The organism is Croceibacterium atlanticum, from assembly GCF_001008165.2.
GTDB lineage: Bacteria > Pseudomonadota > Alphaproteobacteria > Sphingomonadales > Sphingomonadaceae > Croceibacterium_C > Croceibacterium_C atlanticum.
This window is the reverse complement of sequence record NZ_CP011452.2, coordinates 1,306,659-1,532,447: the sequence shown is the minus strand read 5'-3', so window position 1 is coordinate 1,532,447 and position 225,789 is coordinate 1,306,659. Positions and strand designations below refer to the sequence as shown.

Annotated in this window: 223 protein-coding genes, 5 tRNA genes and 1 other RNA gene (2 of these 229 running past the window's edge); 136 read left to right on the top strand and 93 right to left on the bottom strand. The window is 63.0% G+C overall.

Going from position 1 to position 225,789, the window contains the following annotated elements; translation table 11 throughout:
- Window positions 1-137 carry the end of a bacterioferritin gene (gene bfr, locus WYH_RS07265; protein WP_046903317.1) on the top strand. The gene continues 352 nt to the left of window position 1, outside the view, so 137 of the gene's 489 nt are visible here — the last part of the coding sequence; its start codon lies off the left edge, out of view; the stop codon is at window positions 135-137.
- Window positions 138-196: 59 nt separating this feature from the next.
- On the opposite strand, the gene WYH_RS07260 is transcribed toward bfr, so the two are convergent.
- The 3 genes from WYH_RS07260 to WYH_RS07250 all read right to left on the bottom strand — a co-directional run bounded on the left by WYH_RS07260 (window position 197) and on the right by WYH_RS07250 (window position 2,736).
- Window positions 197-643, bottom strand: a complete 447-nt coding sequence (locus tag WYH_RS07260) for a YybH family protein (RefSeq protein WP_046903316.1) — start codon at window positions 641-643, stop codon at window positions 197-199.
- Window positions 644-738: 95 nt separating this feature from the next.
- The gene (gene der / locus WYH_RS07255; RefSeq protein WP_046904913.1) at window positions 739-2,118 is read right to left on the bottom strand and encodes a ribosome biogenesis GTPase Der; all 1,380 of its coding nucleotides are present in this window, start codon (window positions 2,116-2,118) and stop codon (window positions 739-741) included.
- A gap of 177 nt (window positions 2,119-2,295) precedes the next feature.
- On the bottom strand, window positions 2,296-2,736 hold the full coding sequence (locus WYH_RS07250; protein WP_046903315.1) for a VOC family protein: 441 nt from the start codon (window positions 2,734-2,736) through the stop codon (window positions 2,296-2,298).
- Between the two features lie 86 nt (window positions 2,737-2,822).
- On the opposite strand from WYH_RS07250, the gene WYH_RS07245 reads away from it, so the two are divergent.
- On the top strand, window positions 2,823-3,575 hold the full coding sequence (locus WYH_RS07245; RefSeq protein ID WP_082347890.1) for an SIMPL domain-containing protein: 753 nt from the start codon (window positions 2,823-2,825) through the stop codon (window positions 3,573-3,575).
- A gap of 71 nt (window positions 3,576-3,646) precedes the next feature.
- Here the strand turns inward: WYH_RS07245 and WYH_RS07240 are convergent, their stop codons facing one another.
- Entirely contained in the window at window positions 3,647-4,384 is a 738-nt protein-coding gene (locus tag WYH_RS07240; protein ID WP_046903314.1) for a TorF family putative porin, read from the bottom strand.
- A 284-nt stretch (window positions 4,385-4,668) separates the two neighbouring features.
- On the opposite strand from WYH_RS07240, the gene WYH_RS07235 reads away from it, so the two are divergent.
- Window positions 4,669-5,502, top strand: coding sequence for a metallophosphoesterase family protein (locus WYH_RS07235; RefSeq protein ID WP_046903313.1), 834 nt, complete (start codon window positions 4,669-4,671; stop codon window positions 5,500-5,502).
- A 9-nt stretch (window positions 5,503-5,511) separates the two neighbouring features.
- Here the strand turns inward: WYH_RS07235 and rnpB are convergent.
- The 4 genes from rnpB to WYH_RS07220 all read right to left on the bottom strand — a co-directional run bounded on the left by rnpB (window position 5,512) and on the right by WYH_RS07220 (window position 7,834).
- Window positions 5,512-5,948, bottom strand: an RNA gene (gene rnpB / locus WYH_RS16035) — RNase P RNA component class A.
- An 8-nt stretch (window positions 5,949-5,956) separates the two neighbouring features.
- Complete coding sequence (locus tag WYH_RS07230) at window positions 5,957-6,664, bottom strand: N-acetylmuramoyl-L-alanine amidase (protein WP_046903312.1); 708 nt, start codon at window positions 6,662-6,664, stop codon at window positions 5,957-5,959.
- Window positions 6,657-7,295, bottom strand: a complete 639-nt coding sequence (locus WYH_RS07225) for a histidine phosphotransferase family protein (protein WP_046903311.1) — start codon at window positions 7,293-7,295, stop codon at window positions 6,657-6,659. The genes WYH_RS07230 and WYH_RS07225 overlap by 8 nt, the downstream gene beginning before the upstream one ends.
- Before the next feature lie 143 nt (window positions 7,296-7,438).
- Entirely contained in the window at window positions 7,439-7,834 is a 396-nt protein-coding gene (locus WYH_RS07220; RefSeq protein ID WP_082348081.1) for a M67 family metallopeptidase, read from the bottom strand.
- 16 nt (window positions 7,835-7,850) lie between these two features.
- On the opposite strand from WYH_RS07220, the gene WYH_RS07215 reads away from it, so the two are divergent.
- A complete protein-coding gene (locus WYH_RS07215) occupies window positions 7,851-8,795 on the top strand; it encodes an RluA family pseudouridine synthase (RefSeq protein ID WP_046903309.1) in 945 nt (314 codons plus the stop codon).
- 174 nt (window positions 8,796-8,969) lie between these two features.
- Window positions 8,970-9,854, top strand: coding sequence for an RNA polymerase sigma factor RpoH (gene rpoH / locus WYH_RS07210; protein WP_082348080.1), 885 nt, complete (start codon window positions 8,970-8,972; stop codon window positions 9,852-9,854).
- A gap of 61 nt (window positions 9,855-9,915) precedes the next feature.
- Here the strand turns inward: rpoH and WYH_RS07205 are convergent, their stop codons facing one another.
- Window positions 9,916-10,116 (bottom strand): hypothetical protein, encoded by a 201-nt coding sequence (locus WYH_RS07205; RefSeq protein WP_046903308.1) that lies wholly within the window; start codon window positions 10,114-10,116, stop codon window positions 9,916-9,918.
- A 66-nt stretch (window positions 10,117-10,182) separates the two neighbouring features.
- Between WYH_RS07205 and mtgA the strand changes: the two genes are divergently transcribed.
- Together mtgA and WYH_RS07195 are read left to right on the top strand one after the other, a co-directional pair.
- A complete protein-coding gene (gene mtgA, locus WYH_RS07200; RefSeq protein ID WP_046903307.1) occupies window positions 10,183-10,854 on the top strand; it encodes a monofunctional biosynthetic peptidoglycan transglycosylase in 672 nt (223 codons plus the stop codon).
- Between the two features lie 5 nt (window positions 10,855-10,859).
- Window positions 10,860-11,792, top strand: a complete 933-nt coding sequence (locus WYH_RS07195) for a cation diffusion facilitator family transporter (protein ID WP_046903306.1) — start codon at window positions 10,860-10,862, stop codon at window positions 11,790-11,792.
- 196 nt (window positions 11,793-11,988) lie between these two features.
- On the opposite strand, the gene clpX is transcribed toward WYH_RS07195, so the two are convergent.
- Together clpX and WYH_RS07185 are read right to left on the bottom strand one after the other, a co-directional pair.
- Window positions 11,989-13,257: an ATP-dependent Clp protease ATP-binding subunit ClpX gene (gene clpX, locus WYH_RS07190; RefSeq protein ID WP_046903305.1), complete on the bottom strand. Its 1,269-nt coding sequence runs from the start codon at window positions 13,255-13,257 to the stop codon at window positions 11,989-11,991.
- A 181-nt stretch (window positions 13,258-13,438) separates the two neighbouring features.
- Window positions 13,439-14,128, bottom strand: coding sequence for an ATP-dependent Clp protease proteolytic subunit (locus tag WYH_RS07185; RefSeq protein ID WP_046903304.1), 690 nt, complete (start codon window positions 14,126-14,128; stop codon window positions 13,439-13,441).
- A 157-nt stretch (window positions 14,129-14,285) separates the two neighbouring features.
- On the opposite strand from WYH_RS07185, the gene WYH_RS07180 reads away from it, so the two are divergent.
- Window positions 14,286-14,744, top strand: coding sequence for a hypothetical protein (locus WYH_RS07180; RefSeq protein ID WP_046903303.1), 459 nt, complete (start codon window positions 14,286-14,288; stop codon window positions 14,742-14,744).
- A gap of 26 nt (window positions 14,745-14,770) precedes the next feature.
- Here WYH_RS07180 and WYH_RS07175 read toward each other — a convergent pair whose 3' ends face one another.
- On the bottom strand, window positions 14,771-17,680 hold the full coding sequence (locus tag WYH_RS07175) for a sensor domain-containing protein (protein WP_053833441.1): 2,910 nt from the start codon (window positions 17,678-17,680) through the stop codon (window positions 14,771-14,773).
- Between the two features lie 229 nt (window positions 17,681-17,909).
- On the opposite strand from WYH_RS07175, the gene WYH_RS07170 reads away from it, so the two are divergent.
- The gene (locus WYH_RS07170; protein WP_046903302.1) at window positions 17,910-19,772 is read left to right on the top strand and encodes an ABC-F family ATP-binding cassette domain-containing protein; all 1,863 of its coding nucleotides are present in this window, start codon (window positions 17,910-17,912) and stop codon (window positions 19,770-19,772) included.
- 32 nt (window positions 19,773-19,804) lie between these two features.
- Here WYH_RS07170 and WYH_RS07165 read toward each other — a convergent pair whose 3' ends face one another.
- From WYH_RS07165 to WYH_RS07155, 3 genes are read right to left on the bottom strand one after another with little or no spacing between them, the layout of a single operon-like run.
- On the bottom strand, window positions 19,805-20,899 hold the full coding sequence (locus WYH_RS07165; RefSeq protein WP_046904909.1) for an alkene reductase: 1,095 nt from the start codon (window positions 20,897-20,899) through the stop codon (window positions 19,805-19,807).
- A 17-nt stretch (window positions 20,900-20,916) separates the two neighbouring features.
- Window positions 20,917-22,344, bottom strand: a complete 1,428-nt coding sequence (locus tag WYH_RS07160) for a dihydrolipoyl dehydrogenase (protein WP_046903301.1) — start codon at window positions 22,342-22,344, stop codon at window positions 20,917-20,919.
- Complete coding sequence (locus WYH_RS07155) at window positions 22,337-23,098, bottom strand: hypothetical protein (protein ID WP_046903300.1); 762 nt, start codon at window positions 23,096-23,098, stop codon at window positions 22,337-22,339. Before WYH_RS07155 ends, WYH_RS07160 begins: the two co-directional genes overlap by 8 nt.
- A 215-nt stretch (window positions 23,099-23,313) precedes the next feature.
- Between WYH_RS07155 and WYH_RS07150 the strand changes: the two genes are divergently transcribed.
- Window positions 23,314-23,784 carry a MarR family winged helix-turn-helix transcriptional regulator gene (locus WYH_RS07150; protein WP_235979023.1) on the top strand — a complete coding sequence of 157 codons (471 nt, stop codon included), beginning with the start codon at window positions 23,314-23,316 and terminating at the stop codon, window positions 23,782-23,784.
- A 5-nt stretch (window positions 23,785-23,789) separates the two neighbouring features.
- Here the strand turns inward: WYH_RS07150 and WYH_RS07145 are convergent, their stop codons facing one another.
- Window positions 23,790-24,419, bottom strand: a complete 630-nt coding sequence (locus WYH_RS07145) for a TetR/AcrR family transcriptional regulator (protein ID WP_046903299.1) — start codon at window positions 24,417-24,419, stop codon at window positions 23,790-23,792.
- 108 nt (window positions 24,420-24,527) lie between these two features.
- Here WYH_RS07145 and WYH_RS07140 point away from each other — a divergent pair, with 108 nt between their 5' ends.
- The 5 genes from WYH_RS07140 (at window position 24,528) to WYH_RS07120 (ending at window position 31,313) form a co-directional block, all read left to right on the top strand.
- The gene (locus WYH_RS07140; RefSeq protein WP_046903298.1) at window positions 24,528-26,894 is read left to right on the top strand and encodes a TonB-dependent receptor; all 2,367 of its coding nucleotides are present in this window, start codon (window positions 24,528-24,530) and stop codon (window positions 26,892-26,894) included.
- A gap of 19 nt (window positions 26,895-26,913) precedes the next feature.
- A complete protein-coding gene (locus WYH_RS07135; RefSeq protein WP_046903297.1) occupies window positions 26,914-27,774 on the top strand; it encodes an alpha/beta fold hydrolase in 861 nt (286 codons plus the stop codon).
- Window positions 27,771-29,066, top strand: coding sequence for a spinster family MFS transporter (locus WYH_RS07130; protein ID WP_046903296.1), 1,296 nt, complete (start codon window positions 27,771-27,773; stop codon window positions 29,064-29,066). The genes WYH_RS07135 and WYH_RS07130 overlap by 4 nt, the downstream gene beginning before the upstream one ends.
- A gap of 60 nt (window positions 29,067-29,126) precedes the next feature.
- Window positions 29,127-30,593, top strand: coding sequence for an amidase (locus WYH_RS07125; protein ID WP_046903295.1), 1,467 nt, complete (start codon window positions 29,127-29,129; stop codon window positions 30,591-30,593).
- A 204-nt stretch (window positions 30,594-30,797) separates the two neighbouring features.
- A complete protein-coding gene (locus tag WYH_RS07120; protein ID WP_053833440.1) occupies window positions 30,798-31,313 on the top strand; it encodes a GNAT family N-acetyltransferase in 516 nt (171 codons plus the stop codon).
- A gap of 60 nt (window positions 31,314-31,373) precedes the next feature.
- Here the strand turns inward: WYH_RS07120 and tig are convergent, their stop codons facing one another.
- Both tig and WYH_RS07110 read right to left on the bottom strand, forming a co-directional pair.
- Window positions 31,374-32,978: a trigger factor gene (gene tig / locus WYH_RS07115; protein ID WP_046903293.1), complete on the bottom strand. Its 1,605-nt coding sequence runs from the start codon at window positions 32,976-32,978 to the stop codon at window positions 31,374-31,376.
- 47 nt (window positions 32,979-33,025) lie between these two features.
- Window positions 33,026-33,110, bottom strand: a tRNA-Leu gene (locus WYH_RS07110).
- 155 nt (window positions 33,111-33,265) lie between these two features.
- On the opposite strand from WYH_RS07110, the gene WYH_RS17115 reads away from it, so the two are divergent.
- From WYH_RS17115 to WYH_RS07075, 8 genes are all read left to right on the top strand, one after another.
- On the top strand, window positions 33,266-33,625 hold the full coding sequence (locus WYH_RS17115) for a hypothetical protein (protein WP_082347888.1): 360 nt from the start codon (window positions 33,266-33,268) through the stop codon (window positions 33,623-33,625).
- Between the two features lie 32 nt (window positions 33,626-33,657).
- Window positions 33,658-33,972, top strand: coding sequence for a DUF3297 family protein (locus WYH_RS07105; protein ID WP_046903291.1), 315 nt, complete (start codon window positions 33,658-33,660; stop codon window positions 33,970-33,972).
- Window positions 33,973-34,341: 369 nt separating this feature from the next.
- A complete protein-coding gene (locus WYH_RS07100; protein WP_244877978.1) occupies window positions 34,342-35,730 on the top strand; it encodes a glycosyl transferase family protein in 1,389 nt (462 codons plus the stop codon).
- On the top strand, window positions 35,727-36,248 hold the full coding sequence (locus tag WYH_RS07095; RefSeq protein WP_046903289.1) for a hypothetical protein: 522 nt from the start codon (window positions 35,727-35,729) through the stop codon (window positions 36,246-36,248). The genes WYH_RS07100 and WYH_RS07095 overlap by 4 nt, the downstream gene beginning before the upstream one ends.
- A gap of 69 nt (window positions 36,249-36,317) precedes the next feature.
- Window positions 36,318-36,803, top strand: a complete 486-nt coding sequence (locus tag WYH_RS07090) for a hypothetical protein (protein WP_053833439.1) — start codon at window positions 36,318-36,320, stop codon at window positions 36,801-36,803.
- 44 nt (window positions 36,804-36,847) lie between these two features.
- A complete protein-coding gene (locus WYH_RS07085) occupies window positions 36,848-37,762 on the top strand; it encodes a sulfite exporter TauE/SafE family protein (RefSeq protein ID WP_046903288.1) in 915 nt (304 codons plus the stop codon).
- Window positions 37,759-38,532 carry a TIGR02186 family protein gene (locus tag WYH_RS07080; RefSeq protein WP_046903287.1) on the top strand — a complete coding sequence of 258 codons (774 nt, stop codon included), beginning with the start codon at window positions 37,759-37,761 and terminating at the stop codon, window positions 38,530-38,532. The genes WYH_RS07085 and WYH_RS07080 overlap by 4 nt, the downstream gene beginning before the upstream one ends.
- A gap of 83 nt (window positions 38,533-38,615) precedes the next feature.
- Window positions 38,616-40,337 (top strand): ATP-binding protein, encoded by a 1,722-nt coding sequence (locus WYH_RS07075; protein ID WP_082347887.1) that lies wholly within the window; start codon window positions 38,616-38,618, stop codon window positions 40,335-40,337.
- A gap of 4 nt (window positions 40,338-40,341) precedes the next feature.
- Here WYH_RS07075 and WYH_RS07070 read toward each other — a convergent pair whose 3' ends face one another.
- The 4 genes from WYH_RS07070 to WYH_RS07055 all read right to left on the bottom strand — a co-directional run bounded on the left by WYH_RS07070 (window position 40,342) and on the right by WYH_RS07055 (window position 46,422).
- On the bottom strand, window positions 40,342-40,740 hold the full coding sequence (locus WYH_RS07070; protein WP_046903286.1) for a response regulator: 399 nt from the start codon (window positions 40,738-40,740) through the stop codon (window positions 40,342-40,344).
- 188 nt (window positions 40,741-40,928) lie between these two features.
- The gene (locus WYH_RS07065) at window positions 40,929-42,362 is read right to left on the bottom strand and encodes an MATE family efflux transporter (RefSeq protein ID WP_046903285.1); all 1,434 of its coding nucleotides are present in this window, start codon (window positions 42,360-42,362) and stop codon (window positions 40,929-40,931) included.
- Between the two features lie 12 nt (window positions 42,363-42,374).
- Window positions 42,375-43,112, bottom strand: a complete 738-nt coding sequence (locus WYH_RS07060; RefSeq protein ID WP_046903284.1) for a 7-carboxy-7-deazaguanine synthase QueE — start codon at window positions 43,110-43,112, stop codon at window positions 42,375-42,377.
- 469 nt (window positions 43,113-43,581) lie between these two features.
- A complete protein-coding gene (locus WYH_RS07055; protein WP_046904905.1) occupies window positions 43,582-46,422 on the bottom strand; it encodes a valine--tRNA ligase in 2,841 nt (946 codons plus the stop codon).
- 80 nt (window positions 46,423-46,502) lie between these two features.
- Between WYH_RS07055 and WYH_RS07050 the strand changes: the two genes are divergently transcribed.
- The 4 genes from WYH_RS07050 to WYH_RS07035 are packed head-to-tail and all read left to right on the top strand — an operon-like array spanning window position 46,503 to window position 50,064.
- Window positions 46,503-47,612, top strand: coding sequence for an MlaE family ABC transporter permease (locus WYH_RS07050; RefSeq protein ID WP_046903283.1), 1,110 nt, complete (start codon window positions 46,503-46,505; stop codon window positions 47,610-47,612).
- Window positions 47,609-48,508: an ABC transporter ATP-binding protein gene (locus WYH_RS07045; protein WP_082347886.1), complete on the top strand. Its 900-nt coding sequence runs from the start codon at window positions 47,609-47,611 to the stop codon at window positions 48,506-48,508. The genes WYH_RS07050 and WYH_RS07045 overlap by 4 nt, the downstream gene beginning before the upstream one ends.
- A 9-nt stretch (window positions 48,509-48,517) precedes the next feature.
- On the top strand, window positions 48,518-49,456 hold the full coding sequence (locus WYH_RS07040; RefSeq protein ID WP_046903282.1) for an MlaD family protein: 939 nt from the start codon (window positions 48,518-48,520) through the stop codon (window positions 49,454-49,456).
- Window positions 49,457-49,476: 20 nt separating this feature from the next.
- Complete coding sequence (locus WYH_RS07035; RefSeq protein ID WP_156320087.1) at window positions 49,477-50,064, top strand: ABC-type transport auxiliary lipoprotein family protein; 588 nt, start codon at window positions 49,477-49,479, stop codon at window positions 50,062-50,064.
- Between the two features lie 105 nt (window positions 50,065-50,169).
- Here WYH_RS07035 and WYH_RS07030 read toward each other — a convergent pair whose 3' ends face one another.
- From WYH_RS07030 to crcB, 5 genes are read right to left on the bottom strand one after another with little or no spacing between them, the layout of a single operon-like run.
- On the bottom strand, window positions 50,170-50,865 hold the full coding sequence (locus WYH_RS07030; protein WP_046903280.1) for an ATP12 family chaperone protein: 696 nt from the start codon (window positions 50,863-50,865) through the stop codon (window positions 50,170-50,172).
- A complete protein-coding gene (locus WYH_RS07025; protein ID WP_046903279.1) occupies window positions 50,862-51,083 on the bottom strand; it encodes a hypothetical protein in 222 nt (73 codons plus the stop codon). Before WYH_RS07025 ends, WYH_RS07030 begins: the two co-directional genes overlap by 4 nt.
- Window positions 51,076-51,726, bottom strand: a complete 651-nt coding sequence (locus tag WYH_RS07020; RefSeq protein ID WP_046904903.1) for an HAD-IA family hydrolase — start codon at window positions 51,724-51,726, stop codon at window positions 51,076-51,078. The genes WYH_RS07025 and WYH_RS07020 overlap by 8 nt, the downstream gene beginning before the upstream one ends.
- A gap of 2 nt (window positions 51,727-51,728) precedes the next feature.
- A complete protein-coding gene (locus WYH_RS07015; protein ID WP_046903278.1) occupies window positions 51,729-52,859 on the bottom strand; it encodes an RluA family pseudouridine synthase in 1,131 nt (376 codons plus the stop codon).
- A complete protein-coding gene (crcB, locus tag WYH_RS07010) occupies window positions 52,856-53,263 on the bottom strand; it encodes a fluoride efflux transporter CrcB (protein WP_046903277.1) in 408 nt (135 codons plus the stop codon). Before crcB ends, WYH_RS07015 begins: the two co-directional genes overlap by 4 nt.
- Window positions 53,264-53,484: 221 nt before the next feature.
- On the opposite strand from crcB, the gene rpsU reads away from it, so the two are divergent.
- The 7 genes from rpsU to gatB all read left to right on the top strand — a co-directional run bounded on the left by rpsU (window position 53,485) and on the right by gatB (window position 59,724).
- Window positions 53,485-53,691, top strand: a complete 207-nt coding sequence (gene rpsU / locus WYH_RS07005) for a 30S ribosomal protein S21 (RefSeq protein ID WP_046903276.1) — start codon at window positions 53,485-53,487, stop codon at window positions 53,689-53,691.
- Between the two features lie 106 nt (window positions 53,692-53,797).
- Window positions 53,798-54,355, top strand: a complete 558-nt coding sequence (locus WYH_RS07000; RefSeq protein ID WP_046903275.1) for an FKBP-type peptidyl-prolyl cis-trans isomerase — start codon at window positions 53,798-53,800, stop codon at window positions 54,353-54,355.
- Between the two features lie 10 nt (window positions 54,356-54,365).
- On the top strand, window positions 54,366-56,039 hold the full coding sequence (locus tag WYH_RS06995) for a DUF4153 domain-containing protein (protein WP_046903274.1): 1,674 nt from the start codon (window positions 54,366-54,368) through the stop codon (window positions 56,037-56,039).
- Between the two features lie 85 nt (window positions 56,040-56,124).
- Window positions 56,125-56,427: an Asp-tRNA(Asn)/Glu-tRNA(Gln) amidotransferase subunit GatC gene (gene gatC / locus WYH_RS06990; RefSeq protein WP_046903273.1), complete on the top strand. Its 303-nt coding sequence runs from the start codon at window positions 56,125-56,127 to the stop codon at window positions 56,425-56,427.
- A 177-nt stretch (window positions 56,428-56,604) separates the two neighbouring features.
- Entirely contained in the window at window positions 56,605-58,086 is a 1,482-nt protein-coding gene (gatA, locus tag WYH_RS06985) for an Asp-tRNA(Asn)/Glu-tRNA(Gln) amidotransferase subunit GatA (RefSeq protein ID WP_046903272.1), read from the top strand.
- Window positions 58,083-58,232 carry a glutamyl-tRNA amidotransferase gene (locus WYH_RS16795; RefSeq protein ID WP_244877977.1) on the top strand — a complete coding sequence of 50 codons (150 nt, stop codon included), beginning with the start codon at window positions 58,083-58,085 and terminating at the stop codon, window positions 58,230-58,232. The genes gatA and WYH_RS16795 overlap by 4 nt, the downstream gene beginning before the upstream one ends.
- Window positions 58,225-59,724 (top strand): Asp-tRNA(Asn)/Glu-tRNA(Gln) amidotransferase subunit GatB, encoded by a 1,500-nt coding sequence (gene gatB / locus WYH_RS06980; RefSeq protein ID WP_046903271.1) that lies wholly within the window; start codon window positions 58,225-58,227, stop codon window positions 59,722-59,724. Before WYH_RS16795 ends, gatB begins: the two co-directional genes overlap by 8 nt.
- A gap of 9 nt (window positions 59,725-59,733) precedes the next feature.
- Here gatB and WYH_RS06975 read toward each other — a convergent pair whose 3' ends face one another.
- Window positions 59,734-60,459, bottom strand: coding sequence for a sulfotransferase (locus WYH_RS06975; protein ID WP_046903270.1), 726 nt, complete (start codon window positions 60,457-60,459; stop codon window positions 59,734-59,736).
- A 157-nt stretch (window positions 60,460-60,616) separates the two neighbouring features.
- Between WYH_RS06975 and WYH_RS06970 the strand changes: the two genes are divergently transcribed.
- Window positions 60,617-61,078 carry a tRNA (cytidine(34)-2'-O)-methyltransferase gene (locus tag WYH_RS06970; protein ID WP_046903269.1) on the top strand — a complete coding sequence of 154 codons (462 nt, stop codon included), beginning with the start codon at window positions 60,617-60,619 and terminating at the stop codon, window positions 61,076-61,078.
- Window positions 61,079-61,095: 17 nt separating this feature from the next.
- Here WYH_RS06970 and WYH_RS06965 read toward each other — a convergent pair whose 3' ends face one another.
- The gene (locus tag WYH_RS06965; protein WP_082347885.1) at window positions 61,096-63,999 is read right to left on the bottom strand and encodes a M16 family metallopeptidase; all 2,904 of its coding nucleotides are present in this window, start codon (window positions 63,997-63,999) and stop codon (window positions 61,096-61,098) included.
- A gap of 394 nt (window positions 64,000-64,393) precedes the next feature.
- On the opposite strand from WYH_RS06965, the gene clpB reads away from it, so the two are divergent.
- Together clpB and WYH_RS06955 are read left to right on the top strand one after the other, a co-directional pair.
- Window positions 64,394-66,973 carry an ATP-dependent chaperone ClpB gene (gene clpB, locus WYH_RS06960; RefSeq protein WP_046903268.1) on the top strand — a complete coding sequence of 860 codons (2,580 nt, stop codon included), beginning with the start codon at window positions 64,394-64,396 and terminating at the stop codon, window positions 66,971-66,973.
- 40 nt (window positions 66,974-67,013) lie between these two features.
- The gene (locus WYH_RS06955) at window positions 67,014-68,474 is read left to right on the top strand and encodes a tetratricopeptide repeat-containing sulfotransferase family protein (protein WP_046903267.1); all 1,461 of its coding nucleotides are present in this window, start codon (window positions 67,014-67,016) and stop codon (window positions 68,472-68,474) included.
- A gap of 99 nt (window positions 68,475-68,573) precedes the next feature.
- Here the strand turns inward: WYH_RS06955 and WYH_RS06950 are convergent, their stop codons facing one another.
- Window positions 68,574-71,768, bottom strand: coding sequence for a TonB-dependent receptor (locus WYH_RS06950; RefSeq protein WP_053833438.1), 3,195 nt, complete (start codon window positions 71,766-71,768; stop codon window positions 68,574-68,576).
- Between the two features lie 340 nt (window positions 71,769-72,108).
- Here WYH_RS06950 and WYH_RS06945 point away from each other — a divergent pair, with 340 nt between their 5' ends.
- From WYH_RS06945 to WYH_RS06935, 3 genes are all read left to right on the top strand, one after another.
- A complete protein-coding gene (locus WYH_RS06945) occupies window positions 72,109-72,891 on the top strand; it encodes an SDR family NAD(P)-dependent oxidoreductase (RefSeq protein WP_046903266.1) in 783 nt (260 codons plus the stop codon).
- Window positions 72,892-72,913: 22 nt separating this feature from the next.
- Window positions 72,914-73,795 carry an S-methyl-5'-thioadenosine phosphorylase gene (mtnP, locus tag WYH_RS06940; RefSeq protein ID WP_046904900.1) on the top strand — a complete coding sequence of 294 codons (882 nt, stop codon included), beginning with the start codon at window positions 72,914-72,916 and terminating at the stop codon, window positions 73,793-73,795.
- Window positions 73,796-73,858: 63 nt separating this feature from the next.
- The gene (locus WYH_RS06935; RefSeq protein ID WP_046903265.1) at window positions 73,859-74,338 is read left to right on the top strand and encodes a MarR family winged helix-turn-helix transcriptional regulator; all 480 of its coding nucleotides are present in this window, start codon (window positions 73,859-73,861) and stop codon (window positions 74,336-74,338) included.
- Between the two features lie 69 nt (window positions 74,339-74,407).
- On the opposite strand, the gene WYH_RS06930 is transcribed toward WYH_RS06935, so the two are convergent.
- The 7 genes from WYH_RS06930 to WYH_RS06900 form a co-directional block, all read right to left on the bottom strand.
- Window positions 74,408-75,424 carry a type II secretion system F family protein gene (locus WYH_RS06930; protein WP_046903264.1) on the bottom strand — a complete coding sequence of 339 codons (1,017 nt, stop codon included), beginning with the start codon at window positions 75,422-75,424 and terminating at the stop codon, window positions 74,408-74,410.
- Between the two features lie 19 nt (window positions 75,425-75,443).
- Window positions 75,444-76,415 carry a type II secretion system F family protein gene (locus WYH_RS06925; RefSeq protein ID WP_046903263.1) on the bottom strand — a complete coding sequence of 324 codons (972 nt, stop codon included), beginning with the start codon at window positions 76,413-76,415 and terminating at the stop codon, window positions 75,444-75,446.
- Window positions 76,416-76,484: 69 nt separating this feature from the next.
- Window positions 76,485-77,783, bottom strand: a complete 1,299-nt coding sequence (locus WYH_RS06920) for a pilus assembly protein CpaE (RefSeq protein WP_046903262.1) — start codon at window positions 77,781-77,783, stop codon at window positions 76,485-76,487.
- A gap of 3 nt (window positions 77,784-77,786) precedes the next feature.
- The gene (locus WYH_RS06915) at window positions 77,787-78,449 is read right to left on the bottom strand and encodes a CpaD family pilus assembly protein (RefSeq protein ID WP_046904899.1); all 663 of its coding nucleotides are present in this window, start codon (window positions 78,447-78,449) and stop codon (window positions 77,787-77,789) included.
- 11 nt (window positions 78,450-78,460) lie between these two features.
- A complete protein-coding gene (locus tag WYH_RS06910; protein ID WP_046904898.1) occupies window positions 78,461-80,026 on the bottom strand; it encodes a type II and III secretion system protein family protein in 1,566 nt (521 codons plus the stop codon).
- 64 nt (window positions 80,027-80,090) lie between these two features.
- Window positions 80,091-81,095, bottom strand: coding sequence for a Flp pilus assembly protein CpaB (cpaB, locus tag WYH_RS06905; RefSeq protein ID WP_046903261.1), 1,005 nt, complete (start codon window positions 81,093-81,095; stop codon window positions 80,091-80,093).
- 74 nt (window positions 81,096-81,169) lie between these two features.
- Window positions 81,170-81,661, bottom strand: a complete 492-nt coding sequence (locus WYH_RS06900) for an A24 family peptidase (RefSeq protein ID WP_046903260.1) — start codon at window positions 81,659-81,661, stop codon at window positions 81,170-81,172.
- A gap of 98 nt (window positions 81,662-81,759) precedes the next feature.
- Here WYH_RS06900 and WYH_RS06895 point away from each other — a divergent pair, with 98 nt between their 5' ends.
- Genes WYH_RS06895 through WYH_RS06885 form a run of 3 tightly spaced genes read left to right on the top strand, consistent with a single transcriptional unit; the run spans window position 81,760 to window position 84,041 of the window.
- On the top strand, window positions 81,760-82,707 hold the full coding sequence (locus tag WYH_RS06895; RefSeq protein WP_328700705.1) for an alpha/beta hydrolase: 948 nt from the start codon (window positions 81,760-81,762) through the stop codon (window positions 82,705-82,707).
- Window positions 82,704-83,801 (top strand): NAD(P)/FAD-dependent oxidoreductase, encoded by a 1,098-nt coding sequence (locus tag WYH_RS06890; protein ID WP_046903258.1) that lies wholly within the window; start codon window positions 82,704-82,706, stop codon window positions 83,799-83,801. The genes WYH_RS06895 and WYH_RS06890 overlap by 4 nt, the downstream gene beginning before the upstream one ends.
- Window positions 83,802-83,858: 57 nt before the next feature.
- Window positions 83,859-84,041, top strand: coding sequence for a YegP family protein (locus tag WYH_RS06885; RefSeq protein WP_046903257.1), 183 nt, complete (start codon window positions 83,859-83,861; stop codon window positions 84,039-84,041).
- Between the two features lie 39 nt (window positions 84,042-84,080).
- Here the strand turns inward: WYH_RS06885 and WYH_RS06880 are convergent, their stop codons facing one another.
- The 3 genes from WYH_RS06880 to WYH_RS16995 all read right to left on the bottom strand — a co-directional run bounded on the left by WYH_RS06880 (window position 84,081) and on the right by WYH_RS16995 (window position 87,468).
- Window positions 84,081-86,084 (bottom strand): glycoside hydrolase family 3 protein, encoded by a 2,004-nt coding sequence (locus tag WYH_RS06880; RefSeq protein WP_082348078.1) that lies wholly within the window; start codon window positions 86,082-86,084, stop codon window positions 84,081-84,083.
- A 90-nt stretch (window positions 86,085-86,174) separates the two neighbouring features.
- A complete protein-coding gene (locus WYH_RS06875; RefSeq protein WP_046903256.1) occupies window positions 86,175-87,152 on the bottom strand; it encodes a calcium/sodium antiporter in 978 nt (325 codons plus the stop codon).
- A 145-nt stretch (window positions 87,153-87,297) separates the two neighbouring features.
- Window positions 87,298-87,468 carry an HP1242/YdcH family protein gene (locus WYH_RS16995; protein ID WP_169780733.1) on the bottom strand — a complete coding sequence of 57 codons (171 nt, stop codon included), beginning with the start codon at window positions 87,466-87,468 and terminating at the stop codon, window positions 87,298-87,300.
- Window positions 87,469-87,579: 111 nt separating this feature from the next.
- Between WYH_RS16995 and WYH_RS06870 the strand changes: the two genes are divergently transcribed.
- Together WYH_RS06870 and WYH_RS06865 are read left to right on the top strand one after the other, a co-directional pair.
- The gene (locus WYH_RS06870; RefSeq protein WP_046903255.1) at window positions 87,580-88,494 is read left to right on the top strand and encodes a hydrogen peroxide-inducible genes activator; all 915 of its coding nucleotides are present in this window, start codon (window positions 87,580-87,582) and stop codon (window positions 88,492-88,494) included.
- Window positions 88,495-88,594: 100 nt separating this feature from the next.
- Entirely contained in the window at window positions 88,595-89,320 is a 726-nt protein-coding gene (locus tag WYH_RS06865) for a Bax inhibitor-1/YccA family protein (protein ID WP_046903254.1), read from the top strand.
- A gap of 99 nt (window positions 89,321-89,419) precedes the next feature.
- On the opposite strand, the gene rnhA is transcribed toward WYH_RS06865, so the two are convergent.
- Genes rnhA through ispH form a run of 3 tightly spaced genes read right to left on the bottom strand, consistent with a single transcriptional unit; the run spans window position 89,420 to window position 91,819 of the window.
- On the bottom strand, window positions 89,420-89,854 hold the full coding sequence (gene rnhA, locus WYH_RS06860) for a ribonuclease HI (RefSeq protein WP_046903253.1): 435 nt from the start codon (window positions 89,852-89,854) through the stop codon (window positions 89,420-89,422).
- 2 nt (window positions 89,855-89,856) lie between these two features.
- Window positions 89,857-90,837, bottom strand: coding sequence for a homoserine kinase (gene thrB, locus WYH_RS06855; protein ID WP_046903252.1), 981 nt, complete (start codon window positions 90,835-90,837; stop codon window positions 89,857-89,859).
- A 7-nt stretch (window positions 90,838-90,844) separates the two neighbouring features.
- On the bottom strand, window positions 90,845-91,819 hold the full coding sequence (gene ispH / locus WYH_RS06850; protein ID WP_046903251.1) for a 4-hydroxy-3-methylbut-2-enyl diphosphate reductase: 975 nt from the start codon (window positions 91,817-91,819) through the stop codon (window positions 90,845-90,847).
- A 75-nt stretch (window positions 91,820-91,894) separates the two neighbouring features.
- On the opposite strand from ispH, the gene WYH_RS06845 reads away from it, so the two are divergent.
- The 3 genes from WYH_RS06845 to WYH_RS06835 are packed head-to-tail and all read left to right on the top strand — an operon-like array spanning window position 91,895 to window position 95,097.
- Window positions 91,895-92,575 carry a hypothetical protein gene (locus WYH_RS06845; RefSeq protein WP_235979022.1) on the top strand — a complete coding sequence of 227 codons (681 nt, stop codon included), beginning with the start codon at window positions 91,895-91,897 and terminating at the stop codon, window positions 92,573-92,575.
- 55 nt (window positions 92,576-92,630) lie between these two features.
- Entirely contained in the window at window positions 92,631-94,376 is a 1,746-nt protein-coding gene (argS, locus tag WYH_RS06840; RefSeq protein ID WP_046903249.1) for an arginine--tRNA ligase, read from the top strand.
- Window positions 94,377-94,380: 4 nt separating this feature from the next.
- Window positions 94,381-95,097, top strand: coding sequence for an SPOR domain-containing protein (locus tag WYH_RS06835; protein WP_046903248.1), 717 nt, complete (start codon window positions 94,381-94,383; stop codon window positions 95,095-95,097).
- A 12-nt stretch (window positions 95,098-95,109) separates the two neighbouring features.
- Here the strand turns inward: WYH_RS06835 and WYH_RS06830 are convergent, their stop codons facing one another.
- Window positions 95,110-96,405 (bottom strand): MgtC/SapB family protein, encoded by a 1,296-nt coding sequence (locus WYH_RS06830; protein WP_169780731.1) that lies wholly within the window; start codon window positions 96,403-96,405, stop codon window positions 95,110-95,112.
- A 162-nt stretch (window positions 96,406-96,567) separates the two neighbouring features.
- Between WYH_RS06830 and nagZ the strand changes: the two genes are divergently transcribed.
- Genes nagZ through tatC form a run of 6 tightly spaced genes read left to right on the top strand, consistent with a single transcriptional unit; the run spans window position 96,568 to window position 100,592 of the window.
- The gene (nagZ, locus tag WYH_RS06825; RefSeq protein ID WP_046904895.1) at window positions 96,568-97,587 is read left to right on the top strand and encodes a beta-N-acetylhexosaminidase; all 1,020 of its coding nucleotides are present in this window, start codon (window positions 96,568-96,570) and stop codon (window positions 97,585-97,587) included.
- Between the two features lie 8 nt (window positions 97,588-97,595).
- Complete coding sequence (locus WYH_RS06820) at window positions 97,596-98,411, top strand: segregation and condensation protein A (protein ID WP_046904894.1); 816 nt, start codon at window positions 97,596-97,598, stop codon at window positions 98,409-98,411.
- Window positions 98,408-99,064 (top strand): SMC-Scp complex subunit ScpB, encoded by a 657-nt coding sequence (scpB, locus tag WYH_RS06815; protein ID WP_046903247.1) that lies wholly within the window; start codon window positions 98,408-98,410, stop codon window positions 99,062-99,064. The genes WYH_RS06820 and scpB overlap by 4 nt, the downstream gene beginning before the upstream one ends.
- Window positions 99,065-99,093: 29 nt before the next feature.
- Complete coding sequence (tatA, locus tag WYH_RS06810; protein ID WP_046903246.1) at window positions 99,094-99,345, top strand: twin-arginine translocase TatA/TatE family subunit; 252 nt, start codon at window positions 99,094-99,096, stop codon at window positions 99,343-99,345.
- A 21-nt stretch (window positions 99,346-99,366) separates the two neighbouring features.
- Window positions 99,367-99,780, top strand: coding sequence for a Sec-independent protein translocase protein TatB (tatB, locus tag WYH_RS06805; RefSeq protein WP_046903245.1), 414 nt, complete (start codon window positions 99,367-99,369; stop codon window positions 99,778-99,780).
- Window positions 99,781-99,788: 8 nt separating this feature from the next.
- Window positions 99,789-100,592 carry a twin-arginine translocase subunit TatC gene (gene tatC, locus WYH_RS06800; RefSeq protein WP_046903244.1) on the top strand — a complete coding sequence of 268 codons (804 nt, stop codon included), beginning with the start codon at window positions 99,789-99,791 and terminating at the stop codon, window positions 100,590-100,592.
- A gap of 137 nt (window positions 100,593-100,729) precedes the next feature.
- On the opposite strand, the gene WYH_RS06795 is transcribed toward tatC, so the two are convergent.
- The 3 genes from WYH_RS06795 to WYH_RS06785 all read right to left on the bottom strand — a co-directional run bounded on the left by WYH_RS06795 (window position 100,730) and on the right by WYH_RS06785 (window position 103,756).
- On the bottom strand, window positions 100,730-100,948 hold the full coding sequence (locus WYH_RS06795; RefSeq protein ID WP_046903243.1) for a hypothetical protein: 219 nt from the start codon (window positions 100,946-100,948) through the stop codon (window positions 100,730-100,732).
- Between the two features lie 211 nt (window positions 100,949-101,159).
- On the bottom strand, window positions 101,160-102,821 hold the full coding sequence (locus tag WYH_RS06790) for an amidohydrolase (protein ID WP_046903242.1): 1,662 nt from the start codon (window positions 102,819-102,821) through the stop codon (window positions 101,160-101,162).
- Complete coding sequence (locus WYH_RS06785; RefSeq protein WP_280513196.1) at window positions 102,818-103,756, bottom strand: NAD(P)-dependent oxidoreductase; 939 nt, start codon at window positions 103,754-103,756, stop codon at window positions 102,818-102,820. The genes WYH_RS06790 and WYH_RS06785 overlap by 4 nt, the downstream gene beginning before the upstream one ends.
- A 58-nt stretch (window positions 103,757-103,814) precedes the next feature.
- On the opposite strand from WYH_RS06785, the gene WYH_RS06780 reads away from it, so the two are divergent.
- The 4 genes from WYH_RS06780 to WYH_RS06765 all read left to right on the top strand — a co-directional run bounded on the left by WYH_RS06780 (window position 103,815) and on the right by WYH_RS06765 (window position 112,413).
- Window positions 103,815-105,053 carry a threonine ammonia-lyase gene (locus WYH_RS06780; protein WP_046903240.1) on the top strand — a complete coding sequence of 413 codons (1,239 nt, stop codon included), beginning with the start codon at window positions 103,815-103,817 and terminating at the stop codon, window positions 105,051-105,053.
- 163 nt (window positions 105,054-105,216) lie between these two features.
- Complete coding sequence (locus tag WYH_RS06775; RefSeq protein WP_046903239.1) at window positions 105,217-106,068, top strand: arginyltransferase; 852 nt, start codon at window positions 105,217-105,219, stop codon at window positions 106,066-106,068.
- Window positions 106,013-108,202 (top strand): autotransporter assembly complex protein TamA, encoded by a 2,190-nt coding sequence (locus WYH_RS06770; protein ID WP_244877975.1) that lies wholly within the window; start codon window positions 106,013-106,015, stop codon window positions 108,200-108,202. Before WYH_RS06775 ends, WYH_RS06770 begins: the two co-directional genes overlap by 56 nt.
- On the top strand, window positions 108,202-112,413 hold the full coding sequence (locus WYH_RS06765) for a translocation/assembly module TamB domain-containing protein (protein WP_235979021.1): 4,212 nt from the start codon (window positions 108,202-108,204) through the stop codon (window positions 112,411-112,413). The genes WYH_RS06770 and WYH_RS06765 overlap by 1 nt, the downstream gene beginning before the upstream one ends.
- Window positions 112,414-112,450: 37 nt before the next feature.
- On the opposite strand, the gene WYH_RS06760 is transcribed toward WYH_RS06765, so the two are convergent.
- The 6 genes from WYH_RS06760 to WYH_RS06735 form a co-directional block, all read right to left on the bottom strand.
- Window positions 112,451-113,038 carry a lysozyme gene (locus WYH_RS06760; RefSeq protein ID WP_046903238.1) on the bottom strand — a complete coding sequence of 196 codons (588 nt, stop codon included), beginning with the start codon at window positions 113,036-113,038 and terminating at the stop codon, window positions 112,451-112,453.
- 218 nt (window positions 113,039-113,256) lie between these two features.
- A complete protein-coding gene (gene glnA, locus WYH_RS06755) occupies window positions 113,257-114,666 on the bottom strand; it encodes a type I glutamate--ammonia ligase (protein ID WP_046903237.1) in 1,410 nt (469 codons plus the stop codon).
- A 74-nt stretch (window positions 114,667-114,740) separates the two neighbouring features.
- A complete protein-coding gene (locus WYH_RS06750) occupies window positions 114,741-115,079 on the bottom strand; it encodes a P-II family nitrogen regulator (protein WP_046904891.1) in 339 nt (112 codons plus the stop codon).
- 242 nt (window positions 115,080-115,321) lie between these two features.
- On the bottom strand, window positions 115,322-116,248 hold the full coding sequence (gene argC, locus WYH_RS06745) for an N-acetyl-gamma-glutamyl-phosphate reductase (RefSeq protein ID WP_046903236.1): 927 nt from the start codon (window positions 116,246-116,248) through the stop codon (window positions 115,322-115,324).
- The gene (locus WYH_RS06740) at window positions 116,248-116,577 is read right to left on the bottom strand and encodes a hypothetical protein (RefSeq protein ID WP_046903235.1); all 330 of its coding nucleotides are present in this window, start codon (window positions 116,575-116,577) and stop codon (window positions 116,248-116,250) included. Before WYH_RS06740 ends, argC begins: the two co-directional genes overlap by 1 nt.
- Before the next feature lie 146 nt (window positions 116,578-116,723).
- Complete coding sequence (locus tag WYH_RS06735; protein WP_046903234.1) at window positions 116,724-118,121, bottom strand: leucyl aminopeptidase family protein; 1,398 nt, start codon at window positions 118,119-118,121, stop codon at window positions 116,724-116,726.
- A gap of 44 nt (window positions 118,122-118,165) precedes the next feature.
- On the opposite strand from WYH_RS06735, the gene WYH_RS06730 reads away from it, so the two are divergent.
- Window positions 118,166-119,035 carry a DUF4163 domain-containing protein gene (locus WYH_RS06730; protein ID WP_046903233.1) on the top strand — a complete coding sequence of 290 codons (870 nt, stop codon included), beginning with the start codon at window positions 118,166-118,168 and terminating at the stop codon, window positions 119,033-119,035.
- 25 nt (window positions 119,036-119,060) lie between these two features.
- Entirely contained in the window at window positions 119,061-119,888 is an 828-nt protein-coding gene (gene map / locus WYH_RS06725) for a type I methionyl aminopeptidase (RefSeq protein ID WP_046903232.1), read from the top strand.
- 30 nt (window positions 119,889-119,918) lie between these two features.
- On the opposite strand, the gene WYH_RS06720 is transcribed toward map, so the two are convergent.
- From WYH_RS06720 to WYH_RS06710, 3 genes are all read right to left on the bottom strand, one after another.
- Window positions 119,919-120,683, bottom strand: coding sequence for a DUF2189 domain-containing protein (locus WYH_RS06720; protein ID WP_046903231.1), 765 nt, complete (start codon window positions 120,681-120,683; stop codon window positions 119,919-119,921).
- A gap of 120 nt (window positions 120,684-120,803) precedes the next feature.
- Window positions 120,804-121,268: a GIY-YIG nuclease family protein gene (locus WYH_RS06715; protein WP_046904890.1), complete on the bottom strand. Its 465-nt coding sequence runs from the start codon at window positions 121,266-121,268 to the stop codon at window positions 120,804-120,806.
- A 37-nt stretch (window positions 121,269-121,305) separates the two neighbouring features.
- Window positions 121,306-122,793 (bottom strand): tetratricopeptide repeat-containing sulfotransferase family protein, encoded by a 1,488-nt coding sequence (locus tag WYH_RS06710; RefSeq protein ID WP_046903230.1) that lies wholly within the window; start codon window positions 122,791-122,793, stop codon window positions 121,306-121,308.
- A 240-nt stretch (window positions 122,794-123,033) separates the two neighbouring features.
- Between WYH_RS06710 and WYH_RS16990 the strand changes: the two genes are divergently transcribed.
- Window positions 123,034-123,381: a hypothetical protein gene (locus WYH_RS16990; protein ID WP_169780729.1), complete on the top strand. Its 348-nt coding sequence runs from the start codon at window positions 123,034-123,036 to the stop codon at window positions 123,379-123,381.
- Here WYH_RS16990 and WYH_RS06700 read toward each other — a convergent pair.
- Together WYH_RS06700 and ccmA are read right to left on the bottom strand one after the other, a co-directional pair.
- On the bottom strand, window positions 123,359-124,018 hold the full coding sequence (locus WYH_RS06700; protein WP_046903228.1) for a heme exporter protein CcmB: 660 nt from the start codon (window positions 124,016-124,018) through the stop codon (window positions 123,359-123,361). The genes WYH_RS16990 and WYH_RS06700 overlap by 23 nt on opposite strands.
- Window positions 124,015-124,605: a heme ABC exporter ATP-binding protein CcmA gene (gene ccmA, locus WYH_RS06695; RefSeq protein WP_046903227.1), complete on the bottom strand. Its 591-nt coding sequence runs from the start codon at window positions 124,603-124,605 to the stop codon at window positions 124,015-124,017. The genes WYH_RS06700 and ccmA overlap by 4 nt, the downstream gene beginning before the upstream one ends.
- 55 nt (window positions 124,606-124,660) lie before the next feature.
- On the opposite strand from ccmA, the gene WYH_RS06690 reads away from it, so the two are divergent.
- Window positions 124,661-124,954, top strand: coding sequence for a 4a-hydroxytetrahydrobiopterin dehydratase (locus WYH_RS06690; protein WP_046903226.1), 294 nt, complete (start codon window positions 124,661-124,663; stop codon window positions 124,952-124,954).
- 211 nt (window positions 124,955-125,165) lie between these two features.
- Here WYH_RS06690 and WYH_RS06685 read toward each other — a convergent pair whose 3' ends face one another.
- On the bottom strand, window positions 125,166-127,154 hold the full coding sequence (locus tag WYH_RS06685) for a S9 family peptidase (RefSeq protein ID WP_046904889.1): 1,989 nt from the start codon (window positions 127,152-127,154) through the stop codon (window positions 125,166-125,168).
- A gap of 186 nt (window positions 127,155-127,340) precedes the next feature.
- Window positions 127,341-127,958, bottom strand: a complete 618-nt coding sequence (locus WYH_RS06680) for a DNA-3-methyladenine glycosylase family protein (RefSeq protein ID WP_046903225.1) — start codon at window positions 127,956-127,958, stop codon at window positions 127,341-127,343.
- Window positions 127,959-128,026: 68 nt separating this feature from the next.
- Between WYH_RS06680 and WYH_RS06675 the strand changes: the two genes are divergently transcribed.
- From WYH_RS06675 to WYH_RS06535, 29 genes are all read left to right on the top strand, one after another.
- Window positions 128,027-128,344 carry a 2Fe-2S iron-sulfur cluster-binding protein gene (locus tag WYH_RS06675; RefSeq protein ID WP_046903224.1) on the top strand — a complete coding sequence of 106 codons (318 nt, stop codon included), beginning with the start codon at window positions 128,027-128,029 and terminating at the stop codon, window positions 128,342-128,344.
- A 78-nt stretch (window positions 128,345-128,422) separates the two neighbouring features.
- Complete coding sequence (locus WYH_RS06670; protein WP_046903223.1) at window positions 128,423-129,418, top strand: cysteine synthase A; 996 nt, start codon at window positions 128,423-128,425, stop codon at window positions 129,416-129,418.
- Window positions 129,419-129,441: 23 nt separating this feature from the next.
- Complete coding sequence (locus tag WYH_RS16985; protein ID WP_053833434.1) at window positions 129,442-129,831, top strand: hypothetical protein; 390 nt, start codon at window positions 129,442-129,444, stop codon at window positions 129,829-129,831.
- Window positions 129,803-130,669 carry a Gldg family protein gene (locus WYH_RS06660; RefSeq protein ID WP_053833433.1) on the top strand — a complete coding sequence of 289 codons (867 nt, stop codon included), beginning with the start codon at window positions 129,803-129,805 and terminating at the stop codon, window positions 130,667-130,669. Before WYH_RS16985 ends, WYH_RS06660 begins: the two co-directional genes overlap by 29 nt.
- A 213-nt stretch (window positions 130,670-130,882) precedes the next feature.
- Window positions 130,883-131,383 (top strand): division/cell wall cluster transcriptional repressor MraZ, encoded by a 501-nt coding sequence (locus tag WYH_RS06655; protein WP_046903222.1) that lies wholly within the window; start codon window positions 130,883-130,885, stop codon window positions 131,381-131,383.
- Complete coding sequence (rsmH, locus tag WYH_RS06650) at window positions 131,380-132,324, top strand: 16S rRNA (cytosine(1402)-N(4))-methyltransferase RsmH (protein ID WP_046903221.1); 945 nt, start codon at window positions 131,380-131,382, stop codon at window positions 132,322-132,324. The genes WYH_RS06655 and rsmH overlap by 4 nt, the downstream gene beginning before the upstream one ends.
- On the top strand, window positions 132,321-132,827 hold the full coding sequence (locus WYH_RS06645; RefSeq protein ID WP_046903220.1) for a hypothetical protein: 507 nt from the start codon (window positions 132,321-132,323) through the stop codon (window positions 132,825-132,827). The genes rsmH and WYH_RS06645 overlap by 4 nt, the downstream gene beginning before the upstream one ends.
- Window positions 132,824-134,557 carry a peptidoglycan D,D-transpeptidase FtsI family protein gene (locus tag WYH_RS06640; RefSeq protein WP_046903219.1) on the top strand — a complete coding sequence of 578 codons (1,734 nt, stop codon included), beginning with the start codon at window positions 132,824-132,826 and terminating at the stop codon, window positions 134,555-134,557. The genes WYH_RS06645 and WYH_RS06640 overlap by 4 nt, the downstream gene beginning before the upstream one ends.
- A complete protein-coding gene (locus WYH_RS06635; protein WP_046903218.1) occupies window positions 134,554-136,032 on the top strand; it encodes a UDP-N-acetylmuramoyl-L-alanyl-D-glutamate--2,6-diaminopimelate ligase in 1,479 nt (492 codons plus the stop codon). The genes WYH_RS06640 and WYH_RS06635 overlap by 4 nt, the downstream gene beginning before the upstream one ends.
- The gene (locus WYH_RS06630; protein WP_046903217.1) at window positions 136,029-137,486 is read left to right on the top strand and encodes a UDP-N-acetylmuramoyl-tripeptide--D-alanyl-D-alanine ligase; all 1,458 of its coding nucleotides are present in this window, start codon (window positions 136,029-136,031) and stop codon (window positions 137,484-137,486) included. The genes WYH_RS06635 and WYH_RS06630 overlap by 4 nt, the downstream gene beginning before the upstream one ends.
- Window positions 137,487-137,492: 6 nt before the next feature.
- Window positions 137,493-138,563 (top strand): phospho-N-acetylmuramoyl-pentapeptide-transferase, encoded by a 1,071-nt coding sequence (gene mraY, locus WYH_RS06625; protein ID WP_046903216.1) that lies wholly within the window; start codon window positions 137,493-137,495, stop codon window positions 138,561-138,563.
- Window positions 138,560-139,918 (top strand): UDP-N-acetylmuramoyl-L-alanine--D-glutamate ligase, encoded by a 1,359-nt coding sequence (gene murD / locus WYH_RS06620; protein ID WP_046903215.1) that lies wholly within the window; start codon window positions 138,560-138,562, stop codon window positions 139,916-139,918. The genes mraY and murD overlap by 4 nt, the downstream gene beginning before the upstream one ends.
- The gene (locus WYH_RS06615) at window positions 139,915-141,138 is read left to right on the top strand and encodes an FtsW/RodA/SpoVE family cell cycle protein (protein ID WP_046903214.1); all 1,224 of its coding nucleotides are present in this window, start codon (window positions 139,915-139,917) and stop codon (window positions 141,136-141,138) included. The genes murD and WYH_RS06615 overlap by 4 nt, the downstream gene beginning before the upstream one ends.
- Entirely contained in the window at window positions 141,135-142,310 is a 1,176-nt protein-coding gene (gene murG / locus WYH_RS06610; protein WP_046903213.1) for an undecaprenyldiphospho-muramoylpentapeptide beta-N-acetylglucosaminyltransferase, read from the top strand. The genes WYH_RS06615 and murG overlap by 4 nt, the downstream gene beginning before the upstream one ends.
- A complete protein-coding gene (murC, locus tag WYH_RS06605) occupies window positions 142,307-143,746 on the top strand; it encodes a UDP-N-acetylmuramate--L-alanine ligase (protein WP_046903212.1) in 1,440 nt (479 codons plus the stop codon). Before murG ends, murC begins: the two co-directional genes overlap by 4 nt.
- Window positions 143,743-144,702, top strand: coding sequence for a UDP-N-acetylmuramate dehydrogenase (gene murB, locus WYH_RS06600; RefSeq protein ID WP_082348075.1), 960 nt, complete (start codon window positions 143,743-143,745; stop codon window positions 144,700-144,702). Before murC ends, murB begins: the two co-directional genes overlap by 4 nt.
- Window positions 144,699-145,670 carry a D-alanine--D-alanine ligase gene (locus WYH_RS06595; RefSeq protein WP_046903211.1) on the top strand — a complete coding sequence of 324 codons (972 nt, stop codon included), beginning with the start codon at window positions 144,699-144,701 and terminating at the stop codon, window positions 145,668-145,670. The genes murB and WYH_RS06595 overlap by 4 nt, the downstream gene beginning before the upstream one ends.
- A complete protein-coding gene (locus WYH_RS06590; RefSeq protein WP_046903210.1) occupies window positions 145,670-146,581 on the top strand; it encodes a cell division protein FtsQ/DivIB in 912 nt (303 codons plus the stop codon). Before WYH_RS06595 ends, WYH_RS06590 begins: the two co-directional genes overlap by 1 nt.
- Window positions 146,581-147,876, top strand: a complete 1,296-nt coding sequence (gene ftsA, locus WYH_RS06585; RefSeq protein ID WP_046903209.1) for a cell division protein FtsA — start codon at window positions 146,581-146,583, stop codon at window positions 147,874-147,876. The genes WYH_RS06590 and ftsA overlap by 1 nt, the downstream gene beginning before the upstream one ends.
- A gap of 133 nt (window positions 147,877-148,009) precedes the next feature.
- On the top strand, window positions 148,010-149,638 hold the full coding sequence (ftsZ, locus tag WYH_RS06580) for a cell division protein FtsZ (RefSeq protein WP_046903208.1): 1,629 nt from the start codon (window positions 148,010-148,012) through the stop codon (window positions 149,636-149,638).
- 47 nt (window positions 149,639-149,685) lie between these two features.
- Complete coding sequence (locus WYH_RS06575; RefSeq protein WP_053833432.1) at window positions 149,686-151,197, top strand: tetratricopeptide repeat protein; 1,512 nt, start codon at window positions 149,686-149,688, stop codon at window positions 151,195-151,197.
- Between the two features lie 136 nt (window positions 151,198-151,333).
- On the top strand, window positions 151,334-151,837 hold the full coding sequence (locus tag WYH_RS06570) for a type III secretion system chaperone family protein (protein WP_046903207.1): 504 nt from the start codon (window positions 151,334-151,336) through the stop codon (window positions 151,835-151,837).
- A 74-nt stretch (window positions 151,838-151,911) separates the two neighbouring features.
- Window positions 151,912-152,718, top strand: coding sequence for a pyrroline-5-carboxylate reductase (proC, locus tag WYH_RS06565; protein ID WP_046903206.1), 807 nt, complete (start codon window positions 151,912-151,914; stop codon window positions 152,716-152,718).
- Between the two features lie 111 nt (window positions 152,719-152,829).
- On the top strand, window positions 152,830-153,582 hold the full coding sequence (locus WYH_RS06560) for a Bax inhibitor-1/YccA family protein (RefSeq protein ID WP_046903205.1): 753 nt from the start codon (window positions 152,830-152,832) through the stop codon (window positions 153,580-153,582).
- 157 nt (window positions 153,583-153,739) lie between these two features.
- Window positions 153,740-154,612, top strand: coding sequence for a hypothetical protein (locus WYH_RS06555; RefSeq protein WP_046903204.1), 873 nt, complete (start codon window positions 153,740-153,742; stop codon window positions 154,610-154,612).
- 116 nt (window positions 154,613-154,728) lie between these two features.
- Window positions 154,729-154,804: transfer RNA gene (locus tag WYH_RS06550), tRNA-Ala, on the top strand.
- A 136-nt stretch (window positions 154,805-154,940) separates the two neighbouring features.
- Entirely contained in the window at window positions 154,941-155,999 is a 1,059-nt protein-coding gene (gene obgE / locus WYH_RS06545) for a GTPase ObgE (protein WP_046903203.1), read from the top strand.
- A 183-nt stretch (window positions 156,000-156,182) separates the two neighbouring features.
- Window positions 156,183-157,316: a glutamate 5-kinase gene (gene proB / locus WYH_RS06540; protein WP_046903202.1), complete on the top strand. Its 1,134-nt coding sequence runs from the start codon at window positions 156,183-156,185 to the stop codon at window positions 157,314-157,316.
- Window positions 157,313-158,221 carry an NAD-dependent epimerase/dehydratase family protein gene (locus WYH_RS06535; protein ID WP_046903201.1) on the top strand — a complete coding sequence of 303 codons (909 nt, stop codon included), beginning with the start codon at window positions 157,313-157,315 and terminating at the stop codon, window positions 158,219-158,221. Before proB ends, WYH_RS06535 begins: the two co-directional genes overlap by 4 nt.
- Window positions 158,222-158,529: 308 nt before the next feature.
- Here the strand turns inward: WYH_RS06535 and WYH_RS06530 are convergent, their stop codons facing one another.
- The 9 genes from WYH_RS06530 to WYH_RS06490 all read right to left on the bottom strand — a co-directional run bounded on the left by WYH_RS06530 (window position 158,530) and on the right by WYH_RS06490 (window position 166,930).
- The gene (locus WYH_RS06530; protein WP_046903200.1) at window positions 158,530-159,306 is read right to left on the bottom strand and encodes a phosphoadenylyl-sulfate reductase; all 777 of its coding nucleotides are present in this window, start codon (window positions 159,304-159,306) and stop codon (window positions 158,530-158,532) included.
- Window positions 159,307-159,310: 4 nt separating this feature from the next.
- Window positions 159,311-159,766 (bottom strand): DUF934 domain-containing protein, encoded by a 456-nt coding sequence (locus WYH_RS06525; protein ID WP_046903199.1) that lies wholly within the window; start codon window positions 159,764-159,766, stop codon window positions 159,311-159,313.
- Complete coding sequence (locus tag WYH_RS06520; RefSeq protein WP_046903198.1) at window positions 159,759-161,393, bottom strand: nitrite/sulfite reductase; 1,635 nt, start codon at window positions 161,391-161,393, stop codon at window positions 159,759-159,761. The genes WYH_RS06525 and WYH_RS06520 overlap by 8 nt, the downstream gene beginning before the upstream one ends.
- The gene (locus WYH_RS06515; protein WP_046903197.1) at window positions 161,393-161,692 is read right to left on the bottom strand and encodes a DUF2849 domain-containing protein; all 300 of its coding nucleotides are present in this window, start codon (window positions 161,690-161,692) and stop codon (window positions 161,393-161,395) included. Before WYH_RS06515 ends, WYH_RS06520 begins: the two co-directional genes overlap by 1 nt.
- A complete protein-coding gene (gene cobA, locus WYH_RS06510; protein WP_046903196.1) occupies window positions 161,689-162,447 on the bottom strand; it encodes a uroporphyrinogen-III C-methyltransferase in 759 nt (252 codons plus the stop codon). The genes WYH_RS06515 and cobA overlap by 4 nt, the downstream gene beginning before the upstream one ends.
- A 68-nt stretch (window positions 162,448-162,515) precedes the next feature.
- Window positions 162,516-163,691 (bottom strand): mechanosensitive ion channel family protein, encoded by a 1,176-nt coding sequence (locus WYH_RS06505; RefSeq protein ID WP_179945436.1) that lies wholly within the window; start codon window positions 163,689-163,691, stop codon window positions 162,516-162,518.
- The gene (gene metC / locus WYH_RS06500) at window positions 163,688-164,938 is read right to left on the bottom strand and encodes a cystathionine beta-lyase (RefSeq protein ID WP_082347879.1); all 1,251 of its coding nucleotides are present in this window, start codon (window positions 164,936-164,938) and stop codon (window positions 163,688-163,690) included. The genes WYH_RS06505 and metC overlap by 4 nt, the downstream gene beginning before the upstream one ends.
- Entirely contained in the window at window positions 164,890-165,735 is an 846-nt protein-coding gene (locus tag WYH_RS06495) for a sulfurtransferase (protein WP_046903194.1), read from the bottom strand. The genes metC and WYH_RS06495 overlap by 49 nt, the downstream gene beginning before the upstream one ends.
- Before the next feature lie 43 nt (window positions 165,736-165,778).
- Window positions 165,779-166,930 carry an LPXTG cell wall anchor domain-containing protein gene (locus WYH_RS06490; protein ID WP_046903193.1) on the bottom strand — a complete coding sequence of 384 codons (1,152 nt, stop codon included), beginning with the start codon at window positions 166,928-166,930 and terminating at the stop codon, window positions 165,779-165,781.
- Window positions 166,931-167,031: 101 nt separating this feature from the next.
- Here WYH_RS06490 and queF point away from each other — a divergent pair, with 101 nt between their 5' ends.
- Together queF and pobA are read left to right on the top strand one after the other, a co-directional pair.
- The gene (queF, locus tag WYH_RS06485) at window positions 167,032-167,499 is read left to right on the top strand and encodes a preQ(1) synthase (RefSeq protein ID WP_046903192.1); all 468 of its coding nucleotides are present in this window, start codon (window positions 167,032-167,034) and stop codon (window positions 167,497-167,499) included.
- An 89-nt stretch (window positions 167,500-167,588) separates the two neighbouring features.
- On the top strand, window positions 167,589-168,761 hold the full coding sequence (gene pobA, locus WYH_RS06480) for a 4-hydroxybenzoate 3-monooxygenase (RefSeq protein WP_046903191.1): 1,173 nt from the start codon (window positions 167,589-167,591) through the stop codon (window positions 168,759-168,761).
- A gap of 9 nt (window positions 168,762-168,770) precedes the next feature.
- On the opposite strand, the gene WYH_RS17280 is transcribed toward pobA, so the two are convergent.
- From WYH_RS17280 to WYH_RS06465, 4 genes are all read right to left on the bottom strand, one after another.
- Entirely contained in the window at window positions 168,771-168,899 is a 129-nt protein-coding gene (locus WYH_RS17280; protein WP_268908323.1) for a hypothetical protein, read from the bottom strand.
- 363 nt (window positions 168,900-169,262) lie between these two features.
- Window positions 169,263-169,338, bottom strand: a tRNA-Thr gene (locus tag WYH_RS06475).
- A 20-nt stretch (window positions 169,339-169,358) separates the two neighbouring features.
- Window positions 169,359-170,243, bottom strand: a complete 885-nt coding sequence (locus WYH_RS06470; RefSeq protein ID WP_046903190.1) for a hypothetical protein — start codon at window positions 170,241-170,243, stop codon at window positions 169,359-169,361.
- Window positions 170,236-171,555 (bottom strand): replication-associated recombination protein A, encoded by a 1,320-nt coding sequence (locus tag WYH_RS06465; RefSeq protein ID WP_046903189.1) that lies wholly within the window; start codon window positions 171,553-171,555, stop codon window positions 170,236-170,238. The genes WYH_RS06470 and WYH_RS06465 overlap by 8 nt, the downstream gene beginning before the upstream one ends.
- A gap of 100 nt (window positions 171,556-171,655) precedes the next feature.
- On the opposite strand from WYH_RS06465, the gene WYH_RS06460 reads away from it, so the two are divergent.
- Together WYH_RS06460 and WYH_RS06455 are read left to right on the top strand one after the other, a co-directional pair.
- The gene (locus tag WYH_RS06460) at window positions 171,656-172,291 is read left to right on the top strand and encodes a PadR family transcriptional regulator (protein ID WP_082347878.1); all 636 of its coding nucleotides are present in this window, start codon (window positions 171,656-171,658) and stop codon (window positions 172,289-172,291) included.
- 107 nt (window positions 172,292-172,398) lie between these two features.
- Window positions 172,399-172,842, top strand: coding sequence for a hypothetical protein (locus tag WYH_RS06455; protein WP_046903188.1), 444 nt, complete (start codon window positions 172,399-172,401; stop codon window positions 172,840-172,842).
- A 13-nt stretch (window positions 172,843-172,855) separates the two neighbouring features.
- Here WYH_RS06455 and WYH_RS06450 read toward each other — a convergent pair whose 3' ends face one another.
- Window positions 172,856-174,007, bottom strand: coding sequence for a glycosyltransferase family 4 protein (locus tag WYH_RS06450; protein ID WP_046903187.1), 1,152 nt, complete (start codon window positions 174,005-174,007; stop codon window positions 172,856-172,858).
- 345 nt (window positions 174,008-174,352) lie between these two features.
- Between WYH_RS06450 and WYH_RS06445 the strand changes: the two genes are divergently transcribed.
- Complete coding sequence (locus WYH_RS06445; protein ID WP_046904882.1) at window positions 174,353-177,037, top strand: TonB-dependent receptor domain-containing protein; 2,685 nt, start codon at window positions 174,353-174,355, stop codon at window positions 177,035-177,037.
- Window positions 177,038-177,125: 88 nt separating this feature from the next.
- Here WYH_RS06445 and WYH_RS06440 read toward each other — a convergent pair whose 3' ends face one another.
- Together WYH_RS06440 and WYH_RS06435 are read right to left on the bottom strand one after the other, a co-directional pair.
- On the bottom strand, window positions 177,126-179,645 hold the full coding sequence (locus tag WYH_RS06440; protein WP_046903186.1) for an ABC transporter permease: 2,520 nt from the start codon (window positions 179,643-179,645) through the stop codon (window positions 177,126-177,128).
- Window positions 179,642-180,328, bottom strand: a complete 687-nt coding sequence (locus WYH_RS06435; RefSeq protein ID WP_179945435.1) for an ABC transporter ATP-binding protein — start codon at window positions 180,326-180,328, stop codon at window positions 179,642-179,644. The genes WYH_RS06440 and WYH_RS06435 overlap by 4 nt, the downstream gene beginning before the upstream one ends.
- A gap of 59 nt (window positions 180,329-180,387) precedes the next feature.
- Between WYH_RS06435 and WYH_RS06430 the strand changes: the two genes are divergently transcribed.
- The gene (locus WYH_RS06430; RefSeq protein ID WP_046903184.1) at window positions 180,388-181,086 is read left to right on the top strand and encodes an arylesterase; all 699 of its coding nucleotides are present in this window, start codon (window positions 180,388-180,390) and stop codon (window positions 181,084-181,086) included.
- Window positions 181,087-181,287: 201 nt separating this feature from the next.
- Here WYH_RS06430 and recF read toward each other — a convergent pair whose 3' ends face one another.
- Entirely contained in the window at window positions 181,288-182,376 is a 1,089-nt protein-coding gene (gene recF, locus WYH_RS06425; RefSeq protein ID WP_046903183.1) for a DNA replication/repair protein RecF, read from the bottom strand.
- 224 nt (window positions 182,377-182,600) lie between these two features.
- On the opposite strand from recF, the gene WYH_RS17275 reads away from it, so the two are divergent.
- The 3 genes from WYH_RS17275 to WYH_RS06420 are packed head-to-tail and all read left to right on the top strand — an operon-like array spanning window position 182,601 to window position 183,112.
- Window positions 182,601-182,732, top strand: a complete 132-nt coding sequence (locus tag WYH_RS17275) for a hypothetical protein (RefSeq protein ID WP_268908322.1) — start codon at window positions 182,601-182,603, stop codon at window positions 182,730-182,732.
- A 48-nt stretch (window positions 182,733-182,780) separates the two neighbouring features.
- Complete coding sequence (locus WYH_RS17270) at window positions 182,781-182,903, top strand: hypothetical protein (protein WP_268908321.1); 123 nt, start codon at window positions 182,781-182,783, stop codon at window positions 182,901-182,903.
- Window positions 182,900-183,112: a PspC domain-containing protein gene (locus WYH_RS06420; RefSeq protein ID WP_046903182.1), complete on the top strand. Its 213-nt coding sequence runs from the start codon at window positions 182,900-182,902 to the stop codon at window positions 183,110-183,112. The genes WYH_RS17270 and WYH_RS06420 overlap by 4 nt, the downstream gene beginning before the upstream one ends.
- 4 nt (window positions 183,113-183,116) lie before the next feature.
- Here WYH_RS06420 and WYH_RS06415 read toward each other — a convergent pair whose 3' ends face one another.
- On the bottom strand, window positions 183,117-183,881 hold the full coding sequence (locus tag WYH_RS06415; RefSeq protein WP_046903181.1) for a queuosine precursor transporter: 765 nt from the start codon (window positions 183,879-183,881) through the stop codon (window positions 183,117-183,119).
- Between the two features lie 161 nt (window positions 183,882-184,042).
- Between WYH_RS06415 and WYH_RS06410 the strand changes: the two genes are divergently transcribed.
- Window positions 184,043-185,107 (top strand): choice-of-anchor A family protein, encoded by a 1,065-nt coding sequence (locus WYH_RS06410; protein WP_179945434.1) that lies wholly within the window; start codon window positions 184,043-184,045, stop codon window positions 185,105-185,107.
- A 77-nt stretch (window positions 185,108-185,184) separates the two neighbouring features.
- Window positions 185,185-185,261: transfer RNA gene (locus tag WYH_RS06405), tRNA-Arg, on the top strand.
- 77 nt (window positions 185,262-185,338) lie between these two features.
- Here the strand turns inward: WYH_RS06405 and hmuQ are convergent.
- Together hmuQ and WYH_RS06395 are read right to left on the bottom strand one after the other, a co-directional pair.
- Window positions 185,339-185,650: a heme-degrading protein HmuQ gene (hmuQ, locus tag WYH_RS06400; RefSeq protein WP_046903180.1), complete on the bottom strand. Its 312-nt coding sequence runs from the start codon at window positions 185,648-185,650 to the stop codon at window positions 185,339-185,341.
- A 42-nt stretch (window positions 185,651-185,692) separates the two neighbouring features.
- Window positions 185,693-186,538, bottom strand: coding sequence for a beta-etherase (locus WYH_RS06395; RefSeq protein WP_046903179.1), 846 nt, complete (start codon window positions 186,536-186,538; stop codon window positions 185,693-185,695).
- Window positions 186,539-186,945: 407 nt separating this feature from the next.
- Between WYH_RS06395 and WYH_RS06390 the strand changes: the two genes are divergently transcribed.
- On the top strand, window positions 186,946-187,932 hold the full coding sequence (locus WYH_RS06390) for a winged helix DNA-binding protein (protein WP_046903178.1): 987 nt from the start codon (window positions 186,946-186,948) through the stop codon (window positions 187,930-187,932).
- Between the two features lie 47 nt (window positions 187,933-187,979).
- A tRNA-Val gene (locus WYH_RS06385) sits at window positions 187,980-188,055 on the top strand.
- A gap of 56 nt (window positions 188,056-188,111) precedes the next feature.
- Here the strand turns inward: WYH_RS06385 and WYH_RS06380 are convergent.
- Window positions 188,112-188,573 carry a TlpA family protein disulfide reductase gene (locus tag WYH_RS06380; RefSeq protein WP_328700703.1) on the bottom strand — a complete coding sequence of 154 codons (462 nt, stop codon included), beginning with the start codon at window positions 188,571-188,573 and terminating at the stop codon, window positions 188,112-188,114.
- Between the two features lie 139 nt (window positions 188,574-188,712).
- Here WYH_RS06380 and argH point away from each other — a divergent pair, with 139 nt between their 5' ends.
- From argH to WYH_RS06360, 4 genes are read left to right on the top strand one after another with little or no spacing between them, the layout of a single operon-like run.
- On the top strand, window positions 188,713-190,089 hold the full coding sequence (argH, locus tag WYH_RS06375) for an argininosuccinate lyase (protein ID WP_046904880.1): 1,377 nt from the start codon (window positions 188,713-188,715) through the stop codon (window positions 190,087-190,089).
- Window positions 190,086-190,331 carry a hypothetical protein gene (locus WYH_RS06370; protein WP_046903176.1) on the top strand — a complete coding sequence of 82 codons (246 nt, stop codon included), beginning with the start codon at window positions 190,086-190,088 and terminating at the stop codon, window positions 190,329-190,331. The genes argH and WYH_RS06370 overlap by 4 nt, the downstream gene beginning before the upstream one ends.
- A gap of 5 nt (window positions 190,332-190,336) precedes the next feature.
- Window positions 190,337-191,599, top strand: coding sequence for a diaminopimelate decarboxylase (gene lysA / locus WYH_RS06365; protein ID WP_046903175.1), 1,263 nt, complete (start codon window positions 190,337-190,339; stop codon window positions 191,597-191,599).
- Window positions 191,599-192,381, top strand: a complete 783-nt coding sequence (locus tag WYH_RS06360) for a precorrin-2 dehydrogenase/sirohydrochlorin ferrochelatase family protein (RefSeq protein ID WP_046903174.1) — start codon at window positions 191,599-191,601, stop codon at window positions 192,379-192,381. The genes lysA and WYH_RS06360 overlap by 1 nt, the downstream gene beginning before the upstream one ends.
- A 15-nt stretch (window positions 192,382-192,396) precedes the next feature.
- On the opposite strand, the gene ruvX is transcribed toward WYH_RS06360, so the two are convergent.
- Genes ruvX through pyrE form a run of 7 tightly spaced genes read right to left on the bottom strand, consistent with a single transcriptional unit; the run spans window position 192,397 to window position 197,725 of the window.
- Window positions 192,397-192,879, bottom strand: a complete 483-nt coding sequence (ruvX, locus tag WYH_RS06355; RefSeq protein WP_046903173.1) for a Holliday junction resolvase RuvX — start codon at window positions 192,877-192,879, stop codon at window positions 192,397-192,399.
- Window positions 192,861-194,024 carry a DUF3089 domain-containing protein gene (locus WYH_RS06350; protein WP_046904879.1) on the bottom strand — a complete coding sequence of 388 codons (1,164 nt, stop codon included), beginning with the start codon at window positions 194,022-194,024 and terminating at the stop codon, window positions 192,861-192,863. The genes ruvX and WYH_RS06350 overlap by 19 nt, the downstream gene beginning before the upstream one ends.
- A complete protein-coding gene (locus WYH_RS06345; protein ID WP_046903172.1) occupies window positions 194,014-195,114 on the bottom strand; it encodes an AI-2E family transporter in 1,101 nt (366 codons plus the stop codon). The genes WYH_RS06350 and WYH_RS06345 overlap by 11 nt, the downstream gene beginning before the upstream one ends.
- Window positions 195,101-195,985: a signal peptidase I gene (gene lepB, locus WYH_RS06340; RefSeq protein ID WP_235979053.1), complete on the bottom strand. Its 885-nt coding sequence runs from the start codon at window positions 195,983-195,985 to the stop codon at window positions 195,101-195,103. Before lepB ends, WYH_RS06345 begins: the two co-directional genes overlap by 14 nt.
- Window positions 195,986-196,008: 23 nt before the next feature.
- Complete coding sequence (gene acpS / locus WYH_RS06335) at window positions 196,009-196,410, bottom strand: holo-ACP synthase (protein ID WP_046903170.1); 402 nt, start codon at window positions 196,408-196,410, stop codon at window positions 196,009-196,011.
- The gene (locus WYH_RS06330; RefSeq protein ID WP_046903169.1) at window positions 196,407-197,147 is read right to left on the bottom strand and encodes a pyridoxine 5'-phosphate synthase; all 741 of its coding nucleotides are present in this window, start codon (window positions 197,145-197,147) and stop codon (window positions 196,407-196,409) included. The genes acpS and WYH_RS06330 overlap by 4 nt, the downstream gene beginning before the upstream one ends.
- The gene (pyrE, locus tag WYH_RS06325) at window positions 197,144-197,725 is read right to left on the bottom strand and encodes an orotate phosphoribosyltransferase (protein WP_046903168.1); all 582 of its coding nucleotides are present in this window, start codon (window positions 197,723-197,725) and stop codon (window positions 197,144-197,146) included. Before pyrE ends, WYH_RS06330 begins: the two co-directional genes overlap by 4 nt.
- A 199-nt stretch (window positions 197,726-197,924) precedes the next feature.
- On the opposite strand from pyrE, the gene coxB reads away from it, so the two are divergent.
- The 16 genes from coxB to WYH_RS06255 all read left to right on the top strand — a co-directional run bounded on the left by coxB (window position 197,925) and on the right by WYH_RS06255 (window position 210,137).
- Window positions 197,925-198,962, top strand: a complete 1,038-nt coding sequence (gene coxB, locus WYH_RS06320; RefSeq protein ID WP_046903167.1) for a cytochrome c oxidase subunit II — start codon at window positions 197,925-197,927, stop codon at window positions 198,960-198,962.
- Between the two features lie 38 nt (window positions 198,963-199,000).
- A complete protein-coding gene (ctaD, locus tag WYH_RS06315) occupies window positions 199,001-200,716 on the top strand; it encodes a cytochrome c oxidase subunit I (RefSeq protein WP_046903166.1) in 1,716 nt (571 codons plus the stop codon).
- 117 nt (window positions 200,717-200,833) lie between these two features.
- Window positions 200,834-201,754, top strand: coding sequence for a heme o synthase (locus tag WYH_RS06310; RefSeq protein ID WP_046903165.1), 921 nt, complete (start codon window positions 200,834-200,836; stop codon window positions 201,752-201,754).
- Window positions 201,751-201,879: a hypothetical protein gene (locus tag WYH_RS17265; protein WP_268908320.1), complete on the top strand. Its 129-nt coding sequence runs from the start codon at window positions 201,751-201,753 to the stop codon at window positions 201,877-201,879. Before WYH_RS06310 ends, WYH_RS17265 begins: the two co-directional genes overlap by 4 nt.
- Window positions 201,876-202,448 (top strand): cytochrome c oxidase assembly protein, encoded by a 573-nt coding sequence (locus WYH_RS06305; protein WP_046903164.1) that lies wholly within the window; start codon window positions 201,876-201,878, stop codon window positions 202,446-202,448. The genes WYH_RS17265 and WYH_RS06305 overlap by 4 nt, the downstream gene beginning before the upstream one ends.
- A 64-nt stretch (window positions 202,449-202,512) precedes the next feature.
- A complete protein-coding gene (locus tag WYH_RS06300; RefSeq protein WP_046903163.1) occupies window positions 202,513-203,334 on the top strand; it encodes a cytochrome c oxidase subunit 3 in 822 nt (273 codons plus the stop codon).
- A 97-nt stretch (window positions 203,335-203,431) separates the two neighbouring features.
- Window positions 203,432-203,737: a DUF983 domain-containing protein gene (locus WYH_RS06295; RefSeq protein WP_235979020.1), complete on the top strand. Its 306-nt coding sequence runs from the start codon at window positions 203,432-203,434 to the stop codon at window positions 203,735-203,737.
- Window positions 203,734-204,312 (top strand): SURF1 family protein, encoded by a 579-nt coding sequence (locus WYH_RS06290; RefSeq protein ID WP_244877974.1) that lies wholly within the window; start codon window positions 203,734-203,736, stop codon window positions 204,310-204,312. Before WYH_RS06295 ends, WYH_RS06290 begins: the two co-directional genes overlap by 4 nt.
- 126 nt (window positions 204,313-204,438) lie before the next feature.
- The gene (gene thrC / locus WYH_RS06285; protein ID WP_046903161.1) at window positions 204,439-205,839 is read left to right on the top strand and encodes a threonine synthase; all 1,401 of its coding nucleotides are present in this window, start codon (window positions 204,439-204,441) and stop codon (window positions 205,837-205,839) included.
- Window positions 205,840-205,917: 78 nt separating this feature from the next.
- On the top strand, window positions 205,918-206,874 hold the full coding sequence (locus WYH_RS06280; protein WP_046903160.1) for a class I SAM-dependent methyltransferase: 957 nt from the start codon (window positions 205,918-205,920) through the stop codon (window positions 206,872-206,874).
- Window positions 206,875-207,203: 329 nt separating this feature from the next.
- Window positions 207,204-207,356, top strand: a complete 153-nt coding sequence (locus WYH_RS16785; protein WP_156320083.1) for a hypothetical protein — start codon at window positions 207,204-207,206, stop codon at window positions 207,354-207,356.
- A 353-nt stretch (window positions 207,357-207,709) separates the two neighbouring features.
- Window positions 207,710-208,081, top strand: a complete 372-nt coding sequence (locus tag WYH_RS06275) for a dihydroneopterin aldolase (RefSeq protein WP_046904877.1) — start codon at window positions 207,710-207,712, stop codon at window positions 208,079-208,081.
- Window positions 208,081-208,413: a Rossmann fold domain-containing protein gene (locus WYH_RS06270; protein ID WP_221232061.1), complete on the top strand. Its 333-nt coding sequence runs from the start codon at window positions 208,081-208,083 to the stop codon at window positions 208,411-208,413. The genes WYH_RS06275 and WYH_RS06270 overlap by 1 nt, the downstream gene beginning before the upstream one ends.
- 9 nt (window positions 208,414-208,422) lie before the next feature.
- Entirely contained in the window at window positions 208,423-209,427 is a 1,005-nt protein-coding gene (gene moaA / locus WYH_RS06265) for a GTP 3',8-cyclase MoaA (RefSeq protein WP_046903159.1), read from the top strand.
- 2 nt (window positions 209,428-209,429) lie between these two features.
- Window positions 209,430-209,672 carry a MoaD/ThiS family protein gene (locus WYH_RS06260; protein ID WP_046903158.1) on the top strand — a complete coding sequence of 81 codons (243 nt, stop codon included), beginning with the start codon at window positions 209,430-209,432 and terminating at the stop codon, window positions 209,670-209,672.
- Between the two features lie 3 nt (window positions 209,673-209,675).
- A complete protein-coding gene (locus WYH_RS06255) occupies window positions 209,676-210,137 on the top strand; it encodes a molybdenum cofactor biosynthesis protein MoaE (protein WP_046903157.1) in 462 nt (153 codons plus the stop codon).
- A 56-nt stretch (window positions 210,138-210,193) separates the two neighbouring features.
- On the opposite strand, the gene WYH_RS06250 is transcribed toward WYH_RS06255, so the two are convergent.
- Window positions 210,194-210,697 carry a hypothetical protein gene (locus tag WYH_RS06250; RefSeq protein ID WP_046903156.1) on the bottom strand — a complete coding sequence of 168 codons (504 nt, stop codon included), beginning with the start codon at window positions 210,695-210,697 and terminating at the stop codon, window positions 210,194-210,196.
- 208 nt (window positions 210,698-210,905) lie between these two features.
- Between WYH_RS06250 and rplU the strand changes: the two genes are divergently transcribed.
- From rplU to WYH_RS06230, 4 genes are all read left to right on the top strand, one after another.
- Window positions 210,906-211,370: a 50S ribosomal protein L21 gene (gene rplU, locus WYH_RS06245; protein WP_046903155.1), complete on the top strand. Its 465-nt coding sequence runs from the start codon at window positions 210,906-210,908 to the stop codon at window positions 211,368-211,370.
- An 18-nt stretch (window positions 211,371-211,388) separates the two neighbouring features.
- Window positions 211,389-211,658 carry a 50S ribosomal protein L27 gene (gene rpmA / locus WYH_RS06240; RefSeq protein ID WP_046903154.1) on the top strand — a complete coding sequence of 90 codons (270 nt, stop codon included), beginning with the start codon at window positions 211,389-211,391 and terminating at the stop codon, window positions 211,656-211,658.
- Window positions 211,659-211,837: 179 nt separating this feature from the next.
- Window positions 211,838-212,383 (top strand): GNAT family N-acetyltransferase, encoded by a 546-nt coding sequence (locus tag WYH_RS06235; protein WP_046903153.1) that lies wholly within the window; start codon window positions 211,838-211,840, stop codon window positions 212,381-212,383.
- 155 nt (window positions 212,384-212,538) lie between these two features.
- Window positions 212,539-213,138: a TetR/AcrR family transcriptional regulator gene (locus tag WYH_RS06230; protein ID WP_046903152.1), complete on the top strand. Its 600-nt coding sequence runs from the start codon at window positions 212,539-212,541 to the stop codon at window positions 213,136-213,138.
- On the opposite strand, the gene ygfZ is transcribed toward WYH_RS06230, so the two are convergent.
- Window positions 213,135-213,869 carry a CAF17-like 4Fe-4S cluster assembly/insertion protein YgfZ gene (gene ygfZ, locus WYH_RS06225; RefSeq protein WP_046903151.1) on the bottom strand — a complete coding sequence of 245 codons (735 nt, stop codon included), beginning with the start codon at window positions 213,867-213,869 and terminating at the stop codon, window positions 213,135-213,137. The two genes, WYH_RS06230 and ygfZ, sit on opposite strands and share 4 nt — an antisense overlap.
- Before the next feature lie 150 nt (window positions 213,870-214,019).
- On the opposite strand from ygfZ, the gene WYH_RS06220 reads away from it, so the two are divergent.
- Window positions 214,020-214,907, top strand: coding sequence for a DMT family transporter (locus WYH_RS06220; protein ID WP_046903150.1), 888 nt, complete (start codon window positions 214,020-214,022; stop codon window positions 214,905-214,907).
- Between the two features lie 189 nt (window positions 214,908-215,096).
- Window positions 215,097-216,131: a dihydroorotase gene (pyrC, locus tag WYH_RS06215; RefSeq protein ID WP_046903149.1), complete on the top strand. Its 1,035-nt coding sequence runs from the start codon at window positions 215,097-215,099 to the stop codon at window positions 216,129-216,131.
- 9 nt (window positions 216,132-216,140) lie between these two features.
- Here the strand turns inward: pyrC and rarD are convergent, their stop codons facing one another.
- A complete protein-coding gene (rarD, locus tag WYH_RS06210; protein ID WP_082347877.1) occupies window positions 216,141-217,175 on the bottom strand; it encodes an EamA family transporter RarD in 1,035 nt (344 codons plus the stop codon).
- A 3-nt stretch (window positions 217,176-217,178) separates the two neighbouring features.
- Between rarD and WYH_RS06205 the strand changes: the two genes are divergently transcribed.
- Together WYH_RS06205 and WYH_RS06200 are read left to right on the top strand one after the other, a co-directional pair.
- Complete coding sequence (locus WYH_RS06205) at window positions 217,179-217,658, top strand: glycine zipper 2TM domain-containing protein (protein WP_235979019.1); 480 nt, start codon at window positions 217,179-217,181, stop codon at window positions 217,656-217,658.
- A 168-nt stretch (window positions 217,659-217,826) separates the two neighbouring features.
- On the top strand, window positions 217,827-218,558 hold the full coding sequence (locus WYH_RS06200; protein WP_046903148.1) for a hypothetical protein: 732 nt from the start codon (window positions 217,827-217,829) through the stop codon (window positions 218,556-218,558).
- Window positions 218,559-218,561: 3 nt separating this feature from the next.
- On the opposite strand, the gene astD is transcribed toward WYH_RS06200, so the two are convergent.
- Window positions 218,562-219,974 (bottom strand): succinylglutamate-semialdehyde dehydrogenase, encoded by a 1,413-nt coding sequence (gene astD, locus WYH_RS06195; protein ID WP_046904873.1) that lies wholly within the window; start codon window positions 219,972-219,974, stop codon window positions 218,562-218,564.
- Window positions 219,975-220,074: 100 nt separating this feature from the next.
- On the bottom strand, window positions 220,075-221,472 hold the full coding sequence (locus WYH_RS06190) for a protein adenylyltransferase SelO family protein (protein WP_046903147.1): 1,398 nt from the start codon (window positions 221,470-221,472) through the stop codon (window positions 220,075-220,077).
- A gap of 65 nt (window positions 221,473-221,537) precedes the next feature.
- Here WYH_RS06190 and WYH_RS06185 point away from each other — a divergent pair, with 65 nt between their 5' ends.
- The 4 genes from WYH_RS06185 to WYH_RS06170 form a co-directional block, all read left to right on the top strand.
- The gene (locus WYH_RS06185) at window positions 221,538-222,401 is read left to right on the top strand and encodes an alpha/beta fold hydrolase (protein WP_046903146.1); all 864 of its coding nucleotides are present in this window, start codon (window positions 221,538-221,540) and stop codon (window positions 222,399-222,401) included.
- 73 nt (window positions 222,402-222,474) lie between these two features.
- On the top strand, window positions 222,475-223,533 hold the full coding sequence (locus WYH_RS06180) for a glycosyltransferase family 4 protein (protein ID WP_342341750.1): 1,059 nt from the start codon (window positions 222,475-222,477) through the stop codon (window positions 223,531-223,533).
- A 130-nt stretch (window positions 223,534-223,663) separates the two neighbouring features.
- Entirely contained in the window at window positions 223,664-224,446 is a 783-nt protein-coding gene (locus WYH_RS06175) for a tetratricopeptide repeat protein (protein ID WP_046903145.1), read from the top strand.
- A 25-nt stretch (window positions 224,447-224,471) separates the two neighbouring features.
- On the top strand, window positions 224,472-225,789 hold the 5' portion of the coding sequence (locus tag WYH_RS06170; protein ID WP_046903144.1) for an outer membrane protein assembly factor BamB family protein. It continues 32 nt past the right edge of the window; the window shows 1,318 of its 1,350 coding nt (coding positions 1-1,318); its start codon is at window positions 224,472-224,474; its stop codon lies off the right edge, out of view.

The following is a 225,789-nucleotide window of genomic DNA, read 5'->3' as shown; positions in this document are numbered from 1 at the left end:
AATTGTTCGAGGACATCCTCGAAAGCGAGGAAGAGCATGTCGACTTCCTCGAAAAGCAATTCGACCAGATCGAGCGGATGGGCCTGCAGAATTACGTCCAGTTGCAGAGCAAGCCGGTGGGCGACGAAGGCGAATAGGGCCAACCCGGCCGGGCCCGGCTTTGTGCAGGGCCCGGCCGGTTTCAGTGCGGATCGCCTCAGCGGGCGTTGCGATCCACCCAGACATCGCGATCGAGGTGCCATGCCCCGTCTTCGCCCAGGATCCAGATATGGGCGAACCGGCCTGCGCCAAGCGGCACACCGTTCGTCCGGTCCAGCACCTGATAATTTCCGTGGACCAGCATCATTTCGCTGTCCCGCACGGAATCGGTGACATTCAGCACGGTGATGGGATTGCTGCGATTGACATCGCCCAGCCAGTAATCGCGAATTGAATCGCGCCCGACATAACGCCCTTCATTATGGATGTAGAGTTCCGCATTCGGCCCATACAGGGCCGCAATCGCATCCACATCCGCCTGATTATAGGCAGCCGTCCAACGATCGGCGAGATCCTGGACAGTCACCTCCTCCTGCGCGGCGAGGGGGGCGGATTGCAGGGCGGTTGCGATTATCGCCGCAAGGGCAAAACGGGTGATCTTCAATTTTCTCTCCCTCATTCAAGACGCAGGCGGAACCGGAACCCGCCGTCCCGCAATCGGATGGGAGCAGCTAAGTCAGGCCGCACCTACTCGTATTTCTACGTAAACGGGTTCTTCGTGCTTTTTAACGTCAGGCGGACTGGCACGGCACCAAAGCCGAGATCGCGCCTGATCCCGTTCACCAGATAGCGTTCATAGCTTGTCGGCAAATCCGACAGGCGCGTGCCGAAGACCACGAAACGCGGCGGGCGTGTGCCGACCTGGGTGATATAGCGCAGCTTGATCCGCTTGCCGCCCGGCGCAGGGGGCGGATTGGCCGACAGGGCATCATCGAACCAGCGATTCAGCGCGGAGGTCGGGACGCGCCTGCTCCAGTCCTCGCGCACGCGGAAGGCGGCGCTCAACATCTGGTCCAACCCCTTGCCTGTCATGGCCGATACGGCAAGCAGAGGGACACCTTTGAGCTGAGCCAGCCCTTCATCCAATGCGGTGCGCACTCCGTTGAACAGGCTGCTGGGATCTTCCGCCACGTCCCACTTGTTGATCGCGATCATCAATGCGCGGCCTTCCTCGATCACCATGTTGGCGATCTTCAGATCCTGCACTTCCAGCCCGCGCGTGGCATCCAGCAGCAGGACGACCACTTCGGCATAATCGACCGCGCGGCGGGCGTCGGCCACGGAAAGCCGCTCCAGCTTGTCGTTGACCTTGGCCTTTTTCCGCATTCCGGCCGTATCGACCAGTTTGATCTGGCGCGTTTCGCCTTCGGGGGTGGTCCATTCCCAGTCCACGGCGATGGAATCGCGCGTGATGCCCGCTTCCGGCCCGGTCAGCAGCCGGTCTTCCTGCAACAGGCGGTTGATCAGCGTGGATTTGCCAGCATTGGGGCGTCCCACGATTGCCAGATGCAGCGGCGCGGTGGGATCGGGTTCGTCCAGCTCCACAACGGGCGGGGCATCGTCCGGCTGCTTGTCGCCGATCAGCGGAAGCAGCGCCTCGAACAGATCGGCCACGCCTTCGCCGTGTTCCGCGCTCATCGGCACAGGATCGCCCATGCCGAGCGAATATGCTTCCATGATACCGGCATCGCCGGCCGTGCTTTCGCATTTGTTGGCGACCACGATCACGGGCACCGCTTGCCCGCGCAACCAGCGGCCGATCTCTTCATCCAGCGGCGTCAGCCCGACACGGGCATCGATCACGAATAACGCCGCATCGGCGCCTTTCAGGGAGACTTCCGTCTGCGCGCGCATTCTGCCGGGCAGGCTTTCCGGCTCGTCATCTTCCCAGCCGGCCGTATCCACCGCCTCGAATTCCAGACCGAGCAGCCCTGCCGAGCCGAAGCGCCGATCGCGCGTGACACCGGGCTGGTCATCGACCAGGGCGAGCCGTTGGCCCACCAGCCGGTTGAACAGCGTGGACTTACCAACATTGGGGCGGCCGATGATGACGACCTGGGGGAGCTTACCGCGAACCATCCCGCGCAGGTGGCCCTTCCCCCGCGAATTGGCAAGTGAAAGCGGAATGAGACGATCCGCGATCCGGGCTGCCATCTGCCGTCTTGCCATTGCCACAAGAAAAGGCCGGGCGCTGAAAAAGCGGCCCGGCCTCTTCGTTCTGTCTGATTTGGTCGGCCGCGCGGCCGGGCCGGTTGCTTACCAGCTGCCGGTATTTTCCATGCTGGCCCAGGGTTCGGCCGGTTCGAGCGAGCCGCCCTTCTGCAGCAGTTCCACGGAAATACCGTCCGGCGTTTTGATGAAGGCCATGTGGCCGTCGCGCGGGGGGCGGTTGATGGTCACGCCGGCATCGGACAAGCGCTGGCACGCATCGTAGATATCGTCGACCTCATAGGCGAGATGGCCGAAATTGCGGCCGCCATCGTAGGTTTCGGCGGGGCTGCCGTCTTCGGCGGGCCAGTTATAGGTCAGTTCAACTTCGGCATCGCCTTCCTGGCCGGGCGCGGCGAGGAAGATGAGAGTGAAGCGCCCTTTTTCGCTTTCCTGCCGCCGCACCTCTTTCAAACCCAGCAATTCGAAGAACCGGATCGTCGCATCCGGATCGGTTACGCGGATCATGCTATGAAGATATTTGACCATTAGTCGGATCGCTCCATTCGTCTCTATTCAAACACGGTTCATCGCCGCAATCGCAGGATCCGGCAGTTCATTGAGGAGAACCGTTCATGTCCAATAATAGCCCCGGGGACACAGCTTCCGCCACCGCTTTTTGGCGTTTGCCAAATAGTCGTGCGCTGCTCGCATCGTCGGCCATCCTTGCCGTGGGCGTGGTGGCGGGCGGCTATTTGCTGGGCGACGGGCTGACGCGGGCGCGGGTGGCGGACAGGTCCGTGACGGTGCGCGGCCTGGCGGAACGGGAAGTGACGGCCGATCTTGCCACATGGACCATCGCCTATTCCGCCACGGCGGCAAATCTCGGCAGTGCGCAGGCCAGCGTGGATCGGGATACGTCCTCCATCCGCGCCTTCTTCGGCGATCTGGGTTTTCCCGAGGATGCGCTGCAGACCACCGGCGTGAACGTGTCCACCTATACCCAGAACGGCATCACGAATTACACGGTGCGCCAGCGCATGACCTTGCGCACCAACGATATCGAACGGGCGGAACGCGCAGTGCGCAACCAGTTCGATCTCGTACGGCGCGGCGTCGTGCTGGAGGAAGGATCGGGCATGTCCTACACCTTCACCAGGCTGAACGATATCAAGCCGGAAATGGTGGCGGAAGCGACCAGGGATGCACGCGCTGCCGCCCAGCAATTTGCCAATGACAGCGGAACGGGCGTGGGCGGCATCAAGCAGGCCACGCAGGGCTATTTCTCGATCGATGCGCGGGATGGCGATGGCGGCGGCTGGGGCGTGGCGGAAACGCCTTACAAGAAGGTCCGCGTGGTCACGACCGTGGATTTCTACCTGCGCTGAAATCTTCCGGCATTAACGAAAAGGGCCCGCGCCTTGCGGCACGGGCCCCGAATTTCCGCTGATACGATGGATCAGAAGGACGCGGACAGCGTCGCCACGACCGTATCGTCGGTGAAGTTATAGGCGCCCGGCGCATAGTTGCCTTCGGCACCGATATAGGCCACGCCGACCGACAGATTGTCATTCAGCGCAAGATCCGCACCCAGCGACCAGTCGAAAGCCTTGGCATCGTTGGTATAGGTGAGGAAGCCGTCGGTATAACCGAGGTGAGCCGACAGGCTGATCGGGGTGTTCGGGATACCGACGCCCAGATCGCCATAGATGTAGAAATTGTCGGTGCTGCCCAGCGAATCCTGATCGGGCGCATAAGCGATGCCGACAGTGGCATCTGCCGGGCCGAACGTGGCGCCGAGCGAGCCGTAGAATTCGACATAGTCATAATCGCCGGCACCCGCATTCGGATACAGATAGGCGATCACGCCGACATCGGCGGAAACCACGTCGGACAGGCTGCCGCTCCAGCCGCCATAGATGTCGAGCTCGGTGTGGCCGTAGCCCACGGTGTCCTCGTCCAGCGAGGAGCCCCAGGTGCCGACGTAGAAACCGCTCTCGTGACCCACGTCGATGCCGCCCTGGATGGCGATATCGCCGCCGGAAAGATCGACGCCGCGGAAACGATATTCGGTCACCACGGCAGCATTGGCTGACACGGAAACGGAAGAATCGCCATTGGCAAGTGCCGGCGTGGCAGCAAAAGCAGTTCCGGCGATAATAGTAGCGGCCATCAGACCGCGAATGGACGTAAGCATTGGCATTTTCCCTCAAAATTGCCTTGGATAATCGTGCCTCGTCCCACCTGCGCGCCGAGATCCAGTCTCTATTGGACGGACTGTTTTCTACGAACGCGCAATTAACCTGCACATTCATGCTGCTGTGCACAAGAATAATTGCGTCAGTTCTCTTGCAGTGTGAATTTGTGTGGACTTTCCGCATCACATTCAGCGGTGCGAAAGGGTAATCGCGCAACGCGTCTGGAGGTCTGGCCCCAACTTGCCACATCATGCATTAGGGGTAGATAATTGGTCGCGGACATATGCTGCAAACACTACGTAAACTCATAAATCGCAAGGAAACGGCCTCCGGGTCGGTCAGGGCAATCGTGCCCGAAGGGCAGCGCGCCTATGCCGTGGGTGATATCCATGGACGGCGGGATCTGTTCGAAGCGCTGATGATGGCGATCGAGCAGGATGACGCCGCCGCGCCGCCTGCCGAAACGACCGTGGTGTTGCTGGGCGATCTGGTCGATCGCGGGCCGGACAGTGCGGGCGTGATCGCTCTCGCACGGGATTGGCAGGCGCGCCGCAAGGTCGCGATCCTGGCGGGCAATCACGAGGAGATGTTTCTCAACAGCCTTTCCGACAAGGAAACCATGCGCCATTTCCTGCGCCATGGCGGGCGGGAGACGATCCTCAGCTATGGCCTGGATCGCCGAAAGTACGAGAATGCCTCGCTGGAAGAAACGATGGAACTGATGCGCCAGGCCGTGCCTGCGGAAGACATCGCCTTCATCGAAAGTTTCGAGGACATGTACGCCATTGGCGATTACCTGTTCGTCCATGCCGGGATCGAACCGGGCATTCCGCTGGAAGAACAGAAACCGCGCAGCCTGCGCTGGATTCGTGAACCCTTCCTGTCCCATGCGGCCCCGCACGGCCATGTGGTGGTGCACGGACACACGATCCGCGACGATCCTGAAGATCGCGGCAATCGCATCGGCATCGATACGGGCGCCTATGTTTCCGGCAGGCTTACGGCGCTGGTTCTGGAAGGGGACCGGAGGCGTTATATCGAAGCGGTCGAGGAGAATGGGCAGGTCAGCACGCGCCATTCACCGGCCAATAGTGCGCCGCATCTCGTTTCAGCCTGACGGTCCGGTTGTGCCGGGGAGCCTGTAAGCCGGGTTCTGTACCGCGGACGGTATCCCATGCGGGACCGTATCCGCGGTGGCAGCCATTCATCTGGGCGACCTGTTGCCAGGCCGCTCTAGCAACCAACCCGGGCGACTGACGCGAAACACGCCTGCCGGCACGAAACCGACGCGCCGCCCCTATTCGGTCTTGCTCCGGGTGGGGTTTGCCATGCGGTGACCGTTGCCGGCCCCCCGGTGCGCCCTTGCCGCACCTTTTCACCCTTGCCTGTGAGCTTCACGCTCCATCGGCGGTATATTCTCTGTGGCACTTTCCCTGGGCCCGGGTGCAAGCCCCGTACCCGGCGGGCGTTACCCGCCACCCTCGTTTCGTGGAGCCCGGACTTTCCTCGCCCCCGACCTGCTCTTCCGAGCTTGTCGAAGCACGCGGCTGCCCGGCTCCCCGGCACGGGGCCTATCTAGTATGACCGCGGTCGCGATCCAATAGGAGCTGGAACAGGATTGCCCGGATTTCCCCGTCTATCAGCCCGTCGATCCGGTCAGGCCGCCAGCGCCGCTGGAACGCTTCCACCACCTTGTGCCCGTCCGTTATGTCATAGCCGAAGCGTTCAAGCGCGAGATAGAATGCCCCGTCATTGTCGAACGGGTCGCCCAGATCCAGTTTTGCGGGGCGGGGCAGGCACAGGCGATATTCGGCCAGCCATTCCCACGGAAACAGTTCGCCCGGATCGATCTTGCGTGCGGGTGCAATGTCCGAATGGCCGACAACATTGGCCCGGGGGATGTCATATTGCCGGACGATACGGTTCAGCAGCGGGACCAGCGCTTCCATCTGCGCATTGGTGAAATTGGTATAGCCCAGCGCATGGCCGGGATTGTCCAGTTCGATCCCGATACTGGCGGAATTGATGTCCCGCAGGCCGCGCCAATAGCTGACGCCGGCATGCCAGGCGCGCTTTTCTTCCGGCACCAGCCTGGTCACTTCGCCATCCTGGCTGACCAGGTAATGCGCGCTGACCTTGGCTTCCGGATCGGTCAGCCGGTCCAGCGCGGCTTCGGCCGATTCCATTTCGGTGTAATGCAGAACCGCCATCGTCACCGGCAGCGACCGTTCGTCCCAATTGGGGGAAGGCTGCTCGCGATGGACCAGCTCGTCAGCCATCGGGGAGGATCGCGCCCATTATCAGCGCCTCGTCCGTCAGCGCATATTGCACGCCGCCGCCGCATTCGGCGGCCAGCAGGCGGATCAGGTGGGCCGGTGCCGTGCGGCCGGACAAATCCGCTTCGTCCAGCAGGCCGTCCAGCGCCTTGCCGATATTGGCATCGAAGGCGATTCGCGGGCCTGCCGCGCGGATAGCGATTTCAGTCGCCCCGTCGCGCTTTTCCGCGCCGATCGCCAGCGTTCCGCCGCGGATCAGCGTGTCGATCCCGATCGCCGCGAGATTGAGCAGGACTTTCACCACGGGCTTGGCCAGCGTTTCTTCCGCGACTGCCCATTCCAGCTTGAGCCGTTCATTGCCGGCCACCAGCCCTTCAATCAACAGCCGGGGTTCTTCCACCGGTACGGCTTCGCCGAATCCCCCGGCCGCGCCATAGGCCAGGCGGAAAAATTTGAGCTTGTCTGCGCTGATCTGTGCGCTCTGTTCCAGCAGTTCCAGGCAGCGCTTGCGCATTTCGGGATCGGTTTCGGCCGACAACAGCTCCAGCCCGTTATTGAGCGCGCCAATCGGGCTCAGCATGTCGTGGCACAGACGGGAGCAGAGCAGGGCAGCAAGGTCGGTAGAAGAAGTCATTCAGTGTTCCGAAGCCTAGTATGAATACGGGTGCGACACAATCGGCAGTCTGCCGTCCGAAGGGGCTTAAGCGCATGTCGCGGATCGTGAGCCCTCCCGGCAGCCGGAAAGCCGAGGCCGCGCCGCTTGGCGGTATTGCGCCCTTAGCGTTCCCGCAGGCGGCAGGAAAGGCGTAGAAATCCCTCTTCGCCGTCGCGCCAGAACGTCACATCGTCTTTGCCGATTATGGCCCAGATCCGCCCGTCGCCCGATGCCATGGCCCGGTCCGTCGCGGAAGGGAATGCCGGCCCCATGGGATGGGAATGATAATAACCGGCCACTTCCGGCCCGCCCGCCCGTGCAGCCCGGTGAGCATCGACGAGGGTTTGCGGGTCCACTTCGAAATGGCGGCGCGGATCCTGCGCCACATTGGCGGCGGGCAATGCATCGGCGATGCTGTTTCCCCCGCCCAGAAGGATGCCGCAACATTCCTCCGGCGCGGCTCGTTCCGCTTCGCTTCGCAATCGCTTCAGCACGGCGCTTGTTACCTCGATCTCCATCACCCACATATCTAGCATGGGAGCAGGGGAGGTCATCACCGGAACCGTGAGCGTCGCGTCGCGCCTGGACAAGGCGCTGGCGGAGGCGAGCGGCCTTTCGCGGGAACGGGTCAAGGCGCTGATCGCCGAGGGTAAGGTGACGCTGGGCGGGAAGGCCGCCACCAGCGGATCTGCGAAGGCGGCAGCAGGGGCGGCGTTTGAAATCCATCTGCCACCCCCAACCGATCCACAGGCGCTTCCACAGGATATCCCCATCCCGATCTTGTATGAGGACGATCACCTGGTGGTGGTGGACAAGCCCGCCGGAATGGTGGTCCATCCCGCTGCCGGCAATCCTGACGGCACGCTGGTCAATGCCCTTCTGCATCACTGCGCGGGTGGATTGTCCGGAATTGGCGGGGTCGCCCGTCCAGGTATCGTGCACCGGATCGACAAGGATACGTCGGGCCTGCTGGTCGTCGCCAAGAGCGATGCCGCCCATGAAGGGCTTGCACGGCAATTTGCCGATCACTCGCTGGAACGGGCCTATCTCGCCGTTGTGAACGGGCAGCCCCTGCCGCCGCAGGGCACTATCGAGACGCTGATCGGGCGTTCCGATGCCAATCGAAAGAAAATGGCAGTGCTGCCCAAGGAATCCTCGCGCGGCAAACGCGCGGTTACGCACTATAAGACGATTCGAAATATGGGTGGATGTTCGCTCGTCGAATGCAGGCTGGAAACAGGCCGGACGCACCAGGTGCGCGTTCATATGTCGTCAATTGGCTATGCGCTATTGGGAGATCCTGTCTATGGGCGTGCCAATTCGCAGATTCGTCCGGTTCTCCAGAGGCTCGGCTTCAGCCGGCAGGCGCTTCATGCGGCCATTCTCGGCTTTACTCATCCGGTCTCGGGGGAGACTTTGCGATTCGTCAGTGAATTGCCGCCGGACATGGCCAGTTTAATCGACGAAATCGGTTGCTGAGATCGACGAAATGCAGCCGCAAACCGGGATAATCCGGTATAGAAGAGCGTTATGGAAGTGGATTGGGGTGGTGTGGCCACATCCTGCGGATGCCCGGCAGGGGTCCGCGAAACAGGAAGGCCGACAAAAGAAAGGTTTGGGAAAAAAGTGAGCAACGCGAAGATCAAGAAGGGAATGTCGGTTCCGGCACTTGGCGGCGAGCAGAGCCTCAACCGTTATCTGGCCGAGATCAAGAAATTCCCCGTGCTGACGGCGGAGCAGGAATATATGCTCGCCAAGCGCTATCAGGAACATGAAGATCCGGAAGCTGCCGCGCAATTGGTGACGAGCCATCTGCGGCTCGTGGCGAAGATCGCCATGGGATACCGCGGATATGGCCTGCCGGTGAGCGACCTGATTTCCGAAGGCAATGTCGGCCTGATGCAGGGCGTGAAGAAGTTCGAGCCCGATCGGGGCTTCCGCCTCGCCACCTATGCAATGTGGTGGATCAAGGCCAGCATCCAGGAATTCATCCTCCGCTCGTGGTCGCTCGTGAAGATGGGCACCACCGCCGCGCAGAAGAAGCTGTTCTTCAACCTGCGCCGGATGAAAAAGCAGCTGGAAGCCTATGAAGACACTGACCTCAGCATCGAGGACGTGACCAAGATCGCCACCGATCTGGGCGTGCCCGAGCAGGAAGTGATCAACATGAACCGGCGCATGATGATGGGCGGCGATGCTTCGCTGAATGTCAGCATGCGCAGTGACGAGGAAGGCTCCGGCCAGTGGCAGGATTGGCTGACCGATGACCGCCCGTTGCAGGACGCGGTGGTTGCCGATGCGGAAGAGGCCGAAGTGCGCCACGGCATGCTGGTGGAGGCGATGGACAGTTTGAACGACCGCGAGAAGCATATTCTCACGGAACGGCGCCTGACGGAAAATCCGCAGACGCTGGAAGAGCTGAGCCAGGTCTATGCAGTGAGCCGCGAACGCATCCGCCAGATCGAGGTTCGCGCCTTCGAAAAGCTGCAGAAGGCAATGCAGCGGATTGCCGGCGAGAAGCTGCTGCCGGCGGCCTGAATTGCAAAGCCAAGAGATGGGCTCAGTCCTTGGGGACTGGGCCCGTCTTGGCTTTGAGGCGTCAAAAGGCGTAGTCTATCGCTTGACCTTGGGCCCAGATCCAAACGGCGAATGCGATTGCGCCGCCCCAAGAGATCAAGGCTGCAACTGCCGCATTCCCGTTCAGCTCGCCCTCGGTGTTGCGAAATCTGGGATCGGCTTGAAATTCCATAGCTTTTACGACCAGATAAAAGCACCCAAGCCAGCCGACAATTTGTACCATGACAGTCTCTCCCTCTTATCGTTAGGGGTGCTAGCATATTGCCGGGTGAAGAAATAAAAAAGCAGCATGGCGATCCGCATCCTCCGTTTCCTGATCTGGGCAATCGTGCTTTTCGTGGCGATCAGCCTGTTGCTGGTCGTGATCTTCCGTTTCGTGCCGGTGCCGGTGACGGCGACCATGCTGATGGACGAAAATTCGATCACCAAGGATTGGGAGCCGTTGAGCCGCATCGACCGGAACATGGTCAGCGCGGTGATCGCCGCCGAAGACGGGAAGTTCTGCAGCCATAATGGTTTCGACCGCGAAGCGATCGAAAAGGCGATGGAACAGAATGCCAGGGGCGGCCGCATACGCGGCGGTTCCACCATCAGCCAGCAGACGGCCAAGAACGTGTTTCTGTGGCAGGGCGGCGGCTATTTCCGCAAGGGGCTGGAGGCCTGGTTCACTCTCCTGATCGAGAATATCTGGGGCAAGCGGCGGATCATGGAAGTCTATCTCAACGTCGCGGAAACCGGGATCGGGACCTATGGCGTGGAGGCCGGGGCGCAGCGTTATTTCAACCATTCCGCCGCGCGGCTGAGCCGGATGGAGGCGGCACGCATGGCGGCGGCCCTGCCGCTGCCGAAAGAGCGCCCGGTGGTGAATCCGACCGGGTTCACCCGCCGCTATGGCAATACGATCCAGGCACGAATTGGTGTCGTCAGGCGTGACGGGCTCGACGCCTGCGTCTATGACTGAATTACATGGGGGCCGCACACTCACATAGCCACGGGCATTCGCACGGTCATTCGGCCGGCCATAGCCACGCGCCGGCCAGTTATGGCCGCGCCTTTGCAATCGGCATCGTGCTCAATTCCGTGTTCGTGGTGGTGGAGGCTGGCTATGGCTTCATTTCCGGCTCCATGGCGCTGGTGGCCGATGCCGGGCACAATCTGTCGGACGTGCTCAGCCTGGTGATCGCATGGGCCGCCTCCATCATGGCGGCAAAGCCTGCAAATGCCCGCTTCACCTATGGCTACAAGGCCAGTTCGATTCTGGCCGCGCTGGCCAATGCCGGCCTGCTGATGGTGGCGCTCGGCGCGATCCTGTTTGAAACCATCCACCGCTTTTACGACCCCGCGCCGGTGCAGGGGATGACCATGATCGTGGTCGCCGGGATCGGCATCGTGATCAACACCGCCACCGCGCTGCTTTTCGTCGGCGGACGCAAGAGCGACATCAATATTCGCGGTGCCTTCCTGCATATGGCGGCGGATGCGCTGGTAAGCCTGGGTGTGGTCGTGGCGGGTCTGCTGATCCTGCTGACCGGCAGGCTGTGGATCGATCCTGTCACCAGCCTGCTGATCGTGCTGGTGATCGGCTGGGGCACCTGGGGCCTGCTGAAGGATAGCGTGAAGATGGGCCTGCTGGCCGTGCCCGACGATATCGACGAAGGCGAAGTGCGCGGCTTCCTGTCACAGCTTGATGGAGTGCAGGCCGTGCACGATCTGCATATCTGGCCGATGAGCACGACGGAAACCGCGCTGACCGCGCATCTGGTCATGCCCGGCGGCCATCGCGGCGATGCCTTCCTGCACGAAGTCGCACATGGGCTGGAGGAGCGTTTCCATATCGGCCATGCCACGATCCAGGTGGAAAGCGGCGCGCAGGCGGATCACTGTATCGACTGCGCCTGAGCGCGCATCTCCGCATCTTGCCCTCGGCATCTGCGCCCTGCGAGACGGAGCGCTCGGCTGGAAGAGGAGCTTTAGTCTCTACTGCCTACGCTGGGCGAGATAGAAGCCCTGGCACCGCGCGCCAGTTCATGGCCGGATGGCGGCATTGCTGCCATCCGGGTTCAGCTCTGATGGGGTAGGCGGGGAAGCGGCGGCTTTAAGCCGCCTCTTCCTTCTTCTTGCCTTCGCCGGAAACTACGCGGATCGGTTCCTTGCGGCCGTCCACCACTTCCTTGTCGACCACGACTTCGGTCACACCTTCCATGCCGGGCAGGTCGAACATCGTGTCCAGCAGGATCGCTTCCACGATCGAACGCAGGCCGCGGGCGCCGGTCTTCCGCTTGATCGCCTTCCGGGCGATGGCTTCCAGCGCCTCGTCCGTGAAGGTCAGCGCAACCTCTTCGATCTCGAACAGGCGGGCATATTGCTTGACCAGCGCGTTCTTCGGCTCCTTCAGGATTTCCACCAGGGCCGGAACGTCTAGATCATGCAGCGTGGCGATGACCGGCAGACGGCCGACGAATTCCGGGATCAGGCCGAATTTCAGCAGATCTTCCGGTTCGCATTTTTCCAGCATCTGGCCGATGTCGCGCTTTTCCGGATCGGCGACATTGGCGCCAAAACCGATGGAGCGCTTCTGCAGGCGGTCGCTGATCACCTTTTCCAGGCCGGCAAATGCGCCGCCACAGATGAACAGGATGTTGGTCGTGTCCACCTGCAGGAATTCCTGCTGCGGATGCTTGCGTCCACCCTGCGGGGGGACGCTGGCAGTGGTGCCTTCCATCAGCTTCAGCAGGGCCTGCTGCACGCCTTCGCCGCTGACGTCGCGGGTGATGGACGGGTTTTCCGCCTTGCGGGTGATCTTGTCGATCTCGTCGATATAGACGATGCCGTGCTGCGCCTTTTCGACATTATAGTCGCTGGCCTGCAGCAGCTTGAGGATGATGTTTTCCACGTCTTCACCGACATAGCCGGCTTCGGTCAGCGTGGTTGCATCGGCCATGGTGAAGGGCACGTCAAACGTGCGCGCCAGCGTCTGCGCCAGCAGCGTCTTGCCCGAACCCGTGGGACCGACCAGCAGAATGTTGGACTTCGCCAGTTCGACATCGCTGGTCTTGCTGGAATGTTTCAGCCGCTTGTAGTGATTATGCACGGCAACCGACAGCACGCGCTTGGCGCGGTCCTGCCCGATCACATAATCGTTCAGCGTGTTGCAGATTTCCTGCGGGGTCGGGACGTCGCCTTCCTTCTTGCCGGCAAGGCCGCCCTTCGTTTCCTCGCGGATGATATCGTTGCACAGTTCCACGCATTCATCGCAGATGAACACGGTGGGACCGGCTATCAGCTTGCGCACTTCATGCTGAGACTTACCGCAAAAACTGCAGTAGAGAGTGCTCTTGCTGTCAGATCCGCTCAATTTCGTCATACTCTCGTCCTGTTCCGCGGAGGGCACACCGCGGGAATCGCCCGTTGAATGTAATCACGGGCGAGACAATATCAATCAAGACATCCTTAATAACCCCCGGCTTGCCATTGGCTGAAGGGGCAAGGTTGCCAAATTCCTACCGTTGCCGGGCCCCCGAAGGGGCCAGGCGCAACGGCATTACCTATTCGGGGGCACCCCCCGAACCGCTTTCGTCCCCGGTTGCCTGGTCCTTGGGACGGTGGGCAAACACCTGGTCGACAATGCCGAACTGCTTCGCTTCTTCGGCTTCCAGGAAGGTGTCGCGATCCAGGGCCTTCTCGATATCGGTCAGGCTCTGGCCAGTATATTTCACGTAGAGATCATTCATCCGGCTGCGGATACGCAGGATTTCCTTCGCCTGGATTTCGATGTCCGAGGCCATGCCGCGTGCGCCGCCGCTGGGCTGATGGACCATGATCCGCGCATTGGGGAGGGCAACGCGCATCCCCGGTTCACCGGCCGCGAGCAGGAAACTGCCCATGGATGCGGCCTGGCCGATGCAGACGGTCCGCACCTTCGGCTTGATATACTGCATCGTGTCATGGATCGCCATGCCCGCAGTCACCACGCCGCCCGGCGAATTGATGTACATGGAAATGTCCTGCGAATTCTCGCTTTCCAGGAACAGCAGCTGGGCCACGATCAGCGAAGCCATATTGTCTTCCACCTGGCCGGTGACGAAAACGATGCGTTCGCGCAGCAGGCGGCTGAAAATGTCGAAGCTGCGTTCGCCGCGGCTCGTGCTTTCAACGACGACGGGAACCAGCGCGCCGGTGAGCGGGTCCGTGGTGAACTGGCCTTGGGGATTGTTGTCGCCGAACACGTCGATCATGGAATTCCTCTTAAAATGTCGGAGCGCCTATGTCGCCCCTATGGCACATATCTTCAAGTGTATTGCGTGCACTGTGTTTCAAAGTCGTCTATCGAACGGAAAAAGCGCTCTGCAGAAGCGCTCACCTTTCGGGAACGCAAGGAACGACAACGCTCAGATGGACAAGACGTTATCCCTTGGCCGGGCACGGCGCGCAGGTGGTTTTTCCGGCCTGCCCCCGCTTCTGCTTGCCATACCCATGGCCGCCTGCTCGCCGCAGACGGCCGATGCACCGGTGCCCGAACCGCTCGAACTGCCGGGCGTGAAGGGCGCCTTGCTCTACATGCCGGAACAATTCACATATTTCGCGCCAAAAAATGCGCATGACATGCTGCGCCACGTGCCCGATTTCATCATTCGCGGGAATGGGCAGGGGCAGGGCAATGTCCTGATCGATGGCGAATATGTCCCCGGAGACGAAGGCAATGTCCGGGCGCGCCTGGCTGAAATTCCGGCTGGAGAGGTGCTGCGGATCGAGATTATCGATGCTTCGTCGCACGGTATCCCGGGCGCTGGCGGCCTGCTGGCGAATCTTGTCCTGAAGGAAGACGATTACGCCCGCGATCATCTGAGCTGACGGTGCTTCGGGGCCAAGGGGCCCTGTCAGGCGGAGACCCGGCTCGTCCGGGCGATGATATCCGGCACGCTTGAGGCCGCAAGCGGGCGGCCGAAGAAATAACCCTGGCCGACATCGCAGCCCTGCCGGATCAGGAACGATGCCTGTTCCGGCGTCTCGATCCCTTCCGCCACGGTCTTGATATTCAGTTTGCCGGCAAGGCCGAGCAGGGCGCAGACGATTGCCGTATCGTCCGTGTCGCGGACGAGATCCCGGATGAAGGAACGGTCGATCTTGATCACGTCCACCGGGAAATTCTTGAGATGGGAGAGCGAGGCATAGCCCGTTCCGAAATCGTCCAGCGCGATGGCGATGCCCCGCGCCTTGAGCGCCTGCAGCGCCGCGCCGACATGATCGGCCCCTCGGCCCAGAAAAACCGTTTCGGTGACTTCGACCTGCAGGTAATTGGCGGGCACACGGGCGGCATCCAGCTTGTCCAGCAGGCGTGATGCAAAATCGTTGCGGCTGAATTCGGCGGCTGCGGCATTGACCGCTACATGGCCAAATTCCAGCCCGTCTTCGCGCCATCGGCGCATGTCGTCGATGATGCGGTCCTGCATGCGTTCGCTGATTTCATGGGCCAGTTCCAGATCGGCAAAGGCTGCTTCGATTTCCGCAGGGGCGTGCAGGGCGCCGTCTTTATCGCGCCATCGCAGCAGGGCCTCGAACCCGTCGACCTGGCCGCTGCGCAGGCAGATTTGCGGTTGGTAGAACGGTTCCACATTATCTGCCCGCAAGGCGGATCGCGCTTTCGAGATCATGGCGCTGCGGCGGTCCAGTTCGGACCGGAGAGAGCTTTCATACAGCAGGATGTTGTTCCGCCCGCGCGACTTTGCGGCGTAAAGCGCGGTATCGGCACTTTTGAGCAATTCGTCGCGCGTATTGCCATGCTGCGGGAAGATCGCGGCGCCGATGCTGACCCGGCAATCGAGTATGCAGCCGCCATGCGGAATGGGCTGGTTCAGGGCAGCTATGATCCGTTCGCCCAGTTTCGGAAGAACCGTATCGTCCGGAATGTCCTTCAACACTACGGCGAATTCGTCCCCGCCCAGCCGCGCAACGAAATCGCCTTCGCGCAGCAGGCCCCGCACGCGCGTGGCCAGGGTCTTCAGCAAGGCATCGCCCGCATCGTGGCCCAGCGTGTCGTTCACTTGCTTGAAATCGTCGACATCCAGGGCGAGCAGCCCGATATTTTCCTTACGGAGCCGCGCCTGATCGATCAGTTCGTCCAGCCGGTGATCGAAGGTGTTTCGGTTCGCCAGGCCGGTCAGCGTGTCATGTTCGGCGGCCCAGCGTATGCGTTCGGATTGTTCGCGCAGTTCCGTCACGTCGCGGGAAATGGCGAGAAGGCGGGTTATTTCACCATGTTCGTTCATCAGCGGAGATACGACTGCGTCCCACCACCTCCTGGTCCCACGCCTGACTGCGCCGCGGGCATTGAAACGGCCCGTCGATCCTTGCGCCGCGTCGGCAATGGCCGCTGCCACATGCGCCCTTGCTTCTGGCGGCCACTGATCGGGCCAGTAGTGGCCGATCAGGGAGTTTTCATCATTGATGCCAAGCGCTTCGCGCCCTCTCTTGCTGATGAAGCGCAGTCTTCCGGAAATATCGAGAACCATGATGCAGTCGGGGCTGGAATCGACAATCCCGCGATTCAGCATTTCGGTGCGGCGCAATTTCAGCGCGGCGGATTTCGCTTCGGTAATATCGATATGCGCGCCGGCGATACGCAGGGGCCTGCCTTGCCCGTCCCATATCGGGCGGATGCGGGAAAGCATCCATCGTTCCTCGCCATTATCGGCGCGATAGATGCGATATTCCATCTCGTGGTAATCTTGTCTCTCGGCGATAACGGCGTCGATATTGGCGCGGACCCTGTCCCGGTCTTCGGGATGATACAGCCGGGCACGCATTTCATGCTCGAGAATGCCGGTGTCGGCGGGCAGGCCCAGATTGCGGAAGAACTGTTCCGAACCAATGGTCACGCCGCCGGGTTCGGTCATGAATGTGCCGATCCTGGCGGCTTCCTGGCTCAGCCGGAGCAGGCATTCGCTCTCGCGCAGCTTCTCATCCGCCTTCTTGCGCTCGCTATCATCATAGATCAGGCCCACGATCTTTTCCGGCAGACCGTCCTCTCCGTTTACCGCGCATCCGTGAATCCGCAGCCAGCGTTCGCCTTCGCCCAGATCGCGAACCTTGAATTCGGCCATATGCGGCTCGGTCGATCCAATGAAACGATCCAAAGTCCCGGCCATATCGGCGGCGCTTTCGGGGTCGATCAGGGAAATCCATTCATCGCGCGTCATCGTGCCGGGGTGGTCCGGCGGCAGGCAATACATGCGGAGCGCCGCTGGCGAGAGGCGGAACAAATGCGGCTCGTCCAGCCGTATCTCCCAGGTCCCGGCACCCGCGCTTTCCAGCGCCAGGGCCAGCACTTCGCCGGATTGTTTCTGGGGGTCTTCGGTCTCCCGCCAATCGGTGATGTCTTGCAAGGTGCCGATAAGTGCCTGTTGTCCGTCCGGCAGCTGGACCCGGCTCGCCGTCAGTTCGAGCCATCCCTCCACGCCTGCCTGCGCGAACCGGCGGAATGAACGATGGATCGGCGTGCCCATCTGCGAACAGAGCTGGATGCGCACGCCAATATCCGGCCGGTCCTGCAAGGCCACGCAAGCCAGCAGGTCCGCGGCATTACCCGAACGGGGAAAGGCTTCACCGGCGCCGAGCAAGCGGGCTGCCGTTTCATCGCAGCTGAATTCATCCGTTTGCAGCAATAGCTGCCAGGTGCCGATACCCGCATGGGCCAGCGCCTGCATTCGCAGGTCGTCGCCAGCCTGATTCGTGCCGGGCCAGGTGGCGGTTTCACGCTCCGACCCGGGCATTTTCGCGGTGTCGGGCATGTTTTCGATGGGTCTCCTCATTTCCTGCTGCAGCCAGGATCATGAAGGCTAATGTCAGAACGATAACAAACCCTTGATAGTATAAGGAGAAATGTGGGCGACCTGGCATGTCCAGGGCTGCTGACCGCAGGAACCGGCACGCGGAAGGCGCTCCGCGCGGTTCAGGCGTCCCGGTGCGATGCAGCAAAGTCCGATGGGCTAAGGCGGCCCGGCCTGTTAGGGGCCGCGCATGATCACGATCAACGATATCGTCGTCCGGCTGGGCGGCAATACTATCCTCGACGGGGCGAATGCGTCCATCAGACCGGGTGCGCGTGCCGGTATCGTCGGCCGCAATGGTGCCGGCAAATCGACCTTGATGAAGGTTCTGATCGGCCAGATCGAACCGGATGCCGGTTCCATCGACATGCCCCGGCGTACGCGGATCGGCTATATCGCGCAGGAGGCTCCGGCCGGGACGCAGACCCCTTTCGAGGCGGTTCTGGCCGCCGATGTGGAACGGACAAACCTGCTGGAGGAAGCGGAAACTTGCGAGGATCCGGACCGGCTGGGCGATCTCTATGAAAGGCTCATCGCGATCGACGCCTATAGCGCGCCGTCGCGCGCGGCGCGGATCCTGCTCGGCCTTGGTTTTGACGAGGAGATGCAGGGCCAGCCGCTGGATAGTTTTTCCGGTGGCTGGAAGATGCGCGTGGCACTGGCCGCGCTGCTGTTTTCCGCGCCGGACGTGCTGCTGCTGGACGAACCTTCCAACCATCTCGATCTCGAAGCGACCCTGTGGCTGGAGAATTTCCTCAAATCCTATCCCGCGACATTGATCGTCATCAGCCATGAACGCGATCTGCTGAACAATGTCGTCGATACGATCCTGCACCTGCAGGGCGGCAAATTGTCCGTCTATCCCGGCAGTTACGATGATTTTGAACGGCAGCGGGCAGAGCGTGCCGCGCATCTGGCGGCGGCCAAGGCATCGCAGGATGCGCAGCGGGCCCGGCTGGCGGATTATGTCGCGCGCAACAGCGCCCGCGCTTCCACTGCCAAACAGGCCCAGTCACGGGCCAAGATGCTGGCAAAGATGCAACCGATCACGGCACTGGCAGAAGATCCGAGCCTCAGCTTCGATTTCCCGCCGCCCGATGAATTGCGTCCGCCGCTGATCACGCTGGACCTTGCGGCGGTCGGTTATGGCGAAAAGCCGGTGCTGCGGCGACTGAACCTGCGGATCGATCCGCAGGACCGCGTCGCCCTGCTGGGCCGCAACGGCAATGGCAAGACCACGCTGGCGCGGTTGCTGGCCGCGCAATTGCCGCCGATGGAAGGGGCGATGAACGCATCGGGCAAGATGCGCGTCGGCTATTTTACGCAATATCAGGTGGAAGAACTTTCTTCCGACGCGACCCCGCTGGATCACATGACCCGCGCGATGGAAGGGAAAAGCCCCGCGGCAGTGCGTGCCCAGCTTGGGCGGTTCGGCTTTTCCGGCCATCGGGCGACGCAGAACGTGGCGAAGCTTTCCGGCGGGGAGCGGGCGCGGCTGGCGCTGGCCCTGATCACCCGCGATGCGCCGCATCTGCTGATCCTGGACGAACCGACCAACCACCTCGATGTGGATGCGCGTGAAGCGCTGGTGCAGGCCATCAATGACTATCAGGGCGCTGTCATCCTTATCAGCCACGATCGGCACATGGTCGAACTGACGGCGGACAGGCTGGTTCTGGTCGATGACAGGAAAGCCGTGGAATATGACGGCTCGATCGAGGATTACATCGATTTCATTCTCGGCCGCCAGCAATCGAAGAAGGATACGAAAAACGGATCCGGCAAGCAGGCCGGCAAATCCGGCAAGCCTTCCGCAGAGGAAGCCAGGCAGGCGCAGCAGGCACGGCAGCAGGCCTTCGAGGCGGAAAAGACCATGGAACGGTTGCAGGTGCGGATCGACAAGGTCGATCGGATCCTGCTCGATCCCGATGTCGCGGCGAACCGATCCCGCGAGCATGACCTGGAAGAGCTGAGCCGAAACCGGGCAGCCCTGGCCAGGGAACTGGCCGATGCGGAGGAATTGTGGCTGGCGGCGAGCGAGAAGATCGGCTGATCGGGCCCGCCGCCTGCTGATTTCAGCTATTCCTAGTGCGCCGGGGGGAGGAACGGATAATCCGTGTATCCTCGGGTTCCGCCGCCATAAAAGCTGTTCTGGTCCGGTTCGTTGAGTGATGCGCCGATGCGGAAGCGTTCGGGCAGGTCCGGGTTGGCGATGAACATGCGGCCGAAACTGATCGCATCGGCATCGCCTGCGCCAATCGCGCGGGCGGCGCGTTTGGCATCGTAGGAACCATTGCCGACATAGACGCCGGAATAGAGGCCGCGTAGCCGCTTCAGCAGGGCGCGGTCCTGTTCGCTGCTGTCCTGGCCATAGAATTGTTCGATCACGTGGAGATAAGCGAGGCCGCGTTCGTCCAGCATACGGTAGGCGGAAGAGAAGGTCGCTTCCGGATCGCTATCGCCCATGTCGTTTGCCTGGCCCAGCGGGGACAGGCGCACGCCCACCCGGTCTGCCGGAAAGGCATCGCATACGCGGTCCAGCACTTCGCGCAGCAGGCGCTGCCGGTTCTCAACGGAACCGCCATATTCGTCCTCCCGCAGATTGGTGCGGTCCTGCAGGAATTGATCGAGCAGATATCCATTGGCGGAATGCACTTCCACCCCGTCGAATCCGGCGGCCAGCGCGCAGCGCGCGGCCTGGCTGTAATCGTCCAGCGTGCGGGCGATGCCGTCCGCATCCAGGGCGACAGGTTCCGACGTGTCGGCAAAGCCATCAGCGGTAAAGGTCTTGGCATTGGCGCGCACCGCGCTGGCCGAAACCGGCTGCGCCCCGCCGGGCAGCAGGGAAGTGTGGCTGATGCGGCCGACATGCCATAGCTGGCAGACTATCCGCCCGCCTGCGGCATGAACCGCTTCGATCACGGGTTTCCAGCCTTCGACATGGGCATCGGTGTAGATACCGGGCGTATCGATATATCCCTTGCCCATGGCGGAAATCTGCGTCGCTTCGGAAATGATCAGTCCGGCAGAGGAGCGCTGGCGGTAATAGGCTGCGGCCATCGGTTTCGGCGTGCCGTCAGGGCGCGCGCGGTTGCGCGTCAGCGGTGCCATCAACACCCGGTTGGGCAATTCGAAGGCCCCCGCCCGCAAGGGCCGGAAAAGAATGCTGGTGTCAGTCATGGAAAGGTCCTTCTGATTCATGCGCCCGGTGGGGCGCCGGTATCCTGGTCAGCCGGAAGATCGATCGGGGTGGCGGCGCAGATCGTGCGCAGGGCCTGTTTCAGCCCTTCCTCTATCGTGGGATGATAGAAGGGCATTTCCAGCAATTGGGTGGCGGTCAGCCCCTGCTGGATTGCCCAGCACAGCAAATGGGCAAGATGTTCACCCGCCGGGGCGGCCATGTCGGCGCCGATCAGCCTGCCGTCCGGCGCAGCGGCATAGAGGGTGAGACGCCCCTGGTTGCGTCCTTCCACGCGCGCGCGGCCCTGGTCGGAGAAATCCGCGGTCCCGGTCACGGCGCCGTCATCTTCCGATTTGCCGATGCTGGCGATTGCAGGTTCGGTGAAGATGATGCTGAAAGCCACGTGCCGGTCGGTCCGGATCGGGGCGGGCAGCGCCGCGGCATTGCGGCCGGCAATGGCCCCGTCATGCGATGCTTCATGCAGCAGCGGCAGATCCGCGGCGACATCCCCGGCGATGAAGATCGCGCTGTCTCCGCAGCGCATCGTCGCCCGGTCATGGCGGGGCACGCCATACTCATCCAGTTCCAGCCCGGACCGTTCCAGATCCAGCGTATCCAGCACCGGCGGGCGGCCGACTGCGACCAGCACCTTGTCGAATTCCGCCGTGCCTTCTTCCTTGCCGCTCCAGCGCAATTTCACCCGGCCATCGGCCGATTCGGGCTTCACATCGACGCCCAGATGCAGATCCATGTCCGCTTCGATTATGTCGCGCAGGGCGGCATGGACGCGGGGGCAACGGATCTTGCCCATCGTTTCGCCCCGGTCGAACAGGGCAACCTCCACGCCCAGACGGGCGAAAGCCTGCGCCAGTTCGAGCCCGATTGCGCCGGAGCCGACCACCGCCAGGCTGCCGGGCAAATCCTTCAGTTCGAACACGCCATCGCTGGTGATCGCCAGATCGCCCAGTTCGGCAAAGGGTGGCGGCAGGGCCGGGGCGGAACCAGTGGCAATCACGATCGCGCGCGCTTCCACCACATCGCCATTGTCGAGCAGCAGGCGGTCGGGCCCGTCGAACCGCGCGCGGGCGCGGATGGTCACGCCTTCGGGCAGGTTCCCGATCTTTTCGCGGGTAAATCCGGCAAAGCGGTCCCTTTCCGAACGCACGCGTTGCATAATTGCAGGGCCATCCACGCGCATATCGGCAATTTCGATCCCGAACAGGTCCGCCTGCCCGATCCGGTGCGCTTCCCGCGCGGCGGCAATCAGCAGTTTGGATGGCATGCAGCCCACATTGGCGCAGGTCGTGCCGTTGAATTCGGGATCGATCAGCAGGGTGCTTGCGCCATTCCTGCGCGCCGCCCGTTCTGCGGCCAGGCCGGCCGTGCCCGCGCCGATAACCGCCACGTCGCAGCGATGCGTATGTCCTGATGCGTTCTCAGCCATTATTCGCCCGATGTTCGCCCAGCGTTTTCTCCACGTCTGACAAGGCGCGCAGCACTTCCTCTCGCCAGCCATCGGGCTGCAAATGGCGGATTGCGGAATGGGCCGCGCAAACAATGGGCGTGCCGGCCCAGTCTTCCGCCAGTTTGCGGGCCCAGCCCGCAAATTCATCCGCGGCGGTAAGCGTCGGCTCCAGCGCCTTGGCCAGCATCGGGTGAAAACGCAGCCGTGATTGCGGAAACAGGGGCTTCAGCAGGCCCGGAGCGGCAAAGACGTTCAGCGTGTCATCGACATGGACGATGCCGCTCCTGCGATGGCGGACCAGTACGGAGGAGACATGAACGCTCTCGTCGGTACTGATGAAATCCACCCCGGCGGGAACGGAAAAATCCACGTCTTCCGCGAATTCGGCCTGCGTTGAGGGATCTTCGATCAGGCCGGTTTCCCAAGGCAGTTCCGGAGCCTTGTCCCGGTGGCGGCGCGTCCCGATCAGCCGGGCGTGCGGGGCAAGTTCATGCGCCGAACGGCAATGCAGGGTGTGGAAGGGGTGGACGTTCAATATCGCCTCGATCGCCCGGCCATTATCGGTCAGCGCCAGCAATTCGCGCCGGTCCGACCCTTTCAGCGAATAGCTGTCGATCATCAGGAAGCGGCCATTGGCACGGCGGATCAATGACATATGCGTGCCGACATCGAGGATTTTGGCAATTCTGAACGTCCCGCGAAAATTCCAGAAATCCTCGGCGAGGTGATTCATGACTCTGGCTGCTCCTTCTTGCCCCGGCCCAGGGCGGCCCTTGGTCTGTTGAACTATGTGCAAACGGAATGACCGACGGCGGCATCGGTTCCATTGTGCACAATTAAATTGTATGCAATATATTTGGTCGCTTCGGCAAGGTCGCGAATTTCTGCTAGCTTACAGCCAAACAGGGTCTGGCAAATATGTGCTTTCGGGCACTCGGGAGCGATGGAATGACGGTAGCCACCGGGGATATGAGAGGAGGCGATCCGCTCCTGTTGGACCGGCAGCTGTGTTTTCAACTCTATGCGGCGAGCAATATGGTCACGCGGCTTTATGGCCCGGTGCTTGCCGATCTTGGCCTGACCTATCCGCAATATCTGGTCATGCTTGTCCTGTGGGAAGAGGATGGGCAGACCGTCGGCGCGCTCGGCAAACGCCTCTATCTGGACAGCGGGACATTGACCCCGCTGCTGAAGCGGATGGAAGGGCGGGGCCTGATCGAACGCGGGCGCGATCCCGATGATGAACGGCGGGTGCTCGTGACCCTGACAGAGGCGGGCCGTGCCTTGCGGGCGCAGGCGGTGAAGGTGCCCGAAATCATGGCCGGTGAAGACGCTGATCTGGAAGCGATCGAGACATTGCGCGAGGCAGTGCGCGGATTGGTGGACAAGCTGGCAGAGCTGCACGCCGAGGCGCGCTGACCGGGCTATTCGGTCCCGGTCTTGCCGATGCCATGCTGCAGGATGGAATTGGCGATTGCGGCAATATCTTCCACCGGCTTGTCATCGCTCAGCACGGCGTATTTCAGGCCGAGAAAGACGTTCATTCCCATGATTGCCCAGGCATGGGCTTCCGTCAGGTCATCCCGCAATTCGCCTTCCCGGGCGCCCTGTCGCAGGCGTTCATGAATGCGGGCGGCGGTAGTTTCGTAATGCTGGCGGAAACTGGCGGGATCGACGAATTCAGCCTCGTCGATGATGCGGTAGATTTCCTTGTGGTCCCGCGCGAAGGTGAGGAAGGCTGTGAGCGCCGCCTGTTCGGCCTCCAGCGGTCGTAGATCGCCGCTCAGCGCGCTGCGCGCTTCGCTGCCTACCCGCGCGCTCAGATCGTGGACCAGTTCGCGGAAGATCGCATCCTTGGAATCGAAATAGGTGTAGAAACTGCCCAGCGCGACGCCGGCCCGCTGGGTGATCCCGCTGATCGATCCTTCGTGAAATCCCTTCTCCCCGAATTCTTCCGCTGCCGCGTCCAGCAGGCGGCGCAAGGTCCGCCGCCCACGTTCGGTGCGCGGTTGCTTGCCTGTCGGCGGTGAATCGGGAGCCGGTGCCGTACCCATTGCCACTGGCTAGACATGCGGCGGCGCCTTGGCAAAACTAAAAAGTTGAAACCCGGTTCAGTTTTCAATATCCAGTGAGAATAATAAAAGCACGCTGGGAGAGTATCGATGATCAAGGCCCGTTGCCGGCAGGTGTCTGCCTGTGCGCTGTTTCTCGCCACCACTGCCATGTCCGCCGCATTTGCGCCCGCGCACGCCCAACAGGCGGAAACCGGCAGCACGGCGGAAAATGATGCAGGCGAAGGTGCGATTATCGTCACCGCACGTCGCCGCGAAGAACGCTTGCTGGATGTGCCGATCGCCGTCAGTTCCTTCGGCGGGGAACAGCTGGAACAACGCGGTGCGATCGATCTGACGGAAATCGCGCAGATCACCCCCAACACCACGCTGGAGGCATCGCGCGGCACCAATTCCACCCTGTCGGCATTCATCCGCGGCATTGGCCAGCAGGATCCGGTTTCGGGCTTCGAACAGGGCGTCGGCATCTATCTCGACGATGTCTATCTCAACCGCCCGCAGGCCGCCGTTCTCGACATTTACGATGTGGAACGGATCGAGGTGCTGCGCGGGCCGCAGGGTACGCTTTACGGCCGCAACACGATTGGCGGCGCGGTAAAATATGTGACCCGTCTGCTGCCGCAGGAATTCGCGCTGAAGGTGAAGGGAACGGTCGGCACTTACGACCAGGCGGACGCCATAGTCAGCGCATCTGCCCCGCTTGGCGATGTCGTCCGCATTGGCGGATCGGTGGCGCGCCTTTCGCGCGGTGGCTTTGGCGACAATCTGACCACGGGGGAGGAGAATTATAACAAGGATGTCTGGGCCGCGCGCGGAACCCTGGAACTGGGCGATTACGGCGAACCCTATTCGATCCGCATCTCCGGCGATTACACGCGGGACAAGAGCAATGCCCGCGGCGGCCATCGGCTGATCCCGGCCGCCACATCCAGCGCGCCGGTGCTGGACGATGTCTTCGATACGCGCGGCGGCCTGATCGATCCGGTGCAGGATGTGGAAGCCTATGGCCTGTCCATGAATGCTTCGCTGGATCTCAGCGATGCCATCATGCTGCGTTCCATCACTGGCTGGCGCAAGGATGACAGCGCATCACCGATTGATTTCGATGCGCTGCCAGCGGTCGATCTGGATGTGCCCGCTTATTATCGGAACGAGCAGTTCAGCGAGGAACTGCAATTGCTCTATGACGATGGCGGCGCGCTGACCGGCCTTCTGGGTTTCTATTACCTGGATGCCAAGGCCGATACGCAGTTCGACGTGCGGCTCTTCACCGCATTTGACGGCTTTACCGCCTTTACCGAAGCGGATGTGGACACGGAAACCTATGCCGTTTTCGCAGATTTCTCCTACGACATCACGGACCAGCTGAGCCTCGCCCTGGGCGGGCGCTACACCTGGGACAAGCGCGAGGCGCAGATCCTGCGTCAGAACTATCTTGGCGGCGGTTCCCCCGTATTCGGGGGCGAGGGCATTCCCTTCGGCACGCCCAGCACGGATTTCGACGGATCGGCCAGTTTCGACAAGTTCACGCCGCGCGTTTCGCTCAGCTATCAGCCGAACCCGGACCACAATCTCTACGCCAGCTATTCCAAGGGCTTCAAAGGCGGCGGGTTCGATCCGCGCGGCGTGGGCGTGAATGCGCCGGATCTGGACGACAATGGTACGCTGGAGGACAGCGAGATCGCGGCCTTTCTCAGCTTCGAGCCGGAAACGGTCGACAGTTACGAACTGGGCTACAAGGGCAATCTTCTCGATGGTGCGCTCTATGTCGCGCTGGCCGGGTTCTACATGGACTATACCAATGTCCAGATCCCGGGCTCGGTTGCCTGCAATGTCGGCGGACTGGCCACTTTCTGCGGTGTCATTTCCAATGCCGGCAAGGCGGAATTCAAGGGCGTGGAACTGGAAACCAATGCCCGGCTCGCCCGCGATCTGTTCAGCGAGAATGACAAGCTGAGCCTGATCGGTTCGGTCGGCTTCATCGATGCGGAATACAAGGAATATATCACCGATATCGGCGGCGTGCCGACCGATGTTGCCGATTATCGCGAAGTGCAGAACACCCCGAAATGGAGCGGCAGCGCAACGCTGGCCTATGATACCTATCTCGGCGATGGCAGCCTGTATCTGGGCACGACTGTCTCTTTCAGGAGCAAGACCTACCAGTTCGAGATTCCTAACCCCTATCTCGATCAGGGCGGATATGCGCTGCTGGATGCCAGCATCGTCTATACCGCGCCGAACGGGAACTGGAGCGTGGGCCTGCACGGCAAGAACCTGACGGACAAGCAGTACAAGACGTCGGGCTATACCTTCGTGGCCGCCGATCCGACCACGGGCGAACTGGTGCTGGATGGCGGGGGGATGCCAATCCCCACATTGGGGACCGAAGGCACGCTGACCGCATTCTATGGCAATCCGCGACAGGTCTTCCTGACGGCCAGCTTTGAATTCTGATTGCTGGCCGGGAAGAATCATGATCGATTACAAGCGCATCGGCTACCGCAGTGCGGGCGGCGATCTGGAATTGTTTGCCCGCGATTATCCGGGTGACGGGCCGCCATTGTTGCTGATGCACGGCCTGACCAGGAACAGCGCCGATTTTGTCCCCCTGGCGCAGCATCTGGCGGGCCGATATCGCCTGATCGTGCCGGACCAGCGGGGCAGGGGATTATCGCAGAACGATCCCGATCCGGCCAATTACCGGCCGGACATCTATGCGCGGGACATGTTCGCCCTGCTGGACATGCTGGGTGTGGAACGGGCTGCGCTGATCGGTACGTCCATGGGCGGGCTGATGGCCATGATCATGGCCGCGACCAGGCCGGAAGCGGTTTCGGCCGTGGTGCTGAACGATATCGGCCCGGTGCTCGATCCGGCCGGGCTGGCGCGGATCGCCGGCTATGTCGGCCCTTCGGAACCCTTCGCGGACTGGGAAGAGGCGGCTGCGAATTGCGCGGCGATCAATCGCGATGCCTTCCCCGGTTTTGCGGAGGCCGACTGGCTGGCCTTCGCCGCGCGCACTTGCCGCCAACGCGCCGATGGGCGGGTGGAATATGCCTATGATCCGGCGATCGCCGCGGGCTTTGCCGATAGCGGCGATACGCCGCAGCCCGATCTGTGGCCCCTGTGGGAAGCGCTGGCCGGCAAACCCGTTCTGCTGTTGCGCGGCGCCTTGTCGGACCTGCTTTCACCGGAAACGGCGAAGGAGATGGAACGGCGCCATTCCGGGCCGTTTACGCTCGCCGAAGTGCCGCGAAGGGGCCATGCTCCGTTGCTGGACGAGGAGGCGGCGATTCAGGCGATCAAGCCTTTCCTGAAGGAATATGCGGCATGAGCGCATCGGCAGCCATTCCCGCGCAGCCCCGTTCGCACCCCAACATGGTGCTGGGGATGCTGCTGCTGGTCTATATCTTCAATTTCGTCGACCGGCAGATACTCGCCATCCTGGCCGCACCGATCCAGCAGAATCTGCAGCTCAGCGATGGACAGATGGGCCTGCTGGGCGGCGTGGCCTTTGCCTTGCTCTATTCCACGCTGGCCGTGCCGCTGGCGGCCCTGGCCGACCGGACCAGCCGCAGCTGGGTCATAACTATATCGCTGGTTCTGTGGAGCGGCTTTACCGCCCTGTGCGGGCTGGCGCAGGGTTTCTGGCATATCTTCCTCGCCCGTCTGGGCGTCGGCATCGGCGAAGCGGGCGGGGTCGCACCGTCCTATGCGCTGATCGGTGATTATTTTCCCAGCGAGCGCCGCGCGACTGCATTGTCGATCTATTCGCTGGGCATCCCGCTGGGCTCTGCCATCGGGGTGCTGGCGGGCGGATATATCGCCGCTACGGTTGACTGGCGGCTTGCGTTCTTCGTGGTCGGGCTGGGCGGTGTGGTCATCGCGCCCTTGTTCAAATTGCTGGTGAAGGATCGCCCGCGTGTTCCTGCATCCTCCGTTCCTGCCTCGCCTGATCGCGCCACGGTGCCGGACATGCCCGGCTTTCGGGCAACAGCCGGGTTGCTGGCGCGCAAGCCATCCTTCTGGTTCCTGTCATTCGGCGCGGCCTGCTCTTCCATGCTGGGCTATGGCATCGCCTTCTGGTTGCCCAGCCTGCTGCAGCGCAGTTTCGGATTCGACCTGGTACAGGCATCGCAATTCTTCGGCGCCTTGCTGCTGATTGGCGGGATAGCCGGCGTGCTGGGCGGCGGCTGGCTGGGCGATCGGCTCGGCCACCGGGACCGGGCGTTCTATTCCTGGCTGCCGGGGATCGCCTTCTTCATCGGGGCGCCGCTATTCGCGCTGGGTATTTCCAGTTCCAGCGCGTGGATGGCCTTTGTCCTGTTCCTCATCCCGCAGGCGCTGGCTTATGTCTGGCTTGGCCCCGTGCTTTCGGCGATCCAGCATCTGGTGAAACCGGCGGAACGGTCCACCGCTTCCGCCCTGTTCCTGCTCATCAACAACCTGATCGGTCTGGGCGGCGGCATCTATGCACTGGGCGCCCTCTCGGAATTCCTCGTGCCCTATTACGGCGATGAGGCGTTGCGTTATTCCATGCTCTATTCGCTGGCGCTCTATGGCGTTGCCGCATTGCTGATGGGCCTGGCCGGCCGCAGCCTGCGCCGCGACTGGGTAGAGGAATAGAGCCTGCCGGGCTTGTTGTGCCCGCTTGCAATCGCCGTCGGGCAGGGCAAGCATGCAACTATGAAGAGAGCTTTCCTCCTGGCGGGCCTTGCCCTCCTCGCCGCGCCGCTTCGGGCCGATCCGGCTGAAGACGCGCAGGTCTATCTCGATCGTATCGCTGCGCTGGACGATGCGGGGCCGCAGCTGAACGCCGTGATCGCCTTCAATGCCGATGCGCCGGAACTGGCACGCCAGGCCCAGGGCACATTGCTGGGCGGCCGCACCGTGCTGGTGAAGGACAATATCGAAACGGTCGAATGGCCGACCACGGCGGGCAGCCTGGCGCTTGCCGGCAATGATACAGGCCGCGATGCCCCGCTGATAACGCGCCTGCGCCAGGCGGGCGGGGTTGTGCTGGGCAAGACCAACCTGTCCGAATGGGCCAATATCCGCTCCACCCGATCGACCAGTGGATGGAGTGCGGTGGGCGGGCAGACACGCAATCCACATGCCACTGATCGCAATGCCTGCGGTTCTTCTTCCGGCAGCGGCGCGGCCGTGGCGGCGGAGCTGAGCTGGGCGGCAATCGGCACGGAAACGGACGGGTCCATCACCTGTCCGGCCAGCGTCAACGGCATTGTCGGCTTCAAGCCGACCGTGGGGCTGGTCAGCCGCACTCATATCGTACCGATCAGCCATTCGCAGGATACGGCCGGGCCGATGGCGCGCAATGTCGCCGATGCTGCATTGCTGCTCAATGCCATTGCCGGAACGGACCCGGCTGACGCGGCAACGGCCGATGCGGATGCCCATGTCACGGATTTTACCGCCGGGCTGGAAGCCGCCTCTCTATCCGGGGTTCGGATCGGCGTGATGCGCAAGCAGGTGGGCGACAGTGCCAAGGTCGCGGCGGTGTTCGAAACCGCGCTGGAGGATTTGCGCAAGGCAGGCGCCCAGCTGGTGGAGATCGATTATGATTTCCCGAACGAGCTTGGCCGTGATGAATTCCAGACCCTGCTGTTCGAACTGCGGGAGGATCTCGGCGCTTATCTGAGCGGATCGCCCGCCGACATCCCGATCCGCAGCCTGGCCGATGCGATTGCCTTCAATCAGGACAATGCTGACCGGGAAATGCCGTGGTTCCGGCAGGAGATATTCGTGCAGGCGGAAGCGAGCACGGATCGCAGGGCCTATGAAGCGGCAAGGCGGAACGCCCTGCATCTGGCAGGCGAACGCGGCATCGACAAATTGCTGCACGAAAATGATGTGGCCTTCCTGATCGCGCCGACGACAGGTCCGGCCTGGCCGATCGACCTTGTGATGGGCGATGCCTATGAAGGATCAATCGGGGCGGGGACGCTGGCGGCTGTTTCCGGCTATCCGCATCTTTCCGTGCCGATGGGCGCCGTCCACGGCCTGCCGATCGGCCTGTCCTTCATCGGTGCCAGGTGGGAGGATGCGGCAATATTGCAGGCAGGCGCCGCTTACGAGCGGGCGCGCAGTGCCAGCATACCCAGGCCCACCTTCCGCCGCTGGCAGGAACAATGAGCCCCTGCCTTCTTGCCTGCCGGGAAGGGGCGTGGCAAAGGCTCCGGCGATGACCGAGGCCCAGAACCGAATTCAGGCGAATTATTGGCGCTCCTTTTAAGGAGCGGCACGTCATCATTTGTGACCAATGCCGCCGTGTTCGCGGCAAATGGTCATCCAGATCCAGAAGTCATGCAGCGCGGCGGTTCTTGACGGAGACTGCCAGTGTTTTTCCCCTTCCGGACCCTTTCGACCGCGCGATGCCGGATCGATCCACTGCGCGCGGAAGATGCCGAGGAATTGTGGGCGATCACGGATGAATCGGTGACGGCAAAGGTTCATTTCCTGCCCGATCCCTTCACCCTGTCGGATGCCCGCGCCCTGATCGCCGGCTGTTCGAAGCATGATTGCTTCCTGGCGGTGCGGGATCGGCGGCTTGGCCACTTGCTGGGCGTGATCGGCGCTCATCGCCAGGCAGGCAGACGAATTGAGATCGGCTACTGGTTCGCTGCGACCGCGCGGGGCAGGGGGCTGGCGACAGAGAGCCTGCGCGCCGCAACAGGGCTGATCGCCCAGCGTTTCCCGACCTGTCGGCTGGTGGCGGAATGTCACCCGGAAAACGGCCCGTCGCGGGCATTGCTGGAACGGATTGGCTTTGCATCCAGCGGAGCCGCAGGAAAGCGGCCAGGGCGGCAATTGTTCAGCCAGGCCGTGTCCGCGATGCGAATCGACGTTTGCTGAAAAACAAAGGGGCGCAGGCCATGGCCCGCGCCCCTTGCATAGGTTCGGCTTGGCCGGACCTTACTTGTCAGCCTCGCCCTTCTTGGCTGCCGGCTTCTTGGCGGCGGCAGCCTTTTTCGGAGCGGCTTTCTTGGCCGGAGCCTTCTTGGCAGCGGGCTTCGCTTCCGCCTTTTCGGCGGCGTCATCGCCTTCGGCTGCCTTCTTGGTGGCGGCGGCTTTCTTCGGAGCGGCCTTCTTGGCAGCAGGCTTTTCCGCCTCGTCCTTGTCGGCAGCCTTCTTCGGCGCGGCCTTCTTGGCCGGAGCCTTCTTCTTGGCGGCGGGCTTGGTCTCTTCCTTTTCGTCCGCTTCGATCGCGGCTTCCAGTTCCTCGCGCGTCACTTCGCGTTCGGAAACTTCGGCCTTGTCGAACAGGAAGTCCACGACCTTGTCTTCATACAGCGGTGCACGAAGCTGGGCCTGGGCCATCGGGTCCTGACGGACATATTCGACGAACCGTTCGCGGTCTTCCGGGCGGTACTGCTGGGCGGCCTGCTGGATCAGCATGCCCATTTCCTGCTGGGTGATTTCCACGCCATTGGTCTGGCCGATTTCGGACAGAAGCAGGCCCAGACGCACCCGGCGTTCGGCAATCCGCTTGTAATCGTCCTTCTCGGCTTCGATTTCCTTCAGGCCTTCTTCCGGATTTTCTTCCCGGGCGACTTCAGCCTGCAACTGCTGCCAGATCTGTTCGAATTCGGCTTCGACCATGCTCGGCGGCACGTCGAAATCGTAATCCGCGGCCAGCTTGTCCAGCAGCTGGCGCTTCATCTGCGTGCGGGTAAGCCCGGCAGTTTCCTGCTCCAGCTGGCCCTTCAGCAGTTCCTTCAGCTTGTCGGCGCTTTCCAGGCCGAGCTGCTTGGCGAAATCATCGTCGATCTTGGTTTCGGTTTCGATCTTCACCTGCTGAACGGTGACGTCGAATTCGGCTTCCTTGCCGGCCAGGTGCTTGGCCGGATAATCTTCAGGGAAGGTGACCTTGATGGTCTTCGTGTCGCCGGTCTTCACGCCGGTCAGCTGATCTTCAAAGCCCGGAATGAACTGGCCGGAACCGATCACCAGCGGCGCGCCTTCGGCCTTGCCGCCTTCGAATTCCTCGCCATCCACGCGGCCGACGAAATCGATGATGATCTGGTCGCCTTCGGCAGCCTTCTTGGTCTTGGCCGCGTCTTTGTAGCTCTTCTGGTTCTCGGCAATCTTACCCAGCGCTTCGTCCAGGTCGGCATCGGAAACCGGCACGACCAGCTTTTCCAGCGTCAGACCTTCGATGGAGGGCGCTTCGATTTCCGGCAGCACCTCCACTTCGACGGTCAGTTCGGCATCCTTGCCCTGTTCATAACCGTCGGCAATGTCGATCTTGGGCTGCAGGGCCGGGCGCAGCTTCTTTTCCTGGATCAGCGAATCGACCGATTCGCGCAGGGAAGCGTTGAACGCATCCGAATGCAGGGCCTCGCCATGCATTTTCCTGATCAAATTGGCGGGAACCTTGCCCGGGCGGAAGCCCGGCATGCGCACCTGCGGGGCCACCCGCTTCACTTCCGCATCAATCCGCGATTCGATATCGCTGGCCGGAATCGTCAGCGTATAAGCGCGCTTGAGGCCCTCATTGGTGGTCTCTACGATCTGCATTTCAAACAGCCTTCCAAATACTCATGCTGCCCGGGGCGCCAGGGAACTGGTGCGGGCGAAGGGACTCGAACCCCCACATCTTGCGATACTGGAACCTAAATCCAGCGCGTCTACCAATTCCGCCACGCCCGCGGCCCGACGAACTCGCACAGGTGCTAACCTGCGAAACAGGCAGCCGCCCTTATAAGGCAGCGCTGAAAAGGGCAAGCGGCACGGCGGGATCATCGTTCATCAGGAACGGCAGGGGCGGCCGGTTCGTTCTTGGAACAGGCAACGAGGACAGCATCATGGACCGAGAACATACCTATGGCGACCAGCGCCATTCGCATATTCCGCCCGCCACGCCGCCAGTGGTGAATTCGCGGGCGGATCAACATGATGCGGCGGAACTGGCACCGCCCGACGGGGATGCTGATGCACCCGGCAGCGCTGTCCAGCCGCGGGGTGGCGAGCGCGCTGACCAGGTGAAGCCCGGCAAGGCGCCGGACGAATTCAGCCCCGACAAGGAAGACACGGATAACCCCGGAAAGGGGCCGGCGGAGATCGGTCCGGGGCAGGGCGACACGGATGGACCGGATGTTTCCCCGCCGGAAACACCGGCCGTGCCCGGCACGGCGCCGGTCGAAACTCCGCCACCTCCGGATTGATTTTGCCTGAAAGCCGTGGCTAAGCGCCCTTCATGAGTGACGAACAGAACCCCGCCGAACCGGAAACCGCAGCTACTGGCGCGGATGTGCCGCCCGATCATCTGGCGATTGATCCGCGCAGCAAGCATTTCAATGGCGAATTGCTGCGCCGTGGCATCGGCATCCGTTTCAAGGGAACGGTGCGCAGCAATGTCGAGGAATATTGCATTTCCGAAGGTTGGGTCCGCGTCCAGGCCGGCAAGACCATGGATCGCCACGGCCGCCCGCTGACCATCAAGCTGAACGGCCCGGTGGAAGCGTGGTTCGAAGATCTGGGTGAAGACGCCCCGGTCGCCAGGAAAGACTGATCGCGTCATTCGTCGCAGGGGAAACGGGCCATGCGGACTGTTCCCCCTGCTTTCTCCAATACCTGGTTTCGCCTGTTTCAATCGGCCCGGCGTTCAGGAAGAGGTGATTACCCTAATCCAGGCTGGCCGCTAACCGGCCTGGCACAGGGCAAGCTTGGCCGTTCCGGCTTCCGCTGAAATTTTCTCTTTCCCGGCACGGCCGGACCAACCTCCTCAGATCCCGAAATATTTGCCGGCTTGCGCGGCAAAGTCGCCCGCTGGTTGCCCGTTCAAGCCGGATCGGCCGGTTGCATTTCCGGGCGAAGCAAGTAGCGTTAACCATAGGGATCGCGGGCTTTCGGGCCTTACAGAACAGGGTCGTTGGGGGCGGTGACCATCTTCGAAATCTTGGCGCAAGCCGAGTACGAATTGCTATTGTTCGCGGGCACGTTCTTCCTGCTCGGGGCATTGGATGAATTCGCAATGGATCTGGTGTGGATCTGGCTGCGCCTTTCGGGGCGAGCGCGGAGCATCAGGATCAACCGCAAGCGGGCACGGGAACGGGTTCTGTCCGGCCCGGCGGCTGTATTCATACCCGCCTGGCGTGAAGAAGAAGTCATTGAATTGACGGTGGCGCACGCGCTGTCGGCCTGGCCGCAGGCTGATCTGCGCCTTTATGTCGGCTGTTATCGCAACGATCCCGGCACGGCCGAGGCAGTGATGCGCGCGGCATCGGGCGATAGCCGCGTCAGGCTGGTTATCAATGACCGGGACGGGCCGACGACAAAGGCCGATTGCCTCAACCGTCTTTATGCCGCGCTGGAGGAGGATGAACGGCGCAGCGGGCGCGAGTTTTCCATGGTCGTGCTCCACGACGCGGAAGACATGGTCGATTCGGCTGCCCTGGGCCTGCTCGATCATGCGCTGGAACGGGCCGAATTCGTGCAATTGCCGGTCCTGCCGGAACCGCAACGCCATTCGCGCTGGGTGGGCAGCCATTATTGCGAGGAATTTGCCGAATCGCATGGCAAGGAATTGCTGGTGCGATGCGCGCTGGGCGCGGGTTTGCCTGCTGCGGGCGTGGGCTGCGCCTTCTCGCGGCCCGTCCTCGCCACGATCGCCCGCCGGATGAATGCAAGCGGTCCGTTCTCGCTCGATTCGCTGACGGAGGATTACGAGCTGGGGCTGAGGGTGAAGGCTGCCGGAGGGCGTGCGCGTTTGCTGCGCGCAAGGGGGGAAGACGGGCAATTGGTCGCCACGCGCGCTTATTTCCCGTCGCGGCTGGATCAATCTGTCAGGCAGAAGGCGCGCTGGGTGCATGGCATTGCGCTTCAGGGCTGGGACCGGCTTGGCTGGTCCGGGGGCGCAGGTGAATGGTGGATGCGCCTGCGGGACCGGCGCGGACCGCTGAGCGCCTTTGTGCTGCTGTCGGCCTATGGCTTGCTGCTTCTGTCAGGCATCCTGTTCGTGGCGCGCGGCTTCAGCTTCGTGCCGGCATGGCATGCCGATCCCGTGATCCTTGCCCTGATCGCCGCGAATTTTGCCAGCCTGCTCTGGCGTGCGGGAATGCGGTTCCTGTTCACCGCGCGCGAATATGGTTTGATGGAGGGGCTGCGCGCAGTGCTGCGATTGCCCATGTCCAATATCATTGCGATCATGGCCGGGCGGCGCGCTGTCTTCGCCTATCTCGGCACGCTGGCCGGCGCCCCGCCGCGCTGGGACAAGACCACGCATGATGCACATCCCGCATCGGCAGCGATCCTGCAGACCGCACGATGAAACCTGCAAAGTCGGAAGGCGCGAGCTTTCGCGGCCAGCCCCTGTTGCTGATCGCCTTCGCTCTGGCAGGCTGGATCGGATTGCGGGCGGGCCTGCTCCAGTTTCCCGGTTTCGTGCAACAGGGTGCCTTCACCAGAACGGCTCTGGCCGTGCAGCAGACACCCTTGCCGGCAGTGATCGCCCCGTTTCGCGTCCTGTCCGATCTGGCGCCACATGCGGCAGCGGCGGGCAGGAACATTGGTCAGGACGGCGGGCAATATTTCCTCGCGGAACCGGCGGCGTTTATGGCTGGGGAGGTGGCGGGCCACATCGGGCCGATGGCGCATCCCGTCGCGGCTTCCACTGCGCGGGCTGCGCCAAGCCCCGGTATCCCGCTGGCCGCCAGCCAGCCCGTTCCATTCACAGAACGGGCCGAAGGGGCTGCGGAAAGGCACTGGCTGGTCGATAGTTGGCTCTTGCTGCGCGATGGCGGCGGGCCGGCCCTGGCTGGTGTGCCATCCTATGGTCGCAGCCAATAGGGTGCGGTAGTCCGTTATCGCCTTGCCGGGGGCAGCGGCCATCGCCCGCAGGCCTATCTGCGGGCCAGCATGGCGATTTCGGGCCCGCATGAGCGGGAACTGGCGGCAGGTCTTTCCGCACGCCCCTTGCCCGGCATCCCCTTGCGCCTGGCCGCCGAATTGCGCGCCAGCGAAGGCGCTTTTCATGACGAGATCCGGCCTGCCGCTTATGTGGTCAGCGAGTTTCTGCCCATGCGGCTGCCCCATGGCTTGCGGGCGGAAACCTATTTTCAGGCGGGATATGTCGGTGGGCGCTACGCCACGGCCTTTTTCGACGGACAGGCCCGGATCGAGCGTGAATTCGCCCAGTGGAAGGATTTCCGCCTTGGCGCAGGCTCAGGGGTGTGGGGCGGCGCACAACAGGGCAGCAGCCGGCTGGATATCGGCCCTGCCGCCACCGCCACATTTCCGCTCGGCCCGGCAAGGGCAAGGCTTTCGGCAGAATATCGTTTTCGCGTGGCGGGCGATGCGAAACCCGATTCCGGCCCGGCATTGACTCTTTCTGCGGGTTTCTAGCTCCCTAATCTTCAATAGTTGCTCCGCTTGGGTTACTCGGCGGCATGGACGTCTACCTCCCGATTGCGAACCTTGCAGTGAACGGGGTGGTCATCATCCTCCTGGGTGCGGCCACGGGTATTCTTTCCGGCGTCTTTGGCGTGGGCGGCGGCTTCCTCACGACGCCGCTGCTCATTTTCTACGGCGTGCCGCCCACCGTTGCCGCCGCTTCGGCTGCAACGCAGGTAACAGGCGCCAGCGTTTCGGGTGTGCTGGCGCATAGCCGGCGGCAGGGCGTTGATTATCAACTGGGCGCGGTATCCGTTGCGGGCGGCGTGATCGGCGCAGCCATCGGTGCCTTGCTGTTCCGCCTGCTGGAATCGGTCGGCCAGATCGATACGGTGATCAGCATTCTCTATGTCGTATTGCTGGGCGGGATCGGCGGCCTGATGGGGCGGGAGGCGATCCAGGAACTGCGCCAGTCCAAGGGTGGCAAAAGGCCCCGCGCGGCGAAGCGCCGCCATCACCCGCTGGTTGCCAGCCTGCCCATGCGCTGGCGATTCTATCGTTCCGGCCTCTATATCTCTCCGCTGGCGCCGTTGTTGCTGGGGGCCGTGGTCGGGATGCTGACCATGCTGATGGGCGTGGGCGGCGGTTTTATCCTCGTGCCCGCCATGCTCTATATTCTGGGCATGAGCGCGAATGTCGTGGTCGGCACGTCATTGTTCAACGTGCTGTTCGTCACGATGGCGTCCACCATGATGCATTCGCTGACGACCAAAGCGGTCGATATCGTGCTGGCCGGGCTGTTGCTGATCGGATCCGTCACCGGCGCGCAGATCGGTACGCGGGTGGCACAGATGCTCAATCCGGAAAAATTGCGCCTGCTGCTGGCGGCCATCGTTCTTGCCGTGGCCCTGCGCATGGCATTCGGCCTCGGCGTGCGTCCGGATGAAGTCTATACCGTGGTGCCGTTATGACGGGCGTGCGCATCCGCATCGCACTGGCGATCACGGCCTTCCTTGCGCTGACCGCGCAGCGCGATCCGATCCTCGTGCCCGAGGTATCCCAGCATGAAATCCAGGTCCGCCAGGGCTTTACCGGCACGGAATTGCTGTTGTTCGGCGCGATCCTCGATCCCGATGGCAGCCGGGCGAGCGCGGATTACGATATTGTCGTGGTCCTGAAGGGGCCGACGGAGGCGGTGCGCCTGCGTGAAAAGGAACGGCTGAAATGGGCCGGCATATGGGTCAATGCCGATTCCTCATCCTTCAGGTCCGTGCCTTCCTTCTATGCGGTCGCATCCTCCAGTCCGATCAAGAATATCGTGGATGACCGGACTGCCGCCATCTACGAACTGGGGCTCGATTTCCTGCAATTGTCGCCCACCGGGCCCATCAACCCGGCGGAACAGGCGCGCTTTGCCGCCGGGCTGGTCGATCTGCGCCAGCGCGAAGGCCTCTACCAGCAGGTGCCGGGCGGTGTGACCATCCGCGACAAGGTGCTCTATCAGGCGCGTATCGCAATCCCGTCCAATGTTCGCACAGGCCAGTATACGGCGGAAACATTTGCCATCACCCAGGGCCGGGTCATCGCCTCGGCCACGGCAGAGGTGGAAGTGAAAAAGCTCGGATTTGAAAGGCTTGTCGCCGAACAGGCGGAGGAATCCTCCGTGCTGTATGGCCTGTTTGCGGTGATGCTCTCGCTCGTAATGGGTTGGGGCGCGGGGCGGTTGTTCGCACTGGTCTAGGCGACGATCTGCGGCAATTGACGCGATCTTAACCCAAGTCGGACGAAAATCGCCGTCTAATCGGAAAGACAGCGAGCAAGCGCATGAACGACTTCTCAAGGCCGCAGCAGTTCAACACCTTTAATCCAGCCGATGAACCGGGTGCGGTGGCGCTGAACCGTGGCAGCCAGTCGGAACATGCGGAGCAAGCCGAAACCGATAATGCCACGCAGCCCATCGGTGTCGTGCTGGAGATTGCCGGTTCCGGATCGCAGATCGCGCTGGACCTGCAGCGCCTGGGCGAGTGCATGCAGGATAGCGATCCTTCCATTGCGCTGGCTGGCCAGGTGGGCAGCCAGGTAAAGATCAAGACGGCCGATGGCTGGCTGCTGGCCAGTGTGCGAAATCAGCGCCAGGACCGGCGCGGGGATGCCAATGCCGTGCTGGCCAATATCGATTTCATGGGCGAAGGCAGCGAGGAAAAGCTGACCGGGCGCATCCACAGCTTCCGCCGCGGCGTGACCCGCTATCCCATTCCCGGCGCGCTGGTCTATCCGGCGACGACGCAGGATCTGCGCCAGATCTATGCCTCTGACGGGCGCAGCGCGATCCAGATCGGCACTGTCTATCCCACCAGCGACATCCGCGCCGGCATGTATATCGATCCGCTGCTGGGCAAGCATTTCGCGCTGCTGGGTTCAACCGGTACGGGTAAATCAACCGCAGCGGCGCTGATCCTGCACCGCATCTGCGAGGCGGCGCCGGAAGGGCATATCGTCATGGTTGACCCGCATGGCGAATATTCCGCGGCCTTCCGCGAAACGGGCACGATATACGACGTCAGCAATCTGCAAATGCCATATTGGCTGATGAATTTTGAAGAGCATTGCGAAGTGCTGCTCACCTCCAGCGGCAATGCCAGGCAGGAGGATGCCGATATTCTCGCCAAATGCCTGCTCAAGGCGCGCGGCAAGAACCGGCTGGCGGAAAGCGTCGGCAAGATCACCGTCGATTCCCCGATCCCCTATCTCCTCTCCGATTTCAGCAACATCCTGCAGGAAGAGATGGGCAAGCTGGACAAGGCGACTTCCAGTGCGCCCTATATGCGGATCAAGACCAAGATCGAGGAATTGAAGGCCGATCCCCGATACCAGTTCATGTTCTCCGGCATGCTGGTGGGGGACACGATGGCCAATTTCATCGGCAAGATTTTCCGTATGCCGGGCAATGGCAAGCCGATTTCCATCATCGACGTATCCGGCGTCCCTTCCGACATCACTTCCACAGTGGTCGCCGTGCTCAGCCGCATGGTGTTCGACTTCGCGATCTGGTCGCGCGAGGAAAAGACCAGCCCGATTCTGCTCGTCTGCGAAGAGGCGCATCGATATGTGCCGAATGAAAAGAACGCCGATGATTCATCGGTCGGCCGCATTCTCAGCCGTATCGCCAAGGAAGGCCGTAAATACGGCATTTCGCTGGGCCTGATCACGCAGCGGCCATCGGATCTGGCCGAAGGCGTGCTTTCCCAGTGCGGCACGATCATTTCCATGCGGCTCAACAACGATCGGGACCAGGCCTTCGTGAAGGCCGCCATGCCCGAAGGGGCGCGCGGTTTCCTCGATTCCATCCCGGCATTGCGCAACCGCGAATGCATCATCTGCGGGGAAGGCGTTGCCATCCCGATCCGCGTGGCATTCGATAATCTGGAAGAGGCCAAGCGCCCCGCATCCGAGGATCCGAGCTTCGCCGAGCTCTGGCGCAAGAGCGGCGGCGAGGAAGATGCCGTGGTGCGCACGGTCGGCCGCTGGCGCTCGCAGGGGAAATAGGGCTTCAGCCTTCGTCGTCATTGGCCCCTGCCGCGGGGGCGAGCAGGGCGCCTATTTCCGCCATCAATCGCTTGATCGATACCGGTTTCGCCAGATAGCCGCTGGCGCCTGCCTTGCGAATGCGGGCTTCCTCTCCCTTTCCGGCGAAGGCGGTGATCGCCAGGATCGAAATATCGCGGAATTGCGGATCGGCGTTGAGCATCTCGGTCAGGTCCAGGCCGGAAATGCTGGGGATCTGGATATCCATCGTGATCAGATCCGGGCGGAATTCCTTTACGCGGCGCATCACATAGGCGCCGTCGCTCACGATACTGACCGTGAAGTCATTGGCTTCGAGCACTGCCTGATAGAACATCCCGTTGAGGAGATCGTCTTCGACGACAAGGATGCGTTTGGGTTCCATCGGAACCGACTCCTACGGGAACACGAAATTCCCCGGTTCGTCGCTTTTGCCGACCGGCGCACCCTCGATTCGGTGAACCGTATCGCCGCGCCGACCATCCGAGCATCTGCCGCCGACTAACAAGCAAACTGTCCCATTACGGGGCAGATTTGCACCTGGGCAGGACCCGGGGCCGGTGCTGTAATCCATCACATATTCGGGGCATATCGACCGGCGGGCTGGCCATCCGCCTGCGATTGTTCGCGCGCTTCCGCTTCGGTTTCGGCAATCGCCTTCTCCCGCCAGCCGCTATAGCGATAGGCCCACCAAGCCATGATCAGCGCGGCAAAGGCCGCCACCGGGAAAGACAGCCAGATCGCGTCCGAACCCAGCCTGTCATAACCCAGATAATAGAAGCCGAGCCGCACCGGATAGAGCGCAATGCCGAGAATCCAGAGCGGCACCCACACCGCGCCGCCCGCGCGCATCGTAGCCGTCAGCACCATGGTCACGCCGAACAGGATGAAGTTCCAGCTGGCGAGGAACTGGATATGCCGGGCCAGCGGCACGGCCGGGCTGTCCGGGCCGAGGAACAGCACAAGGGCAGGGCGGTCGAACAATAATAGAAGGGCGGTGACAGAACCTGTCAGCACGAAATTCACCAGCACACCTGCGCGGGTGACATGGTTCAGCGTATCCCATTTGCGGGCGCCGATAAATTGCGCGGTCATGGCGCTGACAGCGCCGCCAATGGCCATGGCTGGCATCTGGATATAGGTGAATAATTGCATTGCCGCGCCATAGGCGGCCGTCATCAGCAAGCCTTCGCGGTTGACCAGCCCGACCACGATGATGCCCGCCGCGCTCATCAACAGCATCTGCGCGCCCATCGGCAGGCCCTTGCCGACAATGAAGCCCAGCTCTTCCCGGGCCGGCTTCAAATAGCGAAGTTCCACCCCGCGCAGGCGCAGCGGCAGATCGCGGCGATAGACATAGGCAATCATCGCCAGGAAGGAGATGAAGCTGGCAATAATGGTGGACAGGGCCGACCCGGCGATGCCGAGCCGCGGAAACGGGCCGATCCCGGCGATCAGCATCGGGTTGAAGATCGCGTCCAGAACCACGGTAACGCCCATGAAAATCAGCGGCGTGCGCGCATCCCCGGTGCCGCGCAGCCCCATGGTCAGGATGATGGATACCATCATGAAGGGCATGGAAATGAAGATCAGCCGCAAATAGACCAGCGCCAGCTCATACGCTTCCACCGGCGTTTCCAGCAGGGTCAGCAAGCCGGGTGCCGTGAACCAGCCGAGCACGGCGATCAGCACCATCAATATGCTGCAAAAACCCACCGCCGTTCCGAAGGCGCGGCGCGCGCCGTCGATATTGCGGGCGCCGAAGCGCTGGCCGATCTTGACCGTTCCGGCCATTCCGAAACCGAAAGCGGCGGAAGACACCAGGAACATGATGATATTGGCATTGGCCGTGGCAGCCAGCGCTTCTTCACCGATCAGCCGGCCAACCCAGATCGAATTGACCGTGCCGCTCAACGATTGCAGCGCATTGCTCATCAAGGTCGGGATGCTGAACATGATCAGCGTCCGGAGGATTGGCCCTTCCGTCAAATCCCCCTTCATCGCCATCGACTGCCCCTCTCACGTCCCGCGCGTATCACCGAACAGCTGAATGTGCAGACGCTTGGACAAAGTCAACTTGTTAGCGATACATTTTTCCGCCAGCCACGCCTCCCGCGCTTCCAGCGTGGCAATGTCCGTCCCTTCCGCCATCAGCCAGATCCTGTTTCGCGGAATGGCGTGGATTTCCGCGAGAGAGAGCACTTCCTCCACGTCTTCCGGGGTGGCGATCACGAATTTGAAGAAGGCGCGCGGATTGGCGGCCCATTCGCGCAAACGCTCCGGGATCAGGGCCAGATCGGCTGGATTCCCCGAATGGGCGAGCTTGGGGCTGACATTGAATTGATCAACAAGTCCGGCCAGCCTTTCAGGAGGCGCGATCGTGCCGTTGGTTTCGATTTCCACCGCCATGTCGGCCGGCAATGCTTCGATCATGCGCGACAGGGCGGGGGCCTGCAGCAAAGGTTCGCCGCCCGTGATGACCAGCCGGGGCATGGCCAGTTCAGCAATCCGCCGGGCGGCCTCTTCCTCTTCCATGACCAGCTGGTTGGCCTTGCGGTCGAATGTCTCTTCATTGCGATGCGGGCGGTTATCGCCCGTGAAATGCCAGGTGTAGGCCGTATCGCACCAGCGGCAGGCAAGATTGCAGCGGGACAGGCGGATGAAGGCGGTCGGCTTGCCGGTGCTCGGCCCTTCGCCCTGGATAGAGGCGAAGATTTCCGCTTCCCCCGGCGCCTGCGTGGCGAGCGTCAGCGGCATCGCGAATTATCCTTTGCAAACAAGGGCTGGAACACTTGGAACACTGTCCTGAAGGAGAAAACCGCCCCGCCGGTTATGGGCCGCAGATCGGTTGCCAGGCAGGGAGGAAAAATGGGCATGGGCGAGCTTTCGCACAAGCGGGGCAGGTAGGAAACATGCCGGTGCCTTGTCGCGAAGGTCGGCGCGCATGCTTCGACAAGCTCAGCATGAGCGGGGGTGGGGTTGGAGGATGAGGAAAGGCGCAGGAATGGCGGCGCTCATGCTTCGGCAGGCTCATGCTTCGGCAGGCTCATGCTTCGGCAGGCTCATGCTTCGACGGGCTCATGCTTCGACAGGCTCAGCATGAGCGGGTTGGGGTTCGAGGCTGGGGAAAGGGCGGAAGGGGCGCCGACAGACACCTCCCCCCGCAAGACCCGCTCGCCCTGAGCCTGTCGAAGGGCGCGCTCGACCTAACCCAGCCTGACCCAGCTCAACCCAGCCGCTTCAGTGCCGCATCCAGCCGTTCAACCTCGGCCGCGTGATGGGCGTGGTCGGCCCGGGCTTTCTCCACCGCTTCGGGCTTGGCGCGTTCCACGAAATTGGGGTTCTCCAGCCTTTTGGCCAGCGAATCCCGTTCCTTGGCGGATGCGTCCTTCGCCTTGGTCAGGCGCGCGCGTTCGGCTTCTAAATCAACAAGATCGCCCACAGGCATGCGATATGCATTCCCGTTGGCGAGGATATTCACGCTCGGATCAGCGAGGCACATCGTTGCTCCCGGAGGAACAACATTTCCATTCGCTTCAATCTCAGAGGTAATACCCGTTCTGAGGTCAAAAGCATGCGCCATCGACGGAGTGAAATGATTGTTAACACCTGCCATTCTTGCGATGGCCTTTTTGTGCTTCGAGAGAAGATCCCAATAATTATCTTTTGGTCGCTGCTTCTCAGCGAACCTCGATCGTTCAAGCGCAAGCAGCCAAAGGTCGACCTTCGCTGATGGTGGTAGGTTCACCATGCTTCGCGCTTTGCGAATTTCTTCGATAAATTCTATTAGCCACTCCAGTTCAATCCTCGCCTCGGCATCCACCGTCGCGCCCGGTTCCGGCCATTTGGCCAGGATCAGGTCATACGGACGCTTCCCGCCGTGGAATTCGGCCTGCCCATGCCACAATTCCTCGGTGATGAAGGGCATGAAGGGGTGCAGCATGACCAGGATCTGGTCCAGCGCCCAACCGGCGACGGCCCTGGTTTCCTCGTCAATATTGCCCTTGATCAGTTCCAGATACCAGTCGCAGAACGTCGCCCACACGAACTGGTAGATCGTGTTGGCAGCGGCATCGAAACGCAGGTCCGCCATCGCCTTGTCCAGCGCAGCCAGCGTTTCCACCACTTCGCCGATGATCCATTTGTTGACCGGCAAAGTGGCTGCGGGCGCGGCCAGCGCAGTGGATGCGCCGATGCCATTGGCCTGGCAGAAGCGCGTGGCGTTCCACAATTTGGTGGCGAAGTTGCGATATCCCTCGACCCGGCTCTCGTCCATTTTCAGGTCGCGGCCCTGCGTTTCCATTGCGGACATGAAGAAACGCAGCGCATCGGCGCCATATTTGTCGATCAGGCCCAGCGGATCGACGACATTGCCCTTGGACTTGGACATTTTCTGCCCATCCGCCGCGCGGACCAGGCCGTGGAGATACAGTTTCGGCCAGGGCACTTCCTTCATGAAGTGGATGCCCTGCATCATCATGCGCGCATCCCAGAAGAACAGAATGTCGAAGCCGGAAACCAGCAGACTGTTGGGATAATGCTTCTTCACCAGATCCGTATCGTCCGGCCAGCCCAGCGTGGCGAAAGGCCAGAGGGCGGAAGAGAACCAGGTGTCGAGCACGTCCTCGTCGCGGGTCAGGCGAATGTCGTCATTCCCGCCGGCATGGCGGGCCTGTGCGAGGGCGAGTGCTTCCTCTTCCGTTTCGGCGACGAACACGTTTCCGTCTTCGTCATACCATGCCGGAATCCGGTGTCCCCACCACAGCTGGCGGCTGACGCACCAGGGCTGGATGTTTTCCATCCAGTTGAAGAAGGTCTTTTCCCAGCTTTTCGGCACGATCTCGATTGCGCCGCTTCGCACCGCGTCCATTGCCGGGCCGGCCAGCGTCTTGGCATCGACATACCACTGGTCGGTCAGCCATGGTTCGATCACCACGCCGCCGCGGTCGCCATAGGGTGTGGCGATGGTGCGCGGTTCGGCATCGTGTTCGATCTCGTTGCCTTCCTTGTCCTTCGTCACATGCGGGATCAGGAAGCCGAGCTGCTTCATGCGCTGCACCACCAGCTTGCGCGCATCGAAACGGTCCAGCCCGATGAATTCGTCCGGGATCAGCCCGTCCGCGCATTGGCAGACGGCGGCATCTGCATCGAGCATGTTGAGCATTTCGGCAGGCTGGATGCCGGCGCGCTTGCCCACTTCGAAGTCGTTGAAATCATGGCCCGGCGTGATCTTCACCGCGCCGCTGCCCAGTTCCGGATCGGCGTGTTCGTCCGCCACCACCCTGAACCGGCGGCCGGTGATCGGCTGGAGGATTTCCTTGCCGATGACCGATTTGTAGCGTTCGTCATCCGGGTGGACGGCCACGGCCATGTCGGCCAGCATGGTTTCCGGCCGCGTGGTGGCGACTTCGATATAATCGCGCCCGTCATCCAGCGTGACGCCATCGGCCAGCGGATATTTGAAATGCCAGAAGCCGCCCTGGATTTCGCGCGTTTCCACTTCCAGGTCGGAAATCGCGGTTTTCAGCTTCGGATCCCAGTTCACCAGCCTCTTGTCGCGATAGATCAGGCCTTCATTATGAAGGTCCACGAACACTTTCAGCACGGCGCGCGTGAAATGTTCGTCCATGGTGAATTGTTCGCGGCTCCAGTCCATCGAACAGCCCAGGCGGCGAAGCTGGCGGGTGATCGTGCCGCCGCTTTCGTGCTTCCACTCCCACACTTTCTCGACGAACTGTTCGCGCGTGTAATTGGTGCGCTTGTCCTGCGCTTGTTCCAGCTGGCGTTCCACCACCATCTGCGTGGCGATGCCCGCATGATCGGTGCCGACGACCCACAAGGCGTCCTTGCCGCGCAGCCTCTCGTAACGGATCACGATATCCTGCAGCGTGTTGTCCAGCGCGTGGCCGATATGCAGGCTGCCCGTCACATTTGGCGGCGGGTTCACGATGGTGAAGGGTTCTGCATCGGGCCGTTCCGGGCGGAAGGCTCCGCTTTCTTCCCAATGTTTATACCATTTCGCCTCGATCGCGGCGGGGTCGAATGTTTTTGAAAGCTCGCTGGTCATCGTGGAAAGGGCCTTTGCCAGCGTCCTTTCGCAGTGGCAACGCTTGCCGTCGCAGCATTTTACCCGCATAGCCTGCCATCATGCGCGATTGGGCCGATTTCAGCGTTGAAGAAGCCGGCGGCCGTACCACCGTTGCGTTCGAAGGGCCGTTCCTGATTTCGACCGTGGCGAGGATCGACGGCCAGCTGCGCGCCTTTGAAGGGCCGGTTCAATTCGTCGATATTTCCAATGTCGGTGCGATCGATACGGTCGGGGCCTGGCTGATCAGCCGCTTTGCCGATCGCTTCGATGCAAGAATCGAAGGCGCGAGCGAGCAGGCCCAGACCCTGCTGAACGCCGTCAGCTCCTCCGCCAGTGAAGCTCCCATCCGCCCGGAACGCAAGGCAACATTGCGCCGCGTGCTGGAAGATGTGGGCGACTGGACGATTGAAATGGGCCAGGGCGTGGTCCGCGTCGTGGGTTTCCTCGGCGCGATAATCGCCTCTGCCGCCGCAATGTTTATCCACCCCCGGCGTTTCCGGCTGCGTGCGCTGGTGCGCCAGATGGAGCTGGTGGGGCTCAATTCGCTCGGCATTATCGGGCTGATGAGCTTTTTGATCGGCATCGTCATCGCCCAGCAGGGGGCGGTGCAACTGGCACAGTTCGGGGCCGAAACCCTGACGGTGAACCTGGTCGGCCGGATCACCTTGCGCGAACTGGGCGTGCTGATGACGGCGATCATGGTGGCGGGCCGGTCCGGCTCTGCCTTTGCCGCGCAGATCGGCACGATGAAGCTGACCGAAGAGATCGACGCCATGCGGACTATCGGCGTCTCCCCGATGGAGGCGCTGGTCCTGCCCCGCATATTGGCGGCGGTGCTGATGATGCCGCTGCTCGGCTTCTATTCCTCCGTCGTGGCGATCATCGGCGGCGCGGTCGTATCCGACCTGACGCTGGGCATTCCCTTCATGACTTTCCTTTCACGCATCCAGGAAGTCGTGCCGCTGCACGATCTCTATATCGGCGTGGTCAAGGCGCCGGTCTTCGGCCTGATCGTGGCGCTGGCCGGTTGCTATCAGGGCATGCAGGTGTCCGGCAATGCGGAGGAAGTGGGGCTGAAGACCACCAAGGCAGTGGTGCAGGCAATCTTCATGGTCATCGTGCTGGATGCGTTTTTCGCGGTATTCTTCACCGAGATCGGATGGGGATGAGCGACAAGGACGAAGCCTTGAACGGCGAAGCGGCGGCAGACGCGAATGCGCATGAAGATGCGCACACGCCGGCGCCGGGCCATTTCACCGGCGATTACCCTATCGTGATCGAAGGGCTGCGCAATTCCTTTGGCGAGCAGGTCGTGCATGAAAACCTTTCGCTGAAGGTTCGGCGCGGGGAAGTGCTGGGCGTGGTCGGCGGATCGGGCAGCGGCAAATCCGTGCTGATGCGATCCATCATCGGGCTGCAACGCCCGGATGAAGGGCGCGTGGAAGTATTCGGCCGCGATATCACCGATGCGCCGCCGGACGAGGCAATCGGCGTGCGCAGCCGCTGGGGCGTCCTGTTCCAGGGCGGGGCGCTGTTTTCCACCTTGACCGTGGCGGAAAATGTCGAAGTCCCGCTCAAGCAGTTCTATCCCGAACTCGATCGGGAGCTGATGGACGAAATCGCCCGTTACAAGGTGGTGATGACTGGCCTGCCGGAAGAGGCGACGCATAAATATCCGTCTGAACTGTCCGGCGGGATGAAGAAGCGCGCCGGCCTGGCGCGTGCGCTGGCGCTGGATCCGGAAGTGTTGTTTCTGGACGAGCCGACCGCGGGCCTGGATCCGATCGGCGCGTCCAATTTCGATGAATTGACCCGTCAGCTGGCGGATACGCTGGATCTCACCATCTTCCTGATCACGCATGATCTCGACACGCTGTACGCGATCTGCGACCGGGTGGCGGTGCTGGCCGACAAGAAGGTGATTGCCGTCGGCACGATCCCGGAATTGCTCGAAACCGACCATCCGTGGATCCAGGAATATTTCAACGGCCCACGGGCCCGCGCCGCACAACACAGTGCGACAGCCGGGAAATCCGTGGACAAGAACGCCGACAGAGGGGCATAGGGCAAGCACATGGAAACGCGGGCAAACCACGTTTGGGTCGGTCTTGTGACCTTGTTGCTGCTGGCGGCGCTGGCGGCCTTCTTCGTCTGGCTGGCCGGTTTGGGTTCGCGGGACCTGAAGGAATACGACATTTTCTTCGAACAGTCCGTCGGCGGCCTTGCCAATGGGTCGGAAGTGACCTTCCAGGGCGTGCCTGCCGGGCAGGTGACGCAGATCGAATTGTGGAAGAAAGACCCGGAATTCGTGCGCGTGCGCGTTGCGCTGCGCAAGGAGATCCCGATCCTGCAGGGAACGACCGCGTCCATTTCGGCAAGCTTTACCGGCGTTTCCAATGTCTCTCTGGGCGGGGCGGTGCGCGGTGCGCCGCCGATAAACGAACCCGGCCCGGAAGGCGTGCCCGTGATCCCCGCAACGCCGGGCGCAATCGGTGAAATCCTAGCCAGCGCCCCCTTGCTGCTGGAACGGCTGGCCACGCTGACGGACCGGCTTTCGCGGCTGTTGTCGGACGATAACCAGCAATCGATCAGCGGCATATTGGCCAATACGGACCGAATCACGGCCCAGCTGGCCGAAACATCGCCGCAGGTGGAAGCGACCCTGAAGGAATTGCAGGGCACGCTGGCGCAGTCGACCGAAACGCTGGCCGCGTTCGAGGACACGCTGCATTCCACCGACAATTTGCTGAACAAGGAAGGCGAAAGCCTGGCCGGTGAATTGCGCAAGACGTTGCAATCCGCGCGCCTGGCGGCCGATGCGCTGCAGGGCACGCTGGAAGATGCCCGCCCGGCGGCGAGATCGCTGGCGGAAAGCACTCTGCCCGCAGCGGATGCGACCCTGCGCGATTTGCGCCGCACCAGCGAAGCATTGCGCGAAATCACCGAAAAGATCGAAAATGAAGGGGCGGGCGCCGTGGTCGGCGGCACGAAGCTGCCCGATTACGAACCGTGAGCATGAAGGGGCAGCGGACCATGAATTCACTGGCAAGGCTTCCCGTGATGCTGGCGGCGGCGATATCGCTTTCCGGCTGTATCAGCCTGGGCAATGAACCGCCGGAGCGGCTGTTCACACTGACGCCGGAAAAGGTCACGGCCGTCGGCAACGCCGCACAGGGTGAACTGGGCAATGCGATTTCCGTGATAGAACCGGATGCGCCCCAGCGGTTGAGCGTTACGCGCGTGCCGGTGCAGATCGATCCATCCAGCGTCGCCTATCTGAAGGATGCCGTGTGGGTGGATAAGCCCGCCAAGCTGTTCCAGCGCCTGCTTAGCGAAACGATTCGCGCCGGTGGAGAACGGCTGGTCGTGGATGGCGGAGATCTGCAATATGCAGCGGCGACGCAGCTTTCCGGCCAGATCGTCGATCTTGGCTATGATGCGCAAAGCGGCAGTGCAATCGTCCGTTTCGATGCCGTGCTGAAACAGCCCGATGGCCAGTTGCGCACCCGCCGTTTCGAAAGCGTTGTATCGGGCATTCCGGCCAAGGCGGACGCCGTCGGTCCGGCTTTGAACGAGGCCGCGAACGACGTGGCCGCGCAAATCGCGGAATGGGTCGGCTAAGTCGCCCGAACCAGCTTTTGTTCAATGCAGCGGTCTTTCCGGCCGGCGGTCTTGGCCAGCCGGGGGAATGATAGAATCCGTGTCGGCGTGGGAAGGTGCGGGGGACTAACCCCGTGCCAGCCGGGCGAAATGCGCCGCCGCTTCAAAGGCGGCCAGCCGCGCGGCCCGGTCTTGCCGGGCGCGGTCATCCCAGCCCCATAATTCGGCCTGCCAGTCTTCCTCGCAATTGGCGGCGGCGAACAATGCGCCGGCATCCGCGCCTTCTTCCAGCGCGGCCAGGGCAATGGCAATCGAAGCGGCCAGTGGCGCCAGCGTGCGCAGGGCCGCCAGCGAAAAATGATCCTGTTCGCGCAGATGGCTTGCCAGACGGGCAAGGGTTTCTTCGGGTTGGCGGCGGTGGATCACGCCGCTTGCGCGTTCGAAACGGATCGCGTGGCGCGTCTCACACGCGGTCAGGATCGGCTCCCACATATCTTCCTGCCGCTTGAACAGGGGTTCTTCCGGGTCGGCGCGATAGCAGAGCGTGTCCGTCTCCGCGAAAGGCAGCAGGGAAGCGATCGTATCTTCCGGCGCGGGCGCGACCTTGTCGATCGCGAAATCGGCGAGATCGCGCAGGATGAAGCTTTTCGGGTCCACTTCCTCCCCCTGGGCACGCCATTCTTCGGCCAGCGCTTCGGCCAGGGGGCGGGTCGGCACGATCTGCGCGCCGCCGCCTTGCGTGCGGATGGGCCGCCCGTCCAGCGCCACGCGGAAGCCATTATCGGCTTCCTCCACGGTTACGTTTTCCCAGAAACGCTTCATCGGTCGGGACTGCGCCATTTGCGGGCCAGGATCTGCGGCACCAGGAACACGCTGACCAGCCCGATCACCAGCAGGGCATAGCCTGCCTCTTCCGGCGCATCGAAGGTCCGGTTGGCGATCAGCATCCCGATCAGCACGATCCCCGCGCCGCCCAGCCGCAGCAGATTCATCACCAGCCAGCGATTGCGGGCGGTTTCTTCATTCACCGGATCAGCCATTCAGCATTTCTTCCAGTTGGGCGGCAGTTTCGGCCACGCCTTCCGCGCCGGCGGCCAGCAATTCTTCCGGCTCGTGATAGCCCCAGGCGACGCCGATCGCGCGCGCTCCGGCGGATTGCGCCATTTCCACATCGAACACGGTATCGCCGATCATCACGGTGGAGCGCGGTTCCGCCATGGCATCGGCCATTGCCTGTTCCAGCATGGCCGGATGCGGTTTCGACGGATGCCGGTCGGCCGTTTGCAGGGTGGAAAAGAAGCCGGAAATGCCGTGGGTGGCGAGGGTGGATTGCAATCCGCGATCGGATTTCCCTGTCGCCACGCCAAGCGCCCAGCCGGCGCCATGCAGGCTGGCCAGCAATTGCTCGATCCCGTCAAACAGCGGTTCGTGCAGCGATCCGTCCAGCCGGGCACTGCGGAAGGCGTGCTTGTAGCTTTGCAGGGCGATCATCTGCGTCTCGTCCCCGGCATCCGGGGCAAGGCGGGCAATTGCATGAGGCAGGCTGAGGCCGACCATGCGGCGCACCTGGTGCCGGTCCGGCGCGGGCAGCCCGGCTTCGGCGAAGGCTATATCCATCGCCTTGCACACGGCCGCCTGCCCATCGCTCAAGGTTCCGTCGCAATCGAATACGGCGAGGCGGATGCTCACTTGCGCCCTTTCCCCTTGTTCGGCTTGCCTTCGGCGGGCCCGCGCGACCGGCGTTCGCCCCGGCGGGCCTTGCGATATTGTTTCGCATGCTGGCGGGCGGCCTGCTTCTTTTCCGCGGGGGACCGTTCGGGCGGCGGTTCCGCCAGGGGGGACGCATTGCTGCTCGATTCCTCGAAGCCGAGCTGGTCCATGCTGGCCGTGAAATGTTCGGGCAGGGGGGCGGTTACGTCCAGTTTCCCGCCACCGGGCGAATCGATGATGAGCCGCCGCGCGTGGAGATGCATCTTGCGGCTGATCGTGCCGGTCAGGAATGCATCCTGGCCGCCATATTTGCCGTCGCCCACGATGGGGTGGCCAATCGCCGCCATATGCGCGCGCAATTGGTGCGTGCGGCCGGTCATCGGCTGCAATTCCACCCAGGCGGCCTTGTTTCCGGCGCGATCCACCACGCGATACAGGGTCTTGGCCGGCTGGCCGCCTTCTTCGTCCACATGCATTTTTTCCCCGCCGGATCCGGGCTGCTTGGCCAGCGGGGCTTCGATCGTGCCTTCATGGATATCGGGCACGCCGACCACCAGCGCCCAATAAATCTTCTTGGCGGAACGGCCGGAGAATCGCTTTGAAAAGAAGGCCGCACTGCCGGGCGTGCGGGCGACGAGCAACACGCCCGACGTATCCTTGTCCAGCCGGTGGACCAGCCGGGGGCGCGGTTCGTCATCCCCGGCATAGGCATCCAGCAACCCGTCGACATGTTTCGTCGTCTTCGTGCCGCCCTGCGTGGCGAGGCCGGGGGGTTTGTTGAGCACCAGCGCCGCCTTGTCGCGATGGATCAGCATTGCTTCGGCCTGCGCCATTTCTTCCTGGCTCAGTTCGCGCTTCTTGCGCGCGGGCTTGCCGCTGTTTTCGCCGCCGGGCGGAACGCGCAGCACTTGTCCGGCGGATAGCCGGTCATCCGGCTTGGCGCGCTTGCCATCCACCCGGATCTGCCCGGTGCGGGCCCATTTGGAAACCATGCCGAAGCCGATCTGCGGCAGATGCCGCTTGAACCAGCGGTCCAGGCGGATGCCGTCATCATCTTCGGCCACGGTGAACTGCCGCACCTGATCGGGGGTTTGCCGTTCGTTCATCCTGCCACCCGCATTGCAATAAGACCGATATAAAGCGCGGTCAGCCCCGCCAGCACCGAAACGGCACCATAGATTAAGGCCTGCGCGGCCTGCCCGCGTTCGATCAGCAGCATCAGTTCCAGGCTGAAACTGGAAAATGTGGTGAAACCGCCCAGCAGGCCGACGCCGATCAGCAACCGGGCCTGTTCCCCGCCATGGCCGTGGCGGGCGAGATAGCCGGCCAGCAGGCCCATGGCCAGGGATCCGATGACATTGACGGCCAATGTGGCCCATGGAAAAGCGGTGACGACCGTGGGGCCGAGCCAATGCGTCATCGCGCGGCCGAGATTATAGCGCAGGACAGCGCCGATACCGCCGCCGATCGCGACATGGAGGGAAGCCATCAGGGGGCTGGGAAGGTTCATCCGCGGGGGCTTAGCGGCAGGCGCGTGGAGTTGAAAGGGGATCGTCGCAATGAACTGGCCACAAATCCTTGCCTTTCCCATCGCTTTCCCTTATTGGCGCCACGGTTGCGGCCGATCCGGAACGGATTCGGCGCTTTTTTCGTTTTGAAGATAAATGGTGCAACCCGCGCCGATCTCACGCGGGCTCTCCCGTCTGGACTTAGAAAAGGTGGTTTGAATTTATGCAGATCGTCGTTCGCGATAACAATGTCGAGCAGGCCCTCCGTGCACTGAAGAAGAAGCTGCAGCGGGAAGGTGTTTATCGCGAGATGAAGCTGCGCCGCCACTATGAAAAGCCGAGCGAGAAGCGCGCTCGCGAGAAGGCAGCCGCCGTGCGCCGCGCCCGCAAGCTGGAGCGCAAGCGCGCGGAGCGTGACGGCGCTCGCTAAGCGAAGCTGTCATCAGCCGTGTTCGCCAGCCTTGTATCGGGCTGGCCGATAAGCCAAAGGGGGCGCGGAGCAATCCGCGCCTTTTTTGTTTCAGGACGAGTTCTAGATGGCCGAAGTCACACGTGTCCCGCTGCAACCGATTGCCAAGGGCTCTCTCACCAGGCTGTGGCTGGGCATTGCCGCTGCCATCCTCATTGCGGCCGGGGTCGCCTGGGCCGTGATGCCCGCGGGCGTGACCGTGGAAGAAGTGCAGGCCGGGACTGGTCCCAGCCCGACCGTGGGCGACGTGGTGTTCCTGCGTTACAAGGGCAAGCTGGATGACGGCACCGTGTTTGACGAATCGAGCGATGCGGGCTGGCCGCTGCCCGGCGTGTTCCCCGAAGGGCAGCCGCTGGAACTGGCCGGCGTGGTCCCCGGTTTCCGCGATGCCTTGCTGCAGATGCAGCGCGGCGGGAAATATGTGGCGAAGATCCCGGGTGAGCTTGCCTATGGCGCCAATCCGCCGCCGCAATCCGATATTCCGCCCAATGCCGATCTGACCTTCGAGATCGAACTGGTCGATTTCATGCCGGTGGAAGAGGCGAATCAGCGCGCGCAGACCATGCAGCAGATGATGCAGCAAATGCCGCCGCCGACAACCGACCTGCCACCGGGCGTCCGCTAAGAAGGCAGCGATGGTGGATAGCGGCGCATCCACCACCCTGGCTGACTGGCCGCTGCGGCCATGGCTGCTGGCGGGGATTCTTGGCCTTGCCGGGCTGCTGATCCACCTGTTCACGCAGGGGCATGAAGATACGCCATGGCGCGTTGCCGTGGCGGCCTTCCTGTTCTTCGCCGCCCTTTCCACCGCCTTCACGCTGGAGCCGGTGAAATGGCGCGGCGCGGCGATCTTCTCGGTCATTATCGGCCTGGTCATGGCCGGGCTGGCCTGGCGGGCGGTGAATTACGGGGAAAGCCTGCCGGACGAGCATTATGGCTTTGCCGCCGGTGTGCTGGCCAGCCTGCTGGCCCTGCCGCTGTTCCAGGCGGGTTTTGCGCGGAAGCGGCTATCCACCCCCTATTCCGATATTCACTATCATGTCTGGACCGATGCGATCAGCGGGGCCGGGGCGCTGGCCTTTACCGGGCTTGCCTGGATCGTGTTCGCCGTTCTGTCCGAACTGTTTCACCTGCTGAAGATCGACCTGCTACGCGATTTGATGGGTGAAGGCTGGTTCGGCTGGAGTTTCAGCGGCGTGGCCTGCGGGGCCGCGTTTGGCGTGCTGCGCAACCAGACGCGTGTGCTCGGCACGCTGATGTCGGTCGTGCTGCTGGTCCTGTCCCTGCTGGCCGTGCCTGTTGCCGCGGGGCTGGTGCTGTTCCTGCTGGCAACGGCCCTGTCCGGTCCCGACGTGTTGTGGGAGGCGACGCGCAGTGCCACGCCGGTACTGCTGGCCTGCGCTGCCGGGGCCTATGTCCTGACCAATGCCATATTGCGTGACGATGCAGGCAGTATGTCCGCATCGCGCATCATGCGCATCGCGGCGCTGGTATTGGCAGCGGTCATCCTGCCGCTGGCAGTGTTCGCGGCATTTTCAATGGGGCTGCGTCTCGATCAGCATGGTCTTTCGCCGGAACGGTTGTGGGGCCTTGTCGCCATCATGGTCGCCTGCGCCTTCGGGCTCGGCTATTGGGTCGCGCTGGCACGTGGCCGCAAGCCGGACTGGGCGACGAAATTGCGGGAGGCGAATTTTCACCTCGCCATCGGCGTTTGCGCATTGGCGCTGCTCCTTGCCCTGCCGGTGCTGGATTTCGGCGCCATTTCCACCCGCAATCAACTGGCCCGGCTCGAATCGGGCGAGGTGAGCGCCGAGGATTTCGATTATGCGGCGCTGCGCTGGGAATTTGGCGAACCGGGCGTGCGGGCGCTGACCATTCTGGCGCGGGGCAGCAGCGGTGCAGCCGAATATGCGCAGATTGCGCTGGAACAGGAGCAGAGAGGCTACCGGCTCGACCGGCAGATCAGGCGTGACGAGGATTTCAACCTGCGCGTCCAGCCGGACGATCCCGAATTGCGGCGGCAGGTGCTCGATTATTTGCGGGAAAATGGCTGGGCCTGTGACCAATATTGCGTCGCCATCCAGACCGGGACGGCGCAGGACGGAGGGCGGGAGATCGCGATCGTGCAGGGAAGCGGTTATATCACCGCCGCTTTGCCAGTGGCGGACGGGGCCGATCAGCCGCCAGCCCCGGCAATCGAAACTCCGCCGCGGAGCGAATTGCGCGAGGGGTCCGAAGTGGAAATTCGCACCGTGGAAAAACGCTATATCTTCGTGGACGGCAAGCCGGTGGGCCAGCCGCTCGACTGAAGGCCGGACTTGAAAGCGGCGATGAGGGGGCTGGCCGGCAAAGCTCTGGCTTGAAGCGCATCATCCACGCGGCTAACGCGCTTCCATGTCCGTGACACGAGAAACCGTGGCGAAAATCGCCTCATTGGCGCGCATCGATATGGGCGAGGAAGAACTCGACCGGATGGCGCCCGAATTCAACCAGATCCTTGGCTGGGTCGAACAGCTGGGGGAAGTGGATACGAGCGGGGTCGAACCGATGACCGCCGTGATCCCGCAGCAATTGCGCCTGCGCGAAGACGTGATCGATGCCGATCCGCTGACCGGCGGCGGCGTGCAGGGCAAGGTGCTGGCCAATGCCCCGGCGGCCGAACACGGCTTTTTCGGCGTGCCGAAGGTGATCGAGTGATTTGCACGGCAAATAACTCGATCATCCCCGCAAATGCAGGGGTCGCGAACCAGCTGCCGCGAGGCTGGCCTGGTGCGCGTGCTTCGACAAGCTGGGCACGAGCGGAGCTTTTTTCGCATTTCTCTTCCACCTCCGCTCGTCCTGAGCTTGTCGAAGGACGCGCGAAAGGGTTGATCCATGACTGACCTTACAGAACTCGGCGTCAAGGCCATCCGCGATGGCGTGGCCGCTGGCACCTTCACCGCCCGCGAAGTGGCGGAAGCTTTCAACGCCAATGTCGCCGCCGCCAATGAACTGAACGCCTTCATCGTTGCCACGCCGGAAAAGGCGCTGGAAGCTGCCGACAAGGTCGATGCCGACCGTGCGGCTGGCAAGGAACTGGGCAAGATGGCCGGCGTGCCGATCGGCATGAAGGACCTGTTCGCCACGCGCGGCGTGCAGACCAGCGCGGCCAGCCACATACTGGAAGGCTTCTCGCCCGAATATGAAAGCAGCGTTTCCCAGAAATTGTGGGATGCGGGCGCGGGGATGCTGGGCAAGCTCAATCTTGACCAGTTCGCCATGGGATCGTCCAACGAGACGAGCTATTTCGGCAATGTGATCAGCCCGTGGCGGAGCAAGGGCAGCAATGCGCCTCTCGCGCCGGGCGGATCCAGCGGCGGGTCCAGCGCGGCCATCGCCGCACGGCTGTGCCCGGCGGCAACCGGCACCGATACTGGCGGTTCGATCCGCCAGCCTGCCGCCTTCACCGGCATTTGCGGCATCAAGCCGACTTATGGCCGCTGCAGCCGGTGGGGCATCGTCGCCTTTGCCAGCTCGCTGGATCAGGCCGGGCCGATGGCGCGCAGCGTGGAAGATTGCGCGATCATGCTGGAAGCGATGGCGGGCTTCGATCCCAAGGATTCGACCAGCCTGGACCTGCCGGTGCCGAACTGGTCGGAACTGCTCGACGCCGATCTGAAGGGCAAGAAAATCGGCATTCCGCATGAATACCGGATGGAAGGCACGGATGAGGAAATCCTCGCCAGCTGGGACCAGGGCATTGCCTGGCTGAAGGATGCCGGTGCCGAAGTGGTCGATATCAGCCTGCCGCATACCAAATATGCGCTGCCGGCTTATTACATCGTCGCCCCGGCGGAAGCGTCCAGCAATCTCGCCCGCTATGACGGCGTGCGTTACGGCCTGCGCGAATTGCCCGAAGGCGCCAATCTGCAGGACATGTATGCCGCGACCCGCGCCGCCGGTTTCGGGGACGAGGTGAAGCGCCGTATCCTGATCGGCACCTATGTGCTTTCCGCGGGTTTCTATGACGCCTATTACACGCAGGCGATGAAGGTCCGCACGCTGATCGCGCGCGATTTCGAAAAGGCCTGGGCGCAGTGCGACCTGGTGCTGGCCCCGACCACGCCAACCGCCAGCTTCCCGCTGGGGGACAAGCTGGACGATCCGCTGGCCATGTATCTGAACGACGTGTTCTCCGTGCCCGCCTCGCTGGCTGGCCTGCCGGCGATGAGTGTTCCGGCAGGTGTGAACAAGGATGGGTTGCCGCTCGGCCTGCAACTGATCGGCCGCGCTTTCGAAGAACAGGAAGTGCTGAATGCCGGCCTCGCGATCCAGCAGCGCGCCGGATTCAGCGCGAAGCCGGAGAAGTGGTGGTGAATATCGGGACGATGGATCTCATTGCCGGGATCGCAATCGCGATAGCTGTGCCGGCAGTGTTTTCCTTTGCCCGATACCTTGAAAAGCGTGTTCCGCATGGCGAGGCACGTTTCGACAAAGACGGAAAGTTGATCGACGATGAGTGACTATCGCATTAGTGGCGCAACGGGCGAATGGGAGGTCGTGATCGGCCTCGAAGTCCATGCGCAGGTCACCAGCAAGGCGAAGCTGTTCTCCGGCGCCTCCACGGCTTTCGGGGCGGAGCCGAACAGCCAGGTCAGTCTCGTCGATGCGGCGATGCCGGGCATGTTGCCGGTGCCGAACCGGGAATGCATCCGCCAGGCGGTGCGCACCGGCATGGCGATCGAGGCGGTGATCAACAAATGGAGCCGGTTCGACCGCAAGAACTATTTCTATGCCGATCTGCCGCAGGGCTACCAGATCAGCCAGCTCTATCACCCGCTGGTGGGCGAAGGGCAGTTGCTGATCGAAGCCGATGAAAAGGCCGGTATTCCCGAAGACAAGGTGATCGGGATCGAACGCATCCATGTGGAACAGGATGCGGGCAAGCTGATGCATGATCAGCACCCGACCATGTCCTATGTCGATCTGAACCGATCCGGCGTGGCGCTGATGGAAATCGTCAGCCGCCCGCATATGACCTCGCCCGCCGAAGCCGGTGCCTATCTGCGCAAATTGCGGTCCATCCTGCGCTATGTCGGCAGCTGCGACGGTAATATGGAGGAGGGCTCCATGCGTGCGGACGTGAACGTGTCAGTGCGCAAGGTCGGCGATACTCAGCTCGGCACGCGGACGGAAACCAAGAACGTCAATTCCGTGCGTTTCGTGATGCAGGCGATCGAACATGAGGCGAACCGCCAGATCGACGTGATCGAAAATGGCGGCACCATCGTGCAGGAAACCCGCCTGTTCGATCCGAACACCGGCACCACGCGGTCCATGCGCAGCAAGGAAGACGCGCATGATTACCGTTATTTTCCGGACCCGGATCTGCTCCCGCTGGAACTGGACGATGCATTCCTGGACGAATGCCGCGAAAGCCTGCCCGAACTGCCGGATGCCAAGCGCAATCGCTATATCCAGCAGCTCGGCCTGTCGGCCTATAACGCGCATGTCCTGACGGCCGAGGTCGAAACCGCGCGCTGGTTCGAACTGCTGCTGGGCAAGGCGGCCGAAGCGCAGGGTAAACAGCCCGCCGATGTCGCCAAACAGGCCAGCAACTGGCTGATTTCCGAATTGTTCGGCGCGCTGAACAAGGCCGGGAAATCGCTCGCGGATTCGCCGGTCACGCCGGAAGGCGGGGCGGAATTGCTGGCGCTGGTCGGCAAGGGCACGATTTCCGGCAGCATCGCCAAGCAGGTGCTGGAAATCATGCTGGAAACCGGCGACGGGGCGGAAGCCATCGTCGAACGCGAAGGGTTGAAGCAGGAAAGCGATACCGGCGCGATCGAAGCCAAGATCGACGAAGTCCTGGCCGCAAACCCCGACAAGGTCGAGGAATATCGCGGCGGCAAGGACAAATTGTTCGGCTTCTTCGTCGGCCAGACGATGAAGGCCATGCAGGGCAAGGGCAACCCGCAGGTGGTGAACGAGATCCTGAAGCAGAAACTGGGGTAGTGGCGGAGCCTAGGGCCGCAGCTTGCGGCCCAGCCAGCCAATGGCGCGCCGGGTAAAGCCCGGTTGCGCTTTCTGGAGGTGCATCAGCCGTTCGGCGCAGATCGCTTCGATCTGTTCGGGCGGCACATCCTCCCCAAGCCATTGGAGCAAGGGCTGGAACCCCTCCGGCCGGCCATCATATTCGGCATAGTCGATGATGAAGGCACGTTCGCCCAGCCGGTCCAGCGTATAGCGGAAACGCCTGTCGCTTTCCGCTATCAGCTGGTGAACTTGTGCCGGCTGGTAATCCGTTTTCCACCAGCCGGAATTGGCGACTTGTGCCGCATCGCGCGTGTTGAAGATCAGCCGCGCATCGGGGAAGGCATTGGCCAGGAAATCCATGGTCGCGGCAAAGGTTTCCTCGTCCATATGTTCGGGCGTGTAACGGATTTCCTTGAAGCCGCTGACGCGCGTGCCGGGCGGTGGCATCAGGATCTGGTCCACGAATAATTCGGCGAGGCTGGTGCGCCATCGGCCTGGGCTGACCGGGCCGAAACCGAACCATGGCGCGGTTGGGCCGTGATCCCACCTGCCGTTAATATCGTGCATCGTCTGCAATGTGTCGGCGGATACGGCCAGCGTAGTCACCAGCCCGCCATTTTCACCGCGGATGCAAAAGCCATCAATCGCATTCAGCAGATTCATGAGCAGGGTCGAGCCGGAACGGCCATAAGTAATCACAAATACGAACTTCATGGTCCGGTTTCTGATTGTCCCGGCGCGTTTGCGCAAGCAAACATCCGATGCGGATCGTCAGGTTTTCACGAAAATACCGATAAGGGGAATCCAGCCTGAGCGGCCGTTCCGGTTATTGGTTGTAGTCCGGCGACGTTCCCTCTTGCTAGGGAGGCGCATGACCCTCTCCATCGTCCTCGTCCATCCCGAAATCCCGCATAATACCGGTGCGATCGGGCGGACTTGCGTCGCGTTGGACATGGAGCTGGTGCTGATCCATCCGCTGGGGTTCGACCTGTCGGACAAGCAGGTGAAGCGTGCCGGGCTGGATTACTGGCCGCATGTGCAGCTGGTGGAATTTGCCAGCTGGGAGGAGTTCATCGCCCGCCGCGCCCCGCGTGAGGAGCAATTGTTCCTGTTCGAGGAATATGCACCGCGCAGCTTCTACGAACCGGACTATCCCGAAGATGCCTATCTTGTCTTCGGGCGGGAGACGAAGGGTCTGCCGCGGGACATAACCGAACCGCTGGCGCATCGCATGGTCAGCCTGCCCATGCGTTCGGACAGGATCCGCTCGCTCAATCTCGCCAATGCGGTGACGGCGGCGGCTTATCAGGCGCTTCGGGGCAGGCTGGGCTGATGGGAAACGTCGGAGCCTTAAAGCTCCGACGCATCCATATATTCGATCGGCATATCCAGCCCTTTCAGCTGTTCGTCGATCTGGCTGCGATCCCCCACCACAAGGATCACCATGCGGTCGGGCTGGAGATATTCGGCTGCGGCCATGTCGATCTGGCCAGCGTCGATCCCGCGATAAATATCCGGCAGATTGACATAGTAATCGTCCGGCCGGCCCAGTTCCTGATTATCCAGCAGGGCGCCCAGAACCTGCCCATTGGTCTGGAAACTGTTGGGCAGGTTGCGGATATTGCCATCGGTCACGCGCTGCATTTCGGTTTCATCCACGCCCTTTTCGGCGGGGAATTCCTTCATGTTCTTCAGGATCAGCGCGATGGAATCCGCCGTGCGGTCGGACTGGACCGGCGTGATAACGGTGAAGGCGCGGGGGCCCTGCACGCCGGACAGGGAACTGCGGATGCCATAGGTCCAGCCCTTGTCTTCCCGCAGATCGGAATTGAGGCGCGAGAGGAAGCCGTTGCCGATCACTTCATTGGCCAGTTCCAGCGCTTCCTGCCCCTTGTCCGTGCCGAGCAGCGGCAGGACGCGGCCGAACATCAGCACGCTTTGCGGGCTGTTGGGCCGGTCGATCACGACCAGACGGGGGCTGGGCGGGAGGACCGGCACGGCGAAGTTCTTTTCCGGCTGCGGCGTGGCGGGGGCCTGCCAGTCGCCAAAGGCGGATTCCAGCGCGGGCAGCAATTCTTCCATCGTCACATCGCCGACCACGGTAATGCTGGCCATGTCCGGGCGCAGCCATTTGCCATGTTCGGCGGCGAGCATTTCGGGCGTCAGCGCCTCTATCACCGATGTTTCACCGGCCGCGCCGACCGAACCATAGGGATGGGCATCGCCATAGATCAGCGGGCCTAGCGCGCGCTGGGCCAGGCCGATGGGGGAGGCCTTCTGCTGGGCGATGGCCGCCAGGCGCTGGCCCTTCACGCGTTCCACCTCTTCCGGGACGAAAGCGGGATTGCGCACGATATCGGCCAGGAGTTCCAGCGATGGGGCGAGATTGGCGGTCAGCGCCGTCATCGAAACGCTGCTGCTGTCCGTGCCGGTGCCCGTGCCGATTGCAGCGCCGAGCCGTTCCTGCTCGATCGCGATATCCAGCGCGCTGCGCGTTGCCGTGCCTTCATCCAGCAGCGACATCATCATGGATTGCGTGCCGGCCTTGTCCCCGCCATCGGCCGCCGTGCCTGCATCGAAAGTGATCGACATGGACAGTTTGGGAATGGCGGTACGGCGGGCCAGCGACACGCCGATCCCGTTGGAAAGGGCGGCGTGTTTCACTTCCGGGAAGGTCAGCTTGCCGACCGGGGCCACGGGCGGGAATTCGCGTTCCGGCCCTTCGGCAATCTCCGGCACTGGCTGCTTCGCATCGGGTTCGGGCGGGGGAACGCTGCCTTCATCGCCCCAGCCGCCCATGGTGGCGCCGTCTTCCGTCCGTTCACCGGGCACGACCTGCAGCGTATAGGAAGGGCGCGTCAGCCAGCGTTGCATGGCCGCCTGCACATCGGCCGGGGTCAGGCTGGCGAGCTGCTGCAACTCCACCTTGTAATTGGCGGGATTGCCCGCATAGAGCTTGCCTTCGGCCAGGGTCGCACCCTTGCCGGAAAAGCCGCCAACCACTTCCAGCGCGCCGATCTGCGATGATACGATATCGGTCGCGGCGCGGGTCAGTTCATCCTCGGTCGGGCCATTGGCGATCAGTTCGTCGATCACCTGGTTGAAGCGCGTTTCCGCCAGCGCGGCATCGACGCCCGGCTTCACGTCCATCTGGATCTGCGCGAAGCCGATCTGTTCATGCTGCTGAAGGCTGGCGGAAGCGCTGACGGCGAGTTCTTCCCCGCGGACCAGCGCATTGTCGAGCCGCGAACTGGCGAGGCCGCCCAGCACATACATGCCCACAGTCAGCGGCACGGAATCGGGCTGGGTCAGCGATGGCGTGGTCCATGCGCGATAGATGCGCGTAACGGGCACCTGGTCCGTCATGGTTTCGCGCACCGGGGCATCCAGCGTCACCGGCTCTGCCGCCAGTTGTGTCACATCCGGGCCGCGCGGAATATCACCGAACCATTTTTCCACCTTGGGCCGCGCGGTGGCGACATCGATATCGCCGGCCAGCGCCAGCACGACATTGTTCGGGCCGTAATTGTCGATGAACCATTTGCGCACATCGGCCAGGCCGGCCGCGTCCAGATCCGCCATGGAACCGATGGTGGAGTGGCGATAGGGATGGCCCACCGGCAGCAACCCGTCGGCGATCTTGTATTCGACCAGGCCATAGGGCTGGTTGTCGCCCTGCCGTTTCTCGTTCTGGACAACGCCGCGCTGCTTATCGAGCTTGTCCTGCGACACCGCGCCGAGCAGGTGGCCCATGCGGTCGCTTTCCATGAACAGGGCCAGGTCCAGCGCCCCGGTGGGCACGGTTTCCACGTAATTCGTCCGGTCATACCAGGTGGAACCATTGGTGCTGGTGGAACCGGCCGCTTCCAGCGGAATGTCGAAATTGGGTACGTTTTCGCTGCCGCCGAACATCAGATGTTCGAACAGATGGGCAAAGCCCGTGCGGCCGCGCGGTTCATGCTTGGAGCCGACCCGGTAATAGATCGTCACGCCGACCAGCGGGCTCTTGCGGTCGGTATGGACGATGGTGGTCAGCCCGTTGTCGAGCGTGAAGCTTTCATAAGGAATATCGACTGCGGAAACGAGCTGCGAAAGCGGTGCGGGCTCTGCCGCAGCCTGTGCCGTGGCCGGCGCGGCATCGGCAAGCGTGGCGGCTGGCGCGGTGGCGCAGGCGGCAAGGGCGAGGGGGGCGGTGAGGGTGAGCGATGCAACCAGCAAACGCCGCAGCGGCCGGCCGGAGATACAATATGTCATGCCCGTTCCTTAGCACGATATATGGCGGAGGATAGCTGGTCCGTCAGCGGAATTGCCTGCGCCCGCTCCATTGGCGGTTGCTGCCGAATGCGTGGACAGCATCGATGCGTGGGTTATGTTCTGCTGCATGGTCTGAGGGGAGGCAGAATTGCGATGCAATATTCGTGACAGGCAATATCGCGTCAATATGACCTGGCGCAAAGCGGCGCCCCGTTCAGCCAGCCATATTGAAACAATGTTCGGTTGCATCCCCCGCATTCGCAATGGGGCACCCCGGTATATTTCCGGGATGACAGCGGGGCTGGGGCGCACTTAACAAAATTTCGCTAGCCCGAACTTGTGTTGCGTATATGCAACACTATCTGGGTGGGGCAAACAGTTTTGAGGGCATTTCATGAATCTCGAGAAGTTCACCGACCGCGCCAAGGGCTTCCTGCAATCGGCGCAGACCGTCGCAATCCGCATGAGCCACCAGCGGATCTCTCCCGATCATTTGCTGAAGGCCTTGCTGGAGGACGAGGAAGGCATGGCGACCGGGCTGATCAAGCGGGCCGGGGGCGATGCCAAGGCCGCGCTGGATGCCGTTGACGCCAATCTGGCAAAGATCCCCTCCGTTTCGGGTAGCGGTGCGCAGCAGACGCCGGGGTTGGATAATGATGCCGTGCGGGTGCTGGACCAGGCCGAACAGGTCGCGGAAAAGGCCGGCGATTCCTATGTCACCGTGGAACGGATGCTGCTGGCGCTCGCCCTGGCGAAGACGACCAATGCCGGCAAGGCGCTGGAAGCGGCCAAGGTCACGGCAGAGGGGCTGAACAAGGCGATCAACGATCTGCGCGGCGGGCGCACGGCGGACAGTTCCAATGCCGAAGCCGCCTATGACGCGATGAAGAAATATGCCCGCGACCTGACCGAGGCCGCGCGGGAAGGCAAGCTGGACCCGGTGATCGGCCGGGACGAGGAAATCCGCCGCACGGTGCAGATCCTTGCCCGCCGGACCAAGAACAATCCCGTCCTGATCGGCGAACCCGGCACCGGCAAGACCGCCATTGCCGAAGGGTTGGCCCTGCGCATCGCCAATGGCGACGTGCCCGACAGCCTGAAGGATCGCCAGCTGATGGCGCTCGACATGGGTGCCCTGATCGCCGGTGCGAAATATCGCGGTGAATTCGAGGAACGGCTGAAGGCCGTGCTGGACGAGGTGAAGGGCGCTGAAGGCCATATCATCCTGTTCATCGACGAGATGCACACGCTGATCGGCGCGGGTGCCAGCGAAGGCCGCATGGATGCCGGCAATCTGCTGAAGCCCGCCCTTGCGCGCGGCGAGCTGCATTGCATCGGCGCGACCACGCTGGATGAATATCAGAAATATGTCGAAAAGGACGCGGCCCTGCAGCGCCGTTTCCAGCCCGTTTTCGTGGATGAACCGACCGTGGAGGATACGATCAGCATCCTTCGCGGGCTGAAGGAAAAATACGAACTGCATCACGGCGTGCGCATCACCGATGGCGCGATCGTGGCAGCGGCGCAGCTTTCCAACCGCTACATCTCCGACCGTTTCCTGCCCGACAAGGCCATCGACCTGATGGACGAAGCGGCCAGCCGCATCCGCATGGAAGTGGAAAGCAAGCCGGAAGAGATCGAAGCGCTCGACCGCCGGATCATCCAGCTCAAGATCGAGGAATCGGCGCTGGCCAAGGAAAGCGACCAGGCCAGCAAGGACCGGCTGACCGCCCTGCGCGAGGAACTGGCCAATCTCGAACAGAAAAGTTCGGAACTGACCACGCGCTGGCAGAACGAGCGGGACAAGATCAATGCCGAGGCGAAGATCAAGGAGCAGCTGGACGCTGCCCGGATCGAGCTGGAACAGGCCCAGCGCAGCGGCGATCTCGCCAAGGCGGGGGAGCTTTCCTATGGCCGGATTCCGGAGCTGGAAAAGGCGCTGGCCGCCGCGGAAGAGCAGACCGGCACCGCCTTGCTGCGCGAGGAAGTGACCGAGGACGACATCGCCTCCGTCGTCAGCCGCTGGACCGGCGTGCCGATGGAAAAGATGCTGGAGGGCGAGCGCGAGAAGCTGCTCCGCATGGAAGAAGTTCTCGGCAAGAGGGTGATCGGGCAGGAACAGGCCGTCACCGCCGTGTCCAAGGCGGTGCGCCGTGCGCGTGCCGGATTGCAGGATCCGAACCGCCCGCTTGGCAGCTTCCTGTTCCTCGGCCCGACCGGCGTCGGCAAGACGGAACTGACCAAGGCGCTGGCCTCATTCCTGTTCGACGATGACAGCGCGATGGTGCGCATCGACATGAGCGAGTTCATGGAAAAGCACGCCGTCGCCCGCCTGATCGGCGCGCCTCCGGGCTATGTCGGCTATGAAGAAGGCGGCGTGCTGACCGAAGCGGTGCGGCGCCGGCCCTATCAGGTCGTGCTGTTCGACGAGGTCGAGAAAGCTCATGCGGACGTTTTCAACGTGCTGCTGCAAGTGCTGGACGATGGCCGGTTGACCGATGGGCAGGGCCGGGTGGTCGATTTCTCGAACACGCTGATCATCCTGACTTCCAACCTGGGCAGCCAGTTCCTTTCCAGTCTGGAGGAAGGGCAGAAGGTCGAGGATGTCGAACCGCAGGTGATGGATGTGGTGCGCGGCCATTTCCGCCCCGAATTCCTCAACCGGCTGGACGAGATCATCCTGTTCCACCGCCTGATGCCGGAACATATGGAACCGATCGTCGAGATCCAGGTGGCCCGCGTGCAGAAGCTGCTGAAGGATCGCAAGATCACTCTGGAACTGACGGACGCCGCCCGCCGCTGGCTCGGCCGTGTCGGCTACGACCCCGTCTATGGCGCCCGCCCCCTGAAACGTGCCGTGCAGCGTTACCTGCAGGATCCGCTGGCCGAAAAACTCCTGGCCGGCGATGTGCCGGACGGCAGCACGGTAAATGTGGACGAAGGCGATGGGGAACTGAAGATTACGGTGAGTTGATCTGTTCCCTTCGGGAGATTTCGCCCTTAAGTCCTCGTGAATGACAGCGAAATCTCCCAAGGAACTTATACTTCAGACGATCGAGGCGCTGACGAAAGGGCGGCGCGAGGAAGCGCTTTCCCGATTGCAACGTTTGTTGCAGGAAGGGCCTGCATCAGGTGATTTCTATCGAAGCGTTGCTCGCCTCGCTTCGAATATAGGCGAAATAGACATTGCGCTGTCAGCGGCAGGGCGATTTGCGGCGACCGAACCGCAAACTCTTGAGCGCAAGCTGTTCTATTGGGGGCAGCTTGTGGAATATGGACGCGGCGCAATCGCGCAAACCGATGTTGCTGCGCTGCCTGAGACGGTCAGATCTAACGCTGCCGTACAACACTTCCTTGGAACTGTAGCAAGCCAGGAAGGTGATTTCGGAAAAGCCGAGGAACATCTGCGCGAGGCAATTGCACAGGGCATTGCTCCGCAAAGCTGGTTTGCGCTTGCGATGATCAAGCGTTTCTCTCCCGGGGATCCGGACCTTTCCGAAATGCAACGGTTGCGATCGGAGATGGGACGCATGCCGGAGGAGTCGCGCGCAGCTTTCTTCTACGCCTTGGGTAAGGCGTATGACGATTGCGGCGACTTTGACCAGGCCTATGAGAATTACCGAGAAGGCGCTGCCTTGCGGAAATCTGCGCGGCCCTATGACCCTGCAGAGGTAGAAGGGCTGACCGGTACGCTTATCGACGAATATAGCGCCGCCGGCCTCTCGCTCTTGGCGCCATCCGGTGTCAGGCACTCGCGGGCGATTTTCGTAAATGGATTGCCAAGGTCCGGCACAACGCTCGTCGAACAAATCCTGACCACCCATTCTGCGGTTGCGGATGGGGGTGAGATCAATTTGTTCCGTGCGGCCGTGACGTCAACAGCAGGGATAGGGCTGGCACCCGCCCTGGCATATCAGAACCGTATTGGGGATCATGCTGATCCGTGGGGGCAAGTTGCTCGTACATATGAGCGAATGCTTGAAATGCGTTTCGGCCCCGATGGACGAATTGTCGACAAGACGTTGCTGCATTCACGGTTGATGGGTCTGCTATTGCATTCATTGCCGGATGCGCGCGTAGTCTGGTTACGCCGGAGGCCGGCGGATACGGCTCTTTCCTGTTTTCGAACCTATTTCTCGTCAGAAATTCCATGGAGCTGGTCGTTCGGCGATATCGGGCATTACTTCAGGCAGGAAGACCGGTTGTATCGCCACTGGATCGAACAGTTCCCGGATCGCATTCTTACTGTTCCGTACGAGGAACTGGTTTCAGAAACCGAGAATTGGGTTGGGCGGATCGCCGCATTCGTCGGGCTGGAAGAGGAGCCGCAGATGCACAGCCCCCATCTGCATAAACGCTCAGTGCGTACAGCCAGCGTTGGCCAGGTGAGGGAGCCTATTTCAACCTCCCGGATTGGCGCGGCTGAGGCGTATCAGGCCTATATGAGCCCATTTTACGAGGCGTATTCCAACTGACTTTCTGCGCCCGGCTGCTGTCAGCCAGGCCTTTCGAGAAGGCAAAAAAAGAGGCGGGCCGAAGCCCGCCTCTCTTGTTTTGAATAGTGATCGTGAGGATCAGAATTCGATGTCCACGCCCAGACGTACCGAACGGGGGGTCTGATAGCCAGTAACGACGCCATAGTTCGGGTTGACCGGATACCAATCGGCACCTGCCGCAGTGGCATCGAGTTCGCCGACTTCGTTGCGTTCCTGGATACCCTGATCGTTGAGCAGGTTGAAGATATCGGCGCGGAAGCGAACCGTCTGACCAGTCGGGATTTCCGTCTGGTAAGAGAACTTCAGGTCGACATTATAGATCCAGTCGCTTTCAAGGCCTCTGCCGCGCGCGACGAGCTCCGTCTCTGCACCGTTGCTCGGCACACAGTAACGCGAAGCTGCACCATATGCGTTTGCATAGGGATCCGTCGGGTGATGGCCGAAGCAGCTCAGCTTACGCGGAGATTCGACCGTCAGGTTGGAGCCGACCATGAAGCCTTCGAAGACCTGGTAGGATCCCCACAGCTTGATGCGGTGGCGACGAGCCTGCGGCACAGGGCCATAGGCGCCGTCGAGGAAGCCCGGCTGGTCGAAGTCCTGCGTCAGACCGGAGTCGTCCTGACCGAAGTCGGACTGAACGAAGCCTTCCGAATTGCCGCGAAGCTTCTGCCAGGTGTAGCTGCCCGCAAGGGTCCAGCTGCCGTCGAAGGGACGTTCGAAAGTGAACTCGACCTGGTCGAGCTTACGGCTTGCTGCACTATAACCGAGCTCTTCGGCGGTCAGCGTGACTTCGTCAGTCGTGCCCGGACGGCTGGCAAGACCATCCAGCTGAACCACGGCATCCTTACCCGGATTCAGGATCACGTACTGGTGGAAACCAGTCCAGATCGGCGAACCGCCATCGGTGGTGCAATCAAGGCCATTGGTGTCGCAATAAGCGTTCACTGCAGCGTCGATCGCCACGTCTTCGGCATTAGCCTTCAGGCGACGGTTGGTATAGCTGATGCCCAGTTTCAGTTCGTCGAACAGCGGCACATTGCGGAAAGTCTGCTCGTAACCGACCAGCCATTCACGAACCTTCGTGGCCGAGAGATTCTTCGAGATCAGGGTATCCGCAGATGCAACGGAACCGTCGCCGGTCACGTTACAGAACTGCCCACTGGAAATCGGGGTCAGCTGGAACGGACAAGTCGTCGAGTAGTTGGCGTCTTCCGCACTGGTGATCTGCGTACCAAGGATCGGCAGACCGTTGGCATCAAGACCTTCATATTCGTAACGTTCACGAACATAATATTCCGCACCCGTTGTACGGAAAGCCGTGTTGCTGGCGAACGGCAGATAATAATCACCGAAGGAGCCATAGATGCGGCCCGAGTAATCGTCGAACAGCGTGTAGCTCGCGCCAAGACGGGGAGCGTAGTTCTCGTCCATGGTCACGATATTTGCGCCGTCCGGCCGGTCCACGGAGAAGTCATCCCGACGCAGGCCAAGGCTAAGCTGCAAGCGGTCGGTGACGTCCCATTCGTCCTGGATGTAGAACGACTTGTTCTGGGCATCGAAGGAACCGCCGCTGTTGAAGTAGTTCACTTCCACGACGTTGCCGGGGCGAATAATGAGAGCCGCGCCAGCACCACCAGCACCCAGATTATAGGCGTCGCTGGTAAGAATGCCATTGGACACGAGGAAATCGCCACCCGTACGGACAGATGCCTTTTCCAGCGTGTTGTTTTCCACATCGAACCCACCACGGATGTGGTGATCGCCAAACAGGCTGAAGAACAGATCCACGTCACCGCGGAAGAACTCACGTTCCGTGCGATAAGGGAAAGTGTTCGAGAGCGTGCGCTGCCCATTGAAAAACGCGCCACTCTCCACACCGTCGACAGCCGACCCGGAAGAGTTCACGAAATAGGGCTGGCCGGCAGCGCCAGCAATGCCGACATTGTCAAAACGATCGCGCATGCGGCCATAGGCGCCCGAGACCGTCAGGAAGTTCGTCAGATTGCCCGTATACTTTGCGACGTAGCTTGTGCCGCCGAAGTTGAACTCGCTGACCGAGTCAGCAAGACCATAGGTCGGCACGCCGTTTGCTTCGCTATAGGCCACGTCACGACGAGTCGTAGTGCTCTGCGTGTCGAAAATCGTGAACTCGAGGTGATGTCCGTCGATCGGATAGGCATCGACTTTCACGCCCCAGAAGGGGTTGTCGTAGCTGCGATCATAAGCGGTGCCGGCCAGCGCATCGACTTCACGCCATTCGCGATTGCGCATTTCCAGCAAGCCATAGACGAACAGGCGATCCTTGATGATCGGTCCGCCAGCTTCAAGAACCACCGAAAGCTGCTCGTCGGTGTCTTCCGAACGGTTGGTGCTGTTGAGGCACGTAATACCCGGGTTCGGATTATCTACGGTAACCGGTGCATCGTAAGAACAGTTCTGCTCGTCCTTGCCCGCGGAACGCAGGAAGTTCGGCGACCAGTTCAGGTGCGCAGCTGCAGTGAACTCGTTCGAGCCGGACTTGGTCGTGGCATTGACGATACCGCCGGTAGCGCGGCCGAATTCTGCCGGATAACCGCCAGCCTTAACTTCGATCGTACGATAGAACTCGAACGGAACGTTCGCGGAACCAAGGTAGTTGTCGAAGTTGGTGGTGTTCAGGCCGTTGATATAATAAGCATTTTCAGCAACGGAACCACCGCCGATGGATGCGAGGTTGCCGAAGGCGCTGTCACCACGACCGGTGCCCGGTGCGAGCAGGACGACAGAGGTCAGATCGCGGCTGATCGGAACGGTCTTCACCAGTTCTTCGATATCGACGTTCAGGCCGGTGGTGGTGCCGGTGAAGTCGGACACGATGGTAGCACCGGTAACGATGATCTCGTTACCCGTGGTTGTCAGACCAATGTTCAGCGAAGCTGTCTGCGATGCCAGCACGCGCACGTCGGTTGCGGTGAAGGTGTCCTTGCCCGCTGCTTCGACGGTTACGTCGTAGCCGCCAGTCGGAAGCGCCGAGATCCGGAACGCGCCGTTCGCACTTGTGGTCGCGGTACGAGTGAAGCCTTGGCTGGTGGAGGTCAGCGTAACCGTCGCACCTTGGACGGGCGCGCCCGATTCGTCGGTGACCGTGCCGGTAACGGAACCGGAGGTGTAATCCTGCGCCACGGCAGGGGTTACGGCGATGCCCGTGGCGGCGACACCTGCGCCAACCATGGCCAGCACGCGCAGTGCGCTGCCGGCTCCGAGCAATTGCTTGCGGAAATCCTTGCTATTCATTGCGATTGCAGTCCCTTTATGAAGTCTGTTCGCCCCATGTGAATCAGCCCGGGAAGCGCCATAGGCGGTCCTTTGAAGAGCTGAATGGGCCGTGACTGGGGGAAGGTTGGTATCGTTTCAATCATAACGATCATTCATGCTGCACTAAGCCACGTTACTGTGGCGCGAAGGCAACATGACATTTTGGCGACAATGATGCGCCGCGAATGCGGCGTTTGTGCGGTGCAGCGCGCGTGGCCTGGCATGGCCCGCGCTGCCCGCCGGCTCTGCTTGACGGCATGGTCCGCCCGTTTAGGGAAGGCGGCATGGACAAGATGAATGGCAGGGAAGGAAAAGCCTGATGAAAGTGGATGCTTCGGTCGCGGCTATTGTTACCGGGGGCGCTTCCGGCCTGGGCGAGGCGAGCGCGCGGGCGCTTGCTGCCAAGGGGGCGAAAGTGGCTCTGTTCGATCTGAATGAAGAACGCGGCGCGCAGGTCGCGGCGGAGATCGGCGGCATCATGTGCAAGGTGGATGTCTCGGACGAGGCATCGGTGGATGCCGCCTTCGCCAGGGCGCGCGAGGCGCATGGCCAGGAACGCGTGCTGGTCTGCTGTGCCGGTATCGGCACGATCGGCAAGACCGTTCGCCGGGACAAGGAAACGGGCGAGATCAGCCATCTGCCGGTCGATCTGTTTCACAAGACGATCAAGGTCAATCTGATGGGCACGTTCCAGTGCGTGGCCAAGTCGGCCGCGGGGATGATGACGCTGGAAGGGCTGGAAGATGGCGAACGCGGGGCGATGGTCTGCACCGCCTCCGTCGCGGCGGTGGACGGCCAGATCGGCCAGGTTGCCTATTCCGCTTCCAAGGGGGGTGTTGTGGGCATGACACTGCCCATTGCCCGCGATTTCATGAATGAAGGCATCCGCATCAACACGATCCTGCCGGGCATTTTCAAGACGCCCTTGCTGGCGGGCCTGCCGGAGAAAGCGCAGGAATCGCTTGCCGCGGCCGTGCCCTTTCCGAAACGGCTCGGTCATCCGGAGGAATATGCCAATCTCGTCATGACCATGATCGAGAACGGATATTTCAATGGCGAAACCGTCCGGCTGGATGGCGCCATCCGAATGCCGCCGCGCTGATCGGGACAAGGGGGGCAGATATATGGCGGGCTGGCACCTGGGAATTATCGGCGGCTCCGGCCTGTATGAACCGGGCGAGCTGGAGGATGCGCAGGAAATCGACGTGCGCAGCCCCTTTGGCGAGCCATCCGGCCCCGTGACTACTGGCTTTCTGTCCGGTGTGCGCTGCACATTCCTGGCGCGGCATGGGGCGGGGCACCGCCTGCCGCCTTCCGCCGTCAATTACCGCGCCAATGTGGACGTGCTGAAACGCTGCGGCGTGACGGACCTGGTGGCGGTTTCCGCGGTCGGTTCCCTGCGCGAAGACATGGCGCCCGGCGATTTCGTGGTGGTGGACCAGTTCATCGATCGGACCATCGGGCGGGAACGGAGCTTTTTCGGGCCGGGCTTCGTGGCCCATGTGGGGCTTGGCGATCCGGTCTGCCCACGCCTGTCCGGCCTGCTGGCGGATGCGGCGGGGGCGATGGATGCCCGCCTGCACCGATCGGGCTGCTATGTCGCGATCGAAGGGCCGCAATTCTCCACTCGCGCGGAAAGTGTCATGTATCGCGGCTGGGGCGCGGATGTGATCGGCATGACCGCGATGCCGGAGGTTCGCCTGGCGCGGGAGGCGGAGCTGCCATACGCCCTGCTCGGCATGGTCACCGATTATGATTGCTGGCGCGAGGGGGAGCCGGAGGTGGATGTCAGCGGTGTGCTGGAAGTGATGCGCACCAATGCGGTGAAGGCGCGGCGGACGCTGGCCGCGCTGGCCGCGTCATTGCCGGCTGAACGTCCGGAAAGCCCGATCGACCGCGCTCTCGATCACGCAATTATCACTCCCCGAAACGCGTGGGATCGTCATCTTGTTGCCCGGCTGGATGCCGTTGCGGGACGGATATTGCCGAAGGCGCCGAACGGCTAGTCTTGCCTGTTTGTCGTTGCGCCGCTTGCAATAAGGGGCAAGCTGGAACAAATTCGCTTCACAATGATTGATACAACCCCTCTTGCAGAGTTCCTGCCATATATCCTTTCCTACACGTCGAATGCGGTAAGCGGCCGCATCGCGGTGGAATATCGCACGCGTTTCGGGCTCAGCATTCCGGAGTGGCGAGTCATGGCCGTGCTTGGCGATTTCGGGCCGCTCACCCAGCGCCAGCTCACGCGGATGACGCTGATGGACAAGGTGGCAGTCAATCGCGCCTGCAAGGTTCTGGAAGACCGCGATCTCGCCGCCCGCACGCCCAATGCGCAGGATGGCCGGTCCCACCTGCTGGACCTTACCGAAGAAGGCGTGAAGATGCATGACGAGATCATGCCGCTCGCCGTGGCCATGGAAGAACGCATCTTCGGTTCCTTCACCAGCGAAGAAATGAAGCAGTTTCGGGAAATGCTGGAACGTGTCCGCACCGGGCTGGACGATCTCGATGGCGAGGAGATCGACAGCAGGAATTACGGCATCAAATAGGCCGCGCCCCGCAGCCGGGCTGCGGGACGCTCTCTGCCTGATTCGCGTTACGGGCTGCCGGCTGCCGGGTCAGCCGCCCTTTGCCGGTCCACCGTCGGAGAAGGCATCGGCGATCGAACAGGCTGCCGGGCCCAGAATGACGATGAACAGCACGGGCAGGATGAACATGATCAGCGGCACGGTCATGATGGCCGGAAGGCGCGCGGCCTTTTCCTCGGCCCGCATCATGCGTTCGTTGCGGAATTCGGCCGACAGCACGCGCAGGGCGGATGCCAGGGGCGTGCCGTAACGCTCGGTCTGGATCATGGTGGTCACCACGCCGCGCACGGCGTCCAGATCGACGCGATAGGCCAGGTTCTCGAAAGCCTGGCGCCGCTCGGTCAGGAATGACAGCTCGATCGCGGTCAGTGCAAATTCATCGCCCAGTTCGGGATAGGCGCGGCCCAGTTCGCGGGCGACGCGGTTGAATGCCGCGTCAACCGTCAGGCCGGCTTCGGCGCAGATGACCAGCAGGTCCAGCGCATCGGGCAAGCCCTTGCGTATGGCATCGGTGCGCTTGTTCGCCTTGTTCTTTAGAAAGACTTCAGGGCCCTTGTAGCCGACGATCACCAGTGCGGCGAAGGCCATGAACCGCTTGAAGCTGCCCCATTCGGGAAATGTGTCGGTCCAGTAGAAGGCGATAATTCCGATAAAGCCAAGCACGATGGGCAGAACCATGCGCGCGAAGATGACGAAAACCGCCAGTTCCTTGTTGCGATAGCCGGCCTGCGCCAGCTTCTGCTGGATCTCCTTTACCTGGCTTTCCTGCAGGACCTTCATGCCCTGCAGCGTTTCCTTCATCCGGTCGGTCTTTTCGGTTCGCCGGGTCAGGTTCTGGCGCTTTTTCGCCTGTTTGACGATGCCGGCCTTCAGTTCTTCGCGCCGTTCGTTCAGCGATTTCACGCGCTTGGCCATCGGGTCTTTCACCGTCACGGCGGTGTAGATCGCCAGGATGACGGCGAAGGCGGCCACGGCCGACAGCAAGGTGCCGATCAGGACGACATCGAAGCCGAGCAGGGTCGGTCCGGGGGCGGGGGCGGCGATCATGTGTGCAATATCCTCCCGCTCAGATTTCGAAGCTGACCATCTTGGCCATGATGAAGGCGCCGATGCCCATCCACACCAGCCCGCCAAGGCCGGTCACGATCAGGCGATCATCAGTGAAGAAGCCGCCAATATAGCTGGGGTTGATCCAGTAGATCATGCCGAAGACGATGAAGGGCAGGGCACCCACGATATAGGCGGAGGCCTTGGATTCCGAACTCATTGCCTTGATCTTCAGCTTCATCTGGGCGCGTTTGCGCAGCACGTCGGCCAGGTTGGACAGGGTTTCCGCCAGATTGCCGCCCGTCTCCCGCTGGATCGCCAGCGTGATGACGAAGAACTGGAATTCCGGCGTGCCCAGCTTGTCTGCGGTTTCCTGTAGCGATTCCTCCATCGTCCGGCCGATCTTTATGCGTTCCACCACCTGACGGAATTCCATCCCCACGGGGCCGGGAATCTCGGTGGCCACAACGCTGAGCGTTTCGGTGACGGGAAGGCCGGAACGCAGGCCGCGCACCAGCAGTTCGATGGCATCGGGGAATTTCGCGTTGAAGGCTTCGGTACGGCGCTTCATCAGGAAACCGACCACCAGATGCGGGATTCCCGCGCCGGCAAGCACGCCGATGCCAAGCGATAGCAGCAGCACGCCGGTTTTCAGGAACATGATCAGGGTGATGACAAGGCCGAGGCCGATCGACGCATAGAAATACTGGCTGACGGTCCAGCGTTGCCCGGTCCGATCGAGCCGCAGCGCCAGCGCCTGGATGCGCGATGTCGAACCGGCTTTCTTGTGCAATTTCGGCTTGCGCGCCGCGATTGCCTTCTTGAGCTGGGATTCAACCTTGGTCGAAGTGCTTTCCGAATGGCGATATTGCAGCGATTGCAGCCGACGCTGCGCCTCCCGGCCTGCCGATGGGCCGGAAAAGGCCAAATAGAGCAGGGCGACCATCGCGATCAATCCGCCGCCAACGAGCAGAAGCTGGATGATGCTCATAACCGTCCTTCGTCCATCTGTTTGCGAAACCGCCACCAAGGCGCGCCGTCACGGCGCGCCCCGATCCGTTTATTCGGCGGGTTCGGTTTCCTTGCCGCCGGACGTCTTGTCCTTCTTGCCCAGCAGCGATTTGAGATCGAACTTGCCCAGCAGCGAACTGCCGGCTCCGGCCTTGGTCAGGTCGGCATCCTCATCTCCGCTTACGCCCGCGATGGCCGAAGCGATCTCGCGCAGCACGGCGCCCGGCTTCGATCCCTGATTGGCATCGGCGAAGGTCTTGCCCAGCTTTGCCGCATTGGCCGCGGCCTTCTGATCGAAGGGGATCGAATAGTTGATCTTGCGTTCGATTGAGGCTTCGAAATCGGCCTTGCTGATTTCCGCCGTGCCGGCCTGAACCTTGCTGGCGATGATAAGGGGCTGTGCGCCCGGCGCATTCTGCTTGAGCCAGGACAGGATCCGGATCGTGTCGCGCGCCGAGGCGAGCGTCATTTCCGTGACCAGTGCCACCACGCCGATTTCCGCCAGCAGGCCGGGGAAGTTGATCAGCATGTTGCGCGGCATGTCGATGACCGACATTTCAAACGCCTGGCGGAATTCCTCCTGCAACTGCATGAAGGCGGCGCCATCCGTCATCAGCGGCGAATTGATCGGCGCTTCGGCAGACAGGATGGCAAGGTTCTCGTTCGCGCGGATCATGGCGCGTTCGATGAACAATCCGTCGATACGGCTCGGATTCTCGATCGCGTCCGTCAGGCCGCGCCCCGGCTCCAGGTCGAGGCTGAGCGCCCCCGTGCCGAAATGGATGTCCAGGTCCAGCAGGGCGGTCGGGCTGTTATGCTCGGTCGCGAACAGCCAGGCCAGCGAAGTGGCAATGGTGGAGGCGCCAACGCCGCCGCGCGTGCCGACCACTGCGGTGGCTACATGCGGCTTGGCTGCTTCCCCTTCACCCGCACGCGGCGCGGTGAAGACCGCCTGTGCCTGGGTCAGCGCATCGCGCAGCTGACCGGCCGAAAGCGGCTTCAGAAGATAATCGTGAATGCCGCTGGCCAGCAGGTCGCGGTAAAGGCGCACATCGTTCACCTGGCCGATGGCAATCACCACCGTACCGGGCTCGCAGACTTCGGCCAGGGCGTTGATATCGTTCAGCGGATCACCGCTTTCCGACAGGTCGACCAGCAGGATCGCAGGGCTTGCGGAAATCGACAGGGACTGGACCGCGTTACGCAGCCCGCCCTTGTTGCACTTTTCCGGCTGCCAGCCCATTTCGATGACCACCGGGCGCAACACGTCCAGCGATGTCTCGTCGCAGATATAGGCGGCGAAGGGATCGCGATTGCCCATCGGGCCAGCTTTCCACGGCGCATTCATGGATCAGTTTCCTCCTGAAGCCTGGCTGGAGACGGCCGGCAGGTTGCCGGCGCCCGTCGGCTGCTTGTCGCGATAAGTCTGGATGGCCTTGCTCGAACTCATGACGACAGTGTCGCCCGTAGCTTCGGCACCTTTCAGCAAATGTTCCGGATCGGCCATCATCGCGGCCATGTTGCTGTTGATCGAGCAACCAAAGCCGGAGGTCGTGCGGTTGCCGAGATTGCTGGCATATTGTTCCGACCAGTCCGGGCATCCCGGCACATAGGCGCTGGACCGCGAGACGACGACGCGGATCTTGCCCGGATCGACATAGCCTTCCGTCACCGGCGCTTCGTCGCTCAGCAGGATGCCGTGGCGCCCGGCAAGGGCGGCGATGTCTTCCTGCGCGGCAGAGTCGCTCAACGATCCGTCGATGGCGACGCGGTCGCCATAGCCGAGATCCATGGCTTCGAACCATGCGGCAAGGCGGCGCTGTTCCTGGACCGGAACGCCGCCGGAACCGGCGGACACGTCCAGCGTGTAATTGTGGCGTTCGACCACTGGCTGCTTGGTGCTGTAGAGGGAACGGTTCATGTCCCCCCCCGCGCTGTTGCAGGCAGAAAGCGCGAGGCCGAGCGAGATGGCGAGAGCGGCTGCTGCCGTCGTCTTGCTGCGAATGTGCATCATGTTCACCTTTCTCACTTCAGGCTGAAGCCCGGTTCGGCAGCATTGGCGGCTTCTGCCTGCTGTTCTTCCCTGGCGGGCTTGCGGCGGCGATGATCGGCAAGTTCGCCCACGCCGTGGTCGATCGCGCCGATTTCAGGATTGGCATTGCCCGTGCCCGCCGCGCGCGGCATCGGGCGGCTTTCACCCGAAACGCCGGCATTGTCCTTGTTGAGCAGCAATTGCTCGGCAAAGGTCGGTGCGTGGAAACCGTCGGTCGGCAGCACGATCTTGCTGTCGTCCACCGGCTTGACCAGGAAGGGGGTGACCACGATCACCAGCTCGCTCTGGCCCTTGCGGAACTCGGTCGATTTGAACAGATTGCCCAGGATCGGCACGTCACCGGCACCCGGCAGCTTGTCGATCGTGTTGTTCGCATTATTGCTCAGCAGGCCGGCAATCATGAAGCTCTGGCCGGAGCCAAGCTCCACGCTGGTTTCCGCGCGCCGCACGGTCAGGCCCGGCACGTTGAAACCGTTGAGCGTTACCGCCCCCTGGCTGGTCAGTTCCGATACTTCCGGCCGGACCCGCAGGGAAATGCGCCCATTGGCCAGAACGGTCGGCGTATAGGCCAGGCTTACGCCATAGCTCTTGTATTCGATGGCCGTCGTTCCCAGCCCGCCGCTGGCAGGGACGGGGAATTCACCACCTGCCAGGAATTGCGCGGTTTCGCCCGAAAGCGCGACCAGGTTCGGTTCTGCCAGAGTGGTGACCAGACCTTCCTGTTCGGCAGCATCCAGCGAACCCAGCAGGTTCAGGCCGAGGAACTTGCCCGCGCCGACAATGGTGGAACCCGATCCCGATGGCGGCACGACCGAGATACCTTCGTCCGCTTCCGTGCCGGTCCAGAGCGGACCGTTGGGATAATATTGCGGCACGTCGCCGCGGCCCTGGCCAATGCCGAACTTGAAGCCGTTGGAGGCGTCATAAGTGTTGATATTGGCGCCCAGCGTGCGGACCAGCGAACGGCTGACTTCCGCAAAGCGGACGCGCAGGCTGACCTGCAGCGGGGTGGCCATTCGCAGGCGCGAGATGACGTTGGAATCCTCGCCGACAAAGGCCTGAACCAGGCGTTCGGCCTCTGCCGCATCTTCCGGTGCGCCGACCGTGCCGGTCAGGAGCACGGTGTTCGTGCCCATGGTGGCGACATTGATCTTCGCCTGCGGCATGGCCAGCGTCAGCATCTGGTCGATACTGTCGAGATTGGAGCCGACGCGGATATTGGCCGACCAGATGACGTTGCCCGAACCATTGCTGGCATAGACCGTGGTTTCGCCGCCGGACTTGCCGAAGACATATAGCTGGCGCTGCGATTTGACCTGCACATCGGCAACCTGGTCATTGGCCACGAAGATATCGGCCATCTGTCCGGGCACGGTCACGAGCTGGCCGCGGCCGATGGACAGCAGGATATCCTGCGAAGGTGCGGTTACGGCCTGCGCCTGCAGCGACCCGGCCGGCATGGCGGCCAGCGGCAGAAGCGCACAGGCCGCGGCCAGAACGGTCTTGCTGAGCCGAGATTTCTTAAGATGACGAGTCATGGGTTCATCCCCCGGTGCCGCATCGCAGACGCGGCCATCACGAAACTGGTGAAATATCATCGGTTTACTTTCTTACCGGCACGGCCGTCGTGTCCTTGCCGCGGGTTACGCGGACGATGGGGCCGGACGGTGCACCCGGCACGCCGATGCTGTTGGTCACTTCCATGGCCGGGCCACGATCATTGCCGGAATTCTGGGGTGGAATGGTCGTGCGCTGGAAACGGGATACGTCGCCGCCGGTCACGAAGCTGCTCTTGCCGTCGCGGGGCAGGCTGGTGGCCTGGCGCAGGAGGCGGCGCTCTTCTTCCGGGGACGCATCCTCCGGCATGTCGATCTCGCCGGCGGCAATGGCGCGGTCCAGTTCGCTCTGATTGTCGGCGATGGAGCGCAGGGCGAGGCTGAGATTGCCGATCGTCTGCGCCACTTCGATCTTTTCCGCGATCTTGGGGGTGACTTCCAGCGTCACCGTGCGGAAGGCGCTGACCACGGTCTTGCCGTCTTCGGTCGTCCGGGTTTCGGTCGACTGGTCGGTGGCAAGAACCCGCAGGTTGCGCAGGATGGTTTCCGTGGTCTTGAGCGGCGGGCCATCGCCCGAAACGGTCTGGGTCAGCATCATGTCCACCCGGTCCCCCGGGAAGATGAAGCCGCCAACGCCGGTCTGGGCGGAAACGGAAACGGTAACGGCGCGCATGCCCGGGCCAAGAGCCGCGGCCAGGAAGCCGCGATCGCCCGGCGCGACCAGCGATCCCTGCGTCACCGGCTCACCCGCGGTGATCGGATGACGCACGACAGTGCCCATCAGCATGGACATGTCGGCATTGCCATCGATGAAATAGGCGTCCTGGACCATTTCCTGCGGCCAGAGCTGGAAGCCGATGGCATCGGCGGTGATGATCGTGCCCACCGGCAGGCTGCGCTTTGCAACCAGCACCTTGGGGCCTTCCGGCTCCACAGGGGCGGCAACCACCTGAGGCGCGCTGCTGCCGGCGAACATGCTCCGTGCCGCCATGGCGGTGCCGATCGCGACGATCAGCGCTCCCACCAGCAGTACCAGCTTTTTCCTGTCCATTTTGCGTCAAGCCTCTTCGATGGTCCTTGCGGAATGATTTTGTCCGCTTAGGCGATCAGTGGTTAAAATCGGGTTCACCCCAGGGTGCCGGTGGCCACGGGCGCGGAAAAATAATGCGTGCCCAGCACCCACAATCCGGCTGCGGCGATGGCTACACCGTAAGGAATGGCCAGCCGTTCGCGCTGGCGCCGCATCACGTGCCAGGCGCCAAATCCGATGGTCAGCAATCCGCCCAGCACCGCCATCAGCAGGATCAGCTGCATGAACAGGGCGGGCGGAATCCAGAGGGCGAGCGCGGTGAGCAATTTCACATCGCCGCCACCCATTGCGCGCAGGGCGAACAGCACGGCGAGAATGGCGAATGTGCCAAGCGCCACGCCGAACTGGATGGCGATATCGGGCCATAATTCCATCCCGTTCGCCCACCAGAACAGGGGCGCGCCCAGCGCGATGCCGGCGTTCAGCCAATTGGCGATATGGCGGCTGCGCAGGTCGGTGAATGCGGCGACCAGCAGCGCAATTGCCAATGCGGCAAGCAGACCGTACTTGAATGGATCGTCCAGCATGATGCTCCCGGGCCCCCTGGCAGCTTGCTAGCGTTTATCACTTACCAAAATGTAACTATGGGCAGGAGGACGATATTAGCCACGCGGCTGATGACAGCGTGCGGTTCGACAAGCGCGCAATCCCTGAAGGCGCGGTGGAGAGCCGGTGGACGATGCCGGATGGGCACGAAATCCGCAGGCTGGACTGGCCCGCCCCCGACGGGGAACCGCGCGGGTCGATCCTGTTCATGCCCGGACGCGGCGATGCCTACGAGAAATATCTGGAAACCTACGAACACTGGCGGCGGCGCGGCTGGCGGGTGACTGCGGCCGATTGGCGCGGCCAGGCCGGGTCCGGCAGGTTCGGTCTGGACGAGACGACGGGCCATGTTCTCGATTTTGCCCTGTGGATCGAGGATTTGTGCACTTTCTGGAGCGAGTGGGTGGAAACAATGCCTGGCCCGCATGTGCTGGCCGGGCATTCCATGGGCGGCCATCTTGTGCTCCGCGCGGCGGCGGATCAGGAACTGGATCCGAAGCCGGACGCGCTGATCCTTTCCGCACCCATGCTGGATGTGCATCCGGAAGTGTTGCCCCTGCCAGTCCGCCGCCTGCTCGCCCGGATCATGGCGGGTATCGGCGATCCCCGGCGGCCGGCCTGGAAATGGAGCGAGAAACCGGGGGCGTTTCCGCACGGGCGGCAGGGCCTGCTGACGCATGATGCGGATCGCTATGCCGATGAATTGTGGTGGCGTGAAAAACGGCCCGAACTGGTGATGGGGCCAGGCAGCTGGGGCTGGGTGGTGGCCGCGCTCGGTTCGATTCGCGGATTGCGGCGTCCCGGCGCGCTGGAACGGGTGAATCTTCCCGTGCATATCCTTGCCACCAGTGCGGACCGGCTGGTCGGTTTCCGGGCAATCCGCCGCGCTGCAACGCGCCTTCCTGACGCGGAAGTGACCTATTTTGGCCCGGAAGCTGCGCATGAGATTCTGCGCGAGGCCGATCCCGTGCGCGATCGGGCGCTTGCAGAGATCGATCGCTTCCTGCACCGGCTGGCAGCGAAATGAGTGCCCAGTACGATATCGCAATCATCGGCGCGGGAATGGCCGGGGCCAGCATCGCCGCGGAACTTGCCCCCCATGCCAGCGTCCTGCTGCTGGAGGCTGAAGCGCAGCCCGGCTATCACACGACCGGCCGTTCCGCCGCTTTCTGGGAAGAATGCTATGGCGGGCCCGAACTCGTGCCGCTCACGCTCGCTTCCGGCCATTATCTGCGCCAGCATGGTTTCCTGACCCCGCGCGGCGCGCTCTATATCGCGCGCAGCGGGCAGGAGGATGCGGTCGAATCCTTCATGGCCCGTTTTGCCGATAGCGGCGCCACTATCGAACGGTTGGGCCGGGCGGAAATGGAACGGCGCATCCCCGGCCTTCTGCCGGATTGGACGCTGGCCATTTCGGAACCAGCCTGCGCCGATATCGATGTGGCAGCGCTGCATCAGCATTATCTGGCTGCCGTGGCGCGGCTCGGTGTCCACTTGCGCACCAATAGCCGGCTGGAAACTGCGGAGCGCGAAGGCAATGGCTGGCGGCTGGGCCTTGCCCGTGGGGAGGAGGCGCGCGCGGCCATGTTGGTGGATGCAGCGGGCGCATGGGCCGATCCGGTGGCGGAACTGGCCGGGGCGAAGCCGCTGTCCATCACGCCGCTGCGCCGTACGGTTGCACAATTGCGCACCGATCCCGCTCCGCCCGAAGACCTGCCGCTGGTGCTGGATTTGTGCGGGGAGTTCTACTTCAAGCCGGAGAACGGCAAGCTCTGGCTCAGCCCGCATGACGAAACGCCCAGTGCGCCCTGCGATGCCGCGCCCGAAGAACTGGATGTCGCCATCGCTATCGACCGTTTCGAACAGGTCGCGAACTGGAAAGTGCAGGCGCTGGAACGGAAATGGGCAGGGCTGCGCAGCTTTTCGCCCGATCGGCTGCCGGTCTATGGTTTCGATCCCCGGCAGGAAGGGTTTTTCTGGTTCGCGGGGCAGGGCGGTTTCGGCATCCAGACCGCGCCTGCCGCAGCCCGCCTGGCGGCGCAGATGCTGATCGGCCTGCCGCGCGATGAGATGACAGAGGGGCTGGACGCGGATGTCTATTCCCCGGCCCGCTTCGGCTAGCCAAATCCCTAGCATCCGCTAGGGTAAGGGCATTATCAACGACAAGGGAGGGCCAGGATGGCTCACAGGTTCGAAATCCGGAAGAACAAGGCTGGCGAGTTCGTTTCCTATTTCGTCTATAACAGCGAGACCATTTTCTGGACCGAGGGCTATTCCTCGAAGGCGAACGCCAAGAACGCGATCGAATCCATCAAGAAGAACGGCCCGGATGCCGAAGTGGTGGATACCACGGTCGAATAAGGGGCCATGGCCCGGCCTGCGTGCCGGGCCCGCCTCATCCTATTCCGCTGAATCCTCCGGCACGATACCCGCGCCATAGGGGTATAGCGGATCGGCGCTGTCATCCGGCGCCGCCGGATCCTGCGCCTCCACCGCCGCCATGGATCGCGGCAATTCAAAAGGCAGCCGCCCGCGCGCAATTGCCCGGCCCAGCGCCACATCGATAATCGCCGCGTCACTCGCCCCGAAATTGGCGAGGATCACGTCTGCCTTGTCCTGCACATTGCCAAGCACTGCCGCCCGGTCGAGGAAGATCGCCAGCATGGTCGGCACATGCGCGCTGGCCTTTTCAAGAGCATCATAAGCGGCATCGCCCGGCCGGAAATCCAGCCGCCCTTCGTGATAGCGGCTGCCGAAGAAGTGGTGAGGGTGCAGTTCTTCATGGGCCGTTTCGGTCCGGACGATGGCGAAATCGGCCTGGGCCGGATCTTCCACCACTATCAGCCCGGCCGCACGCGCGGCCTGTGGGTCCATGCCATGCAGCCAGACCTTGCCGCCCGCAGCGAAGGGCAGGGCATTATCCTGATTGCGCAGCAGCACCTGTGCTTCACGCTGGGCCTTGTCCGCCCTGGCAACATCTTCCGGGCGGCCGATCTGCGCAGCGGCCGCATCGGGATCGACATAGGGATTGTCGAACAGGCCGAGCTGGAACTTGGCCGTCATCACCCGGATCACCGATCGGTCCAGCCTCGCTTCGCTCACCTCGCCATTCTCGACCGCTTCGATCAGCGGATCGACATCGTCCGTGCCGCCGAACTGGTCGATCCCGGCCAGCAGCCCTTTCACATAACGCTGCGCGACGGTGAGATCTTCCACGCCCCAGCTGGTGGCGATGTCCTGCGGGCGTTGCGGGGCTTCGGCAGTGGGTGCCATGCAGCGCATGTTGCAATCGCGCGTGATCGCCCAGTCGGACAGGATCATCCCGTCATAGCGATATCTGCCGCGCAATATGTTTTTCAGCAGCAGGCGGTTGAAGCCGGGGCCGACCTGTTCGAGCTTCTTCCCGCGCCATTTCGTGTTTCGCAGGATGGGATAGGCAGGCATGATCCCCGCCGTGCCCACGTTGATGGCGCCGCGAAACGCCTCCATATGTTGTTCCAGGTGATCGCTCGGCTCGGCAAAGCGGCCATAGTAATTATGCGCCTCTAGCCCGCCCGGCTGCGCGCCATAGCCTGCCCAATGCTTGACCACGGTCATCACCCCGTCGGGCTGCAATTCCCTTGCGCCGCCCTGGAAACTGGCGACATAGGCTGCGCCCATCTGGCTGGTCAGCCAGGCATTGCTGCCGAAGCCGCCGCTGCCGCGCGGCCAGCGCGGTTCGGTGAACAGGTCGAGCTGGGGTGACAGCGCCATGTGAATGCCAAGGGCGCGATATTCCCGCCGGGCGATCTCGCCGAAATCGCGCACCAGTTGCAGATCGCGCAGGGCGGCGAAGCCGATCAGTTCGGGCCATTTGGTCGTGCCCGTGCCAGCCTCCGCCGCGCCCAGCACATAGCTGAAATGATTGCGCGGATCAGTGCTGATGGTCAGCGGAATGCCCAGCCGGCCGGCGGCGGCCACTTGCTGCGCTTCATTGGATTGCCGCGCCAGTTCCGCGGGCGCGATGGACAGCCGCGTGATGAAGCTGGTGACATGCTTGCCCCGCACCAGATCGCCCAGTGCCGCCAGATCATATCCCGCGCCGCGGCCCATTTCGCCGTCTCGGCCCGGCATGGTCGAATGCATCAGCGTGCCGACTTTTTCGCGCAGGTCCATCCGCGCCGCCAGATCGCGGGCGCGCTCCACCGGCGGCAGGCGCCAATCCTCATAGGGTTCCAGCGTGCCATTGCCATTGGCATCGCGGAATTGCAGGCCATCTGCCGCAATGGCGCCCCTGATGTGCAGGCCCAGTTGCGGCTGTTCCCGCGCCGGGAGCGCGCTGGCTGCCAGCCCGCCATCTGCCGATGCGCATCCGGCCAGAACGGTGCCGGCCAGTATCGCGCAGAAAAACCTCTTCCCCACCATGCCGCTTCGCCCTGTTTCAGATTTCCGGTCGCGGATCAGGGTGGTGACCTTGCCCGCGCTCCACATGGCGCGCAACCGGCATATACGGGGTCAGGCGTTGGCGATCAGGAACGCCAGATAAGCGAAATAGGCCAGCAGCAGCATCACGGCGTGCAGCCGGCGGACACCGCGATAGAAAATCAGAAGCAGCACGATCGCAACGGCACTGAGAGTGACCAGTCCGAGGTCGAGCGGAACGAGATTGGCGGGAATGGCGCCGGGGGCGAGCAGCATCGTCGCGCCGCCAATGCCCAGCAGATTATAGATATTCGATCCCACTACATTGCCGAATGCCACCTCTGCCTCGCCCTTGCGCGCGGCAACCACGGAAGTGACCAGTTCGGGAAAGGACGTGCCCACGGCAACGATGGTCAGGCCGATCAGGGTTTCGCTCAGCCCCGCAATCCGGGCAAGGTCGATCGCGCCGGAGACAAGCAGATTGCCGCCGGCGATCAGCACGGCCAGCCCGATCAGGGTGAAGCCGACCGGCTTGACCCAGCCATCGGGCGTTTCCGGCAGCTCGCTATTGCTGTTTCCGGTGCTGTCTGCGGGTATCTCGCCATGGACCATCTGCGCTTCGGTCCGGCTTTCGGAGCGATAGCACCAGAAGATATAGGCGATCAGCAGCGCCAGCAGCGCCAGGCCGATGGCCTGATGCCCCATGCCGGAAAGCGCGAGCGCGAACACCAGCGCACTGCCGCCCAGCGCCACCAGCGGATCGCGCAACGGGTTTGCGGACCAGACTGCCATGCGGCCCGCCAGCGCCGCGCAGCCAAGGATCAGCAGGCTGTTCGCCACGTTGGAGCCGACGATATTGCCCCAGGCGATAGCGGGCGATCCCGCCATGGCGGCTTCCACGCTGGTGACGAGTTCGGGCATGGACGTGCCGAAGCCGACGATGACGAGGCCGATGAAGAGCGGATTTATATCGGCCTTGGCCGCGAGGCCCACGGCGCCGCGCACCAGCCATTCGCCGCCCAGGACCAGGGCGACGAGTCCGGCAATGAGAAAAACGATGGCTAAGGTCACGCAGTTATCGTCTTGGCTGCGGCAACGCGCGACGGCCCGCCCAGGCGGGGAGCATTTCTGCCGATTGTTCCGATTGTTCCGATTAAGGGTGGGTGCGGTACGCCACGGGGTGTGAGGGGGCTGTTAACGTACCGCACCCAGGGGCTTAGCCCACGGAGAGGGATCGGGTCCGCAGGCTTTCGATCCGGTCCTTCAGGCGGAGCCGGATACGCTTGAGCATCTTCATTTCTTCCTGCCGGCTGGCGGCGCGGCAATTGTCGATCAGGCGATTGAGGCGGCGATGGCGTTGGCACAGTGCATCCAGTCGGTCCGGCATGTCTCTCTCCTTCGATTGACAGGTTGAAGATGGGGCTAACTCCTCGTTTGAGCCAATTGAAAGCTTGGGTGGAAATCGATAGATAAAACCTATCATGAAAGGTCAGGTTCCATGCCAACGCTAAGGCAATTGCAATATCTGGTGGCGGTGGCCGATGCCCGGCATTTCAGCCGCGCTGCCGCCTCCGTCAACGTGTCCCAGCCGACGCTGAGCCAGCAATTGCGGGCGCTGGAAACCCGGCTTGGGGTCTCGCTGGTCGAACGCGGCGATACGCCGGTGCAACTTACGCCCGTTGGTAGGGAAATCGCGATGCGGGCCAGAAAGATCCTGCTGGACGTAGAAGATTTGCGCGGGCTCGCCCGCCGCAGCGTGTCCGGATTGGCGGGAGCGGTCCGTTTTGGCGTTACGCCCACGCTTGGGCCTTATCTCCTGCCGCCCGTCGTGGCGCGGCTGCACCAGGAATATCCGGACATGCGCCTGTATATGCGCGAAGGGATACCGGACGATCAGCTTGCCGAATTGCGGCGCGGCGCGCTCGACCTCGTGCTTGCCCCCCTGCCGGTTACGGGCACGGATCTGGAGATAGAGCCGCTGTTTCGCGAACCGCTGCATCTCGTGGCGGCGCCGGACAATCCGCTCTGCACGCGGACCCTGCTGCGCAAGACCGATCTTGCAGGTGCGGAGATCCTCAGTATCGACCGGCGTCATCACTATCATCGGCAGGCGCAGGACATATGCGAGGATCTGGGTGCCCAGCTGCTGCGCGATTACGAAGGGACCAGTCTCGATAGCCTGCGCCAGATGGCCGGTTCCGGAATCGGCCTGGCGATCCTGCCCGAACTCTATCTGAAATCGGAAGTGGGCGGGCAGGACATGGTTTGCCGGCTGACTATTGCCGACTGGTCGGCCACACGTTCCATCGCGGCGATCTGGCGCCAGGGCGCGGCCTATGGCGAAAGCTACAGGATGATAGCCCAGGCCATCGCGGTGGAGGCGCGTGGCCTGCTGGCCAGGGTCATAGTTTAAATCTATTGGAAATCAGCGTATCTTTCTATCGTTTCTTAATGGTTCTGTTTCGCGCGCGCGTCTAAATTCGGAGTCGATATTTTTCCCGAAGAGGATGCAAATGAACCACGATTGGACCTCCAACCGCCCGGCCGAATCCGGTTTCGGCAATGCCGTGCGGTTCGATGAGGGGCTGCGCCGGCATATGCTCGGCATTTACCGCAATATGGGCCTGGCCCTGCTGATCAGCGCGGCCGTGGCCTGGGTGGTTGCCTCCACCCCGGCGATATACGGGCTGATTTTCGGCACGCCGCTGAAATGGGTCGCGATGCTGGCCCCGCTGGCATTCGTCTTCTTTTTCTCCTTCCGGTTCGAAAAGATGACCCTGTCCGGTGCGCGCATGGCCCTGTTCGCCTTTGCCGGGCTGATGGGCCTGTCTCTGGCCAGCGTGCTGCTGGTCTTTACCGGCGCCAGCATTGCCACGACTTTCCTGATCGCGGCCGTGACTTTTCTCACCATGAGCCTGTGGGGCTATACCACCAAGGCCGACCTGACCCGCTATTCGACCTTCCTGTTCATGGGCCTGATCGGCGTCGTGCTGGCGAGCGTGGTCAATCTTTTCCTCCAGTCCAGCGCGCTGCAGATCGCCGTTTCGATCATCGGCGTTCTGGTCTTCACCGGCCTGACCGCATGGGACACGCAGCGGGCCAAGGCGGATTACGTTGCCTATGGCGCCAGCCAGCAGGCGGAAAAACTGGCGGTGATGAGCGCGCTGTCGCTCTACCTCAACTTCGTGAACCTGTTTCAGCTGCTGCTGCAATTCACCGGCGTACAGCAGGAACAATAACGGCTTCCGGCCCGCCCGCCTTGCACGGTGCGGCGGGCCATTTTTCGTGTCCGAAGCAGGTGATGTGCGGGCATTGCCGGACTTCCGGCAGAAGCCGGTTCAGCAGGCGGAATCGGCCGCGTCGCTGGCCAGCTTGTCGACCCGTTCATTCTCCGGGTGGCCATTATGGCCTTTCACCCATTGCCAGGTGACCCGGTGCGGCGCGGCCGCTTCGATCAGATCATGCCAGAGATCGGCGTTCCGGACCGGCTTCTTGCTGGCATTGATCCAGCCCTTGCGCTGCCAGCCTTCGACCCATTTCGTCATACCGTCGATGACATAGCGGCTATCCGAATGGATCACGACTTCGCAGGGTTCGATCAACGCCTTCAGGGCGCGGATCACCGCGGTCATTTCCATGCGGTTATTGGTCGTATCCGGATCGCTGCCGTGCAGTTCCTTCTCGTGCCGGCCCATGCGCAGCAATGCGCCCCAGCCGCCAGGCCCCGGATTGCCCTTGCAGGCGCCGTCGGTGAAGATTTCCACGCGTTTCATGGTTAATCAATGCCTTGGCTTTGCCGTGCGGGGAAGGCCCCTTCGCCCTGCTCCCGGTAAAAGGCGAGCCGGCGGGCAAAATCCATCGGGTCTTTCGGCGTGACCAGCGCATCCACCGGCGTATTCAGCCAGTCATAAGCGCGCGTGGCCATGAAACGCAGCGTAGCCCCCCGTGCGAGCAGGGGGAGGGCTTGTTGTTCCGCATCGGAAAGCGGGCGGCTGTCCGTATATCCGCGCATCAATTCGCGGGCGATTTCCGGCTGGAAACTGCCATCGGGCGTGAAGCACCAGGCGGCATGAGTCACCGCAAGGTCATAGGCCGTGATATCGGTGCAGGCGAAATAGAAATCGATCAGGCCGCTGACATGGTTATCCAGCATCAGGACATTGTCCGGAAACAGATCGGCGTGGATCACCGATCGCGGCAGGTCCTGCGGCCAGTTGGCGTCCAGAAAGGCCAGTTCTTCCGCCACGATTGCGGGCAATGCCGGGTCGATCTTGCGCAGCCCGTCTTCGCCGCAATCGGCAAATAGCGAATGCCATGCCGCCAGGCCCATGCTGTTGGGCCGGGAATCGGGAAAATCCGCCGCATTGATATGCAGCCCGGCCAGTGCGGAGCCCACGGCATAGGCTTGCGCGGCATTGGGGCGATCGACCGAAACGCCGGACAGGAATTCGATCAGCGCCACGGCCTTGCCGTCCATCATGCGGAAGGCGGCGCCGGCCTTGTCGTGGATGGTGCGCGGGACAGGGCTGCCCTTGGCCGCGAGATGATCCAGCAGGCCAAGAAAGAAGGGCAGATCGTCCAGATCGACCCGGTGTTCATACATGGTGAGGATGAACCGCGCCTGCGTCGTTTCGATCAGCCAGTTGGAATTGGAAACCCCTTCGGCAATGCCCTTGGCAGAGACAATTTCGCCGACATCATACTGGCGGAGCAGCGCGGAGAAATCTGCCGCGGAAAGATTGGTATAAACTGCCATGCGCCGTCTACGCAGTTAGCTGGCGCGGCAGCTTGAACACCATCTTTTCCTCTGCGGTGACGAGCGTGTGTTCTTCCACGTCCCGCCATTCGCCCAGCCTGTCCACCACTTCGCGGACCAGCGTTTCGGGGGCAGAGGCACCGGCGGTGATGCCCACCGTGCCAACGCCTTCCAGCCAGGCCGGATCGATATCCATCGCCCGCTGGATCAGGCGGGCACTGGTGCCACAGCGTTCCGCGACTTCGACCAGCCGCAACGAGTTGGAGGAATTGGGCGCGCCGATGACCAGCACCAGATCACTGCCGGGCGCGATCAGCTTCACCGCCATCTGGCGGTTGGACGTGGCGTAGCAGATATCCTCTGCCTTGGGGCCCACGATCTGGGGGAAGCGATCCTTCAGCGCGGCCACGATCTTGTATGTATCGTCCACCGAAAGGGTCGTCTGCGTCAGGAAGGCCAGCGGCGTATCGGCGGTGAAATCGAGATCGGCGACATCTTCAACCGTTTCCACCAGCGTCATCTGCCCTTCCGGAACCTGGCCGAAAGTGCCGATGACTTCCGGATGGCCCTTGTGCCCGATGAAGACGATATGGCGTCCGGCCTCCACCTGCCGTTCAGCCTGGCGGTGCACCTTGCTGACCAGCGGGCAGGTGGCATCGACATAGGTTAGTTCGCGCCGCTGCGCTTCTTCCGGGACGGATTTGGGTACGCCATGTGCGCTGAAGACAACGGGCATGTCGTCCGGCACTTCATCCAGTTCTTCGACGAAAATCGCGCCCTTGGCCTTCAGATCGTCGACCACGAAGCGGTTATGCACGATTTCGTGGCGGACATAGACGGGGGCGCCATATTTCGCGATCGCGCGTTCGACGATCTCGATCGCGCGGTCCACACCTGCGCAGAAGCCGCGCGGGGCAGCGATCAGAACAGTCAGTGCGTCACGCGCCTGACCGGCGGGGGTATCCTGAAAGGGTGCGTTCATCACGACCGCCCTAGCGGTTGTCGCTCCGCAGTGAAAGAGCTAGGGGCTGCTGCTCGATATGGACAAGGACCGCCAATGATCCCTCGCCCGATGTTCCCGCGCCCAATCTTCTCGGGCAAGGCGCTGTTCGCCGTCATCGCTTCCGCCGCTGCCCTCGCCGGGTGCCAGTCCGAAGGCGATATCGTCATCGAACAGGGCGTGGGTATCACCGCTCTGCGCAGCGTGTGCCCGGCCGTGGGCGTGCCTGATTTCACCGGGGATATCACCGTATTCAACCCGGCCGATGCGCGGACGCAGGATGCGATGGACCTTTCCGCCTCCATCACCAATGTCCGCAGCCAGTGCGATGACAGCACCGACCAGGTCTACACCACCGCCACGTTCGACGTGCTGGCGCAGCGCCGCGATACGGCGGGTGCGCGGACCGTGGAACTGCCCTATTTCGCCACTGTGGTCCGCGGCGGTAATGCCGTCATTTCCAAGCGGCTGGGCACGGTGACGCTGCAATTCGCGGATGGACAGGCGCGGGCGCAGGCCAGCGGCACTGCCGGCGCCTATGTCGATCGCGCGGCGGCGACGCTGCCCGACGATATTCGCGAACGGATCACGCGCAAGCGCCGTTCGGGCGAACAGGATGCGGCAATCGATCCGCTGGCCCAGCCGGAAGTGCGTTCCGCCGTGGCGCGCGCCAGTTTCGAACTGCTGATCGGCTTCCAACTGACCGAAGAACAGCTGGCCTATAACGCCACGCGCTGAGTCGGCGCGGTTTCGCCGCCTTTCCCGCGCCCGCAAAACGGGCTAACGGCGCGCCATGTCCGACACGCAAACCCTGTATGCCGCCTTCGCGGCCAAGATCGACGCCGTCCTTTCCGCACTGGAAAAGGAGGCCGTGCTGCCGCCGCACACTCCGCGCGACAATGTCAGTGTGGAGCCGCCGCGCGATCCCGCCCATGGCGATCTGGCCACCAATGCCGCGATGGTGCTGGCCAAACAGGCCAGGACCAATCCCCGCGCGCTGGCGGAAAAGATCGTGGAACACCTGGCCAGTGATCCGATGATCGAAAGCGCCGAGATTGCCGGGCCGGGCTTCATCAATCTGCGATTGGCAGCATCGAACTGGCTGGCGGAACTGGGTGCGATCGCCCGGCTCGATACGCGCTATGGCCGCTCCGCCATGGGTAAGGGCAAGCGGGTCAACATCGAATATGTCTCCGCCAATCCCACAGGGCCGATGCATATGGGCCATTGCCGCGGCGCCGTGGTGGGCGATGCGCTGGCCTCTCTGCTGGAATATGCCGGGCACCAGGTAACGCGCGAATATTACGTCAATGATGCCGGGGCACAGGTGCAGACGCTCGCCCGGTCGGCCCATCTGCGTTATCGCGAGGCGCTGGGCGAGGATATTGGCGAGATTCCGGAAGGCCTCTATCCCGGCGATTACCTGATCCCGGTGGGTAAGGTTCTGGCGCAGCAGCATGGCGATCGTTTCGTCGGCGCGCCGGAAAGCGAATGGCTGGAACTGTTCCGCACTACTGCCGTGGCAGCGATGATGGATATGATCCGTGCCGATCTCGCCCTTCTGGGTATCGAGCATGACGTGTTTGCGAGCGAGGCGGAATTGCAGCGCGCGGGCAAGCCGGAAGCGGCTGAAAAATGGCTGCGCGAACATGATCTGGTGTTTGACGGTGTGCTGGAAGCGCCCAAGGGCAAGACGCTGGAAGATTGGGAACAGGTGGAACTGCCGCTGTTCCGTTCCACCAGATTCGGCGACGATCAGGATCGCCCGATTCGCAAGAGCGATGGCAGCTGGACCTATTTCGGCGCCGATCTGGCCTATCACATGCAGAAGGCCGAAAGCGCGGATGAACTGATCGATATCTGGGGCGCGGACCATGCCGGCACGGTGAAGCGGATCAAGGCTGCCGTGGCCGCCCTTTCGGAAGGGCAGGGCAAGCCCATCCCGTTCGACGTGAAGCTGGTGCAGATGGTGCAGCTGCTGCGAGGCGGAGAGCCGGTGAAGATGTCCAAGCGGTCCGGCAATTTCATCACCATTGCCGACATGGTGGAAGAAGTGGGCAAGGACGTGGTCCGCTTCACCATGCTGACCCGCAAACCTGAAGCGCAGATGGATTTCGACTTCGCCAAGGTGGTGGAAGCGAGCAAGGACAACCCTGTTTTCTACGTCCAGTATGCCCATGCGCGGATCCATTCGACCATGCGCAAGGCGAAGGCGGAAAACCTCGCCCCTTCCGATGCGGATCTGGGCCTTCTGGGCGAGGAGGAACTGGCGCTGGTCAAACATGCCGCGCAGTTCCCGCGCGAAGTGGAACAGGCCGCCCGGGCGCGGGAACCGCACCGGATCGCCTTCTATCTCTATGATCTGGCTGCGGCTTTTCACGCTTTCTGGAACCTGGGGAATGATGATCCGGAAAAACGCATCATCCTGACACACAATGCCGAACTGACCGGGGCGAGGCTTTTCCTGGCCTCGCAGATCGGGCAGGTAATCCGCAATGGGCTTTCCCTGCTGGGGGTCGAGGCGGTCGAGGAGCTGTAGGAAAATGCATGTGCCAGCCAATGGGCGCACAAATGGCGAGCCGGGCGATCAGGCCGGCGAAGGCGCCTATGAAGCGGAGGAAGAGCTGGTCTTCGCTGACGAGGAAGAGCGCCTGCCGTGGCTGGAATCCGATGACGATCATGAAGAACAGGGTGTCGATACCGGGCGTATAATGGCCTTTGTCGGCGTGCTGCTGCTGCTGCTCATCCTGTTCGTGGGCGGATTGTGGTGGTTCACCCGCGATCGGACGCCCGGCCCTGAAGTGGCCGATGGCAGCGTGATCGCGGCCCCCGAAGAACCTTACAAGACACGGCCGGATGATCCCGGCGGCAAGGAAGTGGCCGGCACCGGCGATGCCAGCTTCGAAGTGGCAGAAGGCAAGATCGTGGAAGGCCGCGTGGCCGATACGCCCGCTCCGAAACCGGTGAAGGACACGAAACCCGGCTTTTCCGAAAGCGCCGAACCCGAACCCGAACCCGAACAGGGCGGGGTCGGCGTGCAGGTTGGCGCCTATGCCAATCGCGAAGCGGCCCGGCGGGGCTGGGATACGCTCTATCGCCGGTACGAGGCGCTGGACGGATACAAATATCGCACCGTCGAAGCCGTGGTGGATGGCAGCACGGTTTACCGCCTGCAGGCCGTCGCCGCCAGCGAGAGCCAGGCGAGGGAGCTTTGCCAGCAGATAAAGTCCGCAGGCGGGGACTGTCAGGTCAAGCGATAGGGCGCTTTCCGTTCAGCCGAACAGGCTGACGGCACGAATAGCCAGAGTGGCAATCAGAACGGCCAGGCTGGCCAGCAGCGCGAAGCCGGCCATGCGGCCCGATTTCAGCCCGGCATTGGCAAAGACGATGGCCACCTTGAACGCCATGTTCACCGCCACCGTGCCTGACAGGGCGAAGGCGGCGATCGCCACCGGAACGGCATCGCGCGGCAGGGCGGAATAGGCGACGAGCGCGGCATCGACATCGAAACTGCCTGCGATGAACAATGAAATGGCCGCGCCCGCATCGCCGAATTCCACCTGCGCCCAGCGAACCAGCAGCGATGCGCCTGCGACCGCGAGCAGGAAGCCGAAGGCCGGCAGCAATTCGAATGGCTTGGATGTCAGCTCCGTGCTGTCGGCATGGTTCGCCTTTTCGCGTGTCCAGGTCAGGCCCGAAACGCCAAAGGCCACAGCGGCGGCCGGGCCCAGCAGAGCCAGGATCGGCAGGGCAATGCCGGGGGCAAGAACCGCCGCAAGCAGGACCACGCGCAAATACATGACCGCGCTGGCCAGTGCGATGCCGGTGGCGAAAGGTCCGGCATGTTGCTGTTTCAATCGCCCGGCAAAGGCGGCGGTGACCGCGGTGGAAGAATAGGCCCCGCCGATCAGCGCCGTGGCAATGGTCCCCCGGTTCTGCCCGATCACCCGGTTGGCGATATAGCCGGCGACGGAAAATCCCGTGACCAGCACGACCACCAGCCATAATTTGAACGGGTTCCACGCATCATAGGGCCCATATTGCGCATCTGGCAGGAAGGGCAGAACGGCAATTGCGATGACCGCGAAACGGGCGATCGCGCGCATTTCCTCCGGCGTCAGGGCCTGCAACAGTCCATGCGCCTGCTGGCGCGCGGCAAGCACGAAAGTAACCAGCGCGGCGCCCGCCAGCGCCAGTTCGGCAAAGCCCGCACCAGCCAGCAGGCCGAGGCAGAGCGCGGCCATTGCAGCAACCAGCGTTGTCGCATCGCGCCGGCTTTCCGCCACCCTCGGCCGCAGAAATGCGCCGACCAGCAAGGCAACCAGCCCGGCAAGCAGGACAGAGGCCAGAATTGCGGAGACATGCAGCGCGGCAACGGCGATCAGGCCGCCGCATGATCCGATCAATGTGAAGGTGCGCACCCCCGCAACCCGCGAACCGTCCGGCTCATCCCTTTGCCGCCAGCCGCGTTCAATGCCGATCAGCAATCCGCAGGCGAGCGCGGCCAGCAGCAGGAAGGCCAGTTCCAGCTGCGTCTCCCACGTCACGCTTTCCGCCAATGCGTTCACATTCCCGCTCCCCGCCATCATTGCGATGACGCCCGGCTATTACCGACATTGGAGGTTTCGGCAATTCTGGCGGGCGCCGAATGGGCGATACTGCCCGATGTCCACATGGTCGCTGCGCTGCGAACTTGCCGAAATGCAGCTTTCCTGCATATTTCACCTGTGATGACGCCTGCCATTTTCGGCATTGCCGGTACCAAACTGACCGAGGAGGAGCGCGCCTTTTTCCGCGAGGCCGACCCTGCGGGATATATCCTGTTCGGTCGCAATGTCGAAACGCGCGAACAATTGCGGGCGCTGACGGACGATCTGCGCACGATCCACGGGCGTGAAAGGGTGTTGATCTCCATCGATCAGGAAGGCGGCCGCGTGGCCCGGATGAAGCCGCCGGTCTGGCCGCAATTCCCCGCGGGAGAAGCCTTCGCCAGATTATGGGACGTGGCCCCGGCCAGCGCGATCGAGGCGGCGCGGGCCAATGCCGAAGCGCTGGGCATGGAACTGGCGGATATGGGCATTACGGTCGATTACCTGCCTTTGCTCGACGTGCGGCAGGAGGGCGCGCATGACGTGATCGGGGATCGCGCCCTTGGCGGGGAGCCGATGCAGGTTGCCGCGCTGGGCCGTGCCATACTGGAAGGGTTGGCGCGTGCCGGTGTGACCGGCTGCGTCAAGCATATGCCGGGCCATGGCCGGGCTGGGGCGGACAGCCACAAGGAATTGCCCACCGTCGAAGCGAGCGAAGAGGAACTGGAGGTCGATTGCCGCCCCTTCCGCACGCTGGCCGGCGCGCCTATCGGGATGAGCGCGCATGTACGCTACACAGCGTGGGACGCGGAAAATCCCGCTACCCTGTCCCCCTTCGTGGTGGGCGAGATCATCCGCAAGAAGATCGGCTTTGCCGGACTGCTGCTGACCGATGATATCGATATGGAAGCCCTGACCGGCAGCGTGCCTGAACGCGCGGCAAGGGCCATTGCCGCCGGCTGCGACATCGTTCTGAATTGCTGGGCGAAAATGGACGATATGGCCGGTATCGCGGAACGCATTCCGGCCATGTCCGCCGAAGTGGCGGACCGGCTGGAGCGGGCACTGGCTTATGCCGATGCCGCCGCGCCTGCCGCGGACCGGGTGGAACTCGCCGCCAGGCGCGATGCCTTGCTCGACCTGGCGCGGGACACGGCGTGAACGAACAGATCGCAAACCGGGCGGAGCAGGATGACGGGCACGGCCCGGTCCCTGGCGGTGAACCGGGGGAATGGGACGGGGCCGGAAACGCTCCCGCCGGGGACGAAGCGCTCTATCTCGAACTGGATGGCTGGGAAGGTCCGCTGGATCTCCTGCTCGACCTGGCGAGGCGGCAGAAAGTCGACCTCAAGACCATCTCGATCCTGGCGCTGGTGGATCAATATCTCGCCTATATCGAACAGGCGGAAGCGTTGAAGCTGGAAATCGCCGCCGATTACCTCGTGATGGCGGCGTGGCTGGCCTATCTGAAATCGGCGATGCTGCTGCCGAAGGAAGAGCAGGAGGATCCGAGCCCCGAAGAACTGGCGCTGCGCCTGCAATTGCGGCTGCAAAGGCTTGGCGCCATGCGCGAAGCGGCGGCGCGGCTGATGGCGCGGGACCGGATCGGGCGGGACGTTTTCCTGCGCGGCGCGCCGGAGGGGCTTCGGGTCGACCGCAAGAATGCCTGGCAATGCGATTGGTACCAGCTCGTTTCCGCCTATGGGCAGGTGAAGCTGCGGACCGAGCCGGTGGTCCATATGGTGCGCGAACGGCCGGTGATGACGCTCGATTCCGCGCTCGACCGGGTTTCCTCCATGCTCGGCGTGCGGCTCGACTGGATGGAATTGCGCGATTTCCTGCCCCCTCATGCCGAACCGCGCCTGCGCAAATCGGCGCTGGCTTCCAGCTTCGTGGCGGCGCTGGAACTGGCGCGGCTGGGCAAGGCCGAAATCCGCCAGGAAGAGATCTTCGGCCCGCTCCATCTGCGCAGGCCCGCAGCGTGAACGAGGTGCCCGACGATATCCTTCGCGCGGTGGAAGCGACCCTGTTCGCGGCGGAAGAACCGATGAGCGTGGAACAGCTTTCCAGCCATCTGGAAGGGGCCGAAGTGCGGCCCGCGCTGAAAAAGCTGGAAGAACATTATCGCGAACGGGGCATCCGCCTGGTGGAACGGGGGCGGCGCTGGCAGTTCCAGACGGCGCCCGATCTCGCCCATCTGCTGCGGCGGGAAAAGGAACAATTGCGGCGCCTGAGCCGGGCCGCGACGGAAGTGCTGGCCATCGTGGCTTATCATGAACCGGTCAGCCGTGCGGAGGTCGAGGCGATTCGCGGCGTGCAGACGGCAAAGGGCACGCTGGACGTGCTGATGGAAGCTGGCTGGGTGCGGGTTGCCGGCCGCCGCGAAGTTCCCGGCCGCCCGGTAATTTATGCGACCACGCCTGAATTCCTGTCGCATTTCGGGCTTGCCAGCCGCCGCGACCTGCCCGGTATCGACGAGCTGAAGGCCGCAGGATTGCTGGATCCGGTGGACGATGCCTATGCCGAACTGGTGGCCCAGGATGGGCCGGACGATAATTCCGCGATTGACGAAAGCGAGGATGCTGTCATCACCGCGTCCAATTCCGGAGCGCTGGAAAAGCCCGAGGAAAACGCCTAGATTGGCGGCAACGTTTTTGGAGAGTTCCAGTGAATATCGGACCGTTTCAGATCCTGATCATCGCCTTGGTCATCCTTGTCCTGTTCGGCCGCGGCCGCATCAGCGAGATGATGGGTGACTTCGGCAAGGGCGTGAAGAGCTTCCGCCAAGGCCTGAGCGAAGAAGAAAAGGCAAAGGCCGAAACGGAAGCGGGCCGGATCGAAGGCCCGCAGCACGAAGCGAAACCGGCGAATGAAACCATCGTCGATTCGCAGCCCGCCGCCGACAAGACCGTAAACTGATCCAGGCCCCAGGCGCCGCCCATGTTTGATATCGGCGCAACCGAACTGCTGCTGATCGTTATCGTGGCCGTGATCGTGATCGGCCCGAAGGATATGCCGCTGGCTCTCCGCACTGCGGGGCGCTGGATCGGCAAGGTGCGGCGTGTCTCCAGCCAGTTCCGCGCGGGGTTCGATGCCATGGTCCGCGAAGCGGAGATGGAGGAGATGGAAAAGAAATGGCGGGAGCAGAATGAGAAGGTGATGCGCGAACATCCCCAGGGTGCACCTGCGGAAATGGAACCGACCGGCGCTCTGCCGCCGCCATCGCCGCCCAGTCCGGCGCCCCAGCCCGCCAAGCCGGCTGCTTCGGCGGATAGCAGGAAGGCTACGCCCCCGGCGGAGGGAAAGGCTGACGAGCCGCAATTGCCGCTCGACAATTCCCCCCGTTCATCCTGAGCTGAGCCATGGCTTTCAAGATTTCCGATATTGACGATACGCAGGCTCCGCTGATGGAGCATCTGGTGGAACTGCGCCGCCGGTTGATGCGGGCGATCATGGCCATGGGCGTGGCCTTTGCCTTCTGCATGTATTTTGCGGACGATATTTTCGGCTTTCTGGTCCGCCCGCTGACGGCGGCCTTTCCCGAAGGGCAGGGCAGGCTCGTCTATACCAAGCTGTACGAAGCCTTCTTCGTGGAGATCAAGGTGGCGCTGTTCGCCGCCTTTTTTATCAGCTTCCCCATCATCGCCAACCAGCTATGGGCCTTCGTGGCCCCCGGCCTTTATGCCCGGGAAAAGAAGGCATTCCTGCCCTTCCTGATCGCCACGCCGGTATTGTTCACCCTGGGTGCCAGCCTCGCCTATTTCATCGTCATGCCGACGGCTTTCACCTGGTTCCTCGGTTTCCAGGGCAGTGCTGGCGGTTTGCAGCAGGAAGCCCTGCCGGCGATGGGCGATTACCTCGATCTCGTGATGCGCTTCATCCTGGCTTTCGGCATCAGCTTCCTGTTGCCGGTGCTGCTGATGCTGCTCAACCGGGCCGGACTGGTCAGCCGGGCGCAGCTTGCCGGGGCCCGGCGTTATGTGATCGTGCTGGTTTTCGCCGTTTCGGCAGTAATCACACCGCCCGACGTGGTTTCGCAATTGCTGCTGGCCGTGCCCTTGCTGATCCTGTTCGAAGGATCCTTGTTGCTGATCTATCTCAGCGACCGGAGGGCGGGGAAAGGCGAGGCGCAAGAGACCGAAGCATCAGGCGAAGCCGCCGAATAATAGCGGACCCCGCAGGGTGATGCGCCGCCAACAGAGCCGCATCCTGCATTACTTGCCAGAGCCACAAACAAGAACGGCGCCACAAACAAGAACGGGGCCCGAAGGCCCCGTTCCGAAATAGCTTTTATGTGCGACCTTTACGGGCTGACAGCGTCATCATCGTCGTCGTCAAGAACGACAATGCCAACCACAGCGGCAGCGATAAGCGCGCCGATCAGGATAGCCGGAGCGATCTTTTCGCCTTCTTCGAAAGCGGCGCCCTTGCGGGCAGTGTCGGCTGCCGCGGCATGGGCAACGACCGGCGTCGCCAACATGCTGGCGCCCAGAAGGCCGGTAAGAACTTTACGCATCACCATATAGTTGTACTCCCTGTATCATTCACTTCTTCAGGTGGGTCGCTAATGCGTACTTATATATCGGGATTGCGAACAATGCGATAATTTTTTGCGATGCAGCGTAACAATTATCGGCGTTTACCATAGTGATGCGCCCGTTCCTTCGGATGGCAGGCATGTAAACCGCGCGTAAAAATAACAAGATATTGCCCGAATTGACGGGTTCTGAATATTATTTCCCGCGCTCGTAAACCTTCTGGCCCCCGATCCATGTCTGTAGAATTACGGTGTCCCGCAACTCGCCCGGGCCGGACAGCAGCGGATCCCGGTCGATCATCAGGAAGTCCGCCCGCTCTCCGGGTTTCAACTGGCCGAACCGCCCTTCGGCAAAGCCGGCAAAGGCACCGGCCGCGGTATAGGCGGCCAGCGCCTGTTCCCGTGTCACCCGTTCACCGGGCATCCAGCCGCCAAAGGGCTGGCCGCTGGCATCTTCGCGGCTGATCGCCGCTGCCATGCCGATAAAGGGCCGGGGCGCTTCCACCGGCGCATCCGATCCGAAGGCCAGCGGCGCGCCTGCTTCCAGCATGGAGTTCCACGCATAGGCGCCTTCCAGCCGGCCCTGACCCAGCCGCGCTTCGGCCATCAGCCGGTCGGATGTCTGGTGGACCGGCTGCATGGATGCGATGATGCCATGTTCGCCGAAGCGGGGCAGGTCGGCAGGATCCACGATCTGGGCATGTTCCACGCGCCAGCGCCGGTCCCCTCCGAAATCCTGTGACAATTCCTCTATCGCGCCAAGCACTTCGGCATTGGCCGCATCGCCAATGGCGTGGGTCGCGACCTGGAAATCGTCCATTGCCGCCCTGCTCATGAGATTGCGCAATTGCGTGCCGTTGAGCAGGGCAAGGCCGGTATTGCCCGCCTCGTCCGCATAGGGAGCCTTGAGCAGGGCCCCGCGCGAACCCAGCGCCCCGTCAAGATAAAGCTTCAACCCGTTCAGCCGCAGCCTGTCATCATACAGCCATGGCGTGGGCCCGGTGCCGCCGATCAGCAGCATGTCCGGCACGCTGCCGGCATAGGCCATGATGCGAATGCGCAGGCGGCCCAGATCGCCGGCGCGGCGGAATGTCATCCAGTCTTCCACGCTGGTGCCCATGTCGGCAACGGCCGTCACGCCGTTGCGGATCAGCAGTTCCTGCGCTTCATGCAGGGCCAGGTCCCGGTCTTCGGGGCGGGGGGAGGGCACCTTGTCATCGACCATGGCGCTGGCCGCGTCGATCAGCACGCCCGCCGGTGCTGCGCTGCCCGCGATCCGTTCAATCCGCCCGCCTTCCGGGTCAGGCGTGTCCGCATCGACATTGCCTGCCTTTAACGCGGCGCTGTTGGCCCAGCCGGCATGGCCATCCACACGGGTCAGCCATACGGGGCGATCGGGCACGACCGCGTCGATATCAGCCGCAGTGGGGAAACGGCCGAGGCCCCAGGCTTCCTGGTTCCAGCCCCAACCCACGATCCAGGGCCGGTCCGGATGTGCCTTGGCATAGGCTTCGATCCTGGACAGCGCCTCTTCAAGAGAGCTTGTGCCCGTCAGGTCGAGAGAGAGCTGCGCCAGCCCCAGGCCCATGACATGAAGATGAGAATCTATCATGCCGGGGATCACCACGCGGCCCTTGCCGTCTTCATGGAAATCCACCGGCTCGCTCGGCTTTTCGCGGCGCTTCAGGATCTCCACGATCCGCCCGTCATCGCCGATCACCATTCCGGCGAAACGGGTCACCTTGCCTTCCCGGCTGACCGATATTCCTTCGATATTGTCGATCAGCGTATCGGCCAGCGCCGGGCCGGAATGGAGCAGGGCCAGTGCCGCCGCTGCGGCTGCGAACCGGGCGATCATTTGCCCGATCCTTCCGGAAGATGGCGGATCAGCGCGCTGGTATCCTGCCGGTTGCCGCCCATTGCCTGCACCATGGCATAGAACTGGTCCACCAGTGCGGTTACCGGCAACGGGACGCCGTTTTCCTTCGCTTCGCCCAGCGCAATGCCCAGATCCTTGCGCATCCAGTCAATCGCGAAGCCGAAATCGAATTCGCCCGCGGCCATCGTGGCCCAGCGATTTTCCATCTGCCAGCTTTGCGCCGCGCCGCCTGAAATGGCCTGCAGAACCTTGTCCATGTCCAGCCCGGTGGCCTGTGCGAAGCGGACACCTTCGGACAATCCCGCCAATGTCCCGGCGATGCAGATCTGGTTTACCGCCTTGGCGGCCTGCCCACAGCCCGCTGCGCCGATATGGGTGATGCGGCTGCCATAGGCTTCGATCACGGGGCGGGCGGCGGCCATGGCTTCTTCACTGCCGCCGCACATGACGGACAATTTCCCGTTTTCCGCGCCTGCCTGCCCGCCGGAGATCGGCGCATCCAGCGCCAGTATCCCGTGCTTTGCGGCATCTTGCGCGATGCTCCGGGCAATGGCGGGGGAAACGGTGGTGTGATCGATGAAAAGCGATCCTGCCGTCATCACCGACAGCACGCCCGCATCGCCCAGAACCACTTCCGCCAGATCGTGGTCATTGCCGACGCAGGTGATCACCACCTCCTTGCCACTGGCCGCTTCGGCGGGAGTTTCGGCCATGGAAACGGCCAGGCCTTCTTCCCCATGCCGCGCCATCCAGTCATGCGCCCTGGACAGCGTGCGGTTGTAGATGGTGACCCTGTGCCCGGCGCAGGCGAGGTGGCCGGCCATGGGCGCGCCCATCACGCCCATGCCCAGAAAGGCGATGGATTTTGCGTCTGTCATGCAGCCCAACTGCCGCTTTGTGGCGCGAAGCGCAATCGCCAGGCGCTTTTACGCGTTTCCATTGCGCGATCTTTTCGGTTAGGCCCCGGCGCCTATGACAAGTTCCGAAGACACAGCTGCCGCAAAACTCGACATTGCAGATATCCGCGCCGCCGCAGAGCGGATTGCGGGCGCGGTCGTGCACACGCCCACCATGCACAGCAAGACGCTGTCGCGAATTACGGGCGCTGAAGTGTGGCTGAAGTTCGAGAACCAGCAATTCACCGCTGCCTATAAGGAGCGCGGGGCGCTCAATGCCCTGCTGCTGATGGACGAGGAACAGCGCAAGCGGGGCGTCATCGCCGCGTCAGCCGGCAATCATTCGCAGGGGCTTTCCTATCACGGTTCGCGGCTGGGCGTTCCGGTGACGATCGTCATGCCGCGAACGACGCCGACGGTGAAAGTGATGCAGACGCAGAGCGTGGGCGGCAAGGTGGTGCTGGAAGGCGAAACCTTCGATGAAGCCTATGCCCATGCGCGCAAGTTGGAGAAACAACTGGGGCTGACCTTCGTCCACCCGTTTGACGATCCACGGGTCGCGGCGGGGCAGGGCACGGTCGGCCTGGAAATGTTCGAGGACGCGCCGGAGATCCAGACCGTGATCGTGCCGATCGGTGGCGGCGGGCTGATTTCAGGCATCGGCACAGTGGCCAAGGCGCAGAATCCGCCGGTCGAGGTGATCGGGGTGCAGGCACGGCTGTTCCCGTCCATGTATGGCCATATCAAGGGCGAGGATCTGCCCTGCGGCGGCGATACGCTGGCGGAAGGCATCGCCGTGAAGGAGCCGGGCAGCTATACCCGGCAGATCATCCGCCGTGTGGTGGACGATATCCTGCTGGTGGACGAGGAATCGCTGGAAGAAGCGGTTGCGCTGCTGCTGCAGATCGAAAAGACGGTGGTTGAAGGGGCGGGCGCGGCCGGGTTGGCGGCGCTGCTATCCTATCGCGAAAGGTTTGTCGGCCGGAAGGTCGGCCTGGTGCTGTGCGGCGGCAATATCGATACCCGCCTGCTGGCGAATGTTCTGCTGCGCGATCTGGCCCGTTCCGGCCGGCTTGCCCGCTTGCGGCTCACCCTGCAGGATCGGCCGGGATCGCTGTACAAGGTGATGAAGGAATTCGACGAACACAACGTCAATATCCTCGAAATCTATCATCAGCGGATTTTCACCAATTTGCCTGCGAAGGGCCTGGTGACGGATATCGAATGCGAAGCGCGCGACCGCAAGCAGTTGGAAGAACTGATCCTTGCACTGCGCGGACGGGGCTATTCCGTTAGCTATGTGGAACTGAACTGACCCGATACGGGGCGATTGGGCCGATCACCACCGGTGATTGTGGAAAATCTTTCTGCAATCCATCTAAATTATGGTTAATAGTGTTTCGCGATTGCACGTGCCGGACGTATTTCCGGTGCGTCGCTTGATCGTTCAACACTGGCAAGAGAGGCTCGCCTAGCCCGTGACGGCCCCGGTTCGCTTTCCCCGCTTCTTCGTGACCAGCCCGGCGCCGTGCCCGTATCTGGCGGGCAAGACCGAGCGCAAGGTCTTCACCGAATTGAAGGGGCCGCATGCCGAACAGTTGAACGATGCGCTCGGCCGGATCGGTTTTCGCCGCAGCCAGACAGTCGCCTATCGCCCGAGTTGCATCGATTGCCGGGCCTGCGTTTCCGTGCGCGTGGTGGCCAGTGAATTCCGGCCTTCCAGCACGCAGCGGCGCGAATTGCGGCGCAATTCCGATCTCATCGTGACTGAATGCCGCCCCTGGGCGACGGCTGAACAATATGCTCTGCTGCAGCGTTACCTGGAAGCGCGGCACCCTGGCGGCGGCATGGCGGCCATGGACGAGATTGATTACGCCGACATGGTGGAACACACCGCCGTTTCGAGCTTTGTTATTGAATATCGGGAGCCTACGGAGAACGGGGAGCCGGGACGACTGGTTGGTGCTTGCCTCACCGATCGCCAGGGGGACGGGCTTTCAATGATCTACAGCTTCTATGACCCGGAACATAAGGCGCGCAGCGGGCTTGGGAATTACATCATACTGGACCATATCCGGCGTGCTGCAGAAGCCGGGCTTCCCTATGTCTATCTGGGCTATTGGGTCGAAGGCTCGCAGCGCATGCAGTACAAGGTGCGCTATCGCCCGCTTGAACGTCTCGGCCCTACCGGATGGCGCCGCTTCTCCGAAGAGGAGCAGGCGAGCCTCATTTCCGATGTCGCCCGCAAACGGCGCGCGGAAGCCGATTGTCCCGATGGCGGAAGCAAGGATGGAACGCCCGGAGGGCACAAGCAATACAAGCTGGCCTGACCGCCCGCTGCGGCGCCTTGCCACGGCGCTGGCGACCTCCGTATCCCTGATCGCCACACCGCTTGCGGCGCAGGACCAGTCCGTTTCCAGCCGGCTGGAGGATCTGATCCCCGATTCCGCGGTGTCCGACCCGGAAGAATGGGCATCGCAAGGCGTGCCGGAAGAGGCCGCCCGGTCCGAGGATGCGCCGCCGGAACTGGAGCCGGATTCCCCGCTGGACGAATTGCCCGAGATGGAAATCGCCTGGCCGGACGAGACCGGGCTTCCCGAGATCGAACCGCTGGAGCCTGAAGGCGATATCCGCTTTGCGGAATTCGAAAGCGTGCGCCGCAATGTCGAAACCGGCAGTGTGGAAAAATTGTCTGACGAACTGAGCATCGCTTTTCCCAGCGATGAAAGCCTGTTCCCCCAACGCGACGATTTCCTTGAACGTTTCCAGTCGCTGTCCACGGTCGAACAGCTTGACGCTGATGGCAATTCCGCGCGCCTTGCCGCGCAGGCGGAAGAGGATGAGGCGCTGCTGGACCGTCTGCTGCGCATCTATGGCTATTATAACGGTCAGGTCATCCGCTCTGTCGGCGCGATCGCTCCGGGTGAAGAGAATGCCGATACGGACCCTTCCGTGCGTTTCCGCATCCTGCCCGGCACGCAATATAGTATCGGAGCGATCAATCTGGGCAATCTGGCCGATGCACGGGCCGATTACGACATGCTGCGTTCCAGCTTCGAGATCGAGACGGGCGACCCGTTGCTGGCGGACAAGATCGTCGAGGAACGCTATGATCTCGATACGGCGCTGGGCGAAAACGGCTATCCATTTGCGGAAATCGCCGAACCGGAATTGCTGATCGACCATGATCGCGAAGAAGGCGATCTGACGATGGAAGTGACGCCGGGCGGAAAATACCGCTTCGGCACAATCACCACGGACATGCCGGATTTCATGTCCGCCAGGCATTTGCAGGACATTGCCCGGTTCGAACCTGGCGACACCTACAAGCGCAGCCTGGAATTCGATTTCCGCCGTGCAATCCTTGCCACCGGCCTTGTGGCCAGCGTGGCAATCGAACCGGTCGAGGAAGAGGCACCGGCCGAAGGCGAGCCGGGCACGGTCGATATGCGGGTCAGCATGACCAAGGCCAGGTTGCGCACCATCGCCGGCTCGCTGGGCTATGGTTCGGGCGAAGGGTTCAAGGCGGCTGCCAGCTGGGAGCATCGCAACATGTTCCCGCCCGAAGGATCGCTGCGGTTCCGCGGCATTGCCGGTACGCGCGAACAATTGCTGGGTGCGACCTTCCGCAAGAACAATTTTCACGGGCGTGACCGCATCCTGACCGTGGATGCCTTTGCCAGCACGATCGATTACGATGCCTATGACGCGCAGACTCTTTCGCTGGTGGGTTCGTATGAACGCGTCAGCACCCTGTTGTTCCAGAAGCCGCTGAGCTGGTCGATCGGTCTCGAACTTATCGCCACCGGAGAGCGGGAGCGTGATGCGAATGGCAATCTCGGCCCGCGGGAGACGTTCTATATCGCTGCTCTGCCCGGCTATGCGGAAATCGATACGAGCGATGATCTGCTGAACCCGACCAGGGGCTATCGCCTGGCGGGCCGCGTCTCGCCCGAAATCTCGTCCACCGGCGGTGTGCAGAGCTTTTATGTCCGCAATCAGGTGGATGCGAGTTACTACCGGCAGATGAGCGACAATGTCGTTCTGGCGGGGCGCGCGCGTTTTGGCAGTATTGTTGGCGCCCCCCGTTCCGAAATCGCGCCTTCGCGCAGGCTTTATGCCGGTGGCGGCGGATCAGTGCGCGGCTATGGCTATCAGGCCATCGGGCCGAGCAATAGCGAAGGCGATCCCACTGGCGGCCGCTCGGTCATGGAATTTTCGCTCGAAGCGCGGATTCGTACAGGGCTGATGGATGGCGCGGTGGGTATCGTGCCCTTTATCGATGCGGGCACGGTCGGCCGCGGGGCGACACCGAGTTTTGACGAGATCAAGTTCGGTGCCGGTATCGGCCTTCGTTACTATACCAGCTTCGGTCCGATGCGCATCGACGTGGCAACGCCGATCAACCCCGGACCGAATGATTCACCCGTCGCTGTCTATGTCGCCCTGGGGCAGGCATTCTGATGAGCGAGACGGATCTGCCCATGGATGAGACCGCGCCGGAGGAAGAGCGGGAAGAGGAGAAGCGGCGTTCCCTGCCGGTCCGCGTCCTGCGCTGGATAGGGACCGGATTATTCGGCATCGTCCTGCTGCTCGCCCTGGTGATAGGCTGGCTGCATACCGGCTGGGGCAGGCAGTTCATCGTCGACCAGATTTCCAGCTATTCGCCCGCTTCCGGCCTTTCGGTGGAGGTCGGCCATATCGAAGGATCGGTGCTGTGGAGCGCGTCCTTCTATGATGTCGAATTTCGCGATGCCGAGGGGAAGCTGTTCCTCGAAGTGCCGGAGATCGATCTCAATTGGCGTCCCTATAAATTTCTCTTTTCCGGGCTGGATGTCCGCCATGTGGTGATCCGGGATGGAACGCTGCATTCCTCCCCTGAGCTGATCCCGGGCGATCCGGATGCACCGACACTGCCGAATTTCGATATTCGGGTGGACCGCCTGCTGATCGATAACCTGCGGATAGATGAAGGGCTGGTCGGAGAGGCGCGGACGATCGATTTCCGCGCCAAGGCCGATATTCGCGATGGGCTGGTCTATCTGGATGCCGATGGCGATCTTGGCGGCGGGGACCGGCTGGAACTGCTGGCCCATGCAGAGCCGGACGGGGACAGGTTCGATCTCGATCTCGATTACCGGGCACCCGCAGGCGGCTTGCTCTCTTCCCTGACGGGAATAGCCGAAGATACGCGTTTGCGGCTGAAGGGTGATGGCAGCTGGCAACGCTGGGACGGGGCGTTTGTCGCCCGTCAGAACGGCGATAATCTCGCCGCTTTCAAGCTCTGGAATCGCGCCGGATATTACAAGCTGGCCGGCCAGGTCTGGCCCGGCAGCTATGTCGAAGGGATGACCCGGCGCGCCTTGGGCGAAGCTGTTTCCCTGGCGGCGGGCGGCACGCTGGAGAACAGTATCCTTGACGGTGCATTCGCGCTGCGCGGCGATGGCGTGCGGGCGGATGCGCGGGGATCGGTCGATCTGGGCAACAACGCGTTCGACGAATTCGGCATCAGGCTGGCCCTGCTGGACCCGGCGCTGTTCGGCGATGATCTGGTGCTGGAAGATGCGCGGATCGAAGCCACGCTTGACGGCCCGTTCCAGGAACTCACCGTTCCCCATAAATTGAGCGTGGGCATGCTGGATGCCGGGGGCACGATATTCCGCCAGCTGACCCAGCAGGGCACGCTGCGGCGCGATGGGGAAACATTTGTCCTGCCGCTGGATCTCGCCGTGGGGCGGATCGTCATGGGTAATGAGACGATTGATCCGCGCCTTGTCGATGGCCGCGCGCGCGGCACTTTGCGGCTGACGGGCGATCAGCTTTCTTCGCCCGACCTCTCGCTGGCATTTCGGGGATTGCAGGCCCGGCTTGGCCTGCAGGCAGACCTGGGACGCGGCGTCTATGCGGTGAATGGCCCGGTGCGCGCCCGCAATTTCGTGCTGGACGGTATCGGTTCGCTCGATGCCGATGCCGATATACGCTTCCGCCTGGGTAACGGCCCGTGGCGCCTGCAGGCGGATGTCGATGGCCGCATGCCGCGCGTGGATAACGGCACGCTGACGACGATTGCGGGTGAGGATATCCGCTTCTCCGGCAAGGTTTCGCTGGGTTCCCAGCTGCCGGTCGCGTTTGAAAACACCACTATCGACGGCAGCAAGCTGCATCTCGAACTGGATGGCGTGATGGCGGATGATCGCACCACGCTGACTGGCGAAGGGGAGCATACCGAATATGGTCCGTTCACGCTGGAAGCCTCGCTGGAAGAGGACGGGCCCCATGCGGAACTGGTGATGGCATCGCCCTTGCCGGCGGCAGGCTTGCGGGATGTGCGCATTGCAGTGGCACCGGCGGAGCAGGGTTACGCAATCGATACGGAAGGGCAATCCACGCTCGGCCCGTTTGCTGGCAAGCTGCAATTCCTGACGCCGGATGAGGGGCCGAGCCGGATCGCCGTGGAGGAATTCCGCGTGTCCCGGTCCAATCTCACCGGCGACATCATCCTTGCGGAAGGCGGCGCTGACGGGACGCTGCAACTTACCGGCGGCGGGCTCGATGGGACGATTGGCCTGGCCCCGCGCGATGGCGGGCAGGGCTTGGATCTCGATCTGCGTATGCGGGATGCGAATTTTACCGGCACCACGCCGCTCACCATCCGCCGCGGCCGGATAGAGGCGAGCGGTGCCTTCGGTGATGGCGCCATGGATCTGACCGCCGATATCAATGCGGCCGGGGTCGGCTATGGCCAGATATTCCTCGGGCGGCTGGCCGCGCGCGGGCAGATGAGCGATGGCGAAGGCAGCTTCGATGCGGCGATCAATGGCCGGCGCGGCAGCCAGTTCGCGATGAAGCTGACCGGCACGATCGCACCCGATCGTATCACCCTGGCCGCCGATGGCAATTATTCCGGCCGCGATATCACCATGCCGCTGCGCGCGGTTCTGACCCGGACCGCCGATGATGGCTGGCAATTGCAGCCGACGCAGCTTGGCTATGGCAATGGTTTCGCGCTGGCGCAGGGTCGCTTTGGCGGGACCGAACCGATGCAGGGCAAGCTCAGCCTGTCCGCCATGCCCCTCTCTCTGATCGACGCCGCAGGCGCGGAACTGGGGCTGGGCGGCACGGTGTCCGGTGTGATCGATATCGGCCAGTCCGGTGATCTGCCGGTCGGCGAAGCGCGTCTGATGATCGACGGGCTGACCCGGTCGGGTCTGGTCCTTTCTTCCCGACCGATCAATCTGGCCATGGTCGGCAAGCTGACGCCCACGGAATTGCAGGCGCGGTCCGTCCTGTCGGAAAATGGCGACACCAGGGGCCGGTTGCAGGCGCGAATATCCGGGATGCCGGCCAATGGCGCGCTGTTCGATCGCCTCTCCGCCGGCAATCTTCTTGGCCAGTTGCGGTTTGAAGGGCCTGCCGATGCACTCTGGCGCCTGTCACGGCTGGAATTGCTGGACATGACCGGAACATTGCAGCTTGCCGCCGATCTGCGCGGATCGATCGCCGATCCCCAGGTTCGCGGTTCGCTCGCGGGGGATGCCTTGCGTATACAAAGCGCGTTGACCGGGACGGATGTGCGCAATGTCCGTGCGCGCGGCCGTTTCTCCGGATCGCGGCTTCAACTGACGAGCTTCGCCGGTGAAGCCCCCAATGGCGGCCGTGTCAGCGGCAGCGGCTTTGTCGATCTGGCCAATATGGGGCCGGGGCAGGGGCCGCAGATCGACCTGCGGATTGCTGCGCGCGATGCGGAACTGGTGGATTTGCCCGGCATGGGCGCCACTGTCACCGGGCCGTTGCGGATCGTTTCCAACGGGATGGGCGGCACGATTGCCGGGCGCCTGCGCGTGAACGAGGCCCGGTGGAGGCTGGGGGGCGAGGAGGCTGCGGCCGACCTGCCCAATATCCAGACGCGGGAAATCAACCTGCCGACCGATATCGCCCCGCCGCGTGCCGTTGGCGCACCCTGGCGCTTCCTGATCGATGCGAATGCGCCGGGCGGCATCAAGGTGGACGGTATGGGCCTCGACAGTTTCTGGAGCGCCGATATCCGCCTGCGCGGCACGACGGACGATCCCCGGATCGGGGGTGAGGCGCGGATCGTGCCGCGGCAGGGCTTCTATTCCTTTGCCGGCGTCCGTTTCGACATCACCCGCGGCCGGATCGACTTTGATGAATCCGTGCCGATCGATCCGCGTATCGACCTTGTTGCAGAAACCGATGTGAACAACCTTAGCGTCAGCGTTTCGGTGCAGGGTTATGCGACGCGGCCGGAAATCTCCTTCAATTCAACCCCCTCCCTGCCGGAGGAGGAACTGCTCGCGCAATTGCTGTTCGGCGGTTCGATCACCGATCTTTCCGCAACCGAAGCCGTCCAGCTCGGCGCTGCCGTCGCCTCGTTGCGTGGCGGGGGTGGAATGGATCCGATCAACCAGTTGCGCAGCGCCATCGGGCTGGACCGGCTGCGCATCGTGCCGTCGGATCCCGCCCTGGATCGCGGAACGGCAGTGGCGCTGGGCAAGAATTTCGGCCGCCGCTTCTATGTCGAGATCATTACCGACGGGCGCAGCTATAACGCGACCGAGGTTGAATTCCGGCTGACCAGCTGGATCTCTCTGCTGGCATCGATCAACAGCCTGGGCCGGGGCAGCACCTCCATCGAATATAGCCGGGATTACTAGGGGGCAGAGCGCGGGCCGGGTCGGCTCTGCCTGCCCCTCAACCCGAGCGGTAGAGCGCCGCCTCGGCCTCGCGCCGCCGGACGAGGCCGCGCAAGACCCGCCCCCCGGCCAGCGTCCAGCGGGCAAATTCGCGTGCCGCCCCCTCATGATCGCCGGCAATATGGCGCCGGGTGAGCGTCGCCCGGCCAATTGCGCCCGTGTTGTAATGGAAGGAAAGCAGGGCATCGAATTGCGCCTGCGTGGTGGGTGCATCTCCCACCGCCCGGCGAATATCGGCTGCAAAGCGGCGTAGATCGTCCTCCAGTCGCTTGTCACATTGGGCGCGGGTCCAAATCGTGCCGGGGCCGATATCCGGGCCCGTCGCGCCCCAGCCGATGGTCCATGGCGCGCCGCCCGTGCCGGGATCGGGATAGGCTTCCACCGTGCCATCCGGCCGCAAGCGGGCACAGCTTTCAAACTGGTTGATCAGCGCAATGCCGGCTGGCCCCGCAGAGTGCGGCAGGGGATCGGGATCGTCGGGCGCCATGGCCGTGTCGATGGAAGCGTCGATCGCCGCCACCTCTGCGGGATGGAAACCGCGCCCCAGAAGCTGGCGGAAAGTGTCGAAAATGGGTTTGCGCTGCATGGCCTGCCTCTTTGCCTGGAATCGAGGCGGAGCGATTAGGCATGGCCGATGCGAGTAGGAAAATGTTTTGCGCGAAACCCCTGCCGGGCTGGAACGCTGTTCCGGGCGGGAAGAACCTGCCCGGCCCGAACATAATGGCAGAAACCGAGGAGCGCCAAAGGAGAAAGGGCGCCCGGTTTCCCGGACGCCCCTTTCCCTTGCGCAAATCGCGATAGCGATCAGGCGCTGTAATACATGTCGAATTCGACCGGGCTCGGCGCCATTTCCCAGCGATAGACCTCTTCCCACTTGAGTTCCATGTAGGCGTCGATCTGGTCCTTGGTGAACACGTCGCCCCTGAGCAGGAAGTCGTGGTCAGCGGCGAGCGATTCCAGCGCTTCACGCAGCGAGCCGCAGACGGTCGGCACTTCGGCCAGTTCTTCCGGCGGAAGATCGTACAGGTTCTTGTCCATCGCGTCGCCCGGATGGATCTTGTTCTGGATGCCGTCGATACCGGCCATCAGCAGTGCGGCGCTGGAAAGATACGGGTTGGCCAGCGGATCCGGGAAACGGAATTCCACGCGCTTCGCCTTTTCGCCCGCGCCATAAGGAATACGGCAGGAAGCCGAACGGTTGCGTGCCGAATAGGCAAGCAGAACCGGCGCTTCGAAGCCCGGCACCAGACGCTTGTAGCTGTTGGTGGTCGGGTTGGTGAAGGCGTTGCAGGCCTTAGCGTGCTTGATCACACCGCCGATGTAATAAAGGCAGGTTTCCGAAAGGCCGGCATATCCGTCACCAGCGAAGAGCGGCTTGCCATCCTTCCAGATCGACATGTGGGTGTGCATGCCCGAACCGTTATCGGCTGCGATCGGTTTCGGCATGAAGGTGGCCGTCTTGCCATAAGCGGCGGCAACCTGCTGCACGACATATTTGTAAACCTGCACGCGGTCAGCCGTTTCCACCAGCGTGCCGAAGGTGATGCCCAGTTCGTGCTGCGCGGCGGCCACTTCGTGGTGCTGCTTGTCCATGGGCAGGCCCATTTCGAGCATGGTCGAAACCATTTCGGCACGGATATCCATGCAGCTGTCAACCGGCGGCACCGGGAAATAGCCGCCCTTGGCGCGCGGACGGTGGCCGAGATTGCCGCCTTCGTAGTCCTTGCCGGTGTTGGTCGGCAGTTCGATATCGTCGATGATATAGCCCGAACGGTCATAGCCGGTTTCGAACTTCACATCGTCGAACATGAAGAATTCCGGTTCCGGGCCCACGAACACGGTATCGCCGATGCCGGTGGACTTCAGATAGTCTTCCGCACGCTTGGCGGTGGAGCGCGGATCGCGGCCATAGAGCGAGCCGTCGCTCGGTTCTACGATGTTGCAGACGATGATCATCATCGGCGTCGCGCTGAACGGATCGATATAGACTGCGTCCAGATCCGGCTTCAGGATCATGTCGGATTCGTTGATCGCCTTCCAGCCTTCGATCGACGAACCGTCGAACATCAGGCCTTCTTCCAGCACATCTTCATCGATCGCGCCTGCGCACATCGAAAGATGCTGCCACTTGCCGCGCGGATCGGTGAAACGAACGTCGACCCATTCGATCTCCTCGTCCTTGATGCGCTTCACGATTTCCTTAGCAGTGGGCATTTTATACCTTCCTTTGGAGAGAAAAATTGAATTGGCTTGCGCCCCCGCCGCAATGGCGGTGCGCCGGGAATGCGTCAGATTGCGGCTTCGTCCTTTTCGCCGGTACGAATGCGGAGAGCAGTCTCGATCGGAGAGACGAAGATCTTGCCGTCGCCGATCCGCCCGGTCTGCGCCGCGGCGGCGATCGCTTCCACGACCTGTTCCGCCTGCGCCGCGGGCACGACGACTTCCAGCTTAACCTTCGGCAGGAAATCCACGACATATTCGGCGCCGCGATAGAGTTCCGTATGGCCTTTCTGCCGCCCGAAACCCTTGGCTTCGATCACGGTGATGCCGGAAACGCCCACTTCGTGCAGCGCTTCTTTCACTTCGTCCAGCTTGAACGGCTTGATGATCGCTTCGATCTTTTTCACGTGACCCCTGCGGCGTTGCCGGCGCACCATGCGCCGGATGATCCAAACCCATCCCCGGCCCAATTCCTTTTCAAGATTCGTGCCAAGGTTCGAACCCAAGACCTAGACAATCGCAGCGCCGGGCGAAAGGGTGGATTCGCAACGGAACGAGCGGATTCCGTGCGCGGGAACAAGATTCCTGCGCAGCGTTACCGCCTGATAATGGATAAAAAACAGGCAGGCCCTGCCTGAAAAATGGGCAGCTAAAGTCGCAGCCCGGCCGTTTCGGGCAGGCCCGCCATCAGGTTCAGCGATTGAACCGCCGCGCCGCTGGCTCCCTTGCCCAGATTGTCCAGCATCGCCACCAGCCGCGCCTGTTCGCCCCTGGAATCAGAAAAGAGGAACAGTTCCATCCTGTCCGACGCCCCGCGGGAGCGGCGCAGGAGCAATTCACCCTCTTCGCAATTTTCCACCGAGACGACCGGGCTATCCTGATAGAAGCGGCCCAGCTCTTCCAGCATGGCCGCCGGTTCCGAGGCTGCCCGCATGGCTTCCAGCGGAAGCGGGATTTCCACTGCCATGCCGCGCATGGCCGGGATCACGGCCGGGCAGAAGACCGGCGGATGGGTAAGCCCGACCCGCTGCTGCATTTCCGGCACATGCTTGTGCCCCAGCGACAGTGCATAGCCGCGCCATGCGATGTCGGTATCGGTTTCAAACCGTTCGATCAGCGCCTTGCCGCCGCCGGAATAGCCGGACACGGCGTGAACCGTATAGGGCCAGTCCTCCGGCAGCAGGCCGGCGCGGATCAGCGGCGTCAGCAGCCCGATGAAGCCGGTGGAATAACAGCCCGGATTGCTGACGAAGCGCGCTTCGGCCACGACCTGGCGGCCCACGATTTCGGGAAAGCCATAGATCCAGCCGCTGGCCACGCGATGCGCGGTGGATGCGTCGATCACGCGGGTGGTGCTGTTTTCATCGAGCAGTTCCACCGCTTCGCGCGCTGCATCGTCGGGCAGGCACAGAATGGCAAAATCCGCGCTGTTCAGCGCATCGCGCCGCGCGCCCGCATCCTTGCGCAATTCGCCTTCCAGCACGACCAGCTCGAATTCCGGCCGGCCAGCCAGCCGATCCGCGATTTCGAGGCCGGTAGTGCCGGCTGCACCGTCGATGAAAACCGTCTGCGCCATCAGCCGTTCAATGCCTCCAGCCGGTCGACATGGACATAGCCCACCGGCCCTTCGAGCGAGAGGCAGCCCCAGGCCCAGTTGCCGGTTACGTCCAGCACTTCGAAACTGTCGCCTTCCATCAGCGTGCACAGTTCGGCGGCGTCTTCCTGCGGCGCATCCATCAGCGGCGCGCCGCCGGGCATCACGATGCGCGGCTGCGGCACGGCGTAATGCGGCACGAAATAACGCCCGGCGAGAGCGATATGCGCGAGATCGCCGCGCAGTGGCAGCTTGCCGTGCTCTATCTTGGGTTGGGGCCCGGAAAGGGCATAGGGACCGTGGGCACTCATGTTCTAGGACTTCTGTTCGGTATCTCGGGCGGCGTCACTAGCACTGGGAGAGTTGGCCGCGGGTAAACATCGGGCGCGATTAGACGGCAAGGAAGGAAGGGGCAAGCTTGACCGTCCCTTTCCTGACGGGGCCACCCATCATCCGATCAGCCGAAGCGGGCGCGCAGCATGTGCCAGGCGGCCCGCAGCCCCAATGCTTCACCGCCCTTGGGACGGCCGGGCTTGGCCACGGGGCGCCAGGCAAAAGTATCGAAATGCGCCCAGTCTATCGGTTCGCCAGCGGCATTCTCGCCCACGAACTTGTCGAGAAACAGTCCGGCCACGCTGGCCCCGGCAAAGGCATTGTTATGCGCATTGCCGGTATCCGCGATGTCGGATTTCAGCCATTCATCATAGGCGGAATGCAGCGGCAGCCGCCAGCAGGCATCGTCATGTTCCTTGCCTGCCTGCAGCAATTCTTCGGCAGTTTCATCGCGCCGGGTGAACAGGGCCGGCAGGTCGGGGCCAAGGGCGACGCGGGCCGCCCCTGTCAGCGTGGCGAAATCGATCATGATTTCGGGCTTCTCCTCGCTCGCGCGGGTCAGCGCATCGGCCAGGACCAGGCGCCCTTCGGCATCGGTATTGCCGATCTCCACGCTCAAACCCTTGCGCGATTTCAGCACGTCGCCCGGGCGGAAGGCGTTGCCGGAAATGGCGTTTTCCACCGCCGGAACCAGGCAGTGCAGGCGCACTTTCAGCCCTGCGCCCATGACCAGCGATGCCAGCGCCAGCGCATGGGCACCGCCGCCCATGTCCTTCTTCATCAGCAACATGCCGCTGGCCGGTTTCACGTCCAGCCCGCCGGAATCGAAACACACGCCCTTGCCGATAATGGCCAGGACCGGCGCATCTTCGGCGCCCCAGGTCAGGTGCAGCATACGCGGTGCATGGCTGCGCGCGGCGGCGCGGCCCACCGCATGGACCATCGGATATTCCTGTTCCAGCGCGTCACCCCGCGTCACGCTCAGCTTCGCGCCATGTTCCTTCGCCAGCTTCTCCGCCTGTTCTTCCAGCGCAGCGGGGCCCATGTCTTCCGCCGGCGTGTTCACCAGGTCGCGCACCAGCGCCACGGCCTGCGCTTCCGCCACGGCAGGGCCGATCTTGCCGGCATCCGTGGTCAGCAGGATGCGCGGCCCTTCGGCATCCTTGTCATCAACATAGCGGGTGAAGCGGTATTGCGCCGTCTGCCAGCCATGCAGGGCGGGCCCCGGTTCACCATCGGCACGGCGATAGGTGCCGGCCGGCAATTGTTCCGCCAGTTTGGCCATGCACCAGCTGGAAAGATATTCCGGATTGGCCACGCCGCCCACCGCGAACCAGCTGTCGCCATCGGGCACGATGCCCACCTGATATCCGGCGCCGGTGAATTTCTGCGCGGCCAGCGCGGCGCGCTGCGGCCCGCTTAGGCGCTTGGAAAACTCGGTGAAATTTTCCTTGTTAACAAGGTGGATCGCGATGGCATCCTGCCCACGATCCGGCTGGATCAAATCGTTTTTCATGCCCATAAGCACCGCTTGCCCGTTTACGGGCAATTTGGGAAGGCATTGGAATGCGTTATCTGGTTTCGGTTTTGGTGGCGGCAGGGATGGTGACGGCCTGCACGGATGGTGAGGATGCCACCACGCCCACGCCCGGAACATCGCAATCGCCCGTATCGGACAGCACGCCCGGCACCCCGTCGGATACCGTTTCCGAAGCTGATGACGATCCGACTGACGATACGGAAACCAGCGTCATCCGCAGCAATGGCGCCCTGACGATTTCCGAAGAGACGGATGATTATCTCTTCGAATATTCCTATCCTTCCGCAGCAGGCAATATTCCCGAACTGGCGAAGCTGCTGGACAAGCGGCTGGAACGCCACAAGGCCAGGCTGGCGCGGGATTCTGCCGAAGCCCGGCAGGAAGCGCGATCGGACGGTTTCCCCTATAACAAGCATAGTTACAGCGCGGAATGGAAGGTCGTGGCGGATCTTGCGCGCTGGTTGAGCCTGTCGTCACAGGTCAGCACCTATTCCGGCGGTGCGCATGGCAATTACGGCTTCGATTCGCTCGTCTGGGACAAGCAGGAAAAGCGGGCCTTCGATGCGGCGGAGATGTTCGAATCGGCGGCGGCGCTGGACGCGGCGCTGAAGGAAACCCTGTGCGACGCGCTGAACCGGGAACGGGAAAAGCGGCGTGGGGAGCCGGTGCCCGAAAATGGCGATGGCCTGTTCGATCAATGCATATCGCTGGAAGAAACCACCATTCTGGTCGGGTCGCGCGGGGGCCGGAAGTTCGACCGGGTCGGCGTCCTGATCGGCCCCTATGTCGCCGGGCCTTATGCGGAAGGCAGCTTTGAATTTACCTTCCCGGTCGATGCGGATTTGCTGAAGGCGGTGAAGCCGGAATATCGGGATGCCTTCGCATCTCGCAATTGAACGCTTTCATCGCTACATACATCGCATGACCGAATATCAGACTGTTAACGGGGACGAGACCGTCTATCGCGACGGCACGATCAAACTGCACGGGCCCGAAGGGTTCGAAGGTATGCGCAAGGCAGGCCGGCTGGCCGCCGAAATCCTCGATGCGCTGGTGCCGATGGTGCAGCCCGGTGTCTCGACAGAAGAACTCGATCGCGTCGTCCGCGAAATGACGCTGGATGGCGGCGCCGTGCCCGCAACGCTGGGCTATCGCGGCTATACGCATAGCTGCTGCATCTCGATCAATCACGTCGTGTGCCACGGGATCCCTTCGGCCAAGACGCTGAAGGATGGCGATATCGTCAATATCGACGTCACGCCCCTGCTGGATGGCTGGCATGGCGATACCAGCCGCATGTATATTGCCGGCGAAGCGTCGCTGAAGGCGAAGCGCCTGATCGATGTCACCTATGAATGCCTGATGATCGGGATAGACCAGGTGAAGCCCGGCGCACGGCTGGGCGATATCGGCGCGGCGATCCAGAAACATGCCGAAGGCCACCGTTACGGGGTGGTGCGCGATTTCTGCGGCCATGGCCTCGGCCGGTTGTTCCACGATGCGCCGGAAGTGATCCACGCCGCGCGCGCGGGCACCGGGCCTGAACTGAAGCCTGGCATGTTCATGACCATCGAACCGATGATCAATCTGGGCAAGCCCGGGGTCAAGCTGTTGAATGACGGCTGGACGGCAGTGACGCGCGACAAGAGCCTTTCGGCCCAGTTCGAACATTCGATCGGCATCACCGAAGATGGCTGCGAAATCTTCACCACCAGCCCCAAGGGCCTGCACAAGCCGCCTTACGAATAAGGCGGCTTTCCCCGGCATGGGGTCGGGCCGTTACAGAACGGTGCGGCGATAGAGGTGCCAGGTTGCATGGCCCAGAACGGGCAGCACGACCAGCAGGCCGAGGAACATCGGCACCATGGCGATGAACAGCGAAATCGCGATCCAGACCGCCCAGATCAGGATCACGAAGCTGTTGGACCGCACCGTGCCCAGGCTGACGATGATGGCGGTCAGGAAATCCACTTCCCGGTCGACCAGCATGGGCAGGCTGACCACCGTGATCGCATAGAAGCCCAGCGCCATCAGCGCACCCACCGCGCCGCCGACCAGTAGCATCAGGATTCCGGCACGCGTCTGGAACAGTTCCAGCGATTCCGACCCCAGGCCCGATTCCGCCAGGAAAACGGCGAAGATCCCGTGCGCCACCATCAGCCAGAAACCGAAGGCGACGAACAGGATCACCCCCATATTTATGATCTGATCGTCCCCATGGCCGCGCAATGCACCCAGCACGGCCCGCCAGCTCATCGGCAGGCCCGCTTCGCGCCGGCGGCTCACTTCATACAGGCCCACCGCCGTGAACGGCGCCAGCAGCGGGAAGCCCGCCGCGGCGGGTATCAGCCATGCCGCCGCGCCCCAGTTGAACAATGCGACATAAAGGAAAATCCCCGCCGATACGTAGATCGCGGCGAAGAACAGCCCGAATATCGGATATGTCCTGAAATCGCGCCAACCGGCGGCCAGCGCCGCGCGCAAATCACTTATCTGCAGATCGTCCACGACCGTTACCGGCGCGATTTGTTCCTGTCCGACCATGACCAAGCCTCTCCCTCCTGATCAAATCGCAGTCAGGATACTGCAAGAAGACATATATTCCAGCAGCTTTGCAACCAACCGGGTGACGGTGCACGGCGGTTCCCCAGGGGAAGGCAGTTGTTACCCGCGCGGCGGATGCGCATCGAAGCGGAGCAGGTGCGCCGGACATTGGCGGCAATCGCTGCTGCCGAAGCCCGGTGCGATGACGGCGAAATGCGTGTCGCCCAGAAGCGCGACAATGATCGCGCATTCCTTGCCGCCGGGAAAGGCCAGCGCGAACATCCGCTCGGCAGCGAGCGTCAGCCTGTCCACGTGCCAATGCGGTTTCTTTTCTGCCCGGAAATGCCGCGCCAATCGTGCCTTGATGCCACCGGGGCCATTTGCACTCCCGGCATAGGCATACCAGCCGGGCGCAAGCATGCAGTCCGCCCCGCCCGGAAATGCGATGACCGGACGCGCCAGCCGGATTGCCAGCAAATAGGCGCCTTTCGCTGATTGTAGTGCGTCCAGCCCGTCCGGCCCGGTGGTGATTGCAGCCGGGAATTGCCGTTGCAGCAAATGCGCGAACCGGGCTGGGGAGATCATGACGCCCGGCATCGGGTATCGCACGGCCGGGGACAAGCTACTTCCCGTAAGCGTCGATGAAAGGCTGCATGAATTCGCGATAGGGTTCCGCTGCGCCGATTGCCTTGCGGTTGATCGGCCGGCGAACCTGCATCACGCTGGATGTCGTTACCGCCCTTTTGCTTTCATGCGGGGCGAAGACCTGCGGTTCTTCCGCCAGCCCGCAATGGGTCAGGATGGTGCGGGTCCACTGTTCAGGCTCCGTCACCAGTTCCTCATAGGGAACGACCAGCAGCCTGTCGCCCAGAACGCCCCGCCAATGGGCCAGCAATTGTTCCTCCAGCCTGAAATGGAAGGCGATATCCTCCAGATCATAGCTCCACGACTGGGTCTGCATGAAACAGGTGCGGAAACAGGACCAGGCGCAGTCCAGCGGATCGCGCGTCATCCAGATCAGCGGAGCTTCCGGCAGAAGCGCGGCGGCGATCCCGGCCAGCCTGCTGTTATGCGGCGTCTTGTCCACGATCCTTCCTGCTTGGGGGAACCGTTCGTCGATCCAGTGCCGCCAGAGGCGGGCCGGTTCATCGATGCCCTTCCTTGTCACATAGCTATCGAGTGCGGAGGCACGCAGGCCGTGCGCTTCATTCACCAGAAGGCTCAGCCGGTTGATCTCTCCCCCGTCGCAAACCGCGCTGTGGCTGGTCAGGATCTGTTCGACCAGCGTGGTGCCCGAACGCGGCAGGCCGATCACGAATATGGATCGGTCCGTGGCTTCGCTTTGCCGGCGGGCCATGTCGGCGATCCAGTCCGCATCATATCCGTCCACCGCATCTTCGGCCATCTGGCGGTCCCGGTCACGATCATATCGCAGCCCCGATCGCAGATCCCGCGCGCCGCGCATGAATGCGTGCCCGGCAGGCGCATATTCACCGCGGTCCGCGTGAACCTTCCCCAGCGCGTAATAATATGCGCCGCGTTCCGCAGGCGGTGCGGCCGCCATCGCCTTTTCCCGTGCGATGATCCTTTCGGCCAGATCCGCATCCCCCGCAAAATCGGTGAGCGTGGCCAGAGACAGCCAGATCTGGCCCGTTTCCGGGCTTTGCGATGCGGCCCGTTCCAGCTGTTCGCGGGCTTCTTCCGCCTTGCCGAGATACAGCGCTGAGGTGCCCCGGCTATAGGCGTGGGCAAGGGGGCTTGGTTCGTCCGGTGGCAGGCTGGCCAGCAGCGAATGGGCGCCGGCCCAATCGCCCATCTGGGACAGGAAACCGGCCTGTGCATATCGGGCCGCAGGCTGGTTTCCGGCGCTTTCGACCAACAGGGCCATGGCATTTTTCGCCAGGCGGACTTCGCCATTTTCCGCCATGATCTGCGCCAATTGCTGCCATTGCTGGCCCATGGGTGCGCGCAGTTCGATCAATTGCCGGACCAGACCCACTATGCGGGCCCGATCCTGCTGCTGGATCGCAGGGCCCAATTGCTGGACCAGTGCGATCGCCGCGCGAGGGCTGGCGGCGGCCGTGCCGGGTTTTCTCGGATTGTCAGGCAAATCGGGACCCGGTGCTTACTGCTAATTCTTCTCAAGATCCCGAGAGGCGATCCGGCCACGAACTTCAATGGCAAAAATGTAGTAATTTGTGTCACTGCGAGGTGATGGGCGAGGTGAGCGACTGGCTGCTGTCCGCCATGATTTATCCAGCTTGCGCCTTGCCGCGCCTTGGGCTTATTCTCCGCGCAGGAGAGGCAGCCAGTCCACGCCGGGTCAATCGGCGGGTCATGGCAAACAGGGGTGGAACAGCTTATTGCTATCCGGGCCAGGAATCCTGGAGGGTGGGGGAACCCTATTCAGGTTCGGTCGCAGATTCTGCGCGATATGCAGGTTTGCGCGACAACAGGCAGCGTGCCGGGCTTTGTCATGATGCCGGAACCACAATCGAAAATCGGTGATCCCGGGCGACGCAGGACATGCTGGCGCCAGATGGATGTGCTGCGCGCGATAAATGCCGCAAAACAGGCAGGCCTGCAGGATTACCGCGTGGAAGTGGCGCCGGATGGCACCGTGTCCATAGTGGTCGGCGCACCGGCGGGATCGGAAAAGAGGAAGCGGCGGAAGCTCAACCCTCCCGCGATGCTCTGATCGCGGCGCCCCCCGCAAAAGGCGCGATGGCGACCAGCAGCAGGCTGATCGCGCCGGTCAGGGCAAGGCCGCCTTCGCCGCCGGTTGAAAGGCTGCCCGCGCCGAAAACCAGCAGGGGCACGGCCAGCGGTATGACCATCAGGCCGGAAAGCGCCGCGCCCCCGCGCAGGCCCACTGTCAGCGCGGATATGATGATGCCGATTGCGGCCAGGCCGGGTGTGCCGGCCAGCAGGCCCAGCTCGACAATCCGCAATGTTTCGCCCGAAATGCCCAGCAGGGCGGCTGCGGGCACGGCCGCCAGCATCAGCGGCGGGCCGAAACTCAGCCAATGGGCGAGAAGGCGCATGGCAATCACCGCCTCTTCCGAAATGCCGCGCAGGCTCCACTGGTCGAAAAATCCCCGTTCGATATCGGCGGCCAGCAGCTTGTCGAGCGGGAGGATGGAAGCGAGCAGGGCGGCCACCCAGATCACGCCGCCACCCGTGCGGGCCAGCATGACGGGATCGGGGCCGACCGCGAATGGATAGAGCATCCCCACGGCAAGGAAGAACAGCAGGGGCAGCAAGGATCCGCCGCGCCGCCCGCCCGGCAGCAGCAGCGACAGGTCGCGCCGCAGGATGGCCCACAGCGCCTTCATGCCGCATAATCCTCCAGCACGAATTCAGTCAGGCCGGGCAGATCGAAATGCTGGTGCGATGCGATCAGGGCGATTCCCCCCGCAGCACAATGATCCGCCACCAGTTCCACGCAGGCGCCCGTCGCTTCACGGTCCAGCCCGTTCAGCGGTTCGTCCAGCAGCCAGATCGGCGCGCGCTGGCCGATCAGCCGGGCGAGGGCAGCCCTTTTGCGCTGGCCGGTGGAGAGATAGCGGACGGGGACATCCAGCAGGCTGTCCAGCCCCAGCTTGCGGGGCGCCGCGGAGGCGCCGCCGTCGCCGTCGCCGTCGATCGCGTTCCAGAATGCCAGCGCGCGTTCCAGCGGCTGGTCTTCGTCAAGCGCGGGTTTTTCGTCCAGCAATCCGATTGCGCCCTGCCGTTCGACCGTGCCGGCAAAGGGACGCAGCAATCCTGCCAGGATGCGGATCAGGCTGGACTTGCCGGTCCCGTTCGGCCCGGCCACCTGCAGGGCGGCGCCTGGCGCCAGATCCAGCGACAGCCCGCGAAACAGCAACCGCTCGCCGCGGCGGCATGCCAGTTCCGACGCAGTGAGACGGCACGTTTCCATAGGCCCGTGCGTTAGTGCAAGCTATGCAAACCGACAAGCGAAGGAGCGATCCGATATGGCCGTGCCGCAATTGACCGAAACCGAACGCGATGAAGCCCTGGCCGATCTTTCCGGATGGAGCCTGCGCGAAGACGGGTTGGCGATAGAACGCCGGTTCAAGTTTCGCGATTTTTCGGAAGCCTTTGGATTCATGACCCGCGTGGCGCTGATCGCCGAAAGCCAGAACCACCATCCCGAATGGTCGAATGTCTATAATCGGGTGGAGATAACGCTCACCACGCATGATGCGGGCGGATTGTCACAGCGCGACGTGAAGGCCGCGCAGGCGATTGACGCGCTGCTGGGATAGTCCGTCGTCCTTCGTCATCCCCGCGCGCTTTTACACCCCTCTCGTTCTGGGGGGTATATCCCCAACCTAGTCATCCCCGCGCAGGCGGGGATCCAGGGCGGATCTGCGCAACGATTGCCAAACCCGCTGGATTCCCGCCTGCGCGGGAATGACGAAAGAGTTCAGGCCACCGCGGGGGCCGGAACCCCCGCAATGGCGCAGCCGGTTGGCCTTACTCCACCGGGACCTGCAGCCCCTGCACATTTTCCGCGCCGGTCACGATTTCGGCCGTGGATTTGCCCAGAGTGTCGCCGATCGGTTCGGCCCGGCCGCCAAGGCAGGTGGCGAGGAAATTTTCCGCCACCGCGTTGAAGGCGATGTTGTTTTCCGGACGCCGGAAACCGTGGCCTTCATCGGGGAACAGCACATAGGTGACGGGAATGCCCGCTTCCTGCATGGCGCTCACGATCTGATCGCTTTCAGCCTGCTTCACGCGCGGATCGTTCGCGCCCTGGCCGATCAGCAGCGGCTTGGTGATTTCATTCGCCTTGTAGAGCGGGCTGCGTTCCTTGAGCAGGGCCAGGCCTTCTTCGGTTTCCGGATTGCCCATCCGTTCATGGAACTGCTTCACCAGCGGTTCCCAGTAAGGCGGGATGGTTTCCAGCAGGGTTTCGAGATTGGACGGGCCGACAATGTCCACGCCGCAGGCAAAGGTTTCAGGCGTGAAAGTCAGGCCTACCAGAGTGGCATAGCCGCCATAGGATCCGCCCATGATGGCAACATTGTCCTTCTGCGCCACGCCCTTGTCCACGGCCCAGTTCACGGCATCGATCAGATCGTCATGCATTGTGCCGGCCCATTCCAGATTGCCGGCATTGATGAAGTTCTTGCCGAAGCCGGTGGAGCCGCGGAAATTCACGCTCATCACCGCATAGCCGCGATTGGCCAGCCATTGATGCGCGCGGTTGAAACCATATCCATCACGCGCCCAGGGGCCGCCGTGAACCAGCAACACCATCGGCACGGGTTCGGACGGAACGCCATCGGCATCCGGATCGCTTTCGGGTGGGAGGGTGAGGTAGCTGACCAGCGTCAGCCCGTCGCGCGCCTTGATTTCCAGCGGATGCATCGGTTGCAAGGGCGCGCCGACCAGTTCAGGCCGGGTGGCATAGAATTCGGTCAGCGTGGCGGCCGGACGGTCATAGAGATAGACCTTGCTCGGTTCGACCAGCGGATCGTTCCACACGACCCATTTCGTGTCGTCTTCCGTCCGCGACTGGACGCCGAAATCGCCCTCCAGCCGTTCATCCAGCCAGTTATAGGCGGCCTCGATCTCCGGATCGAGGAAGGTCCATTCATTGGTCGTGTAATAGACGGAATAGGCCTGCACCTCTCCCGTCTTCGTATCCGACATCGTGCCGCCGATATCCGCCTTGTCGCTTTCCGCGATAATGCGCTTTTCGCCGGTTTCGGTATTTTCGGCAATCAGGGCGGCCGTGTCGCGGCCGCGCGAATCCAGCCAGTACAGCGTCTTGCCATCGGTCGTATAGCCGGCGACGCTGGTGGTCAGCGCGTCTTCCATCGTGGTGCTTTCGCGCGGGGTTTCCGCCACTTCGCCATCCGTGATTTCAAACATGTCGGTGCCGCCCGCCGCATTCTGCTGCAACGCCCAGCGCAGTGTCAGCGTGTCGTCGGCCAGGAACCCGGCATAGGCATTGTTCTCCAGCACCAGTTCCAGTTCGCCGCTGTTCAGGTCCAGAAGATAGACATCATGGAAGCGCGGATCGCGATTGTTCAGGCCGATCAGCACCTTGTCCTTGATGGTGTTGGAAGAGCCGACGATCGAAACGCGCGTATTCTCGAAAGGGGTCAGCGTCCGTTCTTCCCCTGTTTCGACATCCACCTGGTAGAGCAGGTAGTTTTCGTCTCCGCCCTTGTCCTGGACGTAGAGCAGGCTGCCGGAATCCGGCGCCCAGAAATATTGCGGGATGGGCCGGCTGGTGGAACTGGTCATCCGCCTCGCGGAATTGGGATCGCTGGCCGGGGCAAGCCAGACATTCATCACACCCTCATGCGGGGCCAGCCAGCTCAGCCATTCGCCGTCCGGGCTCACCTGCCCCGCTTGCCGGGTCGGATTGCCGTAAAGCGCATCCCGCGGGATCAGCGGGACGGACGCCACGGCTTGCGCTGCGGTGGCCGGATTGGTGGTGCTGGCGTTCATTCTATCTCCTTCGCTCGCATGGGCGGCCGCCGTCAGTCCGGCAGCCACCCCGATCGAGGCCAAAAATCTTGTCGACCGTTTCATGTCGTTCCCCTCCGGGATAATGTCATGAGGGAAAAGGTAGGCGCCTGATCGCCCGATTCAAAGCCGCTTCGGCAGATTGCTGAAGGGCCTTCGTCGAACAGGCTATAGCGCGGCATTGTTGTAGCAATGCCAGGTCAGGATGGCGATTGCACCGCGATGGGGGCGCCATTTTTCCGCCATGGCGCGGGTTTCCTTTTCGGCTGGCCGTTCTGCCAGGCCCAATATCCGGGCGATGCCTGCCTGCACTGCCAGATCGCCCGCGGGCCAGATATCCGGCCGCCCCTCCGCAAAGAGAAGATATATCTCCGCCGACCAGCGGCCGATTCCCTTGATTCGCGTCAGCTGGGCAATCGCATCCTCGTCATCCCTGGGCAATTGGTGCAGATCCAGTTCGCCGGAAGCGACCAATTCGCATAACGAACGCGCATAACCCTGCTTCTGCCGCGACAGTCCGCAAGCTCGCAAGGCGTCGAAATCGGCAGCGAGCAGAACCTCCGGCGGCATGTCCGCGCCCAGCGCATCTTCCAGCTTGCGCCACACGCTGGCGGCGGCGGCGACACTGACCTGCTGCCCCACAATCGTGCGCAAAAGCGTGCGATAGCCGCGTTCGCGAATGCGCGGTTCGGGATAGCCGACGCGTTCCAGCGCGCGGGCGATTGCCGGCTCGGCGGCGGCCACGCTGTCCAGGCCGGATATGATCTGATCGGCGGAAAGGCCCATCTGTTTCACCCGCTTGCCAAAATGCAGCTCAGCACGTAGCAGCCCGGCGCCGGAAAGGAAGCTACACCATGCCCAAGCTGTTAGTCGTTACCCGTGATGGGGAAGAACGTACCGTCGAAGCCGATAGCGGCCTGACCGTGATGGAAGTCGTTCGCGACAACGGGTTCGATGAATTGCTGGCCCTGTGCGGCGGCTGCTGTTCCTGCGCCACCTGCCATGTCCATGTGGACCCGGCCTTCAAGGACAAGCTGCCGGCGATGAGCGAGGACGAGGACGACCTGCTCGATTCCAGCGAGCATCGTGACGAGAATTCCCGCCTGTCCTGCCAGATCCCCTTCACGGACGAGCTGGACGGCATGAAGGTGCGCATCGCCGAAGAAGATTGAGGCGCCGAAGCCTGATCTTCACCGGCCCCAAGAGCATCTGCGTTGCGAATGGCGGGGAAGGGGCCTAATCCCGGCTGCATGACTGCCCCTGTGCCCTGCAATACTTCGCTCGACCTGATCGGAAACACCCCGCTCGTGCTTCTTGAAGGCCCCAGCAAGGCGGCCGGATGCGAGATATGGGGCAAGTGCGAATTCGCCAATCCCGGCGCCTCCGTGAAGGATCGCGCGGCGCTGTGGATCATTCGCGATGCGGAAGCGAAGGGGCTGCTGAAGCCCGGCGGCACCGTCGTGGAAGGGACGGCGGGCAATACCGGCATCGGCATTGCGCTGGTGGCCAATGCGCTTGGCTACAAGTCGATCATCGTCATGCCGGAAACGCAAAGCCGGGAAAAGATGGACACGCTGCGCGCGCTCGGTGCCGAACTGGTGACGGTGCCTGCCGCGCCTTACAAGAATCCTGGCCATTTCGTGCATACCAGCCGCCGCATGGCGGAAGAGACGGAAGGCGCGGTCTGGGCCAACCAGTTCGACAATATCGCCAATCGCAAGGCGCATATCGAAAGCACGGCCCCGGAAATCTGGGAACAGATGGAAGGCCAGATCGATGGCTTTACCTGCGCCGTGGGCACAGGCGGGACGCTGGCCGGCGTCGGCATGGGCCTCAAGGAATTTGACGAGAAGGTGACCATCGCGCTCACCGATCCGCATGGCGCCGCGCTGTATGAATATTATGCCTGCGGTGAATTGCGGGCAGAAGGCAGTTCCGTTGCCGAAGGGATCGGGCAGGGCCGGATCACCGCCAACCTGGAAGGCGCGCCGGTCGATACGCAGTTCCGCATTTCGGACGAAGAAGGGCTGCACTGGGTCGCGCGGCTGCTGCGCGAAGAAGGGCTGTGCCTTGGCCTGTCCTCCGGCATCAATGTCGCGGGTGCGGTGGAACTGGGCAGGAAACTGGGCCCCGGCAGCCGCGTGGCGACGATATTGTGCGATACCGGATTCCGTTATCTTTCCTCGCTCTACAACCGTGAATGGCTGGAAGCGAAGGGGCTGCCGGTTTTCGACTGGCTGCGTTAATCTTCGGGCGTTAGAATGCGGGCATGGCTTTCGACCCGTCCAAACTGATGCAATCCGGGCTCGCCCCGGAAGAGGCACCGGCGAAGCCGCCCTCCGGCACTGGCGCACAATCGCTGCAACGCCTGCAGGTGGGCGCTTTCGGCCTTGGTGCCATGGTGCTGTTGATCGGGCTGGCCAATATCATCCTGGTCAATGCCGAACAGAATCGTGCCCGTTCCGTGCCCGAAGCCGCGCCGACCGTAGCGGTGGAGCCAAGCGCGACACCGGCAAGTGACCCGTTGGCCGATGCGGGCATGGTCCCCGATCTTCCCGCGGAACCGGCACGGCCCAATCTCGAACCTTCGCTGGCGCCGGGGCCGCAATCGCTGCCGCCTGCCGAAACTGATGTCGATCCGCCGCCTGCGCGGCCCTGATGCCGCCCTTGCGGCGGTGCTGGCGCTGTTGCTTGCCGCTCCTGCCGGGGCGGAGGAAGATTGCGTGCCAGCACATGCCGTAGAGGATCCGGCGCCGGTCCTTGGCCTGATGGGCACGATCCCGATCTATTGGGGTGAAGCGGGCGGTGTAGGCGATGTTCTGTCGGGCGAGGCGCAGCCGCATTGGGCGCGCGCCACACTGGAGGACCGCTTTACCCTGCGCCCGCTTGACCGGCTGGACAGGGAATCGCTGGCCGGGCTTTCCTATCTGTTGCTGGCCCAGCCACGCGCATTCAGCCCTGCGGAAAATGTCGCGCTGGATCGGTGGGTCCGTGAAGGCGGGCGCCTGCTCCTCTTCGCCGATCCGTTGATGACGGGCGAGTCGCGCTTCCCCATCGGCGACCGGCGGCGGCCGCAGGACGTGATTTTGCTGTCCCCGATCCTCGATCACTGGGGGCTGGAACTGTTTTTTGCCGAGAATCAGCCCGCTGGCTCGCGCATGGTGGAAAGCGCTGGCCCGCAGATTCCCGTGCGGCTGGCCGGTCACTTCGCCGCGCAGAACGGCGATTGCCGGCTGGAAAGCGCGGATGTGCTGGCCCGGTGTGAAATCGGGGATGGCGCGGGAATTGTCCTGGCGGATGCCGCCCTGCTTGATTTTTACGGGGAAAACCTGGGCGCAAGGCAGGCCCTGACATGGCTGGTCGATCAGGCTTTTCCAGCGAGTGGGAAATTCACGGGACGCGACGGGATGCGCGCAGGCTTGCCTGATAACCAAGAAAAATCAGATATTTGCATGGTTAATTCCGATGCCCTTCCGGAAGGTGGGCCATCTGGTTAGCGGCCGCCCTGCTGAAGTTCGGAACGTAAGATTCCGAATTCGCCCGCAATTTCCCCTTTTCTCCCGTGCCGAGCCGCGTTAAAGAACGGGACCATCGGTCAATAAGTCCATTTCGCTTCCCTCAATGGGTGTGAGCGGGCCGCGGATGACGCGCGCCCGAACGGGGAAACTGTTGTGCCGTGATCAGCAACGCCAGCGGGGGCAGGGAGAAACGTGGCGCAGCGGCCATCAGGATATAGCGGTCAGGGCTTTTCGCTTCGCGGCGAAAAGGGTCGCTATGTGCTGCCTCCTTCGTTCCGCAAGGCGATCGCCCCGACCGAGGATGATCCCCGCACGCTGTGCCTGGCCAAGCATGATCGTTGGAACTGCCTGGTCGGTTTCGGCCTTGCCCGCACCGACACTTTCGAAGCGCAGCTCGACCGCGAGGAAGAGGCGGCATTGCGCCGCGATCAGGATTTCGACCGCGAAATGCGCGCCACGCAATTGTGGACCTTTTCGGAAATCCCCTTCGATGCCAGCGGGCGTTTCATCCTGCCCGATCACCTTGCCGATCTTGCCGCGCTGGATGCCGGGATCTGCTTCCTGGGCGGCGGGCAGTTCTTCACCCTGTGGGATCCGGACCAGCTCTATGCGATGAGCGCGGGCTGGGAAGGGCAGCAGGCCGTTTGCCGCAAGCTGGCAGATGATGCCGCGGCCAAGGCGAAGCGCAAATGACCGGCGCCCCGCATATTCCTGTCCTGCTGGATGAAGTGATCGACGCGCTGGCGCCGCAGCCGGGCGACGTGATGGTGGACGCCACTTTCGGTGCCGGCGGTTATACGCGCGCCTTGCTGGATGCGGGCGCCACGGTTCATGCTTTCGATCGTGATCCCGATGCGATTGCGGCTGGCCGCGAATGGCCTGAAACGCGTGAGAACCCGCCGCGTCTTGTCCTCCATCCCCGCCGTTTTTCGGAAATGTTTTCTGCAATGGCGGAGGCCGGGGTCGCGCAGGTGGACGGCGTGACCATGGATATCGGCGTTTCCTCCATGCAGCTCGACCAGCCGGAACGGGGCTTTGCCTTTTCCAGCGAAGGTCCGCTGGACATGACGATGGAGCAGAGCGGGCCGAATGCCGCCGATTTCGTGAACGGGGCGGACGAGGCGGAGATTGCCGACGTTATCTATCGCTATGGCGAGGAACGGCAGAGCCGCCGCGTCGCCCGCGCCATCGTTGCGGCGCGGCCGCTGACCACGACCGGCCAGCTCGCCCAGGTCGTGCGCAAGGCGCTCGGCCATCGTCCCGGCGCGCCGAAGGATCCCGCAACGCGCACGTTCCAGGCGATCCGCCTCCATGTGAATGGCGAGCTGGACGAGCTGGCATCCGGGCTTTCCGCCGCGGAACACCTGCTTCGTGAAGGTGGGCGGCTGGCCGTGGTCAGCTTCCACAGCCTGGAAGACCGGATCGTCAAACGCTTCCTGAAAGAAGCGGCGGGCGCAACGGGGCGGGTCAGCCGGCACCTGCCGGACGTGCCGCAGGAAAATGCCCCGACATTCACCCGGCTTTCAAAAGCGATCCGCCCGTCCGAGGCGGAAGTGCTTCGCAACCCCAGGGCGCGTTCTTCCACATTGCGCGCCGCCACACGAACCGTCGCACCGGCAAGGGAGGCCGCATGACACCGCAAAGCCGCATTCGCCGTGTCGGCTGGATCGCAGTTCTCACGATCTGCACGGCGCTCTATGTCCTGCTCCTTCTCAAGGTAAACGCGGTGCACAGCGAAGTGGTGCGCGCCGAAAGGCAGATCGTTTCGCTGGAACAGCAGAAAAACATGCTGGAAACCGAATTTGAAACACGCGCCAACCAATTGCAGCTGGCGGCCTGGAACCGTGTCGATTTCGGCTATACCGCGCCGACGGCGGGCCAGTTCGTGGAAAATGAACGGCAATTGGCAAGTCTCGGCAGCCCGCGTTCCGCCGATGCGCCGGCCCCTATCCGCGTGGCCGGAACTGCCGCGCAGGATGGCACGCCCGATTTCCCGAAACTGGTTTCTCCGCTCACCGGCAAGCCGATGAGCGAAGCCTTGCTGGAGCCTGAGAAGGTGAAGGCCCGCGGCGGTGATCTTTCCGGCGGGCCGATGCGTATCCAGCTGGGCGCGGTCATCCGGAGCGATGTGCCGTGACCACGCTGGCAGCGCCGCGACCGATCCCGGCGGGCCGCATCAGGCTGGTCAATATCCGGCGGCGCAGCCTGCTGATCGCGCAATTGCGCACATTGCTGGTCGGGCTGGCCTTTCTGCTTCTCGCCGGGGCGGCGCTGATGCGCATTGCATGGCTCGGCTTCGTTCAGCCTGCGCCAACCGAACGCAGCATGGCAGAAGCGCTGCTGCCCCCGCGCGGCGAAATCACCGATCGCAATGGCACGCCGCTCGCGCGTGCCTTTCCTGCTTATGCGTTGTGGTACAACCCCTCCGCGCTGGGTGACAGCGGCCCTCCGCTGGTGCGCAGTGCGCAGGAAGTGGCGGCAGAACTCAAGGCGATTTTCCCCGATCTGGACCAGGCGGAAATTGCCGAAAAGCTCGCCTCGGGCAAAGCAGGCTATCTGCGGCGCCGCGTGCTGCCGGAAGATGCCAACAAGGTCTATGCCATTGGCGAACTTGCGCTGGAGATGCCGCGCGAAACGGATCGGCATTATCCGCAGGGCAGCCTGGGCGCCCATGTTCTGGGCTATGTCGCGGCCGATGGGCACGGCCGCGTCGGCATGGAAGCGGTGCTGGACAAGCAATTGACCGATCCGGCCCAGCGTGCGCATCCGGCGGCCCTGTCCATCGATGTCCGCGTGCAGGGCGCGCTGGAAGACGAATTGCGGCGGGGGATGCTGTCGGTCGATGCGGTCGGCGCGGCGGGCCTCGTGCTGGACGTGGATACGGGCGAAGTGTTGGCGCTGGCCTCTTTGCCGGAATTCGATCCCAACAAGATCGACGCCGAAGGCGAAGCCAACATGTTCAACCGGGTGACGAACCAGGTCTATGAACTGGGTTCCACCTTCAAGCCGCTGACAGTGGCTGCCGCGATCGATCATGGCGCGGTGACCGATCTTTCCAAGCGCTTCGAAGCCGACAAGCCGATGCGTGTCGACGGCTTTCCCATACGCGACAGCCACACCATCGCGCCGACGCTGAACGTGCCGCAGGGGCTGATCCATTCTTCCAATATCGTGACCGCCAAGGTGGTGGACGAACTGGGCGCGGACCGTCTGCAACGGGTGATGCGCGATCTGGGAATGGAGGAACGGCCCTATATCGAACTGCCCGCGCGCGGCTATCCGATCTATGAAAAGGGCAAGTGGAAGCGTCTGCGGGCGATGACGGTCGGCTATGGCCACGGTATTGCCGTCACTCCGCTGCATCTCGCCAGCGCCTATGCCGCGATGGTCAATGGCGGGATCTGGCGTCCGGCCACTCTGCACAAGCTGGGCCCGGGCGAGGCGCCGCGCGGTCGCCGCGTGTTCAAATCTTCCACCAGCGCGCGGATGAACCAATTGCTGCGCATGATCGTGGTTTACGGCACGGGCAGGAGCGCGGACGCCGCCGGTTTCCGCGTGGGCGGCAAGACGGGCAGTGCGGAAAAGGCCAGCGATGGCGGCTATGCGCGGACATCGCTGATCTCCACTTTCGCCGCCGCCTTCCCGATGGACAAGCCGCGCTATGTCGTGATCGCCATGCTGGACGAGCCCAAGGGCACAATTGCCAGTTCCTATCAACGCACGGCGGCCTGGAACGCGGCACCGATTGTCGGGCGGCTGGTTCCGCGCATCGGCCCGCTGCTGGGCGTGCTGCCGGACGATACGCGCGATATCGACCTGACCGATCTGGAACCGCTGGTGCCGCTGGCAGGGAAGGCAAGGGAATGAAGCTGGCACGGCTGATCGAAGCGGCGGGCCTGCCGCCATGCAATCCGGGGGAGGATGGCGACCGGGCAGTGACCGGCTTCGCCATCGATCATCGCAAAATTGCCCCGGGCACAATATTCGGTGCCTTCCAGGGCGCGGCCGTGAATGGGGAGGATTTCATCCCCGCCGCGATCGCCGCTGGCGCGATAGCAGTGGTTGCCCGGCCGGAAGTGCGCGTCGATGGTGCCGTCCATATCGCCGATGATTTGCCGCGGCGGGCCTTTGCCCGGCTGGCCGCGCAATTCTTCCGCCCGGTGCCAGCAACGATTGTCGGCGTGACCGGCACCAATGGCAAGACATCGACAGTGGAGATGGTGCGCCAGATCTGGCGGATCTGCGGGCATCGCGCTGCTTCTATCGGTACGCTGGGTGTCACCACGCCGGACGAGAGCGTTTCGACCGGGCTGACCACGCCCGATATCGTGACCTTCCTTTCCAACATGGCGGGGCTGGCGCGCGAGGGGGTGACCCATGTCGCATATGAGGCGTCGAGCCACGGCCTCTCTCAATATCGCAATGAAGGTCTGCCGGTGGCGGCGGGCGGCTTCACCAATCTCAGCCGCGACCATCTGGATTATCATGCCGATATGGAGGATTATTTTGCCGCCAAGATGCGGCTGTTCTCCGAAGTCGTTCAGGATGATGGAACGGCGGTGATCTGGGCCGACGATCCATGGTCCGCCCGTGCCTGCGAAGTGGCGCAGCGGCGCGGCCTGATACTGATGACTGTTGGCGAAGCGGGTGAAACAATCCGCCTGCTTGGCCGTGAAGCCGGGCAATTGGGGCAGGATCTTCGCATCGAATATGAAGGTGCGGAACGCAATGTCCGCCTTTCGCTGATCGGTGCCTATCAGGCCGAAAACGCGCTGGTCGCCGCCGGGCTGGTTCTGGCCACGGGCGGCGAAGCGGGGGCGGTGTTCGATGCATTGTCGCGCCTGCAGCCGGTGCGCGGCCGGTTGGAACGTGCGGCCATCAGCAGGACCGGCGCACCCATATATGTCGATTACGCCCACACGCCCGATGCGCTGGGCGCGGTGATGGATGCGCTGCGCCCGCATGTTGCGGGGCGGCTGATCACCGTTTTCGGTGCGGGCGGCGATCGCGACAAGGGCAAGCGCGCGCCGATGGGCGCCATTGCCGTGGAGAAGTCCGAACTGGTGATTGTCACGGATGACAATCCTCGGGGAGAGGAGCCGGCGGCCATTCGCGCGCAGGTGCTGGAAGGGGCACCGGGTGCGCGGGAGGTTGCTGACCGGCGGGCAGCCATCCGGGCGGCCATAGAAGAGGCTGGCGGCGAAGATATCGTGCTCATTGCCGGAAAGGGGCACGAACAGGGGCAGATCGTCGGAGCGGGCGACACGATGCGCGTGCTGCCCTTTGACGATGTTGCAGTGGCCCGCGAATGCGCGGCCGAACTGGCAGGAGCGAACGGATGAATGCGCTGCGCAAGACATTGCGCTGGCCGAAGACGGGCCAGGACATCAAGCGGCTGGCCCTGTGGGACGCAGGTGAAATCGCGGCGGCCACTGGCGGGACAGCCAGTGGCGATTTCCAGGTGTCCGGGGTCGAAATGGATTCGCGCGATGTGCGCGCCGGCGATCTCTTCATCGCTCTTTGCGGAGAGACGACGGACGGGCACCGCTTTCTCGACAAGGCATTCGCCAATGGGGCGGCGGCGGCCCTGGTGGACCGCCCGATCGAGCAGCCGCATGTTCTGGTCAAGGATACATCAGTCGCGCTTGAGCTTCTGGCCAAGGCCGCGCGGAAACGGGCTGCTGCCCGGATCATCGGCGTTACCGGATCGGTCGGCAAGACGGGGGTGAAGGAAGCGATTTTCGCCGCGCTGGAGCGCACCAGCCGGGGCGGGGCGCATCGTTCCGTGCGCAGTTACAACAATCATGTCGGCGTTCCGCTCAGCCTGGCGCGCATGGCGCCCCGCAGCGGCTATGGCGTGTTCGAAATGGGCATGAACCATGCCGGCGAAATTTCCGGCCTGACCGCGCAGGTCCGCCCGCATGTCGCGGTCATCACCACCATCGCCCCGGCCCATATCGAAAATCTTGGCAGTGAAGAGGCGATTGCCGATGCCAAGGCGGAGATATTCCAGGGGCTTGAACCGGGCGGCACGGCGGTGATCCCGGCCGACAGCCCCCATTATGAACGCTTGCGCGCAGCGGCGGAAGCACGCGGGGCGAAGGTGCTTTCCTTCGGCCGCGCCGATCATGCGCAGGTCCGCCTGCTGGATGCCATTCCCGCCGCCAATGGCGGTTCGCTGGTGACTGCCGCGCTGGAAGACCAGCGGCTGTGCTATTCCGTGGCCGAACCGGGCGAACACTGGATCACCAATTCGCTCTGCGTCATGGCCGCCGTTCATGCGGCGGGCGGAGATCTGGGCGCTGCGGGCCTGGCGCTGGCCGAAATGGGTGGGTTGAAGGGTCGCGGCGCCCGCCATCGCATCACCGTGCCCGGCGGACATGCGCTGTTCATCGACGAAAGTTACAACGCCAACCCGGCATCGATGCGCGCCACTCTGTCGCAACTCGGTGCCACGCCCGCAACGCGGCGGATCGCGGTACTCGGCTCGATGAAGGAACTTGGCGATTTCGCGCCCGCTTTTCATGCCCAATTGTCCGAACCGCTATCCGGGGCAGATGTCGATTACGCCATTCTGGTTGGCGAAGAGATGCTGCCTCTTGCACGGGAACTGGGGAAACCGATCCACCCCTCGCTTGGCAAGGCGATTCGCTTTGCCCATTGCGAAGGACCGGGCGAAGCGATCGCCGCGCTGGAAGAATTCGGTCTCGCCGGAGGCGACGCGGTGCTCGTGAAAGGATCGAATTCTGTCGGACTGGGCAGGCTCGTGGCCCATTTCGCCGCAAGGGAAGGCTGATCGCCAGTGCTTTATCTGCTCGCACAATGGCTTGAATTCGAAGGTCTGTTCAATCTCGTTCGCTATCAGACTTTCCGTGCAGGGGCGACCTTGCTCACGGCGATGGTGCTTGGCCTGCTGATCGGGCCGCGTTTCATCAACATGCTGCGCGTCCGGCAGGGCAAGGGGCAACCGATCCGGGAAGACGGGCCGAAAACCCATCTGGCCAAAGTCGGCACGCCCACCATGGGCGGGCTGATGATCCTGATCGCGCTGGTCATTTCCATGCTGCTGTGGATGGATCCCTACAGCCCGCTGGTCTGGGCCTGCCTGGCAGTGACGGCGGGTTTCGGCCTGATCGGATTTCTCGATGATTTCGACAAGGTGACCAAGAAAAGCCACAAGGGCGTTTCCGGCAAGGTCCGCCTTCTGCTGGAATTCATCGTTGCGGGCATCGCTGCCTGGATCATCGTTGGGCAGATCAGCACCGATCTCTATGTGCCTTTCTTCTCCGGCCGTTCCGTGCCGCTGGGGCCGTTCTATTATGTCTTTGCCGCAACGGTGATCGTCGGCTTCGGCAATGCGGTGAACCTGACTGATGGGCTGGACGGGCTGGCCACCATGCCCGTGGTGATCGCGGCGGGCGCCTTTGCCATCATCTGCTACCTGGTCGGGCGCGTGGACTTCACGGCCTATCTCGGCATTCCCTATGTAGAGGGGGCCGGTGAACTGGCGATCTTCTGCGCCGGAATCATGGGGGCGGGTCTTGCCTTCCTGTGGTTCAACGCGCCGCCGGCCGCTGTCTTCATGGGCGATACGGGCAGCCTGGCCCTGGGCGGTGCGCTGGGCGCGATTGCCGTCGCGTCGCATCACGAAATCGTCCTGCTGATCATTGGCGGCCTGTTCGTGATGGAAACCGCCAGCGTCATAATCCAGGTCTTCTGGTTCAAGCGGACGGGCAAGCGGATTTTTCGCATGGCGCCGATCCACCATCATTTCGAACAGCTCGGCTGGAAGGAATCGACCGTGGTGATCCGTTTCTGGATCATCGCCATCGTCCTTGCCGTGCTTGGTCTGGCTACGCTGAAGCTCAGATGATCACTGCCTCCGCCTTTTCCGGCAAGCGCTACTTCGTGCTTGGCCTCGCCCGGTCCGGGATGGCGGTGGTGGAAACACTGCTGGCAAGCGGCGCCGCGGTGACGGCGTGGGACCGGCGTGAAAGCCCGCGCGAGGAACTGGCCGGGAGGGTGGAATTCGCCGATCCGCTGGCGGTGGATCTTTTGGGCATGGATGGCATCGTGCTTTCGCCCGGTGTGCCGCTGAATACCCATCCCATCGTGGAACGTGCCCGTGAAGCGGGTGTGCCGCTGATCGGCGATATCGAGCTGTTCGCCATGGCGCGGCCTGAACTGCCGCCGCACAAGGTGATCGGCATTACCGGCACCAATGGAAAATCGACCACGACCGCGCTTGTCCGGCACCTGCTGGAACAGGCGGGCGTCCCGGCCCGCATGGGCGGCAATATCGGCCTGCCCATCCTGGCGGAAGAGCCACTGGCCGAAGGCGGCGCCTATGTGCTGGAACTTTCCAGTTACCAGATCGATCTGACCCGTTCTCTGGCTTGCGAAGCGGCGGCACTGACCAATATCACGCCTGACCATCTGGACCGTTATGATGGTTTTGAAGCCTATGCCGCTTCCAAGGCGCGCCTGTTTGCCATGCAGGGTGCCGGGCAGTTCGCCGTTTTCGGTTGTGCCGATCCGGCAACTTGCGTGGTGCAGCAGGCGGAAGCCCAGCGGCGCGGGGCGGAACGTGCGATCTGCGCCGATCTTGAAGGCCTGCGCGATCACCAGGCCGATTGGCCTTCGCTGCAAGGTCCCCATAATCTGCAGAATGCCGCGATCGCCGCGGCATTGGTGCTGGAACTGGGGATGGGGCGGGATCAATTGCTGGCCGGCCTCGCCAGTTTTCGCGGCTTGCCCCACAGGATGGAACGGCTCGGCGAATTTGACGGCGTTCTTTATGTGAATGACAGCAAGGCGACCAATCCGGCCTCCACCGCGCCGGCGCTGGCCGCCTTTCCCCCGGATCCGGAACGGCGCGTGCACTGGATCTGCGGCGGCCTGCCCAAGGCGGACGATCTGGACGAATGCGCCCCGGCTTTCGGCAATATCGCCTGCGCCTATACGATAGGGGAAGCAGGGCCGCGCTTTGCCAGCATATTGGAAGGCCAGATGCCGGTGGAACGCTGCGAAATGCTGAGCGAGGCAGTGCGCCGTGCGAATGAGGCATCCCGGCCCGGCGATGTCGTGCTGTTCTCCCCCGCATGCGCCAGTTTCGACCAGTTTCGCGATTATGAAACGCGGGGTGAATGTTTCCGCCGGCTCGTGGCCGGCATTACCGGGCAGCCCGGTGCGGATTGCCCGGTTCCAATGGCCGGAACCGCTTCATGACCCTGGCGCGCCCCTATGTCTCGCGCCAGGGTGACCTGCGCCAGCGAGGCGCGCAGTTCCCCAATACGCGCAAGCGCCGCCTGCAGATCTGGTGGCGGGAGATTGACCGCGTCCTCCTGTCGCTGGTGCTGCTGCTGATGGCGATCGGATCGGTCGCCGTCGCGGCTTCTTCCCCGGCCAGTGCGCGCCGCCTTTCGGGTGCCGCCGGGACTCTGCCCGATCTATATTTCTTCTGGCTGCACCTGCGGTTCCAGTTGCTGGGCCTGATGGTTCTGTTCGTCACTTCGCTGATGCCGCGTGAATGGGTCCGCCGGGGCGGCATACTTCTGGCTGCCGCCATGTTCCTGGCATTATGCCTCGTGCCGATAATCGGTACGGAGGTGAATGGCGCGCGGCGCTGGATCAATATCGGCATGTCCTTCCAGCCCAGCGAATTCCTGAAACCGGCCTTTGCCGTGCTCTGCGCATGGATCCTGTCCTGGCGGGTGCGCGATCCGGAACTGCCGGTCATCCCGATCAGCGTGGCACTGCTGGCGGCCATTATCACGTTGCTGATGATGCAGCCCAATCTGGGGGAGGCGATCCTGTTTGCCGGCGTGTGGTTCGTGCTGGCCATGCTGGCGGGGCTGCCGCTGCAACGCATCGCGATCCTGGTGGGCGGCGGCACGGCGTGCATCGCCCTGGCCTATATGTTCTATGACAATGCCCGCCACCGTATCGATTCCTTCCTTGGCGGGGGCACCGCATTCGACCAGGTGGATCTGGCCAGCCGCACATTGCTGGCCGGTGGCTGGACGGGCAGCGGTTTGTGGCTCGGCACGCAGAAGATGCGTCTGCCCGAAGCGCATACCGACTATATTTTCTCCGTAATCGGGGAGGAATTCGGCCTGCTGGTTTGCGGTCTGATCGTGGTTCTCTATCTCGCCATTGTGCTGCGCATTTTCGTGCGCCTGCTGAGCGAGGACAATCTGTTCATCATCCTATCCGCAGCCGGTCTTACCGCCCTTTTCGGCGGGCAGGCCTTCATCAATATCATGGTCAATCTGCAACTCTTCCCATCCAAGGGCACGACCCTGCCGCTGATCAGCTATGGCGGGTCTTCCACCATTGCCCAATGTTTCGCCATCGGCCTGCTGCTGGCGATCACGCGGCGTAATCCGTATCTTCAGCGTGAGAAGTTCGATCTTCGCAACGCCCTGGAGAAGGAGGCCGGGCAATGAACACGGTATCACGCCATTTCGTCCTCGCCGCGGGTGGGACAGGCGGCCATCTGACGCCGGCCTTCGCGCTGGCGCAGGAACTGGTGCAGCGCGGCCACCATGTCGCGCTGATCACGGATGAACGGGGCGCCGCCATTCCCGGCAAGCCCGATTTCCTGCCTGCCCATGTCCTGCCAGCCGGGCGGTTCGGCAAGAACCCGCTGCGCTGGCCGACCGCGATTTCCGCCGTGCTGAAGGGGCGGGCCATGGCCAGGCGGCTGTATGAGAGCTTCCAGCCGACCGCCGTGGTCGGTTTCGGCGGCTATCCGGCCCTGCCTGCCCTGTTGGCCGCGCGTTCTGCCGGCGTGCCCTCCGTCATCCATGAACAGAATGCCGTGCTGGGCCGGGTCAACCGCCTGCTGGCTGGCCGCGTGGATGCAATCGCCACCGCTTATGAAGAGGTGGACCGGCTGAAGCCCGCTTTCCTGGCCAAGACGCATGTGGTGGGCAATCCCGTGCGGGCGGAAGTGCTGGCGCTGCGCAACGAACCTTTCCCCGCTTTCACCGCGGATGGATTGCTGCGCGTGCTGGTGACCGGCGGCAGCCAGGGGGCGCGCGTCCTGTCCGAAATCGTGCCTGATGGGCTGGCGATGTTGCAGCCTGCCTTGCGCAGCCGCTTGCAGGTGACGCAGCAATGCCGCCCGGAAGATCTGGAGGCAGTGCGCGCCCGCTATGCCAATCACGATATTCCTGCCGAGCTGGGCAGCTATTTCCAGGATATGCATGTCCGGCTGGGTGATGCGCATCTGTTCATCGGCCGCGCCGGCGCATCCACCATTGCCGAACTGACGGCGGTGGGCCGCCCGGCGATACTGGTGCCGCTGCCCATTGCCACGGATGATCACCAGGCCGCGAATACGCGCGAAATGGTGAAGGCGGGCGGGGCCCGCTCCATCCGGCAGGAACGCTTCACCGCCAAGGAACTGGCCAAGCAGATCCAGGCCATGGCCCAGCATCCTGAAACACTGGCCACGGCGGCCCATGCGGCGTGGAATTGCGGGCGGCCCGATGCGGCTGAAAAGCTGGCGGATCTGGTCGAGAGTTTCGGTGGGGAGCCGATCCAGGACGTGATCCGCGTCGGCGCGGACAGCAAGGCGGAACTGGGCAATGCCGCGCAGGGGGCCGCGGCATGAAGGGCGTCGGCACCGATATCGGCACGATCCATTTCGTCGGCATTGGCGGCATCGGCATGTCCGGCATTGCCGAGGTGATGAACAATCTCGGCTATGAAGTGCAGGGGTCGGACATTGCGGAAGGTGCCAGCGTGGAACGGCTGCGTTCGCGCGGGATCAAGGTCGCCATCGGGCACCGTGCGGAAAATCTCGGCGATGCGGCTGTGGTTGTCACTTCCACTGCGGTGAAGCGGGATAATCCCGAAGTCGCCGCCGCGCTGGAAGCGCGCATTCCCGTGGTGCGCCGGGCGGAAATGCTGGCCGAATTGATGCGGCTGAAACGCACCGTCGCCGTTGCCGGAACGCACGGCAAGACGACCACGACCAGCATGGTCGCCGCGCTGCTGGATGCGGGCGGGGTGGATCCCACGGTCATCAATGGCGGGATCATCGAAAGCTACGGTTCCAACGCCCGGCTCGGCGATAGCGAGTGGATGGTGGTGGAAGCCGATGAAAGCGACGGCAGCTTCCTGCGGCTGGATGGCACTTTCGCGGTCGTGACCAATATCGATCCCGAACATCTCGATCATTACGGCAGTTTCGACGCGGTGAAGGAAGCCTTCGTCGAATTCATCGAGAACGTGCCCTTCTATGGCGCGGCGGTGCTGTGCATCGATCATCCCGAAGTGCAGAAAGTCATCGCGCGCGTGCGGGACCGGCGCGTGATCACTTATGGCTTTTCGGCGCAGGCCGATTGGCGGGCGGAAAATGTCCGGCCGCATGAAGGCGGCAATCTGTTCGATGCGCTGCATACGGATCGTGACGGGAAACAGCATCGCATTGCCGATATCGCCTTGCCCATGCCGGGCCGCCACAATGTGCAGAATGCACTGGCGGCGATTGCCGTGGCGGTGGAGCTTGGCTGTCCCGACGATACGATCCGTTCCGGCTTCGCCCGGTTCGGCGGCGTGCGGCGGCGCTTTACCCGTGTGGGCGAAGTGGCCGGGGCGACCATTATCGACGATTACGGCCATCACCCGGTGGAAATCCGCGCCGTGCTTTCCGCCGCGCGGGAGGCCGCGCGCGGCCGCGTGATCGCCGTTGCCCAGCCGCATCGCTACACCAGGCTGCGCGACTTGCTGGGCGATTTCCAATCCGCCTTCAACGATGCGGACATGGTCTATGTCGCGCCGGTCTATGCCGCCGGGGAAGATCCGATCGCGGGGGTAGATGCGGCCGCTCTTGTTGCCGGCCTCAAGGATCGCGGCCACCGCTTTGCCGCCGAAGTTTCCGGACCGGACGATCTGGCGGAACGGCTGGCGGGCGTTATTGCCGATGGCGATATGGTTGTCTGCCTCGGCGCGGGCGACATCACGAAATGGGCGGCGGAACTGGCCGCGAATATCGAAGCGCATATGAGCGCCTCCGCACCCGGTCGGGCCGGGGGCGCGGCATGAACCAGGCCGATGAATTCCTGCCGGGGGAAGGCAATGCCCCCGGTGCCGGCGATGAAAGCAGCAATGCCGGTGTTGTCGCCGCCGAAGTGCGCGGCAAGCTGACCCGCAACGCCCCGCTGGACAGGCTGGTCTGGTTCAAGAGCGGCGGCCCGGCGGACTGGCTGTTCGAACCGGCCGATCTGGACGATCTGATTGCCTTCCTTTCCCGCCAGGAAGAAGGCACGCCGGTGATGGCGCTGGGCCTGGGTTCCAACCTGATTGTCCGCGATGGCGGCATTCCCGGCGTTGTCGTGCGGCTGGGCAAGCCCTTTGCCACGGTCGAGGTGCAGCGGGATAATGTGCTGGAATGCGGCGGCGGCGCCAGCGGCATTCTCGTCGCCTCCACCGCGCGCGATGCGGGCATTGCCGGGCTGGAATTCCTGCGCGGCATACCGGGCACGGTGGGCGGCTTCGTTCGCATGAATGGCGGCGCCTATGGCCGCGAAGTGGCGGATATATTGCTGGATTGCGTGGTCGTGCTGCCCAATGGTGAATGCGTGAACATCCCGGCGGCCGATCTGGAATACAGCTATCGCCATTCGCGCCTGCCCGACGGGGCGATCGTGGTGTCCGCCCGGTTCAAGGGCACGCCCGGCGATCCGGCGGAAATCGGTGCGGAGATGGACCGCATCGCCCATGCGCGCGAGGAAACGCAGCCTCTGCGCAGCAAGACCGGCGGTTCCACCTTCAAGAACCCGGAAGGGGACAAGGCGTGGCGGCTGGTCGATGCGGCGGGATGCCGCGGATTGAAGATGGGCGGCGCGCAAGTGAGTGAAAAGCACGCCAATTTCCTGATAAATACCGGCGATGCGACCAGCAGCGATATTGAAGGCCTGGGCGAGGAAGTGCGCCGCCGCGTGTCGGAAAGCCAGGGCGTGAACCTGGAATGGGAAATCAAGCGGGTGGGCCGGCCATGAGCGTGAAACTCCCCAAACTGCATGTTGCTGTCCTGATGGGCGGCTGGGCCAATGAACGCGAAGTCTCGCTGATGAGCGGGAAGGGCGTGGCCGATGCGCTGGAAATCAAGGGGCATCGCGTTACCCGGATCGACATGGGCCGCGATATTGCAGCCCGCCTGGCCGAAGCCGCGCCGGACGTGGTGTTCAACGCGCTGCATGGCGTTCCGGGCGAAGACGGGACGGTGCAGGGCATGATGGACCTGATGGGCATTCCCTATACCCATTCCGGCCTCGCCACTTCCGTGATCGCGATCGACAAGGAACTGACCAAGCACGCGCTGGTGCCGCATGGCGTGCCCATGCCGGGCGGACGGATCGTGCGTAGCGAGGATTTGTACGAGGGCGACCCGCTGGCGCGCCCCTATGTGCTCAAGCCCGTGAACGAAGGATCGTCCGTCGGCGTCGCCATCGTCACGGAAGAAAGCAATTACGGCAATCCAATCCGCCGCGATGCGCGCGGACCGTGGCAGGAATTTTCCAGCCTGCTGGCCGAACCCTATATTCGCGGGCGGGAACTGACCACGGCCGTGCTGGGCGACCGGGCGCTGATGGTGACGGAGCTGGTGCCGAAAAGCGGCTTCTACGATTTCGACGCCAAATATACCGATGGCATGACCGAACATGTCTGCCCGGCGAAGATCCCGCCGGAGATCGAGAAATTGTGCCTCGATTATGCGCTGAAGGCGCACCGCCTGCTGGGCTGCCGCGGCACCAGCCGGTCCGATTTCCGCTGGGATGATGAACGGGGCGAAGACGGGCTGTTCCTGCTGGAAACCAATACCCAGCCGGGGATGACGCCGCTCAGCCTCGTGCCCGAACAGGCGCGCCATTGCGGCATCGATTATGCCGATCTGGTGGAGATCATCATTGCCGATGCGCTGACTTTCTTTGGCAAATTGCCCCCTGAATCCGGGAAGGCCGGCTGATGGCGCAGACGATCCGCCGGGGGGCGAAGACCGTGCGCCGGCAGGCGCGGGCGCAGGGCAACAAGACCAAGGTGCGCAAGGCGCGGGCGCAGACCAATTCGCTGATCGATGCGTTGATGCGCGTGCTCCCCTTTACAGAGGAGCAATTGCACAAGTTCTTCCTTGCGGTGATCCTGGGGCTGCTGCTGCTGGGCGCATGGGTGATTGCCAGCCTGGCCGGGCTGACGGATCTCGCCGGGCGGCAATTCGCGCTTTATGCCGCTGATGCCGGTTACGAAGTGCGCCGCGTTGAAGTGCGCGGGGCGGAACGGATGAACAAGCTCAAGGTTTATGAGCGGGTTCTGGGCGAGCAGGATCAGGCCATGCCGTTGGTCGATCTGGATCAGATCCGGGCTTCTTTGCTGGAACTCAACTGGGTTCACGATGCCCGCGTATCGCGCCAGCTGCCCGATACGATCGTGGTCGATATTGTGGAGCGTGAACCCCATGCCGTGCTGGAAAAGCCCAATCGGCTGGTCCTGATCGACGCGACCGGGCATGAACTGGAACCCGTTTCCAAGGCAGATGCCAAGGGCAAGCTGCTGATTTCAGGCCCCGGCGCCCAGCAACAAGTGGAAGCGTTGACGAAGCTGCTGGATGCGGCCCCTGCGTTGAAACCGCAGGTGACGGGTGCCGAATGGGTGGGTAATCGGCGCTGGAACCTGACTTTCAAGACCGGGCAGGCACTGGCCCTGCCGCAGGGCGAACAGAAAGCCGCCACCGCATTGATGAGCTTCGCCCGGCTGGACGGGGTGAACCGCCTGCTGGGCGGCAAGGTCGTGGCGTTCGACATGCGCACGCCCGAACGCATCTATATGCGCGTGCCGGGCCGGGCCCAGGAAGAGCTGGATATGAGGGAAGGGGGGATCTGATGGCCAGCCAGCCACGCATTTCGCGCGTATTCGGCGCGGTCAATATCGGGTCTTTTCGCATTTCCGCCATGATCGCCGGTCTTTCCGAAAACGGCGAAATGATCGTGCTGGGCAGCGGCCATCGCGCGGCGCAGGGCATCAAGCGCGGCTATGTCACCGATATGGCGGCCGCCACCTATGCCGTGCGGGATGCGATCGAACGGGCGGAAAGGCTGGCCGGGACCAGCGTGGCCAGTGTGTGGATCGGCTGTTCCGGTGCCGGCCTTGCCAGCCAGATCCAGCCGGTAGAGATCGAAATCGGCGGGCGCCGGATCGAGGACGAGGATATCGAACATCTGCTCGTCGCCGCGCGCGACAGCATAGAGCCGGATGGCCGCATGATTCTGCACGCCCTCCCGGCCTGCTATTTCCTCGATGGTGCGGACGGCGTGAACAATCCCCGCGGGCTTCATGCGGACCGGCTGGGCGTCGATATTCACGTGATGCTGGCTGACGGCGCGCCGATGCGCAATGTCACGGAAGCGGTGCAGAACGCCCATCTCGAAGTGGAAGGTGTGGTCGCCTCGCCCCTTGCCACCGGTTATGCCTGTCTCACCGCGGAAGAGCGGGATCTGGGCGTTGCGCTGGTGGAACTCGGGGCCGAAGTCACCAATGTATCCGTCTATACCGGCGGAATGCTGGTGGGCTTGGCCGCGATCCCGCGCGGATCGGCCGATATCACCGATGCCGTGGCCAACGCCTTCGGCATTCGCCGTTTCCAGGCGGAACGTCTGAAATGCGTCAACGGATCGGCCATTGCCAGCCCGGCCGACCACCGGGAGATGATCCCCGTGAACGGGCCGGGGGATGATCAATCCGGCCCCTTTGCACGCGGCGCGGATGACAAGAACCGCATTCCCCGTTCCGAACTGATCGGCGTGATCACGGGCGAACTTGACCAATTGACCGGACAGATCGGCAAGGCGCTGGAAACGCTTGGTTTCAGTGCGACAAATGGTGGCGCACGCGGGCGCCAGGTCGTACTTACAGGCGGCGGCGCGGAAATGGCCGGACTGGCTGATTATACGCAGGCTGCGCTGGGCAATCCGGTTCGTATTGGCCAGCCGCCGCAACTGAAGGGCTTGCCGGAAGCACATTCCGTCCCCGGCTTCGCGACACTGGCCGGTCTGGTGCTCTATGCGGCTGCCGATCCGGTGGACATTCGCACCGTCGGTTCCCGCTTCCAGTCAACCTCCCGCCTGGCCGGGGTGGCCATGATGCAGCGCATCTGGGGGGCGATGAAGGAATATTTCTGATGCCGGCATGGGGGAACGCGCCCCTGCGCATGGCTGTGGATAGCTTTATTTAGCTTTTGCGCCGGTGATTCGCTTTGTGGCACAAGCGGTACACCAAGAACTAACAACAAGGCCTCCCCAAGGAGAGCATGGAATGAGCATCAATATCGGCCCGCCATCGGTTGAAGAACTTCGCCCGCGTATCACGGTGATCGGCGTCGGCGGCGCCGGCGGCAATGCTATCGCGAACATGATCGAGGCGGAGATCGAAGGCGTCGATTTCATCGTCTCCAACACGGACGCGCAGGCGCTGAACAATTCGGTTGCCGAACACCGCATCCAGCTGGGGCCTGATATCACCCAGGGGCTGGGCGCCGGATCGCGCCCCGAAGTCGGCCGGGCCGCCGCGGAAGAAACCGTGGCCGAGATAGAGCGCGCGCTGGAAGGCGTGAACATGGTCTTCATCGCCGCCGGCATGGGCGGCGGCACGGGCACGGGCGCTGCGCCGGTGATCGCCGAGATCGCCCGGACGCGCGGCATCCTGACCGTGGGTGTCGTTACCAAGCCGTTCCTGTTCGAAGGCACGCGCCGTATGCGCGCGGCGGAATCGGGCATCGAGGAACTGCAGAAGCATGTCGACACGCTGATCGTCATTCCGAACCAGAACCTGTTTCTGGTTGCCAAGGCGGAAACCACCTTCAAGGAAGCGTTCCAGCTGGCCGACGAAGTGCTGCAGCAGGGCGTGCGTTCGATCACCGACCTGATGGTGATGCCGGGCCTGATCAATCTGGACTTTGCCGATGTCCGCTCCGTGATGGGCGAAATGGGCAAGGCGATGATGGGCACTGGCGAAGGCGAAGGTGAAAACCGCGCGCTGGAAGCGGCCGAACGCGCTATTGCCAACCCGCTCCTGGATGGCGTTTCCATGCAGGGCGCCAAGGGCGTGATCATCTCCATCATCGGCGGCGAGGATATGAAGCTGCTGGAGGTGGACGAAGCCGCGAACCACATTCGCGAACTGGTCGATCCCGAAGCGAACATCATCTGGGGTTCCGCATTCAACCCGGATCTCGACGGCAAGATCCGTGTCTCCGTGGTTGCCACCGGCATAGAACAGGACGCAGCGGCTGAACGGCCCGCCGCGCCGCAGCCGCAGAGCTTTGCTGCGCCGCGCGGTCCGAAGAAGCCGGTCCTGCCTCTGCCCACGGCGGAGGAACTGGCCGAAGATAGCGGCGAGAGCGAAGGCGTCGATTTCAGTCAGCCGCAACGCTTTGGCGAGGATGAAGGCCACGAAGCAGCTGCCGGAAACAGCGCGGCCGTACCCGAAGCCTATGATCCCGAAGAAAACGAATTCGGTGAAGAGGAAGATGGTGCTTCCCAGGCGGGTTTCGGCTCGCTGGCGGCAAACCATGTGGAGCGCGAGCCGGAAGGCCTTCAGCCCGAAGAGGATGAAGGTGCGCTGGAACTGACCACTGAAGCGGCTGAGGAAGAAAATGCAGCCGGCAAGGGTGACGAGCTGTTGCTCGATGCCAGCCGCCTTGCAGATCAGGACAAGCCTGTGCAGCCGCATTTCACCGGTCGGCGGAACAAGATTCTGTCCGGTGGGGATGACGCTGGCGCCAGCGGGGCGAAGGGTGGATCCGCCAGCGGCGGCAGCACCTTGTTCGAACGCATGGCCAATCTTTCCCGCAATAGCGGACCGCCCGCGGATGATGACGAGGACGAGGAGGACAATTCCTCTCTGCGTATTCCGCGGTTCCTCGGTCGGCAGAATAATCAGTAAACCGCCATTCGCACGAGGTTCACACTCGGCTGGCTAGCGGCCCAGGCATGATACGTTCGCAGAATAATTTCTCTCGCCGCAGCCTGCGGCGCGTGATGGCTTGCGCCATTATGGGGACCGCGCTGGTGCCGGTTTCCGCGCTGCAGGCGCAGGATTCTATCTCGCGCCCGGTGATCCAGGCATTGCCGAACGAAGCGACCCGGCAATTGGGCGATGCCTTGCGGGCGTTGGCGCAGGATCCGCAATCATCCGAAGCGCTTATCGATGCCGGCCTCGCTTCTCTGGCGCTGGACGATATCGACGCGGCAATGGGTTTCCTCAGCCGTGCGGAAGCGATTGCGCCGCGGGATCCGCGGATAAAGGCTGGCATGGGCGTGGCTCAGGCGCGGCAGGGGCAGGGGGCTTCTGCATTGCGCCTGTTTGCCGAGGCAGAGCAGGCGGGCGGGGCGATGGCGCCATTCGCATCGGATCGCGGGCTCGCTTATGATCTCGTGGGCGATAATGCCAATGCGCAGGCCCAGTACCGGATTGCATTGTCTCAGGCGGAAGATCCCGTCGTTCTGCGCCGGCTTGCCATAAGTCAGGCAATCTCCGGCGATCAGGCCGCGTCGGAGGCGACCTTGCTTCCAATGCTGCAGCGGCAGGATCTGTCAGCCTATCGTGCGCGCGCTTTCGCCCTCGCCATTCTGGGCAAGGCGGACGAGGCGGTGTCGATTGCCGAAACGCTGTTGCCTGAAACGCTTTCCGGCCGTCTGGGCCCCTATCTGCGTTTCATGCCGCGTCTGACGCCTGCCCAGCAGGCAGCGGCCGCCAATCTCGGCCGCTTTCCGCGCGCTGCGGATATCGGAAAGGATGCCCCGGAAGTGCTGGCCGCGGCAGGAGCGGCCCCGCCGCCGCCTGCGATGGCGCAACCGGCGCGGCAGGACCGCCTGACTCCATCCGGGGCACCTCTGGGCCCGCGCGAGAGGACGAGCGAATTGCCGCCAATCGCCGCGCAGCAGCCGGCTGCGCCAGCGCCGCAACCTGCGCCGCCTCAAGAGAATGCGCGGCCTTCCTTCGCCATTGTTGACAGCGCGGCTGAATTGCCGGCTTCGCAACCCGCTCCGCGACCGGCACCTGTGCAGCCCGCTCCCCAGCCGCCGGTCCAGGAAATCTCGCTGGCGGAAGCCTTTGCCGATTTTTCGACTCCGGCATCGGGGCCTGAACCGGCGGCGGGCGCGGTCGATATCACGACTTTTGAGCCCGTCCGCGAAAAGCCCAAGCCGCCGCCACCTCCGCCGCCTCCGCCCGAACCCAGCAGGCATTGGGTGCAGGTCGGCACGGGCCGCAATGTTTCCGCATTCGCGTTCGACTGGCGCCGGCTCAAGCGCGAGGCGGGCGGATTGCTGGACGATGCCAAGCCCTTCGTCGCGGCCTGGGGGCGGACCAACCGGCTCGTTACCGGCCCCTATCCCAGCAGCAAGGATGCGGACGAAATTGTGCGTGAATTGAAGGGCAAGGGCCTCGACAGCTTCCGCTTCACCAGTGCGGAAGGGGAGAAGGTTAGCCCGCTCGATTGAGGCGTTTCCGGTAATTTTGCACATCTTGCCAACAGGCAAGATGGTTTATGCCCAGTAACCCATTGCCGCCCGTTTGCGTCATGCCCCCGCTCCATCGCATGTGATGCACGGGATCGCGAATAACGGGAATGCATCTATGGAAATCGGGCGAGAGCCACTCGGTGAGAGCGAAGATGCCGCGCCGCTGGAAATGCTGGCGCAGCTGTTCGAAGCTCACGGCTGGCCTTGCGAATTCGTCAATGATGACGAGGTTTGCGGCGAGGTTCAGGGCAGCTGGACCACATATCAGCTACGCGGGATATGGCGGCAGGAAGATCGCGTGCTGCAATTGATCTGCCTGCCCGAAATCCGCGTGTCCGAAGCCAAGCGCAAGGATGCGTATGAACTCCTGTCCCTGATCAACGAACAGCTCTGGCTCGGCCATTTCGAAGTCTGGTCGCATGGCGGCGTGCTGCTCTATCGTCATGGCCTGATGCTGGGCGATGGTTTGCTTGGCCTGTCGACAGGCCAATTGGCGGTGGAAAGCGCGGTTGCCGAATGTGATCGGTTCTATCCGGCTTTCCAGTTCGTGCTGTGGGGGGACAAGAGCCCGCGCGCCGCGCTGGAAGCAGCGCTGGTGGATCCCGCCGGAGAGGCCTGAGTTTGCAGGGGCCGGGTGCTTTCCTCCCGGTTCAGGCATGGACAGGCGCGGCTGCCTTCGGCACATGACGTGTCATGGCTTATGATAAAATTCTTCTCGTCGGCTGCGGCAATATGGCCGGGGCCATGCTCGACGGCTGGCTGGCGGCAGGTTCTCCGCCCAGCCGTTTCACCATTGCCGATCCCGGTCTGCGCGAACCGCGCGAAGGGGTGGAAACACTCACCCAGATTCCTGAAAGCGGCGATTACGACGCTATCCTGATCGGCGTGAAGCCGCAGATGCTGGGCGATATCGCGCCTTCGGTCACGCCGCTTGTGGGACAGGGGACCGTGATCCTCTCGATCCTGGCGGGTGTGGAAGTGGATGTGCTGCAATCGCATTTTCCCACTGCGGGCGGAGTGGTGCGGGTCATGCCCAATCTGGCGGTCGCGCTTGGCAAATCGCCGCTCGCGCTGGCCGCGGGCGGGCTGGACGATGCCGGGAAGGACGGCATTCTTGACCTGTTCAGGCCGCTGGGCACGCCCGAATGGATCGACGAAAGCGAATTCGACCTGGTGACCGGGCTGGCCGGTTCCGGCCCGGCCTTCGTCTATCGCTTTATCGATTCGCTGGCGGTTGGCGCTGCCGATCTCGGCCTGGAAAAGGACAAGGCGCTGCGCCTGGCCCTGGCCATGGTGGAAGGCGCCTCTGCCCTTGCGTCCCAGTCTCCGCACAATCCGGGCGAACTGGCGCGGCGGGTGGCAAGCCCCGGTGGCACCACCCAGGCCGGGCTGGATGTGCTCGACGATGGCGATGCGATGCGCAAGCTGATGGAAGCCTGCCTGCGGGCCGCCCGCGATCGCAGCGCGGAAATGGCGCAGGAAGCGCGAAGCAAGGGATAATGCCCGTTAAGGTTCCATGCCCGGTTTTGCTTGAAAAAACCGGGCTGAAACCCGATATTGCGCGACGAGCGGCCCGGAATGTGAGGCTGCCCAAACGGAGTTTTGAACCAAATGGCTGACTGGAACGACCCGCGTACGACCCGCCAGGGCCTTGGCGAGTCGCAGAGCTTCAGAGGTGCTTCGGTGCCGCGCACCGGCGAAGTATTCGACGCCGGCCTGCGCAAGCACATGCTTTCGATTTACAATTACATGGCGTCGGGCGTCCTGCTGAGCGGCATCATCGCGCTTGGCATGTTCGTGACCGGCACGGCGGAGGCGATGTTCTTCTCGCCGCTGCGCTGGATCGTTGCGCTTGCCCCGCTGGGCATCGTCTTCGCGATGAGCTTCGGCGCCAATCGCTTCGCCACCGGCACTCTCCAGATGATGTTCTGGGGCTTTGCCGTGCTGATGGGTATGTCGCTGTCGACGATTTTCCTCGTCTATACCGGCCCGTCCATCGCAGCGACCTTCTTCGCCACCGCCGGCGCTTTCGCCGGGCTGAGCCTGTTCGGTTACACCACGCAGAAGGACCTGTCCGGCATGGGCAGCTTCCTGATCATGGGCGTGGTCGGCCTTATCATCGCCAGCCTGATCAATATTTTCCTGCAGTCGCCCGCGCTTTACTGGGCGGTCAGCTTCCTGGGCGTGCTTATCTTCGCCGGCCTGACAGCCTATGATACGCAGCGGCTGAAGGATGAGTATCGGGGTGTGCGTGGCACGGAATGGGCCGGCAAGGCCATCGTGCTCGGTGCGCTCAGTCTCTATCTCGACTTCATCAACATGTTCCTGTTCCTGCTGCGCTTCATGGGTGCTGCCCGCGACTGATCGCAAACCGGATTCGGTTCATCGTGCCCGGGACGCTTCATTGCGTTCCGGGCATTTTATTTGTGCGCCCAGCGCGTTAGGGAATGCGCTTCATCGGATGGCAATCGCGGGTATGACAAGATGTCGACCAATTGCCTTCAGGAGGGGTCCGCAATTGATGTTCTGGAACGGTAAAGTCTGGTCAAGGAATGCTGCCGCAGCTTGCGGTCTGGCAATGCTGGCGGCCTGCGCCACGCCTCCGCCACCTCCGCCGCCACCCCCGCCGCCTCCACCCCCGCCGCCGGTTGAAGCGATCCCTTATCGCCCGATCCCGCCGCAGGGCGCGTCCTATTCCATGTTCATTCCGCCTCTCGGCCCCGATGGCACGCGGATCACGGTGAACAGCGGGCTCGATCAGCTGGAAACCTTGTGGCATTTCCGCTCCGGCTGGAATGTCGCCGCGCTGAATTGCCAGGATCCGCAATTCCAGCCGATCGTCGATGCTTACGGCGCCTTCCTGAAAAACCATGCGAAGGAACTGTCCTCGGTAAATGCCGAACTGGACAGGCGGTATCGCAAGGAAACGGGCGGGCGTTCGGCCGGGGTAAAGGCCCGGGAAGAGCATATGACGCAGGTCTATAACTATTTCGCCCTGCCTGCCGCCCGTGGTGATTTCTGCAATGCCGCCCTGGCCGTGGCCAATGATTCCCTCACCACGCCGGGCCTCGATGTGCACGAATTCGCCGCGGCCAGCCTGACGCGATATGAAACCGTGTTCGAAGGCTTTTTCCGCGAATATGAGAAATATCGCACGGAATCCGCGGCTTGGGATGCGAAATATGGCGCGCGTTATGGCGCTTCGCAGCCTGGCTATGTGGCGCTTCACGGCAGTTATGCGCCAAGCGTGGGCGCGGCTTTGGCGGATCAGCCGGACGGGCCGCTGATCGAAGGTGTGCCCGATCCTGAAACGGGTGCGGTGATCCCGGTGACGGATGTGGACGAAAACGAGGTTTCCACGCCCGTTGTCCAGCCTCTGCCGGAAGAAGAATAAGGGGCGCTCGCGGCGGCCTGCCCGCGTGCCGGCCGCCAATTTTGCACTTCCAACCAGGCGGGCTTTTCGCTAACAGGCCCGCTCTTCGCGGGATAGCCCGCCGACGACACTGGAACGGGGCCGTAGCTCAGCTGGGAGAGCGCGTCGTTCGCAATGACGAGGTCAGGGGTTCGATCCCCCTCGGCTCCACCAGTTCTCGTCCCACGATCACGCGGCTGCCTTTTCATCCGGCGCCGTTCTCAAAACCTCCTTGCAGCCGGGCCCATGGCGATGCGGGGCCGGGTAAGCACTGTTAGACAGGCTCCCACAGAACGGGCTAGGAAGCGCCATGCATTTTCTCGATCAGGCAAAGATCTATCTTCGTTCGGGTGCCGGCGGGCCAGGTGCCGTCAGTTTCCGGCGGGAAAAATATATTGAATATGGCGGGCCCGATGGCGGCAATGGCGGCAAGGGCGGGGACATCGTGTTCGTGGCCGTGCCCGGCCTGAACACGCTGATCGATTTCCGTTATTCCCAGCATTTCAAGGCCAAGCGCGGCGATCACGGCATGGGCAAGGACCGCACGGGCAAGGGCGCGCCGGATCTGGTGATCGAAGTGCCCGTTGGCACGCAGGTGCTGGATGAAACGCGCGAACATGTTCTGGCGGACTTTACCGAGGTCGGCCAGCGGGTCGTGCTGCTGGAAGGCGGCATCGGCGGCCGCGGCAATGCCAGCTACAAGACGGCCACCAATCGCGCGCCGCGCCAGCACCAGCCCGGTATGCCGGGCGAGGAAATGTGGGTCTGGCTGCGGTTGAAGCTGCTGGCCGATGTGGGGCTGGTGGGGCTGCCCAATGCGGGCAAATCCACTTTCATCAACCAGGTCACCAACACCAAGGCGAAAGTCGGCGATTACGCCTTCACCACGCTTGTCCCCAAGCTGGGCGTTGTCCGGCACAAGGGCCGTGAATTCGTGCTGGCCGATATTCCCGGCCTGATCGAAGGCGCAGCGGATGGCGCCGGCATTGGCGACCGTTTTCTGGGCCATATTGAACGCTGCCGGGTGCTGATCCACCTGATCGATATTTCCGGGCAGGACCCGGCCGAAGCGATGCAGGTGGTGGAGCGTGAACTGGAAGCCTATGGCGAAGGCCTGGCCGACAAGCCGCGCCTGATCGCGCTCAACAAGATCGATCTGGCCGATGCGGAACTGGCGGATGGCTTCGCGCAGGAACTGAAAGATGCCGGCGCGGCAGAAGTGTTCGCGATTTCCGGTGCGACGGGTGCGGGTATCGAACAATTGCTGGATGCTGTTCTGGCGCATCTGCCTGCGCGGACCAGCACTGAAACGCCCGGCGCCGGGGAAGAGGAAGACGGGGAAGCAGAAGGCGAATGGTCGCCGATCTGATCTTCACCATAGTTTTGCATTCTTCAGGCATAGAACCCGGCAAGACCGGAACCGAACGCCCTACCTGTTCTTTATATCGTCAGCCGGGCGCCAGATCCCGGCCGCATAATTGCGCCCGTTTCATGAACGGGCATCTGCAATCACCCGCTTCTCAACCATCGCTCAAGGAGCTATCCCGCCACCATGTCGATTTCCAAGCTTTCCGACCTTGCCGATCCCGAGATTACGCCGCGTCTGGTCTTCAAGATCGGATCGGCGTTGCTGTTCGGGCGCGGTGGAGTGGCGGACCGGGAATGGCTGGCCGGGCTGGTCTGGGAAATCGCGGATGCGCGCGAACGCGGGCAACAGGTCATCGTGGTCTGTTCCGGCGCAGTCGCCCTGGGCGCGGCCAAGCTGGGTTTTGAAAAAGGCGGACGCGGCAGCCTGGCCGATGCGCAGGCTTCCGCCGCGGTCGGACAGATCGAACTGGCCGGATTGTGGAGCCAGCTGCTCGGCGCGCATGGCATCACGGCTGCCCAGATCCTGCTGACGCTGGACGATCTGGAAGGGCGCCGCCGTTATCTCAACGTCTCCGCGACATTGGGCCGCCTGCTCAAGGCCGGGGCCGTGCCCGTGGTGAACGAGAACGATTCCGTCGCCACGGACGGGATCCGCTTTGGCGATAATGACCGGCTGGCCGCACGCGTGGCGCAGGCGGGCAAGGCCGATGCGATCGTGCTCTTTTCCGATGTGGACGGTTTGTATGACCGCAACCCGGCAGAAGAGGGCGCGCAATTGCTGCGCGTGGTGGAAGGCGTGACCGAAGCGGAACATGCCATGGCCAGCGGCAGTTCCGGTTCCGGCATGGGTTCGGGCGGCATGACCACCAAATTGCGCGCGGTGGAAATTGCGGAGCGGGCGGGTATCTCGCTCACCATCGTCAATGGCACGCATCGCCGCCCCTTCGGCAAGGCGATCGACAGCGATACGGGCACTCTGTTCCTGCCCAAGCGCCGCGATACGGGGCGCAAGGCCTGGCTGGGCGGCCGGATGCGGATGAAGGGCCATCTGGTCGTCGATACGGGCTGTGCCAAGGCGCTGACTTCCGGCAGCAGCTTGCTTGCCAGCGGTATCACCGCGGTGGAGGGTGAATTCACCCGTGGTGATCCTGTGGGCATCAAGGACCAGGATGGCAGGGCGCTGGCCAAGGGGCTGGCCGAATATGATTCGTTTGAAATCCTGCGCATCATGGGCACGCGCAGCGAAGATCAGGCGATGCTGCTCGGCTATTCGCCGCGTTCCGCCGTGGTCCACCGCGATCAGCTGGTGCTGCTCTGATCATCGCACTTACCGGCGGTACCGGCTTTGTCGGCTGTGCCGTGCTGGAAGAGGCGGCGCGACAGGGAATTACCCTGCGCGCATTGACCCGGCGCGATCAGAACCCGCGCGACGGCATCAGCTGGGTGCGCGGCGATTTGCATGACACGGGCGCTCTGGCGGAACTGGTGAAGGGCGCCGATGCGGTGCTGCATATTGCCGGCGTCGTGAACACGCCTGATCCGATGGGCTTCCATGTCGGCAATGTCGAAGGGACGGAGCAGCTGGTCGCGGCGGCTCGTGCCGCAGGCGTTAACCGCTTCGTTTTCGTTTCTTCGCTTTCGGCGCGGGAACCGGGCCTGTCGGTCTATGGCAAGTCAAAGCGGCACGCGGAAGAAGTCGTGCAGACGAGCGGGCTGGACTGGACCATCATTCGCCCACCGGCGATCTATGGGCCGCGCGACAAGGAAATCCTGGAACTGTTCAGGGCTGCGCGCTGGGGCGTGGTGCCCATGCCGCCCGCCGGGCGTGCATCCGTCATCCATGTGCATGATCTGGCGCGTCTGTTGCTGGCTGTTGCTCCGCCGCAACCGGCCGCCGCGCAGCGTATATTCGAAGTTGATGACGGCCGCCCCGGCGGCTGGAGCCATCGCGAGCTGGCCACGGCTATCGGCCGGGCGATGGGCCGCAAGGTGTGGGTGCCCCATCTGCCGAAGGTCTTGCTGCTGGCCGCAGCACGGCTCGACACGCTGTTCCGCAATGGCAGGGCCAAGCTGACCGCCGACCGCGTCGGCTACATGGCACATCCTGACTGGGTTTGCCGGCCGGAACAGGTCCCGCCCGAATCTATCTGGCAGGCGCGGGAAGACACGGAAGCGGGCCTTGCCGCCACTGCCCGCTGGTATCGCCAGCAAGGCTGGCTGTAGGCGCCACCCCGCGGGAAGCGGAGCGCGGGCCATTCCGCATCGGCCGAACCCACAAGCGAATCGCGGCATCACGAATCGGCAAGAAAAAAGCCCGGTCGTTTCCGACCGGGCTTGAAAGTTATGGGAGAGGATGCCTGAAAAGGCATTGCCTCTATGGCGGGCCGGACGGTTGCAGACAAACGCAGTTACTGCATGGGCCGTTGCATAAAATTCAACACCGGGTTTTGATTGAGTGCAATGCGCAACGGCCGCGCGGCGATGAAGCCACGCGGCCGTGAATTTCAGGTTCTGCCGGAACCGGCGAGGGCTCAGAAAGCGGGTTCGTATCCGGGCGGCAGATCGTCTGCGTCACCCTTGTCCCCCGGGGCATGAATGCCGCATTCGGTCTTGTCCCAGCCGCGCCAACGGCCCGCGCGCGGATCTTCGCCCGGCTTGACCTTGCTGGTGCAGGGTTCGCAGCCGACGGAGAGATAGCCCTGCGCTTCCAGCGGGTGACGCGGCAGGTCATGCTGCTGGAAATAGGCTTCCAGATCCTGCTTGGTCCAATCGCCGAGCGGGTTGATCTTGAGCCGCCCGTCCTCGATCTCGAATCGCGGCAGGTTCTGGCGGGTGACGGACTGGAACGCCTTGCGGCCCGAAATCCAGCTGTCGAGACCCTGCTTGGCCCGCTTCAGCGGTTCAACCTTGCGGATTTCGCAGCAGCCATCCGGATCCCACGACCAGCGCAGACCGTTTTCATCCTTCGCCGCCAGGACATCGGCGTCCGGTTCCACGGTGGAGGAATTGGTCAGGCCGAGCTGCCGGGTCAGCCCTTCACGATAGGCCAGCGTCTCTTCAAACATCTTGAGCGTGTCGACGAATATGACCGGCGTATTCGCATCGGCCTGCGCCACCAGATGCAGCAACACGGCGCTTTCCGTGCCGAAGCTGGAAACCACTGCCACGCGGCCCAGCGCCCCTTCGGCGAAGAGTTCAGCCAGCATAGTGCCGGCATCGACGCCTTCGAAACGCTGGTTCAGCGCATCGGCATCGGCCTGGGTGAAGCTGGGATCGGTATCGATCCGGTCAATTGCGCGACTTGCCATGAAATTATCCCGAATGCCTCTTCGCCCAGATCGGGGTCCGGGCATCGACGGTCGCCTGATAGACTTCCGGCCAGCGATCGAACGCCGCCCTGGCGTCCGCTTCATCAAGCGTCGCCTGGGGTGCGAAACTGTCGAAACCGCAGCGGCGCATATGCCCCAGTTGGTCGATCAGCACATCGCCCACGGCACGCAATTCGCCGTCATAGCCGGCTTCGCGCAGCACCCGCGCCGCGGAATATCCGCGCCCGTCGGTGAAGGCGGGGAAATTCACTTCCACCAGCCGGATCCGGTCCAGATGGGGCAGCAATTCGCGCGCATCGTCACCCGGTTCGATCCGCACGGCGGCGGCATTGGACTGATCGAGGAAGGCATCCACCGTCACGGCCGGATGATCGACCGCTTCATCATCGCGGAAACGAAACTGGATATCGTCCAAGCTGGACCCGAGATTATCAGCCATACAGCGCCTCCTTGAACGGCTCCATGCCCACGCGGCGATAGGTATCGAGGAAGCGCTCGCCTTCCTGTTTTTCGCGCAGATAGACATCCGCGGCCGTTTCCACCGCCTGAACGATGCCATCTTCGTCGAAACCCGGCCCGGTGATCTTGCCCAGCGACGTGTCATCGCCTTCGCATCCGCCGAGCAGGAGCTGGTAGTTCTCCTTGCCCTTCCGGTCCACGCCCAGAATGCCGATATGCCCGGCATGATGGTGGCCGCAGGCATTGATGCAGCCGCTGATCTTCAACTTCAATTCGCCCAGTGCGCCGGATTTTCCGCTTTCCGCAAAGCGGCGGGAAATCTTCTGCGCCACCGGGATCGAACGGGCGTTGGCCAGGCTGCAATAATCAAGGCCGGGGCAGGCGATGATATCTTCGATCGTATCCAGATTGGGGCTGGCCAGCCCGTGCTCCGCCAGTTGCTGCCACAGGGCCGGCAGATCCGCCTTCTTCACATGCGGCAGGACGATGTTCTGCGCATGGGTCACACGGCATTCGTCGAAGCTGTAATCCTTCGCCAGCTGGGCCATCACATGCATCTGTTCGGCCGTGGCATCGCCCGGAATGCCGCCGACCGGCTTGAGGCTGATCGTGGCGGAGACATAGCCCCTCTGCTTGTGGGCATGGGTGTTGTTTTCCACCCAGGCGGCAAAGGCCGGATCGGACAGGTCGAGATCGTCCGAAGCATCGGCATCGAAGGCAGGATCCTGGAAATAGGTCTTGATCCGTTCCAGTTCCGCCAGGGGCGGTTCGATCCCCTGGTTCAACAGATGCTGGAATTCCTCTTCCACCTGCCGGGCATATTCATCCTTGCCCAGTTCATGGACGAGGATCTTGATCCGCGCCTTGTACTTGTTGTCGCGCCGGCCATAGCGATTGTACACGCGCAGGCAGGCTTCCGAATAAGTGATGAGCTGGTCCAGCGGGACGAAATCGCGGATCAGCGGGGCAATCATCGGGGTGCGGCCCATGCCGCCGCCCACATAAAAGGCGCAGCCGATCTCGCCCGCGTCATTGCGGACCATGCGGATGCCGATATCGTGCAGCTTCATGGCCGCGCGGTCCGTGTCGCTGGCGATCACGCAGATCTTGAACTTGCGCGGCAGGGCCAGGAATTCCGGGTGGAAACTGGACCATTGGCGCAGCAATTCCGCATAGGGGCGCGGATCGATCAGTTCGTCCGCCGCGGCGCCGGCATAATGATCCGAAGAGATATTGCGGATGCAATTGCCGCTGGTCTGGATGGCGTGCATTTCCACCTTGGCCAGATCGGCCAGGATGTCGGGCGCATCTTCCAGCTTGATCCAGTTATACTGGATGTTCTGCCGCGTGGTGAAATGGCCATATCCGCGGTCATATTTATCCGCGATGTCGGCCAGCGCATGCATCTGCGCGGAACTGAGAGTGCCATAGGGCACGGCAACGCGCAGCATATAGGCATGGAGCTGGAGATAGAGCCCGTTCTGCAGCCGCAGCGGCTTGAACTGGTCTTCGGTCAGCTTGCCGTTCAGGCGGCGATTGGTCTGGTCGCGGAATTCCTCCACGCGGGTATCGACCATCGCCTGGTCATATTGGTCATAGCGGTACATCAGATCACCCAGTTTCCAGCCTCGGGATCGGCCGGCTTGAGAGTAAGGTCAGGGCGCACGGTCGGGCCGAGCGCGCGAATACGGTCCTTGATATGGGCGGGGCGGACCTTGCCGTCTGCATCGATCGTGCCGTCGATCGCATAGGGCGAATTGACCCGGCGCGCGGCTTCTTCCCGCGCGGCGATGGCTGCGGCTTCTTCGCCCGCATCCACTGCATCCTCGACATGCAGCGACCAGCTGGAGCCATCCCACCAGGTGACCGCGCCGGTCTTCAAATCGTTACCCGTCAATATCTTCACGAAGAAACCTCCTGCGCGACGTGAACCAGCGCGGCATTGCCTGCCCCGGTCACTTCGCCGATTACGATCAGTGCCGGGCTTTGCACCCGTTCCGCTTCTACAAGATCCGGCAGTCCCGCCAGCACGCCGCGCAGCACGCGCATTTGCGGGCGGGCCGCATTTTCGATCACTGCCACCGGCATGGCGGGGGACAGGCCGTCTTCCATCAGCTTTTCAGCGATCTGCGGCGCGGTTTTCACGCCCATATAGATCACCAGCGTGCGGCCCTTGCCGGCAAGCCCGGCCCAGTTCTGTTCGGACAGGCCCTTGCACTGGCCGGCGACGAAGCTGACGATGCTGGCATGATCGCGGTGCGTCAGCGGAATCTGCGCCGCGGCGGCCGCGCCATTGGCGGCGCTGATGCCGGGCACGATTTCCACCGGAACACCCGCCGCGCGGCAGGCCTCCGCTTCTTCCCCGCCGCGCCCGAAAACGAAGGGATCGCCGCCCTTCAGGCGGACAACATCGTTTCCGGCCAGTGCTTCGCGCACCAGCAATTCGCAGATCTGGTCCTGCGGCAAAGTGTGCTTGGAACGGCGCTTGGCAACCGAAATCAGGCGGGCATTGGCGGGGGCGAGATCGAGCAGGGACGGATCGATCAACCCGTCATGCACCACGATCCCGGCATTCTGAAGCAGCCGCGCCGCGCGCAGGGTCAGCAGGTCCGGATCACCCGGGCCTGCGCCAACCAGATAGACTGTGCCGATATTTGTCATGGCGGCGATGTGCGCCCTGCGAACCGATCCCGCCAGCGAGAATGGGTATGGCCGCGCCTAGATCAGCTTTAGGCGCCAATATCGGGCTTGGTATCGGGCCTGGTATCTTGCCGGATATTCCGTTCTTCCACGCGCTGGGAAATGGCGGCGACCAATTGCTGGAACTGGGCGTTGTCGCGGAAATTCAGATCGCGTTGCGGGAAGGGAATCTCGATATTGTTTTCCTGGAACAGGTCCCACAGCTTTTTCAGCACTTCGGACCTGACATTGCCCACGCCCTGTTCGGGATCGGTAATCCAGCAATGTATGACGAAATCGACAGAACTGTTGCCATATCCGTCCAGCCAGCAGGTCGGGGGCGGACTGTTGAGCACGCGGGGGCAGCTTTTCGCCGCTTCCAGCATCAGTTCTTCAGCCTTCCTGATATCGCAATGATAGGACACGCCAACCGGGATCTGCATCCGCACCTGACGGCTGGAATAGGACCAGTTCTCCACCTGGTTGACCATCAGGTTTTCGTTCGGAATCAGATATTCACGCTGGTCCCGCGTGGTGATGGAAACGGCCCGCAAGCCAATGCGGCGGATCTGGCCGAATGTGGAATTCCCCGCCTGGTCGGCAATGGCGATGACATCGCCGGGCTTGATGGACCTGTCCATCAACAGGATGATCCCGGCGATCAGATTGCCGAAGGTTTTCTGCAGGCCGAAACCGATGGCAAGGCCGAAGGCGCCGGAAAATACCGCCAGCGCGGTAAGATCGATGCCCAGCACGTCGATGCCGATAAACAGGGCAAGCGCCCAGACCGCGATGGAAAGCAGCTTTTCCCCCAGCAATTGCTGGGCCGGGTCGAGCCGGGTGAACCGCTTGAACGTGGCATGGGCGAGCCTGGTGCCGAGCCGGGCAAGCACGAACACCGCCGCCAGCACGACCAGCACGACCAGGACGGACCAGACCGAAAAGCGCGTGTCGCCGACGGTGAAGCCCCAGGAATCGAGCTGTTCGATCAGGCTGCCCACAGTCATGCTGTGCTGGGTTACGGCTTCCTTCAGCGCATCGGCACCGGCAACCGGATCCGTGTCTGCGGGGGTCGGCGTGGCGGCTGCTGTTGCCCCTGCGTCAGGCGGTGTGGCCTGCATGTAGCCGGGGATCATTTCCGGGGCCGGAACCGTATCCGCGCCCGCCGTGGGCGAAGCTTCGGGTGGCGGCGTCGCGCTGATCTGTTCCGTCGCTGATGTCGTCATGCACGCTCCATTGCGGCGAAACCCTGTTCAAGATCGTGCAACAGATCGTCCCTGTCTTCCAGCCCTATGGCAAGACGGACGCCGAAACGGTCATCCCGGTCCCAGCCTTCCGGTGGCCAGGACGTGGCACTGCGGGCGCGGGAAGGCTCGAACGGGATGGCCAGGCTTTCAAAGCCGCCCCAGCTGAAGCCGATGCCGAACATTTCCAGCCCGTCGATCAGGCGGGAAACCGCATCGGGCCGCCGCCCTTTCAGGACGAAGCTCAACAGGCCGCAGCCGCCGGTGAAGTCACGCTTCCACAAATCGTGGCCGGGCGATCCCGGCAGCATGGGGCACAGGACATGGGCAACTTCGGGCCGGTCCCGCAGCCATTCGGCAATGGCCAGCGCAGTCTCGCTCGACCGCGCGAGCCGCAGCGGCATGGTCCGCAATCCGCGCAGGGCCAGCGCGGCGTCATCAGGCGAAACCACTTGCCCCAGCAGCTGCGCCCGCTGGCGCAGGCGGGTGTAGATTTCTTCGTCCTTTGCGGCGACGGAACCCATCATCAGGTCCGAATGGCCGCCGACATGTTTTGTCAGCGCCATAATCGAAATGTCGCAGCCGCGTTCGAAAGCCGGAAAGCCGAGCGGACCGGCCCAGGTATTGTCGATCAGGCTGAGCGCCCCCTTTTTCCGCGCAATGGCGGCGAGCGCGGGCACATCGCAGATTTCCATGGTCAGGCTGCCGGGGCTTTCCAGCAATACGGCACGTGTCCTGTCGCAGAAGGCATGGGGGAAGGCATCGAGATCGCGCGGATCGAAATAGCGGGTTTCGATGCCGAAGGGCTTCAGCAGCATTTCCGCCATGTTGCGGCTGGGTTCATAGGCATTATCGGTAATCAGCAGGACATCGCCCGCATCGAGAATGCCCATCAGCGCCCCGGCGATCGCCGCCACGCCGCTGGGGTAAAGCAGAGTGCCGAAGGCGCCCGGTTCCAGCTGTGTCAACGCATCGCACAGTGCCCATTGCGTGGGCGATCCGCGGCGGCCGTAATAGAAATTGCCATCCACATTCGGGCGGCCCTTGGCCAGCGCGGCAGTGTCTTCATAAAGGTGAGTGCTGGCGCGCCAGACGGGCGGGTTGACCACCGGGCCAGTCCATTCCTTTTTCCTGCCAGCTTCAACCGCTTGCGTGCCCGGGCCGCTGGCTTTTCTGCCGCTCAACTGGATGCTCCCTTTGCTTTCGGGGTTTCCGGATCGGCGCCCCATTCGGTCCAGCTTCCGTCATAAAGCGCGGTGTCCCGCTTGCCGATCAGTTCCATGGCGAAGAGCAGCACCGCCGCGGTGACGCCGCCGCCGCAAGTCGTCACCACCGGCCGATCCAGATCGATCCCGGCATCGGCAAAGGCGGCGCGAATGCCCGCTTCATCCTTGAAGGTGCCATCCTTGTTCAGGACCATGCCAAACGGCAGGTTGGCGGACCCGGGGATATGCCCTTCGGCCACTCCCGGCCGGAAATCGGGTGCTTCCCCGCGGAAGCGCGCGCTGCCCCTGGCATCGACCAATTGTTCCGCCCTGCTATCCAGATTGGCCAGAATATCGGCCTTGCTGCGCACGTCCCCCGGTCCGCCGGACGGTGTGAAGCTGCCGGTTCGCGGTGCATCGGTGCCGCTTTCCAGCGGTCGCCCTTCAGCGCGCCATTTGCCCAATCCGCCGTCAAGGATCGCCACATGTTTCGCGCCGTTCATCCGGGCTGTGAACCACGCCCGGGCAGAGGTTTTCACATCGCTATCGTCATAGATGAAGATACGATCCGTTTCAGAAATGCCCAGTTCCCCCATGCGCGCCGCGAACTGGGCAGGGGTGGGCAGGGCATAGGGGACGGGGCTGTCCGGATCCTTGAGGTTCGGCAGGTCCAGATAGAGCGCGCCCGGAATATGGGCGGTGCGATATTCTGCCGCCGGATCGCGGCCCGCATCGGGCAGATGCGATGAAGCATCGAGGATTACGAGATCGGGCGCGCCGAGCTGATCGGCAAGCCATTGCGTCGAAACGAGCATATCCATGGCGAAGGGGTAGCCCGCCACGGCATGCCAGTAAATGCGCCGATCAGGCGAAAGCGCGCAGGGCCAGTTCCGGATAGACGCGCGGCCCCAGGTCGAGCCGGAAGGGCAGCAGCCCGGCCTGTGCCCGCTTCGGCGGCAGGCCCACGACATAGGTCTGGCAGAATGGGGGCACATCCTTCGCCAGCACCCGGAACCGGGCGAGCGGCACCAGCAGGGAAGATGCACCCTGCCGGATCGGCACGATATCGGCCTTGGGTAGGCGGCATTCGCCCACCAATATGCGGCGTTCACCCGGTTCCAGCTGGCCGATCCGTTCCACCACGGGCGCATTTTCTGCGGGGCCCGCAAGCTGTTGTTCCCGTGGTTGCGAAGCATGGGCGGCGATCATGTCCGCCGTGATGGCGATGTCTGTCAGAGGGGCGCCCCCGCGATTGGCGAGGAGGAGGCGATAGGACAGCGTCGCATTCATCAGCGACAGGCTGAGTCGCACGGGTTCGAGCCCGACCTGCAGGCCCGGTGGCACACCCGGTGCCGCTGGGGGCGCAGGCGATGGGGACGCAGGCGGCTGGGGAGCGGCGGATGCCGGCATTGGCGCCGCCGGCCGGGGCGGTTGCACGGCCGGTCTTTCGATCGGCGTGGCCCTTTTTCGGCGCCAGAGGAAAACGGCCAGGGCGGCCGCAAGGGCCAGTCCTGCGGCCAACAGGAACGGCAGCCAATTATTCGCGGCAGGGAGCGGGGATGGCGCGCTTGCAGGATCGGCAGGTTCGGGAATTGGCGTTGTTATCGGCTGGGAGGTGGCGCCTGGTTGCGGCGTGGTTTCCGCTGCTCCTTCCGGCTCTGCCGTTGCTGCGGGGGAGGGCGCTGCTGCATCTTGCCCCTGCACGGCTTGCGGTTCGGCCATCCGGTGCGGGGCAGGCCGCGGCGCCGGTTCCACCGATATCGCGGTTTCGGGAAGGATGATCGGCTGCGGCAAGACCGGGGCCAGCGCGGGCGCCGGTTCCGCTTCCGCTTCCTGGCGGGAGCCCGGCTCCGTCACAGGCGAGGGTGCGGGTATATCCTGGTCCACCGGTCCTTGCGGGGTGGGAGTCGCGGTTGAATCGCCCGGCAGGCGGAACTCGCTGAGCGGAGTGCCCGCCGCAGCGGCTGGCTGGGCGACGATCAGGGCGGCAAGATATATCAGGGCGATGGCGCGCATAGGTGATGGCGGATTTTGCCCGCTGCGCTGAACCCTGTCTGAATCGCCCGCCGTAATGCGCTCCCTTGTGCAGCGCGCGCGATCGCGGCATTGACCGTTGCATGAGCAACCATTCCGAAACCGGCAGCCCGCGCCATCTTGGCCAGCAGAGCGCGCTGCCCGAATCCCCCGAATCCGCAGAACTTGATTACGTGCCCAATCCGCGCGCCGGATCGCTCTATTGCATCCGTTTCGCCGCGCCGGAATTCACATCATTATGCCCGGTCACCGGCCAGCCCGATTTCGCCCATCTGGTGATCGATTATGCGCCGGAACGGACAATCGTCGAATCCAAGAGCCTGAAACTGTTCCTCGGCTCTTTCCGCAATCATTGCGGTTTTCACGAGGATGTGACCGTGGGCATCGGGCAGCGTCTGTTCAATGAAATGGAACCGCGCTGGCTGCGGATCGGCGGCTATTGGTATCCGCGCGGCGGCATACCGATTGACGTTTTCTGGCAGAGCGGCACGCCGCCCGAAGGGCTGTGGCTGCCGGATCAGGGCGTGGCTCCCTATCGCGGGCGGGGCTGAATAGCAGCTTCTATCCGTAAAAATGCTTTTCAGGTCCGCTGGCAGGAGATAAGTTGCATAAACGAACCTAATTCCAGAGGTAGAGGATCATGAAAACACAGGTGTGCATCATCGGCGCTGGCCCGGCCGGGCTGTTGCTGGGCCATTTGCTCCGCGCGGAAGGCGTGGATTGCATAGTCCTCGAAAGGCGATCACCCGAATATGTGCTTGGCCGCATTCGGGCCGGCGTGCTCGAAAAGGTGACCGTTTCGCTGATGGAACGGCTGGGGCTGGATGGCCGGTTGCAGGCCGAAGGCCTGCCGCATGACGGCTTCAATCTCGCCGATGGCGAACGGCTGATCCGGATCGACATCGCCGAATTGACCGGCGGCAAGCAGGTGGTGGTCTATGGCCAGACCGAACTGACCCGCGATCTGATGGATGCGAGCGAGGAACGCGGGCTGGAAGTCGTGTATGGGGTGGACGATGTGACCCTGCACGATGTGGAAGGCGATGCGCCCTATGTCACCTATGTGAAGGATGGGGCGCAGCAGCGCGTCGATTGCCGCTTCATCGCCGGTTGCGACGGGTTTCACGGGCCCAGCCGCAAGGCCGTGCCGGCATCGGTGGGGCAGGAATATGAACGGGAATATCCCTTCGGCTGGCTCGGCATCCTGGCCGATGTGCCGCCCTGCAACCACGAACTGATCTATGCCAACCACCAGCGCGGATTCGCATTGGCATCCATGCGCAGCCACACGCGCAGCCGATATTATATCGACGTGCCGCTGACGGAAAAGCTGGAGGATTGGCCGGACGATCGCATCTGGGACGAATTGGCGATTCGCCTCGGCCCGGAAGCGGCGGCCAACATCACCCGTGGCCCTTCCATCGAAAAGTCGATTGCGCCGTTACGGTCCTTCGTCTTCGCGCCGATGCGGCATGGCAGCCTGCTGCTATGCGGTGATTCTGCCCATATCGTGCCGCCGACCGGGGCAAAGGGCCTGAACCTTGCCGCCAGCGATGTGCATTACGCGGCAGAGGCGTTGATCGGCTTCTTCAAACAGAACGATAATGATGCGGTTGCGCTCTATTCGGACAAGGCATTGTCGCGCGTCTGGAAATCGGAACGCTTCAGCTGGTCGCTGACCAAGCTCATGCATCGTTTCCCGGAAGACGGGCCGTTTGAACGCGCCATGCAGGTGGCGGAGCTGGACTATATCGCCTCAAGCAGGGCGGCCCAGACGAGCATTGCCGAAAACTATGTCGGCCTGCCTGTCTGAGCCCTGGGGTCAGATCTCTTCGTTCACTTCTTCGGAAGCCGATTGCAGATCTTCACCTGCGCCGGACACGGTGTTGCAGGCCGAAGCTGCGAGAGCGAGCGCGCCGGTGGCGAATGCGAAAATGATCTTGCGGGCCATATGATGAACCTCCTGTAGGGCTATGCCTTGACAAGAAGCAGGCTGGCGGCGGGTTCCCCGGAACCGGGCGAGAGGCCGCCAGCCGTGTTTTGCGGACGATGACTTGCGAGAGGCGAGGGCGCCCGGTGCGAATCTGCGCATAATAACCAATCCCCCGAACCCGAGAGGGTGCGCAAGGCCGATCGGCCGCCCGAGCGCAAGCGAGGAAAGCCAAGGGCGCGGATGCGGCCGCCCGGCGTTTGAGGGGCAATAACCGATTCCCCGAACCCGAGAGGGTTCGCAAGGCCGACCGGCCGCCCGAGCGTATGCGAGGAAAGCCAAGGGCCCGGATGGGCCCGCCCGGCGTTTGAGGGGCAAACTAAATGGTGCCGGCTACAGGATTCGAACCCGTGGCCCCCTGATTACAAATCAGGTGCTCTACCAACTGAGCTAAGCCGGCACGTCATTTGCGCCTTTGCTTCATGCGACGCCGAAGGTCCAGCCCTCGGTTTGGGCAATTTTATCAGTCAGCGCTTTTGGTGACCATAATTCCTTGCGCCCGGCATTGGCGCGCAGCCATGCGGCGGTGATCAGGGCATCGGCGCTGTGATCGTCGATCGGCCCGTAATTATCCACGGCGGGGCTGCCCAAGGCCTGCAAGGCGGCCGCCAGTTCTGCATGGTCGCGGATCTTGCTTTTGCGCGCGGTGCGGTTCGCGGCGATGGCGGCGATTGTCGTATAGATTTCGACCAGCACGGATCCGGTTTCCGGCAAATCATCCACCGGCCATACGGGCAAATATCCGCGCAAGGCGTGAAGCACGCGCATCCCGGTAAGGCTGGACTTGCCGACCTGCGCCGCACCGACAAGGTTGAAATTGCTGTAGGGCGTGCAGCCCTGCTGCGCCTGCATCAATTCAGCCACGCGGAAACGGCCACGGCCATGGCTGGCCCGGTCGCAGCGGAAAGCCGCACCTTCGCGGCCCTTGTCGCGGCGGAAATAACGGCTCGCTTCATCGTGATCGACAAAACTCTGCGCCGAAAGATGCGGATCCCCGGCACAAATCCGTTCCACCAGTGCCCAGAGGGAAGGCGCATCTTCGGGGCTTGCCTGCCAGCCGGGGAAGAACGCCCCGCAATCGGCGAAGGGCAGGGAAATACCCAGATCCAGACCGACCAGCGTATCTTCCGGCAAATTGTCGCGCAGCAGGCCCAGCACTGCTGCGCGGGACCAGCCGCCGGGATTTCCGATCAGGCGCGGCGGCGCGCCATCCAGCGCGGCCATTGCCAGTGCGATGCCTTTCTGCCGTTCGCCGCGTGCGCCCGACCAGTCAATGGCCAGGAAATGCCGGAAACGGTCAGCCATTCCGCTCCGCACGCAGGCGGTTCCAATAGGCGATTCGTTCTTTCACCTGTCGTTCGAAACCGCGTTCCACCGGCGCATAATAGGTTTGCGGGCCCATTTCCGCGGGCCAGTAATCGGCGCCGGAAAAGCCTTCTTCCGCGTCATGGTCATAAGCGTAGTTCTTGCCGTATCCGATATCCTTCATCAGCTTGGTCGGGGCGTTGAGGATATTCTGCGGGGGCATCAGGCTGCCCGTTTCCTTCGCACTGCGCCAGGCGGCCTTCTGCGCCTTGTAGGCTGCGTTGGATTTCGGGGCGGTCGCGCAATAGAGGCAGGCCTGCACGATGGCCAGTTCACCCTCTGGCGAGCCGAGGAACTGATAGGCTTCCTTGGCCGCGATGCACTGGGTCAGCGCCTGCGGATCGGCAAGGCCGATATCTTCGCAGGCGAAACGGGTGATGCGCCGCAGGACATAGAGCGGTTCCTCCCCGGCCGTGATCATCCGCGCGAGATAATAGAGCGAGGCTTGCGGATCGGATCCGCGCATCGCCTTGTGCAGCGCGGAAATGAGATTGTAATGCCCTTCGCGGTCCTTGTCATAAACGGCGACGCGGCGCTGCAGGAACTGGCCCAGCCGCGCGGGGTCCAGCTTTTCGGTCAGCCCGGCGGAATAGAGCGTTTCCGCCTGGTTGAGCAGGAACCGCCCGTCGCCATCGGCACTGGCGATCAGCGCCTCGCGCGCGGCGGGGGTGAGGGGCAGGGGGCCTTCCAGTTCTTCTGCCCGGTCGAGCAATTTTCCCAGGGCCGCAGCGTCGAGCCGGTGCAGGATCAGAACCTGCGCCCGGCTGAGCAGTGCCGCGTTGAGTTCGAAGCTGGGATTTTCGGTCGTGGCGCCAACCAGGGTCACGGTTCCGCGTTCCACATAGGGCAGGAAACCATCCTGTTGCGCCCGGTTGAAGCGGTGGATCTCGTCCACGAAAAGGAGGGTGCGCTGTCCGGCGGATTTTGCCTTTTCCGCTTCGGCAAAGGCTTTCTTCAGGTCTGCGACGCCGGAAAAGACCGCGCTTACCGCGACATAGCGCATACCCACCGCAGCCGCGAGCAGGCGGGCAATGCTGGTCTTGCCGGTTCCCGGCGGGCCCCAGAGCACCATGCTGGAAAGGCGCCCGGCGCCGACCATGCGGCCGATCGCGCCTTCCGGCCCGGTCAGATGTTCCTGCCCGATCACGTCTTCCAGCGATTGCGGGCGCAGCCGGTCGGCCAGCGGCGCATCGGCGGCGGGCTCCTGCTCGGTGGGCGTGTCGGGGATTTCGTCTGCGAATAAGTCGGCCATGTCCTGCGAGAGATAGGGGCTTGCGCGAATTGCTGCGACCCCTCTTGTAAACAGACCATTCTACGATATATCGTAATGCGTCTTATAAAGGATTTGAGATATGAGAAATGGATGCAACACCCGCCATCACCGGCGCGGATGGAAGAAGGATGGGCCGGATTTCGCCGCCCTGTTCGGACCGGAAGGTCCGTTTGGAGAAGAAGGCCCTTTCGGCCGGGGTGGCCCCTTCGGCGGGCGCGGTGGCCGCGGGGGCGGGCGCTTCGGCGGCGGCCGCGGCAGGCGGCGCATGTTCGACCGGGGCGAATTGCGGCTGGTCCTGCTCAAGCTGCTGGCTGACGAACCGCGCCACGGCTATGATCTGATCAAGGCAATAGAGGATCTGACCGGGGGAGAATATGCGCCAAGCCCCGGGGTGATCTATCCCACGATGCAGATGATGCTGGATGAAGGGATGATCGCGGAAATCCCCAATGAAAGCTCGCGCAAGGTCTTTTCCGTCACCGAAGCCGGGCAGGCGGAACTGGCCGAGCAGCAGGAACTGGCCGCAAAGCTGATCGACCGGCTGGCGAAGCTGGGCGAGGAACGCCGTTCCTCTCCGCACCGCCAGATCCAGCGCGCGATGGAAAACCTGCACAATGCCTTGCGCAACCGGCGCGATGACGGGCTGGACGCGGAAACGGTCGAACGGATCGTGGATGTGATCGACGAGGCCGCGCGCAAGGTGGAACGGCTTTAAAAAATACGCGCCCGGCCGCCGGGGAAACACGCTGGCGGTTGGGGGTATTTGATGTATCCTCCCCTCCGCCAGGACCGGAAATTGGCCTGGCGGACGGAGGCTTGGCTATGCGATCGGGCAACAGGGCCGCGGCGCCCTGGCATCTCTGGGTTGTCGGGATCGGATCGCTGCTGTGGAATGCGGTTGGCGCGGTGGATTATACGCTGACCCGGCTGCGCAACATGCCTTATCTGGAAAGCACGGGGATGGGGCCGGAAGAAATGGCCTATCTCGATTCCTTCCCGGCATGGGCGGATGCGGCCTGGGCTGTGGGTGTGTGGGCCTGCGTGGCCGGTTCCGTGCTCCTGCTGTTGCGCAGCAAATATGCCTTTCCGGCCTTTGTCGTCTCTTTGCTGGGGATCGCGGCGCTCACCCTCTTCCGGGCGGCTTCGCCCGCGCCGGAAATCTTCTCGAATTCGGGGGCGCTGCTGTTTTCGATAGTCCTGTGGGTGCTGACTTGCAGTTTCGCCCTTTATGCCCGGTTGATGACCCGCAAGGGCATCCTGCGCTGAGGGGATTTGGCGGTCAGGCTGACTGCCGCGCCTCGATCAGGCGCATATAGGCCTTCGCTACTTCGCTGTTGATCGCGTCCCAGCTGAAATCGAGGCTGCGTTTTTCCCCGGCCGCGCCATGCACCGCGCGCAAGGCAGGGTCCGCCACATAGGCGGCAATGGCATCTGCAAAGCCGGATATCTGCCCCGGTTCGACCAGCACGCCGGTCTTGCCGTGGCTGACCAGGCTGGTGCTGCCAGTGGCGCGGGCGGCCACTACGGGCACACCGCAGGCCATGGCTTCAAGCGTGACATTGCCGAATGTTTCCGTGACGGAGGGATTCAGCAGCACATCCATGCTGGCCACGGCGCGGCCCAGATCCGCACCCCGCTGGAACCCGACAAAGGCGGCGCCGGGCAGCCGTTCCGCGAACCAGTCATGCGCGGGGCCTTCACCGATCACCAGCACCTTGTGCTTCACATCGCGATCGCGAAGTTCGGCGATGGTGGCCGAAAAAACGTCCAGCCCTTTTTCCATTACCAACCGGCCGAGAAAACCGATCGCCAGTTCATCATCCGCGATGCCGTGGCTGCGGCGCCATTGCGTATCGCGCCGGCCGGGATTGAAGATTTCCCGGTCCACGCCGCGTTCCCAAAGCGAGATGTCATCGCTCATCCCCTGTTCGCGCAGCACTTCCACCATGCTTTGCGAAGGCGCCACCAGCGCATCGCACCGATTGTAGAATCGCCGCAGGATGGCTTCCGCCACCGGCTCCAGGAAAGCCATGTTGTAATAACGGGGATAGGTTTCGAACCGGGTGTGGACCGATGCCAGCACCGGCAGCCCCCTTTCGCGCGCCCAGGTTACCGCGCGATGGCCCGCAATATCGGGGGAGGCGACATGCATGACATTGGGCCGGAACCGTTCAAGATCGCGCTTCACCTCGGCGGAGAGGGCCAGCGGCATGCGATATTCGCCGCGACCGGGAATGGGCAGATTGGGCAGCCCCACCAGTTCCCCGGCAGGTTCGAAAGCGGGGCTTTCAACCTTCGGGGAATATACGCGCACGGAAGCGCCCTGCCGCAACAGGTAATCCACCAGACGATTGAGCGCCTGGTTCGCACCGTCGCGTACATAATTATAGTTGCCGCTGAACAGGGCCACGCGGAGATCGGCGATGTCCATCGGCGGTCCTTAGGCGAAGCTTACGGCCATGGCGAGAGCTTGCAGCATCAACAGGCGTGGCGATTGTGCAACGGTATGGGTGAAGGCGAAGGGCACGGACAACGTACTGCACTGCCCGCAGATTGATCGTACCAAAGCGCGAAAGCGGATAAAGGTGGGGGTGCGCCCGCAGGAACGTGACGCTGTGGCGTCAATGCAACAAGAATCTGGTTGCAGTGGCAACCATAAAGCCGCGCCAATTGTGTCTCGCTCAAAGCGTTCTATTAACTGTCCCACATAGCTGGCGCCTGATTGCACCTGCAAAAGCGGGGCCGGGTGCCGGCGGGAGAGATGGAGAACGCAACCATGCCGAGTTTCGAGGCCGGTTATCCCGGCATCGTCCGCGGAGTATTTCTTCGCGGGGTCGCCCTGACGGCGCTGATCGTTCCTTTCGCAGTCCAGGCACAGGATCCTGCGGCAGATGATATGCCGGAAATTGCCAGCGGCAATTCGATCATCGTCACCGCCACCAAGCGGGAAACCACCTTGCAGGAAGCGCCGGTGGCCGTGACCGTCGCCTCTGCCGAAACGCTGGAACGAGGCCAGATCCGCGACCTGCGCGATCTGCAGACGGTCGTTCCTTCCCTCAGTGTCGGCCAGCGGCAGAGCGTGGCCAATACCAATTTCTTCATTCGCGGCTTCGGCAATGGCGCCAATAATGCCGGGATCGAACCGTCGGTCGGCGTCTTTGTCGATAATGTCTATCGGTCCCGCACGGCGTCGCAGATCACCGATTTGCCGGACGTGCAGCGGATCGAGGTGCTGCGCGGTCCGCAATCGACCCTGTTCGGGAAGAATGCTTCTGCCGGTGTCATTTCCATCAGCACGCGGGAACCGCAATTCAGCTTCGGTGGAGGGGGCGAACTCACCTATGGCAATTATGATCAGCTGGTGGCCAAGGGCTATGTCACCGGGCCGGTGAACGATTCCATCGCCGTCAGCCTGGCGGGCGGGCTGAACCAGCGCGACGGCTTCTTCCGCGACGGGGGCACGGGCGACCGCACCAATGAGCGGGATCGCTGGTTCGTTCGCGGGCAGCTATTGTTTGATCCCGGCACCGATATCAGTGCACGGATCATCGCCGATTACGATGCGATAGACGAGAATTGCTGCGGCGTGGTCAATCTGCGGAGCGGCCCGGCGGCAGGCGCCGTCCAGGCGCTGGGTGGCCGTCTGACCGATCCGGAAAGGCCCTTCGCCGGGACGGTTTACAACAATTACAATTCCACCAACGATATCGAGAATTACGGCATTTCCGGTCAGTTCGACTGGGATCTGGGCGATGTCACGCTCACTTCGATAACGGCCTATCGCAAGACGGACGCCGTCACCGCACAGGATGCCGATTTCACCAGCGCCGATCTTGTCTATCCGCTGGCGCAGGATCTGCGTGTCGGCACGTTCACGCAGGAATTCCGCCTTTCCGCTACGCTGGGCGACCGGGTCGATCTCCTGCTCGGCGCATTTTATATCAATGAGAATATCGACCAGGATGGCGGCGTCACTTTTGGCGAGGATTTCCGCGATTACGCCGATCTGCTCGTCCAGTCCGGTTCCGGCGGGGCGCTGGACATTGCCACGCTGGAAGCCGCCTTCGGACAGGCGGACGGGGTGGATTATACAGGCCGGTTCTTCGTGCCCGGAACCGGATCGGACGAGCATTACGAGCTCAATTCCGATGCCATCTCAATTTTCGGTCAGCTGGATATCGAACTGGCCGAAGGGCTGGTGCTGACTCTGGGCGGAAATTACACCCATGACAGCAAGGATTTCCTGCTGCATCTCGATTCCAGCGAGGAATTTTCGCGGATAGATCTGGATGCCCCGCAATATGCGAGTTTCCGCGGGCAATTGCTCTATCAGGGCGCGCTGGCCCAGGGCGTGGGCGATGCGCTGGCGCTGGGCCGGGCCGCCACTGCGGCGGAAATCCAGTCCTTCGCGGCGGCCAATATGGCGGCGTTCGGCCAGATCCAGACGGGAGCCCAGGCCTATGCCGGGGCCAATGCGGACAATCCCGCCGCCAATCCGCTCGCTTCCCTGCGGTCGCTGCAATTGCTGCCACCCTTCCTCGACGTTCCGAACGAGGTGGAGGACGGATCAACCAGCGACGATGATTTCAGCTATACCGTCCGGCTGGCTTATGATTTGACGCCGGATCTCAATGTCTATGCCAGCTACGCCACCGGCTTCAAGGCAAGCTCGGTCAATCTTTCGCGCGACAGCCGCCCTTTCCTGGCGGATCGGGATGCCATCATTGCCAATGGGCTGGCGCTGAACAATCTGACCTATGGCAGCCGCTTTGCCGGGCCGGAGGAATCGCGGGTCATCGAACTGGGGGTGAAGGCCAATTTCGGCGATTTCTCCGCCAATTTCGATGTGTTCGATCAGGAGATCGAAGGGTTCCAGTCCAATTTGTTTACCGGCACCGGCTTCGCCCTGCTGAATGCGGGCAAGCAGAGCACGTTCGGCGTTGAATTCGAAGGCACGGCGCAGCCGCTTCCCGGTCTGACGCTGAATGTCGGCGCGACCTATCTCGATCCGAAATATGATGATTTCCAGGCATCGGCCGTGGGTGATCTGACTGGTACGCGTCCGGCCGGTATTCCGGAATGGACGGTGCTGCTGGGCGCACAATATGAAATGCCGGCGGGTGACGGGCAGTTCGTACCGCGCGTGTCCTATCTCTGGCAGTCCGATGTGCAGCTGATCGAAGGCCTGCCCGGCTTTCTCGTCCGTGGTCCGGATGGTTCCATTGTCGATAATGGCCCGGCGCTGACGGCGGCGGAACCTTTCCGCCGCGAAGTCAACGATCTGACGGCGTCGATCGCCTATGAATTCGATATGGGCCTGACCCTGTCGGTGTGGGGCCGGAACCTGCTGGATGATCGCGACATTGGCGTGATCTTCGATTCCGTTGCGCAACCGGGCGGCATTTCGGGCTATCCCAACGATCCCCGCACTTACGGCGTGACCGCCCGATACCGCTGGTAGGTTCGCAAGCGCGAGTCCCCGCGCAGGCGGGGACTTCGTGCCGCAAGCGCGGTGCCCGAATGATGGAGGTTCCCGCCTGCGCGGGGACTCACAGGTCCCTTAAAGCCCTTGCAGGCCGTGCGCGCAGCAGCGGCAGGGATGCACCAATCGCGAAGGCGAGCACGAGCACCAGCCCGCCGCCGAGCACGGCGAGGATGCGCGGCCAGTCCGGCAGCCAGTCGAAATCGAAGATCTGAACGATCACCAGCCAGCCAAGCCCGGTGCCCAGCGCCAGCGCCACACCGGCCAGGATGACCGTGAGCAGGCCGAATTCGGCGAGCTGCAGGAACAGCAATTGCCGCCTGCTGGCGCCGAGCACACGCAGGATCACCGTGTCGTAAAGCCGGGCGGCGCGGGCGGCGGCTATGGCGCCCAGCAGCACGGCAATGCCCGCCAGCACGGCAACCGAAGCCGCGGCAAGAATGGCCAGCGCCACCTGGTCGAGGATTTCCCGCGCCTGCGTCAGCAAGGGACCGACTTCGATCACTGAACTGGATGGAAAGGCGCGCACCAGATCGCGCAGCAGCGATCCGGCCTGCATCCCGTCGGGCAGGGAAATAGTGGCGGCGACATTATGCGGTGCATCCCGCAATGTATTGGGGGAGAAGATCAGCACATAATTGAAGCCCATGCTTTCCCAGTCGATCCGGCGCAGGCTGGCGATGCGCGCGGTCCGTTCCACGCCCAGAACGCCGATGGTGATGTAATCGCCCACTTGCATTCCGGCGGCTTCCGCCAGTTCGGAATCGACCGAAACCAGCGGCTCTCCGGTATAATCTGCCGGCCACCATTCCCCTTCGGTCAGCGCATTGCCTTCGGGCAGGGTGCCGGCATAGGTCAGTCCGCGTTCGCCGCGCAGGGCCCAGGCGCCTTCGGGCAGTTCTTCCAGTTCGGAAACACGTTGCTGGTTCCCTTGCGGGCCATAAGCAAGGATCGCCCCGCGCAGTGTGGGGACGGCATCCACGGCGGAGCCGGGCGTGTCCTGCTCCACCAGCTGTTCGAACTCCGCAAGCCGGTCCTTCGGGATGTCGAGCACGAAATAATCCGGGGCAATGGCCGGCACGCTGCGCTGGATATTGCCGTCGAGGCTGGTCTGCACCGCCGCCAGCAGCACGAAGGCGGACAGGCCGAAACCCAGCGCGGTGACGAGCGCAGCGGTGGACGATCCGGGCCGGTGCAGATTGCCCAGCGCCAGCCGCGCGATCGGGCTGGCAGGGCGCGGCGCGCGGCGGGCAGCGGCGCGGATAGCTAACCCGATCAGTGTCAGCAGGCCCAGCATTCCGGCCGCGCCGCCAAGGAAGGTCAGGGTCAGCAATTTTTCCTGCGCGCCGCCAATGGCCAGCAGGATAATCGCGGCGAGCCCCAGCCCGACGGGCAGGGCCGCGCCGCGCCATTCACCCGCCAGCGGCGCCACGCGTGCCCGCATCAGCGCCATCGCCGGATAGCTGCGCGCCCGCACCAGCGGCGGGGACGCGAAGATCAGCGCCACCAGCAGGCCGAAAGCGGCCGCGCGCAGCAAGGCGGGCGGATCGATCAGCAAGCCGGTATTGACCGGCAGCAGCGCCCCCAGGGCCTGTGCCAGCAGGGGCGTCACCAGCACGCCGACAGCCAGCCCGGCCACGGCCCCGGCCAGCGCCGCCGCGCCGATCTGCAGGGCATAGATGCGCATGATGTCCCGGCTGGTAGCCCCCAGGATCTTGAAGGTCGCGATGCTGGCCCGCCGCGCTTCGAGATAGGAGGAAACACCGCCGCCAATGCCGATCCCGGCAATCACCAGCGCGGCCAGCCCGACCAGGGTCAGGAATTCACCCATGCGCGATACGAAACGGTCCGCCCCGGGCGAGGCGCGGTTGCGCGTGCGGATATCCAGCCCGGCTTCGGGGAAGCGCTGTTCCAGCGCCGCTTCCACGGCTTCCGGATCGTCATTGCCGGAAAAGCGCAGCCTGGTCTTGGTTTCATACATCGCGCCCGGCGTGGTGAGGCCAGCGCGGCCGGGCAGATCATAGGGCACGATCACGCTCTGTCCGAGGGCAAAGCCTTCGCTCAGCCGGTCCGGCTCGTCCGCGATAATGCCGCCTACGCGCAATTCCTCGGTGCCGATGGTGATCATGTCGCCCGGGCCGATGCCCAGCCGCTCCGCCGCGCCGGGTGCGATCCATGCCTGCCCCGGCGGCGGCGCGCCCATTCTGTGCCCGCCTTCCAGTTCCAGCCGGCCATAAAGCGGCCAGTTCCGGTCAACCGCCTTCAGTTCGACGGGCGTTGCCGCATCCGCCGTGCTGGCCATGGCCTGCATCCGCAGCCCCTGGGACAGCGTGCCGAAGCTGGAGAGAAACGTGTTTTCCTCCTGCGTCAGCGGGCGTTGCCACACTTCCACTTCCAGATCGCCGCCCAGGAAGATGCGGCCCTGCGCGCTCAGTTCGCTGCGGATCGCTTCTGTCAGCGTGCCGATGGCGGCCAATGCGCCGACGCCCAGGAACAGGCAGATCAGCAGCAGGCGCAGCCCCCGGAACCGCCGATGCAGGTCGCGCCGGGCGATGCGCCAGGCCGTGGACCAGGGCAGGGCGTTCATGCTGCCGTGTCGCTCGCGATCTTTCCGTCGCCGATCGTCACCACGCGGTCGCAGCGTTCGGCCAGGCTTTCGTCATGGGTGATGATAACCAGCGTCGCCCCGGTTTCGGCGCGGCGGGAAAAGAGCAGTTCGATAATGGCTTCGCCGGTCGCGGCGTCCAGATTGCCGGTCGGTTCGTCCGCAAAGACCAGCGGCGGGCGCGGGGCGATGGCGCGGGCAATGGCCACGCGCTGCTGCTCCCCGCCGGAAAGCTGCGCCGGATAATGGGTCAGCCGGTGGCCCAGGCCGACCGCTTCCAGCTCCGCCGCGGCGCGGGCCCAGGCATCGCTTTCCCCGGCCAGTTCCAGCGGGGTGGCGACATTTTCCTGCGCCGTCATGGTGGGCAGCAAATGGAAGGCTTGCAGCACGATGCCGATGCGGCCGCGCCGGGCGCGGGCAAGGGCATCTTCGTCCAGCCTTTCGAAATCGGCACCGGCGACGGAAAGCGAACCGCTGGTCGCCCGTTCAAGCCCGGTCAGCACTGACATGAGCGAGCTCTTGCCCGATCCGGACGGACCCAGCAGGGCCAGCGTTTGCCCTGCGGGAACGGTCAGGTCGATACCGCGCAGGATCTCGACCGCGCCGCCGCCATCGCCGAGCGTCAGCCTGAGATCGCGAGCTTCGATTGCGGGGGGATCTTTCACGACACTTGCCACAGCCAATCGATGGCATAGGGGAGGGGAACGGGCAAGGAGGATAGCAGATGCGCGCAGGGAATTGGTCGATCATCCTCATGGCGCTGGCATGTGCCGCATGTGGGGGCGATGCGCCCGATCCTGAGCCCGCAGCCGATCAGCAGCAGGAAGCAGAAGCGCTGCCGGTGATGGGACCGCAGCTTCATATCCTCGCCTTCGGGGACAGCCTTTTCGCCGGTTACGGGGTGGGGCTGGAACGGAGCTATCCCGCCATGTTGCAGAATGCACTGCGGGCACGCGGCATCAATGCCGAAATCAGCAATGCGGGCGTATCGGGCGATACCACTGCCGCCGGGCTGGGCCGGATCGAATTCGTGCTGGATAATGAGAGCGAGACGCCCGATCTCGCCATTGTCGAACTGGGCGGCAATGATTTGCTGCGCGGCATCTCCCCCGCGGAAACGCGGGAGAATCTGGCGGGCATTCTGGAGATATTGAAGCAGCGGAACATTCCCGTCCTGCTGATGGGGATGCGCGCGCCGCCCAATCTGGGCGATGGTTTTGTCGGTGATTTCGATGCGATCTATCCGGAGCTTGCCGAGCAATACGATGTGGAGCTGGTGCCCTTCTTCCTCGAAGCAGTTTACGACAAGCCCGAGCTGATCCAGCAGGACCGCATCCACCCGACGGCCGAGGGGATCGAAGCGCTGGTGGCCGCAACCGCGGACGACGTGGCGGAGGCGTTGCCGGAGGAGGACGAGGAGTAAGCGTTCAGGACGCAGGCTGTTTCAGCGCCCCTGCTGGCCTCAGGAAGCTGCTCATCCCGAACCTCTCGAAGTTCGCTCATCCCGAGCCTGTCGAAGCCCGCTCATCCTGAGCCTGTCGAAGATCGCTCATCCTGAGCCTGTCGAAGGATGCGCGCAGGGCACGCGCCCTTCGACCGGCTCCGGGCGAGCGAGTCCGGACCGTTACCCAACCCGCTCCACCATCCCCCCAGCCACGTGCCAGATGGCCGCCTCGCCCTCAATCTCCGCGAAGGGTGCGCGTTCGGTGCCGGTCAGCCAGATTTGCGAGGCGCCGCCGCGCAGGCGCTCGAACAGGGCAGCGCGGCGGATCGGGTCGAGATGGGCGGCCACTTCGTCCAGCAGCAGCAGGCCGGGGCGGCCGGCGGCGGACAGGGACGAATGGGCCAGCGTGATGGCGATCAGCATGGCCTTCTGCTCGCCCGTGGAGCAGCTGGCGGCGGGGGCGTTCTTCCCGGCCATGGTCACGTCCAGCTCGTCCCGATGCGGGCCGACCAGGGTGCGCTGGGCGGCGCGTTCGCGGCGGCGCTGGCGCTGCAATTCCCCGGCCAGTTCCGCCTCATCCACCGGGCCGCCGGCCGCATAGGTCAGGGCCGGGCGGGCGAAGGGCTGATCGGGCAGACGAGCCAGTTCATCGGTCAGACGGGCGACAAGACGGGCGCGGCCTTGCGCCAGCGCCGATCCGGTTTCAGCCAGTTGCGCCTCTATCGAATCCAGCCAGCGGCGATCCGGCTCATCCTCGCCCGATAACAGGCGGTTCCTTTCGCGCAGGGCCTGTTCATAGCGTGTGGCGTGGCGGGCATGGCCAGGCTCGATCGCCACGGCCAGCCGGTCCATATATCGCCGCCTTGCCCCGGCGCTGTCGGCAAACAGCCGGTCCATCGCGGGGGTCAGCCAGCCCATGGCCAGCCATTCGCCCAGGCTGACGGCGCTGGCATCGGCGCCGTTCACCTGCACGATCCGGCGTCCGGGGCGGTGGGGCTGGGTGCCCGTGCCCAGTTTCACCGGATCGCCGCCATCGCCGGGGGAGAGCAGGGCGCTGACCGCGAAATTGCCCGGCCCGCTGGCCCCGGCAATTTCCGCGAGCGAGGCGCGGCGCAATCCGCGGCCCGGTGCAAAGAGCGACAAGGCTTCCAGAACATTGGTCTTTCCCGCCCCGTTTTCGCCCACCAGCAGGTTGAAATGGGCCGTGCCGTCGAGCGCGCTCGCGGCATGATTGCGAAAATGGGAAAGAGTGATCCGGTCGAACGCCATGAGCGCGCGCAGGACTAGGGCAAACGTCCCGATCAGACCATCCGAAATCCCGCCTGCCGATAGTTGGTGAAAAATCCCAATACTGAGCGGAGCGGGCTGATCCGCTTTTTCATGCCGCGTTCAGGAATGGCGGAAATCTGCGGTTTCTTCAAACTGGCACGGCTTGTGCAAAGTATCCGGCATCGGCGGATTAGCCGCCAAGACAAACCACAAGGGGACTTAAAATGACCGTTTATTCGCAGTTCGCTTCGAAGGCTTTCGCAATTGTCGGCGCCTTCGCCATCACCGCCACGCTCCTGGTCAGCAGCTTCGCAACCGCTCCGCAGTTCCAGGCCGTCGTCGGCGTAGTCGCCTGATCCGGGGCGGACAAACCGCCGCAAAACAGATATACAGGGAAAATTGAAATGACTGAATTCGCTTCCAGGGCACTTGCCGCTTTCGGTGCCATTGCCATCACCGCTTCGCTGCTGGTCAGCAGCTTCGCCACGGCGCCGCAGGTCCACAGTTTTGCAGGAGTTCTTGCATGAGCCAGCTTGACCGGAAGCCAGCCGGCGGACCGCCGGGGAAATTCCGCCTCGACAAACCGAATGGCAAATTTCTCGGCGTCTGCTCCGGCCTGGCCAATTACTTCAATATCGATCCGATGATCGTCCGTCTGATCTTCGTGGCAGGCACGCTGATCGGCTTCGGAAGCTTCATCCTGATATATTTCGTGATCGCGCTGCTGGCGGATTGATCCGTCACGGCGCGATTGCGCCATCCGCCGCATTGCCGCCCCGCGCAAAGGGCGAAAAATCGGTGCCCGTGTCGAAAACTTCGACCCCTTCGCGCCGCTTCAGAAATCCCACAACCGCATAAGTGACCGGCGTCAGCAACGCCTCCCACCCGGTCTTCAGCGCCCATTGGGTCAGCGCCACGGTGATGACCAGCTGCGTTGTCCAGCCATCGGCGTAGAGAAAGGCCAGCGGGTAGAACAGCGCGCTGTCCACGCCCTGGCCCACGATCGTGGAACCGATCGTGCGGGTCCACAGCGCCTTGCCTTTCGTCCAGATCTTCATCCTGGCAAGGACATAGGAATTCACGAATTCCCCCGCCCAGAAGGCGGCGATGGAAGCGAAGACGATGCGGGGCACCTGGCCGAAAATCGCTTCGTAAGCGGCCTGGTTGCCCCAGTTCGCCGCCGGGGGCAGCGCCACCACCACCCATGACATGAAGGCCATGAACAACAAGGCGACAAAGCCTGCCCAGATGCAGCGGCGGGCATGGGCATAGCCATACACTTCCGTCAGCACGTCCCCCAATACGTAGGAGATCGGGAAGAACAGCACCCCCGCGCCAAAAGGCCAGAGCCCCACAAATGGCAAATCCACTTCCGCGACCTTGCCCGCGCCCAGCACGTTGGACAGCAGAAGGATCGCGACGAAGGCGGCCATGACATAATCGAAATAGCGGAAGGCCCGTTTGCCGCCCGCCTTGCCGTCTATCCTGACCGTGTCTGCTTCCATGCAAGGGAAGCTATCTCTTCCGTCCGGGCCGGAAAAGCGGCGATTGCCTCATGGACAGAGGCAAGTGTTCCATCCGGAGACGGCGGTAACTGACATCCTTGTAATTTTTGCCCATGCGGCGATCTGCGATTTGTTAACTTCAAGCCGATAAAGACAGACAGATGGGTTTGCGCCGCACGCATATACTGGCAGCCATTTCTGCCTCCGCCGCGCTGTTTGGCGCCAGCCCGGCCGTGGGCGAAACTCCGGCCGGAATCGATATTCTGCGCGAATGGAATCTCGTGGTTCTGGGCGATCTCGATTCCAGTTCGGAAGTGGAAGGCCGCACCTTTGTCGGCGGGAATCTGACCGGCAATTCCTCCAACTACAATATCGCCGCCATCCCGGCTTCGGCCAATGGCCAGGCTGGCCTGACCGTGGTCGGCAACGTCACTGGCGGGGTCAAGAACCTCAATAATGGCGCGGGCGCGGTGATCGGCGGCAATGTCGATAGCGGGTTCAATCTCAACGGCAATCCGCAGACCGTGCTGGTGGGCGGGTCCATTAGCAACACCAATGTGAACGCCAATACGGTCAATTCCGGCCTTGCCGGCAGCGATCCGCAATTCATCCAGGATCTGCAGCAGCAGGGAAGCTTCATCCGCACCAGCACGCAGAACCTGTCCTACGATCTCAGCATGCAGGCGGCGAACAGCGATTTCGTCAAATCCGGCAATCGCGGCATGTTCAATGCGCAGCCCGATGCAGACGGGACGGCGGTGTTCAACATCGCCGCCAGCGATCTGAATTCCATTGGCGAAATCGAATTCAATCTGAACGGTGCCGATACCGCGATCATCAATGTCAGCGGCAAGAATATCAAGCTGGATGATAATTTCCTGGGCGGTACCAACAATCTCGGCGAAAACGTCATCTGGAATTTTCCGGAAGCGGAAAGGCTGACGGCCAGCACGGCATGGGGCGGTTCTGTCCTTGCCCCCAAGGCATCGGCCACGACCTATAACTACATCCAGGGTTCGGCGGTTTTCGGCAGTCTCGGCCAATATGGCGAGATGCATGTCGGCACATATTCCGGCGGGTATTATCCGCCCGACTATCCGGATACTCCGGGCGGAAGCTCTGGCGGCACGCCAATTCCGGAACCGGGGATGCTTGGCCTTCTCGGCCTTGGCCTGGCGGGCCTGGCGTTCATGCGCCGCCGCCGCAAGCTCACTTCTGCGGAGTAGGTTTTCCGGCGTAGGCTGAGTATTCTTGGCCCGCCGGACTTGCCGCGCGCGCCCATGGCGTTAATGGCGATCAGCACGCGCCTGTAGTTCAACTGGATAGAGCACGAGCCTTCTAAGCTTGGAGTTGCAGGTTCGAGTCCTGCCAGGCGCGCCATTTCTTGATCAGCTTTCAGGCGCCGCAGGGCGGCCTTGCCGAACCCTATGGCTTCGGGTCGAGCTTGAAGAGGCGACCTAGATCTCGACTACAGTTTCAAACCCCTCGAATTCCGGCGGGCCGAGATAGAGCGCCTTGTTCCCGCCGCCGGCATTGCGGTGCGCGGCGCGGAATGCCTCCGACTTCGTCCAGTCGTGGAAAGCCTGTTGCGTCTCCCACATCGTGTGCGTGGCATAAAGCGTGTGATCTTCCCGCTCCGGCCCGCGCAGCAGCCGGAAATCGCGGAAGCCGGGGACGCCTGACAGATGCGTATCGCGTTCGCGCCAGATACGCTCGAATTCCTCTTCGCTGCCTTTGGCAATGCGGAAGCGGTTCATTGCGATGAACATTGTCGGTCCCCGATCTCCATTTTGGCGGATTTGCCGATGCGCTCAGGCCCCGGCCTTCTGGCCCTTCATGCGTGCGGTTTCGCCGGCCGTGCTTTTCACGCCCGTGTTGCGGCTGGTCAGGCCGTTGGCCATTGGATTGCGGTTGAAAAGGTCCGGATCGCCTGCGCGTTGCTTCAGGCCGAAAATATTCGACAAGCCGGGGTGCCGGCCGATCCCGCCGTAAAGGTCGAACCCGCGGTCGATCCAGTCACGCAGCGGATCATCCTCCGCCAGGGCGGGCGTATCGCAAACGGAAGCAAGCCACAGGAAACAGGCCAGCATCCGATGATCGGCATAGTTCGGGCTGTCTCCGCCGAACCATTTGTTCTCGCGCAATACGCCGCGCATCAGTTCCAGATCGGCGGAAATCCTGGGCAGGCGATCCTCACGCCCGACGATGATATCTTCCAGCTTGCGGCCGCCGAACATGGTTTCACGCGTGGCGGTCACATATTCGTGATCTTCCGGCACGGAGCGATCGCGATAGGCGACCAGATAACAGGTCATCCAGGGGCCGACTGCGGTCTGCCACAACCAGGCTTCGTTCATCTGCGCGCTGGGGCGGATCCCGGGATCGCCGATCAGCGTGGGCCTGTCGGGATATTTTTCATCCAGATATTCGGCGATGGTCCAGCTATCCAGGATCCATTCCCCGTCATCCACGATGGCCGGCAGGCGTTGCGTCTTCCCGCCTGTCCGCTCCTCGATCCCGGTGAACCCGCCGGGGACGATCTCCATATCCAGCCCCTTATGCGCGATGGCCAGCTTCGTCGCCCAGACAAAGGGGCTGATCGTCGCACCGCTGGCGAGCTGGAGATCGTAGAGCGTGACGGTGTTGTTCGCGGCCATGAATCCTCTCCGGCATTGTTGCGACCTTGATTATCGCAATAGGGGAGGGCGCAGGGCAGGGCCAGCGAAGACCGGCCAAATCCGCTTCTGTGTCGGAATTCTTGACAAAATTAAGAAGTGTTAAAATGGTGGAAACCATTGTCTCGTGCGGCGATCCGGCATTCGCGCATTGTGGCACGGTCCATGCAATGTTGTCGGTACCCGAGTCTTCGAACGAGGCGGGGTCGAACCCGGCCCCCCCAAGTCTCCCGGCCCCGCCTCCCCGAAGACCATTCCCTCCAATCCTGATCCAGCGGCGCCCCGCGCGGTGGCCCTGCCTGATTGCGTGCATGGATTGCCACCTTACGATCTTGACCTGATCCTTATTTGTTCTCATTTTGTTTGCGAGAACGAATCAGGAGTTGATCATGTCGGGGCCGGAAAATTGCAGCGATTTTGCCTATGGGCAGGTTCATGATGCTGGCGGCCTCTCCATGACGGTATCGATCTTCGCGGACCGGCCGCATCTGCGGGAGGAATTGCGCGAAGATATCGGCGCCGCGGGCCTGCATGTGCGTGAATGTGGCCCCGTTGCGGAATTGCTTGCGGGAAAGCCGCGTTCGCTGGGGGAAGTGATTTTCCTCGATTGCCCGTCTCTCGACGCGGCCAGTCTTGCCGCGCTCAGCCGGCTGGACATGCGGGCCGCGCATTCCGGGGCCCATCTGGTGATATCGACTTCGGTTGATGCGCTGGATGATGTGTTCGGTTGCTGTGACCAGTCAAATCCGCAGATTTTGGTCGATCCGTCGCGTTCGGAACGGGTGATTGCACTGGGCCGGGTGCTGGCATTGCGCCCCAATCTGCGCCTGCGCGAACTGAACGAGGAAGATCGGCTTACCCTGTTGCGCCTGACGGAACAGGTGGGGCGCATTGCGGAACGGCTGGAGAAACTCCATGCCGACCGCAAGGCTCATGGCGGCTCCGCCTTCCGTCTCGAAAGCCCGGGCAATGGCTATCATGGGGAAACGGCGCATGGCGACCGGCTCGTCCGTTCGGCAAGGCTGGAACTGCCAGAGCCCAGACTGGTGCGGGAAATCATCCGCCATCGCCAGTTGCGGGCCAAGTTCTTCGATGGTGATCTGTTCGCCGATCCGGCCTGGGACATATTGCTGGATCTGACAGCCGCCCGGGCGGAACATGCCCGTGTTTCGGTGACCTCGCTCTGCATTGCCAGCGGTGTTCCGCCCACCACCGCACTGCGCTGGATCGGGCAGATGACTTCGGCGGGCCTGCTGAAACGGGTGGAAGATCCGGCCGACCGCCGCCGCGCCTTCATCGCGCTGACGGACCAGGCGGCGGAAGCCATGGCCGGTTATTTTGCGGAAACCGGGGTCAGGTCGGCAGAACTGGTCTAGCGCTCGCCCGAACCTTTCGCTAAGGGCGCGCAGCTACACGACGATTGGGGCGGTTAGCTCAGCTGGTAGAGCATCTCGTTTACACCGAGAGGGTCGGCGGTTCGAACCCGTCACCGCCCACCATTCTGCATCAAGTCGGCATTCCGATTCTCGACAAGAGAAACTGCAGCCGCCAGCTCCTATCCAGCCCCCGCCAACGCCGCCTCTATTTCCGCACGGGCTTCTTCGCCGGACCAGTCATAGGCGCCGACTACGCGCCAGATTTCCTTGCCTTGTGCGTCATAGAGCACGGTCAGGGGCAGCACGGCACCGCCGCCGAATTCGATGGCGAGGTCGTTGTCCGGGTCCATCCATCTGGGAAGGTTGGCAAAGCCGCGCTGTTCGAAGAACGGTTCGACCGCCTCTGCGCCTTTCAGATCCTCGCTCACCGTCAGGACGCGCACATCTTCGCCCAGATCTCCGGCCAGTTCGTCCAGCAGGGGCATTTCCTCTATGCAGGGCGCGCACCATGTAGCCCAGAGATTGAGGAGGACCGCCTTGCCGCCCGTCTGGTCAAGGGCGAGTGTGGTGCCGGCCGGATCGGTTACGGTAACGGCCGGGATCGTCTCGCCGGCGAAGCTGCGATCGATCGTTCCGGTCAATACATCGCCTGCGGGTGATGCTGCGCTTTCCTGTGGTTGCGCGGGTTGGGCGCTTTCCCTATCGCAAGCCGCCAATGAAAGGGCACAAGCGCAAGTGAGCAGCAATGAAAGCGAACGGGGCATGACAGGCTCCAACCAGATGTGGGGTGGGCGCTTTGCCGAAGGGCCGAGCGCCATCATGCGCGAAATTAACGCGTCGATCCCGTTCGACAAGGCATTGTGGCGGCAGGATATCGCCGCGAGCAAGGCGCATGTCGCCATGCTGGGTGCCTGCGGCATTGTCAGTGCCGAGGATGCGAAGACGATCGACGCCGGGCTGGACAAGGTAGCCGCCGAATATGAGGTGGACGGCGTGCCCGAAGACTGGGATCTTGAAGACATCCACATGACCACGGAGAGCCGGCTGGCCGAACTGATCGGCCCGGTTGCCGGCCGGTTGCACACGGCGCGCAGCCGCAACGATCAGGTGGCCACCGATTTCCGCCTCTGGGTCCGCGATGCGATGGACCAGGCCGATGCCGGGCTGGAGGCGCTGCAGAAGGCACTGGTGACTCGCGCGGGCGAACATGCGGATGCGATCATGCCCGGTTTCACCCACCTGCAAACCGCGCAGCCGGTGACACTGGGCCATCATCTGATGGCTTATTACGAGATGATCCGCCGTGACCGTTCGCGGTTCCGCGATGCGCGGGCGCGCATGAATGAAAGCCCGCTGGGCAGCGCCGCGCTGGCCGGCACGGGTTTTCCGATCGACCGCGAAATGACTGCGCAGGCACTGGGATTTGACCGGCCGACGGATAACAGCCTGGATGCCGTGTCGGACCGCGATTTCGCGCTGGATTACCTGCAGGCCGCCGCGCAATGTTCGGTGCATCTGTCGCGCCTGGCGGAAGAGTTCGTGATCTGGGCCAGCCAGCCATTTGGCTTCGTGCGGATGCCCGATACGCTCAGCACCGGCAGTTCGATCATGCCGCAGAAGAAGAATCCCGATGCGGCGGAACTGGTGCGCGGCCATGCCGGGCGGATCGTCGGCTGCGCCACCGCTTTGCTGGTAACGATGAAGGGCCTGCCGCTCGCTTATTCCAAGGATATGCAGGACGACAAGCCGCCCGTCTTCGAAGCGGCGAATCTGCTCAGCCTGTCCATCGCCGCGATGACGGGCATGGTGGCCGATGCCACGTTCCGCACGGATCGCATGTTGCAGGCCGCCCAGCTTGGCTATGCCACGGCGACCGATCTGGCGGACTGGCTGGTGCGGGAAGCGAATATCCCCTTCCGTGAGGCGCATCATATCACTGGCGCTGCCGTAAAACTGGCGGAAAACAAGGGTGTTGCCCTGGAAGCTCTCAGCCTGGATGAATTGCAGGCGATTGATCCCCGCGTGGGCGAGGGTGTGTACAAGGCGCTCTCCGTCGAAGCTTCGGTTGCCGCGCGGGCCAGCCATGGCGGCACCGCGCCGGAACAGGTGCGAAAACGCGTGGCCGCGGCGCGTGGCGAGCTGGAGATGGATGGATGACGCGCAGTATTCCGCTTGCGCTGGCTGTTTTCCTCGCGCTTGGCGCCTGCGGCCAGAAACGCGATTTGCGGCCTGCCGAAGGGCAGGACCTGCCCACGGCCCCCTATGGCCAGGCGGATCCGCTGACCCCCCGCCAATTACTTGAACCAGACCCTCAGGCCGCGCCCGTGCGCAGCGTGGAATTGCGCAGCCGGTCCGAGGAACGCGAGGACGATCCTTTCGATCTCCCGCCTGAAGGCTGACACAGATGGATCATTTTGAACTGAAGAACGGCGAACTTTACGCCGAAAACGTACCGCTCGCGCGGATTGCAGAAGAAGTCGGCACGCCGGTCTATGTCTATTCCCGCGCCACGCTGGAACGCCATGCCCGCGTTTTCCGCGAAGGATTATCGGTTTTGCCGCGCGTGCATTGCGCCTTCGCGGTTAAGGCAAACCCCAATCTGGCCGTGCTGAAAGTGATGCAGCGGGAAGGTTTTGGCGCCGATGTCGTTTCCGGCGGCGAAATGGCGCGGGCCCTGGCGGCGGGCATGCCGGCACAGGACGTGGTGTTCTCCGGCGTCGGCAAGAATGCGCGGGAACTGGCGCAAGGGCTGGAAGCCGGCATCGGCCAGTTCAATATCGAATCCGAAGAAGAAGGCGTGGAACTGGCGGCAATCGCCGCGGCCAAGGGACTCACCGCGTCTTGCGCGCTGCGCGTCAATCCGGATGTCGATGCCGGGACGCATGAAAAGATTTCCACCGGCAAGGCGGAAAACAAGTTCGGCGTGCCGATTGACCGGGCGCCCGGCATTTACGCCCGGCTTGCCGCCATGCCGGGTCTCGATATGCGCGGTGTCGCGGTTCATATCGGCAGCCAGCTTTCCGATCTGGAACCGATGGAACGCGCTTTCGAGAAGGTCGGTTCGCTGGTTTCCGATCTGCGCGGGCAGGGGCTCACCGTCACCCATGTCGATCTGGGCGGCGGATTGGGCGTGCCCTACAAGGCGGGCGAAATCATGCCCAGCCCGGCGGAATATGGCGCGATGATCGCCCGCGTGACGAAGGATTGGGATGTCACGCTGATGTTCGAACCCGGCCGCGTGATCGCCGGAAATGCGGGTATCCTGCTGACCCGGGTGATCCGGGTGAAGCGCAGTTCAAACGGGCCGCCTTTCGTGATCGTGGACGCGGCGATGAACGATCTGGCGCGGCCGGCCCTTTACGGATCGTGGCACGATTTTGACGCGGTGAAGCCGCGCGGCGGAAAGATGACGGCCAATATCGTCGGCCCGATCTGCGAAACCGGCGACACATTCGCCATGGGGCGCGAGATCGACACGATGGAGGCCGGCGATCTCGCCGTGTTCCGCACCGCCGGGGCCTATGGGGCGACGATGGCTTCCAGCTATAACAGTCGCGGTTTCGTGGCAGAGGTGATGGTCGATGGCGATGTCTATGCCACCGTGGCCGACCGCATCCTGCCGGAAGACATCTATGCCGCGGAACGCGTGCCCGACTGGCTGAGCTGATGCGATCGCTGCCGCTCTTCCACCGCATTGCCGGCCAGCCGGTGATCGTGCTGGGGGAGGGCGCGATGGCGGAACCGAAGCGGCGCCTGGTGGAACGTGCCGGCGCAGTTGTGGTGAGCGATCTGGAACAAGGGCTGACGTGCGGTGCGCGGCTGGCCTTTGTCGCGCATGAAGATGGCGCAGCCTGCGAGGCTGATGCGCAGCGGTTGAAACAGGCCGGTGTGCTGGTCAATGTCGTGGACCGGCCGGAATTATGCGATTTCACCACGCCCAGCATTCTGGAACGCGATCCGGTGCTGATCGCCATCGGCACTTCGGGAGCTTCGGCCGGGCTTGCCAAACAATTGCGCCTGCGACTAGAAGGGCTTCTGCCTGCCAGGCTCGGCACGCTGGCGAGCGGGTTGCAGGATGCGCGGGCGCTTTTGCGCTCTCGCTGGCCCGGGGCGAGCGAGCGGCGGCAGGCGCTGGACGCTGCGCTGACGCAGGGTGGCCCGCTCGATCCGCTGGACGGGGCGAGCGCGGACCGGCTGGCGGATTGGCTGGAAAATCCGGGGCAGGGGGAAGGCACGGGGCGGTACGAATTCGCCCTGCACAGCGCCGATCCGGAAGATCTTACGCTGCGCCAGTCCCGCCTGCTGGGCAGTGCGGATTGCGTTCTGTATGAAGCCGGTGTGCCCGATGCGATACTCAATCGCGCACGGGCCGATGCGCAGCGCCACTGCCTGCCCTATGATGGCGTGCTGCCGGGCGGGCTGGTGGTTACAATTCGCGCGGCGGATTAGCGCGCAGGTTTCAGGTCAGAGAATACCGCCGGCCAATCGGTCGATCGCGCCCTGCAGGATGATGGCCGCGGCGTGCGAATCGATTCGTTCCTCGCGCTTGGCGCGGCTCATATCCATGGCGATCATGTCGCGTTCCGCGCTCTGGGTGGACCAGCGTTCATCCCACAGCAGGATCGGCAGTCCCAGCACCGCCAGATTGCGGGCGAAGGCGCGTGATGCCTGCACGCGCGGCCCGGCGCTGCCATCCATGTTCAGCGGCAGGCCGATGACGATGCCCTTGACCCCGCGCTGTGCGTTCAGCCCTTCGATCACCGCCTTGTCGCGCGAGAACTTGCCCTTGGGCAAGGTCTTGGCGGCCGTGGCGAATCGCCACCCGGCGTCGCAAAAGGCGGTGCCGATGGTCTTGGTCCCGAGGTCGAGGCCGAGCAATACGCCGCCATCGGGCAGCGCATCGCGAAAGGCGGCGGCCTCTTCCGTGATCAGCGGTTTTGCGTCCATGCCCCGACCCGGCGTGTGACGTCCTGCTGCAAATTCTTCCAGAACAGCGGGATGTCATAGACGTGGTAATTATTGCCCGGCAGCACGTCCGGCCCGAGCTCGGGCGGATCGCCGATCAGCAATATGCCGTTTTCATCACAACGGGCCGGAACGGCGGCGGGGACGAGTTCGGCGGTGGTCATCCCGTTATCGGGTACGAGAGTGCCGAGATTGCGCGAAGCGGGGGAGGAGCCATTGATCGTCCCGCCGATCGGATCGACGCAAACGATCGGCCCATCGCCGCGCGTTTCCCCGTCATATCCTGCGGTGGAACGGTACAATTCCAGCGTACCCGAAGGATCGGCCGGTTCGGCGAAGCTTGACCAGGTGACGATGCAGCCGCTCTGATCCGGTGTCGCGCAGGCAGGGATGCCCAGGGCCGGCAAATCATGTGCGATCGAAATCGGCCAGCCAATCGGATAAACCATCGCCACGCGCTGCTGCAGATCGGTTCCGGCGATGCGTTTGCGCAGCAATTCCAGGACATGCAGCGCGCCCTGGCTGTGGCCCGCCAGAACGATCGGCGTGTCCGGCCCGACGGATTCGAGGAAATAGGTGAAGGCCTGATCCACGTCGCGATAAGCGGCGGCGACTGCCTGCTTCGCCTCTTCCGAATCGGTCAGGAAAGCGCCGAAGGTTGCCTGGCGATAACGCGGCGCCCAGATCTCGCTCGCCGTGTTGAACGGGCTGGCCATGCCGCGCAGCATTGTCCAGGCACGCTTCTGCGATTCCTCGTCATCCAGCGGGGCGTTCCACCGGCTGCGCTCAAGATAGCTGGTCGGATGGACGAAAAAGACCGCAAAATCCGGGGCTTCAGCCGGCATTTCGCCATCCGCGCCATCCGCAACGGGGGATGCTTCGCTCGCCGGGGCTGCTACGGCCGGTTGCCAACGGGCAGGATCCTTGCCCGGCGCGATGCCAGGGCGGGAGAACCACATGTCCGGATCCTGGTATGCATTGGCGGCCAGCGCATCCTGCTCCACGAAATCGGCAGTCGGCACCAGTGCGATGCGCGATAGCTGATTCGGCCACAGGCGCAGGGCGAACATGGCCGCGATGACGAGCAGGATCAGGAAGGCGAAGGCGTAGAGAAATTTACGCGCCATCGGATTCTGCATCCTCATGATGATTATATTTATCGTTGCTTTCGGACCGCCGTTCCAGCGCGACCTTGATCATCGCCATCAGCGGGTCGGCCAGGAACAGGCCGATAATGCCGAATAATATACCCATGATCAGCTGCGCGCCGAGCACGAGGGCAGGGGCCAGATCGACCGTTTTCTTCGCGATCAGCGGGATAACGATATAGCCATCGAAAGTCTGGACGAGGAAATAGACGAAGACCGTGTAGAGCCCCATGTCCACGCCGCCGGAAAACCCGACCAGGACCATCAGGATACCTGAAATCACGGCCCCGACATTCGGGATGAAGGCCAGCAGCCCGGTCAGAATGCCGAGCAGGGCTGCCATGGGCACGCCATAGGCCCACAGCATCAGCCAGGTGAAAATGCCTTCGAAAACCATGCCGACGATGCGCCCGGCCATCAGCCGCCGCATGGTATAGGCCATTTTCGAAACCGTGCCGTAGAAATGGCTGCGCCGGGTGGGCGGCATCATCCAGGCAAGCCCGCGTTCGTAAAGGCGCGGTTCCAGCGCGACATAAATGCCGATGATCACAATCAGGAACAGGGTGGTGACACCGCCGACAATGCCGCCGATCGCGCGCGTCACCGTGCCGACCCCGCTGGCCAGCTGGCTGGCGACCTGCTGCATATTGTCCGGACTTATCGCGAAGCCCTGATTATCCAGCCAGTTGGTCACGCGGATCGTCTGGGCCTCGATAATTTCGGGGAATTGTGCCGCCTCGCGCGAGATCTGCGAACCGGCGAAGAATCCCAGCCAGACCAGAAAGGCGGTTCCCAACAGCAGCACGATGCCGATTCGCACGCCGCGCGGCAGGGGCAGGATCCGGCCCAGAAGCCGGGCCCCGCCATCGACCATGGAGGCGAAGACCAGCCCGCCGAAGATGACCAGCAACGATTGCGAGATATAGACAGTCAGCACGGCGGTGCCGACAACAAGAACCCAGATTGCCGCTTTCTTCGCTTCGTGGCGAAGGCGCGGGCTGCTTATGCTTGTCGGGCTGGCGCGATCGTCACGGTCCCCGTCAGCGAAGGATTCGTCACTCGCCGCCATCTTGGTTCCCGCTATCGCGCAGAGTTGGGCGCAGGCTCTGCCACGCGCGCGATCCGCGCAGCGCCCCGATCCAGCTCATCGGATTCCAGCTCGTGCTTCCGTCGAGTGAGAAGGTGATGAATTCGGCGCGGCCGCCGATATTGGCCATTGGCACCGGGCCACCCAGGCCGTTTCCATAAGGTGCGGCGGGGAATCGGCTGTCAGCCGAATGATCGCGATTGTCCCCCATCAGGAAGACGCTGTCCTCCGGCACGGTCATCTCGGCAAAATTGTCCTTCGGATTGTTCATGTGGTCGATGATCACATAACTCGCACCGTTGGGCAGTGTTTCCCGATAGGTCGGCGGTTCGTAAATTTCCGTGCCGTCGGCCAGCCTTCGGCGATATTCCTCGAAGGCGGAAAGGCAGGGGCGGCCGTCGCACATCTGCTGGTCGGAAACGGGGATCTGCACGGGCGGCATCACTTCCTGCGGCACGGCTTCACCGTTCAGGATCAGCTGGCCGTTCACCATGGCGATTCGGTCTCCGGGCAGGGCGACGACGCGCTTGATGTAATCCTCCGCCCTGTCCGGCGGAACGGCGATGACGATATCGCCATATTCCGGCGTGGACGGTGCCAGGCGCCAATCGTCGCGCGGCAGCACGTGGAAGGATGCCGAAACCCAGCTCCAGCCATAAGGGTATTTGGTCACGATCAGCCGGTCGCCGACCAGCAGGTTCGGGACCATGCTGGCGCTGGGAATATAGAACGGCTTGGCGATGAAGGTGTGAAAGGCCAGCACGGCGAGGAGCATCAGCGCCAGACCGCGGATTTCCGCGATCCAGTTGACCTTCTTCTTCGCGTCGGTCCTGGCGTCCGCCTTGTCGGTCATGGAAGAACTGCCGCCTTGCGAGCTCATAAGGGCCGGGCCTCGATAACGACGAAGGCCTGCGCCCAAGGGTGATCGTCTGTCAGGGTAAGATGTATGAGCGCCTCATGGCCTTCGGGCATGAGTTCCGCAAGGCGCAAGGCGGCGCCCCCCGTCAGATGCAGCGTCGGGGCGCCCGAGGGGGCGTTTACCACGCCGATATCCTTGTGAAAGACGCCGCGTTTGAAACCCGTGCCGACCGCTTTCGAAAAAGCCTCCTTGGCGGCGAATCTCTTGGCATAAGTGCCGGCGCGGGTCAGCACGCGCTTCTGCGCCTTCGCCTGCTCGATTTCCGTGAAGCAGCGCCGCTCGAACTTTTCGCCCCAGCGTTCCAGCGAAGCCTGGATGCGCTCTATATTACAGAGATCGGATCCCAGGCCGATGATCACCGGGCGGCATCCATCAGATCGCGCATTCGCCTTACCGCCGCTTCCAGGCCGACAAATACGGCCTCCCCGACGAGGTAATGGCCGATATTGAGTTCCGCCAATTGCGGAATCGCGGCAATCGGCTGCACATTCTCATATGTCAGGCCGTGGCCCGCATGTGGTTCGATCCCGTTCTTGGCGGCGAGGGCGGACATATCCGCTACACGCTTGAGCTGAACGGCCAGTTCCTCGCCATCTGCATGGGCATATTCGCCGGTATGGAATTCGACCACCGGCGCGCCCAGCCGCATGGCGGCCTCCAGCTGGCGTTCCTCCGGCGCGATGAACAGGCTGACCCGTATTCCGGCATCCAGCAGGCGCGAGACGAAAGGTTGCAGGCGGTTGTGCATACCCGCCGCGTCCAGCCCGCCTTCCGTCGTCACTTCCTCGCGCTTTTCCGGCACGATGCAGGCCGCGTGCGGACGATGGGCGAGGGCGATCTCGAGCATTTCGTCTGTCGCCGCCATTTCCAGGTTGAGCGGCAGATCGGTGGCGTCCTGGATTCGCTTCAGGTCGGCATCGCGAATATGGCGCCGGTCCTCCCGCAGATGGGCCGTGATTCCGTCGCCACCAACCGATGCCACGATTTCAGCCGCGCGCACGGGATCGGGATGATCGCCGCCGCGCGCATTCCTGATGGTCGCGACGTGATCGATATTCACGCCGAGCCGCAATTTCCGGGGCGGCGCAAGGCTCACTTCTTGCGGCTCCCCGGCTTTTCGAGCGGTTTTTCGGCCAGTTCAGGCGGAAGCTCGTCTTCCGCATAGGTCGGGAAATTGAGCGATACGAGCGGATAGAAGGGCACGCCCAGCTGCGCCTCGCCCGCGGACCGATCGACCAGCGCGGCTTCGGCTACGACCCTGGCGCCGGCATCGTGCACGGCGGTGATTGCCTCACGGCTGGAAAGGCCGGTGGTCACCACATCTTCCACCATCAGCACTTTTTCGCCTTCCTTCAGGGTGAACCCGCGGCGCAGTTCGAAAGTGCCGTTGGGCCGTTCAAGGAAGATCGCATCCTTGTCGAGCGCACGGCCGACTTCGTGCCCTATTATAAGGCCGCCCATCGCCGGGGATACCACCTTGTCGATGGAATTGCGCAAGTCGCGCGGCAGGGTCTGCACCAGGGCGCGGGCCAGACGGCCGGCGCGTTCCGCATTCATCAGAACCAATGCGCATTGCAGATAATGTGCGCTGTGGCGGCCGGAAGAAAGTTTGAAATGCCCTTCCAGCAAGGCGCCGCTTGCGCGGAATTCGGTGAGAACCTCTTCTTCTGTCATCTCGGGGGAAAGCCTTTCACAACACCCTGCCTGCGAGCCGCGGCGGAGCGCCTGCGTCACTTGCCTGTCGAAATTTCTCCCTAGAAGCGCTTGAGGCATGCGGCAAGCGGGCGTATAGGCGCGGCCAATCAGGGCCCTTCCCGGGCCTTCCGGGCCCGCGGGGGCGCCCCAAACATAAGAACGGAAAGCGTTAGAAACGATGAAAATCGGCGATCACGCCCGCAAGCGGATGCATATCTTCTCGTTCATCCTTGCGATATTCGCGATGCTGGCGATGCCGCAGGCGGCTTTCGCGCAGGAAGCGCCGGCGGAAGCTGGTGCGGATGCAGTGGCCGAATCTGCCGCCTCTGCGGAATCGGCTGATGCGGCCTACACGCCGCTCGGCCCAGACATGATCAAGGGTCAGCCGGAACCGGGCGCCCTGACCTTCCAGAAGCAATATTCGCCCAATGGCGAATATGCCCTTTGGATGCATGACGCTGTTCTGCTGCCGCTGATTGCGGCGATTTCCCTGCTGGTGCTGATTTTGCTGCTGGTCGTTGTCGCGCGTTACAACCGCCGCGCGAATCCGGTTCCTTCCAAGACGAGTCACAACACTCTCATCGAAGTGCTGTGGACGGGCCTGCCGGTGCTTATCCTGGTGGTGATCGCTGTCCCGTCGATCACGCTGATCTCCCGCCAGTATCAGAGCGCGCCCAAGGATGCGCTGACGATCAAGGTGACCGGGTATCAGTGGTATTGGGGTTACACCTATCCCGATAATGGCGGGTTCGAAGTGATTTCGAACATGATGCCGGAAGACGAGGCGATCGATAAGGGTCTGCCGCCGCAGCTGGCCGTGGATAACCGCATGGTTGTCCCCGTGGGTGAACCGATCCGCCTGCAGACCATCGGTGCCGATGTGATTCACTCCTTCGCCGTGCCGAGCCTCTGGTTCAAGCTGGACGCTGTGCCGGGCCGCCTGAACGAACGTGAGTTCTACGTTGAAGAGCCGGGCATCTATTACGGCCAGTGCTCGGAACTGTGCGGCGCGCGCCATGGCTTCATGCCGATTGCCGTGGAAGCGGTTCCGCGTCCGCAATTCGAAGCCTGGATCCGCTCGCAGGGCGGAACCGTCGGGGGCGAGGGCGGTGCCGAATCGACCTCTGCCCCGCTGATTGCGCCGGATTCCGCGATCGAGGGTGCTCCGGCTGCGGGTGAAGAGCCCGAGCTGGCCACGCCGGAAACCGAAGTCTGAACCGCCGCGAACACGATAGAAGTAGGGTAACGCATAAAATGGCTACCACCGCCGACACCTTTCAGGCCCATACTGACGAGCATCATCACGATGCCGATCACAAGCCGGGCTTCTTCGCTCGCTGGTTCATGTCAACGAACCACAAGGATATCGGTACGCTCTACCTGATCTTCGCGATCTTCGCGGGTGTGATCGGTGGCGCGATTTCGGGCATCATGCGCGAAGAATTGCGCGAACCGGGCATCCAGCTGCTGGGCACGGTGGCGATGTGGCTGAATGGCGGCGAGGTCGATTTCGACCAGCAGCTCCATCTCTGGAACGTCCTGATCACCGCTCACGGCATGATCATGGTCTTCTTCCTTGTCATGCCGGCGATGATCGGCGGCTTCGGCAACTGGTTCGTTCCGATCATGATCGGCGCGCCGGATATGGCCTTCCCGCGCATGAACAATGTGTCGTTCTGGCTGACTGTTGCAGGTTTCTGCAGCCTGATGGCTTCGACCTTCGCTCCGGGCGGTACAGGCATGGGTGCCGGTACTGGCTGGACGGTCTACGCGCCGCTTTCGACTTCCGGCTCCGCCGGTCCGGCCGTGGACTTCGCCATCTTCGCGCTGCACCTTGCCGGTGCATCCTCCATCATGGGCGCGATCAACTTCATCACCACGATCTTCAACATGCGCGCGCCGGGCATGACCCTTCACAAGATGCCGCTGTTCGTCTGGTCGATCCTGGTGACGGCGTTCCTGCTCCTGCTCGCTCTGCCGGTTCTGGCGGCTGCAATCACCATGCTGCTGACGGACCGCAATTTCGGCACGACCTTCTTCGATCCGGCCGGCGGCGGTGACCCGATCCTGTATCAGCACCTGTTCTGGTTCTTCGGGCACCCTGAAGTGTACATCATGATCCTGCCGGGCTTCGGCATCATCAGCCAGATCGTCTCGACCTTCTCGCGCAAGCCGGTCTTCGGTTATCTCGGCATGGCCTACGCCATGGTCGCGATCGGCGTGGTCGGCTTCATCGTGTGGGCGCACCACATGTATACGGTCGGCCTGGACGTGAACACAAAGATGTATTTCACGGCCGCAACCATGGTCATCGCGGTGCCCACCGGCATCAAGATCTTCAGCTGGATCGCCACGATGTGGGGTGGTTCGATGGAATTCAAGTCGCCGCTGGTCTGGGCGCTTGGCTTCATCTTCCTCTTCACGGTTGGCGGCGTGACGGGCGTCGTGCTCGCCAATGGCGGCGTGGACGACAACCTGCACGACACCTATTACGTGGTGGCGCACTTCCACTATGTGCTGTCGCTCGGTGCGGTGTTCGCCCTGTTCGCCGGCTTCTACTACTGGTTCCCGAAGATGAGCGGCCGGATGCATTCCGAACTGCTGTCGCACATTCAGTTCTGGGTGTTCTTCGTGGGCGTGAACCTGATCTTCTTCCCGATGCACTTCCTCGGGATGAACGGTATGCCGCGCCGCTATCCGGACTATACCCCGGCCTACCAGTACTGGAACGAGATCGCGACGATCGGCTACGAGATCATGGCTGTCTCGATCGTGATCTTCTTCGTCAACATGATCTACGCCTTCACGGCCGGCAAGAAGGCCGCTCCGAACTACTGGGGTGAAGGTGCGACGACGCTGGAATGGTCGCTGTCGAGCCCGCCGCCGTTCCACCAGTTCGAAACGCTGCCCGTGATCGAGGACCATCACACGTCCGACAATCACATCGGGCCCGCTCCCGCCAAGGCGTAAAGCGGCCGCCCCCGCCGGGCAGTACAAGGCAAGAGGGGGCGCATCGGATACGGTGCGCCCCTTTTAGCAGGAAGTGTCCGCCAGGCCGGACATTATTGGGAATATCAGGATTTGAGTTTGACCGCCGCCCCGACCACGCAACCGCTTCCCGCCGAATGGCGCGATTTTTTCGCGCTGACCAAGCCGCGGGTCATGAGCCTTGTGGTATTCACGGGGCTGTGCGGTCTGCTCGCCGCGCCGGGGCATATCCACCCGGTGATCGGTTTTACCGCGATATTGTGCATCGCCATGGGCGCAGGCGGGGCCGCCGCGCTTAACCAGTGGTGGGAAGCCGATATCGATGCGGGGATGAAACGCACGGCAAAGCGTCCGCTTCCGCAAGGCAAGCTGACCCGCACTGACGCGCGTGATTTCGGCATCGCACTGTCAGCGGCGTCGGTGGGAATCATGGGCGTGGCCGTGCATTGGCTGGCCGCGATCATCCTTGCGCTGTCGATAGTCTATTACGCCGTTCTCTACACGATCTGGCTGAAGCCGCGCACGCCGCAGAACATCGTCATCGGGGGCGGGGCAGGGGCGTTTCCGCCGCTGATCGGATGGATCGCCGTGACGGGCGAGATCACCGCAATGCCGCTGCTGCTGTTCGCGATCATCTTTGTATGGACGCCGCCGCATTTCTGGGCGCTCGCGCTGTTCGTCAAGACGGACTACGCCAAGGTCGGCATTCCGATGATGCCTGTGGTTGCCGGTGAAGCGGCAACGCGCCGTCAGATCCTTGCCTATTCCCTCATCCTCTTCGTCACCAGCCTGGTGCCGTGGTGGATCGGCGGAACCGGCGCGCTCTACGGCGTGGCTGCCGCATTGCTTTCAGGCGGATTCGTCGCGCTTTCGATCCCGGTTGCGTTCCGCAGCAGCGAAGATGGCGACGCGATGAAGCCGGAGAAGAAATTATTCGGCTATTCGGTCATTTATCTCTTTGCGCTGTTCGCGGCGCTGGTTGCCGACCGGCTTATCCTCGGGCAGGGCCTTTTCGCATGACACCTGAAGAAGAAGATCGTCTGAAGCGGGCAAGGAAAGGGCGCAATATCGTCCTCGGCCTTGTGTTGGCCGGGTTTGTCGTGCTGTTTTACGCCATCACCATAGCAAGGATTGGTGGGCAATGACGCAGGTCGCACTCGCTAGCAAGAATCTCCGCGTGGGCGTTTTCGCCCTGTTACTCGCCCTGGGAATGCTCGGGCTCGGCTACGCAGCCGTGCCGCTATATCGCCTGTTCTGCCAGGTGACGGGCTTTGCCGGCACGACTCAGCGCGCGACGGCCAGCGATGCGGACATTGCCGCCCGCCTGGCGCAAAGCGCGGGTGCCCGGACCATGTCGATCCGTTTCGATGCGAATCTGGAACGCGGGATGCCCTGGACCTTCCAGCCGAAACAGGTGACTGACACGGTCCAGATCGGGCAGCGGGACATGGCCGTTTACGTTGCACGCAATAATTCCTCGCGCCCGATTACGGGCAGCGCGACCTTCAATGTGGAGCCGGAACAGGCCGGCGCCTATTTCAACAAGATCCAGTGTTTCTGCTTTACTGAACAGACGCTTCAGCCGGGTCAGGAAGTCGATATGCCGGTCCTCTATTTCGTGGACCCCAAGGCGCTCGACGACCCGAACATGAAGGATGTGGAGCAGATCACGCTGAGCTACACCTTCCACGAGGCTGAGGGACCCGCTTCCTAGCCACTGGACCAACGCGTTTCCCCGAATTAAGGGCAGCTGCAAACAAGGATCAGGACGAGAGCAAATGGCCGGCGCCAAGAACCACGATTACCATATCCTGCAGCCCGATATCTGGCCCTTCGTGGCTTCGATGTCGGCGCTCACCTTTACCACCGGCATGGTGCTGTTCATGCACGAAATGGCGGCGGCGCATATTGTCCTGGGTCTCGGCATTGCCGGCCTGATCGCCACCTTCTTCGGGTGGTTCTCCAAGATCATCCAGGAAGGCCGCGCTGGCGACCATACGCCAGTCGTGCAATTGCACATGCGCTACGGCATGATCCTGTTCATCGCTTCGGAAGTGATGTTCTTCGCCGGCTGGTTCTGGGCCTGGTTCGACTTTGCCCTGTTCCCGACGGACATGGTCGAAGTCATCGGGGGCATCTGGCCGCCGGAAGACATTCACGCCGTGATGGATCCCTTCGCCCTGCCGCTGCTCAACACGATGATCCTGCTCTGTTCGGGCACGACATTGACCTGGGCGCATCATTCGCTGATCCATGGCGATCGCGAAGGTTTGAAGAAGGGCCTGTGGGCCACGATCCTGCTGGGTATCCTGTTCAGCGCGATCCAGGCCTATGAATATATGCATGCGCCGTTCGGTTTCGGCGGCAACACCTACAGTTCCGCCTTCTACATGGCGACCGGCTTCCACGGCTTCCATGTCATCGTCGGCACGATCTTCCTGATCGTCTGCCTGCGCCGCACCTATGTGGGCGATTTCACTCCGAAAGCGCATTTCGGTTTCGAAGCCGCCGCCTGGTACTGGCACTTCGTGGACGTGGTCTGGCTGTTCCTCTTCATCGTCGTCTATGTCTGGGGCGGCTGGGGCGCCGAGTACCACTGAGCCAGTGAACAATAGTGAACCGCATGAGAAGCCGCGGCCAGCATCGCTGGCGGCGGCTTCCGTGTTTGGGCTGTGTCCCAGATGCGGCGGCAAGACGATGTTCGAAGGCTTTGTCCGATTCGCGCCGCGCTGCCGTTCCTGCGGGCTCGATTATTCCAGCTTCAATGTCGGGGATGGCCCAGCCGCCTTTCTCACCCTGATCATCGGTGCGATCGTGGTCGTGCTGGCGATCTGGCTGCAGCTCGCGGTGGAGCCGCCCTTGTGGGTTCATCTGGTCCTGTGGGTTCCGCTGACCATAGCCGGGGTGATTCTGGGCCTGCGCGTGGTGAAGGGCGCTCTGCTGATCATCGAATATCGACGCGGCGCAGTGGAAGCGCGCCGCCCGCCGGACGGACAAGAGTGACACGCAAGCTTCCCATCTTCGCGACATTGGTGGTTGGCGCCGCAGTTGCCACCATGATCGCCCTTGGCATCTGGCAGATGAACCGCGCCGGGTGGAAGGCGGATCTCCTCTCGCGTTATGAAACCGCGCTGGAAGATTCCGATCCGGTGGCCTGGCCGCGCGATCCCGCTGGCTATGAGGCGGCACTTTACCGCCGATCCTCGGTCAATTGCACACAAGTCACCGCGCGCGATGCCATTGCCGGGCGTTCCGAAAGCGGGGAAACGGGCTGGGCGCAGACGGCGACCTGCATTCTTCCGGATGGCGAAAGGGCTGTCGTCGCCCTTGGCTGGGCGCGCGATGTTGAAACGCGCGATTGGGAAGGCGGCACGGTTCAGGGCTATGTCTCACCGGCGGGGGAGGGTGTGCGCCTGGTGGCCGCGCCCGCACAGGCCGGGCTGGAACAGCTTGCCCGGCCCGACCCGAACGATCTGCCGAACAACCATTTGTCCTATGCGGTGCAGTGGTTCTTCTTCGCGGCGACGGCGGTGGTGATCTATCTGCTGGCTCTTCGCCGCCGGCGGAAGGACGGCTGACAGCCGCGAGCCTGCCTGGAAGGGGGAATTTCCGCGGCGTGTGAAGGGCGCGGCGCAGCAAAACCTTCACCTCATCCGTCGGCTTGCTTGCCCTGCGGCGCAGGCCCCGCTAACCGCTCGCCCATTATGGACTACATATCCACCAGGGGGAGCGCTCCGGCGCTGGATTTCGAAGGCGTGACCCTGACCGGTCTCGCCGCCGATGGCGGGCTTTACGTGCCGCGCGACTGGCCGCAATTTTCAGCGGACGAGATCGCGGCCATGGCCGGGCTGTCCTATGTGGAACTGGCGACGAAGATCATGATGCCCTTCGTCGGCGACAGCCTCACGGAAGAGGAACTGTTCGATCTGTGCAAGCGCGCCTATGGCCGCTTCGCGCATGAGGCGGTGACCCCGCTCAAGCAGTTCGACCAGCAGCACTGGCTGCTGGAACTGTTCCACGGCCCGACGCTGGCGTTCAAGGACGTGGCGCTGCAATTGCTCGGCCGCCTGTTCGAAACCTTCCTGGCGCGTCGCGATCAGCGGCTGACCATTGTCGGCGCGACCAGCGGCGATACCGGCTCCGCCGCGATTGACGCGGTGGCAGGCCGTGAAAACATCGATATCTTCATGCTCCACCCCAAGGGGCGGGTCAGTGATGTCCAGCGCCGGCAGATGACCACGGTTCTGGCGCCCAATGTGCACAATATCGCCATCGAAGGCAGTTTCGACGATGCGCAGGCGATGGTGAAGCGCATGTTCGGCGATACGCAGCTGACCGGCCGTTTCCGCATCGGTGCCGTCAATTCGATCAATTGGGCGCGGTTGATGGCGCAGGTGGTCTATTATTTCGCGGCCGCGCTGCAATTGGGCGCGCCGGCCCGCAAGGTTGCCTTTGCCGTGCCGACGGGTAATTTCGGCGATGTCTTTGCCGGCTATGTCGCCGCCCGCATGGGCTTGCCGATCGAACGGCTGATCGTGGCGACCAATGTGAACGATATCCTGCACCGTGCCCTGTCCAGTGGCGATTATTCCACCGGGACGGTGACGCCCACGGCGGCGCCTTCTATGGATATCCAGGTCAGTTCCAATTTCGAACGGCTGCTGTTCGATGTCGGCGGGCGCGATGGGGCGGCCCTGGCGGAACAGATGCGGGGCTTTGAAAAGAGCAAGGCGATGCAGCTCACCAATGCCCAGCGCGAAGGAGCGGCGGCGATGTTCACCAGCGCCCGCGCCGATGCGAATGAAATGGTGCGCGCCATGGCCTGGGCGTGGGACAAATGCGCCGAAATGATCGATCCGCACACTGCCATCGGCCTCCACGCCGCGCGGGAAGCGGGGCTTGACCGCGACATTCCCGTGGTCACGCTGGCAACGGCGCATCCGGGCAAGTTCCGCGATGCGGTGGAGCGGGCAACGGGCGTTCGCCCGTCGCTGCCCACGCGCGTCGGGGATCTGTTCGAACGGGAAGAGCGGCTTGTCGAACTGCCCGGCGAATATGACGCCGTGGCCGCCTATGTCGCGGAGCACGCGACGCCTTCCGCCTGATGCCACAGCCCGGCTACCTTCCCCGACACCCGCTCGTCCTGAGCCTGTCGAAGGACAGTCACAACACTGGCGGCCCGCATGGCTGAGCTGAAGCTACAACCGCTGGTGATGACGGGCGAGGGCTGGGCCGATTACGGTCTGGTCGATAGCGGGCATGGGCGGAAGCTGGAACGCTACGGTCCCTATCGCTTCATTCGGCCGGAACCGCAGGCCATGTGGAGCCCGCGCCTGCCCGATTGGGACGCGCATGGCGAATTCGTGCCCGGTTCGGACGAGGATGGCGGCGGGCGCTGGCACTATATGCGCGATGTGCCTGCCGATGGCTGGCCGCTAGCCTGGAACGAGGCGAAGTTCACCGCGCAATGCACGCCCTTCCGTCATCTCGGCTTCTTCCCCGACATGGCCCCCGTGTGGGACTGGATGCGCGGGCGGCTCGGCTATTCACCCCTTGATCGTCATCCCCGCGCAGGCGGGGATGACGAAGGGACGGGCGGCGCAAGGGGTACGCTCAACCTGTTCGGCTATACCGGCGTGGGCACGCTGGCGCTCAGCGAATGCGGCCCGGTCACCCATGTCGATGCCAGCAAGAAATCGGTCGCCCAGGCGCGGGAAAACGCCGCCCTGTGCGGTATGGAAGACCGCCCGATCCGCTGGCTGGTGGACGATGCCGCCAAATTCGCCGCCCGCGAAGTGCGGCGCGAGCGGCTGTATGACGGCATCATCCTCGACCCGCCAAAATTCGGCCGCGGCCCGAAGAACGAGACCTGGCGACTGGAAGAAAGCCTGCCCGGCCTGATCGGCGATTGCCGCCAATTGCTGGATGCAGACAGCCGCTTCCTGTTCCTGACCGTCTATGCCGTGCGCATGAGCAGCCTGGCGCTGGGCGGATTGCTGGCGGAACATTTCGCCGGCCTGCCCGGAACGATCGAACATGGCGAACTGGCCGTGCGCGAGGATGCCCTTCGTCAGGCTCAGGATGACCGGAGCGCCCGCCTGCTACCCACCGCAATCTTCGCGCGGTGGAGCGGGGATTGAGCGCGGGCTAGCGCGGCCACGCGAAACGGACGATCTGTGGAGGTATCAGGCTGTTTGCAGCCCTATAGGTGGGGATTCAGCAGTTTGAAGAATGCAAACATCACTGAAATCGAGATGGCTTATAGTTACGGTGCTGTCCGTGTCTGAAGCTGGCGTTTGCTTGATATGATCTCATCACCATTTCAGGTGGTGATGAGGCGTCACTTTCCAAGGCGGTCCGTGCACTCCACGCAGCAGCCGCGACGAGCAACTTCGAGTTTAATGATGCGAAGACCCAAGGGCCGGGGCCAGAGGTGACAAGCTTCAATATCCAGTTCGGGTCAGGCCGAATGGAAGTCATCGAGGACCGAATGGCCGAGTTCGAGGTCGCAATCCGTGATGGCTCTGAAAGGGCCATCCGCAGCATTCTTGGCTACGTTGAAGCGGTGAATGGTGCTCAAGCGGAGAGACTGCATGAAATAGTGGGCACTGAAAAGAGCTAGGCCGCTCTTGCTATTTCGATCATATCGTTCGATTCTTGAGGGGCTCGCGGGTTTATCAAGTTGTAGCAAACATCCGTAATAGGGCGTTTCCAGTCGTCTTCCGAACCTCGAACGTGCCTTTCCTACATCCAGCCGTCCATGCTTCCTCCACCTCATGCCAACAAGTGCCGGCCATCCCCCTCCCGAACGCTCCAAAAACCGCCTACGCACCCGGCGGAAATTTCCCGCACATAACCCTGTTCCAACCGTTCCAGCCGTGCTCCCTGCGCGACGAAGCGAGGCTTTGTTGCCGCTCGCTGGACAAGCGGGCTTATCGCTGCCATCCGCGCGCAATTCTGAAGGGGAGCTTGCATTTGGCCGACAGCCTGATCCTGGAAATCGCGGATTTCGTGCACATGGTGCATACCGGCATCTATTCGGAAGAGACCGGCAAGCCGCAGCCCTTGCGCTTCACCATTCAGGTGCAGATGAAGCCGATCGAGCATTACGATGCCGATACGCCGCTGGAAGCGAGCAAGAATTACATGGACCTGAAATTCGCGGCCAGCGACGCGTTGCCCGAAGGGGTCCATTTCAAGCTGATCGAGGCAGTGGCCGACCATGTCTGCGAAACCCTGTTCCTGCAGGATGACCGGGTGGAGGCGGTGACGGTGAAAATCGTCAAGCTGGCGCTGAGCGTGGAGCAGGAACAGATCGGCATCACGCTGCGGCGCGAACGTCGGTGATGGTGCAGGCCGTGCTGAAAGTGGGGGACCTTCCGGATTCTCCGCTGGATGCGGCGGCCCGGTTCCATGCGCATTATCTGCCACTGGCACGGGCGGCGCTGGGGGATGGGCGGGATCTCGCCCTCCTGTTCGGTCCGGCGGGCAAGCCCCATGCAGGCTGGCGGCTATCCGCCGTTCAGGAACTGGCGCGCGAAGCGGCTCCGCACCGGGTCAATGCGGTGGCGGGAGAGGATGAGGATGCGATTGCCGAGACTTTGCGCTGGCTGGACAATGCGCCGGGCGTGACTGGCCAAATCCTGCAGGTGGATGGCAAAAACGGTCAGAAGGGCTAGATAAGAAATATGAGCTGTTCCACCGGCCCCCTAGTCGACGCTTTCAACCGGCGGATTTCCTATCTGCGCCTGTCGGTGACGGACAGGTGCGATCTGCGCTGCACTTATTGCATGCCTGAAAGGATGCAGTTCCTGCCGCGCAAGGAAGTGCTGAGCCTGGAAGAACTGCACAAGCTCTCTCTCGCTTTCATCGAACGCGGCATTACCAAGATCCGCCTGACGGGCGGCGAGCCGCTGGTGCGCCGCGACGTGATCGAACTGGTCCGTGCCATCGGCCGGAAGCTGGGGGACGGGCTGGATGAATTGACGCTCACCACCAATGGCACGCAGCTGGAACAGTTCGCGAAAGATCTGGCTGCGGCCGGGGTGAAGCGGATCAATGTCTCGCTCGACACTATGGATTCGGGCCTGTTTGAAAAACTGTCCCGCCGGGACCGGCTCAACCGGGTGCTGCGCGGCATTGCCGCGGCCAGGGATGCGGGGCTGAAGGTCAAGCTGAATACGGTGGCGCTGAAGGGGCTGAACGAGGAAGAAATCCCATTCCTGGTCGAATGGGCTCACCGGCATGGCCATGACATCACACTGATCGAAACGATGCCGCTGGGCGATGTGGAGGAAGACCGCGTCGATCATTATCTGCCGCTGCCGGCGGTGCAGGATGCGCTGGAAAAACGCTGGACGCTGACCGCATCCGATTATGCGACGGGCGGCCCTTCGCGCTATTTCGACATTGCCGAAACGGGCGGGCGGATCGGGTTCATCACCCCGCTGACCAATAATTTCTGCGCATCGTGCAATCGCATTCGCGTGACTGCCACGGGCCAGCTCTATGCCTGTCTGGGCGGGGCGGAAAAGGTGGATCTGCGCGCGGCCCTGCGGTCCGAAACGCCGGATGAACTGCTTGCCGATGCGCTGGACGAAGCGATGCGAATCAAGCCGGAACGCCACCATTTCCGCATCGAACGCGGCGCCGCCCCGGCGCAGCCGCGCCACATGTCCCTGACCGGAGGCTGAGCGTGGCTGTGAAGCTGGTCCTGCTCGGCAAGCTGGCCGATCTGGCGGGTGCGCCCGAAATGAACCTGAATGCTCCGCTGAACTGGAACGGCCTGCTCGATGCGCTGCACGGCCCGCTTGGCGAAGCGGCGCAGGGCGAAAAGGTGAAGCTGGCCAGGAATGGCAAGATCCTGCCCGACAAGACCGCCCTGTTCGCACAGGATGGGGACGAGATAGCCCTGCTGCCCCCCGTCAGTGGCGGGTAAGGCATGAAGGACGTCCGCCTCCTGTCCGAAACCTTCAATCCCGGCGTTCTGGTCGGCTCGTTCACCGATGCCAATCCCGGGCTGGGCGGTGTTTGCAGCTTTGTTGGCGAAGTTCGCGGCGATGACGCGGTGGAGGCGCTGGAGCTCTCGCATTACGAGCCGTTGACCCTGGCCGGGATGAACGATCTTGCGGATCAGGCGCTGGCGCGCTTCGGCCTGATGGGCATCCTGATCGTCCACCGCGTCGGCCAGATGCGCGTGGGCGAACCGATCGTCCTCGTTTCCGCAGCGGCCCGGCACCGGCGCGAGGCGATACAGGCGGTGGATTTCACCATGGATCACCTCAAGTCCGACGCGTGGTTCTGGAAACGGGAATTGCGCAAGGATGGCTGGCACTGGATCGAACCGCGCGATCAGGATCACGCCGATCTCGCCCGCTGGCAGGATGGCGCCGCCGGGAATTGATTACGCCGGAGGCCCGCCAGTCTCCGCGCATTTGCCTGTGGATATGTCGCGGCCTTCTATCGAAGCTGCGCTTCCAGCCGGGCGATCGCCGCGTCTTCCTCTTCCGCCAGGGCGGACACCTGCCGGTGAAGGCCGGCGATCTGTTCCAGCTCGGCGCCTTCGACGGCGGCGGTGACATACAGGCGATCGAGGCTGGCGAGGGCGACAAGCGTGCGGCTGCGGCTGGCCTCCAGGCTGGCGAGGGCGAGCTGGGCGCGGGCCCAGCTGTCACTGCCTGCTTCGGCGCTCAACCGGCCATTGCCGCCGCTGGCCACGCGTGCGGCCATGATCTGGAACTGGCGGTGCGCTTCCGCGGCATCCTCCGCCAATTGCGCTGCATCGTCCAGCGTCGCCTGGGCCAGAGGTTCGGGGGACCACGGCACGCTTTCGACCGGCTGGGCAGTGCCCTGTACCCGCTCAACCTCCCTTATGGCGAGGCTGGGATAGCTATCGGGCGCCGTGGTGCATGCCGTGGCCGGCACCATCATGGCGGAAATGAGCAGGATGCGCTTGAAATCCATGCTCAGGTCTTTAGCTCGACCGGGCAGGGCATTCCAGCAGTGGAATTTCCGGGGCTGAAAGATTGCCCGGCCGGTGCGCAGCCGTTGACACAAGTCACGCCTTCGCCTAACGGCTCCGCACTTTCCGGTGCCCGCTGGGCGCCTTTTTGTCGTTAGCATCGGCTCACGCTGATGGGGGCGACAACCAAGAAGAACGGATTTGATAACCATGTTCGCAGTAGTGCGCACGGGCGGCAAACAGTATCGCGTCGCCGAAGGAGACAAGATCGCGGTCGAGAAACTGGCGGGCGAAGCCGGTGAAACGATCGAGCTGGGCGACGTCCTGCTCGCAGGCGAGGGTGATTCGCTGGCTGATGCCGGCAAGGTCAAGGTTTCGGCCGAGATCATCGCCCAGGCCAAGAGCGAGAAGGTGTTCGTCTTCAAGAAGCGCCGCCGGCACAATTACCGCCGTCGCGCCGGCCACCGCCAGCAGATGACCCTGCTGCGCATCGTGTCGGTTGGCGAAGGCAAGGCTGCGCCGAAGAAGGCCGCTGCTGCCAAGTCGCATGACGCCGAAAAGCAGGAACCTGCCAAGGGCGCCGACGTGAAGAAGGAAACCAAGGCCAAGAAGGCCGCGCCCGTCAAGGATGGTGCCGCTTCGAAGCCGGCCGCCAAAAAGGCGGATAGCGAGTAAGTCGAGGAGTAGAGCGCAATGGCACATAAAAAAGCAGGCGGTTCGTCCCGCAACGGTCGCGACTCTGCCGGCCGTCGCCTTGGCGTTAAGAAGTTCGGCGGTCAGGAAGTGATCGGCGGCAACATTATCGTGCGTCAGCGCGGCACGAAGTTCTATCCGGGCTCCAATGTGGGCATCGGCAAGGACCACACGCTGTTTGCGCTGGAAGCCGGCCGCGTGCGTTTCCACGACGGCAAGCTCGGCCGCAAATACGTATCGGTCGACATGATGGCCGAAGCCGCCGAATAAGCGGATGACTCGATAAAAGGGTCATCCAACGGGATGGCCCCGCCGGGCGGCGAATAGCCCGGCCAAGAGGGAGATGGGGCCAGACCCGTCTCCCTTTTTTAGTCTCCTTCGCAAAGACAGCGTCATATCTCCCTGCCAGACAAGGAAATGCAGGGGGGAAGACGTCGAGGGAGGACAAGATGTTCATCCGGACCGAACGGCTGTTCCTGCGGCCGGTATTTCCCGAAGACTGGCGGGCCGTCCATGCCGCCATCGCGGACGAGCGAATCGTTCGTATGCTTGCCTGCGTGCCCTGGCCTTATGGCGAGGCGGAGGCGCAGCGATTCTGCGCGGAAGAAGATGGCGCCTGTCGTTTCGCGATCACGCTGCCGGGCCGCAAGGGCGCGGCGCTGATCGGGATGATCGGCCTGCGTGATGAAAGCGAAGGTCTGGAACTCGGATACTGGATCGCCCGGCCCTATTGGGGGCAGGGCTTTGCCGTGGAAGCCGGGCAGGGCGTGCTCGACACGGCCCGGGCGCTGGGCCGGCACCGGATCCTGGCCGGACATTATCTCGATAATCCGGCATCGGGCAGGGTTCTGGAAAAGCTGGGATTTATCCGGACGGGCGAGATTCGGCCAACTTTCTGCCAGGGACGGGGCGGTGAAATGGTGCTCGCCCGGCGATACGCATTGCAAGCGGCGGAGCCGACCGGCAGCGATGCCGGAGTGGTTGCATCCGCGTGAACCATGGGCGGATGATCGCAGCTTATTCACCGCGCCGGTCAACCGCCCCGCCGTGGCGCGTGCCGGGCAGGCTTTCATTCGCTTGCGGGCGCGGCCCTCTGCACCTAGGCGATGCCCAAGGGGCGGACGCCAGCGGAGGGAGGACAATCGAACATATGGCCATACGCAAGAGATTGCCGCCGGAGGAAAGCCGCCGCCTTGCGCTGGAAGCCGCCCGCGTCCTGCTGGTTGAAGCCGGTCCGCAAAGTGTCACCCTGAAGGCTGTGGGCGCGCGAATCGGGCGGACCCATGCCAATCTGCTGCATCATTTCGGCTCTGCCGCCGGATTGCAGCAGGCGCTGGCGCAGCATCTGGCGGAAACCGTGTGCGAATCGATCAGCGAAGCGGTGCTGGCCACGCGCGCCGGTATCGGTTCGCCGCGTGAAGTCGTCGATCTTACCTTCGATGCCTTCGATCGGGAGGGCGGGGCCGCGCTGGCCAGCTGGATGATGCTGTCGGGCAATGAGGATGCGCTTGATCCGATCATCCGGACGATCGACCGGCTGGTGGATGAACTTCACCCGCAGGAAAAACAGGCCGGCGCGCAGCGCATCATGCATGAAGCGACCACGGCGCTGGTCCTGCTGGCGCTGGGCGATGCGCTGATCGGCGAACGGCTGGCAGGCTCTCTTGGCGTGAACCGCAGCACCGCGCGCGACAAGGCGGAAGAGATGCTGTGCGCTTCCTTTGCGGAAAGCGGGGATATGGGAAGCTAGTCGCTTCCTTCCAGCTGGATCCAGCCGGGCACGAGATCGGGATCGATCGAATCGACGCGCAAGTGATCCACCGCCAGTCCCAGTTCCGGATAGGTGGTCTTGCGGCGTTTTTCTTCCGAACGGTCCAGCGGCACCACGATCAGCCGGCGATTGATTTTCTGCCGCCAGTTCATCCGTGCCGTGTTTTCCTGCCCGACATAGCAGCCCTTGGAAAAACTGACGCCGTGCAGTTCCACGGCATTGGTTTCCAGCCACAATATGTCGCCCAGTTCGGCACGGCCTTCCGCCACGCCGCAATGCAGCCGGTGGCGCAGCCAGGCATCGTCCACGGGAACGTCATTTTCCGTTACGGCCGCGATCCAGCGCTGTCCCAGATCGGCAAGGCGCGGATCGGGCGCGCCGCCATCGCCGAGATCGGCCTGCCAGAACACGCCAAGGCCATAATCGATTTCTATCCGGATCTTGCGCCGCAGGCGATAAAGCGACAGCCGCTTTACCAGATCTTCCGCATGGTCAGCCTCGCAATCGAGCAGCAGCGATCCGTCCGCGCCCGGCCAGACCAGCATATCGAACATCGCCTTGCCTTGCGGGGTTAGCAGCCCGGCATAGACGGGCAATTCGCCGCTCACGTCATTGGTCAGCAGGCCCTGCAGGAACGCTTCCACATCTTCGCCTGGTTCATCGGGTGCGACGCGGATCACGGCGCGGCTAAAAAGTCTTTCATCGGCCATGGCGGCAAGGTGGGGCTTTCACATCACAAGTCAACATCCGTGGCAGGTCGCCACCTTTGGCGTCCGGGGAAAGACGCCATGACTGGACCGGATAGCGGGGTAGGCCGGGCAGGGCTGCCCTTGTCGGCGGGAAGCTGGTAGGCCCCGGCAATGCCGCTGCGCAGCTTCCTGTTGCTCGTTCTGATCTGCCTGATCTGGGCGCTGAATGTCGTCGTCAGCCGGCTGGTGGTGGACGAGATGCAGGTGCCGCCGCTCTTCTATGCCGCGGCGCGTTCGCTGGTGGTGTTGATTGCCCTGCTGCCCTGGTTGCTGCCGATCCCGGAAAGGCTGGGGCGGGTTCTCCTCGTCACCTTTGCGGTCAGCGGTGGATCCTTTTCGCTGCTTTTCATCGGCTTGCAGGATGCGACCCCCTCCGCATCCGCAATTGTCAGCCTGTCCAGCGCACCGCTGACCGTGTTGTTCGCCATCGTAATACTGGGTGAACGAATCGGCTGGCGCCGCGCGGTCGGCATCGGTTTCACCTTTGTCGGCGTGGGCGTGGCAATCGCATCCCCCAGCGGCTGGTCCAGCAGTTATGGCCTGCTCTTCGTCTTTGCATCCTCCGTCGTCGGTTCGCTCGGTTCAGTGTTCCTGAAACGGGTGGAATTATCCTCTCTCCAGTTGCAGGCCTGGGCGGCGTTTGGATCGGTGCTGGTCCTTCTGCCGCTCAGCGCTATCGGCGAATCGGGGCAATTGGCGGCATTGTCCGCCTCGGGCTGGAAATTTGCCGCGGCGCTCGCCTTTTCGGGCGTCGTGGTCTCGCTCGGCGCGCACACGCTCTATTTCAGCTTGCTCAAGACCTATGATGCCAATCTCATCGCGCCGCTCACGCTCATGACCCCGATCATGACCATTGCCGCCGGGGCATTGCTGACGGGCGATAGCGTGGGTTTCTATCTCGTGCTGGGCGCCGCCATTGCTGCTGGCGGCGTGCTGGTGATCCTGGTGAGGCCGAGCCGCAAACTGTTCAAGCCATTGCTGGTCAGGCCGAGATTGTAGGGCAGACCCCAAACCCGCCACGGCCCGGCAGTCCTGTCTGTCCTACCCCGGCGCCTTGTGGCATGGGCGCCCGCATGTGTGACAGCCAGCCCCTTCCGCCGCTCGATTTCGGCAGGAGTGTGGCGGCCGGAAATCAATCGCCTGAACAGTGTTCCAACTGTTCCAGGGTCAAGGCTGAAAGGCGCTGAGATGAACGAGATTACCATTCGCCGACCGGATGACTGGCATGTCCATTTGCGCGATGGCGCCATGCTGCGCGGCGTGGCGGATTTTACCGCGCGGCAATTCGCCCGGGCGATCGTGATGCCCAATCTCACGCCCCCGGTCACGCGGGCGGCGGACGCGGTAGAATATCGCCAGCGGATCATGGACGCGCTGGGCGCGGGCGCGGATTTCACGCCGTTGATGACCTGTTACCTGACCGATGCGACCGATCCGGAAGATCTGGCGCAGGGCCATGCGGAAGGCATCTTCACCGCGGCCAAGCTCTATCCCGCCGGGGCGACGACCAATTCCGCCAATGGCGTGACCGATATCGCCAATATCTATCCGGTGCTGGAAAAGATGCAGGAGATCGGCATGGTCCTGTGCGTCCATGGCGAAGTGACCGATCCGGACATCGATATTTTCGACCGTGAGGCGGTGTTCATCGAACGCATTCTCGGTCCGCTGTTGCAGGATATGCCGGGCCTGCGGGTGGTGTTCGAACATGCGACCACGGCGGAGGCGGTGGCCTTCGTGGGCATTACGGGCCCCAATGTGGCAGCCACGATCACGCCGCAGCATCTCCATATCAATCGCAATGCCATGCTGGTCGGCGGGATGCGGCCCCATGCCTATTGCCTGCCCGTGGCCAAGCGGGAAAAACACCGGCTGGCCCTGCGCAAGGCGGCCACATCGGGTTCGCGCAAATTCTTCCTCGGCACGGACAGCGCCCCCCATGCGAAGGAAGCCAAGGAATCGGCCTGTGGTTGCGCGGGTATCTTCAATGCGCCCTATGCGCTGGAAAGCTATGCCACCGTGTTCGATGAAGAAGGCGCGCTGGACCATTTCGAAGCCTTTGCCAGCCTGAATGGACCGCATTTCTATGGCCTGCCGGTCAATGAAGGCACGGTGACGCTGGAAAGGGCGGAAGTGGAAGTGCCGGCACTGGTGGAGGCGGGGGGCAGCAGCCTTGTCCCGTTCCATGCCGGGCAGACCCTTGGCTGGCGCCTCCGGGCCTAGCCTGCCCTGTCAGGCCGAGGCGCTGCTTGCGGCTTTCTGGTCCTGCCGGGCACGGTGGCTGCTGCGAACCAGGTCCCAGATGAACAGCGCCGCCGCCGCCCAGATCGCCGCGAAACAGGCGAGCTGGGCGGGGTGCAGTTCCTCCCCGAAAACGAACATGCCCAGCAGGAACACGATGGTGGGTGAGAGGAATTGCAGGAACCCGATCACCGTATAGGGCATCCGCCGCGCGGCCGTGGCGAAGAGCAGGAGCGGCGTGGCTGTCATCGGGCCGCTGCCCATGATGGCGATGGCGAGGGCAAGGCTTTGCCCCATGGCCGGGCCTTCCGGCGTGGCCCAGAACCAGGCTAGTATCGCGAGGGAAAGCGGCAGGAGAATGAAGGATTCCACTGTCAGCCCGACCAGCGCCCCGGCGGCAACCGTTTTGCGAAGCAGGCCGTAAACCGCGAAGGTGATCGCCATGGAGAGGCTGATCCACAATGTCGTCAACGCCCCGCCGGCCAGGGCGGCAACGCCGATACCGGCCAGCGTAACGGCTGCCCATTGCCGCCGCGTCAGCCTTTCACCCAGCACCAGCAGGCCGAGCAGCATCATGATCAGCGGCAAAATGTAATAGCCGAGGCTGGCGGCATAGACATGATCGTTCTGGATCGCCCAGACATAGAGGAACCAGTTGATCGCGATCATCGCCGAACTGCCAAGCAGGGTGAGCAACGCCTTGCGGTTGCGCAGCACCTCCACCAATTGCGCGCCCTGCCGGCGCAGCGCCACTATTGCCAGGCACAGGGGCAGCGTGAAAATCAGCCGCCAGGCGACAAATTCCAGCGAAGGCACGGCCTTCACCAGAATCAGATAGATCGGCATGGAGCCCCAGATCGCATGGGCCCCCAGGGCGAAAGGCAGGCCGCTGCCGATTTTCTGATGCGTGCCGGTCACCTCTTGCGGGTAGGCGTGCGACAAAGCCCCGGCAAGTGCGACAAATTGATGCAAGGCTGACAGGCTGGTTGCATGGCGTTCATAAAAGAGGGCGTAAAGCTGAACCATCGAATGAATGACACGATGGAGCTCAAAGCCATGCACAAGCTGTTCAAGACCGCCGCCCTGGGCCTCGCCGCTACCGGCATGGCAGCCAGCGTCCCCGCCAGTGCGGCGGATTTCGCCACGCCCGCCCATCGCGCCGCTGCGCCCGTTCAGCAGGACTGGCAGCACAGCCGCGATCGCGGCCGTCACGAAGGCTGGTATCGCGGGCGCGGAAATCAGAACCGCTATGGCCGGGACTATGATTATCGCCGCGCCGGATATGACGATCGCGTCTATCGCGACACCCGCGTCTGGCGCGGCAATGACGGCCGCACCTATTGCCGCAAGAGCGACGGCACGACCGGCCTGATTGTCGGTGGTGCGCTGGGCGCGCTGCTTGGCCGGGAGATCGATGGCGGGCGCGACCGCACGCTTGGCACCATTCTCGGCGCTGCCGGTGGTGCGTTGCTGGGCAAGGAAGTGGATGGCGGCACACGCTGCCGTTGATCGACCAGGGGCCTTCGGGTCGCACCGGCAAAGGCCCTGTGGGCGCCCGGACCGTCGCAACGGCCGGGCGCCCACTGCCTTTTACGGGCAGGCCTGTTTCGCGACAGGGGCGGTTATTCTGCCCGCACGTAAACCTTTTCTCCGCCTCTCCGGGATAGGGCGGGCGCCATGAAACGCGATCTCCGATTCACCATGGCGCTGCCGCTTCTTGCCGCCCTCGGCCTTTCCGCTTGCGGAGATAGTGCCGATGAACCACAGGCCGCGGCCGAAATCGATCCTGCCCTGACCGGCGCGCTGGGCGAACAGATCATGGTCGATCCCGACCTGATCGGGCAGAACCGCGCCAATAATGCCGCCAGTATCGCTTCGGGCGATGGCTCGGTGCCGACGCTCGATCTCGGGCCGGCGGCGATCGAGGCTGCTCGTGCCGATGCGCTGAAGCTGGTGGGCGGGCAGGGCCAGATGCGCGATGCGCCTGAGCCGCGCGAAGTGGCGGGCGCCTTGCCCGAAAATGCCGCCTTGACGGCCGCCGCGCGCGCTGCGGCTGCGCCGGGCGGCAGCGGCGATTGTGCGCAGAAGGTTGAATATACGATGCAATGGGCGGCGAAACTGCCCGTTTCCTTTCCCGTATATCCGCGCGGTGCCGTGCAGGAAGCAGCCGGCACCGACCGGGATGGCTGTTCGCTGCGAGTGGTGAATTACCAGACCCCCGCGCCGATCGGGGAGGTGATGAATTTCTATTTCACAATGGCCAGCAAGGCCGGTTTTTCCGCCCAGCATGTGTTGCAGGATGGCGATAATGTTCTGGGGGGCGTGAAGGACGCATCATCCTTCGTCGTCTATGCCCGCCGCCTGGCCAATGGCGCCACCGAAGTGGATCTGGTTACCAGCGTCAGATAGTGTTTACTGCGTGAAGCCCACGCCCACGCTGGCACGCGGCTGTTCCATCTCCGTGCTGGCCACTGGATAGGCGCAGTAATCGGCAGCATAGAAGGCCGCCGGGCGGTGATTGCCGGACAGGCCGATCCCGCCGAAGGGCGCTGCGGAAGATGCGCCATTGGTCGGCCGGTTCCAGTTGACGATGCCAGCCCGGATATTGGCCCAGAAACGGTTATATTCCTGCGGATTGCCACCCACCAGAGAGGCGGAAAGGCCGAAACGCGTATTATTCGCCTCGGCAATCCCTTCGTCGAAATCGTCCACTTTCACGATTTGCAGCAACGGGCCGAACAATTCGACATCGGGCCGTTCCGCCATGTTGGTCGTGTCGATCAGGCCAGGCGTCAGGAAAGGCAGATCGCCCTGCGGCCGGCGCATATGGCTGATTGCCTTGCCGCCATTGGAAATCAGGTAGAGAAAGCTTTCGGTCAATTGATCGGCAGTGTTGGAATCGATCACTGGCCCCATATAGGGTTGCGGATCGTCGAACGGCGCGCCGATGATCATCCGGTCGGTCAGCTTCTTCACTTCACCGACTACCGCATCATACATGTCCGATTTGACGATGAGGCGCCGCGCCGCCGTGCAGCGCTGCCCGGCCGTGGTGAAGGCCGATTGCACGATCAGGGTGGCGGCATCCGCGATCAGCGGCGTGTTCCACACCATGATCGGATTGTTGCCGCCCATCTCAAGCGCGACGATCTTGCCCGGATTGCCGGCCAGCTTGCGATTGATCGCGATGCCGACCTGCGCCGATCCGGTGAACAGCACACCGTCCACGTCATCATGGGCGACCAGCGCCTTGCCTTCATCCGGTCCGCCGAGGAGGATCTGCACCAGATCCGGTTCGATCCCCGCCTTGTGGAAGCAGGATATCAGCATCGCGCCGACGGCGGGCGTCTTCTCGCTGGGTTTCAGGATCACCGCATTGCCGGCGATCAGGGCCGGGATGATGTGGCCATTGGGCAGATGGGCGGGGAAATTATACGGGCCCAGCACGGCCATTACGCCATGCGGCTTGTGCCGCAGCGCGGCCGTGCCCTGCAGCGCGCTGTCCAGCTTGCGCTGGCCGGTGCGTTCCGCATAGGCGCGTACCGAAATTTCGACCTTGGCGATTACCGCTTCGACTTCGGTGCTCGCTTCCCATAGCGGCTTGCCGGTTTCCCGCGCGATCAGTTCGGCGAATTCACCCTGGACCTTGCGCACTTCATTGGCGAAGCGGCGCACCAGCTCTATGCGATTGGCCAGCGGTTGCGATGCCCATTTCGGCCATGCCCGGCGCGCGCGGGCGACGGCATCATCGACATTACCGATCGGACCGCGCCAAAGCTCGGCCCCGGTGGCCGGTTCGTAAGAGATGATTTCGTTCTGGCTCACAGGCTTGCCGCCGGTCTGGCTACCGGAATTGATGTCATCCCCAGCTGATAGCTTGCTCGGTACTTCCATGCCAGTGCAGGTAGTGCGTTACTCCACCGGTTCAAATATTTCCCGCCGGAGACGGATGCTTGCCGTGCGCAGCGCCCATAACCCGCAGCGCCTCGACCTTGTCGGCCAATGGCTGCCAGTCATCATGCTCGGCAATGGAGGCCCAGATTGCTTCGACCTCGTCGATCAACATGGCCTGCGGTTCTTCGCCTTCCCAATAGGGATGGCCGCTGTTCAGCGGTTCGTATCCGCGCAGCTTTTCTGCCAGCTGGCCCGCAGCGTTGCGTCCGCCGCGATGCGCAAAGAAAAAGGCGTCCGGCCCGATCCCCAATTCCCGCATCGTTCCTTCTGCCGCTTCGATAAGGCTGAAATCCTGCTCCAGCCCGCGGCTTTGCACGCCCAGGCGCCAGGTGAAGCGACGGCTCATGGCATTGTGATAAAGATCGCCAAATCTTTCGAGGGCGGCAATCAGCGGCGGCGCATCCACCAGGCGCCGCAGGGCAATCGCCAATTGGGCGAGATTCCAGCGAATCGCTTCCGGCTGGCGCCCGAAGGCATAGAGGCCGGCATGATCGAAATAGGCGGCGGTGAAGGCCGGATCCCATGTCGGCAGCCAGCGCCAGGGGCCGTAATCGAAGCTCTCCCCGGTAATGTTCATATTATCGGTATTGAGCACGCCGTGAACGAAACCCGCCACCATGTATGATGCGGCTAGATCGGCCATGCGCTCCACCGCCTGATGCATCAGGATCACGGCTGGTTCGTCCCGTCCGGGCGCATCCTCCGGCGGTTGCGGGCCAGGGAACTGGGACAGGCAATAATCGACCAGTTCGCGAAGATGATCGTCTTCGCCAAGGACGGCGAGACGCTGGAACGCGCCGATGCGGATATGGGAATGGGACAGCCGCACCATCACGGCGGACCGTGTGGGCGAAGGTTCGTCCCCGCGCACCAGTTCCTCCCCCGTTTCGACGACGGAGAAGGTTCTGGACGTGTTGACGCCCAGCGCTTCCAGCATTTCCGTGGCCAGAATTTCGCGAACCGCGCCTTTCAGCGTCAGCCGCCCGTCGGCCGTGCGGCTATAGGGGGTCTGCCCGCTGCCCTTGGTGCCCAGATCGAGCAGGCGCCCGTCGCCATCGCGCATTTGCGCAAACAGGAAGCCCCGGCCATCGCCGATATCGGGATTATACACGCGGAACTGATGCCCGTGATAACGCAGCGCCAGCGGCTGGGGCAGATTGTCGGGCAGAGGGGCGAACCCGGCGAAATGGTTCAGCCATTCCTGGTCGGAAAGTTCCGCCAGCCCCACGGCACGATCCCATCGCCGGTTGCGAAAACGCAATTCGTGGCGGGGGAATCCTGCTGGCTCCACTGCATCGCCAAGCCATTCGGCCAGGTTCAGTATTTGCGGATCGGGGCGGTATGGCGCGGCTTGCGGTTCTGGTCGCATCCTTCCATTAGTGGGCACGGAATGGCGGCCGCGCAACCGTGTGGCCGGATCAATGGGACGGGTCGATGGGCGAAGCCCCTTATACAGAAGGCGAGTGGACGAGCGCGGATGGGCTGACGCTGCGTTATCGCGATTATCCCGGGCGCGATGATCGCCCGGCGATCCTGTGCATCCCCGGCCTGACCCGCAATGCCCGCGATTTCGAGCCGGTGGCCGATGCCTTTGCCGGGGAATGGCGCGTGGTCTGCCCCGATCTGCGCGGACGCGGGCAGAGCGATTATGCCAGGGATCCCGCCAGCTATACGCCTGCATCCTATGTCGCGGACATTGCCGCCCTGTTCGATCAGGCGGAGCTGGGCCGGGTCGTGGCGATCGGCACATCGCTGGGCGGGATCGTGATCATGTTGCTGGCGCTGCAATCGGCCGATCGGTTCGCGGGCGTGGTGCTGAACGATATCGGCCCGGAAGTGGAAGAAGACGGGCTGGACCGGATCCGCGACTATGTGGGGCAGGGGCGCAGCTTTCCCACCTGGATTCACGCCGCGCGGGCGCTGAAGGAACAGAATGGGGATGCTTATCCCGAATTCGAACTGTCGGACTGGTTGCGCCTGTCCAAGCGGATGATGTGCGTGGGTGGCAGCGGGCGCATTGCCTTCGATTACGATATGAAAATTGCAGAGCCTTTTCATGCGCCGCAAGGGGCCGAGCCCCATGACATGTGGCCGGCATTTCGCGCCCTGGCGGGGCGCCCGCTGCTGACCCTGCGGGGTGAATTGTCGGACATACTTTCCACCGGCACCCTGGCCCGGATGCAGAAGGAAGTGCCGGACATGGAAGCGGTTGTCATACCGGGTAAAGGCCATGCGCCGACCCTGGAAGAACCGCTGGCGCAACAGGCAATCGCCGCATTGCTGGCAAAATGCGCATGACCGGGAAGCAGGGAAGGCCGCGCATCCTGCATCTCCATTCCTCCTTCGATGCCGGGGGAAGGAATTGCGCTGCGTGCAGTTGATCAACGCATTTGGCGATGCTGCGGAACATGCAATCGTTTCGGCCGATCCGCAGCGGCGCGGCGCGGCCTCCCGTCTTGGAAAGGGGGCACGGGTCAAATGGCCGGTCTTCCCTTCGCTGAAGGGCAAGCCATGGCCGGGGCGCCTGCGCAAGATTGCCGAAGCGATGAGCGGCTATGACCTGATCTGCACCTATAATTGGGGCGCGCTGGATGCGGTGATGGCGCAGACATTGTTCGCCGATGTCTACAAGCTGGCGCCGCTGGTTCATCACGAGGATGGCTTCAACGAGGATGAGAAGAACCGGCTGAAGACGAGCCGCAATCTCTATCGCCGGATCGCGCTGGGCCGGACGGCGGCGCTGGTCGTGCCATCGCGCAATCTTGAACGGATCGCGCTGGAAGTGTGGCAGCAGCCGCGCAGCCGTGTGCGCCTGATCCCCAACGGTATCGACACTGCCGCCTATCTTGCCAGGCCGAAGCGGGATGCCCTGCCGCGGCTGGTCAAGCATCGCGGGGAAAAATGGGTCGGCACCCTGGCCGGATTGCGCAAGGTGAAGAACCTCACCGCACTGGTCCGCGCGGTCAGCAAATTGCCGGAGGAATGGCAGCTTGTCATCGCCGGGGAAGGGCCGGAGCGGGATGCGATCATGGCCGAGGCCGAACGGTGCGGGATCGAGGACCGGCTGCATCTTCCCGGTCACGTGGATCAGCCGGAGAAGCTGGTCGGCCTGTTCGATATTTTTGCCCTGTCATCCCATTCCGAACAATTCCCGATTTCCGTGGTGGAGGCGATGGCCGCCGGCCTGCCGGTTGCCGCGCCGCGCGTGGGCGATGTCGGGTCCATGCTGGCCAGCGAGAATGGCCCCTATCTGGCCGCTGCGGAGGATGAAGAGGGGTTGGCCCGGGCGTTGCAGGAGCTGGCCGGTGACGCTGCCCTGCGCAAGAAAGTGGGCGCCGCGAACCGTGCCCGCGCCAGCGCCGAATATGACGAGGCGCGCATGGTGGAACGGTATCGTGCGCTCTATTGGGGTTTGATGGGCCGCAATTAGCGCCTTCATCCGGCATTCACCCGTCGGGGGACAGGCACCAATCCACAATTGAATTGGACCGCTCATCCGCCTAACAGCGCGGGCCGAGACTTTAACCCGACCCAGAAGCATTTTCCGGAAAAGCGCAACCGTGGCCCTGACACCCGAAGAAGAGAAAAAACGCGCCGAAAAGCTTGCCGCACGCCAGCAGGCCGAAAAGGACATGCTGATGCGCGAGGTCGACGAGGCTGTCCGTCAGGACAAAGTCGGCCAGACAGTCAAGAAATGGGGCATTCCCGTTGGCGTCGCCCTGGTTCTCGGGCTCGCTGCTTTCGGTGGCTGGCTTTTCTGGACGGACCGGCAGGAAGGCGTGCTGGAAGGCAAATCGGAAGAGCTGGTCACCGCACTGGACGAACTGGATGCCGGGCGCGCTTCACAGGCCGATCAGGAATTGGCCGCGCTGATCGGCGAAGGTGCATCCGGCGTTGCGGTTCCCGCCAAGCTGGTGCGCGCCGGTATCGCGTTGCAGGATGGCAAGGCGCAGGAAGCGATCAGGCTGTATGATGAAGTGGCGGCGGACGGCGATGCGCCTGAACCCTATCGCGATCTTGCCGCTGTCCGGTCGGTTGCTGCCAATTACGACAATCTGAAACCGCAGGAAATTATCGACCGGCTGAAGCCGCTGGCCGTGCCCGGCAATCCGTGGTTCGGCAGCGCGGGCGAACTGGTCGGCATGGCCTATCTTGATCAGGACAAGCCCGATCTCGCCGGCCCGCTTTTCGCGGAGATCGCCAAGAGTGACACTGTCCCCGAAACGCTGAAATCGCGTGCGCGCCAACTGGCCGGCCTGCTCGGCTATGACGCGATCGAGGATGTGGACGCGGCTTTGGCCGAAATCCAGCAAGAGGCCGGCCCCGGCGCCGCGGCCCAGTAAGATCGGGATTGAGGGAAATCACACGATGCAGACGGCAAGTTCCATCCGTTCGATAGGCCGGGCCCTGATGGCCGGCGCCCTGTTCGCCGGCCTTTCCGCCTGCGGTGCGCTGGGTGGCGGCAAGGACAAGCCCTCTACGCCGACGGTCGGCAACCGCACGCCGATCCTGTCGCGCATCGCCACCGAAGTGAAGGCCGATCCGGCGCTTGAAGGCGTGTCGGTCGTGGTTCCCACCGCCCGGCGGAATGAAGACTGGGCGCAGGCGGGCGGCACTGCCTCCAATGCGATTGGCCATGTCGAACTGGCGGAACAGCCGGTGCGCGCATGGACCGCTTCGATCCCCGGCTCGAACAAGAAGCGCCGCCTCGCCGCCTCGCCAGTGGTCGGCAATGGCAAGCTGTTCGCGGTCGATACGGATGGCCAGGTTCACGCCTTCAATGCAGAGAATGGATCGCGCCTGTGGACGCACCGGATCGAGGTTGATGGCAATATGCGCGACGTCGCATTTGGCGGCGGCGTCAGCTTCAATGATGGCCGCGTCTATGCCACCAATGGCGCGGGCGACGTGGTGGCCATCAATGCCGAAACCGGCGAACAGATCTGGAAGACCCGCCCGGCAGGCCCGCTGCGCGGCGCGCCAACCGTGGCCTTCAATGCCGTTTACGTGATGACGCAGGATAACCAGATCCATGCGCTGAACATGAATGACGGTTCGCAATTGTGGCAGGAAGCCGCCGCCACCGGCCAGTCCGGCGTGTTCGGCGTGGCCGCCCCCGCGGCCGGGCAGGGCACGGTCATCGCCGGCTATTCGCAGGGCGAAGTGGTTGCCTATCGCTATGAAAATGGCCGCACATTGTGGTCCGACGCGCTGGCCCGCACTTCCATTTCCACCCAGGTTGGCACGCTGACCGATGTGGATGCCGATCCGATCATCGACCAGGGCCGTGTCTATGCGCTGGGCCAGGGCGGACGCATGGCCGCCTATGAACTGGTGACGGGGCAGCGCCTGTGGGAACTGACCCTGGCGGGCATTTCCACCCCTGCCGTGGCCGGTGAATGGATCTTCACCCTGACCAGCGATGCGCGCCTGCTGGCGATTGCCCGCGAAACGGGCCGCGTGCGCTGGGTCACCCAGCTTGAACGCTGGGGCAATCCGGACAAGCGCGAAAAGCCGATCTTCTGGGTGGGCCCCGTGCTGGCGGGCAACAAATTGTGGATCGCCAGTTCCGAAGGCGTGGTGAGTTCCGTCGATCTGCAGACGGGGACGGAAACGCCCTTCACGAAACTGGGTGACGATGTCTCTCTCGCGCCGATCGTCGCCAATGGCACGCTCTACATACTGG

Coding starts and splice junctions, on each gene's coding strand:
- der (WP_046904913.1), bottom strand. CDS start 2,118: ATGGTTCGCGGTAAGCTCCCCCAGGTCGTCATCATCGGCCGCCCCAAT.
- WYH_RS07250 (WP_046903315.1), bottom strand. CDS start 2,736: ATGGTCAAATATCTTCATAGCATGATCCGCGTAACCGATCCGGATGCG.
- WYH_RS07245 (WP_082347890.1), top strand. CDS start 2,823: ATGTCCAATAATAGCCCCGGGGACACAGCTTCCGCCACCGCTTTTTGG.
- WYH_RS07240 (WP_046903314.1), bottom strand. CDS start 4,384: ATGCTTACGTCCATTCGCGGTCTGATGGCCGCTACTATTATCGCCGGA.
- WYH_RS07235 (WP_046903313.1), top strand. CDS start 4,669: ATGCTGCAAACACTACGTAAACTCATAAATCGCAAGGAAACGGCCTCC.
- WYH_RS07230 (WP_046903312.1), bottom strand. CDS start 6,664: ATGGCTGACGAGCTGGTCCATCGCGAGCAGCCTTCCCCCAATTGGGAC.
- WYH_RS07225 (WP_046903311.1), bottom strand. CDS start 7,295: ATGACTTCTTCTACCGACCTTGCTGCCCTGCTCTGCTCCCGTCTGTGC.
- WYH_RS07220 (WP_082348081.1), bottom strand. CDS start 7,834: ATGGAGATCGAGGTAACAAGCGCCGTGCTGAAGCGATTGCGAAGCGAA.
- WYH_RS07215 (WP_046903309.1), top strand. CDS start 7,851: ATGGGAGCAGGGGAGGTCATCACCGGAACCGTGAGCGTCGCGTCGCGC.
- rpoH (WP_082348080.1), top strand. CDS start 8,970: ATGTCGGTTCCGGCACTTGGCGGCGAGCAGAGCCTCAACCGTTATCTG.
- WYH_RS07205 (WP_046903308.1), bottom strand. CDS start 10,116: ATGGTACAAATTGTCGGCTGGCTTGGGTGCTTTTATCTGGTCGTAAAA.
- mtgA (WP_046903307.1), top strand. CDS start 10,183: ATGGCGATCCGCATCCTCCGTTTCCTGATCTGGGCAATCGTGCTTTTC.
- WYH_RS07195 (WP_046903306.1), top strand. CDS start 10,860: ATGGGGGCCGCACACTCACATAGCCACGGGCATTCGCACGGTCATTCG.
- clpX (WP_046903305.1), bottom strand. CDS start 13,257: ATGACGAAATTGAGCGGATCTGACAGCAAGAGCACTCTCTACTGCAGT.
- WYH_RS07185 (WP_046903304.1), bottom strand. CDS start 14,128: ATGATCGACGTGTTCGGCGACAACAATCCCCAAGGCCAGTTCACCACG.
- WYH_RS07180 (WP_046903303.1), top strand. CDS start 14,286: ATGGACAAGACGTTATCCCTTGGCCGGGCACGGCGCGCAGGTGGTTTT.
- WYH_RS07175 (WP_053833441.1), bottom strand. CDS start 17,680: ATGCCCGACACCGCGAAAATGCCCGGGTCGGAGCGTGAAACCGCCACC.
- WYH_RS07170 (WP_046903302.1), top strand. CDS start 17,910: ATGATCACGATCAACGATATCGTCGTCCGGCTGGGCGGCAATACTATC.
- WYH_RS07165 (WP_046904909.1), bottom strand. CDS start 20,899: ATGACTGACACCAGCATTCTTTTCCGGCCCTTGCGGGCGGGGGCCTTC.
- WYH_RS07160 (WP_046903301.1), bottom strand. CDS start 22,344: ATGGCTGAGAACGCATCAGGACATACGCATCGCTGCGACGTGGCGGTT.
- WYH_RS07155 (WP_046903300.1), bottom strand. CDS start 23,098: ATGAATCACCTCGCCGAGGATTTCTGGAATTTTCGCGGGACGTTCAGA.
- WYH_RS07150 (WP_235979023.1), top strand. CDS start 23,314: ATGACGGTAGCCACCGGGGATATGAGAGGAGGCGATCCGCTCCTGTTG.
- WYH_RS07145 (WP_046903299.1), bottom strand. CDS start 24,419: ATGGGTACGGCACCGGCTCCCGATTCACCGCCGACAGGCAAGCAACCG.
- WYH_RS07140 (WP_046903298.1), top strand. CDS start 24,528: ATGATCAAGGCCCGTTGCCGGCAGGTGTCTGCCTGTGCGCTGTTTCTC.
- WYH_RS07135 (WP_046903297.1), top strand. CDS start 26,914: ATGATCGATTACAAGCGCATCGGCTACCGCAGTGCGGGCGGCGATCTG.
- WYH_RS07130 (WP_046903296.1), top strand. CDS start 27,771: ATGAGCGCATCGGCAGCCATTCCCGCGCAGCCCCGTTCGCACCCCAAC.
- WYH_RS07125 (WP_046903295.1), top strand. CDS start 29,127: ATGAAGAGAGCTTTCCTCCTGGCGGGCCTTGCCCTCCTCGCCGCGCCG.
- tig (WP_046903293.1), bottom strand. CDS start 32,978: ATGCAGATCGTAGAGACCACCAATGAGGGCCTCAAGCGCGCTTATACG.
- WYH_RS17115 (WP_082347888.1), top strand. CDS start 33,266: ATGGACCGAGAACATACCTATGGCGACCAGCGCCATTCGCATATTCCG.
- WYH_RS07105 (WP_046903291.1), top strand. CDS start 33,658: ATGAGTGACGAACAGAACCCCGCCGAACCGGAAACCGCAGCTACTGGC.
- WYH_RS07095 (WP_046903289.1), top strand. CDS start 35,727: ATGAAACCTGCAAAGTCGGAAGGCGCGAGCTTTCGCGGCCAGCCCCTG.
- WYH_RS07090 (WP_053833439.1), top strand. CDS start 36,318: ATGGCGATTTCGGGCCCGCATGAGCGGGAACTGGCGGCAGGTCTTTCC.
- WYH_RS07085 (WP_046903288.1), top strand. CDS start 36,848: ATGGACGTCTACCTCCCGATTGCGAACCTTGCAGTGAACGGGGTGGTC.
- WYH_RS07080 (WP_046903287.1), top strand. CDS start 37,759: ATGACGGGCGTGCGCATCCGCATCGCACTGGCGATCACGGCCTTCCTT.
- WYH_RS07075 (WP_082347887.1), top strand. CDS start 38,616: ATGAACGACTTCTCAAGGCCGCAGCAGTTCAACACCTTTAATCCAGCC.
- WYH_RS07070 (WP_046903286.1), bottom strand. CDS start 40,740: ATGGAACCCAAACGCATCCTTGTCGTCGAAGACGATCTCCTCAACGGG.
- WYH_RS07065 (WP_046903285.1), bottom strand. CDS start 42,362: ATGGCGATGAAGGGGGATTTGACGGAAGGGCCAATCCTCCGGACGCTG.
- WYH_RS07060 (WP_046903284.1), bottom strand. CDS start 43,112: ATGCCGCTGACGCTCGCCACGCAGGCGCCGGGGGAAGCGGAAATCTTC.
- WYH_RS07055 (WP_046904905.1), bottom strand. CDS start 46,422: ATGACCAGCGAGCTTTCAAAAACATTCGACCCCGCCGCGATCGAGGCG.
- WYH_RS07050 (WP_046903283.1), top strand. CDS start 46,503: ATGCGCGATTGGGCCGATTTCAGCGTTGAAGAAGCCGGCGGCCGTACC.
- WYH_RS07045 (WP_082347886.1), top strand. CDS start 47,609: ATGAGCGACAAGGACGAAGCCTTGAACGGCGAAGCGGCGGCAGACGCG.
- WYH_RS07040 (WP_046903282.1), top strand. CDS start 48,518: ATGGAAACGCGGGCAAACCACGTTTGGGTCGGTCTTGTGACCTTGTTG.
- WYH_RS07035 (WP_156320087.1), top strand. CDS start 49,477: ATGAATTCACTGGCAAGGCTTCCCGTGATGCTGGCGGCGGCGATATCG.
- WYH_RS07030 (WP_046903280.1), bottom strand. CDS start 50,865: ATGAAGCGTTTCTGGGAAAACGTAACCGTGGAGGAAGCCGATAATGGC.
- WYH_RS07025 (WP_046903279.1), bottom strand. CDS start 51,083: ATGGCTGATCCGGTGAATGAAGAAACCGCCCGCAATCGCTGGCTGGTG.
- WYH_RS07015 (WP_046903278.1), bottom strand. CDS start 52,859: ATGAACGAACGGCAAACCCCCGATCAGGTGCGGCAGTTCACCGTGGCC.
- crcB (WP_046903277.1), bottom strand. CDS start 53,263: ATGAACCTTCCCAGCCCCCTGATGGCTTCCCTCCATGTCGCGATCGGC.
- rpsU (WP_046903276.1), top strand. CDS start 53,485: ATGCAGATCGTCGTTCGCGATAACAATGTCGAGCAGGCCCTCCGTGCA.
- WYH_RS07000 (WP_046903275.1), top strand. CDS start 53,798: ATGGCCGAAGTCACACGTGTCCCGCTGCAACCGATTGCCAAGGGCTCT.
- WYH_RS06995 (WP_046903274.1), top strand. CDS start 54,366: ATGGTGGATAGCGGCGCATCCACCACCCTGGCTGACTGGCCGCTGCGG.
- gatC (WP_046903273.1), top strand. CDS start 56,125: ATGTCCGTGACACGAGAAACCGTGGCGAAAATCGCCTCATTGGCGCGC.
- gatA (WP_046903272.1), top strand. CDS start 56,605: ATGACTGACCTTACAGAACTCGGCGTCAAGGCCATCCGCGATGGCGTG.
- gatB (WP_046903271.1), top strand. CDS start 58,225: ATGAGTGACTATCGCATTAGTGGCGCAACGGGCGAATGGGAGGTCGTG.
- WYH_RS06975 (WP_046903270.1), bottom strand. CDS start 60,459: ATGAAGTTCGTATTTGTGATTACTTATGGCCGTTCCGGCTCGACCCTG.
- WYH_RS06970 (WP_046903269.1), top strand. CDS start 60,617: ATGACCCTCTCCATCGTCCTCGTCCATCCCGAAATCCCGCATAATACC.
- WYH_RS06965 (WP_082347885.1), bottom strand. CDS start 63,999: ATGACATATTGTATCTCCGGCCGGCCGCTGCGGCGTTTGCTGGTTGCA.
- clpB (WP_046903268.1), top strand. CDS start 64,394: ATGAATCTCGAGAAGTTCACCGACCGCGCCAAGGGCTTCCTGCAATCG.
- WYH_RS06955 (WP_046903267.1), top strand. CDS start 67,014: ATGACAGCGAAATCTCCCAAGGAACTTATACTTCAGACGATCGAGGCG.
- WYH_RS06950 (WP_053833438.1), bottom strand. CDS start 71,768: ATGAATAGCAAGGATTTCCGCAAGCAATTGCTCGGAGCCGGCAGCGCA.
- WYH_RS06945 (WP_046903266.1), top strand. CDS start 72,109: ATGAAAGTGGATGCTTCGGTCGCGGCTATTGTTACCGGGGGCGCTTCC.
- mtnP (WP_046904900.1), top strand. CDS start 72,914: ATGGCGGGCTGGCACCTGGGAATTATCGGCGGCTCCGGCCTGTATGAA.
- WYH_RS06935 (WP_046903265.1), top strand. CDS start 73,859: ATGATTGATACAACCCCTCTTGCAGAGTTCCTGCCATATATCCTTTCC.
- WYH_RS06930 (WP_046903264.1), bottom strand. CDS start 75,424: ATGATCGCCGCCCCCGCCCCCGGACCGACCCTGCTCGGCTTCGATGTC.
- WYH_RS06925 (WP_046903263.1), bottom strand. CDS start 76,415: ATGAGCATCATCCAGCTTCTGCTCGTTGGCGGCGGATTGATCGCGATG.
- WYH_RS06920 (WP_046903262.1), bottom strand. CDS start 77,783: ATGAATGCGCCGTGGAAAGCTGGCCCGATGGGCAATCGCGATCCCTTC.
- WYH_RS06915 (WP_046904899.1), bottom strand. CDS start 78,449: ATGATGCACATTCGCAGCAAGACGACGGCAGCAGCCGCTCTCGCCATC.
- WYH_RS06910 (WP_046904898.1), bottom strand. CDS start 80,026: ATGACTCGTCATCTTAAGAAATCTCGGCTCAGCAAGACCGTTCTGGCC.
- cpaB (WP_046903261.1), bottom strand. CDS start 81,095: ATGGACAGGAAAAAGCTGGTACTGCTGGTGGGAGCGCTGATCGTCGCG.
- WYH_RS06900 (WP_046903260.1), bottom strand. CDS start 81,661: ATGCTGGACGATCCATTCAAGTACGGTCTGCTTGCCGCATTGGCAATT.
- WYH_RS06890 (WP_046903258.1), top strand. CDS start 82,704: ATGAGTGCCCAGTACGATATCGCAATCATCGGCGCGGGAATGGCCGGG.
- WYH_RS06885 (WP_046903257.1), top strand. CDS start 83,859: ATGGCTCACAGGTTCGAAATCCGGAAGAACAAGGCTGGCGAGTTCGTT.
- WYH_RS06880 (WP_082348078.1), bottom strand. CDS start 86,084: ATGGTGGGGAAGAGGTTTTTCTGCGCGATACTGGCCGGCACCGTTCTG.
- WYH_RS16995 (WP_169780733.1), bottom strand. CDS start 87,468: ATGCCGGACCGACTGGATGCACTGTGCCAACGCCATCGCCGCCTCAAT.
- WYH_RS06870 (WP_046903255.1), top strand. CDS start 87,580: ATGCCAACGCTAAGGCAATTGCAATATCTGGTGGCGGTGGCCGATGCC.
- WYH_RS06865 (WP_046903254.1), top strand. CDS start 88,595: ATGAACCACGATTGGACCTCCAACCGCCCGGCCGAATCCGGTTTCGGC.
- rnhA (WP_046903253.1), bottom strand. CDS start 89,854: ATGAAACGCGTGGAAATCTTCACCGACGGCGCCTGCAAGGGCAATCCG.
- thrB (WP_046903252.1), bottom strand. CDS start 90,837: ATGGCAGTTTATACCAATCTTTCCGCGGCAGATTTCTCCGCGCTGCTC.
- ispH (WP_046903251.1), bottom strand. CDS start 91,819: ATGAACGCACCCTTTCAGGATACCCCCGCCGGTCAGGCGCGTGACGCA.
- WYH_RS06845 (WP_235979022.1), top strand. CDS start 91,895: ATGATCCCTCGCCCGATGTTCCCGCGCCCAATCTTCTCGGGCAAGGCG.
- argS (WP_046903249.1), top strand. CDS start 92,631: ATGTCCGACACGCAAACCCTGTATGCCGCCTTCGCGGCCAAGATCGAC.
- WYH_RS06835 (WP_046903248.1), top strand. CDS start 94,381: ATGCATGTGCCAGCCAATGGGCGCACAAATGGCGAGCCGGGCGATCAG.
- nagZ (WP_046904895.1), top strand. CDS start 96,568: ATGACGCCTGCCATTTTCGGCATTGCCGGTACCAAACTGACCGAGGAG.
- tatB (WP_046903245.1), top strand. CDS start 99,367: ATGTTTGATATCGGCGCAACCGAACTGCTGCTGATCGTTATCGTGGCC.
- tatC (WP_046903244.1), top strand. CDS start 99,789: ATGGCTTTCAAGATTTCCGATATTGACGATACGCAGGCTCCGCTGATG.
- WYH_RS06795 (WP_046903243.1), bottom strand. CDS start 100,948: ATGGTGATGCGTAAAGTTCTTACCGGCCTTCTGGGCGCCAGCATGTTG.
- WYH_RS06790 (WP_046903242.1), bottom strand. CDS start 102,821: ATGATCGCCCGGTTCGCAGCCGCAGCGGCGGCACTGGCCCTGCTCCAT.
- WYH_RS06780 (WP_046903240.1), top strand. CDS start 103,815: ATGACAAGTTCCGAAGACACAGCTGCCGCAAAACTCGACATTGCAGAT.
- WYH_RS06770 (WP_244877975.1), top strand. CDS start 106,013: ATGGCGGAAGCAAGGATGGAACGCCCGGAGGGCACAAGCAATACAAGC.
- WYH_RS06765 (WP_235979021.1), top strand. CDS start 108,202: ATGAGCGAGACGGATCTGCCCATGGATGAGACCGCGCCGGAGGAAGAG.
- WYH_RS06760 (WP_046903238.1), bottom strand. CDS start 113,038: ATGCAGCGCAAACCCATTTTCGACACTTTCCGCCAGCTTCTGGGGCGC.
- glnA (WP_046903237.1), bottom strand. CDS start 114,666: ATGCCCACTGCTAAGGAAATCGTGAAGCGCATCAAGGACGAGGAGATC.
- argC (WP_046903236.1), bottom strand. CDS start 116,248: ATGGCGCAGACGGTTTTCATCGACGGTGCAGCCGGCACTACCGGCCTC.
- WYH_RS06740 (WP_046903235.1), bottom strand. CDS start 116,577: ATGAGTGCCCACGGTCCCTATGCCCTTTCCGGGCCCCAACCCAAGATA.
- WYH_RS06735 (WP_046903234.1), bottom strand. CDS start 118,121: ATGGGCATGAAAAACGATTTGATCCAGCCGGATCGTGGGCAGGATGCC.
- WYH_RS06730 (WP_046903233.1), top strand. CDS start 118,166: ATGCGTTATCTGGTTTCGGTTTTGGTGGCGGCAGGGATGGTGACGGCC.
- map (WP_046903232.1), top strand. CDS start 119,061: ATGACCGAATATCAGACTGTTAACGGGGACGAGACCGTCTATCGCGAC.
- WYH_RS06720 (WP_046903231.1), bottom strand. CDS start 120,683: ATGGTCGGACAGGAACAAATCGCGCCGGTAACGGTCGTGGACGATCTG.
- WYH_RS06715 (WP_046904890.1), bottom strand. CDS start 121,268: ATGATCTCCCCAGCCCGGTTCGCGCATTTGCTGCAACGGCAATTCCCG.
- WYH_RS06700 (WP_046903228.1), bottom strand. CDS start 124,018: ATGAAGGCGCTGTGGGCCATCCTGCGGCGCGACCTGTCGCTGCTGCTG.
- ccmA (WP_046903227.1), bottom strand. CDS start 124,605: ATGGAAACGTGCCGTCTCACTGCGTCGGAACTGGCATGCCGCCGCGGC.
- WYH_RS06690 (WP_046903226.1), top strand. CDS start 124,661: ATGGCCGTGCCGCAATTGACCGAAACCGAACGCGATGAAGCCCTGGCC.
- WYH_RS06685 (WP_046904889.1), bottom strand. CDS start 127,154: ATGAACGCCAGCACCACCAATCCGGCCACCGCAGCGCAAGCCGTGGCG.
- WYH_RS06680 (WP_046903225.1), bottom strand. CDS start 127,958: ATGGGCCTTTCCGCCGATCAGATCATATCCGGCCTGGACAGCGTGGCC.
- WYH_RS06675 (WP_046903224.1), top strand. CDS start 128,027: ATGCCCAAGCTGTTAGTCGTTACCCGTGATGGGGAAGAACGTACCGTC.
- WYH_RS06670 (WP_046903223.1), top strand. CDS start 128,423: ATGACTGCCCCTGTGCCCTGCAATACTTCGCTCGACCTGATCGGAAAC.
- WYH_RS16985 (WP_053833434.1), top strand. CDS start 129,442: ATGGCTTTCGACCCGTCCAAACTGATGCAATCCGGGCTCGCCCCGGAA.
- WYH_RS06660 (WP_053833433.1), top strand. CDS start 129,803: ATGTCGATCCGCCGCCTGCGCGGCCCTGATGCCGCCCTTGCGGCGGTG.
- rsmH (WP_046903221.1), top strand. CDS start 131,380: ATGACCGGCGCCCCGCATATTCCTGTCCTGCTGGATGAAGTGATCGAC.
- WYH_RS06645 (WP_046903220.1), top strand. CDS start 132,321: ATGACACCGCAAAGCCGCATTCGCCGTGTCGGCTGGATCGCAGTTCTC.
- WYH_RS06635 (WP_046903218.1), top strand. CDS start 134,554: ATGAAGCTGGCACGGCTGATCGAAGCGGCGGGCCTGCCGCCATGCAAT.
- WYH_RS06630 (WP_046903217.1), top strand. CDS start 136,029: ATGAATGCGCTGCGCAAGACATTGCGCTGGCCGAAGACGGGCCAGGAC.
- murD (WP_046903215.1), top strand. CDS start 138,560: ATGATCACTGCCTCCGCCTTTTCCGGCAAGCGCTACTTCGTGCTTGGC.
- WYH_RS06615 (WP_046903214.1), top strand. CDS start 139,915: ATGACCCTGGCGCGCCCCTATGTCTCGCGCCAGGGTGACCTGCGCCAG.
- murG (WP_046903213.1), top strand. CDS start 141,135: ATGAACACGGTATCACGCCATTTCGTCCTCGCCGCGGGTGGGACAGGC.
- murC (WP_046903212.1), top strand. CDS start 142,307: ATGAAGGGCGTCGGCACCGATATCGGCACGATCCATTTCGTCGGCATT.
- murB (WP_082348075.1), top strand. CDS start 143,743: ATGAACCAGGCCGATGAATTCCTGCCGGGGGAAGGCAATGCCCCCGGT.
- WYH_RS06595 (WP_046903211.1), top strand. CDS start 144,699: ATGAGCGTGAAACTCCCCAAACTGCATGTTGCTGTCCTGATGGGCGGC.
- WYH_RS06590 (WP_046903210.1), top strand. CDS start 145,670: ATGGCGCAGACGATCCGCCGGGGGGCGAAGACCGTGCGCCGGCAGGCG.
- ftsA (WP_046903209.1), top strand. CDS start 146,581: ATGGCCAGCCAGCCACGCATTTCGCGCGTATTCGGCGCGGTCAATATC.
- ftsZ (WP_046903208.1), top strand. CDS start 148,010: ATGAGCATCAATATCGGCCCGCCATCGGTTGAAGAACTTCGCCCGCGT.
- WYH_RS06575 (WP_053833432.1), top strand. CDS start 149,686: ATGATACGTTCGCAGAATAATTTCTCTCGCCGCAGCCTGCGGCGCGTG.
- WYH_RS06570 (WP_046903207.1), top strand. CDS start 151,334: ATGGAAATCGGGCGAGAGCCACTCGGTGAGAGCGAAGATGCCGCGCCG.
- proC (WP_046903206.1), top strand. CDS start 151,912: ATGGCTTATGATAAAATTCTTCTCGTCGGCTGCGGCAATATGGCCGGG.
- WYH_RS06560 (WP_046903205.1), top strand. CDS start 152,830: ATGGCTGACTGGAACGACCCGCGTACGACCCGCCAGGGCCTTGGCGAG.
- WYH_RS06555 (WP_046903204.1), top strand. CDS start 153,740: ATGTTCTGGAACGGTAAAGTCTGGTCAAGGAATGCTGCCGCAGCTTGC.
- obgE (WP_046903203.1), top strand. CDS start 154,941: ATGCATTTTCTCGATCAGGCAAAGATCTATCTTCGTTCGGGTGCCGGC.
- proB (WP_046903202.1), top strand. CDS start 156,183: ATGTCGATTTCCAAGCTTTCCGACCTTGCCGATCCCGAGATTACGCCG.
- WYH_RS06530 (WP_046903200.1), bottom strand. CDS start 159,306: ATGGCAAGTCGCGCAATTGACCGGATCGATACCGATCCCAGCTTCACC.
- WYH_RS06525 (WP_046903199.1), bottom strand. CDS start 159,766: ATGGCTGATAATCTCGGGTCCAGCTTGGACGATATCCAGTTTCGTTTC.
- WYH_RS06520 (WP_046903198.1), bottom strand. CDS start 161,393: ATGTACCGCTATGACCAATATGACCAGGCGATGGTCGATACCCGCGTG.
- cobA (WP_046903196.1), bottom strand. CDS start 162,447: ATGACAAATATCGGCACAGTCTATCTGGTTGGCGCAGGCCCGGGTGAT.
- WYH_RS06505 (WP_179945436.1), bottom strand. CDS start 163,691: ATGACGACATCAGCGACGGAACAGATCAGCGCGACGCCGCCACCCGAA.
- metC (WP_082347879.1), bottom strand. CDS start 164,938: ATGGGGCGCCGATCCGGAAACCCCGAAAGCAAAGGGAGCATCCAGTTG.
- WYH_RS06495 (WP_046903194.1), bottom strand. CDS start 165,735: ATGGATATGCTCGTTTCGACGCAATGGCTTGCCGATCAGCTCGGCGCG.
- WYH_RS06490 (WP_046903193.1), bottom strand. CDS start 166,930: ATGCGCGCCATCGCCCTGATATATCTTGCCGCCCTGATCGTCGCCCAG.
- queF (WP_046903192.1), top strand. CDS start 167,032: ATGAGCAACCATTCCGAAACCGGCAGCCCGCGCCATCTTGGCCAGCAG.
- pobA (WP_046903191.1), top strand. CDS start 167,589: ATGAAAACACAGGTGTGCATCATCGGCGCTGGCCCGGCCGGGCTGTTG.
- WYH_RS17280 (WP_268908323.1), bottom strand. CDS start 168,899: ATGGCCCGCAAGATCATTTTCGCATTCGCCACCGGCGCGCTCGCTCTC.
- WYH_RS06470 (WP_046903190.1), bottom strand. CDS start 170,243: ATGGCTGACCGTTTCCGGCATTTCCTGGCCATTGACTGGTCGGGCGCA.
- WYH_RS06465 (WP_046903189.1), bottom strand. CDS start 171,555: ATGGCCGACTTATTCGCAGACGAAATCCCCGACACGCCCACCGAGCAG.
- WYH_RS06460 (WP_082347878.1), top strand. CDS start 171,656: ATGAGAAATGGATGCAACACCCGCCATCACCGGCGCGGATGGAAGAAG.
- WYH_RS06455 (WP_046903188.1), top strand. CDS start 172,399: ATGCGATCGGGCAACAGGGCCGCGGCGCCCTGGCATCTCTGGGTTGTC.
- WYH_RS06450 (WP_046903187.1), bottom strand. CDS start 174,007: ATGGACATCGCCGATCTCCGCGTGGCCCTGTTCAGCGGCAACTATAAT.
- WYH_RS06445 (WP_046904882.1), top strand. CDS start 174,353: ATGCCGAGTTTCGAGGCCGGTTATCCCGGCATCGTCCGCGGAGTATTT.
- WYH_RS06440 (WP_046903186.1), bottom strand. CDS start 179,645: ATGAACGCCCTGCCCTGGTCCACGGCCTGGCGCATCGCCCGGCGCGAC.
- WYH_RS06430 (WP_046903184.1), top strand. CDS start 180,388: ATGCGCGCAGGGAATTGGTCGATCATCCTCATGGCGCTGGCATGTGCC.
- recF (WP_046903183.1), bottom strand. CDS start 182,376: ATGGCGTTCGACCGGATCACTCTTTCCCATTTTCGCAATCATGCCGCG.
- WYH_RS17275 (WP_268908322.1), top strand. CDS start 182,601: ATGACCGTTTATTCGCAGTTCGCTTCGAAGGCTTTCGCAATTGTCGGC.
- WYH_RS17270 (WP_268908321.1), top strand. CDS start 182,781: ATGACTGAATTCGCTTCCAGGGCACTTGCCGCTTTCGGTGCCATTGCC.
- WYH_RS06420 (WP_046903182.1), top strand. CDS start 182,900: ATGAGCCAGCTTGACCGGAAGCCAGCCGGCGGACCGCCGGGGAAATTC.
- WYH_RS06415 (WP_046903181.1), bottom strand. CDS start 183,881: ATGGAAGCAGACACGGTCAGGATAGACGGCAAGGCGGGCGGCAAACGG.
- WYH_RS06410 (WP_179945434.1), top strand. CDS start 184,043: ATGGGTTTGCGCCGCACGCATATACTGGCAGCCATTTCTGCCTCCGCC.
- hmuQ (WP_046903180.1), bottom strand. CDS start 185,650: ATGTTCATCGCAATGAACCGCTTCCGCATTGCCAAAGGCAGCGAAGAG.
- WYH_RS06395 (WP_046903179.1), bottom strand. CDS start 186,538: ATGGCCGCGAACAACACCGTCACGCTCTACGATCTCCAGCTCGCCAGC.
- WYH_RS06390 (WP_046903178.1), top strand. CDS start 186,946: ATGTCGGGGCCGGAAAATTGCAGCGATTTTGCCTATGGGCAGGTTCAT.
- argH (WP_046904880.1), top strand. CDS start 188,713: ATGTGGGGTGGGCGCTTTGCCGAAGGGCCGAGCGCCATCATGCGCGAA.
- WYH_RS06370 (WP_046903176.1), top strand. CDS start 190,086: ATGACGCGCAGTATTCCGCTTGCGCTGGCTGTTTTCCTCGCGCTTGGC.
- lysA (WP_046903175.1), top strand. CDS start 190,337: ATGGATCATTTTGAACTGAAGAACGGCGAACTTTACGCCGAAAACGTA.
- WYH_RS06360 (WP_046903174.1), top strand. CDS start 191,599: ATGCGATCGCTGCCGCTCTTCCACCGCATTGCCGGCCAGCCGGTGATC.
- ruvX (WP_046903173.1), bottom strand. CDS start 192,879: ATGGACGCAAAACCGCTGATCACGGAAGAGGCCGCCGCCTTTCGCGAT.
- WYH_RS06350 (WP_046904879.1), bottom strand. CDS start 194,024: ATGGCGCGTAAATTTCTCTACGCCTTCGCCTTCCTGATCCTGCTCGTC.
- WYH_RS06345 (WP_046903172.1), bottom strand. CDS start 195,114: ATGGCGGCGAGTGACGAATCCTTCGCTGACGGGGACCGTGACGATCGC.
- lepB (WP_235979053.1), bottom strand. CDS start 195,985: ATGACCGACAAGGCGGACGCCAGGACCGACGCGAAGAAGAAGGTCAAC.
- pyrE (WP_046903168.1), bottom strand. CDS start 197,725: ATGACAGAAGAAGAGGTTCTCACCGAATTCCGCGCAAGCGGCGCCTTG.
- coxB (WP_046903167.1), top strand. CDS start 197,925: ATGAAAATCGGCGATCACGCCCGCAAGCGGATGCATATCTTCTCGTTC.
- ctaD (WP_046903166.1), top strand. CDS start 199,001: ATGGCTACCACCGCCGACACCTTTCAGGCCCATACTGACGAGCATCAT.
- WYH_RS17265 (WP_268908320.1), top strand. CDS start 201,751: ATGACACCTGAAGAAGAAGATCGTCTGAAGCGGGCAAGGAAAGGGCGC.
- WYH_RS06305 (WP_046903164.1), top strand. CDS start 201,876: ATGACGCAGGTCGCACTCGCTAGCAAGAATCTCCGCGTGGGCGTTTTC.
- WYH_RS06300 (WP_046903163.1), top strand. CDS start 202,513: ATGGCCGGCGCCAAGAACCACGATTACCATATCCTGCAGCCCGATATC.
- WYH_RS06295 (WP_235979020.1), top strand. CDS start 203,432: ATGTTCGAAGGCTTTGTCCGATTCGCGCCGCGCTGCCGTTCCTGCGGG.
- thrC (WP_046903161.1), top strand. CDS start 204,439: ATGGACTACATATCCACCAGGGGGAGCGCTCCGGCGCTGGATTTCGAA.
- WYH_RS06280 (WP_046903160.1), top strand. CDS start 205,918: ATGGCTGAGCTGAAGCTACAACCGCTGGTGATGACGGGCGAGGGCTGG.
- WYH_RS16785 (WP_156320083.1), top strand. CDS start 207,204: ATGGAAGTCATCGAGGACCGAATGGCCGAGTTCGAGGTCGCAATCCGT.
- WYH_RS06270 (WP_221232061.1), top strand. CDS start 208,081: ATGGTGCAGGCCGTGCTGAAAGTGGGGGACCTTCCGGATTCTCCGCTG.
- moaA (WP_046903159.1), top strand. CDS start 208,423: ATGAGCTGTTCCACCGGCCCCCTAGTCGACGCTTTCAACCGGCGGATT.
- WYH_RS06255 (WP_046903157.1), top strand. CDS start 209,676: ATGAAGGACGTCCGCCTCCTGTCCGAAACCTTCAATCCCGGCGTTCTG.
- WYH_RS06250 (WP_046903156.1), bottom strand. CDS start 210,697: ATGGATTTCAAGCGCATCCTGCTCATTTCCGCCATGATGGTGCCGGCC.
- rplU (WP_046903155.1), top strand. CDS start 210,906: ATGTTCGCAGTAGTGCGCACGGGCGGCAAACAGTATCGCGTCGCCGAA.
- rpmA (WP_046903154.1), top strand. CDS start 211,389: ATGGCACATAAAAAAGCAGGCGGTTCGTCCCGCAACGGTCGCGACTCT.
- WYH_RS06235 (WP_046903153.1), top strand. CDS start 211,838: ATGTTCATCCGGACCGAACGGCTGTTCCTGCGGCCGGTATTTCCCGAA.
- WYH_RS06230 (WP_046903152.1), top strand. CDS start 212,539: ATGGCCATACGCAAGAGATTGCCGCCGGAGGAAAGCCGCCGCCTTGCG.
- ygfZ (WP_046903151.1), bottom strand. CDS start 213,869: ATGGCCGATGAAAGACTTTTTAGCCGCGCCGTGATCCGCGTCGCACCC.
- WYH_RS06220 (WP_046903150.1), top strand. CDS start 214,020: ATGCCGCTGCGCAGCTTCCTGTTGCTCGTTCTGATCTGCCTGATCTGG.
- pyrC (WP_046903149.1), top strand. CDS start 215,097: ATGAACGAGATTACCATTCGCCGACCGGATGACTGGCATGTCCATTTG.
- rarD (WP_082347877.1), bottom strand. CDS start 217,175: ATGGTTCAGCTTTACGCCCTCTTTTATGAACGCCATGCAACCAGCCTG.
- WYH_RS06205 (WP_235979019.1), top strand. CDS start 217,179: ATGAATGACACGATGGAGCTCAAAGCCATGCACAAGCTGTTCAAGACC.
- WYH_RS06200 (WP_046903148.1), top strand. CDS start 217,827: ATGAAACGCGATCTCCGATTCACCATGGCGCTGCCGCTTCTTGCCGCC.
- WYH_RS06190 (WP_046903147.1), bottom strand. CDS start 221,472: ATGCGACCAGAACCGCAAGCCGCGCCATACCGCCCCGATCCGCAAATA.
- WYH_RS06185 (WP_046903146.1), top strand. CDS start 221,538: ATGGGCGAAGCCCCTTATACAGAAGGCGAGTGGACGAGCGCGGATGGG.